Origin of the sequence: Rhizobium sp. CB3090 (assembly GCF_029714285.1) — a bacterium.
Lineage (GTDB): Bacteria > Pseudomonadota > Alphaproteobacteria > Rhizobiales > Rhizobiaceae > Rhizobium.
Window position 1 is genome coordinate 2,613,557 of sequence record NZ_CP121662.1, and the last position, 230,686, is coordinate 2,844,242.

Below are 230,686 nucleotides of genomic sequence, written 5' to 3' on the forward strand. Positions count from 1 at the left end.
ATTCCGCAGCCTCGGTACGAAAGACAGCAATTGGATCGGTCGAGCTCATCTTCCCAGCACCTTTCTGATGATCTTGACGAGATTTTCCGGATCGAAAGGCTTGGTCAGCCAGCCGGTGGCACCGGCGGCCTTGGCCCGCGCCTTGAGATCGGCATCGGATTCCGTCGTCAGGAAGATGATCGGAACGCCCATATGAGCCGGTAGCTTGCGCAGCTCCTCGATCATGGTCAGCCCGTCCATAACGGGCATGTTGAGGTCAGTTACGATGAGATCGAATTGTCCGGCCTTGGCCTTGTCGAGGCCCTCGGCGCCGTTCGCCGCCTCTGTGACCTCATAGCCGGCATTGGTCAACGTCACCTTGGTCGTCAGACGGATGCTGGCGGAATCGTCGACAGTCAAAATCTTCGCACTCATGAATGTACCTCTTTATGAAGCCAGAATTGCGCGTCCTCCGCCGTAAAGGCGTCGACGAACCCACCCCTCTGCAAGACTTTCAAAACAGAACCGCTGGCCGGAGAAGAAAGACGAAGTGTTTTGCCGGAAGCCTTCGCCTCGACCCGAGCTGACTCGACCAATTGTACGAAGCTCAAATCAACTTCCGCATCGTCGGCAACTTCGAGGACAAGCGTTTTGCTGTCCCGAAACTTCACAGTCATACTTTGATGAATTTCGGAAATGTTCCTGATGTTCAGGATACCAGGCAGGGAAATAGATTCGGAATATTTATCAGACATTTCAAATCCAGCTCCGCTACCATATGAATACTTGAGCAATAACTATTGAATCTCATGTCAGCCTTAACAGGCAGTAAACACAGGTTGTATAATTCTCCATTTCTTTGGCTGTGATTTCTCACCCGATATAAATGACCACTCAAAGTTTATAATAAGTAATATGAACAGGATTTCAGGTAGTTAAATCGAAAAGCTCAAAACACTTGCTTTCCGGTGAGTGAATCTTAACCCTGCTGGGGAAAGTCCGGGATGCAACGTCTACGAGTCCGAAGAATTTACCGGAATTTTCCATCCCACATTTAAGAGTTGAGTCAAACGAGCCTTTCTCCAAGTAAAGGGACCAACATGAAAAATGGAACAGCTCTGGCGCGCCGCATCGATCTCCCCCGGGGACTCCCGCGGGCGATCGATCTCAGCCGCACCCTGGAAGCGGCGCGCACCGAGGTTGAGAAACGCTTTCTCGACGGCGGCGCTGTTCTCCTGTCGGTCATGGAGGTCCTGAACCAACTCCTGTCGTCCCTTGACCGGCTGACCAAGGCGCTCGACAGCGATGGCGCTAGCGACACCACTGCCGATCTGTTGCAGACGGTGAGCGGCCTGTCCGACCTACCCGGCCTCGAAGCCAGGCGCCAGGAGAATTTCGCCGTTCTCGCCGAGGCCGGCTCCAAGCTGCACACGCATGTCACCGATATGCAGGAGACCATGCGTTATCTGCGCACCTTCGCCGTCACGGTGAAGATCACCGGCGCGGGCATTGCCGAATTTGCCGGTTTTGCCGAGGAAATCCTGGAGCGCATTCACTCCGGCACCAATGAAGTCAACACTTTCGCCCAGCAGCTCGGCGCCCTCGAACGAGACCTCAAGGTCGCCATGAGCTTTGGCGCCACCACCGCGAAGGCCTATGATCGCAACGTTCCGCAAGTGGTCGCAGCGCTCGAAAAGGATGCCCGCACCATCGCTGCCCACCGTAGGGAACTCACGGTAATCGCCGCCGAGGTGGGCGCCATTGCCCGCGGCGTGCAAAGCAAGGTCGCAACCACCCTTTCGGCTCTGCAGATCGGTGATATCACCCGCCAGCGCATCGAGCATGTACAAAGCGCCTTCGCCTTTCTCGAAGAATTTCTCGCAAGCAATGAAGGCAGCAAGCTCGATGCCGATGCCTGCCAACGGCTTGAAAATATCATCCATCACCTGACGGCGGCGCAGATGCGCGACATGGTCGCGGATTTCCAGAGGGAGTCGGGCAGTGTCGTCAAGACGATCGCCAGCTTCAGCCACGACACTCAGGAAATCCTGAAGCTGCGCGACGCCATGAAACCCGAAAACGACAGCGACGGCAATGTGCTGCGTGCGCTGGAACAAAGCGTTTCCGCCGCCCACACCATCGTCAAACAGGTCGAAACCGCCCGCGTTCAGGCCGACGGCATCAGCCAGTCGACGCTCGGCACCGCCTCGAACCTGTTGCATCGCATCGAGACCATCCGCGCGGTCAAGACCGACATCCACTACATGGCGCTCAACACGAATCTGCGCTGCAGCCGCATGGGCGAGGAAGGTCGCTCGATCAACGTCGTCACCGCCGAACTGCGTATCTTTGCGGCAAAACTCGATGAATCCGCCGACGCGATCGTCTCCGGCCTCGCATCACTCGAAACGGCGGCCGGCCACGTCGCTTCCGGCCAGGAGGCCTCGGACTACCAACTCGACGAGAGGCTGATCTCGGCCGTCGACACCATCCGCGCCGCCGCCAATATCATGGATGGCGAGTTGGAAACGCTCTCGGCGCATGGCCGCGAAGTGGCAAACAAGATCATGCTATCGATCGGCAAGCTCGACTTCCAGCGCGACCTCGGCGAGACCCTGGCAAATTGTGCCAATACGCTTGAGGACATGGCCGGCAGCGATATGGCCGATGTGAGCGATTTGGAGGACATCATCGCGCCGCTCAGCGCCCGCATCTTCAAGACCTACACGATGGCGCAGGAGCGCGACGTCCATCGAGATATCATCGCCATGGACGCCAGCGCGGCACCGGCTGCCGCAGCACCGGCCAAAGCTGACGACGAAGATCTTTTCGCCGACGCTCTGTTCTAACAAATTCGTTTGGTGCGTTACTGCACTCTGCGAAATTTGTTCGCAGCTTCGATCGCGGCCTTCTGCTGATAGTCCTCGATGCCCTGGTAAAAATCCTCGAGTTCCGGATCTCTGAGGCCGGCGCGGCGCGAGATGACATACCAGGTCGCCGCGGCGACCGGATCCTGCTTCGTGCCGAGTGCATTGATATAGAGATGCGCCAGCTTGTTCTGCGCGACGACATTGCCGCGATAAGCGGCAACCCGCATCCAGTTGAAACCGTTCTCCAGATCCTGCTTGCCGCCGATACCGTTGATCAGCCAAATGCCCATATCGAGCTGGGCGGTGTCGAAGCCAGCATTGGCAGCACGTGACAGCCATTCACGCGCCTGCGCCTTCTTCTCCTGCGGCAAGTCTGGCAGATTGAGATAGAGCTGAGAGACGGCATATTGCGCATCGGCAATGCCCTGCTGCGCCGCTTTCTCATAATATGGGAGGGCCATCTGCAAGCCCTTGATACCGGGATTGTCTGCGGTCAGGCTCTGCCCCCAGTTGAATTCGGCGGATGCCTGGCCGGCATCGGCCGCCTTCTTCATCCATTCGTCCGCCTTCTTCTCGTCGCGCGGCACGTCACGTCCTTCCATCAGGAGCAACGCGTATTTGAACATCGAAGTCGTATCGCCGCCCTCGGCTGCCTTGCCATACCAGAAGGCAGCATCCTTGGTGTCGCGCTTGACGCCCAGCCCTTGCGACATCAATTCGGCAATCAAGGTCTGCGCCGAAGGATCACCGAGCTGCGCTCGCGGCAAGGCTTTCTGAAACGCGGTCAGGTAATAGCCACGCTGGAAGGCGCCATAGGCTTCGTCGACCTTGCCGGTGAAGGGCTTTTCCGGCGGCAGATCAGGAAGCTTCGCGCCCATACGGTCGAAGACGCCTACACCTTGAGAGGGCTTGATGGCATCATCCGTCTTCGGCTCGGCGCCCGGCCCGACCTTCTCCGTCTTGAATGTGCCGGCCGCAGCATCCAACGGCCGCGTCACCACACTGTCGCCTGGCGTCGGCGCGCTATCATCAGGCGCTGCAGCCTCATCCGGCGGCGCGGCATCGTCGGATTGTCCGCTATCGGTCGGCCGACCGCCCTTGTCCGGCTGTGTTGTGATGCCCGGCAGCGATGTATCGCTGTTGTTCGATTGCGCCGCCACAAGCGGCGGCAAAGCGGTCAGCCCAACGGCGAGCGCAGCAAGAAAAAACCGGTGACTGAATCGGGGCGTGAGCGACATGGATTGCTATCAATCTTCAAACCGTGGCGCTTTTTCGTCCAGAATCGCATTCACTTCCGCAACGATGGACGGAGCCGCCGAGGGATCGGTGAAAACGGCCCCGCGCAGCGCCACAAATTCGGCGCCTGTCAAAGCCACCTCCAGCGCCGATTTCGGATCGGTGCCCCCCATGATGATGCAGGGGATCTCGATCATCGATGCCCACCATTCGCCGAGCGCCAGGTTTTTCGGGTGTGCCTCCGGCTTGATGTCGCCATCGAGCTTGCCGAAGAAGATGTAGTCGGGACGCAGCTCGCCGATCTCCAGTGCATTGTGCCTGTCCGTAGCATTGCCGCCGCCGACGATGAGCTTCGGTACGAATTTCTCGACCGCCTCGGTAAGGTCGGCAAGATTGCCGGCAACGTGCAACCCATCGGCCTTGGCGCGGCCCGCGACGCGGCTGTCTCCGGCGATCAGTGCCGCTGCACCTGCCGCCTGCACCACCGGCACCAGCTTCTCCGCATGCTTCTGAAAGGTGCTGTCGTCGAGACCATATTGCGGAATGATGACCGACGCCACATCCCCGCCCCTCAGCGCATCGGCCACCACCTTCGCCTGCTCTTCGATATCGGCGATATCGGGAACGATGAGAACGAGACGGCAACGATCTTCGGGCACGGTCATGCGGGTTTCCATATTTGCGTTCATTTATCAGGGGATGGCGCACCCATTCGATGCTTGTGAGTAAATCCGTTAGAACTTGCTGACAAGGGGCAACAGGTGCTGATTTTGCTCATTGCCTGCCCCACAACCAAAGACCGATGTGAATACAACCGTGAAGTTGATATTTACCGCAGTACCAAAGTAAAGCTAGAGGACTGATCGACGACTGGCTGAGGCAGATAAATCACATGAAACTAGCGCGCATAATATTCGCACTGACTTTGAGCATTGCGTTCTGCACGGTTCGTACGGTCGTCCTCGCCGATCCAGATGAAGCCTTCACGGCCTATCAGAAGTCGGATTATGCCACCGCCTTCAAGCTCTATCATGAAAGAGCACTAAAGGGGGACGTGAGCGCTCAGGGTATGGTCGGCACTCTCTACGCTTACGGACGAGGCGTTAAGCAGGACGACAATCAGGCGGCCTTCTGGTTCCAAAAGCTGGCGGAACAGGGCAATGCCAAGGGGCAATTTGCGCTTGGGGGGATGTATCTCGCAGGCCGCGGCGTACCTCAGGATTACACCAAGGCGGCCGAATTGTTTCGTAACGCTGCGGAACAAGGCGAACCATTCTCCGCACTTTGGCTAAGCATGCTCTACGAACAGGGGCAGGGGGTCCTCAAGGACCCACAGCAAGCCGCCTACTGGAAGAAGAAATCCGATGAGAACATGCCCGACATTTCCGATATTTTACCTCCGCAACAACAAAAGTAGGCCGCGACTAAAACAACGCATCATTGCGGCGCACAATTGACTTGCCGCCCTTGGGCGTTTGACGTAGTTTTCGGCCATGTCGACCATGGACCCCTTCGCAGCCATCGCGGATCCGAACCGGCGTTACCTGCTGGAAGAATTGCGCCGCGCACCGAAAACGGTCAACGAACTGGCGCAGGGCCTGCCGATCAGCCGGCCCGCCGTGTCACAGCATCTCAAGGCGCTGCTCGACAGCAATCTCGTTTCCGTCACCACCGAAGGGACCAAACGCATCTACGCGGTCAACAGCCGCGGTTTCGACAAGCTCAATTTGTGGCTGGATCAGTTCTGGGGCTGAGATCAGGTTCCTTGCACGCTCTGCGGCAATTTCCCGATCTTTCTCAGGCCCAGTCTTTCTCAGGCCCAATCTTTCTCAGGAAAGTTGCGCCAACTCCCACTCCTCACGTTTTGAAGTTGGCGCATCCGTATCGACTGGGAGCAGTCACCGTCTCTTACAAGGGAATTGTTTCAGGGCCTTTCGACCCGCCTGTCTTCCTTGCCATGATCGATGGCTTCCGTCCTCTGGAAGACGTTGCGTCAGTGAACTGACGATCGCAGACGTTGGATTTCGTCTTTGAGGCGCAGCTTCCTGCGCTTGATGTCGGCTATTTCGGTGTCATTGATAGAGGGAGATGTCAGTGCAGAATGCAGCTCCTCCTCGAGAGCGACATGTTTCTTTTCGAGCGATTCAAGATGAGCTTGAACAGTCATATGACCCTTCCTTCCTCTTACGATCCCTGGCCATCCATCGCCAAGGCTCTAGGTGTCAACCCTACCAGTGTGCCATAATATCGAACCCTTGTCGAAGGCGAAAACGTGGCCTATGGGCGGCAAATTCGTGATGAAGGATAACTTCCCGTTACCATCATTTGGTGATAGGAGCTTGCGGGATTTATGAGGCGGAACGAACACGATTCCGCAGGGCATTGGGGAAATGAGCATGGCCGATCAGGAACAGGCGGAAATCAGGCTGATCGTGGCGCGGTTGCGCCAGGAACATGAAGACTATGACGCCGCGATCGACGCCATGATCCAGACGGGCTGCGATGCGCTTCGCATTCAGCGCATGAAGAAGAAGAAACTGGTCATCAAGGACAAGCTCACCAAGCTCGAAGACCAGATCATTCCCGACATTATCGCCTGAGGAGCAAGACGCGAGAATGATGACAGAGAGACCGCCCGTCGCCATCATCATGGGCAGCCAGTCGGACTGGGAAACCATGAAGAACGCCGCAGATACGCTGGAGGCGCTGGAAATCACCTATGATGCGCGCATCATCTCCGCGCATCGCACGCCGGACCGGCTGGTGAGCTTCGCCAAGGGCGCACGCGACGAAGGCTTTAAAGTCATTATCGCCGGTGCCGGTGGCGCCGCTCACCTTCCGGGAATGGCCGCCTCAATGACGCCGCTGCCGGTCTTCGGCGTACCGGTACAATCGCGCGCCTTGTCCGGCCAGGACAGTCTTCTTTCCATCGTGCAGATGCCGGCAGGCATTCCCGTCGGCACCTTGGCGATCGGCAAGGCCGGCGCGATCAATGCCGCCCTTCTTGCCGCCGCCGTCCTGGCGCTCGGTGATGAGGAGATCGCCGATCGGCTGGACGAATGGCGCGCCCGGCAGAGTGCTGCAGTTGCCGAATATCCAATGGACGACCAATGACCGCAAAAACGATCGGCATCATCGGCGGCGGCCAGCTCGGCCGCATGCTGGCCATGGCGGCAGCTCGTTTGAATTTCCGCACGATCATCCTCGAGCCGGAAGCAGATTGCCCCGCCGCGCAGGTGGCAAACGACCAGATCGTGGCCGCCTATGACGATCCGGCCGCTCTCGCCGAACTGGCGAAGAGCTGCGACCTCGTCACCTACGAATTCGAAAACGTGCCGGTCACCGCTGCCGAGGGGCTTGCTAGGGATGTTGCCGTTTATCCGCCGCCGAAGGCGCTGGAGATGGCGCAGGACAGGTTGACCGAAAAGCGTTTCATCAACGATTGCGGCATTCCGACCGCCCGTTTCCACGCCGTCGACAGCCAGGCCGATCTCGAAACGGCGCTTGCCGACTTCGGCGGCCAGGGGGTGCTGAAGACCCGGCGTCTCGGCTACGACGGAAAGGGGCAGCGCGTCTATCGCTCATCCGCCGACAGCGCTGACGGCGGCTATGCCGCACTCGGCGGCGTGCCGCTGATTCTCGAAAGCTTCGTGGCGTTCGAGCGCGAGATCTCCATCATTGCCGCCCGCGGCCTGGACGGCACTATTGCCTGCTACGATCCGGCGGAAAATGTCCATCGTAACGGCATTCTCCACACCTCTACCCTCCCCGCCCGCATCTCCGCCGAGACGGCGGCTGCGGCGCGCGTGGCGGCGGAGAAGATTTTGACCGCGCTCGGCTATGTCGGCGTCATCGGCATCGAGTTCTTCGTCCTTGCCGACGGCAGCCTGATCGCCAATGAAATGGCGCCGCGCGTTCACAATTCCGGGCACTGGACGGAGGCCGCCTGCATCGTCTCGCAATTCGAGCAGCATATCCGAGCCGTCGCCGGCCTGCCGCTCGGCAATCCGGTACGCCACTCCGACTGCGTAATGCAGAATCTGATCGGCGACGATATCCTTTCGGTTCCCGATTGGCTGAGCCAGGACGATGTGCTGGTACATCTCTACGGCAAGACGAAATCGCGTCCCGGCCGCAAGATGGGCCATATTACACAGCTTCGTCGCTAACAGCGCAGGGAAAAAACCCTGACATGGTTGACAGGGCTGAGGGGACAGGGTATTTGCTGCCCACCCTAAAGAGCGCGCCCCGAGCGCGCTTTTGATTGTTAAAGATACCGGGCGAATGTGACATTCCCCCTCAAACATCGCGGATCAGAAAAATGAAGATCAAGAATTCGCTCAAGTCGCTCAAGGCGCGTCACCGTGACAACCGTCTGGTCCGCCGCAAGGGCCGCATTTACATCATCAACAAGCTGAACCCGCGCTACAAGGCTCGTCAGGGCTGATTTTGCGTGGCGCCTGGCCACGGCCGGGCGGACCGTTCGCGGTCGCTTGAGATGATCACATCAAAATTATTTTGATCTTCGACATTGGCGGGCTACTATGCCCGCCATGCGCATTTTTGCTTCGTCACATCTGGCCCTGCCGATTCTCTTCGTCCTGACCGCCGCCACACCGCATATCGCCATGGCGGACAATTCTGATATCGTCGAGAAGAAGGACCCGAACGCTGCCTCCGGCACCCTGTCGTCGAAGCAGCAGATCGACAATCTCTTCACAGCTTTGAAGCGCCAGCGCAATCCCGATCAGGCGAGCCTCATCGCCGATCAGATTCGCATGGAATGGAGCGATTCCGGCAGCGCCACCATCAATCTTCTGATGCAATGGGCCGACAAAGCCATCCAGGAAAAGCGCAATGCGGCCGCCATGGATTTCCTCGACCAGGTGATCTCGCTGAAGCCGGACTATGCTGAGGGCTGGAACCGCCGCGCGACGCTGAATTACGCCATCGGTGACTATCGCAAATCGATGGAAGACATCAATCAGGTGCTGCGGATAGAACCGCGCCACTTCGGCGCACTCGCCGGCATGGCCGCGATCTTGAGCGAAACCGGCAACGACGAGCTGACCCTGAAGGCTTGGGAACGCTTCCTTGAAATCTATCCGGCGAATCGCGCCGCCCAGGAGCAGTATAATACCCTCTCGGAAAAAATTGCCGGTAGCCGGACCTAATGCATCTATTCGGTGATTCCGCCTGAAAGCGGAATGGTCTAGGAATTCTCAACAAAGGGCATATCTACGAAACACGAGAGATCGTGAAAGTCGCATAGACCGATAGTCCCCATTATCTGCTTTATACCGCAATGATCGATATTCTGCTTTGCGCCCTTGTTCTAATTCCTGCCGCCGCAGCCTGCTTTTCGGCCTATAAGACGCGCGCGATCGAGCAGACCTATCCTAATATCGGCGAGCTGACCGATATCGGCGAATTCCGCATGAACGCCTTGCATTTGCCGCCCCCAGCCACCGCCGATCTGCCGCCGCTGATCTTCATCCACGGTGCCAGCGGCAATCTGCGCGATCAGTTCGAAGCCTTTGCCGGCCCGCTCGCCGGCCGGGCGGAAATGCTGTTCGTCGATCGGCCCGGCCATGGCTATTCCGAACGCGGTGGCCCGGAAAATGCCTTGCCCTCCGGCCAGGCCGACGCTATCGCGAGATTGATGGAGAAACGCGGCATCGAGAGCGCCATCATCGTCGGCCATTCCTTCGGCGGCGCCATCGCCGCAGCCTTCGGCATGCGTCATCCGGATAAGACGATCGGCCTGCTCTTCCTGGCGCCGGCGACCCATCCGTGGCCGGGTGGAATCGACTGGTACTATACGCTCGCCGCCATGCCGGTCTTCGGCTGGCTCTTCGCCCATCTGCTCGTGATGCCGATCGGCCTGCAACGTGTCGAAAGCAGTACGCTCAGCGTCTTCCGCCCCAATCAGCGGCCAGTCGATTACGTGGCAAAGACCGCGCCGGAGCTGGTGCTGCGGCCAAGAGCTTTTATCAACAACGCAGCCGACGTTGCCAACCTCTTCGCCTATGTTTCCGCCCAAGCACCCCGCTATCGCGAGATCACGGCGCCGACCGTCATCATCACCGGCGACAGCGACGATATCGTCATGGAAGAGCTGCATTCGCGCGGTTTGGCGCGGGATATCGCCGGTGCCGAGCTCGTCACCATCCGTCATCTCGGCCACAAGCCAGACTATGTCGCGACAGACGTGGTCATCGCGGCAATGGAGCATCTCGCCGGCCAATCACGCGATCTCCGCGCGTTCGCGCGGGAGGCAGAAGCCCGCCTTGCTCGCCTGAAGACCACGCTGGCGACCGAAGCCGCCGCCACTCAGACGGTCACCAGTTCGTAGGTCGGCGCGTCGTCAAACACCCGCCCTTGCGGCGTGGCATCCACCGTTTGCCGCACGGCTTGCAACATGATCGAAACCAGCCGCTCCGTCGCCGGGTTCGCTTCCGCTTCGGCGCGATGCAGCACGAGATCGAGCTTCGGCAGCGGTGGGAGGCCGGCTTCGGCTGGCGCCAGAAGCCGCACCTTATCCGGCAAACCCAACGGCGTGCGCACCGTCACGCCCAACCCTGCCGCCGTCGCGGCCCAGAGCCCGCCAAGGCTGGGGCTGACGAAGGAAATGCGCCAGCCGATGCCGGCATGGTCCAGCACCTTGGTCGCGATGGTCCGCAGCAGGCAGGGCGCTTCCAGTGACGCGAGCGGCAGCGGCTCGCCGCTATCGGCACGCCATTGCACGGCACCATGCGCCGGGCCGACCCAGCACATCGGCACTTCCGCGATCCGATCGGTATGGGCAGTGCGAAAACCGTCGCTCCAGGCGAGCGCCAGGTCGAGCTTGCCGGACGTCACGCGCTCGATCAGCTCCGCATTTCGCACCACGCGCGCCTCGATCCGCACCTTCGGATGGGCGCGGGCAAAGCGGCCGAGCACTTCGGGCAACAGCGTCTCGCCGAAATCCTCCTGCAGGCCAAGACGAACCCAGCCTTCCAGATCGGCGCCATGGATCGCGGTCGCCGCCTCGTCGTTGAGATCCAGCAATCGCCGCGCATAGCCAAGCATCGTTTCGCCAGCCTCCGTCAGCGCCAGCCCGCGCCCGGCCTTACGGAAGATCGGCGTGCCCGCCTGTTCCTCCAGCTTCCTAAGCTGCGCACTGATTGCGGACGTCGAACGCCCCAGCCGCTCGGCGGCCTTGGCGAAACTGCCAAGCTCCATGCCTGTCACGAAGCTGCGGAGGACGTCGAGGTCGAAGATAACTTTCCGCATGATCAATGATCCATATTTTTGGGACTATTCGTCAATTATTATCTGATTTTCTGAACGATTATCCCGTGACATGGTGAGGCCGTCAAGTAGACCTGATGACAGGAGCAAACCATGCCATTCACGCGCATTTCCCTTCTCCGTGGCAAGTCGCCGCAATATCTGCAGGCGCTTTCGGATAATTTCCACCGCGCCATGGTCGAGACCTTCGACGTGCCGCCCACGGATCGCTTCCAGGAGATCCATCAGTTGGAGCCGAACGAGCTGATCTTCGACCGCACCTATCTCGGCGGCCCGCGCTCGGACGACTACGTCTTCTTCCAGATCACCATCGGCAAGCCGCGCTCCACTGAGGTCAAGAAGGCCTTCTATCGCCGCCTTGTCGCCCTCCTGGCGGATGCGCCGGGTGTGCGGCCCGAAGATATCATGATCAATATCATCACCACGACGCGCGAGGACTGGTCCTTTGCAGACGGGATCGCGCAGATGATCGAACAGGCCTGACAATGATGAACCGGACAAGCATTCGACAGCCGCTGCCGATCCATCGCGCCGGCACCGCCACCCAGCGTTCGCCGGAAGGCATTGCCAATGCGCCCTTCTGGGTGGAAATGCTGGTTCAAAACAACGAAGACGGCGGGCTCACTGCCATGCGCTGCACGCTCGAACCCGGCACCATGACACGCTGGCACACACATCCACACGGCCAAATCCTCTATGTGCTGTCAGGTGTCGGCCTTGCGCAGCGCGACAACGAACCGCCCGAGGAGCTGCGCGCCGGCGATTGCATTAACTTCGCACCCGGCGAGCGTCATCGACATGGCGCAACGCCGGACAGCACTTTCGCCTATATCAGCATCCAAGCTCAACAGAACGGCACCGCCGTGACCTGGCTGGAGGATTGACCATGATCGCCATGCAATACAGCTTCACCCTGCCTACCGATTACGACATGGAGATCATCCACCGCCGCATCCGCGACAGGGGGCCCATGCTCGACGATTTTCCGGGGCTGAAGTTCAAGGCCTATCTTTCCGCGAGGAAAGGCGATGCCAGGACGGGAAGCCGCGAGAATCTCTATGCACCCTTCTATGTCTGGGAAAAGGATGAGGGCTTGAGCAACTTCATCTGCGGTCCCGGCTTTGTCGGGCTGACGGAGAGTTTCGGCTGGCCGCAGGTGAAGACCTGGGTCGTCTGGCGCGCCGACATCTCACCGGATATTCGCAGTGCCCGGTACGCCACCCGAGAGATTTTTCAAACGGAGCCCTATGCGCCGCTTGCTGAAATTCGTGAGCGCGAAAGCGATGAGGCGGCTGGCGAGGTCGCGCGCGGCGAAGCGCTTGCCTCCGTCGCCGCGTTCGAACCGACCAGTTGGACGCGGGTGCGTTTCCGTCTGCTCGCCGATCTGCCAAAAGACATTTTGACGCCAGGCATCCAGGCCTACGATGTTGGCCACCTTTCCTTGTCGGATGCCGGTTGAAGTGTCACCGGGACAAAGTCGTTGTTTTAAAGAGGCCTGCAGCGTTTTATGGATTGAACAGCCTTTCCGCAGCAGAAGAGTGTTCCCTCCATGGTCGATATTGCAATGATTGAAGCCGCTCGCGACCGCCTCGACGGCCGCGCCCGGCGCACGCCCCTGCTCTCCTCCCCTTTCCTTGATGAAATCGCCGGCCGGCGGCTGTTTGTGAAAGCGGAATGCCTGCAGCATACCGGCTCCTTCAAGTTTCGAGGCGGCTGGTCGGCGGTGTCCGCGCTGGAGCCTTCCGTGCGCGCCAGAGGCGTCATCGCCTTTTCCTCCGGCAATCACGCCCAGGGCGTGGCGCTCGCCGCGCAACTGCACGGCGTTCCCGCCGTCATCGTCATGCCGACGGATGCACCGAAGCTGAAAATCGCCAATACCCGCGCCTTCGGCGCCGAAGTCGTGCTTTATGATCGCATCAACGAGGACCGCGACGCGATCGGCGCACGGCTCTCCGAGGAGCGCGGCCTGACGCTGATCAAGCCTTTCGATGAACCGCTGGTGATCGCCGGCCAGGGAACGACAGGACTCGAAATCGCCGAACAGGCAGCCGAAGAGCGCATCGATACCGCAACTGTACTCGTCCCCTGCGGCGGCGGCGGCCTGACCTCGGGTATTGCGCTGGCGCTTGAAGCCCGCGCTCCTGGCTTCAAAGTACGCCCCTGCGAACCCAAGAACTTTGATGACACGACACGCTCTCTCGCCTCCGGCAAGATCGAACGCAATGCTGCCCTGCAGGGCTCGATCTGCGACGCCATCATCACGCCGCAACCCGGAAACATCACCTTTCCGATCCTGAAGCGCCTTTGCGGCCCCGGTCTGGTGGTAACTGACGAAGAAGCGCTGGACGCCATGGCGCTGGCCTTCACCCGCCTCAAGATCGTGGTCGAGCCCGGCGGCGCCGTAGCGCTGGCGGCCGCCCTCTTCCATGGCAAGGAAATCGACGGCGACACGGTCATCGCGGTCACCTCAGGCGGCAATGTCGATACCGACGTCTTCGAGGCGGCGCTGCGCCGCCACTAAAATTCAACTCGCTGCGCGACGATAAAGCGCCAGCGAACCGGCCAAAGCCAGGAGTGCGCCGCCACAGGCGCGTTCCAGCCATTTCGTGCCTTCCGTCTTGAGGAAACGCACGGCCTGCGAGCCGAAGGCGGCATAGCCGAACATGATCGTGAAATCGAGCCAGGCGAAGAGCAGCGCGAGGATGGCATATTGCGGCATTTGTGGCGCGGACGGATCGATGAACTGCGGCAAAAAGGCCGAGAAGAACAGATAGCCCTTGGGATTGGTCACCGCGACCATGAAGCTCTTCATTCCGATGGACAGCAGGGTTCCCTTCCCTTGCCCGGCATTGGCTTTGAGCATGCCGTCGATCGCTCCCTTGGAACGGAGCATCATGATGCCGAGAAAAGCGAGGTAGGCTGCACCCGCCCATTTCAACACAGTGAACCAGAATTCCGAGGCCGCCAGCAATGCGCCGAGCCCGATTGCGACCGCACCGATCAGCACGAAGTCCGACAGCACGGCACCAATCATGCCGGCGAGCGCCCGGCGCACGCCGTAGCGCGAACCGTTGGTCAACGCCAGCAGCACAGTCGGCCCCGGCGTTGCGATGCCTATGAAGGAGACGGTAGCAAAGGCAAGCAGCGTAGCGGTGTGCATGATTTCCTCCCCATGGTTGTCGGAAACTTGCATGCACCGCCGTGCTTGGCAAGCATGTGCAATAGGCTTCGACTATGTCGCGCCTCTATTTCTCCAGACCCGCATCCTTCGCCGCCAATGCGGCGACTGCCGACCAATCGAGATACTCGCCGCCGTGAGCGAGCAAGGTCAGGAAACGGTCGCGCAGCAGGCTTGCAAGCGGCAGCGGCACGTTCAGCGCTTCGCCGGCGGCGAGTGCCAGGCGGATGTCTTTCTGGCCGAGAGGTGCTGCAAAACCGGCCGGCTTGAATTTGCGATCGGCGATCAGGCCGCCATAGGTCTTGTAGACCGGTGCGTTGAACAGCGTCGACGTCAAAAGGTCGAGATATTCATGCCGGTCGACACCGCCCTTCTCCACCAGCGCCATGGCCTCGCCGAGCGATTCGATGACCGAGGCGATGAGGAAATTGCCGCTGAGCTTGACGAGATTGGCAGCCTTCGGCTCTTCGCCAAGGACGAAGGTGCGCTGGCCGATCGCCTCGAACAGCGGCGTTACGGCTTCGATGGCGCCGGGCTCGCCAGCAGCGGCCACGAAGAGTTTGGCGGCAGCCGCCGCTTCCGGACGGCCGAAGACCGGGGCCGCAATGAAACGCTGGCCGGCAGCCGCATGCTCTCTGGTCAGCCGTTCGGACAAGGCGATACTGATCGTGCTCGAAGAAATATGGATCGCACCCTTGCCAAGGCTCGCCAGCATGCCGCCGTCACTATCAACGACAGCCGACAGCGCATCGTCATTGGCAAGCATAGTGAATACCGCTTCGCCGCCACAGGCTTCGGCCACCGTCGCCGCAATCTTGGCACCCTGGCCGACCAACGCCTCCGCCTTGTCGCGCGTGCGATTATAAACGGCCACCTCATGCCCGGCCTTCAACAGGTTCGCGGCCATGGCGCTGCCCATTTGGCCCAATCCGATAAATCCGATCTTCATTGGAAACTCTCCATCTCAAATCCATCTGGATACTTGGCGGCGATCATTCAGCTTTCAAGCAAAATAGCCCGCTGTTTTTGCAACAGCGGGCTTCGATTATTTCCAATACTGCCAGCAGATATCGGGCGATTACACGCCGGATTGGCCATCCGAGCCGATATAGGCGATGCGCAGCATGTTGGTCGCGCCGGGGGTACCGAGCGGCACGCCGGCCGAGATGATAATGCGGTCGCCGGGCTTGCCGAAGCCTTCTTCGGCGACGATGCGGCAGGCATTGTTGACCATATCGTCGAGGTCGGTGGCGTCATGGGTGACGACACAGTGCATGCCCCAGACCACCGACAGGCGGCGGGCCGTCTGGATGATCGGCGACAGCGCCAGGATCGGAACCTGCGGGCGCTCACGCGAGGCGCGCAAGCCGGTCGTGCCCGACGAAGTGTAGCAGACGATAGCGGCAAGCTTCAGCGTCTCGGCGATCTGTCGGGCGGCGAGCGAGATGGCGTCGGCGCCGGTTGCTTCCGGCTGGGCGCGCTGCGCGTAGATGATACCCGGATAGTGCGGCTCGCGTTCGATCGTGCTGGCGATCGAAGCCATCGTCGAAACGGCCTCGACCGGATAGTCGCCCGAGGCGGATTCGGCCGACAGCATGACGGCGTCGGCGCCTTCGAAGACGGCGGTGGCGACGTCGGAGACTTCGGCACGGGTCGGAACCGGCGACGAGATCATCGATTCCAGCATCTGCGTGGCAACGACCACCGGCTTGCCGGAACGGCGGCAGGCGCGGATAAGCTGCTTCTGAATGCCGGGAACGGCTTCGAGCGGCATTTCGACGCCAAGATCGCCGCGGGCGACCATCAGCGCATCGGAAAGCTCGATGATTTCCTCGATGCGCTCGACGGCCTGCGGCTTCTCGATCTTCGACATCAGACCGACGCGGCCACGCGAAATCTTGCGAACTTCGGAGAGGTCTTCCGGACGCTGGATGAAGGAGAGCGCCACCCAGTCGACTTCGTTGGTGGCGAGCACCGCGTCGAGGTCGGTGCGATCCTTGTCGGTCAGAGCGCCGACGCCAAGCAGCGTATCCGGCAGGCTGACGCCCTTGCGGTCGGAGATCTTCGTGCCGGAAATGACGGTCGTGACAATGCTCTTGCCATCGCACTTTTCGGCGCGGAGGGCGAGCTTGCCGTCATCGATCAGCAACCGGTGGCCGGGTTGAACCGACTCCAGGATTTCCGGATGCGGCAGGAAAACGCGGGTATTGTCACCGGGCGCATCGTTATTGTCGAGCGTGAAGGTCTGGCCGGGCTTGAGATCGACCTTGCCCTGGGCAAACTTACCGACACGCAGCTTGGGACCCTGCAAGTCGGCGAGAATGCCGATCGGGCGGCCACAGCGGGCCTCGACGGCGCGGATACGCTGGATGAGCGTGCGCATCAGGTCATGGCTGGCATGACTCATGTTGATGCGGAAGAGGTCGGCACCGGCCTCATGCAGCTTCTGGATCATCTCCTCTTCGGAGGAAGCCGGGCCGAGCGTCGCTAGGATTTTGACTTTTCGGTTGCGTTTCATCAATTCTGGCTTTCTTGGCTGCCCGGGGTATCGGAGAGCTGAACCATCCAACTCGCCTGACGCCCCGTGTCGTATTCCTTGAATCCCATTTTCTGGTAACCGCGTGCGTAGCAATCTTTCACGCCTGGGATTTTGAATTCATTTTCCGCCACGCACATTTCGATATCGCCCGTCCAGCGGCCGCCGCGAGCTGCGTCTTCTGCGTAGAGGTAATAATAGCGGGACTGAAGCGGCCCTTCGATCAGAGTGGCGCAAGTGGTGGCCGGAACCTGCCACCATCCCTCGGTCACCCAGCCTTCCTTCGCACGATAGCCGATCGCTACACCCACGAGATTCTGCGTACCATTGCAGACGCGGAAATCGGCATGGGCTGCATTTGGCATGAAGAAAAACGGCGCGGCGGCGGCAAGGATGAAAAATGCGAATCGGGCAAGCGGCCCTGACCGCGTAACGAAACTTGGCGCGACTTGGCTGGACACGGCTTCCAATGGGCTCCCGGTTATTCGTTGTTGCGTCTTCTTGCGCTGCCATCCTACGAATGTCAACGCAACTCTAATCGATTATATTTTCTTCACGGAATGGTGGCAGCGCCCTAAGGTCCGCACCTCGCCGATCAAGAGGCCAAGCCTTGCACCTTCCGCCCGCGCATGCAATCAAACAACGGGCTGAAAATGCGGTATTCGACAATCCACATGAATGACTTCACATCTTTTGAAATCATATCCGGCAATCGTGACAAAGGCATGGTCATCCTCGGCGATCATGCAAAGCGGCACCTCCCCGAACGCTACGGACGGCTCGGCCTGCCGGAAACTACCTTTTCGCGGCATATCGCCTATGACATCGGCATCGAGGGGCTTTGCCGCCAACTTTCGGCACGGCTTGGCGTTCCCGCCGTGCTGGGCGGCTTTTCCAGGCTGCTGATCGATCCGAACCGCGGCGAAGACGACCCGACCCTCATCATGAAGATTTCCGATGGGGCGATCATCCCTGGCAATCATCCGATCACCGAGGAAGAGTGGAATTACCGCATCGAAGCTTTCCACCGGCCCTATCACCGCGCCGTGAATGAGACGATCGCATCGGTCGCAGAGGCGACGGGCCGCGCGCCGCTGGTGCTCTCGCTGCATTCCTTCACACCGGCCTGGAAGGGCGTCCCTCGCCCTTGGCATGCGAGCGTGCTCTGGGACAGCGACGAGCGCGCCGTGCTACCGCTTCTTGCAAAGCTCGGCGCCGACACCAATCTCGTTATAGGCGACAACGAACCCTATGACGGGGCGCTGAGAAACGACACCATGTACCGCCATTGCATGGTCACGGGCATTCCGCATGCACTGCTGGAAGTCCGTCAGGATCTGATCGGCGACGAGGCTGGTATCAGCGAATGGGCCGAGCGCCTGGCACCGATCTTTTCGGCGATGAACGACGACCCGGCGCTGCATGAATATAAGCGCTACCCGTCGCGTACCGGCCCGTACGACGAGGCTTGAGGAGATAGAGATGACCGAGCTCACCAAGGAACAGCAGACCGAACTGGAGGCCGCCGCCTTCCGTCGCCTTGTCGCGCATCTGCGCAAGCGCAGCGACGTTCAGAACATCGACCTGATGAACCTCGCCGGCTTCTGCCGCAACTGCCTCTCCAACTGGTATCGCGAGGCGGCCGAAGAAGCGGGCCTGCCGGTGACCAGGGACGAATCGCGCGAAATGGTTTACGGCATGCCCTACGAAGACTGGAAAAATCTGCATCAGACGGAGGCTTCCGCTGTGCAAAAAGCCGCTTTTGAGCAGAACAGGCCGAAGGAATAGGGCCACTTCCATAGAGACGACTTGACCTCGCGCTTCATTCGCGGCAGGTCAACGGCCCATCGAATTCAGGCCTCAAGGCCGCAAGAGAGGATACGACATATGGAAGAAGTGGCCACGACCGGCGAGGTCAACGTAGCGGCGGCGGAACTCCGCCAGTTCATCGAGCGCATCGAGCGGTTGGAAGAAGAGAAGCAGACGATCGCCGACGACATCAAGGACGTGTTCGGCGAAGCGAAAGGCCGTGGCTACGACACCAAGGCAATGAAGACGATCATCAGGCTGCGCAAGAAGGATGCCAATGAACGTCTTGAGGAAGAATCCATCCTTCAGACCTACATGGCCGCGCTTGGAATGGAATGATCACGCCTTTCGGGCGGCCAGCACTCGATAAGGCCGCCTGATACCTTCTTGTCGGTTCGACAAAGCCCACGCTTGCTACCTCCTGCAAAGCTTGGAATTCCTTATTTTCCTCGCAGCCACATTCTTTATAGCTCGATAGCTCGCGCAGATGCGCCCGCCGCTTAAGGAACAAATCTTCCCATTGGCGATCGCTTGGCTCGACCGGACCGCCCCACTCCAGGCAAAGCCGGCCGGCGAAAACCACCTGCAGTCGATCACCTCGCGCAATTATCCAGAAAACGCAAAGAAGTAAGGGAAATCGTCGCTTACGACCTCCAGATTTGCCCCATCCTCCCGTTGTTAACTGATAGTTAACCATAATTGCATTTATGCCAAATATCGATCTCAGGGGCTTGATTTCACAATGCGCCGCGTAATTTGCCCATGAATATAATGATAAACGATTGCCGCGATCCCAAAGATGCACTTAGTCAAGATATTCACGCTCGTAACATTGGCCGCTTTGGGGACCAGTTGCACGACAACGGGCGGAGTGCGGCAATCGGCTGGTCCAGAAACCGTTCCTAATGAGAAAGCATTGGCGTTCCCACCGCCCGGCGGCCCTGCCATCGTCAGCGTGGTCGAACGCAAACATAAGGACGATGTGGAACAGACGATTTCGCTCGCCACGTCATCGTCGGTTCCTGGTCAGAACTTCCTCAAAGTGCAGTTTCTCGGCGGGTCCGGCTCGAACCCGGGACTGGGCAGCACACCGTATGCAATGATCAGCGAAAGTGCGATCTCGCGTGAGATGGCTGCGACGATACCAGGCGTCCGGCTCGCTCGCTCCGCTACCTTCGTGCAGAACAGCTACGGCCCCTTCGGTTATGCTTCCGGCCAGAGCCGGGCGGGCGATACCTGCGTTTACGCCTGGCAGCAAATTCAGGCAGGCCAGTCTGCGCCGGTAGAGCAGCGCAATTTCAGCATGGTGCAGGTCAGGCTCCGGCTCTGTGATGCGCAAGCAAACGAGCGGCAACTTCTGAGCACCGTCTACGGCTACACGATCGCCGGCGGCTTCGAAAACGAAGCCCTGAACCTCTATGGTGCCCCGCGGGGAGCCGATGCTTTGCTTGGTCGCCCGGGCGATCCGATTTATCCGGACGCGGGAGGGTATCGCAACGGAGCGACGCCTATCGGCTACGAAGCCCGCCCCGTCATTCGTCCCGCAATCGTTACCCGTCAGACGACGGTCCAGCCGCAAGCCGTCACTGTGGCAGCGCCTCAAGCAATCGGTCCTCGCGTGCCATTGCCCGATCCGCAAGGCGGCGCTCCCCAGGCAGGTGTCATGACCGCGCCGGCACGGATACCGGGGCAGGTTCAGCCAAGAACGACGGGAACCAACGGTACAATCGTACCATCGCCAGACTGTATCGGCGACGCGGCTACGAACGCTGCCTGCCGGAGATAATGAAACAACTTGGGAGCGTCGACAGGCGCTCGGCTCAGCGCCATTGAAGGGACGTCGATGCATACAGCACGAAGCATTCTGATGTGGATTGCGGTTTCGCTATGCGGGATCGTCCTCATCACATTGCCGGTCAACTTGCAGACTCAACTCATCGCGAGCACCGCTGTCGTTGCCTTCATGGCGATCATCAAGATCCTCAAGGCTCAAGGAACGTGGCGGCTGATCGCGCTTGCTTTCGGTACATCGATCGTGTTGCGCTACGTCTATTGGCGCACGACCAACACCCTGCCACCCGTCAATCAGCCGGAAAACTTCATTCCTGGCCTGCTGCTCTACCTGGCGGAAATGTACAACGTCGCCATGCTGATGCTCAGCCTTTTCATCGTTGCGACGCCCTTGCCCTCGCGCCCCGCCCACGCATCGAAGGTACAGCAATATCCATCCGTCGATGTTTTCGTACCATCCTACAATGAAGACACCAAGCTTCTCGCCAATACGCTCGCTTCCGCCAAGACGATGGATTATCCGGCCGACAAGCTCAAGGTTTGGCTGCTCGACGACGGCGGTACTTTGCAGAAGCGCAACTCCACCAAACTTTTGGAATCGCAGACCGCAATTGCCCGCCACAATGAACTCAAACAGCTTTGTGAAGATCTCGATGTCGAATATCTAACGCGTGATCGCAACGAGCATGCCAAGGCCGGCAACCTCAACAATGGTTTGAAGCATTCGAACGGTGAGCTGATCGCCGTCTTCGATGCCGACCATGCGCCGGCCCGCGATTTTCTGCTCGAAACCGTCGGTTATTTCGAAGACGATCCGAAGCTCTTTCTCGTCCAGACGCCGCATTTCTTCATCAATCCCGATCCGCTGGAGCGCAATCTTCGGACATTCGACAATATGCCCAGCGAGAACGAGATGTTCTACGGCATCATTCAGCGCGGCCTCGACAAGTGGAATGCCGCCTTCTTTTGCGGTTCGGCGGCTGTATTGAGCCGCGCTGCGCTGGAATCCCAGAAGGGCTTCAGCGGGATCAGCATCACGGAGGACTGCGAAACCGCGCTTGCCCTTCATGGCAGCGGCTGGAACAGCATCTATGTCGACAAGCCGCTCATCGCCGGTTTGCAGCCCGCGACCTTTGCGAGCTTCATCGGCCAGCGCAGTCGCTGGGCGCAAGGCATGATGCAAATCCTCCGCTTCCGCTTCCCGCTGCTGAAGCGCGGCCTCACGCTGCCGCAACGGCTCTGCTATATGTCCTCCACGCTCTTCTGGCTCTTTCCCTTTCCCCGCACCATTTTCCTGTTCGCGCCGCTCTTCTATCTTTTCTTCGATCTCGAGATCTTCACGGCATCCGGTGGCGAATTCCTGGCCTACACGCTTGCCTATATGCTCGTGAACCTCATGATGCAGAACTATCTCTACGGTTCCTTCCGCTGGCCGTGGATTTCGGAACTTTATGAATACGTTCAGACGGTGCACCTGCTGCCCGCCGTCGTCTCGGTCATGCTCAATCCGCGAAAGCCGACGTTCAAGGTCACGGCTAAGGACGAATCGATCTCGACCAGCCGTCTATCGGAGATCAGCCGCCCTTTCTTCGTGATTTTCGCCGTGCAGATCCTTGCGGTCGCGGTAACGATATACCGCATCTATGCCGAACCTTATAAGGCGGATGTGACGCTTGTCGTCGGCGGATGGAATATGATCAACCTGATCCTCTCGGGTTGTGCGCTTGGCGTTGTCTCCGAGCGTGGCGAGCGCGCGTCCTCCCGCCGTGTCAGGGTCAATCGGCGCAGCGAATTCGGCGTCAACGGCAAGTGGAATTCTGCCTCCATCGAAGACGTTTCCGTTCACGGCGCGCGGCTGAACGTCTTCAACAAGGAGCTTGATCCGATCGTCGCGGGTGCGGAAGGCGTGCTCCGATTTCAGCCCTACAGCGGCGCGGAAATGGAAACGCTGTCGGTTGTCGTCCGCAACATCCAGCGAACCGGCGAGATAACGACAATCGGCTGCCAGTATGTTCCGAAAGGTGCCCTGGATCATCGTCTGATTGCAGATCTGGTGTTTGCAAACTCCGATCAATGGACGCAGTTCCAGCAAGGCCGCCGCCGCAATCCCGGCATCATTCGCGGAACGATATGGTTTCTGGGTCTGTCGCTTTATCAGACAAGCCGCGGTCTGCTTTATCTTTTCCGCAGTGTGCGATCCGAGCGCGATACGGAGCAGCAAGAGCTAAAGGCGAGCAATTGATGAAAAGCGTCCTTTCAGCGCTGATTTTCCTGCTTGGCGCCGCGATCGCCCATGCTCAGACGGCGCCTTTCGACATGTCCGGTGAACGACCGAAAGGCGCAAAGCCGGTCGTGCCGGAAACAGTGATACCGCGCGCAACTGTACCGCAGGCGACCACTCCACAAGTCGCGACCCCGCAAGCAACCACACCCCGAACAGGCGCACCGCAGACGGTCACGCCCGTAGCGCCGACGCAAAACATTCCGGCGGCAAAGCAGGCCGCTGATTTCCGGCGGTATGTGGTGCCGTTCGCAGATTTTCGGCTGGAAGGCGAATATGATCGGAAATCCTGGTCGATTTACCTCACTCCCGAACAGGCCGCCGCCCCAGCCAAGTTCAATTTCGCCTATCAGAATGCGGTCGTCGTCGCGCCCGAGGCTTCGCAACTGACCATCTTTCTCAACAATCGCGCAATCGGCCAGCAGCAGATCGGCTCGCCGGACAACGCCACTGCGATCAGTTTCGACATTCCGCGCGGTCTGCTGCAGCCGGGCGACAATCTGGTGACCTTCGAAGCGACAGAGCGTCATCGTACCGATTGCAACATCCAGTCGACCTACGAACTTTGGTCTGATATCGATCCGGCAAAGACCTATCTGAGCTTTGGCGAGCAGGATGCACAAAGGCTGTCGAGCACGGACGCCATCCGGGCAATCGGCGTCGATGGTGCCGGCAAGACCGAATTCAACCTCGTCGTGCCGGCTCTGGCGCAGCCGGGTACCACCAAACCGTTGCTGCGACTGGCTCAGGGCCTTTCGCTGCTAAGCGGAATGCCGAATGAAACCTTTTCCTTCAGCACGGACTCGCTACCCCCACCCGGTCCGGGAAAAATGACGATACTCGTCGGGACGCCCGCTGAACTGCAATCGTTGTTTTCGGCACCCGTTGCAGCGCAGACCGCCGCATTGGCAACCTTCGTCAGGGATCCCCGCACGGGCTCGACGATCCTTCTCGTCAGCGGCCCGTCCTGGCAGGCGATTTCCGGCGCAATCGATACCATCGTCTCACCGACCGACAGAGACCCGACCGTCCGCCGCGATACCCTCATAACCCAGCGCTGGACGGCACCGGACGCGCCATTCCTGTTTTCGGATACGAGCCTTTCATTCTCGCAATTGGGCATCAACACGACGGAATTTTCGGGGCGCCGCTTCCACACAAGCTTCAATGTGGCAATCCCGTCGGACTTCTATGCCAATGCCTATGGCGAGGCGACCATCCTTCTTGATGCCGCCTATGCGAAAAGCGTTTTGCCGGGGAGCCATATCGACGTCTATGTCAATGGAAGCATCGCCACGACAAAGCCGATTACCGCGACCGGTGGCGGCATTTTCAGGCATCTGCCCATTCGCGTGACGATGCGCCACTTCAAGCCTGGCCTCAATACCGTGACGCTGGAAGCGATGTTGCTGACCAATGAAGACCAGGCATGCGTGCCCGGCACGACCTCCGGCACAGCGCCACGTTTCGCCCTTTTCGATACGAGCCAATTTCACATGCCGGATTTCGCCAGGGTCGCTCAGCGCCCGAATCTGGCGGCGCTGGCAGGCACGAGCTACCCTTACAACCGTGGTCTCGTGCCGGCCCTCTTCATCGACCGCACCGATCCCGATACCTTATCCGCAACGGCAACATTGCTCGGACAGATGGCAGTCGTCGGCGGGCATCCCATCGACCTGGATCTGATCGCCTCGCCGAGCGGCGTCGGAAACCGCGATGCAATCTTCGTGGGCTCGATTTCACAAATGCCGACGACCACCTTGTCGCAGATGAACATTGCGACGGCCAGCCAGGCATCCTGGCGCCCGGTCACATCGGGGCAAGGCAGCCAACCGGAAACGGCAGTCACGTTCGACGAATGGCGATCGAGAATCGGCGGCGGGGCGTTGCAGCAGCAGATTTCGCTGTTTCAGGATTGGATGCGCCGCAATTTCGATATCTCGCTGAGTTCGTTGCAGTTCATGCCCGGTGCCGAGCGCGTCTTCACGCCTTCGAATGCCAACAGCTTCATGATAGCTCAGGGAAAAAGCGCCACAGGCGAATCCTCCTGGACGATCGTCACGGCACCTTCGGCAAAGGACCTCAGAGCCGGGGTAGAAGCCATGACGTCCCAAGTCGATTGGCCGCAGATTGCCGGTCATATCACCGTTTACTCCAGCAAGACCGGGAAGATCGAGACGGTTCCCGTCAGCCGCTTCGACTTCGTCATGACGCAGCCTTGGTCGTTTACCAACTACCGTCTGATTGCTGCGAACTGGCTTTCGACCAACATTCTGTCCTACGCATTCCTGCTTATCATCTTCTTCTTGCTGATCGGCATCACGACGTCAGGGATTCTTGCAAAGATCGGCAGGCGCGGATGAGGCGCTGGTGCACCATGATCATTGCCGGAGGCATCGCTCTCACGACGATGTGCCAGCCACTTGCAGCCCAACACGCCGCAATCACTCCTGAGGCATGGGCTGCCTACAAGGCGAAATTCCTCGATGCGAACGGCCGCATCGTCGACAATGGAAATGACAATATCAGTCATAGCGAAGGACAGGGCTATGGCTTGCTGCTCGCCTATCTTTCGAACAGTCCCGCCGATTTCGAACAGATATGGTATTTCACGCGGACCGAGCTGCTGCTGCGCGACGATGGTCTCGCCGCCTGGAAATGGGACCCGGCCGTCACGCCCCATGTGACGGATACGAACAATGCCTCCGACGGCGACATGTTGATCGCTTACGCCCTGGCGCTGGCGGGATCGGCATGGAACAAGAAAGACTATTTGGAGGAGGCGGTGACGATAGCGCAGGCGCTGCTTTCGCATGCCGTAATCCACACTGGCGGACGGACGCTGCTACTCCCCGGCATCAAAGGTTACGGGGCCGCTGAACGGGAAGACGGACCTGTCGTCAATCCCTCCTACTGGGTCTATGAAGCCATTCCCGTCATGGCACTCTTGGCGCCTTCCGATGAATGGCAAAAGCTTACGGATGACGGCCTGTCCCTGCTGCGGTCAGTGCAGTTTGGACCGCGAAAATTGCCGGCGGACTGGGTGAGCCTGCGCGCCAAGCCCAAACCCGCTGACGGCTTCGACGCCGAATTCGGTTACAATGCCATTCGCATCCCGCTTTACCTTGCGCGGGCAGGGATTTCCGACAAGGCGCTGTTGACGCGGCTGCAGGCGGGTATGACGGTCGAAGGCGATGAGCCGGCCACGATCGACCTGGAGACAGGCAAGCCAAAACAGCCACTTACGGACCCGGGTTATCGAATTGTTAACGATGTTGTGGCGTGTGTAACAAGCGGGGCGAAGTTGCCCGCTTCGGTTCGGCAATTCGCGCCGTCACTCTACTATCCGTCGACCCTTCAATTGTTGGGCCTGGCTTTCGTCGAGGAGAAACATCCGGAGTGTTTATAAAATCCTCCCTAGTTACGGTTTCTATGGCAGTCGTGGTGGCAGGGCTTGTCGTCACGATGAAAGACCGTGGCAGCCTCGAAGAGGGATTGGGACTGGCCGCGCAAATTCATGCCGATAACCAAGTCACCCAGACCGGAAGCATCAAGCGGGTCGATGTGGCCTTCAACGCGCCACCGATTGACATGAAAGCAGTCGCCGATCGCATTCAGGCGACGGCACCGTCCGCAATTCTATCCGACGCGCCAGTCGCTGCCCAAACGATGTCAGACACACCGGCCGCTGCCCAAGCCGCACCGGACACGCCGGACGCCGTTGCCCAGGCAGCGCCTCAATCGACCACGCCACAGCCCGCGCCGCACTCGAAAGTCGACGAGAGCGCACTTCGCTATTTCGCAAGCCACGGCGACAAGGCCCGGCTTCAGGCCGAAATTTCCCGCCTTCAAGCGCTTTATCCTGATTGGGTGCCACCCGCCGATCCGCTGGCGATCCCGCAAAACAGCGACAAGCAGCTCGAAGCCATGTGGCAGCTCTATTCCGAGGGCCGCTATGCCGGACTGCGCAAAGCCATCGCCGATCGCCAGGCGGCAGAGACCGGATGGCAACCGCCTGCCGACTTGCTGGAACGTCTCGATGTTGCCGAAGCGCGTGCGCGTCTGGTCAACGCCTCCGATCTCAAACAATATGCAACCGTGGTCGACATCGGCGCCAACACGCCGAGCCTGCTCACCTGCAGCGACATCGACATTCTGTGGCGCGTCGCGGAGGCATTCATCAAGACCAATCGGACGGCTCGCGGCGAGGATGCTTACGTCTATATCCTGAAGAATTGCGCCAATCCCCAGGAGAGGCTCGCAACCATACAAAAGGCGTCGGCGCTGCTGTCCTATCAGCCCATGCAGGACCTTCTTGCACTGGAGAAGCCCGACGGCAATGGCGGCCGGGAATTCGACAGCATCCGCACAGACCTTGCACGGTGCTTCGTCGCCGAGGGGGATGACGATCCGAAACTGTCCGTGGCGCCGGAGTACCTGTCTCAAGTCGAACGCGTGGCGGAGACGCAGGGACTCGCATCCGACGCCTTGCTTCTTGGTTGGTATAATCTGCGCCGGGAAAACCACGGCGAAGCGGAAAAATGGTTCCGCGCGGCCCGCAACAAGGACGATTCCGCTTCCGCCTCGCAAGGGTTGGCCTTGATCCTGATCGCCGATCACAAACCTCAGGAAGCTGAAGACGTCATGTATAGATGGCGCAACGATTCCAAGGATGCAACGGCAACTTATCTCGCAGCCACCGCCAATGTGATGGCACTGCAACCGCCGGCCAATCTCAGCGAGGACGTGCTCGGCCGCATGGCCGCCGAAGTTATCGAGAAAAAATACGTGCCCACCGCACAGGAATTCGGCTGGTATGCGCGTTCGCTGAACCAGCCGCAAACCGCCGTACGCTGGTTCGAAACGGCATTGCGCTGGAAACCTGATGATGAACCGTCCGCCTATGGCCTTGTCATCACGCGCAATCAGTTGAATGACCGACAGGGGGTCGCGGAAATTCAACGGCTATGGGCGGGTCGTTCGGAGCGTATCGCCCGGCTCGGCGAGGTTACCCCTCAAGCGCCGATCGGCTCGGCGCCGCTGCCTTCGCCAAATCAAGCGCTGGCGCAGCCGCTTGCAACCTCACCGGCGCCACCTGAGACCGATGTCACCACCCGCCAGCGCACGTCCGCGCGCGCGGGATATAGCGCGCCTGAGACACAAATCACCACGGTTCGACGCAGGGCGCGCGGACCACAGGGCTGTTCCACGACGATCAATGCCGAGCGTCTCGATCCCGCGAATGCTCTGTCCCGCGGCTGGTGCCTCATGGACCTCAACCGTCCGATGGAAGCAGTCGAAGCCTTCGAAGTCGCTTTGAATAACCCTGCCGGCAAGGCCCGCGAAGACGCAGCCTACGGGCAAAGCCTTGCCTATCTGCGCGTAGGGCTCGCGAACAATGCGGCTGTTGCGGCTGCCAAGGCGCCTCTCAGCCACCAGCGCGCCGCCGAGCTGCAGGTTGCCATCCTGGCCGACCGCGCTCTTACGGCATTCTCCGCCAAACGCTATCAGGAAACCCTGATCTATCTCGATCAACGCGCGCAACTGCAGCAGGAACGCATCGATCTGATGGTTCTGCGTGGCTACTGCTATCTCAATCTCAAAATGTACGATGATGCCGAGCGGATATTCAACGCTGTGGCCGCGACTGGCAACAAAGACGGAAATCGCGGCCTCGTCGATCTGAGACTCGCCAGGCATCCCGATCCCAGCGACTGATCTTGCCGATCCGAATTCGCTTCAACTTGCGCGCCACCCCGGCGAGGTTGTCCTCGCCGATCGCCGTGACGAAAACCTCATTGCGACGGCTCCGCGGGATTGTGGTTCGTGACGGGACACTTTCCGTCGGATTTGCGGCTGGCGTAAACGTAAATAGGGGGCTCCAAAGTGTCCGGAACCCATCCAAAGGTATCGGCGCACCATCGTACAACAGAGGCCTGATGCTTTGATGAGAGTCTTTTTGACTCGACAAGGGCGGTCGCTGCGCCGCACGGAAGCAGCCGAAAGCCTTTTCAGCCGAACTTAGAGCAATTCCAGGAAAAGTGCAAAGCGGTTTTCCGTCCGGAATGCGTAAAAACAAAGAGATAGAGCGGGAAAGCGATTCCGTAAAACGCTGAACCGCTCTAGAACAGCATTTAGCTCAGTTTGAATCTGGATGATATTTCAGCCGATCCCACCGCAGCGGAACCGGCAACTCGGGTTTTCTGTTGGGTCGTGTGGAGCTACTCGAGCGAATTGAACTTCTTCACCTGCAGGAAGTTTACGGCCGAACCGCTGAAACGCTCCGGATCGATCGACGCGGTCTGCACCTTGAAGCCTTCTGTATAGACGGCGGTCGGCTGAGCGCGCAGCGTCGGGCTGACGAAGCGCGGTGCCTTGACCGGGCGATTGACGATCTCGACACGGGCATTGGCGATCGCCCACTGCGAGATCATCTTCTCGGTCAGCTTCGGTTCGGTGGTCACAGTTGCGCGGCCGGCATCGGCCACCGCGGCATCCTGTTTGTTCGGCCGGCCGCCCTTGGTCGCGATACCGGCAGCAATCGGACGCTCCTGCGGCCGCGCCGGTTCGAAACTGTCATTGAAGCGGCCGCCGCTGACCTTGATGTCGTTGGAGGTCGGCGCCAGTGCCGCGACCTGCATCGGCATCGGCTGTCCCGGCCGCTTCTGCGGCGAGACCGCAGCGATAGCCCGGACGGCGTCATTGTCGCCAACGGCGTTGTTCTGGGCCGGCGGCGCGGCCTCCGCGGTATTCTTCGGCGGTATCTCGTCCTTGGATGCGGCATTGTTGGCGGCCACATTCACCGGAACGCCGGCATTCATATCCGCCTGATCGACGCGATGCTGCTCGAGAGCCGCGACGATCGACGGCGACAGCGTGCCTTCGTCGGCAGCATCGTCGATCGCATCCGGATCGGCGTCGGCGGAGGCGAGCAGACTTTCGGCGACTTCCGGACGCTCGGCCGGGACCGGCACGTCGGCCGTCTGATCCTTCGCGTCCGCCTCAGCGGAAGCTAGCTCGGCATCGCCGGGCGAACGGCGGTCAAGCAGCGAGGGCACGGGAACGTGATAGTCACGAAGATCCGCATATTGCTGATCCTGCTGCTGGCCGTTCGCATCCGGCATGGCTGCGGCAAGCGCATCCTGAGCGGCGTTATGCGTCGGAGACATCAGGGCCGAAGCCACTTCGCTCCCCGCCGGCTGATTGCCGAAGGCTGGCCGAACTTGCGGAACGGGCGCGTTTATGCTGGCAACCTGCGTCTGCGGCTGGCTGTCGTCGCCTTCATCCGCCGCGACAGGAGCCTGCTCGGTCTTCTTGCTGCTGGCAACGAGGGTGGTCGGCGCTGCCGTTGCCGGTGCGCCTTCATCCGCATTGTCCTCTTCCTCATCCGCGCCGCCGCCAAACAGTCTGGCGAAGAAGCCGCGACGCGAATGCGAAGCGCTGGCAATCTGGATATCGTCAGAAGACATGCGGCGCTTATAGTCGGCCACCGCCTCCTGATAGCCTGGCAACGGCCGACCGTCGGCCGGAATATGCATCGTCTTGCCATCGGGGAAGAGACGGACGAGATCCTGGCGATCCATGCGCGGCCAGGCGCGCACGCCGCCGACGTCCATATGCACGAAGGGCGAACCGGATGTCGGATAGAAGCCGACGCCGCCGACCTGCAGCTTCATACCGATTTCGCGCAGCTTGGTGAGCTTGACATCGGGAATATAGAAGTCCATCGCGTTGCCAAGCATATGCTGGCTCTTCTTCGCCACACCCGTATGGGCCGAGCGCGTGCGCAGCATCTCGTTGGTTCCCGGCGAGCGGAAGCCGCAGACGACGTAGATGAATTCATGCGAACCGCTTTCGCGGTAGACTTCCCAGATCAGGTCGAACAAGCGCGGGTTCATCTTGGTCGGCTGGTTTTTACGCCAGTCGCGCAGAATGCGGTTCAGTTTCTCCAAACCGTCCGGATCGAACTTTCCATTGCGCTTGTAGGTGATGACCGCCTTTTCGCCTGTGTGAACATAATAGATCTTGAGGCTGCGGGTTTCGCCGCCTGCCTGGGAGGGGGAGCCAACGAAAACCGGAGTGGAAACAGCCATCGCAAGCAGACCAACGGCTACGACCTTGGCCACCTTACGAAATATCTCTGAGCACGCAAAAAGCCTGCTCAAGCTATTAAGCTTGGTATTTCCAATCAGATTCGGCAATTCGATCCCCGTCCGACAGACAATGTCGCATCGTGTTCCAAATGGCTGTCAATTGCGGTGACACGATGGCAAAAATGCCACACATGGTCGCCCTCTTCATACATGGTGAACGATGCACTAACAAGTGCTTTACGACAGGTAACAAAATATGCTTGCCTAAACGTTAATATACACTCAGGCCGCATGTTTCTGCGGGTCATCCGGGTCTATCCCATAGTCTTTCAACTTGCGATAGAGAGTCGAACGCCCGATTCCGAGCTTCCTTGCCACTTGACTCATCTGTCCTCGATAGAATTTGAGAGCGAAACGAATAAGCTCTTCCTCAACATCTGCGAGCTTTCTGACGTCGCCGGACGGGTCGGTGCTGGCGATGACATTGTCCGATGCAGGAGCAGATGCTGTGTCGACGATCGAAAGCGGCGGGGTTGTAACCGCCTCCGAGGAAATGACACGCATGCCGCGCTCAAACCTCTCGTCGGGGTCTGCGCCGCTGCTGAAAGCCTCGGAATTATCCACAACTAAGGTCGGATGCTCGGCAGTAAAATAGCCCGGCAACTGTGCCGCAATCTGCGGGAAATCTGCTTCGACCAGCTCCGAACCCTCGGACAGCACGACAGCGCGGAAGATCGCGTTTTCGAGCTGGCGGATATTGCCCGGCCAGTCATAGGCCGTCAGCAATGCCAGGGCGCCCGGACTGATCGAAAGCGAATGACCAAGCTTCTGTTCGAGCGCAAATCGATCGGCGAAGGCGCGTGCGAGGTATGGAATATCTTCCTTGCGGCGGCGCAGCGCCGGCATGGTGATCGGGAAGACGTTGAGGCGATAGTAAAGATCTTCGCGGAACCGGCCGGCCTTCACCTCTTCGATCAGGTCCTTGTTGGTGGCCGAGATCAGCCGGACATTGACCTTTTGGGCAACGCGTGCGCCAACCGTCTCGATCTCACCCTGCTGCACGGCGCGCAGTAGCTTGACCTGCACCTCCAGCGGCAGATCGCCGACTTCGTCGAGGAACAGCGTGCCGCCATCAGCCTCCATGAACTTGCCGACATGCCGCTCGGCAGCGCCGGTGAAAGCGCCCTTCTCGTGGCCGAACAGAATGCTCTCGACAAGGTTGTGCGGAATGGCACCGCAATTGACCGTCACGAAAGGCTTGCCGGCGCGGTCACTGCCGGCTTGGATGGCGCGCGCCACCAGCTCCTTGCCGACGCCGGATTCGCCTTCAAGCACGACGGGGATGTTCGATTGCGCCGCCCGCTGGGCAAGATCGATCACCCGCATCATCGCCGGACTCGCCGAGACGATGTCGTCGAAGCTGATCGAGCTCGTGCGCGACCTGCGTCCGGCGCGGGCCTTGGCCTCGCGCTGATCGAGCTTCAGCGCATTGGCAATCGAAGCCGCTATCCGTTCCGGCGATACCGGCTTGACGACGAAATCGAAAGCGCCGGCCCGCATGGCCTGCACCACGGTCTCGATACCGCCCTGCCCCGTCTGCACGATGACGGGCAGATCGGTGCCCATATCGCTCAGCGCGCCCAGAAACTCGATGCCGTTCATCTCGGGCATCATGAGATCGAGCACGATCACGTTGATCTGCTCGCTGTTGCGCTTCAATATCTCAAGGCCGAAACGGCCATTCTCCGCCAGATGAGCAACGTGTCCGTGCCGCTCGATAGCGTTTTTCAGCAGACGCCGTTGAATCGGATCATCCTCGACAACGAGAATCTGCGCGCCCCCCTTGGCGCTATTAAATACGGTCATTGGTGCCTCACTTCATGCGAAACCTGATGGGGACCTTCGCAGAAAGGCTTGAACACGAAGTTTTGCCAAAGCATCGTATTTTAATCATTATGACGAATGTAACGCCGTCCATGAATTCGGCCGTTCGATCTCAAGGAAATCGCCCTTGCCGCGGCCTTTTCAGCCGAATAGACACGGAGAGACCGGACCGTTCCGCAAAGAAAAGCAGAGGAAATACCGCCTATGAGCCCGACCTCGCTCCATTCATCCCCTAATTTTTCCGCAGGCCCGACGGCCGCAGCGACAAACGCCGCGCTCGGCGACCTGCCCGCCTGGAAACTCAGCGATCTCTATCCTTCCGCCACTTCGACGGCCTTCGTCAGTGACATGGAAAAGGCCGGAAAGGCGGCGATCGCCTTCGAGGAAAAGTGGAAAGGCAAGCTCGCTGATGCTGCCAGCAAGACCGGCGACGCAGGCATCGGCGCCGCACTGAAGGAATATGAGGCGCTGGACGACATCATGGGCCGTCTCGGCTCCTTCGGCGGCCTCACCTATTTCTCAAACACCAGCGATCCGGCCAATGGCAAGCTCTATGGCGACGTGCAGGCGCGGCTGACCGACTATTCCGCCCATCTGCTGTTCTTTCCGCTGGAGCTCAATCGCATCGACGATGCAGCGATGGATGCCTGCATGGCGAACGACCCGGCCGCCGGCCACTACCGCCCCTGGATCGTCGACCTGCGCAAAGACAAGCCCTATCAGCTCGACGACAAGCTGGAGCAGCTATTCCTTGAAAAATCCATGACCAGTGCCGCCGCCTTCAATCGGCTGTTCGACGAGACGATGGCGGAGCTGCGGTTCGAGGTGGATGGCGAGAAGCTTCCGCTGGAAGTCGCCTTGAACATGCTGCAGGAGAAGGACCCCGAGATGCGCCGCAAGGCGGCAATGGCCCTTGCCGAAACCTTCAAGGCCAATTTGCGCATCTTCACGCTGATCACCAACACGCTTGCCAAGGATAAGGACATCGCCGACCGCTGGCGCGGTTTCGAGGATATCGCGGACAGCCGGCATCTCGCCAACCGCGTCGAGCGCGAAGTCGTCGACGCATTGGCTGCCGCCGTGCGCGACGCCTATCCGCGCCTCTCGCACCGCTACTACAAGATGAAGGCCAAGTGGCTCGGCATGGAGCAGATGAATTTCTGGGACCGCAATGCCCCGCTGCCAGAGACGTCCAACGCACTGATCCCCTGGCGCGAGGCGAAGGAGACCGTTCTTTCCGCCTACGGCAATTTCGCCCCGGAAATGGCTGATATCGCAAAGCGCTTCTTCGATGAGGAATGGATCGATGCGCCGGTGCGTCCCGGCAAGGCGCCAGGCGCGTTCGCGCATCCGACCGTTCCTTCCGCGCATCCCTACGTGCTCGTCAACTATATGGGCAAGCCGCGCGATGTCATGACACTGGCACACGAGCTCGGCCATGGTGTGCATCAGGTGCTCGCCGGCGGCCAGGGCGCGCTGATGTGCCAGACGCCGCTGACGCTGGCCGAAACCGCGTCCGTCTTCGGCGAAATGCTGACCTTCCGCGCTCTGCTCGACAAGACCACCGACAAGCGCGAGCGCAAGGCGATGCTCGCCCAGAAGGTCGAGGACATGATCAACACAGTCGTCCGCCAGATCGCCTTCTACGAATTCGAGCGCAAGGTACACACCGCCCGCAAGAACGGCGAACTGACATCGGACGATATCGGCGAGCTATGGCTCTCCGTCCAATCGGAAAGCCTCGGACCGGCGATCAAGATTTCCGAGGGCTACGAGACTTATTGGGCCTATATCCCCCACTTCATCCATTCGCCCTTCTATGTCTATGCCTACGCCTTCGGCGACTGCCTGGTGAATTCGCTCTACGCCGTCTACCAGAATGCCGAACAGGGCTTTCAGGAGAAATATTTCGAGCTGCTGAAGGCCGGCGGCACCAAGCATCACTCCGAACTCCTGAAGCCCTTCGGCCTCGACGCCACCGATCCGTCGTTCTGGAGTAAGGGACTGTCGATGATCGAAGGGCTTATCGATGAGCTGGAGGCGTTAGATAGGTAAGGTTTCGCCTTCTCCCCAAGGGAGAAGGATGCGCGTAAGCGCAAGGTTGAGGGGACGTTGCACCGTAAGGAGGATTATTGCCTTTCGCTCGCCGCTCAAGGCCTTCAGAGCTTCGCTCTTCGCCCCCTCATCCGCCCCCCGAGCTGTCGAGGGGCGGGCTACCTTCTACCTCTAGGGAGAAGGCGTTAGTAACATCTGACACAAGGACTCAGAAGGCCGCATGGCCGATACCCAACCCTACGTCCTCTTCCGGGACGACAGCACAGGACAAGTGATGCTCTTTGCCGAGCCGGCGGAGATCATCACAGCGCGAACACGTGCGGAATTCTTCGATGCCCTCGATCGGATGCAAAAGGCGAAGGCGGAGGGAAAATGGCTGGCGGGCTATATGGCCTATGAGGCGGGCCACCTCTTCGAGGAAAAACTTGCGTCTTTCGCTGAGGAGAACCGCGAGACGCCGCTGCTCTGCTTCGGCGTCTTCGACGCTCCGGCGGCGGATGGTCACCCCCTCGCCCAACCATTGCAACGTCTCGAAAACGAGGCATTTCTGACCGACGCCACGGCCGCGTGGAATCTTGCTATATATAAAGAGAGGTTCGACCGGCTGCATTGGCACTTGCGCCAGGGCGACTGCTATCAGGCAAACCTCACCATGCCGATCACGGCCCGTTGGAATGGCGACGCCCGCGCCGCCTTCTGGTCACTGATCGAGCTTCAGCCGGTGAAATATGGAGCGCTGGTCGATCTCGGCGGCCCGATTATCCTGTCGCGCTCGCCCGAACTCTTCTTCCGCACCGACGACGACGGCTGGATCGAGACGCATCCGATGAAGGGCACCGCCAAGCGTGGCGCCGACGCCGCCGAGGATGCCGAGATCATCAGCGCCATGCTTGCCGATGAGAAGACGCAAGCCGAGAACCGGATGATCGTTGACCTCCTGCGTAACGACATCTCGCGCATCACCGAGGTCGGCACGCTCGAAGTGCCGAAACTCTTCGAGATCGAGACCTATCCGACCGTGCACCAGATGGTCAGCCACGTGCAGGCAAAGCTGCGCCCCAACATGACCATTCGCGATATCTTCGCGGCACTCTTCCCCTGCGGCTCGATCACCGGCGCGCCGAAAATGCGGGCGATGGAAATTCTGCACGAGCTCGAAGTCGGTCCGCGCGACGCCTATTGCGGGGCGATCGGCATGATTTCGCCCGGCGGCGCCATGCGCTTTTCCGTGGCGATCCGCACCATCACGCTGTTCGATGACGGCCGCGCCGTCTTCAATGTCGGCGGCGGCATCGTTTTCGATTCGACGGCGGAGGCCGAATATGAAGAATGCCTGTTGAAAGCACGCTTCGCCGTGGGGGACCGATGGATCCAGCGCTAGAGGACTTTTCGCTGATCGAGACGCTTCGCTATGAGCCGCAGACGGGCTTCCTGCGTCTGCGCCTGCATCTTGCCCGCCTTCAACGTTCCGCCCGCCGATTGGGTTTTCCCGCACCGAAGGATGCGCTGACGAAACTGGATGCCGCCGTCGCCGGCGCGAATGCTCCATTGCGTGTCCGCCTGACGTTCGATCGCGCCGGGCGGACGGACGTCACCACGGCCGCTTTCACGCCGCTTGCGCCCGATACCGTCTGGCGCGTCCGCATTGCCAAGACCTGTCTTGATTCCGCCGACACGCTGCTGCGCGTCAAAACCACCCGCCGGTCCGCCTATGAGGCTGCCCGCGCCGAATACTCGCCGGCGGAGGCCGACGAAGTGCTGTTGCTCAATGAGAAGGATGAGGTCTGCGAAGGCACCATTACCTCGATCTTCCTCGACGAGGGTTCCGGTCCATTGCGGACGCCGCCCATCTCTTCCGGCCTGCTCGCCGGTGTGTTGCGCACGGAGCTCATCTGCCAGCGCAAAGCCCGCGTTGGTCGGATAAGGCTGGACGATCTGGAAAAAGGTGAGCTTTATGTCGGAAACTCCCTGCGCGGATTGATCCGTTCACAACTCATACGGAATTGACGTAATGTTCATTCTCTCGCTGACCTACCTCAAAGGCAATGACGAAGCCGACAAGCACATGGAGCCGCATATGGCCTGGGTGAAGGAAGGCTATGCGAAAGGCTGGTTCCTCGCGTCCGGCCGCAAGGTGCCGCGCACCGGCGGCATCATCTTTGCCCGCGGCGACCGGGCCGAACTGGAAGCCTATGTCGCAGCCGATCCTTTCACCATCCACGGCGTCGCTGCCTATGACATCACGGAAATCGCTCTGACGACTGTTATGGAAGGGTTGGAGGCGTTGAAAGCGTGATTGGAAACCGCGAGGACGTCGCCGCGATGGATGATAAACAATCGGAAGAATGGCTTTTCGTTCCCAAGGGAATATTGACGCAGTAGGCTCCGTCCGTGACCTTGTTGACCTACACGCCCTATGACGGCTCCGCGAAGCCCTTCACGATCGGTCTCTTGCCGCTCGATCCGGCGCGATGGATCGAGCCGGACGCCGACCTCGAGCGCTATCTCGATGAAAAGCGAGGGCTTCTTTGCGACCATCGCGATGATATTTTCATTTCCCAAGACGGATCGGAAAATGCGCAGCAGGAGTGCCTCGATCTTCTGATCGCTTATCTCTGCGAACAGCATCCGACGATCTATCATCGCGACGGCGACATTGTCTCCGCTGCCGGTCACTCGATCGATCTCGCCGATCCCTACCTGCCGCCGCTTCTGAAAGCGGGTTCGCTCGTTGCCGACGATCTCGTCATCATGCGGCGCAAGGAGAATGGCTGGCATCTCGTCGCCGGCCATGTCGCCTTCCCCTCCTCCTGGTCGCTCCAGGAAAAATTCGGCCGGCCGATACAGGCGATTCATGCGGATGTGCCCGGTTTCGGTGAGGGCACCCGCAACGCCGTCCTCATCAACCGCATCTTCGACAATTTGCAGGTGGCCCAGCCCGTCGAACGGATGAACTGGTCGGTGAGCACGACAAACGAGCTGTCTCTCCCGACTTCGAAGCACCGGCGGCCGCCGGCCACAACAGCTCCCACGCTCGAAACCAGCTTTGCCCGCGTCGAGCGCCAGACGCTGCGGAAGCTGCCGGTATCGGGTGATATCCTCTTCACCATCCGCGTCTATGTCGACCCGATCGCCGCGATTGTCGGCCATCCTAAAGCCTCGGAACTGGCATTAAGCTTTGCTGCACAATTGGATGGTCTGGATGAACACCAGACGGCCTACAAAGGCCTCACCCATCAGAAGGCAGAGTTGGCGAGGCAATTGCGAGCGCTTGCGGAAGTTGCTTCACCAGCTTGACATTTGCCCGATAAGCCGGGACGGCTCTTTATTGTGACATCAATTTATGGTTAGAGCCGTTCACCTCGCATTTTCGCGCAAACATTGATTGATTTTTCAGCGACCGAACGGCGTCCTGCCTTTCGAAGGAGAAAAGAATGACGGAACAGAACTATCCGGTATATGCCGAAATTACCGGTCCGATCGTGATGATCGGCTTTGGCTCTATCGGCCGCGGCACCTTGCCCCTGATCGAGCGCCATTTCAAATTCGACAAGAGCCGGATGGTCGTCATCGACCCGCAGATGGACGCCGAGCACCTGGCGATCCTCGAAAAGCACGGCGTCCGTCACATCCAGGAATATGTCACCAAGAGCAATTACAAGGACCTCTTGATGCCGCTTCTGACGGAGGGCGGCGGCCAGGGCTTCTGCGTCAACCTTTCGGTCGATACGTCCTCGCTCGATCTCATCAAGTTCTGCCGCAAGCACGATGTTCTTTATATCGACACCGTCGTCGAGCCCTGGCTCGGCTTCTATTTCGACAAGAACATGAAGAATGCCGATCGCACCAACTATGCGCTGCGTGAAACCGTGCGCAAGGAAAAGGCGAAAAACCCGGGCGGCGCAACCGCGGTCTCTACCTGCGGCGCAAACCCGGGCATGGTGTCCTGGTTCGTCAAGCAGGCGCTCGTCAATCTCGCCCATGATATCGGCATCAAGTTCGAAGAGCCGGATCAGCATGACCGCGAAGGCTGGGCAAAGCTGATGAAGAAGGTCGGTGTCAAGGGCATCCACATCGCCGAGCGCGACACCCAGCGCACCAAGCATCCGAAGCCGCTGAACGTCTTCTGGAACACCTGGTCTGTCGAAGGCTTTATCTCCGAAGGCATGCAGCCGGCCGAACTCGGCTGGGGCACGCATGAGGAGTGGATGCCGAAGAACGCCAAGAAGCACAAGAAGGGCTGCCAGGCCGCCATCTACCTGGAGCAGCCGGGCGCCAACACCCGCGTTCGTACCTGGTGCCCGACGCCAGGCCCGCAGTACGGCTTCCTCGTCACGCACAACGAGTCGATCTCGATCGCCGATTTCTTCACGGTCCGCGACAAGGATGGCGAAGTCACTTTCCGCCCGACCTGCCATTACGCCTACCATCCGGCCAACGATGCCGTGCTTTCGCTGCACGAAATGTTCGGCAACGGCGGCACACCGCAGCCGGTTCACCACGTCCTCGATGAAGACGAGCTGGAAGACGGCATCGACGAACTCGGCGTGCTGCTCTATGGTCACGACAAGAACGCCTATTGGTATGGTTCGCGCCTGTCGCTCGAAGAGACCCGCCGCATTGCGCCATACCAGAATGCAACCGGCCTGCAGGTAACTTCCGCGGTACTTGCTGGCATGGTCTGGGCTCTGGAAAATCCGAACGCCGGCATCGTCGAAGCGGACGAGATCGACTACAAGCGCTGCCTCCAAGTGCAGTTGCCGTATCTCGGCCCGGTTGAAGGCCACTACACCGATTGGACGCCGCTTGACGGCCGCCCCGGCCTCTTCCCGGAAGACATCGACACCAAGGATCCTTGGCAGTTCAAGAACATCCTGGTTCGCTGATCGACAGATCATCCGAACGGTCGAAACTTCAAAATGCCCGTACAGGTCGTGCGGGCATTTTTGTTACGCTCGGCGGATAAATCGAAGTGACGGGTTCTGGAGCCTTGCTTTCGACAGATCGCCGCGCCATGGTTCCCGCAACCAATATGACATTAGTCCGCCTTCAATCGCGGGAGATATTTATGAAGATCAGAACCAGCATTGCCCTTCTCGCAGCCGCTGCAGCATTGTCCGCCTGTGTCGATTTTGGCGGATCGAGGCCTCCGCCTGCCATGCGCGCCAGCGTGCAGCCGCAGACGGGGGTGGAAGGCAACTGGAGCGATGCGAACGGCCTCATTTCGACCTTCCAGGCCGGCACCTTCACGACGCACACCACTGACAGCAATTCGGTCCTGGCTTCGGGTACCTATAGCATGGTTTCCCCTAGCCTGATCGAGATCAACATGACGTCGCTGGTGCGCAAGACGCAGTCCAAGATCAACTGCGCCCTGATCAACCCTTCTCAGCTCAACTGCACCTCGGATGCCGGCAAACAGTTTTCCCTCAATCGCCGATAGAGGCTGAAACAGGCGCGACGGACGGATAATATGCCATGCACAGAATGGCGCCCTATCTCGTTCTCGTCGCCGCGCTGCCGCTCGCCATCCTGGCGGCGGCTCTGCCTGCCAACAGCTACAAGGCGCAGGGTATCACAGCGCTCGATTGCGACGGACCGATAAGCGTCTTCATTATCGCCCTGCCCGCCTTGGTGATCTATGCTGCCGGCGCGATCCTGCTTTACCGCGATCGGAGCCGGCGCTTTCATTACATGGCAGCCCTTTGCTGCCTGCTCGTCACTCTTGCCGTCGGCTGGAATTTCATTGCCGCCGTGCGGGAGTCCTATGGCGATGCCTCCATCGAAGCCTGCGCCTGACGCGGCGACTTTCTTTCCGGCAAATTTGCAAAATCCTAATAAACCCAACAGCTTTTGCTTGCGCTCTTTCCGCCACGATGAAAAAATTCGATGCGGGGTACCGCCGCGGGACATGGGCGGGCCGGATATGGTGAGCAACAGGAGAGAGAGATGACGAAGCCCTTCGGTATGGGTCTTTTGGCCGCTGTGGCCTTGGCGCTCAGCGCCAGCACCGCTTTCGCGGATTACCAGCTCAACATTCTGCACTTCAATGATTTCCATTCGCGCGTCGAACCGATCAACAAGTTCGACGCCACCTGCTCTGCCGCGGAAGAAAGCAAAAATGAATGCTTTGGCGGGGCCGCACGGCTGAAGACCGCGATCGACCAGCGTCGCGCTGCACTTGCCGGCCAAAATGTCCTGTTGCTCGATGCCGGCGACAATTTCCAGGGCTCGCTGTTCTACACGACCTACAAAGGGGCTGCCGAGGTCGAATTTCTCAATGATATGAAGCTCGACGCCATGACCGTTGGCAATCACGAATTCGATGACGGCGAAGGCCCGCTCGCCGCCTTCCTCGACAAGGCGCAGTTCCCGGTCGTCACCGCCAATCTGGTCATAGACGACCAATCGAAAATCGGCGAACGCATCAAGAAATCGATCGTACTCGATATCGGCGGCCAGAAAATCGGCATCGTCGGCGCGGTCACGACCGAGACAGCGGAGCTCTCCTCACCTGGCCCGCATGTCAAGATCACCGACGATGCGGCCGCCATCAGTGCCGAGGTGGATGCGCTGAAGTCGCAGGGCGTCAACAAGATCATCGCGCTCACCCATGTCGGCTATCCGCGCGACGTCGCCCAGATTGCCAGGATCGCCGGCGTCGATGTCGTCGTCGGCGGTCATTCGCACACGCTGCTGTCCAATACGGACCCGAAAGCAGCCGGCCCTTATCCGACCATGGTCGACAACCCGGCAGGCTATAAAGTCCCGGTCGTCCAGGCCGCCTCCTACAGCAAGTATCTCGGCGACATCGTCATCACCTTCGATGACAACGGCGTCGTCAAGGAAGCCAAGGGCGATCCCATCCTGCTCGATTCTTCGATCAAACCGGACCCCGCCATTGCCGCCCGTATCCAGGAAATGGCCAAGCCGATCGAGGAACTGCGACACAAGGTCATTGGCTCCTCGCAAGCCCCGATCGAGGGCGCACGCGAGATTTGCCGCGTCCAGGAATGCTCCATGGGCAATCTCGTCGCCGATGCCATGCTCGACCGCACGAAAAACCAGGGCATAGCGATTGCCATCCAGAACGGCGGCGGCTTGCGCGCCTCGATCGGCGCCGGCGACGTCACCATGGGCGACGTGCTGACCGTGCTGCCGTTCCAGAATACGGTCGCCACCTTCCAGTTGACGGGTGCCGACGTGAAGGCGGCACTGGAGAACGGCCTCAGCCAGATCGACGACGGCGCGGGCCGTTTCCCCCAGGTCGCCGGTCTCAAATATACCTTTGACAAATCAAAGCCGCCCGGCGACCGCGTCGTCTCCATCATGGTACAAGAAGGCACGGAGTTTGTGCCGCTCGATCCCAACAAGACCTATGGCGTCGTCAGCAACAATTATATGCGCGCCGGCGGAGACGGTTACGTCGTCTTTGCAAAGAACGGCAAGAATGCCTATGACTTCGGCCCCGATCTGGAGGGAGTCGTCGCCGACTATCTGGCAGCGCACAATCCCTATAAGCCCTATACGGATGGCCGCGTGACACAGGTCGGCGGCACCGCAACCACCGCCCAATCCGAGGCAGGCAAGCCGGCGGAAACGCAACAGGCGGCATCATCGGATCAGAAGCCCGCCCCGGCTGCGGCCGATACCGGTGCAGCATCCTCCACAACGGCTCCCGCTGCTTCGACCCCTGCCACGACGACACCCGATACATCAGCGTCTCAGGCTACGGCGCCAGCCACGACCGCTCCGACGGCGACTGCTCCGGCCACAACAACCGCGCCTGCTGCGACCGCCCCTGCTGCCTCACCCGCCACGACCCCAGACACGTCGACAGCTCAGACGACAGCACCCGCCGCGAACCCGCCGGCGACGACCACCGCTCCGGCAACCACGCCTCCCGCTACAACGACGGCGCCCAATACGCCCGCACCCGCCACCTCAACGCCCAACAATACCACACCCGCCACCCCGGCGCCCGAGACGACTGCGCCCGCAACGACTGCTCCTACGACAACGCCTCCCGCTGCCACAACTACGACACCGGCGACCGAGGCTAGCGAGCCGCCGAAAACGCCGACGACCCATGTCATCGCCGCCGGCGATACGCTCTGGGATATCGCCAAGACCTATTACGGCAACGCCGGCGCATGGCACAAACTCATGGCCGCTAACCGCAATCTCAAGCCGCGCCACCTCACCATCGGTCGCGAATTGAAGATTCCGGCCAAGTAAGGACGATTTGTCTCGTAAAAGTCAGCCGGTCCGGGCTTTCCCGGGCCGGCTTTTGTTCCTATGTGAGGTGCTCCGTTTTGTTGAGAGGACCACCATTGATGATCGCAGAAGCCTCGGCCGGCCAATCGCAACAGAAATCCGGCAAGATCGGCGTCCTTCTCGTCAATCTCGGCACGCCTGACGGCACCGACTACAGGTCGATGCGGCGCTATCTGCGCGAATTCCTGACCGACAAGCGCGTCATCGAGTGGTCACCCTGGAAATGGTATCCGATCCTGTTCGGCATCGTCCTGAACACCCGCCCCGGCAAGGTCGGCAAGGCCTATGAGACCATCTGGAACAAGGAAAAGAACGAAAGCTTCCTGCGCACCTATACCCGCAACCAATCGGATTTGATGGCCGCGCGGCTGATGGACCTGCCTGACATTGTCGTCGATTGGGCCATGCGCTATGGCAAGCCATCGATCGGCGAGCGCATCCAGGTGCTGAAAGATCAGGGTTGCGACCGTATTCTGCTATTTCCGCTCTATCCGCAATATGCGGCCGCCACCACCGCCACCGTCAATGACAAGGCATTCGAAAAGCTGATGGCCATGCGCTGGCAGCCGGCATTACGCACCGTACCGGATTATCATACCGACCCTACCTATATCGAAGCACTTGCAAACTCCGTCACCCGGCACCTCGCCACACTCGACTGGCAGCCGGAGAAGATCCTGGCCTCGTTCCACGGTATCCCGCTTTCCTATTCCGAGAAGGGCGACCCCTATTATCGGCAGTGTGTCGAGACCAGCCGGTTGCTGCGTGAAAGGCTCGGACTATCCGAAGACCGGTTCATGCTCACCTTCCAATCCCGCTTCGGACCGGAGGAATGGCTGCAACCCTACACCGACAAGACGGTGGAACGCCTTGCCAAGGAAGGTACGAAACGCATCGCCGTTCTCAACCCCGGCTTCGTCTCGGATTGCCTGGAAACGCTCGAGGAAATTGCCGAACAGGCAGCCGAATCCTTCCACCACAATGGCGGCGAGAAGTTTACGCACATCCCCTGCCTGAACGATAGCGAAGACGGCATGCGAGTACTGGAAAAGGTGGTCAGGCGGGAATTGCTGGGCTGGGTTTGATGCCCTCTGCTCCTGCGGCGCCGGGTGCCGTTTCGGCCGCCGCAATGGCAGTGCTTTACTGCAATTGCGGTTTCCTGAGGAAGCTGCTCCGGTCGGCCGATTTGACGCGCAGCCATGCTTCGCGGCCGTTGCGCAATATCCTCATGGGGATTTCCGCGCCGGCAGGGCCGCTTTCCCACACCTTGCGGTAAAAATCGGCCAAGCTGTCAACCTCGCCGTCCCGGATCTCGGAGATGACGTCGCCTCGCTGCAGCCCCGCCTGAGCGGCCGGACCTCCTTCCGCGACGCTCATGACCACGACCTCGCCGTTGCTTTCGGCGGAGAAAGCGCCGAGCCAAGGTCGCGGCGGCTTGTTGACCTGGCCTCGGTTGAGTAGATCATCGAGAATAGGCGGCAGCAAATCGATCGGCACCACCATGTTGATATCGGCCGTCTCTTCGTTCTGAGAGGCCATCTGCAGGTGAAGCGATCCGATGCCCAAAAGCTTGCCATGCGCGTCGATAAGCGCGGCGCCTCCCCATGAAGGATGGGCGGGCGCCACGAAGATCGCCTCCTCCAGCAGATATTCCCAATAACCGGCGAATTCCTGCTTGGCCACGATGTTTGCACGAACGAATTGGCCGATTCCGTCAGCAATCACCACGGGATCACCAATTGCGGCTCTGGCAGCATTGCCGAATTCCAGTGCGGGAACGCCAAGCGAGCCAAGCGCCTGGACCAGGCCGAAGCCGGTCTCCTGATCATAGGCAAGCGCATGAGCGGGAACCACACGGCCTTCATTGGTCGTCAGCCAGACCTCCTCGGCCTCGGTGATCAGATAGCCGATCGTGAGTACCAGTCCGTTATCCCTGATGACCACACCACTGCCTTCCCGCCGGATTCCCAATGCCCCAGCCGTAAAGGCATCTTCCGGAATTGAAGCGTGCACGGCCACGATTGACCGCAAAGTCCTGTCGATATTCATCATCTCACCCTGGTGTTGCGCCATGCCATGGCTCGGAGAGCCGCACGGCGGCAGAAACCGGATACATTCCTCCCCTTAAGGTATGAACATGTGCCGTCAGGTGCAAGGTCGGAGTGAAATTGAGAGGGCGCCGGAACTGTCTGTTCGGGCCGCAAACGCGAGATTTCCGCCCGCCCTTTCATGTCGCGGAGCAGGTCAGAAGGTTGGATTTCGCGGCCCATTCCGTCCTTGCCGAGAACATGCTAACCCACCACATCAGATTGAGCTATTGCGCCGCTTGTTCGCTCGAATGCGCAGAGATCGCGGCGGTGTTTTGACGTGACGCAAACCCTGCATCGTGCGGGAGCGTCGATGGAGGATTTTATGGTCGTCGGTGGTTTCAGCATCGTCGTGGTTGCCTTTGTTGTTTTGGTCATCCTGGTGCTGTTTGCCGGAGTTAAGACCGTGCCACAAGGATACCGCTATACGATCCAACGCTTCGGACGTTACACGCGGACACTCGAGCCCGGCCTCAATCTGATCGTGCCCTTCATCGAATCTATTGGCGCACGCATGAATGTCATGGAGCAGGTGCTGGTTGTCCCGACCCAGGAGGTCATCACCAAGGACAATGCGAGCATCGCCGCGGATGCCGTCGCCTTCTATCAGGTGCTGAACGCTGCGCAGGCCGCTTACCAAGTGACCAATCTCGAAAATGCCATTCAGAATCTGACAATGACAAATATCCGCTCCGTCATGGGCTCGATGGATCTCGATGAGCTGCTTTCCAATCGTGACGCCATCAATGACCGATTGCTGCGCGTCGTCGACGATGCCGTGCACCCCTGGGGCATCAAGGTCACTCGTGTCGAGATCAAGGACATACAGCCGCCAAAGGATTTGGTCGACGCGATGGCGCGGCAGATGAAGGCCGAGCGCGAAAAACGCGCTCAGGTGCTTGAGGCGGAAGGCCTGCGCAACGCGCAAATCCTGCGGGCCGAGGGCTCCAAACAGGCTGCGGTGCTGCAGGCGGAAGGTCAGCGCGAGGCAGCTTTCCGCAACGCGGAGGCACGCGAACGCCTGGCCGAAGCGGAAGCCAAGGCGACACGTATGGTTTCGGAGGCGATTGCCGCAGGCGACATTCACGCCATCAACTATTTCGTCGCACAGAAATATACGGAGGCACTCGCATCCATCGGCACAGCCGGTAATTCCAAGATCGTGCTGATGCCCATGGAAGCCGCTTCGCTCATCGGTTCGCTCGGCGGTATCGGCGCTATCGCCCGCGAGGTCTTCGGCGAGAGCAATGACGGCAATATGGCTTCGCAGTCGTCGCGTCCGCGTGCAGGCGCAACGCGCTCGACCCCCTCCGTCAATCCGCTGCCACCGCGGGAGAGCTGAACATGCTCGAGAATCTCATTGGCGAACTTGGGCCGTGGAGTTGGTGGGTAGCCGGGTTCGTACTTCTGGCTGCCGAACTCATCGCGCCCGGTTTCTTCCTGGTCTGGATCGGTCTTGCCGCCATCATTGTCGGCGCGCTCTCTCTGGCATTTTGGGACAGCGCCTTCTGGATCTGGCAGGTGCAACTGCTGATCTTCGCGGCGTCCGCAGTCATCGTCACCCTGCTCGGCCGCCGTTATGTCTATAACAACAACCAGATAACGGATGAGCCTTTCCTCAACCAACGCGGCGCAAGCCTGGTCGGCCGCACGGCAACGCTCAATGAGCCGATCACGGAAGGCCGCGGTCGGATCCGTCTCGACGATACCTATTGGACGGTGATGGGGCCGGACCTGCCGGCCGGAACCCGCGTCAAGGTCGTTTTCAGCAACGGGCGTGATCTGACCGTCGAAACGGCCTGATCAGGCGACGCCGATCCGCAGCAGATCGTGGAAATGGACGATGCCGACAGGCCGCCGCGCATCGTCGACGACGATCAGCGCCGAGATATTATGACGGTTCAGCAATGCCATCGCACCGGTCGCCAGCGTCGTTTCCTTGACCGTCTTCGGATTACGGGTCATCACCTCGTCGACCCGCATTTCCGCAAGGCTGCTGCCGAGATTGCGGGCAATATCGCCATCGGTAACGATGCCACACAAGCAGCCATCGTCATCGATCACGCCGACGCAGCCGAAACGCATTTTCGACAGCGTCATCGCCGCTTCCGGCATGCCGGTGCCAAGGCCAACCAGAGGCACGCGGTCGCCCTTGTGCATGATATCTGCGACGTGCGAGAGGCTGGCGCCCAGCTTGCCGCCCGGATGGAAAGTGCGGAAATCCTCCGCCGTGAAACCACGCGCCTCCAAGAGCGCTACGGTAAGCGCATCGCCGATAGCAAGTTGCAGCAGCGTCGATGTCGTCGGCGCCAGCCCGTGCGGGCAAGCCTCCTGCTCCTTGGGCAACAGCAGAATTACATCCGACTCGCGCGCAAGCGTCGAGGTCTCGCCGGCGGTGATGGCGATCATCGGGATCGAGAAGCGGCGGGAATAGCTGATGATGCCGCGCAACTCGGCGCTCTCGCCGCTCCAGGACATGGCGATGATGACATCGTCCTGCGTGATCATGCCGAGATCGCCGTGATTGGCTTCGACCGGATGCACGAAGAAAGCCGGTGTTCCCGTGGAAGCCAGACTTGCGGCGAGCTTGTTGCCGATATGGCCGCTCTTACCGACGCCGGTAATGACAACACGGCCGCTGATATCGCCGATGATCTCCACCGCGCGGCTGAAGGGCTCGGCCAGACCATTGGTCAGCGCGCGTTCCAGCGCCTCCATGCCCAGTCTCTCGGTCTCGATCGTTCGCATCGCGGATTCGATCGCACCGTTCTCGATGAGTCTTACAGCTCTCTTATTCATGAGCGAGGCCTAACGCTTTTCTTTATTTCTGTCCACCCGCGATCGATTTTGTTCAGCGCGAGATGGCGTGTCGCCTCACCAACGCAAGTCCGTCACCGTGACTCCTTGTAGTCGGACGGCAAGGAAGTGTTAACCATGGGCCTTTACGCTTGAGTAAGGATTTAAAGCATTTCGAGTAAGGTCAGACATAGATCAAATGAACATCGGCAAGAACAAGGCGGGTGGTGGCTCCCTCCGGCTGACGGCATGCGCTGCATCCGCTCTGCTGGGCTGGGCTGCGCTCGCCATGCCGATGTCGGTTCTGGCGCAATCGCTTGACAGCAACCAGAGCTCCAGTGCCAATTCGCCGACAGCATCGGCGGGCACGGACAGTTTCGATCTGCCCGGTTCGGACACGACGGCATCCTCCAAATCCACGGCGGCAAACGCCGCGAATCAGGCGGCAACGGACGCAGATACCCCGTCCGCCACTCGCCTCCGGCTCGGCGTAGATCCGATGACGACGGGCTCCACGCTGGATAACGATCTGCGCCGCGTCAATCTGCGCGAGACCAGTGTCGATGAGCTGAAGGCGCGGCAGCACCCGGATCGAGAGGACGTGCAGGGCATACCGCTCGGCACCTTCACCTTGCGCCCTTCCGTCAACCAGTCCGTCAATGTCGAGCGCAACCGCACCGGCTCGACCAATGACGACCGCAGCTTCCTGCAAACCGATCTGCGCAGCACGTTGACGTCGGATTGGGACCGCCATGCCCTGACCGTTACCGGCGAGGGCGTCTGGCAGAAAAACCTGAGCGGCACCGGCGCCGAACAGCCGAATGTCAACCTCAACGCCGATCTGCGCCTTGATCTGCCCGCCGACACCACGGCGCATATCACCGCCGGCTATCAGTTCTTCCGCGAAGATACCAGCGATCCCAACGCCATTGCCGGCGCCTCAAAGCAGTCGGCCGTCAACCAATTCAACGCCGGCGCGTCGCTTGAGCGTGATTTCGGCCTGCTGCGCGGCACGACTGCCGTAGGCCTGACCCGCACCGTCTATTCCGACGCCACCCTGTCGGATGGAACAAAGGTGACACTCAGCGATCGCAATCAAACCGCCGGCACATGGCGCGGACGAATCGGCTATGAGCTCTCGCCTGTCCTCGTCCCCTTCCTGGAAGCCGATCTCGGCCGCACCTTCTACGACCAGTCGCACGACAGCAACGGCTACGCCCGCTCGAACCAGAGCTACGGCGGCAAGGCGGGCGTCGAGCTCGACCTCGGCGACAAGATGAAGGGCGAACTCGGTTTTGGCTATCAGCATACGGAATTCGACGATTCGCGGCTCGCTTCGATCGATTCGCCGACCGTCGACGGCAATCTCGCCTGGTCGCCGCAGCGCGGCACCAATGTCAGCGTCGGCCTTTCGACAACCGTTCAACCCTCGACCACGGCGGGCGAAAGCGGCTACACCGCCTATCAGTTGACGAGCACATTGAGTCAGGAACTGCGCGACGATCTCACCGCCAAGGTGACGGGCGGCACCATCTGGCGCGTCTATCCTTCCGGCAGCACCATCTCCGACGAAACTGAATACGACGCCGCGCTCGGCCTCACCTGGGGCATCAACCGCTATCTCGATCTGACGAGCAACGTCGGCTACCAACTGACATCGCGAAAGACGGGCGATGATACGCGGCAGCTCCAGGCGGGCGTGGGATTGACGGTGAAGAGGTAATCCCAGTCGCTCCCTCACCCCGCATGAGCGGGGTGAGGGTACTTTTGATCTTTCTACGACTTCAGCGCCTCGACCAGCGCCTTGAACCCGTCCTCGATGGTCGGACGGATGTCGGCGCGGGCGAGTGCGAAGGCGACGTTGGCGAGGATGAAGCCATCCTTGGCGCCACAGTCGAAAGTCTGGCCACGGAAGTGATAGCCGGCGAAATCCTGCTGCCGGGCGAGCTTCAGCATGCCGTCCGTCAACTGGATCTCGTTGCCCGCACCACGCTCCTGGCTCTCCAGGATGTGGAAAATCTCCGGCTGCAGGATGTAGCGGCCGTTGATGAAGAAGTTCGACGGAGCTGTGCCCTTGGCCGGTTTTTCCACCATTTCGGTGATGCGGAAGCCACTGCCGATCGTCTCGCCGACACCGACGATACCGTATTTGTGGGTCTGATCCGGGGCGCATTCCTCGACGGCGATAACGTTGCCGCCGCTATGCTCATAAAGCTCGATCATGCCCTTCATGCAGCCCTTTTCGGCACGCATGACCATATCGGGCAGCAGCAGCGCGAAAGGCTCGTCGCCGACGATTTCGCGAGCGCACCAGACGGCGTGACCGAGACCGAGCGGCTCCTGCTGGCGCGTGAAGCTCGCCGTGCCCGCCTTCGGCAGCAGGCCGTTCAGCAGCGACAGCTCGGCATTCTTGTTACGCTGGCGCAACGTATGCTCGAGTTCGAACTGAATATCGAAATAGTCCTCGATGACATGCTTGCTGCGGCCGGTCACGAACACGAAATGCTCGATGCCGGCTTCCATCGCCTCATCGACGACGTACTGGATCACCGGCTTGTCCACGACGGTCAGCATCTCCTTCGGCACCGCCTTGGTCGCCGGCAAGAACCGCGTCCCAAGTCCGGCGACCGGAAATACTGCCTTACGCACCTTTTTATGCTGTCCCACTCATACCTCCTGGGGAATTGAGTCGCTTTAGCGCCAAGCTATTCGAAGGGTCAGTAGTATAAATTTGCTACTGTTTTGCAAATGATGACTGACCCCGGCTTCCATGGTAAAGAATTTGTTGACTTCGTTCCTGTAGTTTCACGCATGGGCGAATGCCACGGGCATTGCCGCACCGAAATCCAAGTATTGATGGACACGGCTGTTGATGACCCCAAACCGCAAATACTCCCTTCGTGGTCTCGCCCTGGCGCTCGCGCTCGGTGCCTTTGCGGGACTAACTCCCATTAACGCCAACGCGGACCCTGGGTTCCAGAAATGGATCGCGGGCTTCTACGATACCGCAGCGAAAAGCGGCATCACGCAGTCAACCTATCGCAAAGCATTTGCCGGCGTGACGGACCCTGACCCGACGGTCCTCGAAAAAGCGCAGTACCAACCGGAATTCAAATCCCAGATCTGGGATTATCTGGATTCCCGCGTCAATCCCTATACCGTTGATATTGGCCGGAAGATGGCGGCCAAATACGGTTCCACACTCCGTTCCCTTGAACAGCATTTCGGCGTGGACCGCAATATCATCCTGGCCATCTGGTCGATGGAATCGAATTACGGCGCCGTGCTCGCCAAAGACGAGAAGCTGCATTACGTGCCGCGTGCGTTGGCGACCCTCGCCTATGCCGATCCGAAGCGCGCCGGCTACGCCAAGAAGCAGTTGATCGCGGCGCTGAAAATCCTGCAGAGCGGCGACGTACCGCGCGATGAGCTCAACGGCTCCTGGGCCGGCGCCATGGGCCATACGCAATTCATCCCGACCAGCTACCTGCTCTATGCGGTCGACGCCGATGGCAGCGGCCATGCCGATATCTGGAACTCCATCCCCGACGCGCTGGCAACGACTGCCAATCTGCTGGCCAAGAACGGCTGGAGCACCGGCCGCACCTGGGGCTACGAAGTGACCGTACCGCCGGGTGGCGCGGCGCAGGCCGGCAAGACCCGCACGATTGCGCAATGGGCTGCCATGGGTTTCGTGCGCCCCAACGGCAAGGGTTTTCGCCTGACCTCCGACCGCGCGCAACTGAAGATGCCGGGCGGACCTAACGGTCCCGGTTTCCTGATGGCCGGCAACTTCTTCACCATCAAGCGCTACAATGCCTCCGACAGCTACGCGCTCGCGGTGGGCCTGCTCGCCGATCAGATCGCCGGCTATGGCGGCATGCAACAATCCTGGCCGCGCCCGAGCGGCACGCTGGATGTGAAGCAGAAATTCGAGCTGCAGACCCGACTGAAGGAGCTCGGCTACTACGACGGTGCCGTCGACGGCAATTTCGGTTCCGGCTCCAAGGCGGCCATTGCCGCCGTTCAGCAGCGATTCGGCATGAGCGCCGACGGGGAACCGTCGATGAACCTGTTGAACGCCCTGCGCAAATAGGCCGCCGCGGTCGCAATGGGTCTTGGATTCTCTGGACGGCGGCGCCGCTTTCATGCGACCATGACGCAGCGAGCGGAAGAGAGCCCGATGAAAAACCGACCAGTCCGCGCGGCAATGACTGCTGCGAAAGCGATCCTTACGGCGCTTCTTGCGGCATGCTTCGCGTTCCTCTGTCTGTTGACTGCGGCCGAAGCGCAGGAGCGGCCGCGCAAGACATTGCTCGATATGCTGTTCGGCAATTCGGAGCCTGATCTTCCCGAGCAGCAGCCCGCGCCGAGACGCACTATGCGGCCGCACAAGCGGACCGCTCCGCCGCCGCGCCAAGTGGTAACCCAGCCGGATACGCCGCCGGAGGTCCAGAAACTGCCTGATGCCAAGACGATCCTCGTCGTTGGCGATTTTTTGGCGGGCGGCCTCGGCGACGGGCTGGACGATGCCTTTTCCGCCTCACCCGGCGTCGTCGTGCAGACGCGCAGCACCATCGCCTCCGGCCTCGTGCGCCAGGACTATTACAACTGGCCGCAACAACTGCCCACTATGATGGATCAATTGAAACCGGCCATGGTCGTCGTCATGATCGGCGCCAACGACCGCCAGCAGATGACGGGTGACGGGCTCAATGAAAAATTCGGCACAGACCCATGGTACCTCGCCTATGAGGAGCGCGTGCAGCAGTTCGGCAAGCTGGTGACAAGCCGCCATATCCCCCTGCTCTGGGTCGGCCTGCCACCCTTCGGCTCAAGCCAAATGACGGCCGATGCCGTGAAGCTCAACCAACTGTACCAAAGTCAGGTCGAAAGTATCGGCGGCGAGTTCATCGATATCTGGGACGGCTTCACCGACGAGAACGGCGCGTTCATCGTCACCGGCTCAGACATCAACGGCCAGCAAGTGCGGCTTAGAACCGCCGACGGCATCAATCTCACGGCAGCAGGAAAACGCAAGGTCGCCTTCTACGTCGAAAAACCGACGCGCCGGCTTCTCGGCGATCAGGCGAGTCCAGATATCACCCGCCTCGACACCGGCAACCAACTGCCGGCCGAACAGGTCAATCTGCCGCCGGGGGAGATGGACAAGATCACCCGTACGCAGCCCGTAAGCCTCTCCGATCCCAATCTCGACGGCGGCGCGCAGCTTCTCGGCGGTGCCCCCGCCCGCGCCTCCGTCACCGAGTCCCCTCGCGACCTCCTGGTCGAAAAAGGCCAGATGGCCCCGGCACCGACCGGACGCGTTGACGACTATCGGCTGCCGACGGCGACAACTGCTCCATAGCCGTCACCGGATACCAACAAAACGAGGGCAATTCGCATGCTGGAATCGCACGAAGACCTTGGCCTGCCAGAAGTATCTGCAGACGGATGGGCGATATCTGTTCCTGAGAATCATGGTTTCGATGCGGATAGATTGCGAGGCATCGGCCCACATTTCGAGGCATGGACAGCGGCAAATGCCCACGCCATCATAGTCGCCCGCCACGGCAAACTGGTCTACGAGCGGTATTTCGCCGGGGAAGATAGAGCATGGGCGGTTCCGCTTGGCCGCGTGGCGTACCATGCGGGCCTCAGGCACGATCTTCGTTCAATCACCAAAAGCATCACCTCCATTCTCGTCGGCATCGCTATCGAAAATGGATGGATCGCGGACCTCGACCTGCCGGTTTTCTACTTCTTTCCTGATCACGCCGATCTGCGCACGCCGGAAAAAGATAGGATAACGCTTCGTCATCTGCTCACCATGTCCGCTGGTTTTGCCTGGAGCGAGGAGCTCCCCTACAGCAATCCAGCCAACAGCGCGCGCCGGATGATGGAAGCCGCTGACCTGCACCGATACGTTCTTGAACAGCCGGTCGCTGAGCCGACGGGCGCTGTGTACAACTATAACGGCGGATTGACCGCCCTGCTCGGCGCCATTCTGCACAGGGCATCGGGACGACCGCCGGATCAGTTCGCCAAGGAATATCTCTTCGATCCTCTTGGCATCAATGACGTGGAATGGGTTCGCTACCCGAACGGAACACCCAATGTTACGTCCGGCTTGCGCATGCGGTCACGCGACGTCGCCAAGATCGGTCAGCTTGTGTTGAACAGAGGCGGTTGGAACAACACCAGGATTCTTTCATCGGCCTGGATCGATCAGGCTACCTCACCGCAAATCCAGGGAGAGGGCCTGTACTTCTATGGGTTCCAATGGTGGCTCGGACGCTCGCTGATCGATCGGCAGGAGATTAGCTGGACTGCGGGTGTTGGTTGGGGTGGACAAAGACTCTATGTCATTCCGAGCCTGGACATCACAGCCGTCGTGTTGGCAGGATTATATGACAATCCCATGCTGCAACCGGCCGTAGGAGATGCCCTACTCCGGCGTTTCCTGCTTCCTGCCGTAACGAACCGCTAAAAGAAAAGGCTCCGCCGAAGCAGAGCCTTTGACCTTCGATAATGCCGAAGCTTTTACCGCGGCAGCACCGTCGAGCCCATCAGGGCCTCGTCGATCGCGCGGGCGGCCTGGCGGCCTTCGCGGATGGCCCAGACGACCAGGGACTGGCCGCGGCGGACGTCGCCGGCGGTCCAGAGCTTGTCGACCGAGGTCTTGTAGTCCTTGTCGTCGGCGACAACGTTGGTCGAGCCGCGCTTGTCGGTGTTGAGCGTCAGCTTGCCGTCGAGTTCCTTCAGCACGCTATCGGTGAATGGGCCGCGGAAGCCGATGGCGATGAATGCGAGGTCGGCGCGGATGACGAATTCCGTCCCGGCGATCGGCTTGCGGCGCTCATCGACTTCGCAGCACTTCACGCCGGTCAGCACACCGTCTTCGCCGATGAATTCAAGCGTTGCCACCTGGAATTCGCGCACAGCACCCTCGGCCTGGGAGGAGGAGGTGCGCATCTTCGTCGCCCAGAAGGGCCAGACGGCGAGCTTGTCTTCCTTTTCCGGCGGCTGCGGGCGGATGTCGAGCTGGGTCACCTTGACCGCACCCTGGCGGAAAGCGGTGCCGACGCAGTCGGATGCGGTGTCGCCACCACCGACGACGACGATATGCTTGCCGCCAGCGAGGATCGGATCGGACGGCCAGCCGATGCTGTCGATATTTTCGCGGCCGATGCGGCGGTTCTGCTGCACGAGATAGGGCATGGCGTCATGGACGCCGGCAAGCGTCGTGCCCGGAATGCCGGCTTCACGCGGGGTTTCCGAGCCGCCGCAGTAAAGAACCGCGTCATAGTCAGCCAGAAGCTCCTCGACTTTGACGTCCACGCCGACGTTGACGCCGCAATGGAAGGTCACGCCTTCGCCCTTCATCTGCTCGACGCGGCGATCGATGAAGTTCTTCTCCATCTTGAAGTCCGGAATGCCATAGCGCAGCAGCCCGCCGGGCTTCGTCTCGCGCTCGTAGACATGGACGTCATGGCCGGCGCGGCCAAGCTGCTGCGCCGCCGCCATCCCGGCAGGGCCGGAGCCGATGACGGCGACCTTCTTGCCCGTATGGACGGTTGCCGGCTGCGGCCGGATGAAACCGAGCTCATAGGCCTTATCGGCGATGGCCTGTTCGACCGTCTTGATCGCAACTGGAGCATCCTCGAGATTCAGCGTGCAGGCTTCTTCGCAAGGCGCAGGGCAGACGCGGCCGGTGAATTCCGGGAAGTTGTTGGTCGAGTGCAGGTTGCGGATCGCCTCTTCCCAGTTGTTGTTGTAGACGAGGTCGTTCCAGTCCGGAATCTGGTTGTGAACCGGGCAGCCGGTCGGGCCGTGGCAATAAGGAATGCCACAGTCCATGCAACGCGCGGCCTGTTTCTGGACTTCCTGGTCCGACATGGGGATCGTGAATTCGCGGAAATGCCGGATGCGATCAGACGCCGGCTGATACTTGCCAACCTGCCGGTCGATTTCCAAAAAGCCTGTTACCTTGCCCATGCTTTCGTTTCCTTACTCAAAATAGAGGAGCCGATGGCTCCCGTGCCTGAAGGCAAATCCCGCTGCCCTGTCCGGCACTGTAATTCAAATCCGATTCCGCTTTTCGACAGTTGCGATCACCACTCCGGCGATCGCAATCGGACGCGAAATCCTCGAAGGGAAGACGAGCTGCAGCGGATCACTCCGCCGCTACGCCCATCCGACTACGCTCCATCTCTTCCAGCGCACGACGGTATTCGACCGGCATGACCTTGCGGAATTTCGGGCGGTAGTCGGCCCAGTGATCGAGGATTTCCTTTGCCCGCGTCGAGCCGGTGTAATGGAAATGGTTCGAAATCAACTGGTAGAGGCGCTCTTCGTCGTGGCGCGTCATGTCACCGGAAACGTCGACGCGTCCCTTGTGCATGAGGTCGCCGCCGTGATGATGCAGCTTCTCCAGCAATTCATCCTCTTCCGGAACCGGCTCCAACTCGACCATCGCCATGTTGCAGCGACGGGCAAAATCACCCTTCTCATCGAGCACGTAAGCAACGCCGCCCGACATGCCGGCTGCGAAGTTGCGGCCGGTTTCGCCGAGTACGACGACGACGCCGCCTGTCATGTATTCGCAGCCATGGTCACCCACGCCTTCGACGACGGTGATGGCGCCGGAATTGCGCACCGCGAAACGCTCGCCGGCGACGCCACGGAAGTAGCATTCGCCTTCGGTCGCGCCATAAAGCACGGTGTTGCCAACGATGATCGAATGTTCGGCTGATATCTTCGAGTTCTCCGGCGGGCGGATGATGATGCGGCCACCCGAAAGACCCTTGCCGACATAGTCGTTGCCGTCGCCGATGAGGTTGAACGTGACGCCCCGCGCCAGGAACGCGCCGAAGGACTGGCCGGCGGTGCCTCTCAACGTGACGTTGATCGTGTCATCCTTCAGGCCACGGTGACCATAGCGCTTGGCAACAGCCCCGGATAGCATCGCACCGGCCGAACGGTCGACGTTCTTGATGTCGACTTCGAAGGCGACCGGCGTCTTGCTGGCAAGCGCCGGCTCCGCCTTCTCGATCAGCTTGCGGTCGAGAATGTCGACGATCGGGTGCTTCTGCACGGTCGTCCAATAGGTCTCTTCCTTCGGCGCCTCGACCTTGTGGAAGATGCGGCTGAAGTCGAGCCCCTTGGCCTTCCAATGGGCGAGCATGTCGTCCTTCTCAAGCAGTTCCGAAGCGCCGATGATGTCGTCCAGCTTGGCGACGCCGAGCGAGGCGAGGATTTCGCGCACTTCCTCCGCAACGAAGAAGAAGTAGTTGATGACATGCTCCGGCGTGCCCTTGAAGCGCTTGCGCAGGACCGGATCCTGCGTCGCGACGCCGACCGGACAGGTGTTGAGATGGCACTTGCGCATCATGACGCAGCCGGCCGCAATCAGCGGCGCTGTAGCAAAGCCGAATTCGTCCGCACCGAGCAGCGCGCCGACGATGACGTCGCGGCCGGTCTTCAGGCCACCATCCACCTGCAGGGCGACGCGTGAACGCAACCCGTTCAGCACCAGCGTCTGCTGCGTTTCGGCAAGGCCGATTTCCCAAGGCGAACCTGCATGCTTCAGCGAAGTGAGCGGCGATGCGCCGGTGCCGCCGTCGAAGCCGGCAACGGTGATGTGATCGGCGCGCGCCTTGGCGACGCCGGCGGCGACGGTGCCGACGCCGACTTCCGAGACGAGCTTGACCGAGACATCCGACGTCGGGTTGACGTTCTTCAGGTCGAAGATGAGCTGCGCCAGATCTTCGATCGAGTAGATGTCATGGTGCGGCGGCGGCGAGATCAGGCCGACACCCGGCGTCGAATGCCGGGTCTTGGCGACGGTGGCGTCGACCTTGTGGCCGGGCAACTGGCCGCCTTCGCCGGGCTTGGCACCCTGCGCGACCTTGATCTGCAACACATCGGCATTGACCAGGTATTCGGTGGTCACACCAAAGCGCCCAGAGGCAATCTGCTTGATGGCCGAGCGTTCCGGGTTCGGCGAACCGTCGAAGAGCGGCATGTAGCGGTCGGATTCCTCGCCGCCTTCGCCGGTGTTCGACTTGCCGCCGATGCGGTTCATGGCGATTGCCAGCGTCGTATGCGCCTCACGGCTGATGGAGCCAAAGGACATGGCGCCCGTCGAGAAACGCTTGACGATATCGGCTGCCGGCTCGACTTCGTCGACCGAGATCGGCTTACGGCTGAGCGCTTCCGCGCCCTTGATCTTGAAGAGGCCGCGGATGGTGTTCATCCGGAGCGCCGACTGGTTGACCATCTCCGAGAACTCGCGATAGCGGTCCTCGGCATTGCCGCGCACGGCATGCTGAAGAGCGGCGACGGCATCCGGCGTCCAGGCGTGGCTTTCACCGCGCATGCGGTAGGCATATTCGCCGCCGATCTCGAGCGTGCTTGCCAGGATCGGGTCACGGCCGAAGGCCGACTTGTGACGGGCGACGGTTTCCTCGGCGATAGTTTCGAGGCCGATGCCTTCGATCATCGTCGCGGTGCCGAAGAAATATTGATCGACCAGTTCCTGCCGCAGGCCGATCGCATCGAAGATCTGAGCGCCGCAATAGGACTGATAGGTCGAGATGCCCATCTTCGACATGACCTTGAGGATGCCTTTGCCGACCGCCTTGATATAGCGGTAGACGACTTCGCTCGCGTCCACTTCCTTCGGGAATTCACCGCGCTGATGCATGTCGAGCAGCGTGTCGAAGGCGAGATAGGGGTTGATGGCCTCTGCACCATAGCCGGCCAGCAGGCAGAAATGGTGCACTTCACGCGGCTCGCCGGTTTCAACGACGATGCCGACCGATGTGCGCAGCCCCTTGCGGATCAGATGATGGTGGACGGCCGCAGTCGCCAGCAGCGCCGGGATCGCGATGCGGTCCGGGCCGATCTGGCGGTCGGAGAGCACGATGATGTTGTAGCCGCCGCGAACGGCAGCTTCAGCCCGCTCGCAGAGACGGTCGAGCATTTCTGGCATGCCTTCGGCGCCGCGTTCGACATCATAGGTGAAATCGAGCGTCTTGGTGTCGAAGCGGTCTTCCGTATGGCCGATCGAGCGGATCTTTTCGAGGTCGCCGTTGGTCAGGATCGGCTGACGCACTTCCAGCCGCTTGGCGTTGGCCATGCCGGTATGGTCGAGCAGGTTCGGGCGCGGGCCGATGAAGGAGACGAGGCTCATCACCAGCTCTTCGCGGATCGGGTCGATCGGCGGGTTGGTGACCTGCGCGAAGTTCTGCTTGAAATAGGTGTATAGCAGCTTCGGCTTGTCGGACATGGCCGAGATCGGCGTATCCGTGCCCATGGAGCCGATCGCCTCCTGCCCCGTCGTCGCCATCGGCGACATCAGGATCTTGGTGTCTTCCAGCGTATAGCCGAAAGCCTGCTGGCGATCGAGCAGCGACACGTCACGGCGCAGCGCCCGCGGCTCAACCGGCTTCAAGTCCTCGAGGATAAGCTGCGTGCGGTCGAGCCAGTTCCGATAGGGATGCTTGGTCGCAAGCTCCGACTTCACCTCGTCGTCGGAGATGATCCGGCCCTTTTCCATGTCGATCAGCAGCATCTTGCCCGGCTGCAGGCGCCACTTCTGAATGATCTTTTCTTCCTCGACCGGCAGAACGCCGGCCTCGGACGCCATGATGACGCGATCGTCGCTGGTGACGAGATAGCGGGCCGGGCGCAGGCCGTTACGGTCGAGCGTCGCACCGATCTGCTTGCCATCGGTGAAGGCGACCGCAGCCGGGCCATCCCACGGCTCCATCAGGGCGGCATGATATTCGTAAAACGCCTTGCGTTCCGGCGCCATCAACTGGTTGCCGGCCCAGGCCTCGGGGATCAGCATCATGACGGCATGCGCCATGGAATAGCCGCCGCGCACGAGGAATTCGAGCGCGTTGTCGAAGCAGGCAGTATCCGACTGGCCTTCGTAGGAAATCGGCCAGAGCTTGGAGATATCCTCGCCGAACAGCGGTGAAGACACCGATGCCTGGCGGGCCGCCATCCAGTTGACGTTGCCGCGCAGCGTGTTGATTTCGCCGTTATGGGCAACCATGCGATAGGGATGCGCCAGCTTCCACGACGGAAACGTGTTGGTCGAAAAGCGCTGATGCACAAGCGCAACCGCCGATTCGAAACGCGGATCGGAGAGGTCCTTGTAATAGGCGCCGACCTGATAGGCGAGGAACATGCCTTTGTAGACCACGGTCGAGTTCGACAGCGAGACCGGGTAGAAGTTGCTCTCTTCGCCGTCATATTCCGCATAGATGCGGTTAGAGATCACCTTGCGCAGCGTGAACAGGCGGCGCTCGAATTCCTCATGCGTGCCGGCGTCGCGGCCGGCGCCGATGAAGACCTGCACATGATGCGGCTCGGTGACGGCGATGTCAGGCGCCTTGGAGAGCGAGGAGTTATCGACCGGCACGTCGCGGAAGCCGAGCAGAACCTGGCCTTCCTCGGCGACGACCTGCTTGATGGCCGTCTTGAAATGCTCGATCAGCGCCTCGTCGCGCGGCATGAAGAAATGGCCGACGCCGTATTCTCCTGCCTTCGGCAGGACGACGCCCTGTGCGGCCATCTCCTCACGGAAGAAACGGTCGGGAATCTGCACCAGAATGCCGGCGCCATCGCCCATCAGCGGATCGGCGCCGACAGCGCCGCGATGCGTCAGGTTTTCCAGAATAAACAGACCGTCGCGCACGATCTGGTGCGACTTCTGGCCCTTCATATGCGCGACAAAACCAACGCCGCAGGCATCATGTTCATTGCGCGGATCATAAAGGCCCTGTTTCGGCGGGATGCCCCCCGAGGTCAAACGATCGGCGCGTTTCGACGTATTGACCGTAGCGGCAGCCTTTGCTGCTGCGATGTGGCCAAAAGTCATGGACGGCGTCCTGTTCGTCATCGTTTTCCCTCCGGTAAGGCCCGCATCGCGGGCGATCCTTCGTCCCGCGCCGCCCCGTTATCGGGTCCGACGCGCGACAGCGCTGTTGCATTGTGAAGATCGGCCGCAGACCATGACCCCTTGGTGGAGCCCGTCGTCAGCGTTCCGCGCCTTGCTTATTCCACCGCCGCTCCACATGGTTGCCTGTCGGCTTCCCTGGGACATGCTCGCAGTAACTATAGCTCGAAATCCCGATATCGTCAGGACCCTCTAGCGCATCTTCGGCCTTGGCGGCCAAAATAGGACAGCAACCCTGTCCTAATTCATCAGCTCTATGCCAGAAAGTGATGGGCTTCGCAAGAGCAAAACGGCAAATTATCGCTAACTTGCGACGGAAGATTGCCAATGCTTCAAAATTCGAGCAAGAAAGTTTCACTGCGCCGCATCATTTTGTTTGTTGATTGCGCAGATCAATTTCTGTGATCTGTCTTTCAGCATCGCGCTCTTGATCCCCTGCGACATTGGATTAATGTCCGGCGAACCTGCTAACCCTCCCCGCAATCCCGTTGATTCAATTGGTGCATATCCATGTTCTTTGCTTCCGATAATTGGGCCGGCGCCCATCCCAAGATCGCCCAGCGTCTTCTCGCCGAATCCGGCGGTTTTGCCGCAGCCTACGGCACCAGCGATCTCGATCGGAAGATTGAAGCCAAGTTCGCCGAGATCTTCGAGCGTGATGTCGCCGTCTTCTTCGTCGCGACCGGCACCGCCGCCAATTCGCTGTCGCTCGCGAGTGTCCAGAAGCCAGGTGGCATCAGCTTCTGCCACGCGGAGGCGCATGTGGCCGAGGACGAATGCGGGGCGCCGGATTTCTTCAGCGGAGCGCGGCTGGCGACGGTCGAGGGTGCAGCCGGCAAAATCGATGTGAAAGCACTTGCCACCAAGATCGCCCGCTTCCCGCAGGACGCCCTCCATCACGGCCGGGCCGCCGCAGTGACCATCACCCAGGCGACGGAGATCGGCACGGTCTATTCGCTCGCTGAAATTGACGCCATCGCTTCCGTCTGCAAAGCGAACGGCCTGCCGCTGCATATGGATGGCGCCCGTTTCGCCAATGCGCTGGTCGCGCTTGGCGTCAACCCGGCGGAAATGACCTGGAAGCGTGGGGTCGACATACTTTCCTTCGGCGGCACCAAGAACGGCTGCTGGTGCGCAGAAGCAATCGTCTTTTTCAATCCGGCGCAGGCGAAGGAGATGCATTTCGTCCGAAAACGCGCCGCCCAGCTTTTCTCCAAGTCACGTTTCATCGCCGCCCAGTTCGACGGCTACTTCGAGGGCGGTCTCTGGCTCGACCTTGCCCGCCATTCCAACCGCATGGCCGATCGTCTTCGCTCCGGCATCGAACAGGCCGCCACCGCACGCCTCGCCTGGCCTACGGCTTCGAACGAAGTCTTTGCGATCATTTCGAAATCGGCCGCCAAGACCGCCGAGGACAAGGGTGCAAAGTTCTACGAATGGCCGATCCCGGAATCGCAGCCCGGACTGGTGAAAAGGGACGAGACTCTGATCCGCCTCGTCACCAGCTTCGCCACGACCGACGACGATGTCACCGGCTTCCTGGCTTGCCTCGCCTGATTTTTGGGTAAAAAGGAGCGCCGTAGCTGTCCCATCGGGGCGCACGCGGCGCTCAGCACCTCATTTGGAGGTCAATTCTGACTTGGGTGCACGAATAGCGCGGAGTGTGAAACGCCTTGGCCGGGTTGGCCGGGCATGTGGCGGGTTATGACCGTCATCGCCATCACGCAGGCGACCAGTCCGCAGATAAACATCGCACCATATTTCATCGGGCTGATTTTCCTCGACTCAGCTCGTTCAGTTACTTCGACAATACTAACGAAAGCTGACGCGAACCTGAATGGGTGAATCAAGAGGGCAAGACACGCAAAAGGAGAGACGGCAGCCAGCAAAGGGATTTCAATGAGCCCTTCGACCTTATCCCGATGATTCAAAATGAATTTCAAGATTAGGATGCGGCGGCTCACATACGTCAGGCAGCAGATCTCAGTCCCCGCACCTTCGACAGAATATCCTCCGACAAGGCACTGACCAGCAACTGATCCGCTCCCTTGCGCGGCACCAACACGAATTCGACATCCTCCAATGCCGGCAGCCAGCCAGGCGCAATTTCCGATAGCCCCGTCGGTACCATGCTGCGGGGCTGAACGAGGACGCCCATGCCGGCCCGCGCCGCCGCGGTCAAGCCGCTGAGGCTGCCGCAGGTACAGACGATGCGCCAGGGCACCTGCTGACGACGCAGCGCTTCAAGGGCGGCTGCGCGGGTAATGCTGGGAGGGGGAAAGGCGATCAACGGCAAAGGCGCCGCAAGCTTTCGAATGCGATCCGGATCACGCGCCAGCCAGACCAGCGGCTCGCGATAGACGAGCTTTCCTCTGGCGTCGCCGAGACGACGTTTGGCAAGAACGAGGTCGAGGTCGCCATTGTCCTGCATCTCATAGAGCGTGCCGCTGAGGGCGACCGTCAATTCGAGATCGACGGAGGGATGCGAGCGAACAAATTCCTCCAGCACATCCGGCAACCGGCTGGTAACGAAATCCTCCGAGACGCCGAGCCGCAGATTGCCCCGTAGGCTGTTGCCGGCAAAGAGCTGCTGCACCTCCCCCTCGATCGACAGCATCTGCCGGGCATGGCCGAGCAGCGCCTCGCCGTCGCCCGTCAACACCACCCGATGCGTGTCGCGCGCCAGAAGCTTGCGGCCGAGCGTGGTCTCCAGCCGCTGGATATGTTGGCTGACCGTGGACTGGCCGAGGCCGAGCCGTTCGGCCGCGAGTGTGAAACTGCCCATCTGCTCGACGGCGACGAAACTGCGCAATTGCGTGAGATCAAGCATGGAATTCATCCTGAATCACGATAACTGTTATTCCTTGCATCGTGGATCACGATAGGTCTATGTGCAAGAACTAATCTTATGAAATTGCTATTGGGGTTGGCACGATGCGCCGCTTTCTTCCAGACACTTTCACCACCCTGCTGGTGCTCACCGTGCTCGCGGCATCCTTCTTCCCGGTGCAGGGGACGAGCGCCCATTACTTCGGCATCGCCACCAATTTTGCCATCGGCCTGCTGTTCTTCCTGCACGGCGCGCGCCTGTCGCGGGATGTCGTCATCGCCGGCCTCCTGCATTGGCGGCTGCATTTGATCATACTGCTGGCCACCTTCGGCATTTTCCCGCTCCTGGCTCTCGCCATGGGCGTGCTGGTGCCGACCATCCTGCCGCAGGCGCTTTACACGGGCATCCTATTCCTCAGCGTGCTGCCCTCGACGGTGCAGTCCTCGATCGCCTTCACCTCGATTGCCGGCGGCAATGTGCCGGCCGCGATCTGCGCCGCGTCGGCCTCCAACATCTTCGGCATGTTCCTGACGCCCCTGCTCGTCGGTGTGCTCTTCTCGGTCGGCGGCCATGGCGGTGGATTCTCCTGGGACGTGCTGGAGCAGATCATGCTGCAACTGCTTGCGCCCTTCATCGCCGGCCAGATCCTGCAGCCGTGGATCGGCAATTGGATACGTTCGAAGAAGACCATCCTGATGCCGGTCGACCGGGGCTCGATCCTGATGGTCGTCTATTCGGCCTTCAGCGAGGCCGTCGTCGAGGGATTGTGGCACACCTTCTCGTTGGTCGATATCGCCACCGTCATCGTCGCCAACATCGTGCTGCTGGCACTGGTGCTCTGCATCACCATGTTCGGCAGCCGTGCACTCGGCTTCTCTCGTGCCGACGAGATCACCATCACCTTCTGCGGTTCGAAGAAGTCGCTTGCAAGCGGCGTCCCGATGGCCAACGTCATCTTCGCCGGCCAGGGGATCGGCGCCATCGTCCTGCCACTGATGCTGTTCCACCAGATCCAGCTCATGGCCTGTGCCGTCATCGCCCAGAAATATGCGGATGCCGCCAAAAGGCGCGAAGCGGCCAAGGCCGAAGCAGAGACGGGAGGCGCGCCGAAACCGAACGGAGCCTCGAATGCAGCGTAACGGTCGCTCCGACTATTGCCCATACGAAAGGCGGCGCCCCAACGGAGCGCCGCCTTGCTTTTGTGATCTGGGAGGATCGGTCTTCTGGCTATGGGTTGAAGCCCGTTAGTTGATATGGGCCTCGATTGCCTTCGGGGTCTCGACCGGCTCGGCGGTTATGGAGATACGGCGGGGCTTCATGGCTTCGGGAATGTTGCGCAACAGATCGATGTGCAGCAGACCATTCTTCAGCGAAGCCGCCTGGACCTCGACATGATCGGCAAGCTGGAAGCGGCGTTCGAAGGCGCGCTTGGCGATACCGCGATAGAGATATTCGCTGGCCTCGGCCGGCTGCTCACTCTTTTCACCCTTGACGTGGAGAACATGGGCGCGAGCCTCAATGCTCAGTTCCTTTTCATCGAAACCGGCAACGGCCATGGTGATGCGATAGGTGTTCTCACCGGTGCGCTCGATGTTGTAGGGCGGATAGGCCTGCGCCTGATCCGGCTGCGTAAGGCTGTCGAGCATGGGGAAAAGACGGTCGAAACCGACGGTGGAACGGTAAAGGGGAGAGAAATCTACGTGACGCATGTTGTCCTCCTGTGAGCGACGATTGCGATTCAGTTTTGCCCCATTGACCCCGCTCTGGGCGGCCTCGGGGCGGTTCGCGAGCCCGTTTGGCACCCGCAGAATGGAGATGGTGATCGCTTTTCGGCAGTTCAAGACCCCTGACGCCATCTCTCGAATTTCAAGAACAATGCCGGGTGAACCGCAGATGAACGACCGGTTCGGCGCTCGTTCAGGCTGCGGGGACTACCAATGACGTCATCGGATACATTCACTGTCCGATGACTGAAGTGTATCGTCCCTTCTTCTTCAGTCCTTGCTAGGCCGGCGACGCGGAACTCTCTATCTCCGCAAGCCGGTCTTTTTTCTTTTTAGTCGCTAGCGCAGCAATTTCAGCGAGCCGGTCAGCGATTTCACCCATTTCGAAGGCCCTGCTATTCCCAAGCCGTCAACCGTCTCACCGGCGAGATCGCGATCCGGAAACGTCGCCTCATACTCCCTATAGTCGTGCAGCGAGCGAGCGAAAGCGGGAAAAGGAACGACCGCGCGGTCGTCCTGCCCCGGCAAGGCCTTCAGCAATAGGGATGTGATTGTCTCCGCATCCGCCTGCAGCACCGGAACGGGCATGTTCGAACTGATGTCGATGATGCGTCCCTCCCTGTCAATCAAATGCTGCGCCGCAAGCGTGGGAAACCTCGCACCCAACCCGATCGAGATCGCGCCAACGGTATTGGCGATCAGCCCAAGCGGGAGTGCGGGATTGACGACGATGGCGAGACGGATATCGGGAAGCATGGAGACCTACTGCTGTTGAGACTATGCGCTCAGAAGATATCTCCGATATCAGGGGAAATCTTGCCTTTCATTGCCGCTTATGACGCTTTTATGGTAAGTCCTACCAGATTTTTCTGAACGTAAGGTTGAATATGCCCGACACCCTTGAACCCATCGATTTGCGAATCCTCGGAGCGCTTCAGAAGGACGGGCGGCTGACGAATCAGGCGCTTTCCTCCGAAGTCGGGCTCTCGACGTCGCCGTGTTGGCGGCGCGTGCGACAGTTGGAGGAAACAGGCGTGATTCAAGGCTATGCCGCCACCCTGGACAGGCGCCAGATCGGCCTTGGCGTCCTCGCCTTCGTCAGGGTGAAGATCGACAGCCACAGCGAGGCCGAGGCCGAGGAATTCTCGCGCGACGTGCTGAAGCTGAGCGAAGTCGTGGCGTGTTACAGTATCGCCGGAGACGCGGATTTCCTGTTGCAGGTCGTTGCTACAGACCTCGACAGCTACGCGGATTTCGCTATGGCCGTGGTGCGCCGATTGCCGCGCATCAAGGAGATGCAGACAACCTTCGTGCTGAAGGAAATCAAGCCTTTCAAGGGTTTTCCGCTGGATGTCGGGCAGCGATAACGGCCTTAGACGTGGATGCCGGGCGACAGAAGGCAGCCACAAATTTCACTCGGCCAGGACTTGGTTGCTGTGCATGTCCGGCCAGCCCTTTACGTTTGGATCGAAGCCATCCTATTCTAGAAGAGTGGTTGCCCACCTGGGGTATTGAATGTCGGCACTGCCTTTCTCGAAGATTTCTGAGCCGCTTAACGCGCTGCTCGTTGCCATCGGTCTTTTGACCGTGGCTGCCCTCACGACGCCGGAGATAACCGGACAGACCAGGTTCATTCTGGAAATCCTGCTTGCCGGCATCTGGGCTGCCTACGTCCTGCAACTGATCGAAACGCTGATCGTGCATCGGACAAGAGCCGTTCGCGACAGAGTGCCGGAAATCGCCGTCGATGTGCTCGCCGTTCTGATACCGATGGCTGCGTTCCTGTTTATCGGCGGGCGCGACCAAAGTCTTTATTGTGCGATCTGGCTTTTGAAGCCGCTGCGCGGTTCGACCTTCTTTCGCCTGCTGGGCAGGGTCCTGAGCAAAGAGGCACGGAATCTGCTCGGCGTGACTTCGATCTTCGGCATCGTTCTGTTCGCCGCGGCGCTCGCAGCCTATCTCATCGAGCGCAACGTCCAGCCTGACAAGTTCGGCAGCATTCCCCTGGCGATGTGGTGGGCGGTGGTTACGCTGTCGACCACCGGCTATGGTGACGAGATTCCGCAAAGCTTCGCCGGCCGCATTCTTGCCGGGCTGGTCATGATGAGCGGAATCGGCATCTTTGCCCTTTGGGCCGGCATCCTCGCCACCGGCTTCTACGAAGAGGTTCGCCGTCAGGACTTCGTGCGCAATTGGCAATTGGTTGCGGCCGTGCCGCTGTTCCAGAAGCTTGGCTCTGCCGCACTCATCGAGATCGTACGGGCGCTGCGGCCGCGCATCGTCCCGGCCGGTTCCGTCATCTGCCGCAAGGGTGACACGGGCGACCAGATGTTCTTCATCGTTGAAGGCCGCGTCACCGTCGCGACACCGCATCCGGTGGAGCTTGGCTCCGGCAGTTTCTTCGGCGAGATGGCGCTGATCAGCGGCGAACCTCGCTCCGCGACCGTCAGCGCCGCCACCGAGGTCTCACTACTCTCGCTTTATTCGGCGGATTTTCAGATGCTGTCCAGCAGTAGCCCGGAGATCGCGGAGATCATCCGCAAAACCGCGCTCGAACGACGCGGTGAGACACCAAAGGCTTGATGGACCGACCCGCCAACAAACCAGTTGCAATTCCCTACGCCTGCGCTATCCCCTTAAGGAGGACATCCCTTCAGCGGGGCGCGACATCGTCATGGATTCGATCCTCTATTCCACACCAGACAATCCGGTGCCGGAAAACCGCACCGAAGGGTTCTTCGAGACATTTGACGGGCGCAGGCTGCGCTATGCCGTCTTCCGCTGCGAACAGCCGGTCGCCAAGGGCACCGTGGTTCTGCTGCAGGGCCGCAATGAGTTCATCGAGAAATATTTCGAGACGATCCGCGATCTGACCGCCAAGGGGCTGTGGGTCGCAACCTTCGATCTGCGCGGCCAGGGCGACTCCGAGCGGCTGTTGAAGGACCCGCTGCGTGGACATGTCCGACGCTTTTCCGATTATGAGCGCGACCTGACCGCTTTCCTCGACAAGATCGTACTGCCGGATACGCGCCTGCCGTTCTTCCTGCTGGCGCACTCGACCGGTGCGCTGATCGCACTGTCAGCGGCGCCGCGGCTTGCGAGCCGGATCGAGCGCATGGTGCTGTCGGCGCCCTTTGTCGGGCTCACAGGCCTGGACGTATCGCCCGGTCTTGTCCGCTTTCTCTCCGGCACGGTCTGCGCGCTTGGCCTTGGCCGAATGCAATTCAGCAAAAGAATCAAGGAAAAACCCTTCCCGGAAAACCCGCTGACCACGGACGAACGCCGTTATCGGCGCAACATCGCCATAGCAACGGCCTATCCGCAGCTCACCCTCGGGCCGCCGACGACGCGCTGGCTGCTGGAAGCATTTCGCACGATCGATCGCGTCAATACGCCCGATCATCTCTTCTCCATTCCCATCCCGACAGTGCTGATCGCGCCGACCCGCGACGGCGTCGTGCCCTATGCCGACCAGGAACGATTGTCGCGCTATTTCCGCGCAGCTCAGTTCGTGCCCGTCCACGGCGCGAAACATGAGATTCTTCAGGAGCGGGACGTCTATCGCAACGCCGCACTCGCCGCCATCAACGCCTTCATCCCCGGCAGCGATGCCGAGGCGAATACGGATATGGCGGGAGTCGGGATTTAATGCATGTCGCGCAAAAATGTGCAGCGGTTTTGCGAAAACGACATGCAAAAACAAAGCTCGTAGGAGCGAATCTGAAAGATCGCGACGAGCTTTAGAGTGCGATCTCGAAGCACGCGTAACGAAAATATTCGACGCTTTTCGGATGCTTGATGGACTGGCTAGCGCGACAGGATCGCCCTTGCCTGATCATAAACAGCGCGGCTGCCGGCAGCGATGATCGTGCCGCCCATTTCCGGCCGGCCGCCCTCCCAGGTGGTGATGATACCGCCCGCCTGTTCGATGACGGGGATGATGCCGCCGACATCGTACGGTTTCAGCGAATTTTCGATCACGAGATCGACGTGACCGGCGGCGAGCAGCGCATAGGCATAGCAATCCGTGCCATAGCGGAACAGCCGCACCTGGCTCTCGATCTCGCGGTACTTCGCCAACTCCTCACCGGCGAAAAGATGCGGCGAGGTGGTGAAGAGAATGGCGTTCGACAGGCTGCCGCAATCGCGAACCTGCAGCCGCTTTTCGCCGTCCGGACCGGAATAGGTCGAGCCGTTACCGTCAGCGAAATAGCGCTCGCCGGTAAACGGCTGGTCGATCATGCCCATGATGGCGCGGCCGTTTTTCTGCAGGCCGATCAGTGTTCCCCAGACGGGAACGCCAGAAATGAAGGCGCGGGTGCCGTCGATCGGATCGATCACCCAGACATGCTCGCGGTCGAGACCGACATTGCCGTGCTCTTCGCCCAGTATGCCGTGGTCGGGAAACTCCGTCTCGATCAAGGCGCGAATCGCCTCTTCGGCAGCGCGGTCGCCCTCGGTCACCGGATCGAAGCCCTGAGCCTCCTTGTTGACCACATCAACGCCGGCGCGAAAGCGCGGCAGGGTCTCGGCCTTGGCCGCCTCGGCCAGACGATAGAAAAAGGCGCGATCAGGAAGCATGGTCAATCCGGATAAATGACGGGGCGGCGAAGTCATAGCGCATAAACTCGGCGAAGCAAACCAAATGCGATGCGAGAGGCGGCTTGCCCGGAGAGGAGGCAGAAATCCGGTGATTGCCTAAATATTTTGCACCGCAATAATTTGCTTGACATTTGTGCAATGCAATAGCAACATCTCCCTACAGTCTTCTGACTGTAAATACCCTCCTTGGGTGTTTCCTCCCTAGACTTAGCCGCGCCACAAGCGCGGTTCTTTTTTTGTCCAGGCTATTTGTTTCATCGGAAAGATGCCGCGGGCGCCGAGATGATCTCGCCCTCCTGAGCTCGTCGAAGGGGCGGCGAGATACCCCCTACTCCGCCGCCAAAGCCGGATCGCCGGCATAGGATTCCACGTGCTCGGCCATTCGCTTCATGAACAGGGTGATGGCAGCGGCGACGGCACCGAAATCCGACCGCTTCTCCAGCGTCGTTTCATCGACATAGAGCGAGCGGTTGACCTCGATCTGCAAAGCATGAAGCCCGCGGGAGGGGCGGCCGTAGTGCTCGGTGATGAAGCCGCCCGCATAGGGTTTGTTGCGCACGGCGTTGAAGCCGAGTTCGTCGAGGATCTGCATGGCGGCGCGCGACAGATCCGCCGAAGCGCTGCTCCCGTAACGGTCGCCAAGGATGAAATCGGGATGCATGTTGCTGCCGGCAATACGGATATTGCCCGGCATGGAATGGCAGTCGACGAGGACGCCGAAGCCGAATTTGACATGCGTGCGGGCAATCAGCCGGCGCAGCGTCGCATGATAGGGTTTGTAGATCGTTTCAATACGATTGAGCGCATCCTCGACCGGCACCCGACGGGCGTAGATCTCCATGTTTTCGGCGACGATACGCGGAATGGTGCCCAAACCGCCGGCGACTCGCAGCGAATTGATATTGGCGTAGGGCGGCAGCACGCCGTCGAACATACGCGGATCGAGCTCATAAGGCTCACGGTTGACGTCGATATAGGCGCGCGGGAAATTGGCGAGCAGCAGCGGTGCCCCGAGAACGCTTGCCGCCGAAAACAGCTCATCGACGTAATGGTCTTCCGAGCGGCGGATGGCGATGCCTTGCAAGCGGGACTGGGCGATGAATTCCGGTGGATAGATGCGGCCGCTATGGGGCGAGCTGTAGACAAAGGGAATTGTCTGAGAGACGGGCTCCGATACCTCGAAAATCTCGAAATTACGCATCTCTGCGGACATCAACGTCTTTACCATGTCAACAACTTGTCGCAGCATCCATGTTGCCAGTTGCTCGCCCGCAAGTCCATACTAACTTAAGCAAAATGGCCTTATACAAAGGGCCGTGACCGAAATGTCCGAAAGCACGATCCTTAAGACAGCGAAGCGGTCCTCAGGTGCATTTGTGCTGCAACGGACGAACAGAACGGCTTTGTCCTGACCGACCATTCACCGCTTGTTTACGGCCAACGACTAAGTTGGACGCTGGACAAGTCCAACACGACAAAAGTTAATTAGCGAACAGATGATGACCCAGAAGATACTCCTTGCCGAAGATGACAACGACATGCGTCGCTTCCTTGTGAAGGCGCTGGAAAAGGCCGGCTACAAGGTCTTGTCCTTTGACAACGGAGCAAGCGCCTATGACCGGCTGCGCGAGGAGCCCTTTTCGCTGCTGCTTACCGACATCGTCATGCCGGAGATGGATGGCATCGAACTGGCGCGCCGCGCCACCGAGCTCGATCCCGACCTGAAGGTGATGTTCATCACCGGCTTCGCCGCCGTCGCACTGAACCCCGATTCGAAAGCGCCGAAGGATGCCAAGGTGCTTTCCAAGCCTTTCCACCTGCGCGAGCTGGTCGACGAAGTGAACAAACTCCTTGCCGCCTAAGGCTTCCGGCGGCAACGTCACAAAACCGAAAAAAGCCTATTGACGGCCACCAAGGTTTTGTGATCTATGCGCCGCCATCGGATGGGCGTGTAGCTCAGCGGGAGAGCACTACGTTGACATCGTAGGGGTCACAAGTTCGATCCTTGTCACGCCCACCATCCAGTTTCTGAAAAAAGGCCTTTCGAGAAATCGAGAGGCCTTTTTTCATGGTCGGCTTACCGAATCACTCCATCCCCAAACGAGAAAAGCGCCCTCCCCGGCTTCGGAAAAGGCGCTTCCGGTGCGAGGATGATTCGCGAGCGTTCAGCGATCCAGGAAGTGCTGGAATACGGCCGACGTCGGATAGGCGTAGGCGCCGCGGTCTACGAAGCTGTGTCGATACAGGCACGCTCTCAATGCTAGGATGTACATGCTGCTGTTGGGATCGGGCGAGCCCCGGTACCAGGAAGAGGCCTCCGGTTCGCAACAGCGCAGAGCCCTGTCGTATCTCGCTAAAAGCACGGGATCGCTATCGGCGCGGATACCCTGGTATGACTGGTAGTTCGAGGGCGCTTCGCCTGCAGAGACGCAAGCGAGGCTTAGGATGGCCCCTAACGCTAACATCATTCTCATTTGCTTTGACCTCTCGCTCGTGGCGTATCGATTTTCGATCGCACGGGTTGAGGATAATGGTCTTTTTGTTGATATCCAATCACATGCTGATGTTCGGCGCTCGAACACGTCACCGCCGGAGGGGTGAGCAAAACTTCCGCCACAAGCCGCTTGACTTCCGATCGCTCTGTCACACTACTGTCATGCTAAAGCATTGATCGTACGGGAGGACGAGAATGGCGGTCGTGAAGAAGCAGTTCTACAAGAACCATAAGCCCAACGGCGACGAATATATGTTTCACCTCGCCCGGGACACCGACAGCGGCGAGGTCTTCGTCATCCGCCAATCCGATTATCTCGTCGATGGCGGCAGCGAAAAAAAGATGACGCTCTACGAATTCCTGGCCGGCGGCGGCAACCGGCAAAATGCTCTGCTGCAACTGATCGGCACCCTCGTTCCGGAGTGACGAGCGCCCGCCCGCGCCGGCGCACCGGCACTGCGGGATTGACTGCCACATTTCCATCGGCAAACCTGCGCAGGCTTTGAAAGGACTCCATTCATGCGATTCGCAGGCCTTGCTATTGGATTGACAGTGATGACCGTTGCGGCTGACGCCGCCGCACAGAATTTTCCGGCGCCCGGTGCGGTGGTGGTCAGCGGCACGTGCTCCAAGCTCGTCGTCGGCAAGCTCGATGCCTCAAAAGGCTGCAAGGGTGAGATCGCCAGCGTGACGGGACCGGACGGCTCGGTAACGTTCATCTTTTCATCCGGCGGCAAGATGCTTGGCTTCCAGGGCGATGGCCGCGGAATCAAACCCGGCTCGAAGAAGGGCACCGCGCAATTGCCGATCGAGGTCATCTCCACAGGCGCCGGCAACAAGATGACCGGCCAGGTCGGGGCCAAGGGCACCTGCACCTTCGCCAATCCTTATTCGGGCAAACCCGTCTCCATCGAATGCACCGCGAAATCGACGGAGCTGAGCTTCACCGGCAGCTTCCTGTCGAATGGCAAGCCGCCACGCAGTAATAAGCCGCCAAGCGGCAAATAGGCAAAGCTTCGCCTGCTAGGGCCAAAGGCCCAGCAGCCTCAGAAAAAGCGTCCTGCTTCCAGCTTTATTTTTTTGAGCGGCCTTTGTTTTTCCCGCCGTGATTGGCATCGCCAGGTGCCTCTCGCGACAGGTCCGCGCCGCTGACATGAGCCGGCACGTGAACATCCTCATGCGTCGCTGGCTGCAACGTCAGGTCGACATTATGCGGCGGCAATACCTGCGCCTGACGCAGGACGTTCGAACGCGTCCGTTTCTGCCGGGGCGCGTCCTGCTTCTTTTCTTTTGGTCTATGATGAATGGGATGGGGGCTCATGAGAGGTCCTCCTTGTCCGCTGCTCTCTATCCGACAATCAAACCCCTTCCGGGATCTGCCTTGCAACGGACATCGCCCTGCCCGCCTGATGGCCAAACGCGCCTCTTTCCCGTTTGGTTCCTGAAATTCCTGTCCCGGCGAAGGTGGCGCATCGAAGCGAGCGCGGCTCTTGACGGGCGCCGCAATTTCACTAACTAATGGTGGCATCTCCGCGCCTTCTGACATCGGCTGCGGATTGAACTTTGGTGCCGGGCCCCTCTGGCGAGAGTTTTAACGGCGCTCTCGCGATGTCGGTACCGCCTGCAGATGAGCCGGCGGATTTCTTTCATGAATACTCTGACCATGCCTCGCACGCATGCCGTCTCCGGCATGTGGCTATGCCTCGAGTCCGGATACATTTTCTCCGCTTTTGAGGAGGTGCGTCCATGACGTCCTCTTCCTCCAAATCCATGCTCGGCTATTTCGGCTGGGCTTTCATCGTCACCATCGCCGGTCTCGCCTTGGGCGGACTGCTCGGCTGGAATATGAGCGGCACCTTCGGCGGCCTGGCGACGGCCTTTTTCATCTGCCTGGTGCTGGCTGTGCTCGAGATATCGCTTTCGTTCGACAACGCCATTGTCAATGCCAACAAGCTGAAAGAGATGACGCCGGTCTGGCAGCATCGCTTCCTGACCTGGGGCATCGTCATCGCGGTTTTCGGCATGCGCATCGTCTTTCCGCTGGCGATCGTCGCCATTGCCGCCGAAATCAATCCCTGGGAAGCTTTGAAGCTCGCGGCGGCGGAACCGGATCAGTATGCCGCGATCATGCATGGCGCACATCTGCCCATTGCCGCGTTCGGCGGCACCTTCCTGATGATGGTCGGCCTCACCTATTTCTTCGATCGCGAGAAGGATGTGCACTGGATCGCCTTCGTCGAAAAGGCGATGGCGCATTTCGCCACCATCAAGGGCATCGAGATCGCCTTCGTGCTGATTCTCGTTCTGATCTTCACCTCGCTGCTCGATGGCGAGGACGCGACCACATTCCTCTATGCCTCCGTCTACGGTCTCCTGACCTTTCTTCTGGTGGAGGTCCTCAGCGGCTTCCTGGATGCCTCGCAAAAGTCGATGAGCGCTGCTGCCAGGGGTGGCCTCGGAGCTTTCCTCTATCTGGAAATCCTCGATGCCAGCTTCTCCTTCGACGGCGTCATCGGCGCTTTTGCGCTCACGCAGAACCTGTTCATCATCGCTATCGGTCTCGGTATCGGCGCCATGTATGTGCGCTCGATGACGATCATGCTCGTGGAAAAAGGCACGCTCGCCCATTATCGCTATCTGGAACATGGCGCTTTCTACGCCATCCTGATTCTCTCGGTGATCATGTATGTCCAAACGCTCATGCATATCCCCGAAGTCATCACCGGTCTCGGCGGTGCGGCTTTGATCGGCATCTCGCTCCTGTCGTCGATCCGCTACAACAAGCACAACAGCGCGGGGCATGGTTCGGCCCATGAGAAGCCGCGCGACAGAGCGGAAGCCTGACGAATGATCGAAATCATGAAGCGCAAGGAATGACTCACGGAGATCGCCATGCGCCTTATGGCGCTGCCGCACCCGAAATGGCGGCAACGCCTACGTCTTTCGGTGAAAATCCCCGCAACACGGATTTGCTCTCTCGACCGAAGCATGACTGTGTCTATTAGAATTTCCCAACTAAGATCGGCGAATGTTCGCAATCGCTGGCAGTTCGCACTGGTGTTTTTCTGAAAAATGTCGCAATGGCGAAGTCCAGTTGTTTAAAAGACGAACGCGGCGATCGCATGTGTTGCAGATGTTCGCGTTCTTGAGTGGGTGTGTAGGAGAGAGGCAGATATGGCAGCCAAAATCGTCCCAGTGATCATGGCCGGAGGCAAGGGAACACGGTTGTGGCCGCTGTCGCGCGCCTCCGCGCCAAAGCAATTTATCCAGTTCATCGGTGACAAGACGCTCTTTCAGAGCACGTTGACGCGCGTCTCCGATCCCGAGCTGTATGAAGCCCCGATCGTACTCACCAACGAGGAATTTCGCTTCCTCGTCGCCGAACAGGCGCGTGAGCTCGGCCTGAAGCTGACTGCCGTGCTGCTGGAGCCGGTTGCCCGCAATACCGCCGCAGCCGTTGCGGCCGCCGCCACGCTCGTCACTGAGCTCTTCGGCAAGGACGCCACGATGCACGTCCTTGGATCCGACTACGAGATCGACGCCAACGCCACCTATTTCGATTGCGTTCGCATCGCCCGCGATACCGCGCTTGAAGGCAAGCTCGTGACCTTCGGCATTGCCCCGACCGAACCGGCCACCGGCTACGGCTACATCGAGAGCGGCAAAGAACTGTCGACCGGCGCACACGCCGTCCAGCGTTTCGTCGAAAAGCCTGCCCTGGAAAAGGCGGAGGCGATGGTCGCCAGCGGCGGGTTCTACTGGAATTCCGGCATGTTCATGTTCTCCGCCGGCCAGCTTCTCGCAGAAATGCACGAATACGCGCCGGAAGTCGAAAAGGCTGCTGCCGAAGCCGTTTCCAAGTCGACACGAGACCTCGATTTCACCCGCCTCGACACCGAGTCATTCGTCAAGAGCCCGGATATCTCCATCGACTACGCATTGATGGAAAAGACGGAGAATGCCGCGGTTGTCCCATCGCCCTTCACCTGGTCGGATCTCGGAAGCTGGGATTCGGTCTGGAAGGTCGGCAAGCGCGACGAAAACGGCAACGTGGCTGCCGGTGATGCGACGCTGGTCAACACCAAGAATTCGCTTGTCATGACGCATGGCGTCCATCTCGCCGTGCAGGGGATGGAGGACGTCGCCGTCATCGCCAGCGAGGACGCCGTTTATGTCGGCCACCTCAAGGACAGCCAGGAAGTCGGCAAGCTGGTTAAACTTCTGGCGAGCGAGAAGAAGACGGCCAAGCTCACCGAGACGCATCCGACCTCCTATCGTCCGTGGGGTGGCTATACGTCGGTTCTGAACGGCGAACGTTTCCAGGTGAAACGCATCTTCGTGCTTCCCGGCAAGAAGCTGTCGCTGCAGAAGCACCATCACCGTTCGGAACACTGGATCGTCGTCAAGGGCACTGCGGAGGTAACCGTCGGCGAACACGTTCAGATGCTGCGCGAAAACGAGTCGGTTTATATTCCGCTCGGCGAAGTGCACCGCCTGTCCAACCCGGGCAAGATCCTGCTGGAACTGATCGAAGTGCAGACGGGCTCCTATCTCGGCGAAGACGACATCATCCGCTTGGTCGATGAATTCGGCAGAAGCTGAGGTCTTCGATGGCAACGATTTCCAAGCGGCGGGCGAAAGTCCGCCGCTTTTATTTTGGCACCCTATGGAATGGCCTTGATTGAACGCCGAGACGCCTTGCATTCTTCCGCTGCATTGCACACACTGCCGGCGGGAACAGCAAATGCCGCACAACGATGCGAGCTAGGCAAAGAGAAAATATGGCGATCAAGGCAAGCATTTATCATCTCACCCATTATAAATACGACAATCCGGTCCGCCTCGGCCCTCAAATCATCCGCCTGAAACCTGCTTCGCATTCCAAGACACGCGTCCTCAGCCATTCGCTGAAGGTGACGCCGTCCAATCATTTTGTGAATTTGCAGCAGGACCCCTACGGCAATTATCTGGCCCGCTTCGTCTTTCCCGACCCGGTGACCGAATTGAAGATCGAGGTCGATCTCGTTGCCGATATGACGGTCTACAATCCCTTCGACTTCTTCGTCGAAGAGGAAGCCACCACATGGCCCTTCGACTATCCCGAGACCATTCGCGACGATCTGTCGATCTATATGAAGCCGAAGGAGCCAGGCCCGCGCCTTGCAGCCTTCCTTTCAACGCTCGACCGCTCGGAGCAGCGCACCGTCGACATGGTCGTCGGGCTCAATGCACGGCTGCAGCATGAGATCGGCTATGTCACTCGCCTGGAAACTGGCGTGCAGACGCCGGAAGAGACGTTGGAAAAGGCAAAGGGGTCCTGCCGCGACACGAGCTGGCTGCTCGTCCAGGTTCTCCGCCACCTCGGCCTCGCCGCCCGTTTCGTCTCCGGCTACCTGATCCAGCTCACACCGGATTTGAAGGCGCTCGACGGCCCTTCGGGTACGGAATACGACTTTACCGACCTGCATGCCTGGGCAGAGGTCTATCTTCCCGGCGCCGGCTGGGTCGGCCTCGACCCCACGTCAGGTCTGCTGACCGGCGAAAGCCATATACCGCTCGCCGCCACCCCGCATTACCGCAATGCAGCGCCGATTTCCGGCGGATATTTCGGCGAGGCCGAGACCGAATTCGATTTCGACATGAAGGTCGCCCGCGTCGCCGAGCATCCGCGCATCACCAAGCCCTTCTCCGACGAAAGCTGGGATGCGCTCAACGCGCTTGGGGAAAAGGTCGATACCATCCTCAGACAGGACGATGTGCGCCTGACCATGGGCGGAGAGCCGACCTTCGTGTCGATCGACGACTTCCCGTCCGACGAATGGAATACGGCCGCCGTCGGCCCGACCAAGCGCGAAAAGGCCGATACGCTGATCCGCCGCCTGCGCGAGCGCTTCGCGCCGAACGGCTTCCTGCATTACGGCCAGGGTAAATGGTATCCCGGCGAAAGCCTGCCGCGCTGGACCTTCTCCCTCTACTGGCGGCGCGACGGCCTGCCGATCTGGTCGAACCCGGACCTGATCGCCAATGAGGGCCGCAACTACAGCGTCAATGAAGACGATGCCGGCCGCCTGCTGACGGCCATTGCCGGCGAACTCGACATCGAACCGGATTATGTGGCACCCGCCTTCGAAGATCCGGCCGAATGGCTGGTCAAGGAAGCAAACCTGCCCGACAATGTCGACCCGTCCAACTCTAAGCTGAAGGACCCGGAGGAACGCTCCCGCATGGCCCGCGTCTTCGAGCGCGGATTGACGCGTCCAACGGGCTATATTCTCCCGGTACAGGCCTGGAATGCGCGCGCCAGCGGCCGCCGCTGGGTCAGCGAGAAGTGGCGCACGCGTCGCGGCCGCATCTTCCTCGTGCCCGGCGACAGCCCGGTCGGCTATCGCCTGCCGCTGAACTCTCTCGGCTGGATACCGGCATCGCAATACCCGTACATCAACCCGATGGATCCGACGATCCCGCGCGAAGCGCTGCCGGATTACGGTGAGGATAAGGGCCGGCCATTGCAGGCCGCTCACTTCCAGCCCTTCGCCGGCCAGCAGCCGACCATGCCGCAATCCATCGATGAGATCGGCGGTCATGTGCGTACCGCCATCAGCGTCGAGCCGCGCGATGGGCGCCTCTGCATCTTCATGCCGCCGACCGTCAGCGTCGAGGAATACCTCGACCTCGTCGCCTCCGCCGAGCGTGCAGCCGCAGCCCTGAACCTGCCTGTGCATATCGAAGGTTATCCGCCGCCGCAGGACGAGCGCATCAATGTCATCCGCGTCGCCCCCGACCCAGGCGTCATCGAGGTGAACATCCATCCGGCATCGAGCTGGAAGGAGACCGTCGATATCACCACCGCGATTTATGAGGAGGCGCGGTCGAGCCGGCTTGGCACCGACAAGTTCATGATCGACGGCCGCCACACCGGCACCGGCGGCGGCAACCACGTCGTCGTCGGCGGCCGCAACACCATGGACAGCCCCTTCCTGCGCCGTCCCGACCTGTTGAAGAGCCTGGTGCTGCACTGGCAGCGTCATCCATCGCTCTCCTACCTTTTCTCGGGCATGTTCATCGGCCCGACCAGCCAGGCGCCGCGCATCGACGAAGCCCGTCATGACAGCCTCTACGAGCTGGAAATTGCGCTCGCCCAGGTGCCGGCGCCCGGTCGCGGCATCCCGCCGCTCCCTTGGCTCGTCGATCGCCTGTTCCGCAACCTTCTGACCGATGTAACTGGCAACACCCACCGTTCGGAAATCTGCATCGACAAGCTGTTCTCGCCGGATGGCCCGACCGGCCGCCTTGGCCTCGTCGAATTCCGTGGCTTCGAAATGCCGCCGAATGCGCGCATGAGCCTCGCCCAGCAATTGCTGGTGCGTGCCCTCATTGCCCGCTTCTGGCGCAATCCGATCGACGGCCGGTTCGTGCGTTGGGGCACGACGCTGCACGACCGTTTCATGTTGCCGCATCATATCTGGCAGGATTTCCTCGATGTGCTCGCGGATCTTCGGGAAAACGGCTTCGACCTTCGTCCTGAATGGTTCCAGGCGCAGCTCGAATTCCGCTTCCCCTTCTGCGGGGAAGTCGAATACGAGGGCAGCAAGCTGGAACTGCGCCAGGCCCTGGAGCCTTGGCATGTCATGGGCGAAGAAGGTGCGGTCGGCGGCACCGTCCGCTATGTCGATTCATCGGTGGAGCGGCTGCAGGTGCGGTTCGAAACCAGCAATCCCTCGCGCTACACTGTCGCCTGCAACGGCCGCGCCGTGCCGCTGACGCCGACCGGCATGTCCGGCGTTTCCGTCGCCGGCGTCCGTTACAAGGCCTGGCATCCGGCCTCGGGCCTGCATCCGGTTCTGCCGATCGACACACCACTGACCTTCGACATTTATGACACGTGGTCGAAGCGTTCGATCGGCGGCTGCATCTACCATGTTGCCCATCCGGGCGGCCGCAACTATGACACCTTCCCTGTCAACGGCAATGAGGCGGAAGCGCGACGTCTTGCGCGATTCGAACCTTGGGGGCATACGGCGGGCGGATATAATCTGCGCACAGAATCGGTATCGGGGGAATTTCCGCTGACGCTCGATCTGAGGCGGCCGATAGGGGTGTGAAACAGGCATACGCATGGGGAAGAAACCAGCGACGGAACGGCGTGACGAGGTAAGGGCTGGCATCGGCAACGATCCGGCCTTTGCCTATTCCGCTTTGCCCGGCGTCGCCGATGAAATGGTCGACAATACCGGCGCGGTGCGGCCGGTCTGGCAAAATCTGCTCGCAGCACTCAGCCGCATGCCGGAAAAGGAGCTTCTGGAGCGCTTCGCCCGCGCCGACCGCTATCTGCGCGACGCCGGCGTTTTCTACCGCGCCTATGGAGCGACGGGCGTCAGCGAACGCAACTGGCCGATCTCCCATATTCCAGTCCTCATCGACGAGCGCGAATGGCAGACGCTGTCGGCCGGCCTGCGCCAGCGCGCCGACCTGCTCGAAGAGGTCATCGCCGATATCTATGGCGACAACAGGCTGATCAACGAAGGCTTGCTGCCGCCGGCGCTGATTGCCGCCAATCCGGAATTCCTGCGCCCACTCGCCGGTATCAAACCGGCGAACGGGCACTATCTCCACTTCCTCGCCTTCGAGATCGGCCGCGGTCCGGACGGCAACTGGTGGGTGCTGGCCGACCGCGCCCAGGCTCCGTCGGGTGCCGGTTTCGCGCTGGAGACCCGTGTCGCCACCACGCGCGCTTTCTCTGATATCTACGCAGAGACGAAAGTGCACCGCCTCGCATCCTTCTTCGGCGCCTTTCGCGATGCCTTGCAGGGCGTGAAGCGCGGCGCATCCGACCGCATCGCCGTCTTGACGCCGGGGCCAGCCAACGAGACCTATTACGAACACGCCTATATCGCCCGCTACCTCGGCTTCATGCTGCTCGAAGGCGAGGACATTACCGTCGTCAACGATCAACTGATGGTGCGAACCGTCGCGGGCCTGAAGCCGATCAGCGTGCTCTGGCGCCGCCTCGACGCATCCTATGCGGACCCGCTGGAGCTCAACCAGCAATCCCATATCGGCACGCCCGGCATGGTCGAGGCGTTGAGGGCGCAGACCGTCACCATCGTCAACGGGCTCGGTTCGGGCATTCTGGAAACCCGCGCGCTTCTCGCCTTTTTGCCCACCATCTGCCGGCATCTGCGGGGCGAGGACCTGAAGCTGCCGTCGATCGCAACCTGGTGGTGCGGCCAGAAGGCAGAGCAGGAGCATGTCGCCGCCCATATCGAAAAAATGGTGATCGGCCCGGCCTATTCCTGCATGCCCTTCTTCGACGACAATGGCCAGTCGGTGCTGGGCTCGACGCTGCGCACCACCGCCAAGGAATCGATTGCCGACTGGCTGACCACGGACGGCCACAAGCTGGTTGGCCAGGAGGTCGTCACGCTCTCGACAACCCCCGCATGGGTAAACGGCAAGCTGCTGCCGCGGCCGATGAGCTTGCGCGTCTTTGCCGCCCGCACAGAAAACGGCTGGCAGATCATGCCGGGCGGCTTTGCCCGCATCGGCAGCGGCGACGATGTGGCCGCCATCGCCATGCAGTCCGGCGGTTCGGCGGCCGATGTCTGGATCGTCTCCGACAAACCGGTCGAGCGCCACACGCTGCTGCCGACTGAGGAGACCTTCACCCGCAATATGCCCGGCAGCCTGCCGAGTCGCGCTGCCGATAATCTCTTCTGGCTCGGCCGCTATATCGAGCGCGCCGAAGGCGCCCTGCGCATCCTGCGCGCCTGGCACGGACGCTTTGCCGAAGCGGCCGACCCGACCCAGCCGCTGCTTGCCGATGTCAGCGCCTATCTGGCGGCCGTCGATATCGACACCAGGGAACCCGTGCCGGAAAACCTGCTGCGCAATATCGACAGCGCCGTCTATTCCGCCAGCAATATCCGCGACCGCTTCTCGCCGGACGGCTGGCTGGCGCTGAACGATCTCGCCAAAACCGCCCGCCGCTTCAAGGAAAAGGTCAAGGCCGGCGACGACGCCAGCCACGCCATGACGATTCTTTTGCGCAAGCTCGCGGGCTTTGCCGGCCTTGTGCATGAAAACATGTATCGTTTTACCGGCTGGCGCTTCCTGTCGCTCGGCCGCTATATCGAGCGCGGACTGCATATGACGCGCCTGCTCGGTCATATGTCCGGCCCGGAGGCGCCCGACGGCGCGCTCGACATGCTGCTGGAAATCGGCGACAGCGTCATGACCCATCGCCGCCGCTACAACGTCAATACCGCCCGCCTGACGGTGACCGATCTGCTGGCGCTCGATCCGCTCAACCCGCGCTCGATCCTCTTCCAGATGAACGAGATCCACCGCGAAGTGGAGCAATTGCCGAACGCCTTCGTCAACGGCCAGATGTCGCCCTTCTACCGCGAAGCCATGCGGCTGCATTCGGGTCTGGCCGTCATGACGCCGGAGACGATGAGCGACGAGGTCTACAAGCGGCTGGAACGGGAGCTGGAACGTCTCTCCGATCTCCTGGCCCAGACCTATCTCGGATGATGTGATGCTCTACGACCTCTCGCTGCACATGGGCTATATCTACGACGTGCCGGCCAGCGGCGCGCGCCATATCGTGCGCGTGCTGCCGCTGTCGCTGACCAACCGCCAGCGCCTGATTGCCGGCTCGCTGAAGGTCACTCCCCATCCGGACGAGCAATCGAACTTCACCGATTTTTTCCAGCACCCCGCGACCTCGATCCTGGTGCGCAACCCGCATGAAAAGCTCGACATCCGCATGCAGGCGCGGGTGCAGGTGGAGAGCCAGCCGGTCTCCGTCGACTTCTCGCCGGTACTTGCCAAGCTACCGGATGAGTTAAGCGATTGCTGGTCGATCGAGGCATCCTCGCCACATCATTTCATCGGCACAAGCCCGCGCCTGCCGGAGACGACGGAGATTGCCGATTACGCCCGGCAATGGGCAACGACCGGTCTGACGGTCATGCAGATTGCACACGCCGTCTGCGCCCAGATCCACAAGGATTTCGTCTATGACCCCAAGGCGACGACGGTCGACACCACGCCGAAAGAGGCATTCCGCCTGAAGCGCGGCGTCTGCCAGGATTTCGCGCATGTGATGATCATCGCGCTGCGCAGCCTCGGCATTCCGGCCGGCTATGTCAGCGGCTTCCTTCGCACCATTCCGCCGCCAGGCAAGGAACGGCTGGAAGGGGCAGACGCCATGCATGCCTGGGTACGCATCTGGTGCGGCGAAACGGCGGGCTGGATCGAGCTCGACCCGACCAACAATATTCCTGCCGGAACCGATCACATCGTCGTCGCCTACGGCCGCGACTATTCCGACGTCGCCCCTGTCATCGGTGTACTGAAGAGCTATGGAACTCAGAAAACGGTGCAGGCCGTCGACGTCATTCCATTAAAGCAGTAATTTCTAATACAACTCTAAATCGGAAATATTCGCGTCATTCGTTAAAAGTCGAATGATCATCTCAACGCCGCCCTTAGAGTTTTTGCCGATAGTCACAGTCCTGGGGTATATTCTTTTGGGCGGACGTGATGATCACTTGTTCGAGCAAATTTCGTGGCATTCGACATCTTATGCGTGATCGCGCCGGCAATTTCGGCGTATTGACCGCGCTCGCAATTCCCGTCCTCGCCGCCGCTGCCGGCGTTGCGGTCGATGTTTCCAATATGGCGGTTTCCGACGGCCAGTTGCAGGAGGCGACCGATGCCGCGGCCCTTGCCACGGCAACGGCGCTTGCCAACGGCAGTGCGACGACATCGACCGCACAACAGCTCGCCTCTGACTTTGTCGTGGGTCAGATGTCGAACTACCTCAACAATGATCCGGCCACCGTTAGCGACTTGAAAGCCGGAACGACCGTCAATGTGACGCAGACCAGCAATTCGTCAGGCGGTACCAACTATTCTGTTGTCGTGAAGGCGTCTTACGACATGCCGGTAAACGGCATGACCCGCGTGCTGGGCCTAAATACGATGAACATCTCCGCATCGAGCACATCGAGCAGCGGTACAGCGGTTCAAAAAACCGCGCTTTCGATGGAGATCGCGCTCGATAAATCCGGGTCGATGCTCCTGAATACCGATGTCATCGATACCACCCAGAAGAGCTGTATCCAATATTACACCGACGGGAATTACCTTTATCAGTACCCCAAGGCAAAAAGCCCCTGCTACATCAAGAAGATCGCGGCTTTGAAGACGGCTGTCGGCACGCTGCTTGACCAACTGGATGCAGCCGATCCCAAATCGCAGTATGTTCGCACCGCCGGCATTGCATGGAGCAGCGAGGTAGACAGTTCCAGCAACCTTGCTTGGGGAACGGCATCGACACGCACCAATGTCATCAGCGGATTGAACGCCGACGGCGGTACAGAGTCGAGTGCGCCGATGACTCTGGCTTACAACAGTCTCATGTCGTCTTCGGAAGCAGCCGCCCAGGCGGCGAAAGGCAACACGAATTTTCAGAAGATCATCGTCCTAATGACGGATGGCGAAAACAATTCCAGCAGTTCAGATACAAAAACTCTGAACACATGTGCTGCCGCCAAAAAGGCCGGCTTTCAAATCTATACTGTCGCCTTCATGGCGCCAGCCCGCGGGCAGAACCTGCTGCAAAACTGCGCCACGAGTTCCTCCAACTACTTCGACGCACAGCAAATGTCCGATCTCGTTGCGGCCTTCAAAACGATCGGGGCCCAGGCTTCGAAACAACTGACGCTTCTGACCAAATAACAACCGAAACGCGATGCGCCGGAAATCATGAATAGATCGTAAAAAACGAAAGCCGCCCCAGAATAACTCGGGGCGGCTTTCGCTTGTTAACTAATCCGGCGATAAGAGCCGGAAAAACAATCGGAATCAAGTCTTTTTAGCGCTTTGAGAGCGTTTGCCCGCTATTTTCGCATCTGCCTAATTCACTTGTTGCAACGCCTTTACATCGGTGCATAAACTGCTAGGTAAAGGCGATGGCAATTTGATTTATCGGGTGTAACACCCTGAATATAAATCACAAATGGCGAGACTTGATAGTATGAATAACTTGACCAAGGTCAATCTCCCCGTCCCGGCCCCCCGCAGTTCCCAGCCGGAAATCCTTGCGGAAGAAATCATCGAGCGCCTGACCTATCGCATCGGCAAGGATGCAAAAGTTGCCAAGCCGCACGATTGGCTGACGGCGACGATCCTTGTCATTCGCGACCGCGTCATCGACAAGTGGATGGAATCGACTCGCAAGGTTTACGAGACCGGTGCCAAGCGCGTCTACTATCTATCCCTGGAATTCCTCATCGGCCGTCTGATGCGCGATGCCGTATCGAACCTTGGGCTGATGGAGGAGATCACCAATGCGCTCTCCTCGCTCGGCGTCGACATCCGCGTCATCGCCGGCCTTGAGCCCGACGCAGCGCTTGGCAACGGCGGCCTTGGCCGTCTCGCCGCCTGCTTCATGGAGTCGATGGCGACGGTAGACGTGCCGGCCTATGGCTACGGCATTCGTTATGTCCACGGCCTCTTCCGCCAGCAGATGGCCGATGGCTGGCAGGTGGAACTGCCGGAAACCTGGCTTGCCCACGGCAATCCCTGGGAATTCGAGCGTCAGGAAAGCGCGTATGAAGTCGGTTTCGGCGGCGCCGTCGAATTCGTCAGCGGCCATGACGACCAGCCGCGTTATGTCTGGAAGCCGGCCGAGCGCGTCATCGCCGCCGCCTTCGATACGCCCGTCGTCGGCTGGCGCGCCAAGCGGGTCAACACGCTGCGCCTCTGGTCGGCACAGCCGATCGACCCGATCCTGCTCGACGCCTTCAATGCCGGCGACCACATCGGCGCGCTCCGTGAAAGCAACAAGGCGGAAAGCCTGACCCGCGTTCTTTATCCGGCCGACGCGACGCCCGCCGGCCAGGAACTGCGTCTGCGCCAGGAATTCTTCTTCTCGTCGGCCTCGCTGCAGGACATCCTGCGCCGCCATCTGCAGCAGTATGACGATCTCACCAATCTCGCCGACAAGGTTGCTATCCAACTGAATGACACCCATCCGGCCGTCTCGGTCGCCGAAATGATGCGCCTTCTGGTCGATGTTCATGGCCTCGAATTCGACACCGCCTGGGATATCACCCGCAACACCTTCGGCTACACCAATCACACGCTTCTCCCGGAAGCGCTGGAAAGCTGGCCGGTGCCGCTGTTCGAGCGGCTGCTGCCCCGCCATATGCAGATCGTTTATGCGATCAATGCCAAGATCCTGGTCGAAGCCCGCAAGGCCCGCAATTTCAGCGACTCGGAAATCCGCTCGATCTCGCTGATCGATGAGAACGGCGACCGCCGCCTGCGCATGGGCAATCTCGCCTTCGTCGGCTCGCACTCGATCAATGGCGTCTCGGCGCTCCATACCGATCTGATGAAGGTCACCGTTTTCGCCGATCTTCACAAACTCTATCCCGACCGCATCAACAACAAGACCAACGGCATCACGCCGCGCCGCTGGCTGATGCAGTGCAATCCCGGCTTGACCGGCCTCATTCGCGAAACCATCGGCGACGAGTTCCTCGACGATGCGGAGAAGTTGAAGCCGCTCGACCAATTCGCCCGCGATAGCGCCTTCCAGGAGAAGTTCGCCGCCGTCAAACGCGCCAATAAGGTGCAGCTTTCCAATCTCGTCGCCAGCCGCATGGGCATCAAGCTCGATCCCGATGCGATGTTCGACATCCAGATCAAGCGCATCCACGAATACAAGCGCCAGCTTCTGAACATCATCGAAGCCATTGCGCTCTATGACCAGATCCGCTCGCACCCGGAACTCGACTGGCAGCCGCGCGTAAAACTCTTCGCCGGCAAGGCGGCGCCGAGCTATCACAACGCCAAGCTGATCATCAAGCTGATCAACGATGTCGCTCGCGTCATCAATCACGACCCTTCGGTGCGCGGCCTGCTGAAGGTCGTCTTCGTACCGAACTACAATGTTTCGCTTGCCGAAGTCATGGTTCCGGCCGCAGACCTCTCCGAGCAGATTTCGACGGCCGGCATGGAAGCATCCGGCACCGGCAACATGAAGTTTGGTCTCAATGGCGCGCTTACCATCGGCACGCTGGACGGCGCCAATGTCGAAATGCGCGACAATGTCGGTGAAGACAACATCGTCATCTTCGGTCTGAAAGCCGATGAGGTCGCCAATCTACGCAGCGACGGCCACAATCCCCGTGCCGTCATCGAACGCTCGCGTGAATTGTCGCAGGCGCTTTCGGCCATCGCATCGGGCGTCTTCTCTCCGGACGACCGCAACCGTTATGCCAGCCTGATCGACGGCATCTACGCCCATGACTGGTTCATGGTCGCAGCCGATTTCGATTCCTATGCCGCCGCCCAGCGCGAGGTCGATGCCCTCTGGGCCAAGCCCTCCGAGTGGTATGCGAAAACAATCAACAACACCGCTCGGATGGGCTGGTTCTCCTCCGATCGGACGATCCGTCAATATGCCAAGGAAATCTGGAGAGCCGGATGAAAAAGCCGAAAAGACCCGCTGACGGCATCGCCTTGAGGGACATTTCGGCAGACGAGATTGCTGCAATTCTCGCAGGCACACACTCCGATCCATTCGCCGTCCTCGGCGTACATCGGACGGATGACGGGTTCATCGCCCGTTGTTTCATTCTCGGCGCAGAAGCCGTCACAGCCACCGCGCTGGACGGCTCCGTCATCGGCGAACTGGATTGTCTCGATCCAGCCGGGTTCTTTTCCGGTAATATCACGGTCACCAAACAACAGCCGGTGCGCTATCGCGCCCGGCGCGGCGATGCCGAATGGGCGGTGACCGATCCCTACAGCTTCGGCCCGGTCCTCGGTCCGATGGACGACTATTTCGTCCGCGAGGGCACGCATCTCCGCCTGTTCGACAAGATGGGCGCACACCCCTTGAAGCACGAAGGCGTCCAGGGCTTTCACTTCGCCGTCTGGGCCCCGAATGCGCAGCGCGTTTCGGTGGTCGGCGATTTCAACGGTTGGGACGGTCGCCGGCATGTCATGCGCTTTCGCTCGGACTCCGGCATCTGGGAAATCTTCGCGCCGGACGTCCCGGCCGGCGTCGCCTACAAGTTCGAAATCCGCGGCCATGACGGCGTGCTCTTGCCGCTGAAGGCAGACCCCTTCGCCCGTCGCAGCGAACTCCGGCCGAAGACCGCCTCGGTCACCGCCAATGAAATGACCCAGGTCTGGGAAGACGCGGCACACCACGAACATTGGGCAAGCGTCGACAAGCGCCGCCAGCCGATCTCGATCTACGAGGTGCATGCCGGCTCCTGGCAGCGCCGCGACGATGGCGCGATGCTCTCCTGGGATGAGCTTGCCTCGCGCCTCATTCCCTATTGCGTCGACATGGGGTTCACCCATATCGAATTCCTGCCGATCACCGAACACCCCTACGATCCGTCCTGGGGCTATCAGACCACCGGCCTCTATGCGCCGACCGCCCGTTTCGGCGAACCGGAAGGCTTGGCACGCTTCGTCAATGGCTGCCACAAGGTCGGCATCGGCGTCATCCTCGATTGGGTGCCGGCGCATTTCCCGACCGACGAACACGGCCTGGGGTGGTTCGACGGCACCGCGCTTTACGAGCATGAAGATCCGCGCAAGGGCTTTCATCCCGACTGGAACACGGCAATCTATAATTTTGGTCGCACCGAAGTTCTCGCCTACCTGCAGAACAACGCGCTCTACTGGGCCGAGAAATTTCATCTCGACGGCGTGCGCGTCGATGCCGTCGCCTCCATGCTCTACCTCGACTATTCCCGCAAGCACGGCGAATGGATCCCGAACGAATACGGCGGCAACGAGAACCTGGAGGCAGTTCGCTTCCTGCAATCGATGAACACCAGGCTCTATGGTTCACACCCGGGCGTGATGACCATCGCCGAGGAATCGACCTCCTGGCCGAAGGTGTCGCAGCCGGTCCATGAAGGCGGCCTCGGCTTCGGCTTCAAGTGGAATATGGGCTTCATGCACGACACGCTGAGCTATCTGGCCCGCGAGCCCGTGCACCGCAGATATCACCACAACGAGCTGACGTTCGGCCTGATCTATGCCTTCTCCGAGAATTTCGTTCTGCCGCTCTCCCATGACGAAGTGGTGCACGGCAAGGGTTCGTTGATCGCCAAGATGGCGGGTGACGACTGGCAGAAATTTGCTAACCTGCGCGCCTACTACGCTTTCATGTGGGGGTATCCCGGCAAAAAGCTGTTGTTCATGGGCCAGGAATTCGCGCAATGGAGCGAGTGGAGCGAAGCCCGGGCGCTGGATTGGAATCTCCTGCAATACCGCATGCACGAGGGCATGCGGCGCCTGGTGCGCGATCTCAACTTCACCTATCGCAGCAAACCGGCATTGCATGCCCGGGACTGCGAAGGCGAAGGTTTCGAATGGTTGATCGTCGATGACTTCGAGAATTCGGTCTTCGCCTGGCTGCGCAAGGCGCCCGGCGAAAAGCCGGTTGCGGTCATCACCAATTTCACACCAGTCTACCGTGAGAATTATACGTTGCGCCTGCCGGCAGAGGGGCGGTGGCGCGAAATACTGAATACCGATGCCGACATTTACGGCGGCAGCGGCAAGGGTAATGGCGGGCGTGTACAGGCTGTCAGTGCAGGCGGGGGCATACAAGCGACGATAACGCTACCTCCACTGGCGACGATCATGCTTGAGCCGGAATTCTGAGATCATCACAGACAGGGAGGACTGAAATGGTAGAAAAACGTATCCAGCCACTGGCCCGCGACGCCATGGCTTACGTTCTTGCCGGTGGCCGGGGCAGCCGCCTGAAGGAGCTGACCGACCGTCGCGCCAAACCTGCCGTCTATTTCGGCGGCAAGGCCCGTATCATCGATTTCGCGCTGTCCAACGCGCTGAACTCTGGTATCCGTCGCATCGGCGTTGCTACTCAATACAAGGCGCACTCCCTCATTCGCCACCTGCAACGCGGCTGGAACTTCCTGCGTCCGGAGCGTAACGAAAGCTTCGACATTCTGCCGGCCAGCCAGCGCGTTTCCGAAACGCAATGGTACGAGGGCACGGCCGACGCGGTCTACCAGAACATCGACATCATCGAGCCCTACGGTCCGGAATATATGGTCATCCTCGCCGGCGACCATATTTACAAGATGGACTATGAATGGATGCTGCAGCAGCACGTCGACTCCGGCGCCGACGTCACCATCGGCTGCCTCGAAGTGCCGCGCATGGAAGCTGTCGGCTTCGGCGTCATGCATGTCGACGAAAAGGATCAGATCATCGCTTTCGTCGAGAAACCATCCGATCCGCCGGGCATTCCCGGCAATCCCGATTTCGCGCTGGCGTCGATGGGCATCTACGTCTTCCACACGAAATTCCTGATCGAGTGCCTGCGCCGCGATGCCGCCGATCCGAATTCCAGCCGCGACTTCGGCAAGGATATCATCCCTTACATCGTCGAGAACGGTAAGGCCGTCGCCCATCGCTTCACGCAATCCTGCGTGCGCTCCGATTTCGAGCGCGAAGCCTATTGGCGCGATGTCGGTACGGTCGACGCCTACTGGCAAGCCAATATCGATTTGACCGCCGTGGTGCCGGAACTCGACATCTACGACAAGTCCTGGCCGATCTGGACCTATGCCGAAATCACGCCGCCGGCCAAGTTCGTCCATGACGATGAGGACCGCCGCGGTTCGGCCGTCTCCTCCGTCGTTGCCGGCGACTGCATCATTTCGGGCGCCAGCCTTTCGAACAGCCTGCTTTTTACCGGCGTGCGCGCCAATTCCTATTCCAAGCTGGAAGGGGCCGTGGTGCTGCCGAGCGTCAAGATCGGCCGCCGCGCCCAGCTAAAGAATGTCGTCATCGACCATGGCGTCACCATTCCGGAAGGCCTGGTGGTCGGTGAGGATCCGGAACTGGACGGCAAGCGCTTCCGCCGTACGGAAAGTGGTATCTGCCTGATCACCCAGACGATGATCGACAAGCTGGATATCTGACATATGAAAGTTCTTTCGGTTTCGTCCGAAGTCTTCCCTTTGATCAAGACAGGGGGCCTGGCCGATGTGGCCGGCGCCTTGCCTATCGCACTCAAACCCTATGGCGTCGAAACGAAGACCCTGATCCCGGGCTATCCTGCGGTTATGAAGGCCATCCGCAATCCGGTGGCCTGCCTCGAGTTTTCCGACCTGCTCGGCGAGCAAGCGACAGTCTTCGAAGCCGAGCACGACGGGATTTCCCTTCTCGTACTCGATGCACCGGCCTACTATAACCGCAGCGGCGGCCCCTATGTCGACGCAACCGGCAAGGACTATCCCGACAACTGGCAGCGCTTCGCTGCCTTGTCGCTCGCCGGCGCGGAAATCGCCGCGGGCCTTCTGCCCAATTGGCGGCCGGATCTAGTGCATGTCCATGACTGGCAATCGGCCATGGTGCCGGTCTACATGCGCTATTATCCGACACCGGAACTGCCGAGCGTACTCACCGTTCACAACATCGCCTTCCAGGGCCAATTCGGCTCCGACATCTTCCCCGACCTGCGCCTGCCTCCGCATGCCTTTTCAATGGAAGGTGTCGAGTATTATGGCGATGTAGGCTACCTGAAAGGCGGTCTTCAGACCGCCCATGCCCTCACCACCGTCAGCCCCTCCTATGCGGAGGAAATCCTGACGCCGGAATTCGGCATGGGCCTCGAAGGTGTCATCGCCAGCCGCGCAAACAGCCTGCACGGAATTGTGAACGGCATCGACGACGGTATCTGGAACCCCGAAACCGATCCGATGATCGCGCAGACCTATGGCGCTGCGACACTGAAGGGCCGCGCCGCGAACCGCAAGCTCGTGGTCGAGCATTTTGGTCTCGACCACGATGACGGTCCGATCTTCTGCGTCGTCAGCCGTCTGACCTGGCAGAAGGGCATGGACCTGCTTGCCCGCATTTCCAGCGATATCGTCCGGATGGGCGGCAAGCTCGCCATCCTCGGAGCGGGTGATGCCGCTCTCGAAGGCGCGCTTTTTTCCGCCGCCGGCCGTCATCGCGGCCGCATCGGCGTTTCCGCCGGCTACAATGAACCGATGTCGCATCTGATGCAGGCCGGCTGCGACGCCATCATCATTCCATCCCGCTTCGAACCCTGTGGCCTCACGCAGCTTTATGGCTTACGCTATGGTTGCCTGCCGATCGTTGCGCGTACGGGTGGCCTCAACGACACCATCATCGATGCCAACCACGCCGCGCTGCAGGCAAAAGTCGCGACCGGCATTCAGTTTTCGCCCATCACTGCCGAAGGGCTGCTGCAGGCCGTGCGCCGCGCCATGCACCTTTTCCAGGATCGAAAGGTCTGGACGCAGATGCAAAAGCAGGGCATGAAATCCGACGTATCCTGGGGCAAGAGCGCAGAACGCTATGCAGCCCTCTACTCCAGCCTTGTCTCGAGAGGCGCTTAACCAGATGATTAAAACCATTCCCACCCAACCCTATGCGGATCAGAAGCCTGGTACATCAGGCCTCCGGAAGAAAGTTCCCGTATTTCAACAACCGAACTACGCCGAGAACTTCATCCAGTCGATTTTCGATTCGTTGGAAGGCTATCAGGGCAAATGCCTGGTCATCGGCGGCGATGGCCGCTTCTACAATCGCGAAGTCATCCAGAAGGCCATCAAGATGGCCGCCGCCAATGGCTTCGGCAAAGTGATGGTCGGCAAGGGCGGCATTCTCTCGACGCCCGCCGCATCGAACATCATCCGCAAATACAAGGCCTTCGGCGGCATCGTGCTGTCGGCAAGCCACAATCCCGGCGGCCCGACCGAAGATTTCGGCATCAAGTACAATATCGGCAATGGCGGGCCGGCGCCGGAAAAGATCACCGATGCGATCTATGAGCGCACCAAGGTCATCGAAAGCTACAAGATCGCCGATTTCGCCGACATCAATCTCGATCGCATCGGCCGCGAAGACGTTGGCGGCATGATCGTCTCGGTCATCGACCCGGTCGAAGACTATGCCGCGCTGATGGAAGAGCTGTTCGATTTCGGCGCCATCCGCAATCTCATCAGCCTCGGCTTCCGCCTCTGCTTCGACGCAATGAGCGCAGTCACCGGCCCCTATGCCAAGGAAATCTTCGAAATCCGTCTCGGCGCGCCGGGCGGTTCGGTCCGCAATTTCCTGCCGCTGCCGGATTTCGGCGGCCATCACCCCGATCCGAATCTCGTCTATTGCAAAGAGCTCTATGACGAGATGATGAGCGGCGATGATGCACCCGATTTCGGTGCGGCATCCGATGGCGACGGCGACCGCAACCTGATTATCGGCAAAGGCATCTACGTCACCCCGTCGGACAGTCTGGCGATCCTCGCCGCCAACGCCAATCTGGCGCCTGGCTATTCGCATGGTATCGCCGGCATCGCCCGCTCCATGCCTACCAGCGGTGCCGCCGACCGCGTCGCAGAAAAGCGCGGCATCGGCATCTACGAGACGCCGACCGGCTGGAAATTCTTCGGCAATCTGCTCGATGCCGGCATGGCGACGATCTGCGGCGAGGAAAGCTCCGGTACCGGTTCCAACCATGTCCGCGAAAAGGACGGTCTCTGGGCCGTGCTGCTCTGGCTCAACATCCTCGCAGTGCGCGGCGAAAGTGTTGTCGATATCGTCACCCAGCATTGGGCGACCTACGGCCGCAACTATTATTCGCGCCATGACTACGAAGGCGTCGATACCGATGCTGCCAACGGCCTGATCGACGCTCTGCGCGAAAAGCTGCCGACCCTGCCGGGCACGAAGCTGGGTGATCTCACTGTTTCCGCCGCCGACGACTTTGCCTATCACGATCCGGTCGACAAATCGGTCAGCCAGCATCAGGGCATCCGCATCCTCTTCGAGGGCGGCTCCCGCGTCGTCTTCCGCCTGTCCGGCACTGGCACGACGGGCGCGACCTTGCGCGTCTACATCGAGCGCTACGAGCCCGACCCCGCTCGCCACAATATCGAGACCCAGGAAGCGCTCGCCGACATCATCGCCGCCGCACAGTCGCTCGCCGACATCAAGGGGCGTACCGGTCGCGACGCGCCGACAGTGATTACCTGACGGTAACTTCTGCGGAGTCCCCTCACCCTACCCTCTCCCCCGAGGGGAGAGGGGGATCGTGCCATAAGCACCTTCTCCCCTCGGGGGGAAGGTGGATTTCGGTGGTTGAGCAGAGCGAAAACGCCGAAAGACGGATGAAGGGTTATCCGAGCGCGACGGTAAATTATATCACCCTCGTCGTCCAACGCCCGAAAATGGAAAGCCCGCGAGACATGTCCGAGCCGACAACCCGCCGCCTTGGCGCAACACTCACCGACTCGGGCGTCGAATTTACCGTCGCGTCCAAACATGCCGAACGGATAGAACTTTGCCTCTTTGATACCGAAGGTCAAAGGGAGATCGCACGTCTGCCGCTCACTCGCGACGGCGACATGCATCGTCTTTTTGTGAAGGACGCCAAGGAAGGCACGCGCTACGGTTTTCGCGCCTATGGTTCATACGATCCGGGTCAGGGTCTGTGGTTCGATCCATCGAAGTTGCTTGTCGATCCCTATGCCAAGGAAATCGATCGGCCGTTTCACTACCATCCACGCCTGGGCATGTTCGGCGAGGACACACAGGATTTGATGCCGAAGGCGATCGTCTCCCGCGACATAGCGATGAAGCCAGCCAAACCATTGTTCAAGCCGGGCGGTCTGATCTACGAAATCGCCGTCAAGCCTTTCACCATGCTGCATCCGGATGTGCCGGCAGAAAAGCGCGGCACGCTGGCCGCCCTCGCCCATCCCGCTGTCATCGCCCATCTCAAGCGGCTGCATGTCGATGCCGTCGAGCTGATGCCGATCACCGCATGGATCGACGAACGGCACCTGCCGCCGCTCGGCCTCACCAACGGCTGGGGCTATAATCCCGTCGCCTTCATGGCGCTCGACCCCCGTCTAGCACCCGGGGGTGTCAAGGAATTGCGCGAGACGGTGGCAGCGCTGCATGCGGAGGGCATCGGCGTCATCCTCGATCTCGTCTTCAATCACACCGGCGAGAGCGACCGCTATGGCTCGACGCTGTCATTGCGTGGCCTCGACAATCCCGTGTATTTCCACCATGACCCGAACCAGCCGGGTATGCTGATCAACGACACCGGCACAGGCAATACGGTTGCCTGCGATCAGCCGGCGACACGCCAGCTCATCATCGACAGCCTGCGCCATTTCGTGCTCCATGCCGGCATCGACGGCTTTCGTTTCGATCTGGCCACCGTGCTCGGCCGCACCGCCAAGGGTTTCGACCCAGAAAGCCTCACGCTGCGCTCCCTCTTTGCCGATGAGGTCCTTCAGGATCGCATCATGATTGCCGAACCTTGGGATATCGGCCCCGGCGGCTACCAGCTCGGCAATTTTCCGGCGCCCTTCCTCGAATGGAACGATCGCGCCCGCGACGATCTGCGCTGCTTCTGGCGCGGCGACGACAACAAGATCGGCGACATCGCCACCATCCTCGCCGGCTCTTCCTCCCTTTTCGGCCGCGACGGCCGCACCCAGACCCGCAGCGTCAATTTCCTCGCCGCCCATGACGGCTTCACATTGATGGATATCGTCTCCTACACTCACAAGCACAATGAGGCGAACGGCGAAAACAACCGCGACGGCCACAACGAAAACTACTCGTGGAACAACGGCGTCGAGGGCAAAACGGACGACCCGGTCATCCTCGGCAAACGCCGCACCGACATCGAAGCCCTGTTGTCGACGCTGTTTGCCACGCGCGGCACGATCATGCTGACCGCCGGCGACGAAGGCGGGCGCACCCAGCGCGGCAACAACAATGCCTATTGCCAGGACAACGATATTACCTGGATGGACTGGGCGACGCTGGACGAAGAGCTGATTGGTCATACCGCCTGGCTCGCAAGCCTCCGCCGCCGCTTTACCGCCTTCAGCGATATGGAATTTTTCAACGGCAAAGGCGATGTCCTCTGGTTCTCGGACAAGGGAACCGCGATGACGGTACCCGATTGGGAGACGCCGGATGCCCGCCTGCTCGGCATGGCGATCGGAACAGAGGATCGCGATTGCGGCAAGAAGACCCGTCTCGCCGTGCTACTGAACCGCGCGAACGAGGAACAACATGTCAAGTTGCCGGCCTCAGGCAAGGCCGGCTGGTCGCTGCTGAATCCGAAGGAAACGGCAACGATTCAAGATGAGATCGCCATGCCGGCGCGTTCGGTCTGCTTCCTCATCGAAAACTGAGCCCGTTGACTTTCCGGCTTTATTCGCCAGAAAGATCGCAAGAAGCAGCAAAGCCTGACGAGGATGAAATGCCCGGCGATATTTCGCTTGTTGAGATCATGAAGCTGGTCGGAACCGAGATCGGCGTTTCCGACTGGATCACGGTCGACCAGACGATGATCGACACTTTTGCCGACGCGACGCTCGACCATCAGTTCATCCATGTCGATCCCGAGCGCGCTAAAGCCGAAACGCCCTATGGCGGCACCATCGCCCACGGCTTCCTGACGCTCTCGCTGCTCTCGGCGATGAACTACAGTGGCCTGCCGAAGATCCGCGAGCAAACGATGGGCATCAATTACGGCTTCGAGCAGATCCGCTTCATGTCGCCGGTCAAGTGCGGCGCACGGGTGCGCGGCCGCTTCAAGCTCGCCGAAACGCGACTGCGTGGCGCCAGCATGCTGATGCTGACGTACGACGTGACTGTAGAGATTGAAAATGAGCGCAAACCTGCGCTCACTGCGACGTGGACGACCATTTCACAGTTCGATCCGATGGATCGGCCGGAAGAGGCGTGAGGCTTCTTTTCCACCTCTCCTCAAGAGGAGAAGGTATTTTGCGCATCCTCCGCACCCTCGGCCAACAGCCCGAAGGCATAGTCGGAGAAGGAGCGCCAGACTTCGACGCGGAACGTCTCATCGTCGAGGCGCAGCAGCACGACTTCCGCCTTGCCAAACAGGGTGCGCGAGCAGGCCCCAACCGGGAAAACCTGCAGCGACAGATCCTGCGGGCAACCGGCGGCGAGGGTTGCTTCCGCGCCCGGGCCGGAAACGATGATCGCGGTGTTTCGATGAGAGACATCGGCAGCCGAATGCAGCACGCCGGCGGAAGCGGCAAGGCGGACAAGGTCCGTGCCGTTCTCGTCGATGACCAGCCATTCGTCAGGACCCAGCCACAAAGCATAGCGGCTATCGCTGCGGGCCGATGTTTTCGGCCGGCGCGGCAGGCTGAGACCGAGCGCGGAAGAAAGACCATCGAGCGATTCTGCCGGTGCACGCAGCGAAATGCGGCTTGCGGGCACGGCCGGCGTCAGCCGGACCGAGGCGGAGCCGCCGTGGCGGCCGGCGAGCGGCAGTTTACGGGTCGCGATATCAGCCATTGATCCGGCCTCCTTCCTTGTCAAAGAACACCAGATCCGTCACCTCGACGGCGATCGTCTTATCGGGCATCGGGACGTAAAGCGTCTTGCCCATGCGCTCACGGCCGCCGGCAACCAGTGCGAAGGCAATCGAGCGGCCAAGATTTTCCGACCAATAGGCCGAAGTGACGTGACCGAGCATGGTCATCGGCTTCGGCTCATTCGGATCGGCGACGATCTGAGCGCCCTCCTCCAGCACCACCTTCGGATCGCGAGTGACGAGACCGACGAGCTGCTTGCGCCCTTCCTTGACAAGATCGATCCGCTTCAGGCCACGAATGCCGACAAAGTCCGCCTTCTTCTTCGAGACGGCCCAGGAAAGTCCAGCATCATCGGGCGTTACCGTACCGTCGGTGTCCTGGCCGACAATGATGTAGCCCTTTTCAGCGCGTAGCACGTGCATGGTCTCGGTGCCGTAAGCACAAGCGCCCAACGGTTCTGCACGCGCCCATACGGCTTCAAGGACCGACTGCCCATAATCGGCCGGCACGTTGATTTCGTAGCCGACTTCGCCGGTGAAGGAGACGCGGAATAGCCGTGCCGGCACACCGCAGACCTTGCACTCGGCCACGCTCATATGCGGGAAGGCCTCATTGGAAAGATCCTGCCCCTCGACCAGCGGTTCGACGATTTCGCGCGCCTTCGGCCCCTGTATGGCGATAACAGCCCATTGCTCGGTGGTGGACGTCAGCCATACCTTCAGATGCGGAAATTCCGTCTGCAGATAGTCTTCCATGTGTTGCAACACGCGCGGCGCACCGCCGGTCGTGGTGGTCACATGGAACCGGTCTTCCGCCAGACGCCCGACGACGCCGTCATCATAAACGAAGCCGTCTTCACGAGTCATGATGCCGTAGCGGCAGCGACCTGGCTTCAGCGTGTCCCAGGCATTCGTATAGAGGAGGTTCAGGAACTGAGCCGCATCCGGCCCAACCACCTCGATCTTGCCGAGTGTCGAGGCGTCGAACACGCCTGCCACTTCACGCGCCGTTTTGCATTCGCGATCGACGGCCTGATGCATTGTCTCGCCGGGGCGCGGGTAGAACCAGGCGCGCTTCCAGTTTCCGACATCCTCGAATATGGCGCCATGCGCCTCTTCCCAAGCATGCATCGGCGTCTTGCGGGCGGGGTCGAAGAGCGAACCGCGCGAATGGCTGATCAGCGTACCGTAGGTCACCGGCGTATAGGGCGCACGGAAGGTCGTAAGACCGACCTTTGGGATATCCTTGCCGAGCATTTCCGCGGCGATCGCCAGGCCATGCATGTTGGAGAGCTTGCCCTGATCGGACGCCATGCCGTTGGTGGTGAAACGCTTGATATGCTCGATCGAATGCATGCCCTCGCGCACAGCGAGACGGATGTCCTTGGCGCAGACATCATGCTGGAAATCGACGAAAGCCTTGGCATTGGTATCAGGTCCCGCACCCTCGGCTGCGCCGATCATGCCGCCGGTCCATTCGAAGGCCTGTTCGGCGTGCAGTTGGATCTTGCTGCCCCCGCCGCTCGCGCCCGCAGCCCGCGCCATCAATTCACCGGCGGCAAGCGATTCCTCGATAGCCGCCTGCAGCCCGTCCGTGCCATTGCAAGCACCGACGGAGAGACAATCCTGAACATAGGTGCCCGGCAGGAAGCGTTGCTTCTCAGTGTCGAATTTCAGTTTGCCGCGCGACTGCGAGAACAGATGTACGGAGGGCGTCCAGCCCGCGGAAACGAGCAGCGCATCGATTGCGATCTTGCGCGAGCCCCTGCTGCCATTGCGCGCCACCGTCATGGAGGCGACGCGGAGCTTGCCGGAGGTGTCGATAACGGCATAGTCAGTCAGTACCTCGATACCGAGCCGCTTCGCCTCGGCAAGCACGGCCTCGCCCGGATGCGCGCGGCTGTCGACGATCGCAGCGACAGAGACGCCGGCGCGCTTAAGGTCGAAGGCAGCTTCGTAGGCCGAGTCATGCGCCGTGTAGACGCCGATCCTGGCGCCGACGGTAACACCGTAATGATTGAGATAGGTGCGCGCCGCGGATGCCAGCATGATGCCCGGGCGGTCGTTGTTCGGGAACACCATATGCCGCTCGATCGCACCCGTCGCCATGATGACGCGCTTGGCGCGGACCTGCCATAGGCGCTCGCGCGGCAGATTGCGGCCCGGCCTTGCGAGATGATCGGTGACACGTTCGGCAAGGCCGATGAAATTGTGATTGTAATAGCCGAAAGCCGTCGTGCGGGTCAGTACTTCCACATTGTCCATCGACTGGAGCTTGGCGACGATATCCTGAGCCCAGACATAGCCTTCGACGCCGTCGATCTTGACGCTGGCGTCAAAGCGCAGCGAACCGCCCGCTTCCGCCTGTTCGTCGCAGAGGATGACCTTGGCGCCGGCCTCTGCTGCTGCAAGTGCTGCCGAAAGACCGGCAATGCCGGCCCCGACCACCAGCACGTCGCAATGGGCATAACGGCTGGCATAATGATCCGGATCTTCCTCCGTCGGCGCAACGCCAAGACCGGCGGCACGGCGAATAAAGGGCTCGTAAATGTGTTTCCAGGCCGCCTTCGGCCACATGAAGGTCTTGTAGTAGAACCCCGCGGCGAAGAAGGGCGACATGAGATTGTTGACGCCGCCGATATCGAAGGCGAGAGACGGCCAGCGATTCTGCGACTGCACCTTCATGCCGTCGAAGACTTCCTGGACGCTGGCGCGCACGTTTGGCTGGCGGCGGGCCGAATCGCGGGAGATGTCAAGCAACGCATTGGGCTCTTCCGCACCGGCAGACAGGATGCCGCGCGGACGATGATACTTGAACGAGCGGCCGACGAGATGAATGCCATTGGCAAGCAGCGCCGAGGCGACGGTATCGCCCTCGAGCGCCGTATAGCTTTTGCCGTCAAAGGTGAAGCGGGCGGTTCTGGCCGGCGTCAGACGGCCCTTGCCCGCAATACGGTTGGCGCCGCTCATTTCGCAAATCCCTCTTCTTGTGGTGCTTGTTCTTGTACCGTTTGTTCTTGCAGATTGTGGTCTTGCGCCACCGGCTCAGGGGCTGCGGGCAGCAGCGTCGAAATATCCGGCTTCGGCTCGCCGGCCTTGTAAGTGAGGTAGAAACGGTCGCTGACCGTATCGCGCGCCGCATTGAAGAAGCGGCCGCAGCCATGAATATGCCGCCAGCGCTCGAAGATCAGACCCTTCGGATTGTCGCGCAGGAAGAAATATTCCTCGAACTCTTCATCCGATATCCCGGCAATATTGGCCGGCCGCACGATATGCGCATCGCCGGCGTTGCGGAATTCGAGTTCCGAACGCTCTTCCTCGCAATAGGGGCAGTAAATCAGCAGCATCGTTTTCTACCTAATATTAAAGCTCGGAACCTGGGAGCGGTGCCCGGAGGACGCAGAGCTGCAACTCATCAATGCGCGACGGCGGCGGCGGCGGCCTCGTCGATCAAGCGACCGGTGCGGAAACGTTCCAGATTGAGCCCGGCATTGAACTTGTGCGGCTCATCGCGGGCGATCAGGTGCGCGAAGAGATTGGCCGAGCCCGGCGTCGCCTTGAAGCCGCCCGTACCCCAGCCGCAATTGACATAGAGACCCGGCACCGGCGTCTTCGACTGGATCGCCGAACGGTCCGGCGTGTTGTCGACGATGCCGCCCCAGGAGCGCATCATCTTGACGCGACGGAACATCGGGAACAGCTCGCAGATCGCATCCAGCGTATGGGTGATGATCTGAAGGCCGCCGGTCTGGCTATAGGAATTGTACTGGTCCGTGCCCGCGCCAATGACGAGTTCGCCCTTGTCGGACTGCGAGATATAGGCATGCACGGTGTTCGACATGACGACGCAGGGGAAGATCGGCTTCAGCGGCTCGGAAACCAGCGCCTGCAGCGGGCTCGATTGCAGCGGCACGCGCACGCCGGCCATCTGCATGACGACGGTGGTATGGCCGGCCGCGGAAACGCCGATCTTCTTCGCGCCGATGAAGCCGCGCGTCGTGTCGACGCCGGTCACGCGGCCGTCGGGTCCGCGCTGGATACCGGTCACTTCGCAATTCTGGATGATGTGCACGCCGCGATCCGAGGCCGCGCGGGCAAAGCCCCAGGCCACGGCGTCGTGACGAGCCGTGCCGCCGCGGCGCTGCAGGGCAGCACCATTGATCGGGTAGCGCGCCGTCTTCGAGATATCGAGTGGAGGACAGTAAGCTTTCGCCTGCTCCGGCGTCAGCCATTCATTGTCGATACCATAGAGCCGGTTGGCATGGATATGCCGCTTGAAGGACTGCTGGTCGTGGATATTGTGCGACAGCATCATCACGCCGCGCGGCGAATACATGACATTGTAGTTAAGATCCTGAGAAAGCCCCTCCCAGAGCTTCATCGAATGCTCATAGATGTGCATGCTCTCTTCGTAGAGATAGTTCGAGCGGATGATGGTCGTGTTACGACCGGTATTGCCGCCGCCAAGCCAACCCTTTTCAAGAACTGCGACATTGGTAATGCCGTGCTCCTTGGCAAGGTAATAAGCGGCGCCCAGACCATGACCGCCGGCGCCGATGATGATGACGTCATACTCCTTACGCGGCTCCGGCGAACTCCACTGGGCCTCCCAACCCTTGTGAGCCCGCATTGCTTCCCGTGCCACGGCAAAAACCGAGTATTTACGCATTCGCCCTCAACTCCTTCAGGGATCAAGCCCTTTCGATGGGCCATACAAATCGCAAAACAAAAACCGACGCAACGGCTCTTTTGCGACGCAATCAGGACCGCCTTTCGACACGGTTAAAAAGAATAGTAAAACGGGCCGCCGTATTCCATGCCATTCTTCGGTCGGCTCGCCGCCAGCTATGGGCGTGGAGGAACAAGCGCTGCGATCCGAACATAAGCATGTCAGAAATGACATCGCCGGATCAATTCACGCTCGACAACGGCTTTTTCCTCCGTAAACTCACGATCTGGCTAGACTTTGACAAACCGATCTGTTATCTCGCCTTACCAATCGCAAGGCTGCGGCCGCGCGAACGTTATTGTTTTGCCTCCTGGCGCTGCAGTCGCCGCTGGCATCAACCAAACCAAAGGAACGTGATTCTCGTGCAGGTACTTGTCCGCGATAACAATGTCGATCAGGCTCTCCGCGCTCTCAAGAAGAAGATGCAGCGCGAAGGCATTTTCCGCGAAATGAAGATGCGCGACTATTACGAAAAGCCTTCGCAGAAGCGTGCTCGCGAGAAGGCAGAAGCTGTTCGCCGTGTTCGCAAGCTGGCACGCAAGCGTGCACAGCGCGAAGGTCTGGTCGCACGCTAATCGTCGTTTTTTCGACGTTTTCAGATGCATGTCTGGCGGGGGCGAGTCGTTTCGCCGCCGCCTTTTTGATTTATTGTCCGGGCAAACGGAATTAATCAAAACAGCCTGATATAACGCATGGGGAAAGCGAACCCGATAATGGCAATCACGACGTCCAAACAGTTCCGCTCTTCGAAACTGTCTTTTTTTGTTTCGAAGCGCGCCGCTGCCGTGCCCGCTTTGGCTCTTCTCGCTGCAATCGGCCTTTCCGGCTGCCAGACCGCCTCCACGGATACGGTGATCCGCATCGACAAGGCGCAGGGCTCTTCGGAAAACATTGCTTCGCTGACCTCGGTCATCAATGCCAATCCGCAGGATCCGGAAGGCTATAACGTCCGCGGCACGGCCTATGGCCGCGGCGGCGAATTCAGCCGCGCCCTGGCAGACTTCAACCAGGCGATCCAGCTCAATCCGAAGTTCTATCAGGCCTATGCCAATCGCGCGCTCATCTACCGCAACATGGGCAAGCTGCCGGAAGCAGTCGCCGACTATAACGCCGCGCTGCAGATCAATCCCAATTATGACGTCGCCTATATCGGCCGCGGCAATCTCTATCGTCAGTCAGGCCGCGACAATGATGCCTTCAGCGATTATTCCAAGGCGATCAGCCTCGGCACGACGGATGGCCGCGCCTATAACGGCCGCGGCGTGATCTATCAGAAGCGCAATCAGCAGGATAAGGCGATCGACGACTTCTCCAAGGCAATCTCGCTTTCGCCGAATTCGCCCGAGCCTTACAACAGCCGCGGCATCTCCTATCTCGCGCAGAACGACGACGACAACGCGTTTGCCGATTTCAACCACGCGATCGACCTCAACAACAAGGTTGCCGAATCCTGGGCCAACCAGGCCTTCGTGTATGAGCGCCGTGGCGACAAGGCTAAAGCCCGCCGTTCCTACCAGCATGCCGTCAACCTCGATCCGAGCTATCAGCCGGCCAAGGATGGCCTGGCGCGCGTCGGCGCGGGCGCCTAAAATAGTTGCTGGAAAGGCGCATGGCGCTTTTTCCGCCATAATTGCCAGAGAACAACAGTGGGCCGCCGGGCGATCATCCGCCCCGCGGCTTTTCTTTGCGCTGTTGAACGCATAGTCTCCCTGCGACCCCACATTCGGACAAGAGACGCGGCATGTCTTCCCCTCAGAAAATCATCGTCATCGGCGCCGGCATCATCGGCGCTTCCATTGCCTGGCATCTGGCGCGCAAGGGCGCATCCGTCACCGTGATCGCCGCAAATGCCGGAGGCGAGGCGACGCCGAGTTCTTTCGCCTGGATCAATGCCAGTTGGGGCAATCCCGAATTCTATTTCCCTTTCCGTCGCCGCGCGATGGCGGAATGGTCGCGGCTGGCGGCTGACCTTCCCGGCCTGCCGCTTTCCTGGTGCGGCGGGCTTTGCTGGGATCTGCCGGAAGCCGAACTGGAGGCCTATGCCGAACAGCAGGGCGGCTGGGGCTACGGATTGCGGCGGGTCGATCGGGAAGCAAGCGCTACGTTCGAACCCAATCTCGCCGATCCGCCCGCCTTCGCGCTGCACGTCGCCGAAGAAGGCGCCGTCGAGCCAGCTATCGCTGCCAATTTGCTGCTGGGGGATGCCGCCCGCCATGGCGCGACGCTGTCCTATGGCACAGAGGTCAGGCGGCTTCTGCAGGAGAACGGCAGAATCAGCGGCGTTGAAACGGCCGATGGAGCACTCCTTGCCGATCACGTCGTTCTTGCTGCCGGCGCCGGCACCGCGGCGCTCGCCGCATCCGTCGGCATCGATGTGCCGGTCGAAGCGCCGCCTGGCCTGATCGTTCATTCCCGCCCGGCCCCGCGATTTCTGAATGGCCTCGTCCTGGCGCCGGAACTGCACATGCGCCAAACAAAGGAAGGCCGGATCATTGCCGGTAGCGACTTCGGCGGTACCGATCCGGGCGACGAACCGCAAAAGGCCGCCGACGAGCTTTTTGCCAAGGTCAAAACCATGCTGCGCGGCGGCGACAGGCTCGAACTCGATTTTTATACGGTCGGCTACCGGCCAACCCCGAAAGACGGTTTCCCGATCATCGGCGGCGTCGATGCCGCGCCGGGCCTTTATCTCGCCGTCCTGCATTCCGGCGTAACGCTGGCGCCGCTTGTCGGATCGCTTGCAGCGGCGGAAATTGTCAGCGGTGATGCCGACTCCCAGCTTGCGCCATTCCGTCTGTCCCGATTTGCACCGACAGGCTAATGGCTCGTAAATCCTAACCTTAAACCGATGCCGCTCGCCTCCAAAGTGTCTGGTATCATTTACGATTTAACGGCGGTGACTTTTCATATGTTGCAACGCAATTTACCGAGCCCTAACATGGCATTTTCGGGAGCATGCTGCTCGGGTAAAAGCATGGGGGCTCGACATGGTGATCAAGACCGTTATTCCCGTTTCGGTAGACGCTTCTTATTTCTATGGTGATCCGATCGGTTGATCGCGCCATGAATAAGACGCGTTTCCCGAAAGCTTCGATTGGGGCTTATCTGATCGCCATAGCACTGGCGATTGCTTTGCCGATTCTAGCTTTCGTGGCATTGCTGCTGGTCCAGCTCGAAAACAATGAGCGCGATGTGCTGAAGCGCGATACGGTTCAGGATGCCCAGGCACTGGCACGCACCATCGATCGGCAATTGCAGGACATGGCGACGACGTTGCGACTGCTCTCCTCGTCGCCGGAACTGGAGCGCAACGATATCGCCACCTTCTTCGCCCGGACGGAGACGGTGCTGCGCACCGATTCGCTTTTCGTCCTGCTTCTGGACAAGGACGGCCAGATGCGGCTGAACACACGCTGGCCGCTCAGCAAGCCGCTCGGCAAGACCGGCAATATGGCCGCCTTGCAATCGGCGCTCAATTCGGGCCGCATCGAGGCTTCGGACGTCTTTGTGGGATCGATCATCCGCCGCTGGGTCTACAATGTCACCCTGCCGCTCGATCATTCGCCGGCCGGTGCGGCCCTGGCCATGACACAGGATGCCGATGAACTCGCCAAGCTCGTGACGACCGATGCGCTTGCGCCCGGCTGGTCGGCCGCGGTTATCGACAGTTCCGGCCATATCGTTGCAGGTAGTGGTCCTGCCAATCTTTCCCCTGGCGATCCGTTCAACAAGGATATCCTGCCGAAGCTGATCGCCTCGAGCGGCGTTTATCAGGACGAGAAGGTCCTGCCGCACTCGCTTCTCGGCTATGCGCGAATTCCCGGCTGGTCATGGAAAGCCGTCGTCTGGGGCCCCATCGCCCCGGCGCAGGCCTCGCTGATGAGCACCTGGCGCTTCCTGATCTATGGTGGCGTCACCCTGTTGTTGATCGCGGTGATTGCGGTCTACGCACTGGCCCGTCAAGTGCGCACCACCATCCAGGACATTGCCGATATGGCGGACCGCATGGGCCGGGGCGAGATCGTTTCGCCGATCGAGACCAGCGTCATCGAGGCCAATCAGATGGCCATGGCGCTTTCCAATGCATCCTTCGATCGCAGCGAAACCGAGGACCGGCTGCATTTCGTCATGCATGAGCTTGTCCACCGTACCAAGAACCTGCTCGCGCTCGCCCAGGCGATGACCCGTCAGCTCGCCCGGCAAACCGACAGCGTCGACACCTTTCAACGCGCGGTCGCCGACCGGCTGGAAGGGCTGGCGCGTTCGATCGAAGTCCTGACCAGCGAACAATGGTCCGGCGTGTCGCTGCGGCGGGTGATCGACATTCATCTGGCCACCTTCCTCCAGGGCCCGCAGCAACTCGACATCAAGGGCAGGGATTTCCTGCTCAAGCCGGAAGCAGTGCAGAATCTCGGCCTGATTCTGCACGAGCTGGCAACGAATTCGGTGAAATACGGTGCGCTCTCCGCTCCCGAAGGGAAGATCACCATCGAATGGACGACCGCGGACAGCGAGACCGGACAGATGATTCGGCTTGTCTGGACGGAAATCGGCGGCCCGATCGTCAAGACACCGACCATTACAGGCTTTGGCACGACCGTCACCAAGGCGCATGCCGCCGCTGCCTTCAGCGGCAGCGTCGAGATCGACTTCCGTCCGACGGGCCTCGTCTGGGTGCTGAACGCGCTGCGCAGCACCATGGAGCGCGAACGCGAGCGAAACTAGCGCAATCCGGGAAAAGTGCGAAAGCGGTTTTCCGTCCGGAATGCGTAAACAAAGGATAGCGCTCGGCCTCGGCCTGGAACATTCAACCGCAGGAACCGTTGCAATTTCATCATCGGTCAATCCAGAGGAGAAAGACCATGTTGAAACACATTCTTCTGGCGTCTGCGGCGCTATCCGCCGCCGTATGGGCCGCGCCTGCAGCGTCCGCAGACTACTCTACTCTCGGCACGCTCACCTGCACGTCGAAAGGATCGACAGGCATGATCATCATGTCCCAGAAAAACCTGATGTGCACGTTTGAACCGAGCGGCGGCGGGCCACGTGCGCGTTATGCCGGCATGATCCAGAAATACGGCGTCGATCTCGGCGTTACCGGTCGCAGCGTCATGGTCTGGACTGTGCTTGCCAGGACCGGCACGCCATTCACCGATATAGCGCTGGCCGGCGAATATTACGGCGTTGGCGCCGATGCCAGCGTCGCAGCCGGTGGCGGCGCCAAAGTCATCGCCGGCGGCACCAACAGAGCCTTCATGCTGCAACCCCTCAACGTCCAGGCCCAGGAGGGCGTCAACGTTGCCGTAGGGGTTGAGAAGATGACGCTGGCACCCGCTTCGATTTGAAAAAAGCCAGGGCGTTTCTCGCAAATCGCCCATATGCCGCGCTTTCGCAGCCTCTCATGACATCTCCCCGTCGGGGAGATGTATGTTCACTCGTTCATCGCCTTGACAATCTCCTCGGTGACCTTTTTGGCGTCACCGAGCAGCATCATGGTACCGTCCTTATAGAACAACGTGTTGTCGATACCGGCATAACCGGACCCGAGCGAGCGTTTGACGAAGAGGCACGTCTTGGCCTTGTCGACGTCAAGAATCGGCATGCCGTAGATCGGCGACGTCTTATCGTCGCGTGCAGCCGGATTGGTGACGTCGTTGGCGCCGATGACATAGGCGACATCGGCCTGGGCAAATTCCGAATTGATGTCTTCCAGCTCGAAGACTTCGTCGTAGGGAACATTGGCTTCGGCAAGCAGCACGTTCATGTGGCCGGGCATACGGCCGGCGACGGGATGAATGGCGTATTTCACATCGACGCCGTTTGCCTTCAGCTTGTCTGCCATTTCGCGCAATGCGTGTTGAGCCTGCGCCACCGCCATCCCATAGCCAGGCACGATGATGACTTTCGATGCATTGGCCATCAGATAGGCGGCATCCTCGGCCGAGCCGAGCTTCACCGTTTTGTCGCTGTTATCGGCGCCACTGGAAGCCGTCTCCCCGCCGAACCCTCCGAGAATGACAGAGATGAAGGAGCGGTTCATGCCTTTGCACATGATGTAGCTGAGGATCGCACCCGACGAGCCGACCAAAGCACCGGTGATGATCAGCGCCAGATTGCCGAGTGTGAAGCCGATCCCGGCCGCGGCCCAGCCGGAATAGGAGTTGAGCATCGATACGACGACAGGCATATCGGCGCCGCCGATCGGCACGATCAGCAGCACGCCAAGCGCAAGAGCCAGGGCGACGATCGCCCAGAAATCGAAGTGGCTTTCGCTGACGGCAAGGCCGGCGATGAAGAACACAATCAGCGCCAACAACACGGCGTTGATGATGTGCCGGTTCGGCAACAGGATCGGCTTACCGGACATGCGGCCGTCGAGCTTCAGGAAGGCGATGATCGAGCCGGTGAAGGTCAGCGCGCCGATCGCGACGCCGATCGCCATTTCGACGCGTGCCTCGTGATGGATCGCGCCGATGGCGCCTATGCCGAAGGATGACGGCGTATAGAGTGCCGCAGCGGCGACGAGGACAGCCGCCAGGCCGACCAGTGAATGGAAGCCGGCGACAAGTTGCGGCATAGAGGTCATCGGGATGACGCGGGCGATATAGGCCCCTGCCCCGCCGCCGATGGCGAGGCCGAGGATGATCAGCACGAAGCCGCCGAAGGAGGGCGTCGCGAGAACCAGAGTCGTGGCAATGGCGATGCCCATGCCGGCCATACCGTAGAAATTGCCGCGGCGGCTGGTGGCCGGATGCGACAGGCCGCGCAGAGCCAGGATGAACAGCACGCCGGAGACGAGATAGAGGAAGGCCGCGATATTGCTCAGCATGCCGCCCTCACTTGTCTTTCTTCTTGTACATCGCCAGCATGCGCTGGGTGACAAGGAAGCCGCCGAAGATATTGACCGAGACGAGCACCAGCGCCACGAAGCCGAAACCGGTGGCAAGCCCGCTGGCGGAAATGCCGACCGCCAGAAGCGCACCAACGACGATGACCGAGGAAATCGCATTCGTCACCGCCATCAACGGCGTATGCAAGGCCGGGGTCACCGACCAGACGACGTAATAGCCGACGAAGATCGCCAATACGAAAATCGCCAGTTGGAAAACGAAGGGATCGATTGCACCGCCCGAGACTGCGCTGACGGATTCCGGCGCCTGGGCAGCAGCGGTCATCACAGCGTTGACGGCGTCATCCAGTTGCTGGAGCGCCTGATCCATTGCTTGGCTGGCCATCTAGAGATCTCCCTTGTTGACCGTCGGCTGATCCGGGTCGACGAAGTTCGGATGCACGACTTCGCCCCCGTCGGTCAGCATCGTCGCCTTGATCAGCTCATCGGCCCGGTTGAGCCCGAGACTCTTGCTGTTCTTGTCGACCATCGTTTCCAGAAAGGTGACGAGGTTCTTGGCATAGAGCGCAGACGCGCTCGCTGGAATACGACCAGCCAGATTGGGATAACCGATCACCTTGACCCCCTCGACATCGGTAACGGTCCCGAATTCGACACCCTCGATATTGCCCCCACGCTCGACGGCAAGGTCGACGGCAACTGCGCCGGGGCGCATCGCCTTCAGCATTTCGCGGCTGACAAGCCGGGGCGCCGGGCGGCCGGGAATCAGGGCCGTGGTGATGACGATATCCTGCTTGGAGATATGTTCGGCAACGAGGGCGGCCTGCTTGGCCTGATAGTCTTTCGACATCTCCTTGGCATAGCCGCCGGCCGTTTCCGCCGCCTTGAACTCTTCGTCCTCGACGGCAACGAATTTCGCGCCGAGCGAAGCGACCTGCTCCTTGGCCGCAGGGCGAACGTCGGTGGCCGAGACCTGCGCGCCCAATCGCCTCGCTGTGGCGATCGCCTGCAGGCCCGCGACGCCGGCACCCATGACGAAGACCTTCGCCGCCGGCACAGTTCCGGCTGCCGTCATCATCATCGGCAGGGCCCGGTCATAAACCGCGGCTGCCTCGATCACCGCCTGATAGCCGGCAAGATTGGCCTGCGACGACAGCACGTCCATCGACTGCGCACGGGTGATGCGCGGCATCAGCTCCATGGCAAAGCTCGTTAGCCCGGCCCGCGCCATGGCGGCGAGCGCCGCTTCATTGCCATAGGGATCCATGATGGCGATTACGATCGCACCGCTCTTGTAGCCGGCGATCTCTTCCTCGGTCGGCCGGCGCACTTTGAGAATGACATCGGCCTGGGCGGCATCCCAAACAGAGCCGATCCGCGCGCCGACGGCCTCGTATTCGTCGTCTGAAATGCGTGACAGAACGCCCGCACCGGCTTCGACCACAATGTCGAAGCCAAGGCCTTTCATTTTCTTCGCCGTTTCGATGGACGCCGCGACACGTGTCTCATCCGCCACGGTCTCCTTGGCGACAAAAACCAGATTGCCCAACGATACCACCTCGCGTCAAACGACAGCGCTACTGGATACAGCAGCACAATAGCCTGCAGAATCAGGCCGGAATTCCGGGGAAGGTGCGGGCCGGACGGCCCTGCATCGATCAGCGCGCTCGAATATCAGCGCACGAGCATGGTGCCGACGATTGATAGAACAATGAAAATAAGCAGACCGCCGAGGAAGCCGGCATGGCCGAAGAAACCAGCCGCCATCGCTATCAGAAGCGCGGCGACGATTGCCGATCCGGCTCTGGCGACCAAAAGAAACCCATGGTAGGTCTTGTCATGCTCCTTATAGTCCATCGGAGCACCGGTTTCGACCGGTCCGGTATGATGTTCGGCCATTCAAAAATCTCCCCTCAATCCGCTCCCCGACCGGCCTTGCAATCGCCTGTCGGCTGGAGTTCAGCCTCGAAAGCCGCGGTGGATCTGGAAGAAACACCGCGGCCGAATTTCCTCAATCGAGGCGTTACATAAAGCGGCGAAAAATGCAATGCACGAGAACGCCGCAGAGGCTGGATAGCCTTAGCCGAGTTGCTGCCGGCCGGCGGCGCGGCTGCCTGCAGCCAATCGCGCCGTCGGCAGAACGGTTAACGGATGCGTACCGCCTTCAGCGCCGCGGGAGAACATCATCCGCCGCTCATAAGGCTCCGAATCAAAAAATGGGTATCGCTGCATCAACTTGCCGCGAATCTCTTTCGACCGTGAAGCAAGCAGCGTCAGTTCGAAACCATAGGTCTCCGTCATACGCGGTGGCACGATAGTATCGGCGTAGAAGACACGTTTGTAGAATGCGGCATGCGCCGGGCGGATATGTTGCATGACGCGATCGGTATCGAAATAAATGGCGCCCACGATTGCCGGTCTCAGCGTCAAATAAGGCAAAGCCGGCATTTCAAGCTCGAAATCGGGATCGATAGCGAAACGCGCCGGATCGATCAGCGTCATGCCGGCATCGAGAAAGGCATGGATCTCATCGGGAAAAATGCCGGTTGACTGGCAAACGCGATGATCCGGCGTGACATGATGTATCCGCACGGTACTCACCAGCTCTTCATAATAGTAGACGCCGAAAACATAGGCCTGCTCGTCGAAATCGATGTCGTCGATCATGCTCTTGGCGGCAATCGGCAAAACCGCACGCGCTTTGTAGGCCTTGTAGCGCAACCGGGCGACATCCTCCATGTCCTCGCTGCTCTCGATCCGGCGGTATTCAACATGATCAAGCACCTCCATTAGCTTGCCGGCGAAGCTATCTCTCAAAGTACTCATATAAGACATGGTTCGTTACTCACAATTTTAACGGACCATTATTGGTATTAAGAGAAAAATTGATCAATATTAGATTTAATTTTTAATAATTATTTGTTCATTAAGGTTAATTTTTTGATTACCGATACCGGTATAGATTCGAATATTCACAAGTTCTTATTTATTAATTGTTGTAGATTTACTGGCCGTCCCATCCATTTTGCTGGAAGGAACCTAACGTTACGGCAGGTAAGGAAGTATCGGCGGCAGAAATGCCTGCCCGACATCAAAAATAGGAGAGTTACACTGGAAAGCTTGAGTTCGGCCCGACAGCCGCGGTAAGCACGAAAAGCGCTCTCGATTGGCCGCCCGGGCGAGGTCTAAGCCACATTATCCTGCCGTATGGCCGGCTGGTGGCGGCCGATATTGTCCACCATCTCGACGATGCTATCCTGAGGCACAGGAACTGAAAACACATAGCCCTGGACGATGTCGGCCAATTCGTATTTTTCGATGAGCGATAGTTGCTCCGGCGTTTCCACGCCCTCGATAACGATTTCCAGGCTAAGAGCCCGTGAAAGATCGGCAATGCCGCACAGGAGCTTGAAACGGCGGCTGTCGGTGGTGATGTCGCGTACGAAAGAGCGGTCGATCTTGACGATATCCACGGGCAGCGTGTCGAGATAGCTGAGGCTGGAGAAGCCGGTACCGAAATCATCGATGGCGATGGTGATGCCCTTGGCGCGCAGATCGGTCAGAATGGACCGAACGGTCGCGAGTTCATCCATCAAGCAGCTTTCGGTGACTTCCAGATGCAGTCGTGACGGGTCCAGCCCCGATGCATCGAGCGCATCCATGACCATGGCGACGATATCGTTGCTGCGCAGGTCCTGTGCTGAAAGATTGACAGAAACCGAGATCGCCTGCGGCCAGGTGGCGCAGTCGCGGCAGGCCTGATTGAGCATGAAGCGGGTGATGCCGGTCACGATGCCCATTTCCTCGGCGATCTGCACGAAGACGTTCGGCGGAATCGAGCCCTTTTCCGGATGCACCCACCGCGACAGGGCCTCACAGCAATCGATGCGACTGCCATCCGGCGAGAACATCGGTTGATAGACGGCATGCAGCTTGCCGCCCTCGATCGCCTCGCGCAGATCCTCTTTCAGTTTCTGCCGCTCGACATAGCGGGCATCCATTTCTTGCTCGAAGGCGGAGCATCCACCCTTCATCCGCGATTTGGTTTCGAACAGCGCCAGATCGGCCTTGATCTGCCACTCCTCCGGACGGAACTCGCGGCTCGACATGGTCACATAACCGCCGCTGAAGGAAACGCGGAGGCTATTGCGATCGACATCGTAGGAGCCGGCCATGGCGGCATGCAGCGCACGGATGCGGCTGTCCAGATCCGGCTCGCCGTCCTCATTCGGGAAAAACAACACGAATTGATCCCCGACGAGGCGAGCGGAAAGCGCCATGTCTCCCGCCGTCTCCTTCAGCCGCGCGGCGATGGCGACCAGCAGCCGATCGCCGATGAAATGCCCTTTGGTATCATTGACGTGCTTGAAATCATCCACATCCAGAACCAGAAGACCGATCTGCCCCTCTCCGGCGCGAGCGGCCAGCTTTTCCTTTACCGTGTCGACGAAATATTCGCGGTTGGGCAAGCCGGTCAGCGGATCGAAACGCACCATATGCAGGATCTTGCGCTCAGCGCGAATGCGTGGCGTCACATCCTCGAAAATCAGAATGACAATGCCGTCGGCACGTCGGCTTGCCGAAAATTCCAGAAACAGATCCTCATTGAATTGAATGAGGGTGCGTGACAGCGAGCCGCTGACGAGCTGCGCCATCTGCCGCTGGATCAGGCCGGGCAGTGAGCCGTCGATAAACGCATGGCGGGCGCCGTAGCGCAGCACGACATCGAACTCGCAATCCCTGAGCTGTTCCTGATGCGCCAGGTTCAAGAGCTCGCAGGCTTTGCGGTTCACCACCAGGATGCGATTGTCGGCATCGAGCATGAACAGACCATGCGTCATGTTGTTGAGCGCCGTGTCAAACCGGTCGGCAATCAACGATATCTCACGCGAAGCGATGACATTCTTATAGAGAAATTCGCGCACGCCATTGGCCATCGAGCGCGTCGTCAACCCGAAGGGCACGAGCATGATGGATACGATGGATTTGTAAAGCTGTTCCGACATCAGACAGGCGATGATGATCGGCAGGCAGCAGGCCATGGTCTGCAGGTCGATCGCCTTCTGCGAACCATAATTGCGGCCGACGATCGACACCATCGACGCCATGGTCACGGCAATGCAGATGAACTCCGCCAATGGATCCTGGACGATCAGGATCGCATAGCCGCTGCCGATGCCGAGAATGCCCGCCGTTCCTGCGGCGCCGAGCACATAGCGCGTTTCCCAATGAGCGATATCGGTACGCGAAAAGGCATGTTTATTGGCTGCGTCGAACTGCCAGAAGGAATACATGCGGAAAGCGAAAACGGCGACAAAGGCGAGGCAGAGACCGAGATAGATGCCGGCATCCGTGCTCAGAAACACGATGACATACGTCAGGACGTGAACGAACACACCCGTAAACAGCGTCTTACGGTTTCCGAAAAGCGAACTTACGAACGACAGATAAACATCCGTCGGCACGGTGTCCGGGCTTTGAGGCTTCATTCAGAGTTCCCCTGATGCGGCAGGCACTCTAGTTGAAACTTTTTAAAATTTGATTGCCCAAATAGGAGGTATCTGGATGGATTTTCTAATTATCTCGGTTACTTACACTAATTTTGAGTGAGATTTTGCATCGTATTCGTGCAATCAGTTAAAACTTATTCTACTCAAGCTATATTTCTTCAATAATCAATCACTAAAACACAAATCGGTGAAATTAAGGGCACGACCGGTCAGAGTTTGCCCGCCCTCTGCTGGATCATCATGAAGGTATCGAAGGTATATTCGGAAAGCTGCATCCAGAGATAGGCATCCTTCTTGTAAGCAACCTGATCGTCATAGATCCGCTTGAAATAATTGTTCGATTTCGAGAGATCGGCATAAATTCCCATAGCCGCCTGGAAACATGCCTCGAGAATTTCCTGACTGAACGGGCGCAACGTCACGCCCTGCTTGACGATTTCCTTCAATGCCTGCGGATTTTTCACATCGTATTTCGCCAGCATGTTGGTGTTGGCGAAAGCGCAAGCATCCGCAAGGATCGTCTGATAAGTCTTCGGCAGCGCGTTCCATTTTTCCAGATTGAAGAAGGCGTGCACGACAGCCCCCCCCTCCCACCATCCGGGATAATAATAATATTTGGCGATCTTCTGGAAACCGAGTTTCAGATCGTCATAGGGGCCGACCCATTCCACCGCGTCGATGGCGCCTTTGTCCAGCGCGGCGTAGATGTCATTGATGGGGATATCCTGTTGTGGCACGATGCCGATCTTTTCGATGACCTTTCCGGCCAGGCCGGCAATGCGCATCTTCAGACCCTTGAGATCGTCCAGCGTATTGATCTCCTTACGGAACCAGCCGCCCATCTGCACACCGGTATTGCCCGCCGGCAGGCCGAAAATGCCCTGCGTGGCATAAAACTCGTTCATCAGCTTGTTGCCGTTGCCCTGGTAGAACCAGGCATTGCTGAGTCGGGCGTTGAGGCCGAAAGGCAGAGCGGTGCCGATGGCATAGGTCGGGTCCTTGTTCCAGAAGTAATAGGAACAGGTGTGCGCCGCATCGACCGTCCCGGCGCTCACCGCGTCGGCGGCCTGCGCGCCAGGCACGATCTCACCGGCTTCAAAGGTCTGGATAACGAAATTGCCGCCTGTCGCGTCCGAAACATGCGTCGCGATGTCCTCCACGCCGCCATAGATCGTATCCAGGCTCTTCGGAAAGGAAGAGGTCATCTTCCAATTGATCTTCGGATAGTCTTGAGCCACAGCGGGACTGGCGAGCGCCGAGGCAGCCGCGCCTGCGCCAACCGCTCCGGCCCGCCTGATGAACGAACGGCGATCCATCGAAACCTCCGTGCAGATGGCGTTGCGGGAAACATGCTCTCCCGATAATGGCGCAAGCAATGGAGCTAATCACGCCATGCCTTGTCTTTCAAGGTTGCTTTTGCACTGCATTATGGCGATTCCTGTACATCGTCATGACGAACGGAAACAAAGCCTCCCCGCAACCAGTCCGCGTTGCCGAAGAGCCGCCCTTCGCGTAGATTTGACCGGCCGCGGCATTGACACCATATTCGTATTGGGGTCTCCACCGATCCCAACAGTTTCGCATTTCTCCGGAGCCTTTCATGCCCAGACCGATCATCGCCATTCCCGCCGATTTCCGCGAATTCGATAGTGTGACCTGGCAGGCGGTGCAGCAACAATATATCCGGGCGGCCGTCAAAGCTGCGGAAGTGACGGCACTGATTGTCCCCGCGCTGGAAGACGGCAACGACATCGACGCCATTCTCGACCGAGTGGACGGCCTGCTTGTCTCCGGTTCCGCCAGCAATGTACATCCCTCGCTCTACGGCAAGGAAGCGCGCGAGAGTGACGGCCCCTTCGATACGGCCCGAGATGCCACCGCGCTGCCGCTCATTCGTCGTGCCATCGATCGGGCCATTCCGATGCTCGCCATCTGTCGCGGCATTCAGGAATTGAATGTTGCATTGGGCGGCACGCTCGCCAGCGAAATCCATGAACAGCCGGGCACTTGGGATCACCGCAGGCCGCAGAATGTCGATCGTGACACGATGTATTCGATCCGCCAAAGCGTGTTCGTTAAGGAAGGCTCCTGCATTGCCGGCGTTATTGGTCCCGGCGAAGTGCGCGTGAACTCGCTGCACCGTCAGGCGATTGCCGAAACGGCGCCGCGGCTGCAGGTGGAGGCCGTCGCCGAAGACGGCACGATAGAAGCAGTCTCGGTCATCGACGCCAAGGCCTTCGCCGTGGGCGTGCAGTGGCATCCGGAATATTGGGCGGAAACGGATTCGCCTTCGCGCAAGCTGTTTGCCGCCTTCGGCGATGCCGTGCGCGATTATGCGGCGAGCAAGGAGCAGCATTCAGCCACCCCTCGCCACCACGAGGCGGTTTGATCAAACTTTTGATTTAACCGGGGTTTCCGGCACCGGCGTCAGCGCGGCGCCGCTGCCGAACCATGCGATGATATTGTCCGTCACGAGATCTGCCATGGCATTGCGCGTCGGCACGGAGGCGGATGCAACATGCGGCAGCAGCGAGATATTCGGAAGGGAAAGATAGCCCGCAGGAACGTTCGGCTCATCGTAGAAAACATCGAGGCCGGCAGCGCCAAGCGTCCCATTCCGAAGGGCAGCGATCAGCGCATCGTCATCCACCGACCAGCCGCGCCCGACATTGATGAACACGCCCTGCGGTCCGAGCGCCGACAGGATCTCGGCGTTGATGACCTTGTGCGTCTCGGGCGTCTTCGGCACGATGGAGATCAAGGTATCCACCGATTGCGCCATCTCCTTCAGGGTCGGATAGTAGTCGTAAGGCAGCGAGTCGCGCGGGGAGCGTGTGTGATAGCCGATCTTCACCTTGAACGGCTCCAGCCGTCTGGCGATCTCCAGGCCGATGCGCCCGAGACCGTAGATGCCGACACGCCGCCCCTTCAGGGAGAAGGGCGAGAGCGGAAAGGGCCCTTCCTTCACCCAGCGCCCCTCGCGCAGCCAGCTTTCCGCTTGCGGAAATTGCCGCAGCGTATTCAACAGCAAGGCAATCGCCGTATCGGCTACCTCATCGTTGAGCACATCCGGCGTGTTCGTGACCACGATGCCCTTCGAAGCAGCATGCCCGACATCGATGCCGTCATAGCCGACACCGAAATTGGCGATGACTTCGATATTGGGGAAAGCATCCATCCACACGGCGTCGAAACCGCCCGACACCGCCACGCCACGCACACGCGCCGCCGTTTCCGCATCGACTTTCGGGCTCTCGCCGTGACCGAGCGCGACGATATCGAAGCGGCCTTTGAGCGTTTCGAGAACGCGCGGGTGTATCTTCCCCGGAACGAGGACGGCGATGCGATTATCGGACATGATCTTTCCTCTTGAAGAGCGGGTCGGCGCTATTGGCGCGCCTGGTAGGGAGATGTCGATTGACGGATGCGCATTTCCGGCTTGATGAGATGAATACCATCCGGCTCATGGCTGCCAGCCAGCCTATCCAAAAGCGCACGCGCCGCAAGCCTTCCGACCTCGGCCTGACCGTTCCAAACCGTCGTCAGCGCCGGCGTCGCGATCGCCGCCTCCTCCAGATCGTCATAGCCGGTAACTGAAATATCCTTGCCCGGCACGAGGCCGGCGCGGGAAATACCGTTCATCAAACCAATGGCCACGAGATCGTTCCAGCAGACGGCAGCCGTCGGCTTCTGCGGCAATGATAGGAGATGTACCGCCGCCTCGAACCCGCCCTGCTTGGAGCGGGCGCCGGGAATGCGGAGGTCGGGATCGACCTCGATGCCCGCTTTGCGCAGGGCGTTTACATAGCCTTGATAGCGGTCACGGCCGGTCGAGGTCTGGTCCGTACCGCCGATCATCGCGATGGTGCGATGACCGAGGCTGATCAGATGATTCGTTGCGAGCGAAATGCCGTAGCTGTCATCGCCGCGAAAGGTCGGAAGGTCCAGCCCCTCCATCGAACGGGCGACGAGGATGGCCGGCATGCCGTTTTCCTCCGCCAGGTCGAAATCCTCCGCCGGCGTGCCGATCGCCGGCGACATGATGATGCCGTCGCCGCCAAGCTGCAGCAGAGTCTCGACGAAGGTCCGCTGCTTCTCGACCGAATCGTAATGGTTGGAAAGGATGAAGGTATGGCGGCTGCGGTCGAGCTCGCTTTCGATTGCCTTCAGGATTTCGCCGTAGAACGGGTTCATGATGTCATGGACGACCACGCCGATAATCCCGGATCGCGATGTCCTCAGACTCGCCGCGCGGCGGTTGTAGATATAGCCGAGAGTGCGCGCCTGATCCTTGATCTTCTCGCGCGTGTTCACCGCCACCAGGGGACTGTCGCGTAAGGCAAGGGATACGGTCGCCGTTGAAATACCCAGCGTTTCAGCGATAGTAGAAAGCTTTATCTTTTGCGCCATGCGCTCCCCTCCCCGTGAAACGCAGCCAGATATGCGATCCCGGCGTCTCACGATTCCGGAATTTAAAAACTTTAATTAAAAGCTTAAACCGCCGCGCGCAACTCGAATCCTTGGGGTTTCTCAGAATTCCCCATCATCTTCGTCATTGTCGCCAGCCTGAAGATTGCCATCAATCGCCTTCAACAGGCGCACGAGCGAACGGACATCCTTCTCCGAAAAACCGCGCGTGGCAAGCTCGTCGCAAGATGCCGCCGAACTTGTGATCTCTGTGACGCTGCTGCGCCCGGCCTCGGTGAGATAGACCTTTGTCAACCGGGCGTCCGCGGCATCGGGCCGCCGCTCGACGAAGCCCTGCGCTTCCATGCGCCCGATCGTGCGGGTCATGGTCGGCGCCTTGACGCCGAGCTTTTGCGCCAGCGTCCCCGCCGGCAGGCCATCGCTCTCCGCCAGTGCAAGGATGACGCCATCCTGGCCCGCGTAAAGACCGCTTGCCGTCAGGTTGCGCGTCAGGACCGTGCGCATGGAGCGTGCCGCCTGCGTCAATGCCGGCGACAAATCGGCAAGCGTGTAGTCGCCGTGATCCTTCTTCTTACCCGACTTACCTTTTTTTCCGTCCTTGTTCTTCTTACCCATCGTGATTCCGTTGATCTTTCCGCCGCTGCAGCATCACGGTATGACATTGCGCAGGTTACTGACATAAACAAGAGGCACATCCGCAGATGGCACAGCCTATGGCGCGTTTCGATGACAATGATAGGACGCTGACGCCAACGGACCGGGCAAATTGGATCGCCGTCCTGCCGCTCGGTGCCCATGAACAACACGGCCCCCACCTGCCTTTCGAGACCGACACCTTGATTGCGGCAGGCATCGTCAATCGCCTGAAAGCCGCGCTGCCAGCCGATTTGCCTGTCACTTTTTTGCCCGAGGAGCCGATCGGCTATTCCATCGAGCATATGGATATCGCCGGCGCCAAGACACTCGCCTTCGACGAAGCTGTCAATCGGTGGCTTGGTATCGCCGAAAACATGCATCATCTCGGCATCCGCAAATTCGTCATGCTGAATGCTCATGGCGGCAATTCGCCTCTGATGACCATCGTCGCGACCGAGGCGCGCGTCCGCTTCAACATGCTCGCGGTCGCAACGAGCTGGACCCGCTTCGGCGTGCCGGAAGGGCTGATCGCGCCGGAGGACAAGGCCATCGATATCCACGGCGGCGACATCGAAACCTCGGTCATGCTGGCGATCTGCCCGGAGAAAGTCGACATGACCAAGGCTGCGAATTTTCTTTCGCGGCAATCCGATTTCATCGAGCGCTTCAAGCATCTGCGCGCTTATGGGCCGCACGCCTTTGGCTGGAAAATGTCCGACCTTAGCGCAGTGGGCGTGGCAGGCAATGCGGCGGCTGCAACGGCGGAGAAAGGCGAGCGGTTGATCGCCCATGCCGTGAAGGGCTTGGTGGAGTTGTTGACGGATGTCGATCGATTCGATGTGGAGGCGTTGAGATAGCCGATCACTTGTATCAAGTGGTACAATCTATCATCTTATTGAGAATTCCCTTTCTCCACCGGGAGGCGGACATGCATATTTCCCTCGATGATGCTGAGGGCCAGCTCAAAGAATTGGTTCGCCTTGCCCAAGCAAGGCGAAGAAATCGTGCTGGCGCAGGACGGCCTGCCGGCTGCGCGCATACAGCCGATGAAAAAACCCATGACCTCTGAAGAAAAGCACGTCTTCTCAAGAAATTACAGGAGGAAGTCCGGAAGAAAGATCTTCCTCCAGGCCCCGATGCTGCCAGAAGCCAAGATTTTCTGTACGATGAATATGGCTTGCCCAAGTGATCGTTGTTGATACGTCAGCTCTTGTTGCAATGCTTGCAAATGAATTGCATGCCGCCGCTTGCGAGGCGGTGTTTCAAAATGAGCATCGTATCCTCATTTCCGCTGGAACAATGCTTGAAGCGCTCATTGTAGCGACGCGCCGCGGCTTCGAGAAGCAAATGCGGGAGCTTTTAACATCTCCCGCTTTAGAGATCATCGAAGTTACGTCGGAACGAGCGGAGCGTGCCGCAGATGCGTATTCACGTTGGGGCAAAGGCATCCATCCCGCTGGCCTTAATTACGGCGATTGCTTCGCCTATGCGACCGCTAAGGAATATGGCTGCCTCTTCTCTTCGTCGGAAATGATTTCTCCCAGACCGACATTGAACTCGCCGCCCCAAACCTAATGTGATCTTATAACATACAAAAGCCTTTGAACTGGCGCCGTCGACTCCTTATATGGAACCCGATCACTTTCCCGCTCTCCGGGCAAACTCCCGTATTTCGAGGCTCCCATGACCGAAACAGCCACGCAGAAGCCCATTCCCGTCACCGTCCTGACCGGCTATCTCGGCGCCGGTAAGACGACGCTGCTGAACCGTATCCTCTCCGAAAACCACGGTAAGAAATATGCCGTCATCGTCAACGAGTTCGGCGAGATCGGCATCGACAATGATCTGATCGTGGAATCCGACGAAGAAATCTACGAGATGAACAATGGCTGCGTCTGCTGCACGGTCCGCGGAGACCTGATCCGTGTCGTCGAGGGCCTGATGCGCCGTCCCGGTCGTTTCGACGGCATCATCGTCGAGACCACCGGCCTCGCCGATCCGGTTCCCGTCGCTCAGACCTTCTTCATGGATGACGATGTCCGCGCCAAGACCGAGCTCGACGCTGTGGTGGCACTTGTTGATGCCAAACATCTGCCGCTGCGCCTGAAGGACAGCCGCGAGGCGGAAGACCAGATCGCCTTTGCCGACGTCGTCGTCATCAACAAGTCCGATCTCGTCTCCGCGGAAGAGCTGGCTCAGATCGAAGACATCGTCCGCGCAATCAATCCGGCTGCCCGCGTCTACAAGACAACTCGCTCCGGCGTCGATCTCGCCCGCGTTCTGAACCAGGGCGCTTTCAACCTCGAGCGCGCGTTGGAAAACGATCCGCATTTCCTCGAGCACGGCCATGACGACCATGTCTGCGGCCCGGATTGCGATCATCACGACCATGATCATGACCATCATCACCATGATCACGACCATCATGGCCTTTCGGCCATCCATGACGTGACGGTGCAGTCGGTCTCGCTGCGCGGCGGCGAGATGAATCCGGAGCGCTTCTTCCCGTGGATCCAGAAGGTCACACAAACGGACGGCCCGAACATCCTGCGCCTCAAGGGCATCATCGCCTTCAAGGGCGACGCGGAGCGCTATGTCGTCCAGGGCGTGCACATGATCATCGAGGGCGATCACCAGCGTCCTTGGAAGGATGGCGAAAAGCATGAGAGCCGCCTGGTCTTCATCGGCCGCGAGCTTGACCGCGAAAAGCTGGAAAAGAGCTTCAAGGCCTGCGAGGCTGCCGCCTGATGCCGACTGTTGCTCCGCTTGATATCGACGGCCATGTTCTGGCCGTCGAATTTTTAGGTGATACCCCCTTCTTCGCCAGCGCCGCCGGCGCGATCCATCGGCTGGAAGGCGGCGAGAAGGTGACCGAAGGCCATCAGGGCATGCTTACCTGCATTCGCGATCCTCACAGCGATAGCCTGATTTCCGGCGGCGAGGACGGCAAGGTTCTCCGGATTGCCGCTGACGGCGGCGTTACCGTGCTTGCCGAAGCGCCGCGCAAATGGATCACCCAGGTCGCCGCCGGCCCCCAGGGCGCAGTTGCTTACGCATATGGCAAAAGCAGCTTCGTGCGGCTGGCAGACGGTTCCATCAAGGAATTTGCCGAGGAGCGCACCGTAGAAGGGATCGCTTTCGCGCCGAAAGGCCTGCGCATCGCAGTCGCGCGCTATAACGGCGTGTCACTGCACTGGGTCGGAATGGCGGCGCAGCCGATCAATCTGGAATGGAAGGGCGCCCATACTGGCGTCACCTTTTCTCCCGACGGCCAGTTCGTCGTCACCACCATGCAGGAAAACGCGCTGCACGGCTGGAAGATGGACACGAAGCCCGGCGCCGAGGCCCGGCATATGCGCATGACCGGCTATCCTGCCAAGGTGAAATCGCTCTCCTGGTCCAACAAGGGCAAGTGGCTCGCCTCCTCCGGCGCACCGGCTGCGATCGTCTGGCCGTTTCAGGGCAAGGACGGCCCGATGGGCAAGGCACCGCTGGAACTCGGCACCCGCGGCAACATCATGGCGACGTCGGTCAAGTTTCATCCCGTGGAAGATATCCTGGCGATCGGCTTCATTGACGGCATGATCCTGGCGGTGCGTATCGGCGACGCCAAGGAAGCGCTCTTGCGCCGCCCTGGCAAGGGCGCGATCACCTCCATGAGCTGGAGCAAATCCGGCAAGCTACTCGCCTTTGCCTCCGAGGCCGGCGATTGCGGCGTGGTTGACGTTTCCGCTTGACGAGAAAGATAGGACCATGTCCCAGACAGGAACGGCAGTCGCCGGACATTCCCCTGCCCCAGCCGGCAGCGTCTGGGACGTGATCCGCCACGAGGCAGCCGATCTCGCCAGCCGCGAACCGACGCTCCGTCCGCTGCTCGCAGCGCAGATCATCGCAACGCAGTCGAACGCCGAAAGCCTCTCCAACGTCTTGGTCGCCCGGCTTTCCGTCGCAAAGATTAAAACCGACGATCTTTTCGCCCTGTTCCATGATGTGCTGACGCGGTACATCACGATCCTGCAGGCGACGGAGGCCGATCTCGTCGCGGTCCGCGCCCGCGATCCCGCCTGCACGACCTATCTGCATGCGCTGTTGAACCTCAAAGGCTTCCACGCCCTACAGACCCATCGCATTGCCCATGCGCTCTGGACGCAAGGCCGGCCGGAAATCGCCAGTTGGCTTTCCAACCTGGCCTCGCTCGTCTTCGGCCCGGATATTCATCCGGCGGCAAGGATCGGCTCGGCTATCATGCTCGATCATGGCTCCGGCATCGTCATTGGCGAGACCGCCGTCATCGAGGATGAAGTCTCGATCCTGCAGAACGTAACCCTCGGCGGCACCGGCAAGGAAACCGGCGACCGGCATCCGAAAATCCGCCATGGCGTGATGATCGGCGCCGGCGCAAAGATCCTCGGCAACATCGAAGTGGGCGCCTTCAGCAAGGTTGCAGCCGGTAGCGTCGTGGTGAAGCCGGTCCCGGCCCACTGCACCGTCGCCGGCGTTCCCGCAACGGTCGTCCGCATCCATCGCGCCGAAGAGATTCCGGCTGAGACGATGGATCAGAATATCTAAATCGACGCGCCGCGGCCTTGCGGCCGGCCCTCTTGGTTCGAGGCCCCGCCGCCATCGCTACGCTCCGGCGTCAGTGCACCTCACCATGAGAGCGGAGTGAGCGCCAGTATTTGAAAATCAAATGGCTTTCTCTCTGTTTCAAACACTGAGCTGTTTGAGCGGCGGAGCGAGAGGAGGAGCCCTCATGGGAGGTCCACAGGGCCGTCTCGAACCACGGGGGCGGATGAGGGAACTCGTCTTTCCTGTTTAAATTAGCACGTGACATAAGGTAGCATTGCCGCTTTTCCCGACAGGCGCTCTCCATTGCTTATCGCCCCCATCGCAGAATCAAACCTTTGTCGCCGCCATGCTCGACGAAAGTGAAATCCCTTCGCCGCACCCTTCACTGAACTGTCATACTCCGTTGATAGCCCAGCATGGTTCTTTTGCCCCGGCGCGGCGCATTTTAAGCGTCGGGGCGCAGACCCCCACTCGAGAGGATATGGCAATGATCTGTCTTTCGCGTCGCACCGCCCTAGCCGCCGGCAGCGCGCTTACCCTGATTTCGCTCTGTTCCAGCGCCGGCGCCGCCGACAAGGCACCGCCGACGAATACCGCGACGCCGATCAAGCATCTGGTCGTCGTCTTCCAGGAAAACGTTTCCTTCGACCATTATTTCGCGACCTACCCCAAGGCCGCAAATGTCGACGGCGAGCCGGCCTTCAAGGCCGCCGACAATACGCCGACCGATATCGACACGCTCGCCCATGAAGGCCTTCTCGACAACAATCCGAACAAGACGAATGCCGCGAACGGTGCAGACGCCGCGGCTCCCTTCCGCCTCGACCGCACGCAGGCGGCAACCCAGTCGCAGAACCACGGCTATACCGCCGAGCAGGCCGCTTACAACAACTTCGCGATGGACCTGTTCCCGGCCAATACCGGCAGGGGTACCAAAGGTGCTGCCGGCGCCTTCGGCACCAAGGGCCAGGTCATGGGCTATTATGACGGCAACACCGTCACGGCGCTCTGGAACTACGCCCAGCACTATGCGCTGAACGATAATTCATTCTCCACCAATTTCGGCCCGTCGACCCCCGGCGCACTAAACCTCATCTCCGGCCAGACCAACGGCGCCATCCTGCCGCCCGGCTACACGCTGGAGAAGGACGGCACTTATTCGAAGGGCCGCATCGTGCCCGACGGCAATGGCGGCTGGACTGTCATCAGCGACTTCGATCCGACCGGCGATGTCTGCTCAGTCGGCCAGACGGCGCTGATGTACGGCAAGAACATCGGCGACATTCTGAACGAACACAACATCACCTGGGGCTTCTTCGAAGGCGGCTTCGATCTGACGGCGACGAATGCGGACGGCACCACGGGCTGCAAGCGCGCAACGACCTCAGCCATCACCAAGGTCAACATCGCTGACTATATCCCGCATCACCAGCCGTTCCAGTACTATGCCTCGACCGCGAACCCCACGCATGCGCGTCCGTCCTCGGTCGCCGCAATCGGCAGCACCGATGCAGCCAACCACCAGTACGACATGACGGACTTCTATGCAGCGCTGAAAAACGGCAATATGCCGACCGTCAGCTTCCTGAAGGCGCCGGCCTATCAGGACGGTCATGCCGGCTATTCCGATCCGCTCGACGAGCAGGAATTCGTAACTGAGGTCGTCAACACCGTCCAGAATTCGCCGGAGTGGAAGGACACCGCCATCATCATCCTCTACGACGATTCCGATGGCTGGTATGACCATGCCCACGCGGTCGTCAATCCGTCGAAACTCCCGGTCAAAGGCTACGACGTGCTGAACGGCGATAGCTGCTCGACCGGCACGCCGCTGCCGGGCGTCAACGGCCAGCCGGCTCAGGGTCGTTGCGGCTACGGCACGCGCCAGCCACTGTTGGTCATTTCGCCCTACTCCAAGGTCAATTTCGTCGACCACACCTTGACCGACCAGACCTCCGTCATGCGCTTCATCGAAGACAACTGGATGGGTGGCGAACGCCTCGGCGGCGGCTCCTTCGATGCCATTTCCGGCTCACTGAACAACATGTTCGATTGGTCGAAAGGCGATACACAGAAGCTGATCCTCGATCCGAAGACCGGTAACAGCGCTTCCTAAGTTAAGAACCAGGGGATGGACAATGTCCTTGAAGAAGCAGCATCTCCTTCCCCTGATCGCACTCGCGGGCATCTCGCTCGCGGGGGCGACCATCGGCTTGGCAAGCGAACCCGTCGCCAATGCCGTCGTCGCAAATACCTATGACGATACGGCTTCGCTAAGCGCGGTTGCCCAGCTCGGCAAGAAGTTGTTCTTCGATCCATCGCTTTCGGGAAGCGGCCGGATGTCCTGCGCAACCTGCCACGATCCCGCAAATCACTATGCGCCGGCTAACGACCGCGCCGTGCAGCTCGGCGGCCGGCATCTCGACCAGCCGGGCATCCGCGCCGTCCCGAGCCTCGCTTACAAGATGTCGACTCCTTCCTTCTCCGTCGGCGCGGAAAGTGCTGCCGACGAAGCGGCCGAAGCAGCACCTATGACGGAGGCCTCCGGCGTGGCGCTCGCCAATACCCCCGCCACCGTCGCGGGGCCTCTGACGGCGCAGGCCGTCGTCAAGGCCGATTCGAATGCGCCGGATATGGTGCCGCAAGGCGGCATGTTCTGGGACGGCCGGGCCGATTCGCTGCAAGAACAGGCGCTGCAGCCGATGATCTCACCCTTCGAGATGGCAAATGCCGATGCCGCCACCGTCTATGCCAAGCTGAAACAGAGCTACAGTAAGGACATTGCCGCCCTCTTCGGCAACAACCTCCTCAACGATCAGGATATGACGATCGCCGAAGCCGGTTTCGCGCTGGCGCGGTATCAGATCGAAGAACCCTCCTTCCATCCCTATTCAAGCAAATACGACTACTATCTGCGCGGCAAGGCGACGCTATCAGACGCTGAAATGCGCGGGCTGAAGCTGTTCGACGATCCCAGGAAGGGCAATTGCGCCTCCTGCCATCTCGATAAGATGACAGGCGACGGCCAGATGCCGAACTTCACCGATTTCGAATTCGAAGCGCTTGGCGCACCGCGCAATCCGGATATCCCGGCCAATGCCGACGCGCATTATTACGACACCGGCATCTGCGGTCCGCTGCGCAACGACACCTATTCCGCCCAGCCGCAGAATTGCGGCCTCTTCAAGACCCCGACGCTCCGCAATGTCGCCGCCCGCCATGTCTTCTTCCACAATGGCGTCTACCGCTCGCTGGAGGATGTCACCCGCTTCTACGTCAAGCGCGACACCAATCCGGCTGAGATCTATCCGAAGGATGCAAGTGGCAAGGTCCTGAAATACAACGACCTGCCGGCGCAATATCAGGCCAATATCGACATCATCGACGCGCCCATGAACCGCAAGCTCGGCGATGCGCCGGCTCTGAACGATACGGAAATCGCCGATGTCGTCGCGTTTCTGAAGACGCTGACGGATGGCTACGATCCGGCGAAGGACAGCGCGAAGGCAGCCAAATAGAAACGCCTCCGCCCGAACAGGCGAAGGCGCATTAAGACCTCAAAGCTTTTCCTGCTTTTTACGCAGCCTTGGCGATCGGTGGCTGAGCGAGCTTGCGACCACTGGCGACGATCATGCCGGCAGCGCTGTCGAGCCAGCCGTCCTTAAGTTCAAGAGCAAGGAAACGATCGCGCTGGAACGGGCCGGGCATCACGAGATGGCGAGTCTTTGCGGCAAAGAAGCCGAAGCGCTCATAGTAGGGCGCATCGCCAACGAGCAGGATCGCGCCATGGCCGCGCTTTTTGGCCTCCAGGATGGCGGCGCGCATCAACGCCGAGCCCATGCCCTTGCCTTCATAGGCGGGATCGACTGCCAGCGGGCCGAGCAGCAGTGCATCGACCGGGCGCGTCTCGCGATCGACACCGGCTTCGACGTTCCACAAACGAACGGTGCCAACGACATGACCGGCGCGATCACGCGCGACCAATGCCAAGCCTTCCGCCGGAACGCGGCCTTGACGCAGCTTTTCGGACGACTTCTTGCGGCGGTCAGCGCCCATGGCGCGATCCAGCAGATTTTCGCGCGCAACGACATCGCCTGCATTTTCCAGGTCGAGGGTGAAAGTGGAAGGCGCAAAGAATGCGCGGACAGAATCAAGAACAGCGGCCATCTCGGCCTCCCGTGCCCAATACCGTTATCAGCGGTGGTGACGAACTATTGTGAGGGTGCCGCCCCGGCTGGCTACGGGGACAGCTTTATCGGACTTTAGATCCATATCGGATCTTAGATGATGTAAGCCTTCAGCGGATCGAAACCGTTGAACGCAACAGCCGAATAGGTCGTCGTGTAAGCGCCGGTGCCTTCGATCAGGACCTCGTCGCCAATGGTGAGCGTCACCGGCAGCGGATAGAGGTTCTTCTCATAAAGCACGTCGGCCGAATCGCAGGTCGGGCCGGCAATGACGCAGGGCTCCATGTCATCGGCGTCGCGCTCCGTGCGGATCGGGTAGCGGATCGCCTCGTCCATGGTTTCGGCGAGGCCGCCGAACTTGCCGATGTCGAGGAAGACCCAGCGAGCGGCATCGTTGTCCGACTTCTTGGAGATCAGGACGACTTCAGCCTTGATCACACCGGCATTGCCGACCATGCCGCGGCCCGGCTCGATGATCGTGTGCGGGATCTGGTTGCCGAAATGGGCACGCAGAGACGCAAAGATCGCCTTGCCATAGGCTTCGGCCGATGGAACGTCGCGCAGGTACTTGGTCGGGAAACCGCCGCCCATATTGACCATCTGCAGGTGGATGCCCTGCTTGGCGAGCGATACGAAGACGCGCTTGGCATCGGCAAGAGCCGCATCCCAGGCATCGACCTTGGTCATCTGCGAGCCGACGTGGAAAGACACGCCATAGGATTCCAGACCGAGCTGATGGGCGTAGACGAGAACGTCAACGGCCATCTGCGGAACGCAGCCGAACTTGCGTGACAGCGGCCACTCAGCGCCTTCACCGTCCGTCAATACACGGCAGAACACACGAGCGCCGGGAGCGGCACGGGAAATCTTCTCAACTTCCTCATGGCTGTCGACGGCAAAGAGGCTGATACCGAGTGCGTGTGCACGGGCGATATCGCGCTCCTTCTTGATCGTGTTTCCGTAGGAAATGCGAGCGGCGGTCGCACCGGCATCGAGCGCCATTTCGATTTCAGCGACGGACGCGCAATCGAAGTTGGAGCCGAGGCTTGCGAGCAGGCGCAGCACTTCCGGAGCCGGGTTGGCCTTGACGGCATAATAGATCGCGCTGTCCGGCATGGCGTGACGGAAGGCGTGGAAATTGTCGCGGACGACATCGAGATCAACCACCAGGCACGGACCGTCCGGACGTCGGGTAGCGAGAAAGTCGCGAATACGTTGCGTGGTCATGTCAATTCCCTTTTCAATTCCAAAAGCTCCGGGAAAAACCCAGAGGACAAAGGGCGACGCTCACTCGCTCAGGTACCAGCCGGTGGAGACCCCGGAACCGTGCAAATGCGCGAAGCGCGGATGATGAACGAGTGCCGCAAGCGGCGCTAATTCGCTTTGTCTGCCATGGATTGGAGGGATAATCCCAACCGCACTTCCGGCAATGAAGGTGTGCCTCTTCAGTAACCCCGGCTGATGGAAAGCCGGGAGAGAACAAAAAGGCCCGCACCGTCGTTGCTTCAGATGTCCTCGCATTTTCCGGTTGGCCGGAATAGCGACTGGAGGGGTTAATTCCAGGTACCTTACCGATTTTCTCACCACATCGAGGATCGGCGGACACCCACGGGCACGTGCGACTTTGGGCTGAACCCGAAATAGGAATATTCGCCGACATAATCAAGAATTTTTTTCGCCTGTACCCGAAAAAATAATTGAACAAATCGGTGCATTTTGTTCAATAACTTGCGACAGTTAACGAGGGCTTCGCCATGGACACTTTGACCCGCATTCGCGCCTTCATCGACGTGGTCGAAGCCGAAGGGTTTTCAGCGGCCGCGCGCAAGACCGGACGTTCCAAGGCGCTGCTATCTAAATATGTCCGAGAGCTCGAGGACGAGCTTGGCGCTCTCCTGCTGAACCGTACCACGCGCCAATTCTCCATGACGGAGGCCGGTCACACCTATTATCGCACTGCTTCCGACATATTGAAGGAGATCGACAACCTTGCCGACCTCGTGCGCGAGAACAACCAGCAGCTCAAGGGGCGGCTTCGCATTTCCGTGCCGCGCACCTTCGTCGATGCCGATGTCGGACAGTCGCTGATCGATTTCGCCAGTGAAAACCCAGACCTCGCGCTGGAAATCGCAGCGGACGACCGCTTCGTCGACCTGATCGAGGAAGGCTTCGACGTTGCCGTGCGCATTACGAAACTTGAAGATTCCGGCATGATCGCCCGCAAGATCTCGGATTTCCGCGTCCACCTTTGCGCAACGCAGGAATTCCTCGACCGCTACCCTGCCCTGGAACATCCAAACGATCTCAGCCGCGTGCCTTTCATCATCGACACCAATACGCGCGCGCAAGGCAATATTCGTTTCGTCGATGCCGACAGCACCACATTCAACGTCGCCACCAACGGTACGCTTGAAGTCAACAGTCCGCATGCAACGCTGCGCGCCGCCCTCGCCGGCCTCGGCATCGCCGTCGTCCCGGATTTCATCGGCCGTAAGGCGATCGAAAGCGGGCAACTGCTGACGCTGTTCAACGACTATCTCCCGACCGACCGCGGCATTTATGCCGTCTATCCGCACCGCCGTTATCTGCCGGCCAAGGTGCGCATCTTCGTCGATTACCTGCATAATTGGTTCCGCAAGCACGGCTGAACCGCCTCAGCCTGGCCGACCGGTCCCAATTCCGTCTCATTTCCTGACCAGAAAACGAAGTGAATCAATGCTCACGAAACACATCGGACGCATGAGAAAATCCACGACCGCCTATGCTCTTGCCCTCACCGGCGGCCTGCTTTTTGCGCCGGCCGTAGCGTCGGCGCATCCGCACATTTTCGTGGAAGCGCGCCTGGAAGTGCTGGCCGGTGCAGACGGCAACGTGCAGGAGCTGCGCAATGTCTGGCGCTTCGATGAGGTCTTCTCCTCCTCGGTACTGATGGATTTCGACAAGAACACCAATCTGAAGCTCGACCCGGACGAGCTCAAGGAAGTCGGCAAAACCGTGCGCGATTCGCTGGCCGACTACGACTATTACACAAATCTGACGCTCAACGGCAAAGCCATCAAGGTGAACAAGCCCGACGTCATCAATGTCGACTACAAGGACGGCCAGCTCCTGATGTTCTTTGCCGTCAAGCCATCCGAGCCGATGCCGCTGAAGGGCAACAAGCTGAGCTTCGGCATTTACGATCCGACACTCTACACCTCGATCGATTTCCCCAGTGACAAAGAGCTGGTGACGGAGGGCGATGCCTTCAAAAGCTGCGCGCAGAAGGTCGTGCGTCCCAATCCGGACGAGGTCATCGCCGAAAACAAATCGACATTGACCGATGCCTTCTTCAACGATCCGACGGGAACAACCATGTCGAAGCTCTTCGCAACGCGGATAGACGTCCAATGCTGATTTTGCGGATAGTGAAGCTGCTTCCGGCGGCAGCCCTCACCTTACTGGCAGCGGCAAGCCTTGCGCACGCCACCGGATCGCCGCTTGGTATCGGCACAGCGGAGCCGAGCTTCCAGCCGGTCGGTGGACCGCTGGCGCCGATCTTCCTCTATGTGAATTACGAGCAGCAGGCCTTCTATCGGGCGCTCACCAAATCCATCGAGGCCATGCGCCAGGATCCCTGGCAGCTCTGGACGCTGATCGGCCTCTCCTTCGCCTACGGCATCTTCCATGCCGCCGGCCCTGGCCACGGCAAGGCCGTCATCTCTTCCTACATGGTCGCCAACGAAATCGAACTGAAGCGCGGCATCGTCATCTCATTCATCTCGGCCTTCATCCAGGGCCTCGTTGCCGTCCTTGTCGTCGGGGCCGCTTATTTCGTCCTGCGCGGCTCGGGCATCACCATGACGATGGCCACCAATGCGATGGAGATCACCAGCTTTATCATGGTGATCATCTTCGGCGGCTGGCTGTTGTTTCGGAAGTTGCGCTCGATGATCCAGAGCCGGCCGCAGCGCCGGGAAGTGCAGCTTGCGACATCGGCCGGCCCGATCAGCATGTCGCTGTTCGAAGACGGCTCAAACGGCTCCGCTTCCGCCCAAAGGCTTTCTCACTTCCGCGCCGCGCCGCATGTAGGCAATCGGTATAATTGCGACGATCCGACCCATGATATGGGCAATGGCATGGTCTGTGAGACCTGCGGCCATTCCCACCTGCCCGACCCGAAAATGCTGTCGAACGAGAAATTCAGTGTCCGCGAAGCCTGGTCGGCGATCATCACCGTCGGTCTGCGCCCCTGCTCCGGCGCGCTGCTGGTCATGACCTTCTCGATGCTGAACGGCCTCTACCTCGGCGGCCTGCTGTCCGTCCTCGCCATGTCGGTCGGGACGGCGCTGACCGTGTCGTTGCTCGCCATCATCGCCGTCTTCGCCAAGGGAACCGCCGTACATTTCACTGGCCGCGGCTCGCGGCTCTCGATGTGGGTCGGCAATGGCATAGAAATTCTTGGCGCGCTGCTGGTCATCTGCACCGGCATCGTGCTGCTCGGCGCGTCGCTGCAGACCTGAGCCCGTAAACTATCGGCTCTTGCGCCTCTGGTAATGGGCTCTCAGCCAGAAGACCAGGAAAAAGGCCAGGATCACGAGAATACCGAAGCCGGCGCCGAGCCAAGGCGAAACATTGCCGAGCCAGACGATCACATCAGGCATCAGGTATAACAGCACCGTCGCGGCCAGCAGGATGACAGCGGCGGCGATCGCATTTGAGCGGGTTTCGCTATTTTTATCCGTCAAGATAGGCATTCCTTCGCGCGCCGCTACTCATTGTCCGGTGAAGGTTTAGAGCGGCTCAGTGTTTCACGGAATCGCTTCTCCACTCTATCCCTTTGTTTTTACGCATTCCGGACGGAAAACCACTTCGCACTTTTCCTGGAACTGCTCTAGGCCAGCCGCCCGCGAAAGGCAACCGGCCCTTTCCCGCCAATAGTCAGACCTTGGCGCTAGCAACCGTTGCCTCGATATGATCGACCAGCGCATCGGCAAGACCGAGCCTGCCGGCGAGAAGATCGAGATAACCGCGTTCTGCCCGTGAATCCGGCTCGATCGCCAGGCGCGAGGCAGTGTAGACCTGAACCCGCTGCTCTTCCGTCTGCGCCGATGCGACAATGGCGTCGAGATCGACGGGATTGGCAAGCTCGCGTTCGAAAAAGGCCTCCGCTTCCGCGCCGACACCCGCTTCGTGCACCTTGCCGAGAATATGCCGCCGCTCCGCATCATCGATATGCCCATCGGCGCGGGCAGCGGCGATCATGGCGCGTACCAGCGTGAGCGCAAAATCATTGCTGGCAATCGCCGGCGCGGTGCTGAAGCCGGAATTGGAAGGCGGCGGCAGAAATTGCGGCTCCGCCTGCTGGGTTGGCTGCGGCGCCGGCTGCGGTGCATTGCCGGCCTGATAATTCTTGTAGGCCTGATAGCCAAGCCCGGCGATCGCCGCGAGACCACCGAGCGTCAACGCGTTGCCCGCGATCTGGCGGCCTGTCTTCGTGCCCAGCAGCACGCCGGCGATGGCGCTGGTCGCCAGCGGATTGTCCCTGGCGAGATTGATTGCTTCGGTCGCCTTGTCTCTCACGCTTCCCTGCATTCCCGGAACTTGCGATCCGAGGAACTGGTCCAGAAGCTTGCGGGCGTCGATCATGTGGATGGTCCTCCGTCCTTTGTGAAGCTTGCCCCCAAAAGTGCGTAGCGTCTTTTGGACGAGATCAAGCGCAAACAAAACTGCGAGAGGGAGATAGGAAGGTGGGATCGCAAATACAAATCTGCTGAAAAGCAAAAAGGCGCGCATGATGCCGTGCGCGCCTTTTGATCGAATTTTCGGAGGGCTCAGCCCTTCAGCGCGGCGGCTTCGGCGGCGAGCTTGGTGATCCCAGCCCAATCACCGGCGGCGACCAGTTCCTTCGGCGCTACCCAGGAGCCGCCGACGCAGATGACGTTCGGCAGCGACAGGTAGTCATGGGCATTCTTCAGCGAAATGCCGCCGGTCGGGCAGAACAGCGTGCCTGCCAGCGGCGAGGACAGCGCCTTCAGATAGGCAGCGCCGCCGGCCTGTTCGGCCGGGAAGAACTTCAGCACCTTATAGCCTTCTTCGCGCAGCGCCATGACTTCGCTCGCCGTCGCCGCACCCGGCAGCAGCGGCACGTCGGAGGTGCGGGCGACATCCAGCAGCTCCTGCGTCGTGCCGGGGCTGACGATGAACTTGGAGCCGGCTTCGACGGCAGCTTCCCATTGCTCAACACTCAGGATCGTGCCGGCGCCGACTTCGGCGCCCTCGACTTCGTCAGCCACGGCCCGCACGGCATCGAGCGCGCCGGCGGTCCGCAGCGTGATCTCGATGGCTTTCAAGCCGCCGGCGACGAGCGCGCGGGCGAGCGGCACGGCCGACTTCGCATCTTCGACGATGAGAACGGGGACGACGGGCTGCAATTTCAGGATGGAAAGAAGCTTTTCGGTTTTCTCGCCCATGATCGGCGTGCTCCCTTAAAACGATTGAAATTCGATTTCCGAATAGCCTTCCCGAAGGTCCTTGTCGAGACAAAAGCTAAGTTTGAACATGACGGGTAGGAAATGCCAAAAACTTCCGTTAGTCTATTTACATATGATGCTGGCGGAGCATGTCGAGCACATGGCAAAAGAGATCGAGCGAAAGTTTTTGGTCCGGGGGGATCATTGGCGCGACCTCGTTTCCGAGAAACTCACGTTACGGCAGGCCTATGTCGCCTCCATGGACGACCGTTCCGTTCGCGTTCGCTTGACGAATGACACGGTCGCGACCCTGACGATGAAGATCGGCAGGGCGATGACGCGGGATGAATTCGAATATGAAATCCCGGTCGCCGATGCCGAAGAGCTGCTCGGCAACGCCATCGGCCTTGTCATCGAGAAGACCCGCTACAAAGTGCCCTTCAAGGGCTTCGTCTGGGAAGTCGACGTTTTTCGCGGCGCGCATCGCGGTCTGGTGATCGCCGAGGTCGAGATGGAAGACGAAAGCGACGATCCGGAATTGCCGGACTGGGTCGGCCGCGAGGTGACTGGCGAATACCGCTACTCCAACCAGGCGCTCGCGACGCAATTCGAACAGGAATACGATGAGTTATCGCATTCGGCCTGATAGGGCCCTCGATGACGAGGTGCAGGCCGCCGCCGCGCAGCAGCTCGGCAAAGTGGTTGCCGCGCTGACTGATCGGCCGGAGGGATTGCACGAGGCGGTGCATACGGCACGCAAGCATATCAAACGCATACGCGCGCTCTATCGACTGGTCGCCCAGCGGGCGCCGGAGTTCCAGAAACAGGAAAACGACAGGCTGCGGGAGATGGCGCGAACCCTCTCCGGCGTCCGCGACGCCACCGCCTTAATCGAGGCCGGCCGCTATCTGCACGAAACGGCGACATCCGAGGACGAGGCCCAGGCGCTTGCTCGAGTAGTCGACGTGCTCACGGCCCGGCGCGACCGGTTATCGGCGGAGGAAACCGATCTCGAGGAGAAGGCGGAAAAAGCGGTGGCCACCTGCCGCGAAGCATTGGACGCGCTGAATGCCACTTCCTTCGGCAGTGGCCGGCGCGCAACCGCGCGTATCTTTCAAAAGAGCTGGCGCAAAGTTGGGCGCAAGGCGACGAAGGCGCTCTCCGAATGCCATGCAGAAGGCCATATCGACCAGTTTCACGAGCTGCGCAAACGCAGCCAGGATTGCTGGATGCATCATGCACTGCTGCGAGACATCTGGCCGGCCGCCATGCACGCAAAACAGCTCGAAGCCAAGGAGCTGGTCGACATACTCGGCCGCTATCTCGATCTGTCGATTTTATCCGAGGTCACCGATCGCGAGCCGCATCTCTTCAACGGCAGCGACGACCGCGCCCGCCTGCTCGAGGCGATCATCTCCCGCCAACAAACAGCTCGGCAGGAAGCGCTGGCCAAAGCCCGCTGGATTTTTGCGGACGAGCCGAAGCAGGAAGCGCGCACCATCAAACGGCTTTGGCTGGAAGCAGGGGATTGAGGGAACCGCTCCGGCACGCGCAGGGCCGGAAGAAAGCGATTGTCGCAGCTTTCAACCTATTGCAGGTAATTCTCAGAGAGATTTTTCCATTCGGAAATTTTCGAGCGTCTGTCCGCGCTTTTCGACTATCTGCGATGTCAGAACGCTGAAGCCTCTTCGTTCGAAGAACGGTCTGGCGGTAAGGCTCGCCTCCGTAAAAATGCGCCGGAGCCCTTGCCTCTTTGCCTCCATCTCGACCGTTGCCAGCAGCAAACTGGCTGCGCCAAGACCTTGATAATCGGGATGAACAAACATCATATCCAGGAGCCCATCCGGCACCAGATCCGCGAACCCGATTGGCACACTCCCATGCTGAACGATCCAGGCCGGCCTGCTTGACCGTCGTTTCGCCCAGACTTCCCTGTCTTCCACCTTGGCCCAAGCATCGACTTGAGCCTGATTGTAGTCCTTCGAGGCCACCTCCCGGATTGCTCTCAGAAATATGTCTATGGTCAGATCGGCGTCCGCCGAGACATATGATCTTACTGTCAGCATGTTCTTCGACACCTCAACCTCACCGCCGCGTCGCTTTTGTGCGCATTCTTATAGGGAAGCAAAGAATAGGGAACTCCCGGCTCGCGGGAGTGACCCGATGGCGCAGCGTCAAAATACGAATCCCGATTGCTTGCCGGCGCGCAAAATTGTATTTCCGCGGCATGACCGACATCCTTTCCACTCCACGCCATGAGGCAGGCGGCGCGTTCCTCGTTGCCGCCCTCTATCATTTCGTTTCCTTCCCGCACTTCGAAGCCCTGCGGGAGCCGCTGCTTGCGCTCTGTGAAACAAACGGCGTCAAGGGCACGCTGCTGCTTGCTCATGAAGGCATCAACGGCACTATCGCCGGGACGGATGCGGGCATCGGGGCAATCCTCTCCTTCCTGCGCGCTCAGCCGGAGTTTTCCGGACTGGAGCACAAGGAAAGCCGCGCGTCGAAAATGCCCTTCGTCCGCATGAAGGTGAAGCTGAAGAAAGAGATCGTCACCATGGGCGTCGAGAACATCGACCCCAACAGGATCGTCGGCACCTATGTCGCGCCGAAGGACTGGAATGCGCTGATCTCCGACCCCGACACCATTCTCATCGACACGCGCAACGACTATGAGACCGCCATCGGCGTCTTTAAGGGCGCGGTCGATCCGAAGACCAAAACGTTTCGCGAATTTCCCGAATGGGTGCGCCAGAACGAGGGACTGCACAACAAGCTGAAGATTGCCATGTATTGCACCGGCGGCATCCGCTGCGAGAAGGCGACCGCCTTCATGAAGGAGCAGGGTTTCGACGAGGTTTACCACCTCAAGGGCGGTATCCTGAAATATCTCGAGGAAGTGCCTGCCGAGGAAAGCCTGTGGGAAGGCGCCTGCTTCGTCTTCGATGAGCGCGTCTCCGTCGAACATGGTCTGAAGGAAGGCAATCACAAGCTCTGCCATGCCTGCCGCAATCCGATCACCGCAGAAGAGGTCACCTCGCCCTTCTATGAAGCCGGCGTCTCCTGCAGCCATTGCTATCACGACCGCACTGAGGAAGACCGCAAGCGCTTCCGCGAGCGCCAGCGCCAGGTGATGCTCGCCAGAAAGCGTGGCCTGGAGCACATTGGCGGCTAAAGAATTTAGAGCAATTTCAGGAAAAGTGGGAAGCGGTTTTCCGTCCGGAATTGCGTAAGAACAATGGCATAGAGCGGTTCAACGTAGTGAACCGCGCTATGCGGCAGCCTCACGCTCGACATCGAGCACGCGGGCCATCTGCGCCTTCAGCCGTTTGCTGATCTCGGCTTCCGGGAGCGGTTTGGCGAAGAAATAGCCCTGCAGCTCGTCGCAGCCGAAAAGCTGTAGGGCGATCCCCTGCTCTTCCGTCTCGATGCCTTCCGCGGTTACGGGAATGTCGAGTGAACGCGCCAACGCCACGGTCGCCTGCAACATCTCGCGGGCGCGGCTATCCTCCAGCACATCCATGGTCAGCGACCGGTCGATCTTGATGCGGTCGAAGCCGAATTGGCGGAGATAGCCGATCGAGGAGAAGCCCGAGCCGAAATCGTCCAACGCCACTTTGACGCCGAGCTGCTTCAGCCGCTCGATCGACTGGCGGGTACGTTCGGGATTCTGGATAATGTAGCCTTCGGTGATTTCCAGCGTGACGCGTCCGGCTTCGATCTCGGTATGGTTGAGGACATGCCGGACATAATCGGCAAAAGCGGGATTGCGGAATTGCCCAGGCGAGACGTTGACGGCAATCCGCAGGTCCGGCCATTGCCACGCCGTCTGGCAAGCCTTGCGCAAGACGAACAGCCCGAGTGCCTCGATCAAACCGCTGGTTTCAGCAACAGGAATGAAGGTTTCAGGCGAAATCGGCCCGTGACCGGGCCTGTTCCAACGCACCAACGCCTCGACGCCGGTGATCTCATGGCTCGTGGCATCGACCAGCGGCTGATAGGCGAGCGTCAGCTCTTCGTTTTCGATCGCATTGCGCAGATCGAGTTCCAGCGCGTTGCGCTCCTCGCGATCGGCATCCATCGCCGTCTCATAGCAGGCCATGCGCGCGCGTCCGGCTTCCTTGGCCTTGTACATGGCGAGATCGGCGCGGCGCACCAGCTCCTCGCGGCCGATGCGGCCCTCCGGCGAGCTGGCAATGCCGATACTGGCGCCGACGACCACTACGCGGCGGCCGATCTCCAGCGGCTCGGCAAAGAAATCCAGCACCTGTTCGGCAAGTCGGAGCGCCGGTGCATCGTTCAGTTCTTTGGTCGGAAAGGCAACGGCAAATTCATCTCCGCCTAGCCGCGCAAGAATTGCCTTCGGCGGAATAAGCACATTCAGCCCGGCTGCGACAGCGCGGATCAACTGGTCGCCGGTGCCGTGGCCATAGGAGTCGTTGATTTCCTTAAAACCGTCGAGGTCGAGATAGAGCAACAGGACATTGCTGCCATCGGCGCGGGCACTCTCGACCAGCCGATCAACATCGAGACGAAGGCCCTCGCGATTAAGAAGGCCGCTGAGTCGGTCTCTGAGCGAGCCCTGCCGCGCCAGCACCTCTTCCGCCCTCAGCCGGCGTCCCGCCAGCGATCCCAAGATCAGCAGCACCAGAAAGAACATGCCGACCAGGCCGAGCGCTCCGACCACCAGCGGACGGGCCTGTTGATAGCTTACATCACCAGGGCCGCGCGACGTCCAGACCAGTCGTCCGAGCGGCTTGCCGAGCGGATCGACGATCGAAACGGCATAGCGCGCAACCGTGTCCGGCGGCACCAGTCTGAGGCCGCTGATGACATAGGTATTGGAAAGCATCTTGATCTTGGCCTCATCGAGGTGCCGGACGAAGATCAAATAGCGACGCTTTCCTTCCGGCACCGGAATACGGCCGGATTTTTCGCGGATCGTCCCCACGCCGACCGCGGCGATCCCCTTATTGGTCATCACATAACCACTCGCCTCCGGCACGCTGGTCACGCGCGTATTGCGCACCTGATCCACCAAGGCCCAGAGCGAGGGACCGAAAACATCCTCGATCCCTTCGGTCATCGGCTTGCCGTCCTGATAGGCGATGATCGGCTTGTTGTTATCGTCGACGACCAGCGCCATGTCGAACAGGGCGCCATCGGAGGACATCTCGCCGTAGTTGCCGACGATCCAGTCCTGATCGTTTTCATCATAGACATTCTCGGCGGCGGTATTGCGCGCGGCATAGTCGTGCAGCGTGGCGTCGAGCAGGCCTTCGAAAGTCTTCAGCGCACCGGCGGTTGTTTCCCAGGAGCGCTCATCGTCCAATTTGTTGGAATAGTCTGCGACCCGACCGATCGCTGTCAGCACCATCAAGGTAACCACAGTGACGACCAAGGCGAACGAAAACAAAACGGCCGTCACGATAGAGTGACGACCGAATTGCGTATTCCGCCGGAATGATCCGAAAACTGCTCCCAACGCACTTCTCCTTGACTTGGGAAGTCTGCCGTCAGGTCTTCAAGAAACGGTTAAAGCGAACCTATGATTATTGCAGTAAAGGGTTGTATATTTGTGGGTGCAACAGGCATTCACACAGACGCGCGGATCGCCTGTACAAAATGATCGAGGCTCGCTTCCAACGCGCCGTCCCGTTGTGCCTCGGCCAGGACCGCCGCCTGCGCTTCCTCGCTCTTGCCGGCAAGCGGCACGCGCAGAAAAGCCTCCGGCACGATGCGGAGCGACATTGTCTTCAGGACTTCGGCCAACTGTTGCAGAACAAGATCGCCGCGATGCGAAGCATGCGCAAACATCAGCGGCTTGAAGGGCACCTCGTCGCGCGACACCAGCCAATCCAGCGCGTTCTTGAACCCGCCGGGAATGCCATGGGCATATTCCGGGCAGGAGACGATCAGCCCGTCCGCATCGCGGATCTTCGCCGCAAAGGTTTCGACGGTCTGCGGCGTTCTGTCGCCCTCATGATCCGGATTGAAGATCGGCAGACTGCCGATCAAATCGCAAATTTCGATAGAAACTCCGTCAGGCGATATCAGCCGCAGGGCTTCCAGCAGCCGAAGGCTGGTCGAAGCCTGCCTTTGGCTGCCGCAGAGTGCATAGAGGGAGAGTGGGCGCTGGATCATACGCAAGACTTATCAGGTGCCGGCGATTCGAGCGACCTTGGCTTTCTCCTCTTAAAAAAGGCCTCACCAATCAAACCGCCTTGTGATTCCCCTTTGGGAATTGCCCGGCGAGTTCGCGGTACCACTTGCCGCTCTTCTTCACCGTGCGCACCTGCGTCTCGTAATCGACATGCACAAGCCCGAAGCGCATACGATAGCCTTCCGCCCATTCGAAATTATCCATCAGGCTCCAGGCGAAATAGCCGCGCATGGGATAGCCGTCCTTGATCAGGTCGGCGACGACGCCGAGATGGTCGACGTAGTAGTCGAGGCGCGGCTGGTCATCGACTTCGCCGTTGACGACCTCCATGTTGTAGCAGGCGCCGTTTTCGGTGATGTAGCATTCCGGCAGTTCGTAGCGCTTGTAGAGGTCCTGCACGACATGCTTCAGGCCCGGCGCATAGATTTCCCAGCCGATATCGGTCTTCACATCGCTTACCGGCGGCGCTTCCTTCGTCCAGGGGAAATCACCACTCTTGGACGCATCATCGAAGACGCGCATCGGCGTGTAGTAGTTCAGACCCCACCAATCGAGCTTCTGATTGATGATCTTCAGATCGCCATCCTCGACAACAGGCATGCGATCGCCCAGCGCCTCGACGAATTCCTTCGGATATTCGCCTTTGAAGATCGGATCGAAGAAGGCGCCGTTGTGGAACTGATGCGCACGCTCGACAGCGGCTTGATCTTCGGCGCTATCGGAACCCGGCAGGATTGATGCGGCATTGAGCACGATGCCGACGGGCACCTTCGGCGCTTCCGCGCGGATCGCCTCGACACCAAGGCCATGGGCGAGGTTCATATAGTGCATGGCATGAAGTGCAGCCTGCATGTTGCGTTCGCCCGGCGCATGGACGCCGTAGAGGTGGCTGAGCCAAACAATGCACCAGGGCTCATTGAAGGTGGCGACCGAATCCAGTCGGTCACCGAGGCGCGCTACCACGGTCTTCGCATAACGCTGATAGGCATAGGCCGTCGAACGCGCTGTCCAGCCGCCGTCACCCGCTAGCGTCAGCGGCAGATCCCAGTGATAGAGCGTCGCGAAGGTCTTGATGCCGCGTGCCTTGCAGCCATCGACGAGACGATCGTAGAAATCGAGACCGGCCTCGTTCACCGGACCGGTGCCATCGGGAATGATGCGCGGCCAGGCGATCGAAAAGCGATAGGCCTCGACGCTCATCTCCTTGATCAGATCGAGATCCTGTTCCAGCCGGTTATAATGATCGCAGGCGACATCGCCGTTATGGCGATGATAGACGCGGCCCGGCATGTTGGCGAAGGCATCCCAGATCGACGGCTTGCGGCCATCCGCCTTGGTGGAACCTTCGATCTGAAAGGCGGCAGTGGCGACGCCAAACGTGAAATCGCCCGGGAAACGGGCGGCGAAGCTCTTTGGATCAATCATGACTAATCTCGTTTCTTTCAAACGGCGGGACGGCAAGATGCGATCGACCGCGCTCACGATATTGGGCCCGCGCGCGGTTTAAACCAGCGAAAACGTCCTTGTACAGCCCTGAAATGACAAAACTGCAACGTTGCAGTCAGAAGTCGAAACGTATGGGGCGGCAGACAACCCACCGCCCCATGCTCAGAATCAAAGCTTGACCCAGGCACCATTGCGCTTCGAAGAGGCAACGCAGGCCTCGACGAAAGCGACCCCCTTCACGCCGTCATCGACGGTCGGGTAGACCACGGCCGGATCGACTGCCACGCCCTTCTTGCGGGCATTGATGGCCCGGGCAGCCTCGGTGTAGATCGTGGCGAAGGCTTCGAGATAGCCTTCCGGATGACCCGATGGGATGCGCGAGACACGCGCCGCGGCTGCACCGGAACCCGCACCGTTGCGGGTGATCAGGCGCTTCGGCTCGCCGAACGGCGTGTACCACAGATAATTGGGATCGGCCTGTGTCCACTCGATGCCGCCCTTGGTGCCGTAGACGCGGACTTTAAGCCCGTTCTCATGACCCGGCGCCACCTGGCTGCACCACAGCATGCCCTTAGCCGGCTTTTCCTTGCCCTTTGCCTTGAAGCGCAGCAGCAGATGGCCATTGTCGTCAAGGCGGCGGCCTTCGACGAAGCTGTCGAGATCGGCGGCAAGGCTGTCGAGTTCCAGGCCGGAGACGAAGGACGCGAGATTATAGGCATGCGTGCCGATATCGCCGGTGGAACCGCCGGCGCCGGATTGGGCCGGATCGGTGCGCCAGGCCGCCTGCTTCTGGCCCGATTGCTCGATATTTTCCGTCAGCCAATCCTGCGGATATTCCGCATGCACGATACGGATATCGCCGAGCTCGCCATTGGCAATCATCTCACGCGCCTGGCGGACCATCGGATAGCCGGTGTAATTGTGCGTCAGGATGAACAGCGCGCCGCTTTCGTCGGCCACCTTCTTTAGCTTCTTTGCGTCGGCAAGATTGGAGGTCAGCGGCTTGTCGCAGATAACATGGATGCCGCGCTTCAGGAATTCCTTGGCGGCGTCATAATGAACATGGTTCGGCGTCACGATCGAAACAGCTTCGATGCCGTTCTTCAGCTTCGCTTCGCGGATCGCCATGTCGCGATAGCTGGAGTAAGTGCGCGAGGGATCGAGACCGAGATCGCGCCCCGAGGCAACAGCCTTATCCGGCGAGGCCGACAGTGCGCCGGCAACGAGGTCGAACTGGTCGTCAATGCGCGCGGCGATCCGGTGCACCGCCCCGATAAAGGCACCCGCGCCGCCCCCCACCATGCCAAGCCGAATGCGCGGCTCCCGCGTCTGCTCCGATGATCCTTCGATTGCCATATAGTCCTCCTGAGAAACTAATTTGAACTTCCTTCTCCCCAGCGGGGAGAAGGTGGCCCGAAGGGTCGGATGAGGGGGATTTCAGCGAACATAGCCTTTCGCTTGCCGCTCAAGGCACTCGTCGCGACGCTCCTCGTTCCCCTCATCTGTCCTTCGGACATCTTCTCCCCGCTGGGGAGAAGAGGAGATTACGACAGCCCCAACATACGCCGGTTGGCCGCCTGATCCGTACCGCTGCCCGCAAAATCGTCGAAGGCCTTCTCCGTCACGCGGATAATGTGCGCCTTGACGAACTCGGCGCCTTCACGAGCACCGTCCTCGGGATGCTTCAGCGCACATTCCCATTCGACCACGGCCCAACCGTCGAAATTATTGGCGGTCATCTTCGAGAAGACGGCACCGAAATCGACCTGGCCGTCGCCGAGCGAACGGAAGCGACCGGCGCGCTCGACCCAGCCCTGATAGCCGCCATAGACGCCCTGGCGCCCGGTCGGGTTGAACTCCGCATCCTTGACGTGGAACATCTTGATGCGGTCCTTGTAGATGTCGATATTCTCGAGATAGTCGAGGCACTGCAGGACGTAGTGCGAGGGATCGTAGAGCATGTTGGCGCGCGGATGGTTCTTCACGCGCTCCAGGAACATCTCGAAAGTGACGCCGTCATGCAGGTCTTCGCCCGGATGGATCTCGTAGCAGACGTCGACGCCGTTTTCGTCGGCATGGTTGAGGATCGGCGTCCAGCGGCGGGCAAGTTCCTCGAAGGCGGTTTCGACGAGACCAGCGGGACGCTGCGGCCAGGGATAGATGAACGGCCAGGCGAGAGCGCCGGAGAAGGTCGCATGCGCCTTGATGCCGAGATGCTTGGATGCCGTCAGCGCCATCTTCACCTGTTCGACGGCCCATTCCTGGCGCGCCTTAGGGTTGCCGCGCACCTCTGGCGCCGCAAAGCCGTCAAAGGCTTCGTCATAGGCAGGGTGTACGGCGACGAGTTGGCCCTGCAGATGCGTCGAAAGCTCGGTGACTTCGACGCCATTGGCGCGGGCGACACCAGCGAATTCGTCACAATAATCTTTCGAGGAGGCGGCTTTCTTCAGGTCGATGAGCTGGCTTGCCCAGGTCGGAACCTGCACGCCGATATAGCCGGCTTCGGCAGCCCATTTCGTGATCGAATCCCACGAGTTGAACGGTGCCGCGTCGCCGGCGAACTGGCCAAGAAACAGGCCTGGACCCTTGATCGTCTTCATCAGTAATTCCTCCCTAATCGCGTTCTGTAAACGTTTCCGATACCTTCCCGACCCAGATCCGAGGCGGCTCAGATGCCATAGCCTCAAAAAACTATAGGCTCGTCGGGCTGAAAGTCGAATGCCTCATGACCTAATCACGGCCCGCCGACGACGGCAAGAGGTACGTGCCGCAAAAATCGCCGCCCACTACGAAACGAAACGGCGGCTGCATAAAAAACGCCCGCCGGAACTGAACCGGCGGGCACGTCTGCCTGGATCAGCCGCTCAGAACGGCGAATCGGGGAAGTAGAAATCCTTGGCATTGTCCTTGGTGACCAAGGTCGCATCCAGGATATAATTGCCGCGAACCGGAACCTGATCATAAAAGTTGGAAGCCGTCAGTTCCATGGCCGTTCCGACCATCGCCGGCGGATAGAGCACATCGACCGGGATCAGCTTGTCGCCGTCCATGACCTTCTTGACCATGTCCTTGGAGCCGGCGCCTGCGATGACATACTGGATGTCGGTGCGCTTGGCCTGATCGATCGCCTGCAGCACGCCGACGGCCATGTCGTCATCCTGGCACCACACGACGTCGATCTTCGGGAACTTCGTCAGATAATCCTGCATGACCTTGAAAGCATCGTCACGGTTCCAGTTGCCGTATTGCCGGTCGAGAACCTTGACGTTGGAGCCGGCGATTCCCTTGTCGAAACCATCCTGACGCTGCTGGTCGATCGGGATCGGCAGACCGCGGATGACGACGACCTGAGCATTCGGTGTATGGGCCTTGATATATTCGCCCGCCGTCTGGCCAAGAGCAGGATTGTTGCCGGCGACATAGAGATCGCGGACGGAATTGTCGTTGTTGCTCGGCGCGCGGTCGACGAGAGCGACGAACTTGCCCTTGTCCTTGACTTCCTTGATCGCATTGACCAGCGGATCGGGATCCGACGGCAAGATCACGAGAGCGTCGATGCCCTGGGTCTCAAGATCCTGCACCGCATTTGCCTGGCTTGCCGCGTCGGGCGAGGTCTTGACGATGACATTCAGCCCCGGATGTTCCGCCATCAAAAGTTTGGCGACGCGTTCGGCATGGAAGACGACGCCCGAGGTCCAGCCATGGTCCGCCGCCGGAATGGAAACGCCGATGGTGACCTTTTTGTCCTCGGCATGGACCGTCCCGGCGAGAGCCGCCAGCACGACAGCCAGACCAATGAGTCTTTTACGCATATTTCATCCTCCCAGATAGAAACAGGGCATTGTCATAAGGACCGGGCGCCCCTTAGACCCGGTTATTCGCTATTTGCGAGCAAGCGAGCGCTGAACCAGCATGGCGATGATGATGATCGCGCCCTGGATGGCACTGAGCAGATACTCGCTGATGAAATTGGAAAGCAGCATGATGTTGCCGACCAGCTCGAGGATGAAGGCGCCGCAAATGGTCCCCCATACCCGGCCCGCCCCGCCCTTCAGCGCCGTACCGCCAACGACGACGGCCGTGATCGCCTGCAATTCCCACAGGTTCCCCGTCGTCGCCGATGTCGAACCAAGCCGCGGCACATAGAGAAGCACGGCGATCGATACACAAAGGCCCTGAATGACGAAGGCGATGGTACGCACGCGATTGACCGCGACCCCGGAATAACGCGCGACATCGCGATTGGAGCCGACGGCGATGACATGCCGGCCGTAGCGGGTGCGGTAAAGAATGAAGGCGGCGACGCAGGTCACGAGAAGGATGACCGCAATCGGCACCGGCACGCCGAGCACGGAGCCATAATAGGCCGGCTTGTAGAGCGTTTGTATATCCGCCGCGCGCAAGGTGATCGCGCCGCCCTGCGACAACCAGGTCGTCAGGCCGCGGTAGACGCCCATCGTGCCCAGGGTCGCGATGAACGGCTCGATCCTGCCCATGGTCGTGATCAGGCCATTGGCGAGGCCGCACAGGAGACCGGCAACGATCGCGAACAACACGGCCGCCGCCAGCATCAGCGCCGGATCGGCTATGACGCCTGAATTCAACAGGAGGATCATCAGGCTTGCGACGAAGGCAACCATGGCGCCAACCGACAAATCAAGATCGCCCGCCGAGATGACGAAGGTGGCCCCAACAGCGATGATCGCGATATAGGCGCATCTCGTCGCGACATTGGTGAGATTGATAATGCCGATGAAGTTCGGGTTGACCAGTGCACCCACGATCAGAAGCAGAACCAATGCCGCAAACGGCGCAACGGCCCTGAGATCGACATCCCGCCAGGACCGGGCTCGCCGGCCTGCCTTCCCGCTGCTGTCTTCGCCCACGCTCATATCCAAAACCAACCTCCCGTTCCCATCATGGCTGGGAATTCGCCTTGCTTTCTTGCCGCCTGTTCAGGCCGCCGTCTTTTTCTTCAGGCCCGCCGCATAACGCATGATTTCCTGCTCGGAGATCTCCTCTCCTTCGAGCACGCCGACGATCCGGCCTTCGCGCATCACGGCGATCCGCGTGCACAGCCCGATGACCTCGGGCATCTCCGATGAGACCACGATGATCGAATGGCCGTCTCGGGCCAGCGCCGAAATGAAATGGTAGATCTGCTGTTTCGTGCCGACATCGATGCCGCGGGTCGGCTCGTCGATGATGATGATCCGCGGTTCGGTTTCCATGACCTTCGCCAGCAGCAATTTCTGCTGATTGCCGCCGGACATGCGGCCGACGATGATATTGCCGTCACGCACGCGGATATCGAAACGACGACGCGCCCGCGCCAATGCGCCGGCTTCGCTGGAGGCGCTGAGATAGCCGAACTTGCCGTGCCGATCCAGGGACTGGAGGGTCAGGTTGACGGCCATGCCCGAATTCAGAAGCAGACCCTTGGACTTGCGATCCTTGGTCATATAGGCAAGGCCGGCGTCGATGGCCGCATGCACGTCATGCGGCGGCACGGACTGGCCGTTGGCGACGACTTCGCCGCCGGCGCGCGAGCGCAGGCCGACGATCGCCTCCATCAGTTCGGTGCGGCCCGAGCCGATCATACCGGAAAAGCCCAATATTTCGCCCTTGCGCAGTTCGAAGCTGGCGTCGTGGACATAGCCTGTTGAAACAGCGTTGACGCTGAGCACGACCTTTTCATCGACATCGGGCTCGTTCTTGGCGGGATAGAGGCTCGAAAGCTCCCGCCCGACCATCAACTGGGCAATCGATTCGCCGTCGAGCAGCGAGGTCTGTGATGTCTTCACCCATTGGCCGTCGCGCAGGACCGTAACCCGGTCCGTCAGTTCCATGACCTCGTCGAGCTTGTGGGACACGAAGACGAAGCTTGTTCCCTGATCGCGCAGCTTTCGCACCTGTTTGAACAGGAAGTTGGTTTCTTCTCGCGACAGAACGGCGGTCGGCTCGTCCATGAAGACGATTCTTGCGTCCCGGCTGATCGCCTTGGCGATCTCCACCATCTGCTTGTCGGCGATGGAAAGCGTGCCGATCAGGGCGTTCTCGTCGACATGCGAACCGAGGAGATCGAGGACGCGCCGTGTCTCCGCACGCATGTATTTGCGATCGAGCACCCCGAAACGCGTAACTTCACGGCCGAGAAACAGGCTCTCGGTAACGGTCAGATCTTCGGCGAGATTGAATTCCTGGTGGATGATGACAATGCCGAGCGCCTCAGCAGCGCCGTTCGGCGGCAGCTTCACCGCCTGGCCATCAAGCAGGATCTCGCCGGAGCTTGGCTGCTCGAAACCGGAGAGAATCTTGACGAGCGTCGACTTGCCGGCACCGTTTTCGCCCATGAGCGCATGGATCTCGCCGGCCCGAAGATCGAAATTGACGCTGAACAGCACCTGCACGCCGCTGAAGGACTTGGAAATACGTCTCGCGGACAGCACTACAGCGCCGTCGACGGCCTCCGAACTCATCACTTTCCTCCCTGTGGCCCCACACCACTCCTTGCTGTGTAAACCTTTACATATTCGGTGTAAAGGTTTACATGGTGGCATGTTGCACAATTTGTCGCGGTCGCCTTTGATCTCCGCGGAAGTCTGTGTAGTGTCCGGTCCGAGACGAGACCCAAGGCAGAGCGCAGTGTCTAATTCCACGCCCGCAACCATCGAAGACGTCGCCCGCATTGCCAATGTTTCGATCGCAACGGTCTCGCGGGCAATCCATATGCCTGAGAAGGTCGCGAACTCGACGCGGCTGAAGGTCAATCAGGCGATTGCGATAACTGGTTATACCACCAATGCCATGGCCCGTAGCCTGCGGCTCGGCCGATCGAATATGATTCTCGTCGTCGCACCCGATATCGGCGATCCCAATTTCTCCAACATTCTCATCGGGTTGGAAAATGAGGCACGCTCGCACGGCTATGGCATCCTGATCGGCCATACGCAGAACGATGCGCAACGCGGGCTGGAATATCTGAAGTTCCTGAATTCCAACCAGGCAGCAGGCTTGATCCTGTTCACCGGCATCCTGCCCTTCGGACATCAGACGATGACGGCACGGCTGCCGCCGAGCGTCGGCGTCTTCGAGCCGGTCTTCAACGGGGGCATTCCCTATGTCGGCGTGGACGATATCGCCGGAGCACGCAAGGCTGTCGACCTCCTGGTCGCCGAGGGTCATCGCAAGATTGCCTTCATCGGCGATTCGCGCACCCGCCTCGCCTATAGCCGGCGGCGCATGGGCTATGACGCTGGTCTCGACGCCGCCGGCATCGGTACTGACCTCCGCATCGTGTTCGAGGGCGACGGCACCATCGAGAGCGGAAGGCTGGCCGTCGAGCAGCTTTTCATGCGCGATACGCTGCCGACAGCCTTCATGTGCGTCAACGATCAGACGGCCATCGGCGTGATGATCGGGCTGAAAGCGCGCGGCTACGACATTCCGAACGATTTCTCGGTGACCGGCTTCGACGATGTGCCGCAGGCCGTCTTCATGACGCCATCGCTGACGACAATCCGGCAGCCGCGCACCGCCATCGGCAAGCATGCGATGGCACTCCTGCTCGAACTCCTGTCGGATGGCCGGCCGGCCGAGACGGAGATCCTGCTGCGGCCCGATCTGGTGGTGCGAAACTCAGTCGCGGCTCCGGCACGGCTCCGGCGATAGCTGCACATTCAGGCGGTAGCTCGGGAGGCGATGGATCACCGCCTCCCGCATCTTGACGATCAAACGTAACGATTGACGATGTTTTCCAGGAGTTCCTGCTTGCCGGACTTCGGTTGCGGGTTGATATCCTTGCTCTCGACCCACTGCGCGATTTGGTCGAGGGAATATTCGCCGCGCAGCAGCTTCTGTCCCTCAGCGGAATCCCAGCCGGCGTAGCGGTCGGCGAGCGGCTTGGAGAGCGCCTTGTCCTCGATCATCTTGGCAGCGGCCTTGAGGCCACGGGCGCAGCAGTCCATGCCGCCGATATGGCCGATCAGCAGGTCTTCCGGATCGAGCGACTGACGGCGCAGCTTGGCGTCGAAGTTGGTGCCGCCGGTCTTGAAGCCGCCGCCTGCGAGAACGTGGTAATAAGCGAGCGACATTTCCGGGACATTGTTCGGGAACTGGTCGGTATCCCAGCCGGACTGATAGTCGTTGCGGTTCATGTCGATCGAGCCGAAGATGCCGAGGGCATTGGCAAGCGCCAGTTCATGCTCGAAGGAATGGCCGGCAAGGATCGCGTGACCCTGCTCGATGTTGACCTTCACTTCGTTTTCCAGGCCGTTCTTCTTCAGGAAACCGTAGACGGTCGCGACATCGTAATCATACTGATGCTTGGTCGGCTCTTGCGGCTTCGGCTCGATGAGGATCGTGCCCTTGAAGCCGATCTTGTGCTTGTACTCGACCACCAGGTTGAGGAAGCGGCCCAACTGGTCCAGCTCACGCTTCAAATCGGTGTTGAGCAGGGTCTCATAGCCTTCGCGGCCGCCCCAGAGAACGTAGTTTTCGCCGCCGAGCTTGTGGGTTGCGTCCATGCAGGTCTTCACGGTCGCGGCCGAGAAAGCGAAGACATCCGGATCCGGATTGGTCGCAGCGCCCGACATGAAGCGGCGGTTGGAGAAGAGGTTCGCCGTACCCCAGAGCAGCTTGACGCCCGTTTCAGCCTGCTTCTCAGCGAAATAGTCGACGATCTCGTTGAGGTTCCTGGTATTCTCGGCAAAATTCTTGCCTTCCGGACGCACATCGGCGTCGTGGAAGCAGTAATAAGGCGCACCCAGCAGGTTGAAGAATTCGAAGGCGACATCGGCCTTCAGCTTGGCCGCTTCCATCGTGTCCTGGAACCAGGGGCGTAGGAAAGTCTGGCCGCCGAAGGGGTCGCCGCCGGGCCAAGTGAAGGTGTGCCAATAGGCAACGGCAAAACGCAGATGGTCTTCCATGCGCTTGCCGAGAACAACTTCATCCTTGTTGTAGTGGCGGAAGGCCAGCGGGTTGGTGCTGTCGGGGCCTTCGTACTTCACTTTCTTGATGTCACCAAAAAATCCGGTGCCCATATCTCATCTCCTTGGGTTTGGTATTCGGTATTGTTGTTTGTGCCGGTAACGCCCCCTCATCCGCCCCTTTGGGGCACCTTCGCCCCCTTGGGGCGAAGGTAGAGCGGCATCCTCCGTTCTCCCCTCTCCCCTCGGGGAGAGGGCAGGGTGAGGGGGCTTCCCTCAAACTGTGCTCAGCGGCTTGATCGCCGGATAAAGGGCGCGATAACGCTTGTAGGCATCCTCGTAAGCGCCGGTCAGCGAGGTGACCGGTTCGATCGTGCCGGCGGTCTTCGGCGGCGTGCAGACCTCGATCGGGTCGGCGCCGGTTGCTGCGATCAGGCCGAGACGGGCAGCGCCGAAAGCGGCCCCGAAATCGCCGTCGGCCGGCAAATCGACGGGAACGCCGAGCGCGGTCGCGATCGAGGCCAGCCAGTAACGCGAGCGTGAGCCGCCGCCGATGGCGGTGACGCGGGCGATATCGGTCCCTGCCGAGCGCAGCGCTTCGAGATTGTCACGAATGGCGAAGCTGACGCCTTCGAGCACAGCCTGGGTTAGCACGGCGCGGCTGCTTTCATGGCCGAGACCGATGAACGCGCCGCGGATGGTCGCATCATTATGCGGGGTGCGTTCGCCGGAAAGATAGGGAAGGAAAGTGACGCCGGACGGTGCCTTCAGCGTATCCCCTAATTCGCCGGTGAGTTCGGCGGCGGATTTGCCGGTGACGTTCGAATGCCAGTTCAATGCGTCGGTTGCCGAGAGGATGACGCCCATCTGGTGCCAAGTGTGCGGCAGCGCGTGGCAGAAGGCATGAACGGCGCTTTCCGGCTTTGGCAGGTAGGAGCCGTTGGCGGCAAAGAGGACGCCCGATGTCCCGAGTGACACAAAGGCGGCGCCATCACTGACCGTACCCATGCCGCAAGCCGAAGCCGCGTTGTCCCCTGCCCCACCAGCCACGACGACATCGCCGGCAATACCCCACTTCGAGGCCAGCTCGCCGCGCAGCTTACCGGCGGCTTCCGTGCCTTCCACCAGCGTCGGCATCTGCTTTTCATCGAGGTTAGTGGCGGCAAGCAGCTCGGAAGACCACTTGCGCTTGCCGGTATCCAGCCAGGAGGTGCCAGCGGAATCGGACATTTCCGACATATGTTCGCCGGTCAGCCACAGGCGCAGATAATCCTTCGGCAGCAACACCCAACGTACCCTAGCAAAAATCTCCGGCTCGTGCTTGGCAACCCAGGCAAGCTTCGGTGCGGTGAAACCGGGGAATACGATGTTGCCGGTCAAGGCGCGGAAGCGCGGATCGGCGTCGAGAGCGGCAGCTTCGAGATAGCTGCGCGTATCGTTCCAGAGAATGCAGGGACGCAGCACCCTGTCGTCGGCATCGAGCAGCGTCGCGCCGTGCATCTGGCCGGAGAGGCCGATGCCGCGCACCGCAGCCAATTCCTTCGGATGAGCCGCCTTCAAGCCGGCAACCGCCTCCTCGGTGGCACGAATCCAGTGCGCCGGCTCCTGCTCCGACCAACCCGGATGCGGGCGCGACACGTCCAGCCCGCCATTGGCCGATCCGATGATCTTCTGGTTGCCGTCGATCAGCATCGCTTTGACGCCGGACGTTCCGAGATCAAGACCCAAATACATCAAATGTAACTCCCTATGCTCTGCCGCTGGTTTTGATGGTCAGGGCAGATTGTCCTTCAAGAAAATGTCGAGGCGGATGCGCTCCTGGCCGGCGATGACATCCTGGCCGTCCGCCGTCGCCTTCATGACGCGTATGGCGCTGCGCACCTCATGGCCGGCATCCTGGTTGAGAACGGCATCGATAGTGCCGTCTAGCAAGGCCGTGCGGGTGTGTTCGGTCAGTTCGTGCACGACGACCGTCAGCTCGTGCCCCTGCCCGGTCTGCTTCAGTGCCCTGAGCAGACCGCGATTGCCGGCGCCGAGACTGTAGATGCCGATGATGCTGTTGCCGCCGGAAAGCGCTTCGGAGATCAGCCTATTGGCGATTTCCGGATCGTCGCGGCCTTCGAGCACCGGCAGCAAGCGTAACTGCGGAAATTCCTCCGCCATGACGGATGAAAATCCTTCCAGGCGCTCACGATGGTCGCGCACCAGCATGGACCCGGCAAGAACGGTGATGTCGCCCTTGCGCCCGCCGAGGAAACGGCCGAGCAGCCGAGCAGCCGTCCGACCAGCGGCAATATTGTCGATCCCGGCATAATGGTGCCGGGTAGAGCCGGTGAGATCGGAAACGAGCGTGACCACGGGAATCCCTGCCGTCACCAGCCGGTCGACAGCGGCGCGCACTTCCGGCGCATCCGTCGCCACCAAGGCCACGCCGGCAAGTTCCTGTCCCTGCAGCGCGTCGAGTGCGGCAACCAGCGCCGGCGGATCGAAGGCTGGCACCTCTACGATGCGGATTTCAGTGCGCTCGAAGGTCGAGCGCGTCATCGCCTGGCGCACCTCGGCATAGAGCCCATGCATGAAGGAATTGTCGCCGGTCGGCAGGATGAAGACGAGCGGATAGACGCGGCCCTTGGCGAGATTGGCTGCCGCCACATCGCGGATATAGCCGATGTCACGGATGGCTGCTTCCACCTTCTCGCGCGTGACGAGACGAACGCCTGGGCGTCGGTTCAGCACCCTATCAACAGTTGCGAGGCTGACGCCCGCGGCAGCGGCGATATCGTAAACGGTGGGTCTCATCAGCTCCTCCTGATGAAATCCTTACTGCTAAATCTGATGTACGTAAATCAAAAATTTTTGGCGCCCGAAAATTCCTGTCAAACGGCACGAAAAGAAAAGGCTCCTCGATCCGAGAAGCCTTTAATTATACCTAGATAGGAGTGAAACGGCTAGTGACCACCGCCGCCTGCGCCTTTCGGCGGTGCATTCGGCTTGCTGAGCATCAATACGCCGAAGATCATCGCAAGGAACAATACCGTCAGCATCAGGAAAACGTCGCCGAACGACATGATGACCGCTTGCTGCTCGGCCATGTTGACCAACTGCTTTAGTGCTGCCTGCGGACCGTCCAGTCCGTTGGCGTTAAAATTCGCCGTCATATTGTTGATTTGATCGATCGCTGCGGGGCTCCCCCAATGCACATGATCGCGCAGATGCATATAATGGGTGTCCTGGCGGGTGCTGAGCACGGTATTGATGATGGCGAGCCCAACGGCACCGCCGAGATTGCGGGTCAGGTTGAACAGGCCGGAAGCGCCGCGCATGCGCGCGGGAGGCATGGTTCCGAGCGCGATATTGTTGATCGGCACCATGCACAACATCAGCCCGAAACCGCGAAGAATCTGCGGGATAAAGAGCTCCCAGAAATCCCAGTCCGTCGTCAGGCCGGTCATGATCCACGTGCCGGTCGCGAAACTGCAGAAGCCGATGATCATCATGATCCGAAGATCCATCTTGCCGGAAAGAAAACCGGCGAGAGGCGCAGTGAAGAACATGGCGAGGCCGGAGACGAACATCGTCTCGCCGATCATCAGCGAATCGTATCCACGAATACGGCTGAGATAGACGGGATAGATATAGGTGAGACCATAAAGCCCGATGCCCATGACGAAGGAGAACATCGAACCAAAAGCGAAATTCTTGTTGCCGAAGGCCTTCAAATCGACCACGGGGAAATCGACGGTGAAGGCCCGGTAAAAGAAGACGAGCGCGCCGATCCCCGAAGCAATCGCGGCAATCACGATATAGTTGTCGTTGAACCAATCGTTGGTGTTGCCTTCTTCCAGCACATATTCCAGCGCGCCGAGAAACACCGCCATGGAAAACAATCCCCACCAGTCGAACTTCTTCATCAACGACAGCTCCGGCTTGTCGAAGTCGATGAAATTCCAGGTGACAAGGGTGACGACGATGCCAGGCCCAATGTTGACGAGGAACAGCCAGTGCCAGGAGAAGGCGTGGCTGAGATAACCACCGACCGTCGGGCCGATCGTGGGAGCCAACGTTGCAATCAAGCCGATGATCGGCGACACCACGTTGCGCTTTGACGGCGGGAAAATGGTGAAGGCAGCCGCGAAAACCGACGGAATCATGCCACCGCCGATAAAGCCCTGCAACGCACGATAGACGATCATCTGATCGATGTTGGTCGCTGTCGCGCAAAGACCGCTGGCGATGGTGAAGCCGGCTGCGGAGATTGCGAAAAGATATCGTGTCGAGATGATGCGAGCCAATGTTCCCGAAAGCGGAATCATGATGACTTCAGCGATCAGATAGGCCGTTTGCACCCAGGGAATTTCATCCGAGCCGGCGCTAAGACCGGCCTGGATTTCGCTGAGGGATGCGGATACCACCTGAATGTCCAGGATCGACATGAACATGCCGAGCACCATCGCAAAGAAAGCGATGAGCTTACGGGGGTCCATGTGGTCCGCCGCTGGGACGACGGGACCGGCTATCGAACCTGCGGTCGCTGCTGTCGAGGCCATCGGCGCTCTCCGAACTTGGAGCAATTCCAGGAAAAGTGCGAAGCGGCTTTCCTGGAATTGCGTGAAAACAAAGGAATAGAGCGGAAAAGCGATTCCTTGAAATCGCTGAACCGGCCTAGTTGCTGGCCAATCCGGCTCGATCAGGCGCGGTGCGGGTATCGACATCGACGACGACACTCAAACCAGCACGCAGACGACCGCTGTCGAGCGCATCCTGCGGCAAGGCGATGCGAACCGGCACGCGCTGGACGACCTTGGTGAAGTTGCCCGTGGCATTTTCAGGCGGCAACAGCGAGAAGACGGAACCGGAGGCCGGTGAGATCGACGCTACCGTGCCGACGATCGGATGATCGCTGTAGGCGTCGACATGCACGTTGACCTTGGAGCCGGGAACCAGGTGCTGGATCTGGGTTTCCTTGAAATTGGCGTCGATATAGAGCTGGCGGGTCGGAACGATCGCCATCAGCTTCTGGCCGGGCGAAACAAGATCGCCTTCCTGAACCGAACGATTGCCGACAACGCCGTCATAAGGCGCCTTCAGCACGGTGAAGGAAAGATCGCGGGCAGCCTTATCGCGCGCGGCCTCCAGGCCCTTGATCGTGCTTTCAGCCTGGCGGCGCTGCGCCTGCAGCAGGTTGATATTGGCCTGAGCCGACGCGATGGCAGCATCGCCGCCGACGAGATTGGCCTTGGCCTGATCGAGAGCGATATTGGCGCTATCCAGCGAGGCAGTGGTGCCGACGGACTTCGACTGAAGTTCGGCAGCGCGCGTCTGGGTGATCTGCGCACCGCGCACCGTCGCTTCCAAAGCGACCTTCTGGGCCTGTGATTGGGCAAGAGCAGCCTGACCGGCGGCAATCTGGGCATCGATGGTATGCAGCGACAATTGCTCGGTGTCGAGCGAAGCCTGGGCCTGCTCCAAAGCCAGCTTGTAGTCACCATCGTCGAGCGTGGCGAGCACATCGCCCGCCTTGACCAACTGGTTGGCGACGACGTTCACCTTGGCGACATAGCCCGTCACCTTCGGCGAGATCGTCGCAATATCGCCCTCGATATAGGCATCGTCGGTCGACACCAGGAAACGGCCATTCGTCCACCAGTCATAGCCGTACCAACCACCGGCGACGAGCGCCAGAACGACAATGATGGGAAGTACCAGGCTGCGCCGCTTCTTCTCGGCCGGCGGTGGGGCCGCCGGAGCCGGGTGAGCAGGCGCAGCCTGGGCGGGGGGAGGATTGCCCGGCTTTTCCGCGACAGGAGCTTCAGCAGATGCACCGACGGTCGGCGCCTCCACTTCGACATCATTAACGATGCGCGCTACATTGTTACTATGACTTGACGACATTGCCCTACCACCGGAAATCTGGCTAAATAATCGAACCGAACGGTTCGGTTCAGTTGACATAGATCGTTTTTCATTCCATATCAAGTCTTATCGAACCACCCGGTTCGATTTAATTAACGAATCTGATTAAGATTCAGAAAAAGTGATCGAGCGAAGGAGACGATGAAACACGAACCGCAAAATATAGCCGTCTTGAACGCACCTGCTTCAGGGGGGCGTTGGGCCGCTGGAGAAGATCCCGTCAAACGCCAGCAAATTCTGGATGGCGCCACACGTGTCTTCATGAAAATGGGGTTCGATGCCGCGAGCATGAACGACGTCACGCGCGAAGCCGGCGTCTCGAAAGGCACGCTCTACGTCTATTTCGCCAATAAGGAAGACCTGTTTTCCGCCATGATCGACAGCGAACGGGCGCGTTTCGTCGAAACCGTGCGCACCGCGCTTGCCGATGATGCCGATGTGGCCACCAGTCTTTATGAATTCGGCATGGTATTCGTGACCCACGTCACATCGGACAAGACCATCAGCGCCATGCGCACCGTCATCGGCGTGCGCGAACGTATGCCGACCCTCTGTCAACGCTTCTTCACCGGCCCGGAAAACCTGCGCACCGTTCTGCGCGGCTTTCTCGAACGTCAGATTGCCGCCGATCGCCTCCGCATCGAGGACTTCGATATGGCCGCACGCCATTTCCTCGACATGGCCAGCGGCAGCTATTTCAAGCTGAGACTGTTCGGCGACATGGATTTCCCTCCCTCGAAAGAGGAGATCGACTATGTCGTGCGCGGCGCCGTTCGCGTCTTCATGGCCGCTTATGGTAACAATCGGAAAGATCAGGCCTGACTGCCTTCCGATAGCCAGCGGATATCCATCTCAATCCCGCAATCGCGATCAAACCCGAGAGCCGGTCGGCCCCTAACAAATGGGCGGGCAACCAGGGAATCGAACATGAGCGCGATCGGAAGAGCAATATGGTTCATCGAAAGCCACTTCTCGTCTGATATCTCGCTGGACGAGATTGCCGATACGGCTGGCCTGTCGCGCTATCATCTATCGCGCGTCTTCGGGCTCACCACCGGTCATTCGATCAGCGGCTACATCAGGGGCCGGCGCCTCAGCGGCGCTGCTCTTGCGCTGATCAACAGCTCATCGACCATTCTCGAGGTTGCCCTCGAGGCGGGCTACGGCTCGCACGAGGCTTTCACCCGTGCCTTCCGCGAGCAGTTCGGCATGACGCCGGATAGTTTGCGCAAACAGGGGCACGCCCGAAACCTTGTTTTGCTGGAGCCGATCAGAATGGACGACACCCGCCTTCCCAAACTCGACGCGCCGCGTTTCGAGACCCGCCCCGCAATGTTGCTTGCCGGCCTTGCGGAAACCTATGCCTATGAAGCCACGCAAGGGATTCCCTCGCTCTGGCAGAAATTCAACCAGCATTTCGGCCATATTCCCGGGCAAGTGGGCAATGTCGCCTATGGCGTCTGCACCCAGACCGAAGACGAAAGCGAAACCTTCCGCTATATGTCCGCCGCCGAAGTCACCGCGGCCGACGATCTGCCGCAAGGGTTTACGACCCTAAGACTGCCGCAGCAGCGCTATGCCGTCTTTACCCATCGCGGCCACGTTTCCGGCATCTCCGCGACCGTGCATCAGATCTTCGGTGACTGGCTGCCGCAATCCGGCCACCAGCATGCCGGCCTGCTCGATACGATGGAGCGTTACGACGATCGTTTCGATTCCCGTACCGGCATGGGCGTGACGGAGATCTGGATTCCGCTGAAGGCATAGAAATATGCGCGCCGCCCGCGAAAAGAATGGCGGCGCTTGTACCTGCGATTTCGCTCCTTACATAAACGACCGTTATGAAGGAGCCGGCGCCGGGGGTCAGTGTCGGCAGAGGCTGACCAGAGGAAAAATTCATTGATGAACTTTGTTGGTTTGGTGCAGGATCCGAGTGCATGGATCGCGCTTGTCACACTCGTCATCATGGAGGTGGTCCTTGGTATCGACAACCTCATCTTCATCTCGATCCTGACCAACAAGCTGCCGGCCGAACATCGGCAAAAAGCACGCCGGATCGGCATCGGCCTCGCCTTGATCATGCGCCTTGCCCTGCTTGGCACCGTCGCCTGGATTGTGCAGCTCACGGAACCGGTCTTCGAAGTCTTCGGTCAGGGCTTCTCCTGGAAGGATATGATCCTGATCGGCGGTGGCCTGTTCCTGGTCTGGAAGGCGACCAAAGAAATCCATCACAATGTCGATCCTGCAGAGCATGGCGAGGATTTCATCGCCAAATCGACCACGACCGGCTTTGCCTCGGCAATCGGCCAGATCCTGTTGCTCGATCTCGTCTTTTCGATCGACAGCATCATCACGGCCGTCGGCATGACGCCGCATCTGCCGATCATGTTCATCGCCGTCATTGCCGCAGTCACCGTCATGCTGGTGGCCGCGACGCCGCTTGCCAACTTCATTGAGAAGAACCCGACCATCGTCATGCTGGCGCTCGCCTTCCTGCTAATGATCGGCACGACGCTGATCGCCGAAGGCATGGGCTTCCATGTTCCGAAGGGCTACGTCTACGCCGCCATGGCCTTCTCGGCGGTCGTCGAGGTGCTCAACATGCTGGCGCGGAACCGGCGAAAAAAGGCGGCCGGCGGGCACTGAAGACGTGCGCCATCCGTCACCATGTCTATGGCTGGATGGGCCTATCGCCGGCGGGCGTTATATCGAGGGAACTTTGCGGCGAACGCCGCATTGATTCACCTCGGTGATATCTATCGGCAAAAGCTGGCGGCCACGATCCGATCTCGGGTCCTCCTCGGCAACAACATCATCGGAGCGGCATGTCCACTCAGCAAGCACTTGCATTTGGTGTTATTGCCCTGATGATGGCGGCCTTCATCTGGGGCAGGATCCGTTACGATATTGTCGCGTGTTCGGTGCTCGTCCTTGCCGTCGCGCTCGGCCTTGTCCCTGCGGAAAACGCTTTCTCCGGCTTCAGCGATGATATCGTCATTATCGTCGGCAGTGCGCTGGTGGTCAGCGCCGGAGTCGCGCGATCCGGCATAATCGATTCAGCCATCAGACGCTTCTTTCCTAAGCTTGAATCCCCTCATATGCAGCTCGCGCTGCTGACTCTCGTGGTCGCCCTGCTTTCAGCTTTCATCAAGAACATTGGCGCGTTGGCGATCATGATGCCGGTTGCCTTTCAGTTTTCGAAAAAAGCGGGCGTTTCGCCCTCGCGCTACCTGATGCCGATGAGCTTCGCCGCGCTTCTCGGCGGCTTGATGACGCAAATCGGCACTTCACCGAACATCGTGGTATCGCGGCTTCGGCAGGAAATTAACGGAACATCCTTCTCTATGTTCGACTTCACGCCGACAGGCGCGCTTCTGACCTTCGTCGGTGTTCTCTTCCTGATTTTCTTCCATCGCCTCGTGCCCGAACGCAGCAAGCAAAATCCTACCTTGGAAGACGCACTGGACATCAAAGCCTATTTCTCCGAAGCGACGGTGCCCAAGGGTTCAGGTGCCGTCGGCAAAACTCTGCACGAAGTTCTCCGCAGCGGAGATGGAGAGGTTGTAGCGACCGCGATCTTGCGCGGTGACCTGCGTCTTTCACCGGTCCCCGACGTCGTGCTCCAGGCAGAGGACACTATCCTGCTGGAAGGCGGCCCAAAGGCCCTGGATCTCGTTGTCTCCGGCGCCAGCTTGAAGCTTTCCGGCAAGCCGATGACCGAGGTGCATGAGGAGAACGAGGACATTATCGCGGTTGAGGCCGTCATCGCGCAGGATTCCAGCTTGGACGGCGTATCGGCCCGCGATCTTTCGCTGTTCCACACTCGCGGTATCAACCTGCTGGCGGTCAGCCGCAAGGACGAGCGCCTCGGGGAAAGGCTCGCCGGCATCTCGTTGCAGGCAGGCGACGTCGTGGTCCTGCAGGGCAGCCGCAAAGCCATGCCAGCCTTCTTGCAGGAAAATGGTTGTCTGCCACTAGCCGAACGGGAGATCATGCTCGGAACGAGACGGCGTGCCTATATACCGCTTCTGATCCTGGTCGCAGCCATGGGGACGACTGCCACCGGCCTGGCTCCAGTATCGGTTGGTTTCTTTGCCGCGGCTCTCGCCATGCTGCTTTTTAGGGTCATTCCATTGGCCGACGTCTACAAAGCCGTCGACGGGCCGATCCTTGTCATGCTTGCGGCATTGATCCCTGTCTCGGATACGCTTCGCACAACTGACGGTAGCGAACTGATTGCCCACTGGCTTGGACATTTCGCCACTCAGTTGCCACCCTATGGCGCGCTTGCCCTGATCCTCGTCACTGCCATGGCGGTGACGCCCTTTCTCAACAACGCTGCCACGGTGTTGGTCATGGCGCCGATCACCATCAGCTTTGCCCAGACGCTGGGCTACCGCCCGGAGGCGTTTCTGATGGCGGTTGCCATCGGCGCCGGTTGCGATTTCCTCACGCCGATCGGCCATCAGTGCAACACGCTGGTGATGGGACCCGGCGGCTATAAATTCAGCGATTATCCGCGTCTCGGACTGCCGCTGTCGTTCATCATCATCCTCGTCAGCGTGCCGGCCCTGCTTTATATCTGGCCAGTCGGCTGAGCAGTTTCCCTTGACGTTACCCGTTGAATATGGCCTAAGGCCTGCCAAACGGAAAACGCGGGATTGAAGCGGCAAGACGCCCTTTTCCGGCCGGTTTCCTGATCCAGATAAACATCTCCAGCCGGGCAGCGCTTATCCCAAGCAGCGGCCTGGCTTTTTCTGACGGGCAAACAAGATGACAACATCAGGCGTTCGCGTCCGCATCGCACCCTCCCCGACCGGCGAGCCGCATGTCGGCACTGCCTACATCGCGCTGTTCAACTATCTCTTCGCCAAGAAGCACGGCGGCGAGTTCATCCTGCGCATCGAAGATACCGACGCGACGCGCTCGACGCCAGAATTCGAGACCAAGGTGCTCGATGCACTGAAATGGTGCGGCCTGAAATGGTCGGAAGGACCCGACATCGGCGGCCCCTATGGTCCCTATCGACAGAGCGACCGCAAGGACATCTACAAGCCCTTCGTGGAGAAGATCGTCGACGCCGGCCATGGCTTTCGCTGTTTCTGCACGCCCGAGCGCCTGGAAAAGATGCGCGAAGCCCAGCGTGCCGCCGGCCTGCCGCCGAAATATGACGGCCACTGTTTGAACCTTTCGGCAGAGGAAGTCTCCACGCGCGTTGCCGCCGGCGAGCCGCATGTCGTACGCATGAAGATCCCGACCGAAGGCTCCTGCAAGTTCCATGACGGCGTCTACGGCGATGTGGAAATCCCGTGGGATGCCGTCGACATGCAGGTCCTGCTCAAGGCCGACGGCATGCCGACCTATCATATGGCCAACGTTGTCGACGACCATCTGATGAAGATCACCCATGTGGCGCGCGGCGAGGAATGGCTCGCCTCCGTGCCGAAGCACATTCTGATCTATCAGTATCTCGGCCTCGAACCGCCGCAGTTCATGCACCTGTCGCTGATGCGGAACGCCGACAAGTCGAAGCTGTCGAAGCGAAAGAACCCGACGTCGATCTCCTATTACACCGCACTCGGCTATATTCCCGAGGCGCTGATGAACTTCCTCGGTCTGTTCTTCATCCAGATCGCCGAAGGCGAGGAACTGCTGACCATGGATGAGCTTGCCGGACAGTTCGATCCGGAAAATCTCTCCAAGGCCGGTGCGATTTTCGATATCCAGAAGCTCGACTGGCTGAACGGCCGCTGGATACGCGAAAAGCTCTCGGAAGAAGAGTTCCAGCATCGGGTACTCACCTGGGCGATGGAAAACAACCGGCTGCGGGAAGGCCTGAAGCTGTCGCAGTCGCGCATTTCCAAGCTCGGCGAACTGCCCGATCTGACCGGCTTCCTGTTCAAGTCCGATCTCAACCTCGATCCCTCCGCTTTCGCCAAGATCAAGTCGACGCCGGAAGAGCTGCTGGAAATCCTGAACACCGTGCAGCCGGACCTCGAAAAGATCCTCGAATGGAATGTCGAGACGATCGAAGCCGAGTTGCGCGCCATTGCCGACCGCATGGGCAAGAAGCTGAAGGTGGTGGTCGCCCCCCTCTTCGTGGCCGTATCGGGCTCGTCGCGCTCGCTGCCGCTTTTCGACAGCATGGCGATCCTCGGCCGCTCCGTCGTGCGCCAGCGGCTGAAACTTGCTGCCCAGGCTGTTGCGACCCTCGTCGGCCCGAAGAACTGAACCGGACGTAAAACCCATGAACGACAAGACCGAAGCATCCGCCCTCTCCTCCGACGCAACGGAAGTCCGCCGCCAGAAGCTGAAGCTGCTGCGCGAGCAGATCGGCGACGTCTATCCGGCCCACTTCCACCGGACGCTGACCAATGCCGAGCTGGCGGCAAAATACGAGGGCCTGGAGCCGGATACCGAAACGGGCGATATCGTCACCGTCGCCGGCCGCGTCTATTCCTCACGCAATTCCGGCATGTTCATGGATATCCATGATGCGTCGGGCAAGATCCAGATCTTCAGCCACAAGGACGTGACAGGCGAAGAGGCCCGCGCCCTGCTGCCGATGATCGATATCGGCGACATCATCGGCGTGACCGGCGTCGTGCGCCGTACGAAGCGCGGCGAGCTGACGATCAATGCGCAGCAAATCACCATGCTGACCAAGTCGCTGCTGCCGATGCCGGAAAAGTGGCACGGCCTGTCCGACATCGAGCTGCGCTACCGCAAGCGCCATCTCGACATTATGACCAACGAGGAATCGAAACTCCGCTTCCAGCAGCGCAGCCGCATCGTCTCCGGCATCCGCCGCTTCATGGAGACTGACGGCTTCATGGAAGTCGAGACGCCGATGCTGCATTCGGTCTACGGCGGTGCCACCGCCGAGCCGTTCAAGACACATCACAACACGCTGAAGCTCGACATGTATCTGCGCATCGCGCCGGAACTGTTCCTGAAGCGCACGCTGGTTTCGGCTCTTGCCGACAAGGTGTTCGAGATCAACCGCAACTTCCGTAATGAAGGCGTCTCTACCCGGCACAATCCAGAATTCACCATGATGGAATGCTACTGGGCCTATGCCGACTACGAAGACATGATGGATCTCGTCGAGCGGCTGTTCTCGACGCTGGCGATGTCGATCCACGGCACCACCGAATTCGCTTTCGGCGACAAGCAGATCTCCTTCAAAGGTCCGTTCCGCCGCGTGCCGATGCCCGATGCCGTCAAGGAAGCGACCGGCATCGACTTCCTGGCAATCAAGACCGATGAAGAAGCGCGCGACGCCGCCAAGGCCGCCGGCTTCGCCGTCGAGAAGGATGCCACCTGGGGCGAATGCCTCGCCTTCATCTTCGAAGAGAAGGTCGAGGGCACGCTGATCCAGCCGGCACACGTCACGCATTTCCCGAAGGACATCTCGCCCTTCGCCAAGGAAGTGCCGGGCGAACCGCGCCTCGTGGAACGCTTCGAGACCTATTGCAACACCTGGGAACTCGGCAACGCCTTCTCGGAACTCAACGATCCGGAAGAGCAGCGCGCCCGCATGGTAGAGCAGCTCGAACAGGCCCATGCCCGCGGCGAGAAGCAGAAGGAACTGGACGAGGAATTCCTCGACGCCATCGATCAGGGCATGCCCCCTGCCGGCGGTCTCGGCATCGGCGTCGACCGCCTGATCATGCTGCTTACCAACTCCGCATCGATCCGCGACATCATCCTGTTCCCGGCGCGGCGCAACAAGGCGGACTAAAACAGTTTCGCACAGATGATAGGCCGCGGGTTAAGCCTCCGCGGCCTTTTTCATTGGGCCATTGCTTGCGGATTGCGTATAAGTCCCGCCAACGCGCGGCGAATCCTCGCCTCCGGAAACAAGAGGCACGAAACATGACCGAGAATGAAAACCAGACTGCGGACGCCGATCACGAACAGCAGCGCCTCGCCGATCTGGCCGAAATCGGCGATGTCGATCTGACGCAATTCGCGCCGGGTACATTCGGTTGCCACGAGGCGATGCATACGACCTCGCTGATGCTCGATATGACCGACGATCATCTCCTGCAACACCCAGCCATTCTCGCCAATCCGGAATTCTACCGCCTTGCCGGTGAAGTCCACGAAGCGCTGTTCGCGCTTTATCAGGCGATCGGCGAGAAACACCTGGCGGATTGAGGGATTACCTCAGCCCCAGTGAGGCGCGGGACGCCTACCCTCAATTCGTGACCGGCGACCGCCGGTTGCTGGCGCCTGTCATGGTTGGGTCCAGACCGGGCGATGGCGTAGTATCCGGTTGGGTCGCGTCGGCGCCAATGAAGCTGCCGGTATTGTTGCCCTCAGGCGGGAGATTGGCCCTGGACGCCGGAGGATTCTGTTCTGGCGGCGTCGCGGGCGCTTCCTCTTTCTCCTCGCGGGCGACGGCTTTCTGTTCGGCGGCTTCGGCGGCTTTCTGTTTGTCCTTCTTGGCGCTGCCTGCCTCGTTCTCGGCCGCCAGCGGATTGTCGCAGTCGCTGTGATCCTTCAGCGCCGCCAGCGCGTCATCGATATCCTTGGGTAGCATGTTGATCTGTTCACCATAAAACAGACCTTGGGCGCTCGCGCCGCCATTGTAGTAGCGCGCTGTCACCGGCTCCTCGGCGGCGCCATCGGCAATCTTGTCGGGATGCGGCACATAGACGACATCGGCCCCCAGCGCCCGGCCGCGAATATCGGACCGCAGTGTCGGACCGTTCTTATCGAGCACGACGACCTGAACCAGATCCGGTTTTTGCTCGTCATATACCGCTTTGGCAACGCGCAGCGCCGTTCTGACGCGCGTCAGGCCGTCGGTCGGATCGGTGCGGATATATTTGCGCACCCATATCCGGTTTTCCTTGCGGATGGTAACGAGATTGACGTCGCTGCATGTCAGGCCATTCGGGGAGGCCGCGGCAAAACCCAGAAGCCTGTCTTTGCCGATATAAAGCGCGAAGGCGCCGGAGCAGCCCATCAGCAAGGCCACTCCGCCGATAATGACGACAAGCTTCCGGGATGGCCGGAAAATGTGCAGCAAGGCGCTCACGCCAACTGCTCCACCATTGAGCACTCCAACGCGACAAAATGATCAACTCTCACGTTAGGGATATCGCGTTTCGGAATACTTAAAGAAGAGGTGAATCTTGCGCCGCTCGCATTTCCGTTACCAAAAAAGGTCCAAGCCTTTCAAACCGATGCCGGTTCTTGCCTTACACGCCACAGCCATGCTCTAACTGAGGCATGGCCTTCACTTTGAGACAGCTTCAATACTTCGTCGCCGTGGCTGAACAGGGCTCCATTACCCGCGCGGCGCAGAACCTGTCGATCTCCCAATCCTCGGTCACCGAAGCCCTGAAGGAGCTGGAAAGCGACCTTGGCGTCGAGCTTTTCGACCGCCATCCGCGCGGGCTCTCCATCACCCATAACGGCCACCAGTTCCTGCGTCACGCCACCAAAATCCTCGCGACCGTCTCCGACGCGCGCACCAGTTTTTCCAGCCAGCAGAATGCGGCGGGCGGCACGTTGAACATCGGGGTTACCTCACTCGTCGCAGGTTATGTGCTGTCCGATCTCCTGGCGCGCTATCGCCGCGCCTGCCCCGGGGTCGAAGTCAGCGCCATCGAGGACAATGGCGGTTATCTCGAACACCTTTTGGTCGGCGGCGAACTCGATGTCGCCGTTATGGTCATTTCCAACCTGCGCGATCGCATGGCGCTGCAGGCGGAAATCCTTGAGACTTCGCCCTATCGCCTGTGGCTACCCATGGGTCATCCCCTGGTGTCCGCCGATATCATCAGTGTCGCCGACATCACCCGCGAACCGCTGATCATGCTGACCATCGACGAGATCGAGGAGAATACCGGCAAGCTGCTGACAGCGCTCGGCGCACGCCCACATGTCGCCTTCCGCACCCGCTCCGTCGAGGCGGTGCGCAGCTTGGTCGCTACGGGTGCCGGCGTCGCCCTGCTGCCGGACCTCGTCTACCGCCCCTGGTCGCTTGAAGGCGACCGGATCGAAAGCCGCGACGTCTCCGGCGCGCTGCCGGTCGTACAAGTCGGCATGGTCTGGCGCAAGGGTTCCAGCCTGCCACAGGCAGCCCGCGATTTCGTCGGCATTGCCGAAGCCATGCGCTCCGGCCGTCAACGGTAATATCTATCGGAAATTCCGATATCGCCTTTCTGATAAATGAATTTGCGAATACGGCAAAATAGCGTCACCTTTTCTCCGGGAACAAAACGCCAGAAACTGGCTCCGAATACCAACTGGCTCAAGAACCGGGAGAGTTTGATGAAGCATCTGCTGAAATCATGCACGGCAGCGCTCGCATGTTTAGGTTTCGCCACGCAGGTCATCGCCGCTGAGCCGCTGAAGACGCTCGGCAAAGGCGAAGGTGCCGTCAGCATCGTTGCTTGGTCCGGCTATATCGAGCGCGGTGAGAGCGATAAGAATTATGATTGGGTCACCCAATTCGAGAAGGACACAGGTTGCAAGGTCAGCGTAAAGACCGCCGCCACTTCCGATGAAATGGTGGCGCTGATGAACGAGGGCGGCTTCGATCTCGTGACGGCATCAGGCGACGCGTCGCTGCGCCTGGTTGCCGGCAAGCGCGTCCAGCCGATCAACATCGATCTGATCCCGAGCTGGAAAAACCTGGACGAACGTTTGAAAAATGCGCCATGGCATACCGTTAACGGCGTCCACTACGGCGTGCCCTATCTCTGGGGACCGAACGTGCTGATGTACAATACCGACGCCTTCAAGGGTCAGGCACCGAAGAGCTGGAATGTCGTTTTCGAGGAAATGACCCTGCCGGACGGCAAGTCCAACAAGGGCCGCGTCCAGGCCTATGACGGGCCGATCTATATCGCCGATGCAGCGCTTTACCTGATGGCTCACAAGCCGGAACTCGGCATCAAGGACCCCTACGAGCTCAATGAAGACCAATACAAGGCCGCACTCGACCTTCTGCGCGGCCAGCGAAAGCTCGTCAGCCGCTATTGGCACGACGCGATGATCCAGACGGATGACTTCAAGAACGAAGGCGTCGTCGCCTCCGGCTCCTGGCCGTTCCAAGTAAACCTGCTGCAGGCGGACAAGCAGAAGATCGGCTCGACCTTCCCGGACGAAGGCACGACCGGATGGGCAGACACCACCATGCTGCATGCTGACAGCGAGCATCCGAACTGCGCCTATATGTGGATGGAACATTCGCTGCAGGCCAAGGTGCAGGGCGACGCCGCCGCCTGGTTCGGCGCCGTCCCCTCGGTTCCAGACGCCTGCAAGGGCGACGAGCTCCTGACCGACAGCGGCTGCGCCACCAACGGCTATGACCATTTCGACAAGATCAAGTTCTGGAAAACCCCGGTCGCCAAGTGCACCACGGAGAGCGAATGCGTGCCATACCACCGCTGGGTTTCAGACTATATCGGCGTGATTGGGGGCAGATAGTTCACGCCGATCATGGCGATTGCCTCTCCAGCCTAAAGAGCGCGATCGCATCGGGACGATGAGGGGCCTAATATCGGAAGCCCCTCATCGGCCTCACCGAGCCTCTTCCAAAAACGAAGAGGCGCGATGGAACAATATGCCCTTCACCTCCGCATATCCGGGAGCATCCCATGACCGCCGTTCGTTTTCAGCAGGTATCGCGCCATTTCGGCCAGGTCCGCGCCGTAGATCGCGTCGATCTGGAGATCGCGTCCGGTGAGTTCTTTGCCATGCTCGGCCCCTCCGGCTCCGGCAAGACCACTTGTCTCAGGCTGATTGCCGGTTTCGAGCAGCCGACCAGCGGCCATATCGAGATCTTCGGCGAAACCGCCGAGGGCGTGCCGCCCTATCGTCGCAACGTCAACACTGTCTTTCAGGACTACGCCCTCTTTCCGCATCTCAATATCCTCGACAACGTCGCCTACGGGCTGATGGTCAAGGGCATCGGCAAGGCCGAAAGGCTGAGGGCAGCCGAACAAGCGCTCGAACTGGTGAAGCTCCCGGGTTATGGCACCCGCCGCCCAGGCCAACTCTCCGGCGGCCAGCGTCAACGCGTGGCGCTCGCCCGTGCCCTCGTCAACAAGCCGAAAGTGCTGCTGCTCGATGAGCCGCTTGGCGCACTGGACCTGAAACTTCGCGAGCAGATGCAGGAAGAGCTGAAGAGCCTGCAGCGCGCGCTCGGCATCACCTTCGTCTTCGTCACCCACGATCAGGGCGAAGCACTCTCCATGGCCGACCGCGTCGCCGTCTTCAACAACGGCAGGATCGTGCAGGAGGGCACGCCGCACGATATCTATCAGCGGCCAAAGACCCGGTTCGTCGCCGATTTCGTCGGCTCCTCCAATGTGATTGCTCCCGAAATGATGTCATCGCTCGGCGGCGAACGACGCTGGGCGAGCCTGCGGCCTGAGGCGATCCGACTGACCGAGGATGCCGGCGTTCCGGCGACGGTGCAGGCGACGAGCTTCCTCGGCGCCGCCACCCGGCTTTCGGTTGAAGCGCAGGGCACGCGCATGCATGTCACTCTGCCCGCCGGCCAACCTATTCCCGACACCGGCGCCTCGGTGCGCATCGCCTGGCTGCCTGCCGACATTCATTACATGGACGATGCCGCATGATATCAGCCGCCATCGCCGCACCCGCGGCCACTTCGATCCTGCCACGCAGGGGCGGTTTCTTCGGCCGCCTCTCGGATCTCCTCTGGCGCCGCCCGAAACTGCTGCTCTTCCTGATGCTGACGCCGCCGTTGCTCTGGCTCGGCATCATCTATATCGGCTCGCTGATCGCGCTGCTGTTGCAGAGCTTCTTCTCGATCGACGACTTCTCCGGGATGGTGAATTACGAATTCACGCTCGCGACCTATGCGCAGCTTTTGAATTCCGCCAATTTCGACATCATCATCCGCACGGTCATCATGGCGGCGCTGGTGACCATCGCCTCCTCCTTCGTCGCCTTTCCGATCGCCTATTATGCTGCGCGCTACGCCAAGGGAAAATGGAAGGCGCTGTTCTATCTCGGCGTCATGCTGCCGCTCTGGTCGAGCTATCTGGTCAAGGTCTATGCCTGGAAGCTGATCCTCGCCAAGGAAGGCATTTTGACCTGGCTTTTCGACAGGCTCTACCTCGGTTGGCTGCTCGACGGCGTGCTCAACCTGCCCGTCGTCGGCGGCAATTCGCTGTCTGTGAGCTATATCGGCACCTTCCTCGTCTTCGTCTATATCTGGCTGCCCTATATGATCCTGCCGACACAGGCAGCCCTTGAGCGCGTGCCTGCCAATCTCCTCGAGGCGTCCGCCGATCTCGGCGCGACCCCGAACCAGACCTTCCGCACCGTGCTGCTGCCGCTGGCACTGCCCGGCGTCGTCGCCGGCTCGATCTTTACCTTCTCGCTGACGCTTGGCGACTACATCATCCCGCAGATCATCGGCTCGTCGCGCCTCTTTATCGGCCAGGCCGTCTATGCGCAGCAGGGCACGGCGGGTAACGTGCCGCTCGCTGCCGCCTTCTCGGTCGTGCCGATCGTCATCATGGCGATCTATCTCTGGATCGCCAAGAAACAGGGAGCTTTCGATGCGCTCTGATCACAGCCAACAGGCTTCCTTGCCGTTGAAGATCGCCGCCGCCTGCGGGCTGCTCTTCCTGCATCTGCCGATCCTGCTGATCTTCGTCTATGCCTTCACGACGGAGGAGAAGAGTTATCAGTGGCCGCCACCGGGCTTTACATTGCAATGGTTCGGCGTTGCCTGGAACCGGCCGGATGTCTGGTCTTCCCTGGCGCTATCGGTGCAGGTAGCGACCGTCGCGACGGCGATCGCTCTCGTGCTCGGCACCCTCTGCGCCGCCGCCGTCAGCCAGACGAAATTCTTCGGCCGCGAGGCGATCTCGCTGCTGGTCATCCTGCCGATCGCGCTTCCGGGCATCATCACCGGTATTGCGCTGCGCTCGGCCTTCAGTCTGTTCGATATTCCGTTCTCGGTCTGGACGATCGTTCTCGGCCACGCCACCTTCTGCGTCGTCGTGGTCTACAACAACGCTGTCGCCCGCTTCCGCCGCACCTCCGGTTCGCTGATCGAAGCCTCGATGGACCTCGGCGCCGACGGTTTCCAGACCTTCCGCCATGTCATCTTGCCGAATATCGGCACGGCGCTGCTGGCCGGCGGCATGCTCGCTTTTGCGCTTTCCTTCGACGAAGTCATCGTCACCACCTTCACCGGCGGCCAGCAGATGACATTGCCAATCTGGATGCTGGAAGAGCTGATCCGCCCGCGCCAGCGCCCCGTCACCAATGTCGTCGCCATGGTCGTGGTGCTCGTTACCTTCCTGCCGATCCTGGCAGCCTACTATCTTACCCGCGACGGCGATCAGATCGCCGGCGGCGGCAAATGAAAGGGAGATAATTATGGACACCCAGATGCTGATCGGCTCGCGCTTTGAGGCCGGTACGGAAACGGAAGAGCATATCCTCAACCCGAAGACGGGCGAGACGGTGCTCAACCTGCCGGAAGCCTCGCTCAGCCAGATCGACATTGCCGTCGACGCCGCCGAAAAGGCTTTCATGAGCTGGTCGCAGACGACACCCGCCCAGCGCTCCACCTATCTTCTGAAGATCGCCGATGCCATCGAGAAGGATGCCGAAGGCTTTGCGACGCTGGAAGCGCTGAACTGCGGCAAGCCGATCAACGCCGTCCTCAACGACGAAATCCCCGCGATCGTCGATTGCTACCGCTTCTTCGCCGGCGCGGTGCGCAACATGCACGGGCCGGTTGCCGGCGAATATCTGCCAGGCCACACCTCGATGATCCGCCGCGATCCGATCGGCATCGTCGGCTCGATCGCGCCGTGGAACTATCCGCTGATGATGATGGCCTGGAAGCTGGCGCCGGCGATTGCCGGCGGCAACACCGTCGTCTTCAAGCCCTCCGAACAGACGCCGCTGACGGCGCTGAAGATGGCAAAGCTGCTTTCGGACATCCTGCCTGAGGGCGTGGTCAACGTTATCCTCGGGCGTGGCGAAAGCGTCGGCAATGCCCTGATCAACCATCCGAAAATCGGCATGGTCTCCATCACCGGCGACGTCGCCACCGGCAAGAAAGTGCTGCAGGCCGCTGCCAAAACGGTGAAGCGCACCCATCTCGAACTTGGTGGCAAGGCCCCGGTCATCGTCTTCGACGACGCCGATATCGATGCCGTCGTCGCCGGTATTAGGACCTTCGGCTATTACAATGCCGGCCAGGATTGCACCGCAGCCTGCCGCATCTATGCCGACGCCAAGATCTACGACAATTTCGTCGCCGACCTGACCTCGGCCGTCTCCAGCATCAAGTTCAATCTGAGCGACGACACGGAAAACGAAATCGGCCCGCTGATCTCCAAGCGCCAGCGAGACCGCGTCGAAAGCTTCGTCACCCGCGCCGCCGAACACAAGCACATGGAAATCACCACCGGCGGCAGGACCTCTGGCGATCGCGGCTTCTTCTATGCCCCGACGGTGGTTGCCGGCGCCACACAGGACGACGAGATCGTTCGTCGCGAGGTGTTCGGTCCCGTCGTCTCCGTTACCCGCTTCACCAGCGCCGATGATGCGGTCGCCTGGGCCAACGACAGCGATTACGGCCTTGCCTCCTCCGTCTGGACCAAGGACATCAGCCGCGGCATGCAAACCGCCGCCCGCCTGCAATATGGCTGCACCTGGATCAATACCCACTTCATGCTGGTCAACGAAATGCCGCATGGCGGCCTGAAGCAATCCGGCTATGGCAAGGACATGTCAGTCTATGCGATCGAAGACTACACCGCCGTTCGGCACGTCATGATCAACCATGGGTGAGGGTGAGGGCGGTCGGTGTAACCGAAGCAATTGACCCAGCGGGTCGATTGCCGCCGAACGCCCGGAGCCATGCGAAGGGCCGGCTGGTGCGGCATATCCGGACACTCCATTTTTCTTATCAGAGAGATGTGGTCCTCTAGCTAAAGCGATAGGTCCATCACCGCGGCAATCAAAACGGCATCGGAACAATTTCTCCTGTTCTGCGTCTTCATTAGGCGCAACGCAGAGGAGATTTCCTGATGCTGAAATGGGCCCTGATATTCTTCGTGATTTCGCTAATCGCCGGGTTTTTCGGCTTTTCCGGCGTCTCGGCCGCAACCGCGACGATCGCGCGGGTGCTGTTCGCGATCTTCCTGATCATCTTCATAGTATTCCTGATCATGGCGGTGATGGCCGGTCACGCCGTGCTCTAAACGTATAATGCCTCAACAGTGCTTTGGAGGGCGAGCTACACCAGGCTCGCCCCGACATTGATTGCAAGCGCCAGGATGGTCGTATTGAACAGGAACGACAGGATGGAATGCAGCAGCACCAGCTTGCGCATGCTGACGGTAGATACGCCGATATCGGCCGTCTGGGCGGCGACGCCGATGGTGAAGGAAAAATAGAGGAAATCCCAATAGATCGGCTCCTCTAGCGGCTCGGCAAATATCAATCCCTGCCCCTTGCCCGAACCGCGGTAGAAGCGGTGCGCATAGTGGACCGTGAAAAGCATGTGCAGAAACACCCAGGAAACCAGGATCGTCACGATCGCCATCGCCACGCGGAAAAGCGCCACCTCCGGCGGCGCTTCCTTGACGCCGAGCAGATCCAGAGCGATGCCGCCGATACTGGCAAGTGCGGCAGCGATCGACAGGAACAGCAGAACGGCATCCGAAAAATCGAGATCAGCCGAACGCTTGCGGATGCGATGCACATCGGATGTGAGCATCCGGTACAGGCTAAAGGCGATATAGACGATGGCGGTAGCGTTCCAGCCAATGAGCACGTTGCTCGCATTCAACGCACGCGAGGTCAGAAGCAGGAAGGATACGATGCCGGCCGTGACGCTGACCAGAATCACCTGATGCTTGTGCAGCAGCACGGCAGCCCTGGAACGATGGTGCTGTCCGTCCATGCGCATGCCGCTCTCCCGTTCGCTAAATATCTATCAGATATAGATTCCCTGACGGAAGTGGCAAACGAAAAGAGACCCCGCGATGCGAGGCCTCCGCTATCGGGAAAGGCGCTGGTTCAAGCCGTCCAGCCACCGTCGATGACGTGGATCTGACCGGTGGTGAAGCCCGCCTCGTCGCCGGCCAGATAGGTCACCAGCGCGGCGATCTCGTTGGCATCGGCGATGCGACCCATCGGCTGGCGGGCGATGAAGTCGGTCATGGCCTTTTCATAATCGCCGGTGGCGCGCAGGCGCTCATGCAGCGACGGGCTGTCGACCGTGCCGGGGCAAATGGCGTTGGCGCGGATACCCTTGGCCACGAAATCGGCGGCGATAGACTTGGTGAGGCCGATCACGGCTGCCTTGGAGGCGCAATAGGCGAAGCGATTCGGCACGCCCTTCACGCTGGAGGCGACCGAGGACATGTTGACGATCGAGCCTTTGCCCTTCTCGAGCATACCCGGCAGGAAGGTACGGCAGGTCGTGTACATCGCCTTGGCATTGAGATTGAAGGAGAAATCCCAATCCTTCTCTTCGCAGTCGAGGATAGTGCCGGCATGCACGAAGCCGGCGCAGTTGAAGAGCACGTCGATCGGGCCGAGTTCGTCGGCATAAGCCTTCACCGCGGCGCTATCGAGCACGTTCAGCACATGCTTGCTGGCGCCTTCCAGCGTCGAAAGCGTCTGCTCGTTGATGTCGGTGGCGAACACATGCGCGCCGAGCGAAATGAAACGCTCCGCCGTTGCACGGCCGATACCCTGTCCCGCCGCCGTGATGACGACCTTCTTGCCTTCCAATCCGTGACCCATAATCCTGATCCTTTCCTCCAGGGCATGATCCCGGGACCGAAAGGCCACGAAGCGAAAATGCGTGGTTGCTTGCGGATAAGATCATGCGAAAACAAACAGCTAGAGCCGCCTTGCCCTAGCTTTCGAACGATTGCGCGAAGCGCCGGTTGAGCTTGTCGATGAGGACTGTATGCCGCTCGGCCGTGCGCAGTCCATTGTTAATAATATCAGAAGCTTCGCTCTGGAAAGCCATGTAGCCATCGTGACGCGGCCGGACATAGGCGCCCTCCAGCGTGGCGCGCGTATTGCGGTAGAAATCGAGCGCCGGCCTGTTGACGGTGTCGCTCACCCAGGCATCGGCATGGCCAGGCTGGCCGTTGCCGCTGGCATAGGCGCTTACCTGTACCGGCCCGCTGGCGATCCAGCGCGCAAAGGTCTTGGCTTGCTCGGGCATCTGCGTCCGGGCCGAAACGGCAATACCGGTGCCGCCAAGTGCCGAGCCCTTGGGCGCACGGCCATCGATCACCGGCATGTCGGCGAAGGCTAGGCGCGCTGGTCTGAATCCGGCAAAGGAATAGCTGACATAGCCATAAGCGAAGGGAACGACCTCATAGGGGCAATCCGGCTGGCTCACGAGATCGAAGACGGCGATCGGGTCCATGTCGTAGCATTTGGGGTCGATGCCGTCGACGAGCCGCGCCATCCAGTCGAGCACGGCTTCCCCATCCGCCCTGGCGATGCACTCCGGCCCTTCGACGCTGCAAGGCGTGCCGAGATGCGCCGCAAGCGTGAAGAAAGTCATCAGCACATGCGGCGGCCGCATCGGCAGGATCGCCTTGCCCTTGGCTGCTAGCGATACGATCTCGGCCAGATCGGTGATCGGGCCGCTCAACCGATCCGGCCGGTAAGCCTGAACCTGCGTTGCCGCATCAAGCGGAAATGCCCACTGCCTGCCCTGCCAATTATAGCTCGGATAGGAGCGCCCGATCGTGCCAGCGGCGATTGCAGCAAGCTCCTCGGCATGCTCGGCATCGTCAAGCGGCAACAGGCAGTCCTCACGAGTGATCTGGCCGACATGCGGATGATCGATGACGATGAGATCGTAGGCGGCAGCCAGCTCTTCGACGGGAAAGGTTTCGAAATCCTGCAGCGAGCGCTTCTCCCAGTCGACCTCGACGCCAGTCTTTTCCTTCCAGATGGCCGAGCAAGCCACCATCGGATCGTAGCCGCGCGGATGCGACCAGGTCATTCCCTTGAGTTTCGCCATCATTCTCTCTCAGTTTGCCGCTTTGCGCTCGACGATCAGGATGTGGTCGGCGGCGAGTACGACCTCGCCGCGCTGGTTCAGCACTTCGCAACGCTCCACAACGCGACCGGACGCCGGACGTTTCGGATCGTCCTCTTTCGCCGATATCGTCACCCGTGTACGGATCGTGTCACCGATATGGACGGGGCGAATGAAGCGCAGCCGGTCGTAGCCATAGGAAAAGGCGACGGGGTTGATGAGCGATGCGGTCAGGCCTACGCCGATCGAAAAGATCATCGTGCCATGGGCGATGCGCTGACCGCCGGGCAAGGTTTTGGCGAATTCCGCATCCATATGATGCGGAAAGAAATCGCCGGTATGGCCGGCATGGACGACGAAATCGGTCTCGGTGATCGTCCGCCCGGTCGTCGTGCGGACGTTACCGAGCTCATAGTCTTCGAAATAGATGGTTTGTTCTGCCATTCCTCAAGCCTTTGGAAGTTCTGCGATCGGCGTCGCGGGAAAGGCGCTCGACTGGTAGGCGGCCTCGACCAGCGCCATGGTCTGCCAGGCATCTTCGACGGAGCCGACCAATGTCTCGTCCTCGCCCGAGGCAAAGCGCTGCAGATTGGCCATGCGGTTGAGGAAGGCATCCGGGAACCAGGCGCCTTCGAGCTTCACCTCGACCCAATCCCTGCCGCCGGCCGGCCGAATCCATAGCTCGTCCGGCTCGCCGCGCGGATAGTCGAGATTGACGCCGAGCTTGATATAGGCCGCGCCTTTGGTGCCGGAGATGCGGAATTCGCAGGCCTGGAACTTACGGCCGAAATCATGGTCGTGGTTGACGGAGAGCACACAGCGCACCTTGTCGCCATAGTCGAGGATCGCAGCCGTGCGCGTCTGCGCCACCTGATGGTTCGGATGGCCGATCGTCTTGGCATGGACGCCCTCGGGATTGCCGAGCAGGCCCCGGATGAAGTCGAGATAGTGGATCGAGTGCATGGTAATCTCGATGCGTGGCAGGCCCTTGAGAAACGGCCAGAGCCCCCAAGGCGTCGCAAGTGCCAGCCATGCATCGAAATCGACCACCTCGCCCAGGTAGCCCTTCTCAACCGCGTCGTAGAGCGCCAGCATCATCGGCGCGAACCGAAGCTGGAAATTGACTGCTGCCTTGATGTCGCGCTCCCGGCACACCCTGAGAATTTCCGTCGCCGCAGCGAGATCACTGCCCATCGGCTTCTGAATTAGCGCGAAAGAACCGCGTGGCAGCTTGGCGAGGATAGCGGCATGGGCAGCGGGCGGGGTCGCCAGATCGAAGATTGCACCTTCAACGGCAAACGCTTCCGCCTCGGACGCGAAGGCGCGGATGCCCCATTGATCCCCCAAGGCTTTTGCCTTTTCCCCATGCGGATCATAGACACCGGCAACCGGGAAGCCTGCCTTGTTGTAAGCCGGCAGATGTGCGTCGCCGACGATGCTGCCGGCGCCGAAGATGACGATGGGGCGCGGCGTGGTGGGCTTCGGCCACCATTGGCGGAGGGATGTGGGATCGAAGGTCATCGGATGTCTCCGGCGTTTGCGGCAACCTTCCCTTCTCCCCTCGGGGAGAAGGTGGCCCGAAGGGTCGGATGAGGGGGTGGCGCGGCACGTGCGGAGCCGCATTGAGCGAAGAGCGAGAGGCGAAGTTCGCCCGGTAACGCCCCCTCAACCCGCGCTCCGCGCGTCCTTCTCCCCGTGGGGGAGAAGGTATGCTCCCTCATCTCAACCATGATGAAACACCTCTTCCATCATAGCCCACCACTCGCCTTCCTTGCGGGTATCGAGCGGCTTCTGGCAAGGCATGCAGACGGACCACCATTCCTGGTTTTTCGAGTTCGCGGCCATCTTGGCCATATCAGCCTCGAAATCCGTGCCGACATATTCCCAATAGCCAAAAAGCAGATTCTCCGGCTCTTTCAGGAAAATGGAATAGTTGGTGATGTTGCACTCGGAAATCAGAGCCAGGATCTCGGGCCAGACAGCCGCATGCAAGTGCTTGTATTCTTCGACCTTCGACGGCTCCAGACCGATCACCATCCCCATCCGTTGCATGGTCCTATCCTCCTTCAGCCGTGAATCTCTCTCGTGAATTCATCGATCGAGCGTGCCTTTACCGCCTCCCAATCCCAGGCGATGCCAATGCCGGGTTCGGAGGGCGCAATCGCCTTGCCGTCGACGATCTCCATGCCCTTGGTGGTGAGATCGTCGAGCTGCGGGATATATTCGACATATCTGCCGTTCGGCACGGCGCAGACGAGGCTGACATGCAGCTCCATCAGGAAGTGCGGGCACACGGGAATGTCGAAGGCTTCAGCCGCATGCGCCACCTTCAACCAGGGCGTGATGCCGCCGATGCGGGCAACGTCCATCTGGACGATCGAGCAGGCGCCTTTCTGCATGTATTCGCGGAAATGCCGGATGGAATAGATGGATTCGCCGACCGCGATCGGTGTCGGCGTCGAGCGCGTCAGACGGATGTGGCCGTCGAGATCGTCTGATGGCAGCGGCTCCTCGATCCAGGCGAGATCGAGCTCCTTCAACCGCGCCGCACGACGGATGACCTCATCGACCGTGAAGCCCTGATTGCAATCCGTCATGATCTCGAAACCGGAGCCGAGCGCCAGGCGCATCGCTGAAAGCCGATCGTAGTCCTCCGATCCATGCGGCTTGCCGATCTTCACCTTCGAACCGGAGAAACCCCTGGCCTTTGCCTGCAGGGCATCCTCGACCAAGGCTTCTTTCTCGATATGCAGCCAGCCGCCTTCTGTTGTATAAAGCGGGCAACGATCCTTGGCGCCGCCGGCAAGCTTCCAGAGCGGCAGTTTCTGCTTCTTGGCGCGTAGGTCCCAAAGTGCCGTATCGACGGCGGCAAGCGCCAGCGCGGTAATGGCGCCGATGGTCGTCGCATGCGTCGCGAATTCCATTTTATGCCAGATCGCTTCGATGCAATCGGCATCCTCGCCGATCAGCAGCGGCACGAGATGGTCCGATAGCAGCCGCATGACGGACGAGCCGCCGGTGCCGATCGTGTAGCTATAGCCGGTACCGACGGCACCGTCGGAATCGGTGATGGTGATGATCGGCGTCTCCTGGCTGACAAAGCTCTGGATCGCGTCGGTCCGCTTCACCTTCGGCGGCAGGTCGACCATGCAAAGTTCAATTTTCTCGATGCGGGCCATGTGCTGTCTCCCTCGCTCACACCGCCAGGCTCTTGCCCGTCTCGGCCGAAAAGAGATGCGCCTGACTGAGATCGAAGCTCATCTTCAGTTGTTCGCCGCTCTTCAATCCGCGCGGATTGAGCATGCGTGACACCCATTCACGGCCGGCGAATTCGACGAAGACCAGAGTTTCGTTACCGAGAGGCTCCGTAATGGCGACGGGCAATGTCACCTCATGCACCGCCGCTTCGGCGCCTGAATGCAGGCCATGGCCGCTTGGGAAAATATCGTCCGGGCGCAGGCCGAAGGCAACCTTTTCGCCCTCCTTGACCCGGTCTGCAAATTGCCCCGGTAACGGCAGCTTGTCGCCGTTCTTGAACACCAGCGCACCGGCCGAAACCGTCGCCTCCTCGATATTCATCGGCGGCGAGCCGATGAAGCCGGCGACGAAGCGCGTGGCCGGCCGCTTGAACACTTCATCCGGCGTGCCGACCTGCTCGATATAGCCGTCGCGCATGATGACGATGCGATCGGCCAGCGTCATCGCCTCCACCTGGTCGTGGGTCACGTAGATCACCGTCGACTGCACCTTGGCATGCAGCTTCTTGATCTCGGTACGCATCTGCGTGCGGAGTTTCGCGTCAAGATTCGACAGCGGCTCGTCGAAGAGGAAGACTTCCGGCTGGCGGACGATGGCGCGGCCCATGGCGACGCGCTGGCGCTGGCCGCCGGAAAGCTGCGCCGGCCGGCGATCCATCAGCGCTTCGAGGCTGAGGATTGCAGCCGCTTCGTTGACGCGTTGATCGATTTCCGCCTGCGGTTGCTTGGCGATCTTCAATGAGAAACCCATGTTCTCGCGCACGGTCATATGCGGATAGAGCGCGTAGGACTGGAACACCATGGAGATGTTGCGATCACGCGGCGGCAAGTCGTTGACGATGATATCGCCGATCATGATGGCGCCCTCGGAGATATCCTCGAGGCCGGCGATCATGCGCAGCGTAGTCGACTTGCCACAGCCGGAAGGCCCCACCAAGGCGATGAATTCCTTGTCCCTGATATCGAGATCGATCCCGTGGACGATTTCCAGGGCGCCATAGCGCTTGACGAGTTTTTTGAGCGTAACCTGAGCCATGGTTTCAACCTTTGACCGCACCGAATGTCAAACCGGACACCAGATGCTTCTGAATGATGAAGGTGAGAGCGAGCGCCGGGACGATCATCACCACTGCGAGAGCGCACATGCCGCGCCAATCGATGGTGAATTCGGCCGTATAGTCGAGCAGGCCGACCGGCAACGTCTTGGAATCGACCGAGCGCGTGAGCTGCGAGGCAAGCGCATACTCGTTCCAGCAGGTGAGAAAGGCGAAGATGCCGGCGGATGCGATGCCGGGGCCGGCGAGCGGAAACTCCACCTGCCAGAAAGCCTGCCAGCGCGTGCAACCGTCGATCTGCGCGGCCTCGGCAAGGTCCTTCGGCACCTGCCGGAAGAAACCATCGATCAGCCAGATGGTGAAGGGCACGTTCAGCGCGACATAGGTGATGATCAGGCCGAAATGCGTGTCGATGATCCCGAGCCGCGCATAGACCATGAACAGCGGCAGCGATAGCGCCACGCCCGGCACGGAGCGCGTCAGCATCAGGCCAAGGAACACCGCCGATTTGCCTCTGAAACGGAAGCGGGCGAAGGCATAGCCGCCGGACATGCCGATGATGAGCGCAATGACAGTAGAGGTAACGGAGATCACCAGCGAATTGCGGAAATAATCCCAGACGGGAATACCGCCCTGCCCCGCGCCACCGAACATGGCGCGATAGGCTTCGAGCGAAAGCTCCTGTGGGATCCAGACCGGCGGCTTTGCCATGATCTCGACTGTCGGACGCAGCGAACTGAGGATGATCCAGAAGCCCGGCAGGCAGATGATGAGCATCGCGATGAAAAGGCCGACGAGATAGGCGACTTTTCCGATGCGGCGGCGCGTGCGTTGTTCGGCGTTGCGATCCATGATTACCACTCCGCTCCGATCTGGGTGCGGGCAAGCGCCAGCTTACGGAAGAAATAGACTGTGAAGGCGATCGACAGAATGATCGAGACATAGGCCATGGCATTGGCGAGACCCATCTGCGCATCTGCATAGGCCGTTCGCCCGACGAGCGTCCAGATCAGCTCCGTGCGCCGCGCCGGGCCGCCATCGGTCATGATCTTGACGATGTCATAGGCACGGGCGACGTCGAGCGAACGGATGGTCATGGCGATGAAAGCGAAGGGCATCAGAAACGGCCAGGTGACATAGCGAAAGGTCTGCCAGCTCGTGCAGCCGTCCACTTTCGCGGCCTCCACCGGCTCCTGCGGCATGGCGAGCAGGCCGGCAAGGATGAGGATGGCGAAAACCGATGTCGACGACCAGATTTCGGCGATGACGATCGAAAACAGCGCCAGATTGCCGTCGATCAACCAGGGGATGGCATTATTGGTGATGCCGAGGGATTGCAGGGCATTGTTGATGATGCCGACATTGTCGTTGAACATGAATTTGAACTGGAAACCGACGAGCACCGGCGAAAACATCATCGGAAACATCATCAGCGTGCGCAGGATACGCTTGCCGTAGGTCGCCCTGTTGACCAGCAGCGCCAGGCCGAGACCAAGCAGCATTTCCAGATTGAGCGCGATGGTCAGCAGCACGACTGTGCGCACGAAGGCCGCCAGGAAGACCGGATCGGTGAGAATGCGGGTATAGTTCCGCAGGCCGATGAAGGTGAAGAGCGTCGCCGGCCGCGTCAGACGGAACGGCGTGAAGCTGGAGTAAAAGGACAGAAGCAACGGAAACAACACCACTGCCACAAGCACGATGATCGCCGGAAGAAGCAGCAGGACCGGTGGAGATATTTTCTTATACATGGTTTGCACCTGTCGGCATTCCTCAGCAGCATGGCTCGAACTGCGCGGAATGCGATTGCATGGGGCCGAGGGGCCGGCATGACACCGGCCGGACAGACCGGCCCCTAAAGGCGCAGGTCATCAGTATTCTTCAAAGAAGTCCCGCACCCTCTGTCGGATGCGGGACTTCGATTGCAGCAATCAGAGCGCGCCGGCATCCTTCAGAACGTCGGTTGCCTTCTGTGCGGCCGTGTCGAGCGCTTGCTTGGAGGTCTTGTCGCCGAGGATGGCGGCCTGGAGCTCCGGATAGACCACGTTGGAAATCTCGATCCATTGCGGCGTCCGCGGAACCGGGAAGGCGTACTTCATCGATTCCTGGAAGGTGCTCAGCACTTCCTTCTTGTAGGGATCGGATGCAGCCTGCTGGATATCCCATTCCCAGACGGCCTTGCGGGTGGGCAGCGTGCCGTTGGCGGCTTCAAGCTTCTGCGAATCGTCGTTGGTCAGGAACCAGACCAGCGAGGCGGCAGCCTCCTTGTTCTTGCAGGCTTCCGTCACCGAGAAACCATGATGGCCGGACCAGCCGGTGTGCTTGCCGGCCGAACCGACGGGCTGCACGACCACACCGACATTGCCGGCAATCTTCGATGACTTCGGATCGTTGAAATAAGTCGCCCAGCCCGGCCAATCGAGATCGAGCGCAACGGTGCCCGAGGCAAAACCGGCGCCGAGATCGTCCCAAAGATAGTTGGTCGTACCGGCCGGAACGGCCTTGGCCTTGTACATGCTCACGAACCAGTCGAGCGCGCGCACGCCAGCATCGGAATTGAAGGCCGGCTTGCCCTCCTTGTCGAGATATTCGCCGCCCTCGGCAATCAGCATTTCATAGAAGCGGCCATTGATCGCCTCTTCCTTGCCGGGGAACTGCGTGCCGAAGAAGTTCGGCGGATTGGCGAAGAAGGTCGCCTGGTCAGAGACTTCCTTCCAGGTCTTCGGCGGCGCCAGATCGTAGCCATACTTGGCCTTGAATGCCGTCTTCTTGGCCTCATCATTGTAGAGGCTCTTCTGGTAATAGAGTGCCGAAACGTCGAACTGGGCGCGCGGCAGCATGATCAGCCGGCCGTCGATGGTCGATGCCTCGATAGTCGAATCGACGAACTTGGCGATCTCCTCCTTCGGCAGCAGCTTGCCGAGATCGGTGTAGAGGTCGGGATACTGGGGTGCGAAGGACGAATGGTTCGAACCGACGCACCAGGAAATATCGCCCGACGCCATGTCCGACTTGATTTCCTTGTCGAGTTCGAAGTGGTTCTTCTTGGAGAGGATATTGACCTTGGCGCCAGTCTCCTTCTCCCACTCGGAAATGCGCGCATAAAGCGGCTCGTATTGCTGGCCGCCGATCAGCTTGGCGTCGATCGTCACACCCGGAAACTTGCCGGGCAGGTCGGCAGCAGAGATCGCGGAGCTCGCGAACAATGCCAATACGCCGGCGGCAAGACCGGACTTCAAATTCCTCATTGAATTTCCTCCCTAAAGGACCGGACATCAGCCCGATCGCCCTCATGATCCAAATATGGATCAATGATTTATATGTAAACACCTTATTCACTGAGCGTCAAGCCGGGATCGCGGGCACTTGCAAATCGCTTTTATTTATATATGAATGATGAATCATATTTCCCTAATGAGGCCTCCATGAGTGTAGAAGACGATAACGATCGATACCGCGCACCGGCGCTGGACAAAGGCCTCGATATCCTGGAGCTACTGGCGCGGATCGACGGCGGGCTGACGCAAGCCGAAATCGCCAAGGCGCTCGGCAAGAGCCCGAACGAGTTCTACCGCATGCTCGATCGCCTGGTCCGGCGTGGCTATGTGCAGCGGCAGGATGGCGACCGCTTCTATCTGACTCTCAAACTCTTCGGCCTGGCGCATTACCATGCGCCGGTGCGCCGCCTCGTTTCCTTCGCTACGCCGCTGATGCGCGAATTCTCCAATCGCGCCGAGCAAGCCTGCCATCTGGCGATATTCGACCGCGGCTCGGTCATCGTCATTGCCCAGCAGGATTCTCCGACCTATTGGGGCATCTCGATTCGCGTTGGCGCCCAGATTAATTTGTTCAACACCGGCTCCGGCCATGTTCTGCTCGCCTTTCGCGACGAAAAACACCGCAAGATGATGATCAATGAGCAGCAGCGCCAACAGGACGAGGATGTGCCGATGCCGTCCGATCTCGATAAGCGCCTTCAACTGATCAAGGAGCAGGGTTTCGAGACGATGGACAGCCTGCAGACCACTGGGGTGCGCAACATTTCGGCGCCTGTGCTGGCATTGGATGGTTATGCGCTGGCCGCGCTCACCTGTCCCTATATACAGCCGGTCAATCCGAATGCGCCGAGCTACGAGCAGGTGATCCAATATGTCCGCGAAGCAGCCAGGGACATATCGGAGACCGTCGCAGGCACCTTGGACAACGCCGAGATATAATTTTTATTTGAATACACTATTCTTCTGTGAGTATATATTGATCAGCATGATGGGAGGATCGCCATGCTTTTCGATAGTCACCTGCACATCGTCGATCGCACGAAACTTGGATACCCCTGGCTGGAAGGGGCCGGCGCGCTGAATCGCGACAGCCTCTATGCGGACTATGCACGCGAAGCCCAGCGCCTGGGGATTACCGATACGCTGCATATGGAAGTGGATGTCGCTAAAAGCGATATCGAGCGGGAAACGGATTACGTCAAGGATCTGAGCCGACAGCCCGGCAGCCTGATCCGCGGCGCCATCGCTGCCTGCCGGCCGGAAGATGCCGACTTTCCGGCCTATCTCGAACGTGTGCTCGCCGATCCCTTCATCAAAGGCTTCCGTCGCGTCCTGCATGTCATACCGGACGATGTTTCCGAGGGCGCACTTTTCCGTGAAAATCTGAAGCGGCTCGCCGGCACCCGCCTCACCTTCGATTTCTGCGTGCTGCCGCATCAGATCGCCAAGGCGATCGCGCTGGCCGACCTCAACCCCGATGTTCAGTTCATTCTCGATCATTGCGGCGTGCCCGCCGTCAAAGACGGCTTCAGCGCGGTCTGGACCTCGGGAATCACTGAGATCGCCAGGCGGCCGAACGTCGTCGTCAAGATTTCCGGTGTCGTCGCCTATGCCGATCCCGATAGCTGGACCGTTGATACGCTGCGTCCCTTTGTCGAGCATTCGATAGCAAGCTTCGGCTGGCATCGTGTCATCTGGGGCAGCGATTGGCCGGTCTGCACGCTGGGCGGCGGTCTCTCCACCTGGGTCGGCGCCACGCATGCATTGACTCAGGGAGCAAGCGCCGACGAACGCAACAGCCTCTATCGGCTCAACGCCAAGCGCCTCTGGCCGCTTTGAGCGCGCTACGATTTTCTTGAAAGCCAATGCCATGACCGCCACCGTCGGCATTTCCAGCACCCATCCAAAGACCATGCCGGCGGATCATGCCGATATTCCCGTCTGGAACTCGGAAAACTGGTTCTACGAAGATTTCGAAATCGGCCACAAGATCCGCTCGCTGCGGCGGACGATCTCCGAAGGCGAATCCCAGCAGTTCAACGCTCTCGTGCTCGATATGCACCCTTACGTCAGCGACCAGATCTTTGCGGAGACGGAGGGCTTATTCGGTAAGCGCCTCGTCGCCGGTGCCTTCGTCTTCTCCGCCGGCCTCGGCCTCGTCGCTACCAACTGCATCAACGCCTTCTCGTATGGCTACGACAAGCTGCGCTTCGTCAGGCCCACTTTCATCGGCGATACGATCTACACCATCCGCACCAATCTCGATAAACAGCCGAAATACAAGGATCTCGGCCTGATCCGCTCTTCCTACGAAGTCTTCAAGGGCGAAGGCGAGCTGGTGCTTTATTGCGAGCATATCCAGACGGTACGCTACAAGAACGGCCGGCCTGCGGACGCTCCGGAATTGAAGAGCTAAATGACCAAAGGAAGCAATGACGGCCTGCTCGCCGGCATCACGGTGCTCGATATGAGCCAGTTCCTCGCCGGGCCGATGGCGGCGCTGCGGCTTGGCGATCTCGGCGCTCGGGTGATCAAGGTCGAGCGTCCCGATGGCGGCGATCTCTGCCGCCGGCTTTATCTCAGCGACACCGAGATCGGCGGCGACTCGACGCTGTTCCACGCGATCAATCGCGGCAAGGAAAGCTTCGCCGTCAACATGAAGGACGAAGGCGACCTGCAGGACCTGCGCGTCCTGATCGCAAAAGCCGATGTCATCATCCAGAATTTCCGCCCGGGGGTCATCGATCGCCTGGGTCTCGATTACGCCTCAGTCGCCAAGATCAATCCCCGTATCGTCTATGGCAGCATCACAGGTTATGGAGCGGACAACGAGTGGCGGCATTTTCCCGGCCAGGACCTCCTCGCCCAGGCCCGCTCCGGCGCCATGTGGCTGAACGGCGAAGCCGATGACGGCCCTGTGCCCTTCGGCCTTGCGGTGGCCGACATGCTGGCCGGCAATCTGATCGTCCAGGGCATTCTTGCCGGCCTCGTGCGGCGCGGCGTCACCGGTCAGGGCGTCCATGTCGAAACCAGCCTGCTGGAAGCGATGATCGATTTCCAATTCGAGGTGCTGACCACCCATCTGAACGATGGCGGCCGCCTGCCGAAGAAATCTTCCGTGCGCAATGCCCACGCCTATCTCGCAGCACCTTACGGCGTCTATCATTGCGCCGATGGCTGGCTGGCGCTGGCGATGATGCCGCTATCGAAGCTGGCGCCGCTCTTCGAACTTCCGGCACTTGCCGAGTTTACGCCGCACGAGGCCTTCACCCGCCGCGACCGGATCAAGAGCCTGATCGCCAGTCGCCTGCATGAGAAGACGGTGAAGGAATGGCTCGCCATCCTGGAACCTGCCGATATCTGGGCCGCCGAAGTGCTGGACTGGCCGAAATTGCTGCAAACCGCAGCCTTCCGCCAGCTCGACATGCTGCAGACGGTAACCCGCAGCGACGGTGTCTCTGTGCGCACGACGGCAAGCCCTATCCGTGTCGACGGCATCCGAAGCAAGAACGGCTCGGCAGCACCGACGATCGGCAGCGAGTCGGAAAAGATAAGGGCGGAGTTTATTCCCCCTTCTCCCCCGCGGGGAGAAGGTCGCGGGTAGCGCGGGTTGAGGGGGCGATGCACCGTAAGGAATTTGTTTCCCAGGTACACCCCCTCACCCGGCCCTTCGGGCCAAACGCCGCAAGAAGTGCAAAAGAAAAAGAGCGGCCACCCTTCGGTAGCCGCCCTTTGTTTATGTCAGTCCAACTGTTCAAGCAGCAGCGAGCTGTAGTTCCTTACCGACCATGGTGCGCAGAGCGACCAGGTCCTTGGCGAATGCGCGAATGCCTTCGGCGAGCTTTTCGGTCGCCATCGCATCTTCGTTCATCATCCAACGGAAGGTTCTTTCGTCGACGGCGATCTTGGAGACCGAGGTCTTGTTTTCCGGCGACAGCTTGCGCTCCAGCTTGCCTTCGTCCTTGGAGAGTTCGTCAAGCAGGTTCGGGCTGATCGTCAGGCGATCGCAGCCGGCCAGTGCTTCGATTTCGCCGGCGTTGCGGAAGGAAGCGCCCATGACGATCGTCTTGATGTCGTTGGCCTTGTAGTAATTGTAGATATCGCGAACGGAAATAACGCCCGGATCTTCTTCAGGCGTGTATTCCTTGCCGGTCGACTTCTTGTACCAGTCGAGAATGCGGCCGACGAAGGGCGAGATCAGGAAAACCTTGGCGTCGGCGCAGGCAACCGCCTGGACCTTGCTGAAGAGCAGCGTCAGGTTGCAGTCGATGCCTTCCTTCTGCAGCACTTCGGCGGCCCGGATGCCTTCCCAAGTGGAAGCGAGCTTGATGAGAATGCGGTCACGGTCAATGCCGCGTTCCTTGTAGGCGGCGATGATAGCGCGGGCCTTGGCGATCGAGCCTTCGGTGTTGAAGGACAGGTCGGCATCGACCTCGGTCGAGACACGGCCGGGAACGAGGCCGGAGAGAGCGGCGCCGACAGAGATTGCCAAACGATCGGCGACAGCAGCGGCAACGGCGTCCGGCGTACCACCCTGCTTCTTGCCCCAGGCGACAGCCTCCTTGATCGCATCGGCGAACATCGGTGTGCCGAGCGCCTTCAGGACGATGGTCGGATTGGTCGTGCAATCGACCGGCTTCAGGCGGGCAACCGCCTCGATATCGCCGGAGTCGGCCACGACCGTCGTCATAGCGCGAAGTTGGTCAAGCTTGGATGTCATAATACGTATCCTTGTTGAATTGGCCCATTGTGGGAATTATGGACCGGCGCGAAATCCCGTCCGGTTCGATAGACGACACGAAACTGCAGGCGGATTGCGCCTCTTCTCCTTCTGTAGGTAACGGGAGAAAAAGCGCGAAAGTTCCATTTCCGGCGAGCGGTCGAAGCTGCGAAGAAACAACCATCCCGGACAAGTCTTTTCACCGAAACGGAGCGCTCTATATCGCTCCCTGTCCGGTGAAATACGTCCACGGCTGCAACCCGCACATTGCCCTCCTCGACTGGACAAAGACCGACTTCCTCACGGCGACTATCATCAATCTCGCAGCGAAAAGTCAAGGACATTTGTGCATTTCAATTGACATAAGTTTCAGACCATAGAATATCGGCGATAGAAGAGCCGATCTGCCGCCCCTGTCCTGTGCAATCGCCGCAACCTTTGTCGTTTGCGATCATTAAAACAAAGGGGCGTGCAAAAATCTTGCCGGAGGACCTGTGGCCAAACTTAGACGCGGGACACACACCGCCTATTCGGAGACGGCGTCGCTGAGGCTGCGCGCTGCCTGGCTCTATTACAATCAGGGCCTGACGCAGAAGGATGTCGCCGAACAGCTCGGCATCAGCCGCACCACGGTCATCCGTCTGCTCGACGAGGCGATGCGTCGCAGCGAAGTGCAGATCTGGATCAATGAAGGCATCGACGATTGCGTCGAACTGGCAATCAAGCTGGAGCGCGTCTATGGGCTGGACGAGGCGATCGTCGTCCCATCGCCCGCCGGCGGAGATGTCGACGCCCAGGCGAAAAGCGTCGGCCTGGCGCTTGGCCAGTTCCTCACCGAAGCGATCCCCGACAATTATACGATCGGCGTCGGCTGGGGCCGGACGATGACGGCCTCGCTGGGAAGCTTCCGCCCACCCCGCCGCGACAATTGCAAAGTGGTCTCTTTGCTCGGCGGCATCGTCGCCGTCCAACAGACCAATCCCATCGATTATACCTGGCGTTTGGCGAGCCAGCTCGGCGCCGAATGCTACATGTTCCTGGCGCCGCTCCTGGTCGATTCCATCGAGACCAAGCGCAATCTCATCGAAAAATGCGGTCTGGAGGCGATCTACCGGCTGGCCGAAAACCTCGACCTCGCCATCGTTAGTTGCGGCGACATCGGCCCTCACTCCACTTCGCTGTCGGAAGGCTTCATATCGAAGCAGGAACTGGACCAGTTGATCGAGGCTGGCTGCGTCTGCGACACCATGTTCAACTTCCTCGACGCCGAGGGCAATTCCGTCGATCATCCGATCAACAAGCGCGTCATGTCAGTCGATCTCGACACATTGAAGAAGGCCAAGCACATCGTCCTGTCTTCCGGCGGCATGCACCGCGCCCTCGCGATCCGCGCCACCATCAAGCGCATCGGCTGCAACACGCTGATCACGGATGAAGGCGCTGCAAAGGCGCTGCTGCAGATGGCCACGGCCAAAGCGGCTTGAGATATTACCCTCTCCCCCGCGGGGAGAAGGTGCCCCGAAGGGGCGGATGAGGGGCCGTTACCGGGGAATTCTCTTATTTATCAGAAAGTCGAGAAGGCGAGCTATGCCAGTAACGCCCCCTCAACCCGCGCGTACCGCGCGACCTTCTCCCCCGCGGGGAGAAGGTAAGTATCTCACGCCTTCCCCGCTTCCCAGCCCAGCATCGCCCGCTTGCGCGTCAGACCCCAATGATAGCCGGTGAGATCACCGTTCTTGCCGAGCGCGCGGTGACAGGGGACGACGAAGGAGATGGGGTTGCGGCCGACAGCGGCGCCGACTGCGCGCATCGCCGTCGGCTGGCCGATGTCTTTGGCGATATCGGAATAGGTGACGGCTCGGCCCATCGGGATATTCAACAGGCTTTCCCAGACCCGCACCTGGAAATCCGTGCCGATCAGCACGACCCGCAGCGGCTGGTCGCTCGACCATTTCGACGGCTCGAAAATCCGCGCCGCATAAGGCATGGTCGCCTGCAGGTCCTCGACATATTGCGCATTCGGCCAACGGCAGGTCATGTCCTCGAGGCAGGCCTTCTCGTCGCCGGAATCGCTGAAGGCGAGACCGGCAAGGCCGCGGTCGGTGACCATGATCAGCGCCAGGCCGAAGGGCGAAATGTGGAAGCCGTAGCGGATGACCAGCCCGCCGCCCTTCGCCTTCCATTCGCCGGGCGACATCGCCTCATGCGTGACGAAGAGGTCGTGCAGCCGGCTTGGACCGGAAAGGCCCACTTCGAACGAGGTTTCCAGCAAGGGCAGATCTTCCTCGCGCAGCAGCCGCTTGGCATGATCGAGCGTTACGGCCTGCAAAAAACCCTTGGGTGACAATCCCGCCCAACGGGTAAAGGTCTTCTGCAATTGAGTCGGCGATTGTCCGAGCCGCTCGGCGATCGTCTCCAATGATGGCTGATCGCGATAGTCCTCGGTGATGAGTTCGATCACCCGGCGGACGGTGTCATAGTCCGGTCCTTCCGGCGTGATGTCTGTCTTCAACTGTGCGATAGCATTCATAATCTTTCTCCTTGAAAAGGAGAACACCACGAAGAGACGGGTAAAACCACCCGTTTCTTGCGTAGGGGCGTGATTCCGAACCGAAGGACCGCGTCAGCGAAAAGAGTGAAGCGGTTTTCGGACAAGATCACGCCCATCAAGCGATCTATATCCGTTGTGTCACCGTTGCCAGAGCCCGCTTGAAGGCTTTGGCAAAGCTCTCCCGATCTTCCGGATTGAGAAAAGAGCCGATATCCGTGTCATGGCTTCTGTCGCGGACATGCATCGAGACGACACCGATCTCACTGTGCCGGCGGACGAGGAACCGCGTCCAGAAAGGATTGAAGCGATGCTCGATCATGCGGCCCGAGGGCGAGAATTTGCGGATCGACACATTGGTGCGCGACACCGTCACCTCCTCGCGCACCCGACCCGAGCGATAATTCAGCCAGAAAGCGCCGTAGAGCAAGATGAAATCTGCCCCAAAGAAGATGCCGATCGGCCATGCACCGCGAAGGGCGAACACAACGCCATATATGAGGCAGAACGCTCCCGCCAGCATCAGCATTACCTTGAATCCCCTTCGCCCCAAGGAGCGATAGGGAAACAATTCGGCGGCGAAGACCGGCCTGTTGCCATCGATGTCAGTATCGGCGTTGCGTTCGGTCATAGGACTTGAGTATAGGTCATCCATGGCAAACCCCAAGATCAAATCCAGCGCGCAAAACGCGAAAAAGTCAAATGCGACGGCGGGCCGCAAGCCGGTTTTCAAGAGCCCCTATTCCAAGGCGGATTTGGAAGAGATCTTCCGCCGTTTCTCCATTCAGCGGCCCGAGCCGAAGGGGGAGCTGGAGCATGTCAATCCCTTTACGCTGGTCGTCGCCGTCGCGCTATCGGCACAGGCAACCGATGCCGGCGTCAACAAGGCGACCCGCGCTCTCTTTGCCGTCGCCGATACGCCGCAGAAGATGCTCGATCTCGGCGAAGACCGCATCCGCGACTATATCAAGACGATCGGCCTTTACCGCAACAAGGCGAAGAACGTCGTAGCGCTCTCTGAGAAATTGATCAGGGATTTCGACGGCGAAGTGCCGCAGACGCGCGAGGAGCTGATGACGCTGCCGGGCGTCGGCCGCAAGACCGCCAATGTCGTGCTCTCCATGGCCTTCGGCCAGGCGACGCTTGCTGTCGACACCCATATTTTCCGCATCGCCAATCGCCTGTTGCTCGCCCCCGGCAAAACGCCGGACGAAGTCGAACAGCGGCTGATGAAGGTGATCCCGGACAAATATCTCTACCACGCGCATCACTGGTTCATCCTGCACGGGCGTTATGTCTGCAAAGCGCGCAAGCCGGAATGCGAGCGCTGCGTCATCGCCGATCTCTGTCGCTCGCCGGAAAAGACCTGCGATATCCCCGCGCCACTGGTCGAACTGCCGCCGCAACTGATCGGAGCGGCCGATTAGAGGTGCCGTCACGGCACCTGCAATACTTAGCCGCGACGCGCCGCTTCCTTCCGGGAAATGAGCTTGTGCAAATGGACCATCATCCCCGCCGCAAACAGCGGCGTCAAAAGGTTGACCAAGGGGATGGCGAGGAAGGCGGCGATCACCAGGCCGGCAAGGAAGACGGTGAAGGCATATTTGCTGCGAAACTGCCGTGCTTCTTCCGGCGACCGGAAACGCATGGCGGCGAATTCGAAGAATTCCCGGCCCAGCAGGTAACCGTTGACCAGGAAGAAGGCGACAAGATTGATCCCGGGAATGAAAAGCAGAAGCAGCGCGATGATGTTGCCCGCGACCACGATGCCGAGGAATTTCAGCGAACTTTTCATAGCCGGCACGAATGGCAGAGCCTTTCCCGGTGCATCAGCGGGATAGTCCCTCTTCTCCACCACATCAGCGACATCGTCGAGAAAGAGCCCTGCGATCAAGGCCGTTACCGGTGAGATCAGCAGCGCCAAGGCTAGCGCCAAACCGAGGCCGGCCAGAACAGCGAGAAGAAAGGTAAGCCAGCTCGTCCAATCCGGTATGGACGGCATGAAACTCTGTAACCACGGCAGCACGAAAGCGATGAAGGTGCTGCGTAACACAAACCAGAGGGCGACAAGCGCCAGCAATGTCAGCCCGAGGACTTTCCAAAAAACCTTGCGCGTTTCGGCTGCAAAGAGATTGGCGATGGAAAGACGCGCGGCATGGATGATCATTCGTCCGAAATCCCGTTAGTCGTGGCTGGATATGTAAGTAACAATTGCAGATATATCAATATATTCCCGCACGCCGCGTAATAACCCTCACCCATTTGAATTGTTGTAATCAAGTCCACACTAATATATGGTGTGTTACATATGAAAAACAACAACCTAAACATGATCAGCGGCCATCCAAAATCTGCAAGCACTCCGATTGTTTTGACATTCGGCGCAATCACACTTCGGATAGACCGTCAGCGAGGCGATACATTTGGAAGACCTGGGCCAGAAGCTTAAACAATATATCAAAACGGGCACTCCCGCCGAGCGTCGAATCGCCAAGTATTTCTCCGAACACTTGAACGAGCTGCCCTTTGAAACCGCCTCTTCCGTCGCCGACAGGCTGGAATTGAGCCCGATGACCGTCGGGCGCTTCCTGCGGTCGCTCGGCTATCAGGGCCTGGACGGCATCAAGGTGCACCTGCGGGAAAATGTGACGCCGGTGACGCTGCAATTGCCGAACGTTCTGGAACAGTTGCAGAAGGACGCCAACGAGGGGCGCCCGATTGCTGGCCAGATCGCCGAGCAGGTCGAGATGCTGCAGCATATCTATAATCTCACCAGTCAGCCGCAATGGCTGGACGCGGTTGCGGCGATACTGTCGTCCAGCGAGGTTTTCGTTACGGCACATCCCAGTCTCGCAAGCCTCGGGCGCCATCTCTGCAACCGCCTCGCATTCGCCCGCGACCATGTGCAATTCCTCGATGGCGCCAATGGCAGCTATATCGAGCTGCTCGGCCATCAGTCGAACGATGCATTGGTGGTGATCGTCGATTCGCCTCGCTTCGTCGCCTCGCGGCTGCTGGCGCGTTCTGCCCGCCGTTCCGGCTACAAGGTGCTGCTGATCACCAGCCAATATACGGAATGGGCGCATGAATTCGCCAATATGACGCTGTCGCTACCGCCACTGCGCACTGGCAACAACGAAAACCTGTCGGCAATGATGGCGCTGCTGGAGTTCCTGGCCGTTGCCGTCATTCACGCGGCCGGCGAAGAGGCGGAGAGCCGCATCCACCGGATCGAAGAGCTGGAAGGCATGTTCGCCCACGCGCCGCTTCGATAACAATCGGCAGGCGATGGCCTGGAGCAATTCCAGGAAAAGTGCGAAGCGGTTTTCCGTCAGGAATGGGTAAAAACAAAGGGATAGAGCGGGAAAGCGATTCCGTGAAACGCTGAACTGCTCTAGTACTACAGTTGCGTTTGATTCCTGGCTCTGTAGTGAGCGAGGGTTGCGGACGCTTGATGCATGCGTCGCCAGAGCGACCATGCCAAGATCAGGCGAACTCTGATTGGGGGCGGCAGTAAGAGCCGTTTGATCATATAGCGGATCTCTGCGACGCTAGGCAGGAGCGCCAGGGTGTTGGTCAGGCGGCGATTGGCGGGTTTGGACTCGTTTCGTTCGGTTTGCCAGCAGCGGTACGGCGTAGGTCGGCGCCGAGCTTGGCGAGGAATGCAGCGGCCGCCATGACGAGCGTCATGTGCCGGTTCCAGGCATGCCAGGATCGCGCCTCGCAATGATCCAGGCCGAGGTCGTCCTTCGCACGCTGGAAGCATTCTTCTACCGTCCAACGCAGCCCGGCAGCGCCAGCCAACTCGCTCAGTTCCGTACCGGCAGGCGCAAAGACAAAATAATAGGCGCGCGCATCGGGTTCGCGTCGGCTGCGGCGGATCAGAAGCCAGCGCTCCCATTGTGCATCAGGACGAGAGCTGAGAGGAATACGGGCCCAATCATAAAGCCGAAGGCCTTTGGCGCCTTCGCCTGCTGGATGACTTGACCAGGCCTCCGCCTCTAATTCCGCGGCCATCGTCTCCGGATCAGTTTGCTCGAAGCATTGCTCGCGCACGAAGCGCAGGCAATGGTTGGAGCGAACTGCTAGAACATAAGGCTGGCCACGGCTTTCCAGCATCCGGCGTAGCTTCGAATCCGAACCATAGAGCGCATCGGCCAATACCCAGGCACAAGGCACGCCGGCATCCAGCGCATCGGCTATGAGCTTGGCAGCGATGGTCGGTTTGGTCGCGAAGGTCTGGGACTGGGGGACGTGAGCCGAAGTACGGCGCGCTTCATCTTCAGCCCACCCCTTCGGCAGATAAAGCTGCCGATCGATCAGGGTCTGACCGTAGCGGCTTGCATAGGCAAGGAAAACACCGACCTGACAGTTCTCAATCCGGCCGGCCGTGCCGGAATATTGTCGCGCGACACCCACCGAATGAACGCCTTTCTTCAGGAAGCCGGTCTCATCGACCACAAGAACGCCGTCCGCGTCACCTAGAGACTCCATTGCATAAGCGCGCACCGCATCGCGCAATGCGTCAGCATCCCAATGGCTGCACCCCAGCAGCGACTGCATCCGATAAGGGCGATCCAGTCCTGCCTGTTCAGCCATCAACCAGCCGGTCTTGCGCTCTGCTCCCGACAATAACCCATCCAGAAAGGCACCACACGATACGCGCAATTCGCGGCGACCAAACACCGGACCCAACCGCACCTTCAAGGCATCGAGCTCACGCTGCCACGCCGGCATGGACCCGGACCAACCCGCTACCGACATTCGATTCCCTCCCGTCAAATGCGGGAAATGAATCATGATTTCAAATCAAACGCAACTGTAGTACTAGACGCCGGAAGGATTTCCGGCGTTTCTATTCCATTATTCCATGGACTCCAACTCGGCGCGATGGCGATACATCGCGAGAAAGCGCCGATAATCGCGGTCATAGAGCGCCTTCTTGCGCCTGTCCGGCAGCCGCTCGTGACCACCGGGATACATGGCGGCGCCGGCCGCGCCAAGGCTGTCGTAGAGTCCGCAGGAGACGGAAGCGGCGATCGCCGTTCCCAGGAGAACCGCCTCATTCATCTTCGGGACGACCACCTTGCAGCCGGTGATATCGGAATAAAGCTCCATCAGCACCGCATTCTTTACATGGCCGCCGGCGACATGCAGCGTATCCGGCACATAACCGTAATCATGCATCCTCTCCAGAATATGGCGGATGCCGAGCGCCACGCCGACACCGGTGCGCCAATAAAGACGGCAGAGACCGTCGAAGGATGCATCCAGCGTCAGCCCGCTGACGACGCCGACCGCATGCGGATCGGCAAGCGGCGATCGGTTGCCGTGAAAATCCGGAAGAACGTGGATTCGCTCGGCAAAGGCATCGCCTTCAACGGTGCGAAGTTCGGCGATGCGCTTTACGATGCGGTCGTGCAACGCCGCTGTGGGTTCACCGCCGGCCGCATGCATGCCGACCATGTAATCGAGCAGCGCACCTGTCGCCGATTGCCCGGCTTCGACCAGCCAGGTGTCCGGAAATACGGCTTCGTAATAGGGTCCCCACATGCCAGTGCTGCGCTTGCGTTCGCGCGAAAAGGAGACGATGCAGCTCGATGTTCCGGCAATCAGCGCCAGTTGATGCTCCAGCGCGTGGAGGTCTCCCGCATGTCCGCCGAGCGTGCCGAGTGCGCCCGCATAAGCGTCGATCATGCCGGCACCGACATAGCACTCGCAGTTAAGCCCCAAGGCGTCCGCTGCTTCTACAGTCAGCGTGCCGACGCTTTCTCCGACCGGAGTCGTCTCTTCCGGCAGGTTGCCGCGCTCGCAGAGATCGCCAAGGCCGATCACATTGAGGAAATCCGTCTGCCAGCCGGGCTTACGATGGGGAAGGTAATTCCATTTCGCCGTCAGCGTGCAGCGCGAGCGCGCAAGCGAACCCGTGGCTTTCCAGGTCATGAAATCGGCAAGATCGAAGAAATAACCGGCCTTTGCCCAACTCTGCGGCAGATTTTTCTTCAGCCACATCAGCTTCGGCATCTCCATTTCCGGTGACATGAAGTGGCCGGAATATTCGAGGACCTCATGCTTGGTCGCCGTGCAGAAATCCGCTTCAGCAAGTGCCCGGTGATCAAGCCAGACGATGGTGTCAAACCGGTCTTCGCCACCGGTCGAAACCGTCAGCGGCTTGCCTTCCGTATCGCGCACTACCAGCGAACAGGTGGCGTCGAAGCCGATGGCGCCAATGACGGATACGTCGACGCCGGAGGCCGTAACGGCGGCGCGCACGGCGGTACAGACCGCAGCCCAAATGTTTTCGGAATCGTGCTCGGCGTGATTTTCACGCGGGCGGTTCATGATGATCGGATGTTCGCCCTTGCCCAGCAGGGCGCCGCGTGATGTGAACACGCCGGCGCGCGCGCTGCCAGTGCCGATATCGACCGCAACCACATGATCACGCATACAGCAGAGGCCCCATCCACTTACGTCTTGCTGCGGACAAGGTGTATCAAATCCGACATTGCGTCAAACACGACTTCTGGAGAAAGCCGCTCCAGTTCCGCCCGATAACTTGGCGAATGCGCATGCGAGCCGCCGGTGAAGGCGAAAACCGTCATGCCTGCCGCTCTCGCCGCCGTAATGCCGGCCGGGCTGTCTTCGATGACGATACAGTCCTGCGGAGCGACCTGCATCTGCTTGGCGGCATAAAGAAAAAGATCGGGCGCCGGTTTGCCGCGCTTGACCATGCTGGCGCTGAAAATATTCGGCTCCAGCCGCGGCAACAGGCCGGTGACGCCAAGCGACAACCGTATGCGCTCTATCTGGCTGGAGGAAGCGACGCAACGCCGGACAGTCAGCGCATCCAGCGTCTCGGCAACACCGTCGATCGGCTTTAATTCGCGCCGGAAGCGGTCATAGAGATCGTTGCGGATACGATCGAGAAAATCCTGATCGATGAAGACGTCGAACTCCGTCTCCAGCGTATCGACGAGCGTGGCAAGGCTCTTGCCTAGGAAGCGGCTATAGATGTCTTCCTCGCTCATATCCACGCCGACGTCGTGCATGGCCTTTATAAGCACGCTGACAGACAGCGGTTCGCTGTCGACGAGCACACCATCGCAGTCGAAGATGACCAGTCCCTTCTCCGCATCAGTCATCGCAGATCCAACCCGAACCCTGTTTTTTTTGAGCCGCGTCCGTTGAAACGCAGGCATGACCCATAAAAATTCGGCCGGGGCTTGGGTGCCCCGGCCGACGGACAGTTATTCCGCGAGTTTGTTGTCGAGGTATAGCTGGAGGGTGACGCGGGTACCCTTTTCCCACAGCGTTTTTAAGGCGTTAGCAAAGCGCTTGCGGAAAAGATCCGATTTGGCGACGGCGCCGAAGATATCGTCGAAGGCGAGGAAAGCGTTCGGATCGTCCTTGGCCTTCAGCGCTGCGGCATGCAGCCGGTCGGCGCTGGCATCGTTGAAGACGATATCCTTGCCGCTGTCGGTGGTGCCGGCGAAGTAGCGGCACCACAGCGCCGAAACCAGTGCAAGGCCCACGACATCCTCGTTGCGGCGGAGACGATCGGCTGTCGACGGCAGAATGAACTTCGGCTGCCGGTTCGAACCATCCTGCGCCAGGCGCGGAATGGTGTCGGCAATCTTTGGATTTAAGAAGCGGCGCTCGATGAGCTTGAAATAATCGGCAAGCACCGTATTCGGCACCGGCGGGATCACGGGGATGATCTCTTCATTCTCGAGCTTGGCGAGATAGGCGCGGATCAGAGGCTCTTCCATGGCCTCGTGCACGAAATGGACATCCATCAGCGCCGCCGGATAGGCGATTGCCGCATGGCCGCCATTGAGGATGCGGATCTTCATGTGCTCGTAGGGCGTAACATCCGGAACGAAGGTGACGCCGACCTTTTCCAGCGCCGGACGGCCAGCCGGGAAATTGTCCTCCAGCACCCATTGTTTGAACTCTTCGCAATAGACCGGCCAGTTGTCCTCGATATCGAAGACTTCCTTCAAGAGATCGATCTCGCGCGCGCCGGTTGCCGGCGTAATGCGGTCGACCATGCCGTTCGGAAAGGCGACATTGGCGGCGATCCAGTCGGCAAAGGCCGGATCCGAAAGCTTCGCCGTACCGACGACGGCTGCTTTGGTGACGCCGCCATTGTGGGGAATGTTATCGCACGACATGACGGTGAAGGGCTGTAGGCCGGCAGCACGGCGGGCCTTGAGGCCGGCGACGATCAGGCCGAACACCGTCTTCGGCGCATCCGGGCGCTGACCGTCGGCTACAATGGCCGGATGGCCGGGATTGAACTTGCCTGAGGCATCGATGAAATAGCCGCCTTCGGTGATCGTCATCGAGACGATACGAATCGAAGGGTCGGCAAGTTTGGCGATGATGGCTTTGGCGTCGCCGACCGGCAGGATGCCGATCATCGGCGCGGTGACGCGCGCTGCGGTGCGATTGTTGTCCTGTTCAACCACCGTCGTCAGGAAATTCTGAGCCGCGAGTTTCTCGCGCATGGCGGCGTCCGAAGGAAGCACGCCGGCGCCGATGATCGCCCAATCATGGTCCTCGCCGGCATTGAAAAGGTCATCGAGGTAGATTGCCTGGTGGGCGCGATGGAAATTGCCGACGCCGAAATGAACGATGCCCGCCGACAGCGACTTTGGATCATAGGTCGGGATGGCAGCCGTTGCGGCCGCCTCCTGAAGGGTTGCGAGCGATAATTTGCACGTCATGTCTCAAGTCCTTCTGAAAGGTCTTCTGCTCCGGATGGACTGGGCTAGCCTCATCCGGCTAGGATGACCTGGGCCTGCTCGATGCGGGCCGAGGTTAAAGTGGTATTCGCCATACTGAGTGGGGCCGGCATGGCGAGGGCGATCGATTTAGATCGACAGCCCCCTTTCGTTGAACCGGTGGATGCGGGATTTATCGGGTGTCAAATAGACGGTATCGCCGGCGCGCGCCGGGAAATCGCCGGTTCCGCGGGCCGTGATGGTGCCGATACCATCGGCATCGATATGCAGGAAAGTGTCCGAGCCGAGATGTTCGGCGACGCTCACCTTGCCCTGCCAGTCGCCTTCGGTGGTCGACAACAGCACATGTTCCGGACGGACGCCGATCGTGTGGGCGCCGAGGTTCTGGGCATAGGCCCCCGTGACGAAGTTCATCTTCGGCGAGCCGATGAAGCCGGCAACAAAGAGGTTCTGCGGGCTGCGATAAAGCTCAAGCGGTGAACCGACCTGCTCGATATTGCCGCGGTTCAGGACCACGATCTTATCCGCCATGGTCATGGCTTCGACCTGATCGTGCGTCACGTAGACCATCGTCGTCTTGAGCTGCTGGTGCAGCTCGCTGATTTCGAGGCGCATGTTGACGCGCAACGCCGCATCGAGGTTCGACAAAGGCTCGTCGAACAGGAAGGCCGCGGGCTGGCGCACGATGGCGCGGCCGATGGCGACGCGCTGGCGCTGACCGCCGGAGAGCTGGCGCGGCTTGCGCTCCAGATAATCCGTCAGGTTTAGGACACGCGCCGCTTCCGCCACTTTCTTGTCGATCTCCGCTTGCGGCATGTTCGCCATCTTGAGCGGGAAGGCGATGTTCTTGCGGACACTCATGTGCGGATAAAGTGCGTAGGACTGGAACACCATGGCGAGGCCGCGTTCGGCTGGCGCCAGATTGGTACCGTCCTTGCCGTCGATCAGGATCTGGCCGCTGGAGACATCCTCGAGGCCGGCGATCAGGCGCAGCAGCGTGGACTTGCCGCAACCGGAGGGGCCAACGAACACGACGAACTCGCCGTTATTGATTTCGAGGTCGATGGAAGGGATGACCTTGGCTTCGCCGAAGACCTTCGAAACCTTCTTAAGGACAATGCTACCCATGTTTCTCTTCCTTACTTAACCGCGCCGAAGGTGAGGCCGCGAACGAGTTGTTTTTGCGAAAACCAGCCGAGGATCAGGATCGGGGCGATCGCCATGGTCGATGCTGCCGAAAGCTTGGCGTAGAACAGGCCTTCCGGGCTGGAATAGGAGGCGATGAAGGTGCTGAGCGGCGCCGCATCCACGGCGGAGAGGTTCAGCGTCCAGAAAGCCTCGTTCCAGGCGAGAATGATGTTGAGAAGCATCGTCGAGGCAAGGCCCGGGATCGCCATCGGCGTCAGCACGTAGATGATCTCCTTGGCGAGCGACGCGCCGTCCATGCGGGCCGCTTCGAGGATCTCGCCGGGGATCTCCTTGAAGTAGGTATAGAGCATCCACACGATAATCGGCAGGTTGATAAGCATCAGCACGACGACCATGCCGAGCCGGCTGGCGAACTGATTGTTGAGCAGGCCGAAAGCCTGGAACAGCAGGTAGATCGGGATGAAGGCGCCGACCGGCGGCATCATCTTGGTGGACAGCATCCACATCAGCACGTCTTTGGTGCGCTTAGTCGGCGAAAAGGCCATGGCCCAGGCCGCCGGAACAGCGACGAGCAAACCGAGGATCGTCGAACCGAAGGCGATGAGGACCGAATTGCCAAAGTGGAGGAAATAGTTCGAGCGCGATTGCACCTCGAAATAATTCTCCAGCGTCCAATGGAAAAAGAGGAATTGCGGAGGCGAGGCGATGGCATCGCCTTCCGTCTTGAAGCTCGTCAGGAATGTCCAGAGGATCGGGAAGAAGATCAGAATCGCGACCACCCAGGCAGCGACGGAGACGACCACCTTGCGTTTGGTTGAGACAGTACGAGCCATCTTAAGCCTCCAGATTCTTGCCGACTGCGCGCATCAGGAAGATCGCGACGATATTGGCGAGGATGACGGCGATGATGCCGCCCGCCGATGCGCCGCCGACGTCCTGCTGCAGAACGAGCTGCGAATAGACCAGGTAAGTGAGGTTGGTCGTTGCCGTGCCCGGACCGCCATTGGTGGTGACCAGGATTTCGGCGAAGGCCGAGAGCATGAAGATCGTCTCAATAAGGATGACGACCGTGATCGCACGCGCCAGATGCGGCAGGATGATGTAAAGGAATTTCGACACCGCACCGGCGCCGTCCATTTCGGCCGCTTCCTTTTGCTCTTCGTCGAGCGACTGCAAGGCGGTCAGCAGGATGAGTGTTGCGAAGGGCAGCCACTGCCAAGCGATGATGATGATGATCGAAAACAGCGGAATCGTCTCCAGCCAGGTCAGCGGATCGAGCCCGAAGAGCTTGAAAAGATATGCCAGAAGCCCGTTCACCGGGTTCATGAACATATGTTTCCAAATCAGGGCGGCGACTGTCGGCATGACGAAGAAGGGCGCCAGCACCAGCATGCGCACGATGCCCTGACCGAAGATCGGCTGATCGAGAAGGAGCGCGAGAGCAATGCCGCCGACCACCGTGATGATCAATGCGCCGACCACGAGCAGGATAGTGACGAAGAGCGAATTCCAGAAGGCCGGGTCTGTGACGAAATATTCGTAGTTCAAGAACCCGATGAAGTCATGCGCACCGGGGGACATGAGGTTGTAGTTCAACGTCGAGAAATAGATCGTCATCACCAGCGGGACGATCATCCACGCGAAGAGAAGCAAAACTGAGGGCGCCATCATGACGCGTGCGGTAGAACGGGTGTGTAACGTTGCCATGGCAAGTACCGACCTATCTTTGAGCAGGGAGAGTGGCCGCAGACCGGCTGAAATAAAAGAGGCCGCCGAAGAGCAGTTCGGACACTCGGCGACCTGAAGGAAGGGGAGCGCTGCGAGACGCGCCCCTTCGTACCTTGGGAGGTTTCTTATTTCGGATAACCAGCCTTGGTCATTTCACGATTGGTCAGTTGCTGTGCCGACTTGAGGGCTTGATCGACGGAGATCTGGCCTGCAAGGGCAGCAGAGAACTGCTGGCCGACGGCGGTGCCGATACCCTGGAACTCAGGGATAGCGACGAACTGGACGCCGACATACGGGACCGGCTTGACGGTCGGGTGGGTCGGATCGGCCGAGTTGATCGAGTCGAGCGTCATCTTCGCGAAAGGTGCTGCCTTCTGGTAATCCGCATTCGCATAGAGCGAAGCGCGGGTGCCGGGAGGTGCATTCAGCCAGCCTTCCTTCTGAGCAACAAGATTGATGTAGTCCTTGCTGGTTGCCCAGGAGATGAACTTCTCAGCAGCTTCGGTCTTCTTCGAAGATGCCGGGATCGCCAGGCTCCATGCCCACAGCCAGTTGCCGCGCTTGCCGAGGCCCTTGTCCGGAGCCAGGGCGAAGCCAACCTTGTCCGCAACCTTCGATTGCTTCGGGTCGGAAACGAAGGAGGCCGCGACAGTCGCATCGATCCACATCCCGCACTTGCCGGACTGGAACAGAGCCAGGTTTTCGTTGAAGCCGTTGGACGAAGCGCCCGGAGGGCCGGCATCCTTCATCAGCTTGACGTAGAAGTCGAGCGTGTCCTTCCATTCCGGCTGATCGAACTGTGCCTTCCACTTTTCATCGAACCAGCGAGCGCCGAACGAGTTCGACATCGCCGTCAGGAAAGCCATGTTTTCGCCCCAGCCGGCCTTGCCGCGAAGGCAGATACCGTAGACTTCATGGTCCTTGTCGGTGATTTTGCGGGCTGCATCGGCGATGAAGTCCCAGGTCGGTGCATCCGGCATCTTCAAGCCGGCCTTGTCGAACAGGTCCTTGCGGTACATCACCATCGAGCTTTCGCCGTAGAACGGAGCAGCATAAAGCTTGCTGTTGACTGTCAGACCGCTGCGGATGGCCGGGAGAAGGTCATCCACGTCGTAGTTCTTGTCGGCGGTAAGCTTGTCGAGCGGCGCGAGCCAGCCGAGCTTACTCCAGATCGGCACTTCGTAGGTGCCGATCGTCAGCACGTCGTATTGGCCGCCCTTGGTAGCGATGTCCGTCGTAACCTTCTGGCGCAATACGTTTTCCTCGAGCGTGACCCACTGCAGGTCAATGTCGGGGTTTTTGGCTTTGAAATCGTCCGTAAGCTTTTGCATACGAACCATGTCGCCGTTGTTCACGGTGGCAATCGTGAGGGTTTCGGCGGACGCCATTCCAGCAAACATCAGTGCGGAGCATGCGCCCAGCAGGAAAGTTTTCAATTTCATATCTTCCTCCCAGAAGATCAACAATGAGCATTCGCTTTGCTCGTGAGCAATTACTCACTCTTTGCGACAAAATGTCAATGCGAATTCATTGCTGCGTTGCCGAACAAGCAGCTCATCCTTTTGTTTTTATAGGATTATTTTTTGCTCAATCTTTGAGCAGAAACTCAGCGGTCGCTTCGTCGGTGATCAAGCCATTGATCTGATGGCCGGTGACGGCCGCTTTGATAGCCTCGAACTTGCGTCTGCCCTTGGCTATTCCGATGACGTAAGAGGCTTCGCGCGGCGGAAGCGGCGCACTCGCGACACGGTCGTTGATCGCGTCCGACATCAACTTGCCGTCGCCATCGAACACCCAGCCGCAGATTTCGCCGGCCGCTCCCCGCTTCATCAGCGCCAGCATCTCGTTCTTCTCAAGAAAGCCATCGAGACAAAGCGGCGCCTCGATGCCCATCTCGCCGACGCCGACGAAAGTCACGTCGGCCTGCGCGCTGATATCGAGCGTCGAGCGTACCAGCGCCTGCGCATGCAGAAGTTCGCGCTCCTCGGCCGAGGAGACGAGCACCGGCAACGGCATGGGATAATGGCGCGCCTTGATTGCGTCGGCCATGCTGAAGATGACGTTGTAATAGGCGGCCGATCCGTCCGGACCGATATTGCCGGTCAGCGATACGACCCGGTGCTGCGGACATTCGATGACCGGCAGTTGATCGACCGCGGCCTTCAGCGTGCGGCCGGTGCCGATTGCCAGCACGATCGGATCGCTGCGCTTCAGCCAACGCTCGATTTCCGCAGCTCCCGCTTCGGCAATGCCGACTGTGGAGGATGTCCCGCCGGGATCGCTCGGCACCACTTCGACATGTCTGAGCTTGAATTTTTCCCGTAGCGCCACCGCATATTCGAGGCAGACGGCGATCGGATGATCCAGCCGCACCTTGATCAACCTTTCGGCAACCGCGAGCGAGACCAGCCGCTGTGCCGACTGCCGGGAGATTCCCATGGCGATGGCGATCTCGTCCTGCGTCCGCCCGGCAACATAATACAGCCAGCCGGCTCGCGCCGCATCGTCAAGCCGCCCCTGGGAATCCAACTTCCTGACCATCACATTCCTCTGCGAAAGCAGCACCCGTTGACCCGATACGGCACCAGTGCGGCACGTTACTCAGTTTCCGGCGGGATGACGCCTTTGGTCAAGGTGAAACATCCATAGAAGCGGCGTTCGCCGGTCTGGATCACGCAATAGGCGGCTTTTGCCCGTTCATAGAAAGCAAAACGCTCGACCGGCGTCAAAGGCCAGTGCTTGCCTTCGGCGCGATCGATCGCCGCCTGCACTTCCTTCTGAACCTGCGGCACGTCATCGGCCGCACCCACCACTTCCATGCGCGCCGCCGCATCGGTGATGAACGTATCGAGCGGCATTAGCGACAGCACCGCCGCGACAGCTTCGGCCGCGGATACGTTGTCGATCCGCAGCAGGTGGCCCAGCCTGGTTTGGCGCGCAATCGCATCGGCGGGAAAATTCGTGTCGACGATCGCCAGCATGTCGCCATGCCCCATCGATTTCAACGCATGCAGCACATCCGCATTCAACAGCGGTGAAATTCCCTTCAGCATGAACAGGTCTCCTCAAGCTCTTCGATCCGCGGCGGTTCCGACAACCGCGCTCCTTATTGGGAGCAAAGAAGTAATCGCGGCTCCGATCTCTGTCCATAGCCGTCGTGAACGTTGTCATCCGGAGAACCCAAGGATAAGAACTGTGCTTCGGATTATGGCTTATTTCGGCCTTTATTGACCGGATAGGTTCGTCGGCATTAACTGATGCGCCGGCGATATTGCGAGGGACGGGTGAGGATTCTTCTGGTCGAGGACGACGATATGATCGGCGGCGCGGTTCGCGACCATATCGCTGCGACTCCGCATGCCATCGACTGGGTGAAAAATCTCGCCGATGCGGCAGAAGTCACCAGCGCCGTGCATTACGGTCTCATCCTGCTCGACCTTCAGCTTCCCGATGGCATCGGCATCGATTTCCTCAAGAAACTGCGCCGCAAACCGGACGAGACGCCCGTCATCATTCTGACCGCCCGCGACCAGATTTCCGACCGTATCGAAGGCCTGAACAGCGGTGCCGACGATTATCTCGTCAAGCCTTTCAATCTCGGCGAGCTTACGGCCCGCATCATGGCGGTGGCCCGCCGTTACAGCGGCAGCCCGCAGCCGACCGTTCGTTTTGCCGATCTCGAAATCGACCTGCCGCAACGGCGCATCACGCTTTCCGGCAAGGATATCGTGCTGACCGGGCGGGAATGGGCCGTCCTCGATCTACTCGTTGCGCGGCCGGGCGCCATCGTCTCGAAGGACCAGATCGAAGAAGCGCTTTATGCCTTCGGTTCGGAAATCGAAAGCAACACCGTCGAGGTCTATGTCAGCCGCCTGCGCAAGAAGATCGGCAAGGACCGCATCCGCACGGCCCGCGGCGTCGGCTATTGCCTGGGTGAACGATGACGCGCAAGGGTCTCAACCGCACCAGCATCACCCGCCGCCTGATCGCGGCGCTGACCGGCACGGTCGTCCTGTTCTGGCTGATCGCCGTCGGCATCGGCGTCTATGTGGTCAACAAGGAGCTCTCCGAGACTTTCGACGGCGCGTTGCAGGAAACCGCTCAGCGGCTGATGCCGCTTGTGGTCGACGATCTTGCCGATCGCGATCCCTCTGCAGACCCGCAAACCCTCGAAAATATGGAGAGGGGACTTAACAAGGAATATCTGACCTACCAGGTGCTCGACGTGACAGGCAAGCTCATCCTGCACTCCCATGATGCACCGAAAACGCCCTACGACGTGCCTCTGAAGATCGGTTTCCACAACACTCCGAAATACCGAATCTACACCGAATCCTCCTCTGACGGCTCGCTCTTCCTGCATGTCGCCGACGCCTTCAAGAACCGCCGGGAAGCGTCGCGCGAGAGCGGCGTCGCCCTGCTCTGGCCGCTGCTTGCCCTCATCCCGGGCAGCATTGTCGCCATCTGGTTCATCGTCGGCCGCTCACTTCGGCCGATCGACCGGTTGCGATCGGAGATCGCCACCAAGGACGGCGGCAATATGGCCCCGTTGGAGAGCGACACGCTGCCGCGCGAACTCCAGCCGATAGGTCGCTCTGTCAATCTGTTGCTGGGCCGCCTGCGCTCCGCCCTCGAGGCCGAGCGCGAATTCACCGCCAACAGCGCCCATGAACTGCGCACGCCGATCGCCGGCGCACTCGCGCAAACCCAGCGTCTGATTGCCGAACTGCCGAAAGGGCCGCTCACCGAACGCGCCGGACGGATCGAGACTTCGCTCTCCAATCTCGGCCGCCTGGCGGAAAAACTGCTGCAGCTCTCCCGCGCCCAGGCCGGCATCGGCACCGGCGACAAGCCCGCCGATCTGATCGCCGTCGTTGAAACCGTGATCGGCGACTATGACCGGGATACGGGTACGGCGGGCCGCATTCTCCTGGAAAACGAGGCAGACGGAAAGCTGATCCGCAACGTCGATATCGACGCCTTCGCCATCGTTATGCGCAACCTGATCGAAAACGCCTTGATTCACGGTCCGACCGATGACGAAGTGACCGTCAGGATCGAGAAGGCCGGAACGATCCATATCCTGAATGGCGGGCATGTGTTCTCGCAAGCGGAACTGGCCGATTTGAAAAAGCGCTTCTGGCGCGGCAAGACGAAAGCCTCCGGCTCCGGCCTCGGCCTTGCCATTGCCGAGCGCATCGTTGCCCAGATCGGCGGCCGCCTCGATCTCCTGTCCCCCGCAACCGGTCGGGTGGACGGATTTGAGGCCAGGATCATCCCGCCCGAAGCTTGAGGAAGGCGAGACCGGGAGAAGCGCGGATTGGCCTTGCAAAGACCGGCAAAGGGTGCGAGCAAGCGCGAGACGTTTCCTGCAGGCTAATATTCATGATCGTTTCTTTCGATATCGGGGGCTCTGCCATCAAGGGCGGCATCGCCTATTCCATGACGGACATCACGCCGCTCGCCCGCCGCCCGACGCCAAAGTATGATTTCGGCGCATTCGTCGCGGCCTTGCGCGCCGTCATCGCCGAAGCCGGCGAGAAGCCTGACTGCATTTCCTTTTCCATTGCCGGCGTCGTGGACCCCGATACGCAGGCGCTCATCTGTGCCAACATTCCCTGCATCGATGGCCGTCGCCTTGCCGCCGAACTGGAAACGGAACTCGGCTATCCCGTCCTGATCGCCAACGATGCCGATTGCTTTGCTATGGCGGAAGCGATGTCCGGCGCGGGGCGCTGCCACCGCATTGTCTTCGGCGCTATTCTCGGCACCGGCGTCGGCGGCGGCCTTGTGGCGGATGGCCGTCTCGTCAACGCTGCCGGCGGCTTTGCCGGCGAGTGGGGCCACGGGCCGATCATCGCCTCCTTCGCCGGTCATCCGCCGGCTGTCATTCCCGCCTATCCCTGTGGCTGCGGTCAGATGGGCTGCGTCGACACCATCGGCGGCGCTCGCGGCGTCGAGCGCCTGCACAAGACCCTGCATGGGTTGGAATTTTCCAGCGAGGAGATCATCGGGCAATGGCTTGATGGCGACGCCAAGGCGGAACGGACGATCGATATCCTCGTCGATCTCGTCGCCTCACCTCTGGCGTTGACCATCAACATCACCGGCGCGACCATCGTCCCGGTCGGCGGCGGCCTTTCCAATGTCGAGCCCCTGCTGGCGCGGCTGGACGCGGCGGTGCGCTCACGCATCCTCCGCAAGTTCGACCGCCCGCTCGTCGTGCCGAGCGAATGCAAGGTCGAACCCGGGCTGATCGGCGCGGCATTGCTGGGACTGAAATTTGCCGAAGAGCAAAGCCATGCTGCTTGAGGTCTGCGTCGAGGATATTGCCGGCCTCAACGCCGCCATTGCGGGCGGCGCAGATCGCATCGAGCTTTGCAGCGCCCTTGCCGTCGGAGGCCTGACGCCGAGTGCCGGCCTGATGTTGGCGGCGGCGCGTGCGCCCATCCCCGCCTATGCCATGATCCGCCCGCGCGCCGGCAGCTTCGTCTACTCAGCCGATGAGCTGGATGTCATGAAGAGCGATATCGATGCTGCCCGCCACGCAGGTCTAGCGGGCGTCGTGCTCGGCGCCTCCCTGCCGGACGGCCGCCTGGACAGCGATACGCTCCGCGCGCTTGTCGCCCATGCCGGAAGCCTCGGCAAGACATTGCATCGCGCCTTCGATCTCGTTCCCGATATCGAAGAGGCAGTGGAGCTCGCCATATCCCTCGGCTTCGAGCGCATTCTGACCTCGGGCTGCGAGAAGACAGCCGTGGAAGGCGCCGGCGCATTGGAACAGGCGATCGCCATTGCCGCCGGCCGCATCGCCATCATGCCCGGCTCGGGCGTCAACATCAGAACGATCGGCAAGCTCTGGCCGCGACTGGCGATTAGCGAAATCCATGCGTCCTGTTCCGTTGCCGATCCTGAGACGGATGAACGCCTGCTCGCCTTCGGATTTTCGACCCCAGCGGTGCGCCGCACCGACGCTGCGACCGTCAGGGCGCTCAAGGCATATTTCGCCTGAGCAAGCACTGCGATTTGACAAGAATTGGTAGAGTGATCAATCGTTCATAAACGCATATTCTGTAGCTATGGATCGGCTGCAGAATGCCAACCCATTGCAGTTAAGCAGGTTTCCTCTGGAGTAGCTGTAGATCTGAACCATGTCGGTCGCGCCACCTCGCAAGAAAAGCAGGGCTGTCTTCTGGATTGCGGCGATCGTCATCGGCTCGATCATTTTGGCCACGGCGTTTCTTGCCAACGACATGCGTAATCTGAGAGCGCTTGATGCCCGCTACCATCTCGATCTTTTCAAGGGGTCAGCGCAGCAGCCCTCCCGCCCCGTCGTGACAACAGCCGACCCACAAACCGCCCCCGCCCAAACTGCCAATTCGAAACCAGCCGAAATCGCCGGCGCGAAGACTGCGCCGGCCAATCCAGGGACGACGACAGCCGCACCAGCACAAAAGCAGGTCACAGCTGCCAAAAAACCGGCAGCGGCGAAGCCGCCGCCGGCCCGGCGCTCCCACATATTCGACCCGCCCGTCGATCCCCTGCGCGGCGCATTCGTACGAAGCTGGCGAATAATGGGCCAGACGCTCTGCGCCGACCTTTCGAAGTCCGGCCTGTCCGTCGGCGAATGGCGGCAGAGCGCACTTGGCGCCGGAACCTTCGAATGCAGCTACGAGATCCAGAAGGGCGGCAACGGGGATCCCAACGCCGCGTCCTTCTTCATTATCGTTCGAGGCACGCCGACCGGAGAACTCGACAATATCCGCATCAAGGTGATCATGCCCGACAATGCCGACGGCCGGGCGATCGGCGAGACATTCGTCGACGCCGTCGTGCTGCTGCTGACCGAAACCCGCTGGCTCGACTTCCAGACGGCACTCGAAGCGATCGGCAAACTGCAGGACGTGACGCTGGAAGCTTTCGGTGCAAAGCTCGCCTTCTTCCGGGAGTTCCGCAACGACAGGAGTTTTAATCTTCAGCTAGGGCTGGAGAGAAAAGCGCCGGAACAGATCCGCACCGCCATCGTCTTCGACAAGGCACGCTGGACGCTCCCGTCGCCACCTGCAAAATAGCAAACTGCTCGCGAATTTTACCCGCTTTTTGTTGCGGTCAGCGGCCATTATCGCCAGTCGAAAGAAGCGGCCTGAAATTTTGCACCGTCAAGCGGCAATGGCCGACGGACGCGGATGGACGAGGTGGTCGCGAAGTACGGAGCCGGAGCGGTCGACCTCCTGCAGCAGCACGTCATAGCTCCAGAGATCGGCAAGATGCTGCAGCACGCGCTTGGCATCGATATCCTCTAACACGCCGCCATTCAGCACCGTATGCTTCAGCATGAGCCGCCGGTCGCCGGCAAGATCGACATCGACGATCTCGATATGCGGATCGATCCAACCAACATCATATTGCCGTGCCAGTTCGCGCCGAATGCGCTTGTAGCCGCGCTCGTCATGGATTGCCGCCACCAGCAATCCCTCCTCCTCTTCCGGATCGTCCGTGAGGTGGAACATGCGCATTTTGCGCATCAGATGCGGGCTGAGGAACTGCGATACGAAACTCTCATCTCGGTAATTAGCCCAGAGATCGCGCAGCACCGCCATGACATCGCCAGTCCCGGCGATATCAGGAAACCAATTCCGATCCTCATCCTTCGGCTTCGTCACGATCCGCTCGATATCCTGCATCATGGCGAAACCGAGCGCGTAAGGATTGAAGCCGGAAAAACGCGGATCGTTGAAGGAAGGTTGGAAGACGACATTGGTGTGCGATTTCAGGAATTCGAGGAAATCGCCGTCACCGATACCGCCAAGCTCGTGCAGCCGCGTCATGATACGATAGTGCACATAGGTCGCCGTACCCTCGTTCATGACCTTGGTCTGGCTTTGCGGGTAAAAATATTGCGCCACATGCCGGACGATGCGCAGGATTTCCCGCTGCCACGGCTTCATCCGCGGCGCCATCTTCTCCAGGAAATAAAGGATATTCTCCTGCGGCAGGCCGGTGAGCGAACGCCGGTGTTCCAAATCGAGGTCGGGCGCCTTCTTGCCCTTTACGACTGGAACCGTGCGCCAGAGATCGTTGAAGATCCGCTCGTCATATTCGCGCCGCTCGCGCTCGCGCCTTTCCTCGTCGCGAAGATCGAGCGTCTTCTTGCCAGCATAGCGATGGACGCCGTGCGACATCAGCGCATGCGCCGCATCCAGCGTCCGCTCCACGGCGGCATGACCATAGCGCTCCTCGCAACGGGCGATATAACCCTTGGCGAAGTTGAGGTAGTCGAGAATACCCTCCGCATCCGTCCAGAGCTTGAACAGGTAATTGTTCTTGAAAAAATGATTGTGCCCGAAGGCGGCGTGGGCGACCACCAGCGCCTGCATCGTCGCCGTATTCTCCTCCATCAGATAGGAGATGCAAGGCGAGCTGTTGATGACGATCTCGTAGGCAAGGCCGCGCAGACCTTTGCGATAAAAAGCCTCGTGATGCGCGAAATGCTTGCCGAAGGACCAATGCTTGTAGAACAGCGGCATACCGATCGAGGAATAGACATCGAGCATCTGTTCGGCGGTGATGATCTCGATTTGGTTGGGATAGACATCAAGGCCGAGCTCGCCGATGGCGATTCGCTCGCAGGCATTGTGGATCCGCTGGATGGTGCCGAAATCCCAGTCCGCACCCTCGAAAAGCCGCTCCATCGACGCCTTTGCCATTATCCGCTCCTGGTTTCCGCCGCCCGGCGCTGAAAAAGATCATGGAAGACCGGGTAAATCTGGCTGCGATCGCTGACCCGTCGCATCGACAGCACCGGCCAGCCCACCTGAATTCGCTCATAGAGCGACCACAGCGCCGAACCGGAAGAGATCGCGACGCTCCTCGCCTCCCCCACCTCCAGATAGGCGAAATACTGGCTGACCGGCAGGATGGCGCCAGTGAGGAGCGCCGCCGCCGTCGCATTGTCCGAATAGGCATTATCGCCATCCGACGCCTGCGCCGCATAGATGTTCCAGTCCGATGGCGGAAAACGATCGTGAACGATCCGCCGCATGGCTTCGAGGGCGCTCGACACCTGTGTGCCACCGGTCGCCGGGCTGCGGAAGAACGTTTCCTCATCCACCTCTTCAGCCACATCCGTATGACGGATGAAGACGATCTCGACGCGGCGATACTGCCTCGTCAGGAAAATGTAGAGCAGCATGTAGAAGCGCTTGGCGAGATCCTTCATGTGCTCCGACATCGAGCCGGAGACGTCCATCAGGCAGAACATCACGGCTTGGGCCACCGGCTTCGGCTCGTTCTCGAAACGGCGGTAGCGGATGTCGATCGGGTCGATGTAGGGAATGCGCCGGACCTTCGATTCCAGCACCTTGATCTCGGCCTCGAGCGCAGCGCGGCGCTCCTCATCCTTGCATTCGGCCGCCTCCGCGATCAGCTCGGCGACGGTCTCGGGCTTCGGACGGTGCAGAGCCACGCGCCGCATCATCGCCAGCCGCATAGTGCGGTTGATGGCAAGATTAGCCGGCGACCCCGTGACCGAATAGCCCGAGCGTACAGGATTGGGCTGATCGGTCGTCGTCAGTCGCTTCTTGGCAAGATCGGGAAGTTCAAGATCGTCAAGGAAAAGGTCGAGGAATTCCTCGCGGGTGAGAATGAAGCGGAAGGCGTCTTCGCCGCTGCCCTCGCCGCCTGCTCGCCCCCTTCCCCCACCGCTCTCCGGCCGCGGAAGGATATCGCCCTCAAGGAAGTCCTTATTGCCGGGAAGGATATGCTCATGCAGGCCCTCCGGGCCGCGATGGAACCGGGGTTCCTCGGTTCCATCGATGGGAATGCTGATCTCGCCGCCCTTCAGAATGTCCTGAATGTCGCGATTTTGAGAGGATTCGTAGACCGCCCTCTGCACCAGCGCTTTTGCTCTTCGCAAAAACCGTTGACGATTTTCTAGACTTTTGCCGCCTGGATTCAGGCGCCGGTCAACAATGTGCATTCCTTCTTCCTTGGTGGCTCATCCTGCCTGTTTCACACGCATGTACCATTCCACAAGCCGCCGAACCTGACGCTCGGTATAGCCGCGCGCCATCATGCGTTCGACGAATTCGCCATGTTTCTTTTCCGTCTCGCCATCCTTCTTGGATCCGAACGAGATCACCGGCAGGAGGTCCTCGACCTGGGAGAACATTCGCTTTTCGATGACTTCGCGAATCTTCTCGTAACTGGTCCAGGACGGATTCTTACCGCCGTGGCTTGCCCGCGCCCGCAGGCAGAACTTCACAATCTCGTTGCGGAAGTCTTTGGGATTGGCGATACCCGCCGGCTTTTCGATTTTGGTCAGTTCCTGGTTGAGAAGCTCTCGGTCCAGAAGCTGGCCGGTATCCGGGTCCTTGAAATCGACATCCTCGATCCAGGCATCGGCATAATCGACATATCGGTCAAAGAGATTCTGGCCGTAATCCGCATAGGATTCCAGATAGGCCTTTTGAATCTCATGTCCAATAAATTCCGCATAGCGCGGTGCAAGCTCGCTCTTGATGAACTCTATATAGAGCTTTTCGGTTTCGAGCGGCAGTTGCTCGCGGCGGATCGCCTGCTCCAGCATATACATCAGATGCACCGGATCGGCACCGATCTCCGTCGTATCGTAGTTGAAGGTCGCCGCCAGCACCTTGAAGGCGAAGCGTGTCGAGGCCCCGTCCATGCCTTCGTCGACACCGGCCGCATCGCGATACTCCTGCACGCTGCGCGCCCTCGGATCGGTCTCCTTCAGGCTTTCGCCGTCATAGACACGAAGCTTGGAGAAGGCGGTCGAGTTCTCGTGCTTGGCAAGCCTTGTGAGAACCGTGAAGCGGGCAAGCGTCTCCAGCGTCGACGGCGCGCAGGGCGCGTCGCTGAGCTCGGATTCCTCGATCAGTTTCTCGTAGATCTTCTGCTCTTCGGTGACCCGTAGGCAATAGGGCACCTTCACGACGCAGATGCGGTCGATGAAGGCCTCATTGTTCTTGTTGGCCTTGAAGCTCTGCCATTCCGACTCGTTCGAGTGAGCGAGAATGATTCCCGAGAAGGGAATGGCGCCGATATTCTCGGTACCGATATAATTGCCCTCCTGCGTTGCCGTCAGCAACGGATGCAACATCTTGATCGGCGCCTTGAACATCTCGACGAATTCGAGAATGCCCTGGTTGGCGCGATTGAGCGCACCGGAATAGCTGTAGGCATCGGGATCGTTCTGCGCCAGGCTTTCGAGTTTGCGGATATCGACCTTGCCGACCAGCGAAGAAATGTCCTGGTTGTTCTCATCACCCGGTTCGGTCTTGGCGACGGCGATTTGTCGCAGCCTGGACGGCTGTATCCTGACCACGCGGAAGCGGGAAATATCGCCCTCGAACTCTTCCAGCCGCTTCAGGCACCACGGGCTCATCAGCCCGGTCAGACGCCTGCGAGGGATGCCGTAGCGCTCCTCGACCATCGGCCCCATCGTCACGGGATCGAATAGACTGAGCGGACTTTCGAACACCGGACTGAGCTCATTTCCGGCCTTCAGCACATAGATCGGGTGGACCTCCATCAGCGATTTCAGCCGCTCGGCAAGCGAGGATTTACCTCCGCCGACGGGGCCGAGCAGGTAGAGGATCTGCTTACGCTCCTCCAACCCCTGCGCCGCATGGCGGAAGAAGGCGACAATGCGTTCGATCGTCTCTTCCATGCCGAAGAAGCCCGAAAAAGCCGGATAGGTCCGGATGGTTCGGTTCATGAAGATACGCCCGAGGCGGGTATCCTTGGCCGTATCGATCAGCAGCGGTTCACCCATCGCGGCCAGCAGGCGCTCCGACGCATTCGCGTACATGAGCACATCATCCCGGCACGCTTCCAGGTATTCGGAGAATGACATCTCGACTTCGCGCCGTGCTTCGAAAGAACGGGCGAACGTGTTGAATAGCACATCGTTGTTTAACATGGCGCCTCGATAGCTTGCTATTGCAATAAACGCCGGACTTAACGGGATCGTTTCCCGCTAGTATCTAAGGTGCGGTAATACTCGCTTCGAATCAATAGGTGACCCTTCAATAATTCGTACGCTTGATTGCATTAGCCATCAATATCTTGAAAGGTTCTTTCACCGGAATTAATAATTAATACCTCTAAAGTTGCGAACTCCGCCCATACCTCCACCATTAGACGCGCTTGACAGGCCACACAAAGGCGCGATTCGGCTCGCCCTTTCAGAGGGCCATCAGCCGCGATGTTCCGGTTGAAACGAGGGGGAAATTCAGAATTGGAAACTGGAGCGGAATCGACCTCGCGCCGCCGCCGCTTGCCAGAGGATACGCATCAGGGCCAGAGGATACGCATCAGGGATTGCCGTGCCGCACATGCGCCGCGTCATATCGCAGCCGGGAGGCTTTCGAAAATCGCGATGATCTCGAGAGGAAAGCAAGAATGGTGCCCAGGACCGGAATCGAACCAGTGACACGCGGATTTTCAATCCGCTGCTCTACCAACTGAGCTACCTGGGCATCTCTGCTTCACGCCGATCGAAAGGTCTTCGAAGACCCTGGGCGGTTGGTTCGCCCCGGAAGCGAGCGGGGTTATAGCATCTTGTTCGCCCATGTCCAGCCGCAAATGACTCTTTTTTGACAGGAAATGGATTTTTGACAATTCGCAAATGAAATGAATGGCTTCGACGAAATGGCGAAGCGCCTATTCCTCGTCGGAGGCCTTGGTCTCGTCCTCCGCAACGGGAATGGCATAGGAGCCGTTCAGCCATCGCGACAGATCGAGTGAGCGGCAACGATCCGAACAGAAGGGATAATGCTCGCGCACCGAGGGCCGACCGCATTCCGAGCAAGCTCGTGTCTTGCGCAGCGGCTCGATCTTTGCGCCCATCTTGATCCTGTTATCGTCCGCCATGACGATCATCCTTCCTGCCATTCCGCGTAGACGTCAAATCCTTCGCCCGCGAGAAGCAGCATGGTTTCATAAAGTGGCAAACCAACGACATTCGTATAGGAGCCGATCAGCTTCTGTACGAAAGAGCCCGCAAGCCCCTGTATGCCGTAGGCGCCGGCCTTGCCCCGCCACTGGCCGGAGGCGAGATACATGTCGATATCCTTGCCGGACAGCCGCTTGAAGCGGACCTTGGTCTCGACCACCTTCTGGCGCAGCTTGCGGTCCGGTGTGATCAGGCAGATGCCGGTATAGACGACATGGCTGCGGCCGGAGAGCAGATGCAGCGCCGAAGACGCCTCGTCGACGAATTCCGCTTTCGGCAGGATCCGCCGTCCAACAGCGACGACCGTATCTGCGGCAAGGATATAGCTTCCCTGCCATGCGACATCACCCTTCACCGCCGCGAACGCCGCCTCGCCCTTTTCCGACGAAAGCCGGCGTGCCAGCGAGCGCGGGTGCTCCGACTTCTTCGGAGCCTCATCGATATCCATGGGCATCAGGCGTGCCGCTTCGATCCCCGCCTGATGCAGGAGATCGACGCGGCGCGGCGATCCGGAGGCCAGTATCAGCTTGTGTTTCAGCGCCATAAAACCTCGACCGTGACAGGCGGCAAACGGAGGGCCGGCTCGGATGCGAGCTGCGGACTACTTGAAACGATAGGTGATGCGGCCCTTGGTCAGGTCGTAGGGTGTCATTTCCACGAGCACCTTGTCGCCGGCGAGAACGCGGATGCGGTTCTTGCGCATGCGGCCGGCGGTGTGAGCGATGATCTCATGCTCGTTTTCCAGCTTCACGCGGAAGGTCGCGTTCGGCAGCAATTCGGTGACGACACCGGGAAATTCAAGGACTTCTTCTTTCGGCATTAAAGCTTCTTTTCCTGTGGGGTTGAGGCCGGCGTCCATGACAAAAAGTAAGGCCGCCGGAAATTTGCGCGGAAACTACACAATCGCCACGGTTTTGTGAACCTCGTTGATAAGGCTTTCTGCATTTGTTTAACGCGGCACTCTAAAGAGAGCCGCGATGCTCGACCAACCGGCTTTCGATCATGCCGAGAAGATTGTCTCTCACCTCGCGATAGGCATTGAGGATCTGCTCGCGCGTGCCGCCCGCAACCGAGGGATCGATGGTCGGCCAATAGATGACGTCGATGGCATTGGCGCGCGTCAGTTCCAGGGCCGCATGATGCGCTTCGGGAGAAAGCGTGATGATGACATCGAAGAAATCATCCTCCAGCTCCTCCAGAGTCTGGGGCTGCCGCCGTCCGAGCGAGAGACCGATTTCGCTCAGCACGACATCGACGAAGGGATTGCGCTCGCCGGCACGGACGCCGGCCGAGGCGACATAGGTGCCCTGCGGCAGCATTCCGCGCGCGATCGCTTCGGCCATCGGCGAGCGGATCGTGTTTAGTCCGCACATGAAGAGAATGGCGCCCGGCGCCTTTCCGTTATGTTCGATGGCTTTCGGCTGTTCCATCGCCGTTACCCGCGCCAGTAGAGCACGCAGACGAGTGTGAAAAGCCGCCGGGCCGTGTCGAAATCCACGATGATCTTGCCCTTCAGCCGGTCCATCAGCGTCCGCGAGCCCTCATTGTGAATGCCGCGGCGGCCCATGTCGATGGCTTCGATGCGGCTGGGGGTGGCCGAGCGGATGGCCTCGTAATAGCTTTCGCAGATCATGAAGTAGTCCTTCACGATCCGCCGGAACGGCGTCAGCGACAGGATATGGGTGGCGACGACGCCCCCCGCTTCCGTGCGGATATCGAAGACGAGCTTCTGATCGACCAGGGACAGGTTCAAGCGATAAGGCCCGCCGTTATGGCCGACAGGCTCAAAACTGTTTTCCTCGATCAGGTCGAAAATCGCGACGGCGCGCTCATGCTCGACGTCGGGCGTCGAACGGCCGATCGTGTCGTCCAAGACCACGTCGCTCAGCCGGAAGACGCTGTCAGTCATGCCCTACCCTTCGAGATTGAGGCGGATCGCAACGGACCGCGCATGGGCATCGAGCCCTTCGGAATTGGCGAGCGCGATTGCCGCCGGTCCAAGCGTGCGCAATTGCTCGGGACCGAGCCTCAGGATCGAGGTGCGCTTGACGAAATCAAGCACCGAGAGCCCGGACGAGAAGCGCGCGGAGCGGGCGGTCGGCAGCACATGGTTGGAGCCGCCGACATAATCGCCGATCACTTCCGGCGTATGACGGCCGACGAAAATCGCGCCGGCATTGCGAATGCCGGCAAGCAGCGCATCCGGATCGTCGACAGCGAGCTCGACATGTTCGGCGGCGATGCGGTTGGCGAGGGGAATGGCCTGCTTCAGGTCGGAAACCAGGATGATGGCGCCGAAATCCCGCCAGCTTGCAGCCGCCGTCTGCGATCGGCTGAGTTGCTTGAGCTGGCGCTCGACCGCGCCTTCCACGGCCTTGCCGAATGCAGCATCGTCCGTAATCAGGATCGACTGCGCGCCCTCGTCGTGCTCCGCCTGCGCCAGAAGATCGGCGGCCAGCCAATCCGGATCATTGTGCTTGTCGGCAATGACGAGCACTTCCGACGGACCAGCAATCATGTCGATGCCGACGGTGCCGAAAACCTGCCGCTTGGCGGCGGCGACATAGGCATTGCCGGGACCGGTGATCTTGGCGACCGGGGCAATCGTCTCGGTTCCATAGGCAAGCGCCGCAATCGCCTGCGCCCCGCCGATGCGGTAGATTTCCTCGACGCCGGCCATGCGGGCCGCTGCAAGCACAGCCGGATTGACCGCGCCCTTCATGGTCGGCACGGCGATGACGACGCGGTCGACGCCGGCGACCTTGGCCGGCACGGCATTCATCAGCACCGAGCTCGGATAGCTCGCCGTGCCGCCGGGCACATAGAGGCCGACGGCTTCGATCGCCGTCCAGCGCGAGCCGAGACCGACGCCGAGATCGTCCTCATAGATATCGTCCTTCGGCAATTGCCGGCGATGATGCGATTCGATACGGGTGGCGGCGACCTTGAGCGCGCCCAGCACTTCGGCAGGGACGGCGGCAACAGCCGCATCGATCTCCGCTTCGCTGACGCGCATCGGCGTCGTCGCGAAATCGATGCCCTCGAACTTCTTGGAATAATCGGCAAGAGCCGCATCGCCCCGCGCCCGCACATCATCGATGATGGCGCGTACGACGGCGTTCACATCCTCGGACACTTCCCGCTTGGTCGTCAGAAAAGCGGCAAACTGCTGCTCGAAACCTTCCGATGCCTGATCCAGCCAGATAGCCAACGCTGATAATCCTTTTACTCGGGCGGCCGCAAGCGACCGAAATTCGTTCGCCTAGAGCGGTTCAGCGTTTCACGGAATCGCTTTCCCGCTCTACCTCTTTGTTTTTACGCATTCCGGATGGAAAACCGCTTCGCACTTTTCCTGGAAGTGCTCTAATCGGCCTCGTCCGGATGACTGGGCTTGTTAGCCGTTTCCCACGCGCCGCCAATATCTGCAAGCTGAACTTCGATACATTCGACATCGAGCGCGATCGTCGCCTTGCCGGCGAGCGTCAGCTCGATCGTGCCATCCGGTCCCTCGCCCTTCGGATCGAAGCGGATGGCGAGCAGCGACAGTACCTCGTCACGCTGGCGCCGGTCGACGCCGCTGGAGCGCACCGCCAGCACCCGCTTGAACACCAGCGCCGAGCGATGGCGCTCGAACGGCTTGTCCTTCTGATCCGACAGTTCCCAGACGAAGCGGTTGGCGGCAACGGAAAATTGCCCGAGCCGCGGCGCATAGGACATGTCGGAAACCTTGAAGACGCTGTCCTGCATATGCGCGGAGATCACGCCCAGGTCTTCGTTGTCGAGTGCCATTAGCTTGAGATTGGTCATTCGCGTGATATCCCCGATCGCCACGGAAATGCCGATACCGGCATTTCCCCGTGATGGAAATAGGATGCGGGCGGGCAAGACGCAACCGGAGAAAACGGGCTTCTCCCGTCTCTTCTCATGAACGACCGGAATTAGTCGCTGATGCGCTCGACGACGGCGCCGCAGCGCGTCAGCTTTTCTTCCAGCCGCTCGAAGCCGCGATCGAGATGGTAGACGCGGGAGACCAGCGTTTCGCCCTCGGCGGCAAGGCCGGCGATGACCAGCGAGACGGAGGCGCGCAGGTCCGTCGCCATGACCGGCGCCCCCTTCAGCCGCTCGACACCCTCGATCTTGGCGGTCTGGCCGGAAAGCGAGATCTTAGCGCCGAGGCGGGCGAGTTCCTGCACATGCATGAAGCGGTTTTCGAAGATCGTCTCGGTGATATGCGAGGTGCCCGTCGAGCGGGTCATCAGCGCCATGAACTGCGCCTGCAGGTCGGTCGGGAAGCCCGGGAAGGGATCGGTGACAATATCGACCGGCTTGATGCCGACGCCGTTGCGCCGGACGCGAATGCCGCTCTCGGTCGCCGAAATATCGGCCCCGGCGCGGCGCAGGCTTTCCAGCGCCGTGTCGAGCAGCGCCATATCGGTGTTTTCCAGGCGGACATCGCCGCCGGCCATGGCGACGGCCATGGCATAGGTGCCGGTCTCGATACGATCTGGCAAGACGCGGTGGCGCGCGCCGGAAAGCGAGGTGACGCCTTCGACGGTGATCGTGCTGGTGCCGGCGCCGGAGATCTTGGCGCCCATGGCAATGAGGCAATTGGCAAGATCGACGACTTCCGGCTCGCGGGCGGCATTGCCGATGACCGTCGTGCCGCGGGCGAGCGTCGCCGCCATCATCATCACATGCGTCGCGCCGACCGAAACCTTCGGGAAGACATAACGCGCACCGATCAGGCCGCCCTTCGGCGCGGTGGCGTTGATATAGCCGCCGTCGATTTCCATGGTGGCGCCGAGCGCCGTCAGGCCATCGATGAAGAGATCGACCGGCCGCGTGCCGATGGCGCATCCGCCCGGCAGCGACACGCGCGCCTGGCCCTCGCGGGCAAGCAGCGGCCCGATGACCCAGAAGCTGGCGCGCATCTTCGCGACCAGCTCATAGGGCGCGGTGGTGTCGGCGATGGTGCGGCAGGTGAAATGGATGGTGCGGGAATAGCCGTCTTCCTGGCGCTCGCGCCGGCCGTTGACGGCGACATCGACGCCGTGATTGCCGAGGATGCGCATCAGAAGCTCGACATCGGCAAGATGCGGCACGTTTTCGAGCGTCAGCGTATCGCTGGTGAGCAGCGAGGCGATCATCAGAGGCAGAGCTGCATTCTTGGCGCCGGAGATCGGAATGATACCGTTGAGTTCGTTACCGCCGACAATCCTGATACGATCCATATATGACTACGGGCGGGGCCCGCCTTTCCTGAAGTTCAGTGCGCCAAATTCCACACGTTTGGGGAGAGAGCGCTGTTTAGACGAAATAGTTTAAGGCTTCAATTCGTTTGATGGCTGTTTGATGATGACCAACATCAAATCACTACGATTCGTCCATTTTTGCGGCGGTATCTTTCGCATCGGACGAATTTGCTGCGGGAAGCCCATCCGTCTCGTCCGCCTGGCCTGCGCGGCGTGCCCGGACCTGCTGTTTGCGACGGGCAAGATTTTCCCGCAGCTTCTGAGCCGCCCGCTCGCGGCGCCGTTCCGCCTCGATATTCACCTTCGCGCCCGCGCCTTCCCCCGCCTCGCCGGCCGTCAAACCGCCCTGCAAGCGCTGCTCATCACCAGTTTTCGTCTTATCCGCACACATCCCCTTCCCATAGCCGAAATCCCCAGCCTTCAAAAGACCGACATAATTTTTCCAGCGATCTTTCACCGAACTTGAAATTTGCGGCTTGCACTTACCTCTCAGCTATGGCAATAGCCGCCTCGCCCAATACGGCGCAACCAACTGCGCCACGGTTTGCTGCTATAGCTCAGGGGTAGAGCACTCCCTTGGTAAGGGAGAGGCCGAGAGTTCAAATCTCTCTAGCAGCACCAGTTTTCCCCTTGTTCGTCAAGTACTTAACCAACTGGCAACGAGATAAGCTTACGCAATTGCGCTTAACTGCACGGAACGAACGGTGAATTGCACTAGCGAAGCGTGCAAAATCCGTGCAGTCCGTTCTTTATGCGTTCTCCTAGCGAGCGGCGATGATGAGTTTGAGCCGTTCAAGCGGCGCCAAGAGAGCACGGAGAGTTCCGGGCCGCGCTTAATCGTGGCGTAGATAACTCTTCGTGCCTTCATGGGTCATGCAGTAATGTCCCCCTCGCGGGCCGACGCAATATTTGCCGGAGTCGCAGAAACAGTCTCCGCTCTGACTCGGAGCCATTTCTGCAGGCGCGGATCCCATCAAGCCTGCTGCAACGCCAAGACCACCCGTATAAGCCGGGCACGACTTCTTGCTTGCGCTTCTACTTCTCCCCCTCTGGAGATGCTGGTCTCCGGCTATCGTCACTACGTCGATTGAATCGATCCAGCGCCTTGATCAGTTTTGCGGCCACGCGAGACTCCGCGAGTTCATGCAGCGGGCTCCCATGCGTGCTCATCTCCAGCAACCTCAGTGGAGCCTCGTCTAGTCGTGATAAGGCGGACTTAAACAATACCTCAGCGAAAGTAGGATCGAGAGATTTTGCCTCACGGCGATATCCTTCGTAAGCTTTCGAGACGGAAGCTTTGAATGCATAATCTTCGGCGAGCCTAAAACGCTGGCCAATCTGCTTCGTCGATAACCAAGCAAACCAGACCGGCGCGCCAATACTCAAAATCGAAAGCAGGATCTGCGTCCACACGCGCGCCGAATCGAAGGTTGGCGCGCTAAAAACCTCATGCATGGCTGACAATCGGTACGCTCCGATAATCAGAAGCAGAATAAGCGAAAGGCCTAGCCCCGCTACCCAAATATACATTGAGCTGTTGAGCTTCCGCGCTCTATCGTCGAACGCGGCAGCCAAGCCTATCGTGGTCGTTATCCTATAAGCCTCAGAGGCTTGCTTAATTAACTCCCTGCCCTCGGCGGCAGTTCTATCGATCTCCTCCTTTGTGAGCGAAGCATCTGCGTGCAGAGTGCCGATCTTGCCAATAAATTCCGAAGCTTTGCTCGATATATCGCGGACCTGCTGCTGCGTTGTCTTAAGTTCTTGAATCGTAGTCGGTAGAGCCTCGGCCGCATCCACAGCATTGGAAATGAGGCTCACTTGGTCAGTCAATCGCTCCTTGTCCGGCATGATATTGGCTAAATCTGACTCCAACTGATTGAGCCGCCGCGCGAGCGAAGAAGGATATCGAGACTTTGGAATTGATGACCAACCCAACCAGGGCGAGAGAGCGCCTTGAATAAATGATAGCGACGAGAGCAGTGCGCCTCCAGCAGCCATTGGATTGCCCGTGTAGTTCGGCAGGACGGACGCGTAGAGGTGCGTCAGAGCCCGATTTACCGCAGTTATAAGGTTAGCCTCTTCGTCACTTAGCTCCGATATATTCGCGTCTCTAAGTGAAGTAGCTATCTGAGAAAAAACCTGTGCCAGTCCAAGGGCAGTAATTGCAGGGTGGTTCCATCCCCCAGCGTCGGATATTAAAGCATTGCCATTCGCTTGTTGCGCGAGCCCCGCCGCTATGCTTTCCAACATCGACCATGTTTCGTCCAAACGCTTATCCATGTTCGCCCTCTCGCATTGTAATTGGCTAGTCATTGCTCAACTTTTGCGAAAGCGGAAGTGGGTATGAGAGGGAACATCAAAATTTCGTATTGGCGCTCCTCACAGGCATACCGCCTCAGCTTAGTCGCGGCGGCGTTTTCTGCGCAGGTCAAGCACAGGAGTCGATCGTAGTTGCACGTAGCGGCGATTTGACGATGGGCGGCAAAGCACAGATCCGTCCATATGCAACAGGAGACGCCGCTGAGCTAACGAGCATCAGCTTGGGAAGCTTATTGTCGATGGCGTCGGCATTTAGCTGTAAAACTCTGCCGTTCGTGCTCGAAAAAGCCGTTAAATATCAATGGAGCTGTAAAACACAGTATCCGCGGAATCCAGACCCGACCGGCATCTTGATTGCTCTTTTGATAAGACACGATTATTTCAATAATTTGGGAGCCAGGAATTTCAGAAATTTTCAGACCTTAGCGGGGATGCGGTGGCGCATGGTTTGCACATAGGGGTGCTCTCCGGTGATTGAGGCGCCTTGATGCTCCGCCGCGAACTCCAGGCATCTGCAGTCGACTAATGACTGCAAATCGTTCATAGATTTTCCGGCTCGACGGAATAAATTGGCAAATTGAACCGTCCGCCTATGTCTGAAAAGAGGCAACATGACCCCGAACGATCTCGTCTACGCCGAACTCAAAAAAATGTTGTCACGCTACGCGGGAAAGGGCCGTTCCGAATCAGCCTCGTTCTTGAACTGGTTCCTCGAGAACATTTACCGTTTGAGTGATGTGGATGCAGATGACGCCATTTGTGACGAGGTAAACGACAAAGGCATAGATGGCATCTACGTGGACAATACGGCCCAAGAGATTCATTTCTTCCAGTCAAAAATAAGCCAAAGGGATGGCAGGACAATTGGAGATCGTGATCTAAAGAATTTTGTCGGGTCAATAGACCAGTTCAGGACACCAGAGTCCATAGATCTAATTCTGAATGGAAACGCAAACCAAGACTTAAAAAAATTAATTAACCGAACAAATTTGAAGCAACTACTGATCGATGGCTACAAGCTTGTAGGTATTTTTGTTGCAAATCAAGACCCTGACGACAATTGCCGCGAATATATAGCCCACAGAGATGATATTGTTATTTACGATCGCGACAAAATAGCCCTAGAATACATAGATTTTGACGCCGACGAGGGCGTAAGAGGGCAGTTTGAGTTTGACGTTTCTTATGCTGGATGCCTCCAGGTAGAGGCGGATGACGGCATGAAGATTTTCATGTTTCCCGCAAAGGCATTGGAGCTCATCAAGCTAAAAGGGATCGCTGACACTACCTTATTTAAGCAGAACGTACGCCTCACTCTCGGCAATACTGCGGTAAATAAGTCTATCGCGAAATCTATCAGCGAGAGAAGTGAGCATAGGAACTTTCCACTATATCACAATGGCATTACTATATTGTGTTCTTCCGGAGAGCTTATTGGTGACGCACTCCGAGTTCAAGATTACGTTGTGGTAAATGGCGCTCAAAGCATTTCAACGTTTTACAAAAATTCATCTAGTCTTTCTGATGATTTGAGAGTCTTTGTAAAAGTGATTGCTCTCCGCAATGATGAACTTGCGCGAAAAATTACGATCAATAGCAACAATCAAAACTCAATAAAGGCACGCGATCTTCGCTCGAACCACATAATCATGTTGCGGCTGAAGGCCGAGTTTGAAAAGGATCAGCCAGAATACAGTTTTGAAATCAAACGAGGCGAGGAGACGCCTGAGAAAAAGATCTCGATTACAAATGAGGACGCCGGGCGGCTTCTGATGGCTTTTGACCTAAATGAGCCGCACTCCTGCCACCAAGTTTACAAGGTATTCGACGAAAAATACGCGGACATTTTCGGCAGACCAGAGGTGACGGCCTCGAGGGTTGTTTTCCTCCACGAATTATTCGAGTTAATTGGCAAGCAGATTGGCGATCTAAAGAATGAACAGATGGGCGGCTATGCGCTGACAAAGTTCTTTATTCTAAATGTGCTGAGGCACATTATGGAAATGTCCCCTGCCTCGAAAGAGATCATAACGAGTCGCAGTGGCCTCGATTCCGCGGAAAACCGGGATCGTCTGCTCAAACAGGCGCCCGCCGTAATCGGGGATATTGTTGTGGATTTCAATTATGAAATACAAGAGGATGGCGACACGCTCGATTACAAGGCTGACCTTAAAAGTCCAGAACGGACACGATCATGGCGAAACAAGCTGTTAAGCAGCTATGAGAAAGAACTAAAGAAAGGCAAAGCCGCCAAATTCGAGTAGCCTAATTGAGTTTTTGGGCTGCACGCCTAGTCACCGCATCACTGCCTGCAGAATATCCCCGCCTCCTCGGCTGCTGCGATGAAGGCCGATCGAGCCTCATCAATCGAAATCTTCCCGTCGTGAGCATCGATCAGCGCCAGCTTGGCGGCGGTGAATTTCTTGCCATCCATGCTCTTCGGCCACTCGTAGAGCATATATTCTGCGGCGCGCTCCGTGCTGTAGATGATGACGTACCGGCCAATCTTGCCGGTCGCGATCGTAACGGGGCGATCCCACTGCTGCGGAATCTTCGCTTCCTCCCATTCCCGACCCGGCGGGTACCAAGAATATTGTAGCTGTTTGCTGCCCCCCCTCAAACCTTCTCCGTCTTCCTAACCTTCTTCCCCTTCTCCACCGGCGCATCCGGTGTCGGCGCCAGCAGCTTTCGGAGCGAAGCAATCTTGTCCTCCACCAGCGGGCGGAAGCGGGTGGCGCGGTAGGGCATGTCGGCGGCGCCGTAGCCTTCGGGGCCGTCGTCGTCGCCGCGGTGGATCTCTTCGAGCTTCACGCCGATGAACGTGCCGTCGACATAATGCGTGTATTCGCCGACCCAGCGGATCGTGTAGATCGTTCCCTTGCGGATCAACTGGTCGATGCTGACATGCTTGAACGTGTCATTGATGCAGACGACCTTCTGGCCCACATGGAAATCGTAGCTCACTCTGTTCTCCTTGAGGCAATGGGAACAACTCAGCCCATCGTTGAGCACAAGAATAGCCGCACATGCGCAGACAAGTAAACGCGGCTGATGCCGCAGCCGGGATCAATGATACGGTGACAAAGCAACCCGTTGACAAGCCCTGACGGAAGGCTGAAGAGTGCGTGTTGTCTAAGCAGCCGCAAGGCCTTGGTTCCATGTCTATATCCGATACCCGCAAGGCCCTCTGAAGGCTTCTCAACTTCATGCCCACCCTCCGCCTCATCGCTGATGATCTGACCGGCGCACTCGACACGGCCGTTGAATTCGTGGGCGTCTATGGGCCGATCGAGGTGCAGCGGGAAGATGCGCTTCCGGCAAGCCTGCCGGATTGCCTTGCGATCGACACTGGCACCCGCGAGAAATCGGCAGCCGTTGCGGCTGGCATCGTCGGCAGCGTCGCGCCGCTGCTGCAGGGGGCCGATCTTGCCTTCAAGAAGGTGGATAGCCTGTTTCGCGGGCCTTGGGCGGCTGAACTTGCCGCCTGCTTTGGGCTCGGCCACTGGCAGCATTGTATTCTGGCGCCGGCCTTTCCGCATCATGGGCGGCACACGCGGGGCGGCCGGCAGGTGCTGTTTGCCGGGAAGGATGCCTGGCGTGATATCAGCGGCGATCTCGTCGCTCAGCTAAGAGCGGAGGGGCTGCCGGCCTTCAACACGCCGCTCAGTCACCACCATGTCGATGCCGGAACACCGATTGCGGATGGCATTCATGTTTTCGACGCCCATTCGGATGAGGATCTCGACGCCGTCATCGCATGGGTCTCCTCTGCGCTACGGGGACCGGTCCTTTGGAGCGGCACCGGCGGGCTGGCGCGAGCCCTGGCGCGCAACATCGATTTGGCGACGCATCATCGCCCTTATCCCGGAAAAGACGTGGGCGAAGGACGATCTTCGCGGCCCGCGCCCACTGTCCCCGTTTCGCGCAGGCTGCAAAGGCCGGTGCTCGGTCTATTCGGCTCGGATCAGCCGATCACGCTGGCGCAGCTCCAGGCCTGCGGCCCCAATTGGCTGAAGCTTTCCGAAGGCGTGGATGCGGATGCGGTCGACAGACAAATCCAGCAAAGCGGCGTCGCCATGGTCAGCCTCGATCTGCCGACGGGGCTCGAGCGCGACGATGCGGCAAGGCGGATCGCGGCGAGCTTCGGCCGCATCGCCAAAGCTCTGCCAGCGCCGGGCACATTGATTGTTGCCGGCGGCGAGACCTTGCGAAATCTTTGCGCGGCGCTCGATGTCGCAGCCCTCAGCCTCACCGGCCAGGCCGCACCGGGCCTCCCCCGCTCCACCATTGTCGGCGGCCCATGGCAAGGCACCACGGTCATCTCCAAGTCCGGCGCCTTCGGAGGCCCTACCCTGTGGCGCGATCTCCTGAGTGAAAACGCGCTGATTGCCGGAGGAGAAGAACCATGACGCGGCACTTGGCGATCACCATGGGCGATCCCGCCGGCATCGGCCCGGAAATCATCGTCAAGGCCGCCGCCCGCTTGAAGGAAAGGCTTGCCGAAGGTAAGCTTAAGCTTACAATAATCGGCAGTGGCCCGGCCCTGCGGCTCGCCGAACGGCAACTCGGCCTCGATATCGAAATCCCTGAAGCGCGGATGGACGGCGACTGGCCGAACCTCTGCTTCATTCAGGCCGATGCCGAGGGAGAGCCGATCCAGCCGGGCCGGCTTTCCGCCGATGGAGGCCGCATGGCGTTCAAGGCAATCGAGAAGGGCGTTCAGCTCGCCATGGCAGGCAAGGTCGGCGGCATCGTCACGGCGCCGCTCAACAAGGAAGCGCTGAACAAGGCCGGCTTCCACTATGCCGGCCATACCGAACTCCTCGCCGAACTCACCGGCGCCCGCGGCTCGGTCATGATGCTCGCCCATGGCAACATGCGCGTCAGCCACGTCACCACCCATGTCGCCTTGGAGGATGTGCCGAAGCGCCTGACGCCGGAGCGGCTGCGCCTCGTCATCGATTTGACCGACAAGGCGCTCCAGCGCCTCGGCATCGCCAGACCGAAGATTGCGGTTGCGGCACTCAATCCACATGCCGGCGAAGGCGGCCTCTTCGGCCGGCAGGACATCGACATCTCCGCGCCGACGATCGCCAAGGCGGTCGAAGACGGTCTCGACATCGTCGGCCCCGTTCCCGGCGACACCGTCTTCGTCAAGCTGCGCGCCGGCCAATACGACGCCGTCGTCGCCATGTATCACGACCAGGGGCACATCCCGGTCAAGCTGCTCGGCTTCGAAATTGATCCGGCGACGGGTAAGTGGATGGACCTCTCCGGCGTCAACATCACCCTCGGCCTCCCGATCGTCCGCACCTCCGTCGACCACGGTACCGCCTTCGACATCGCCGGCAAGGGCATTGCCAACGAGCGGAGCCTGATCGAGGCGATCGAATTTGCCGAGCGGCTGGCAGCCAATCGATGAGATTGTCAGGCACGCTCTCCATCAGCGGTGATTTGTGATTGTCATAACGATCCCGCAGCAGCTAATGGTTATGTCATGCCGGTCTAATTGAGATTGAGTTTCTCAATGCGTGACGAAGCTCCAGATGAAACCAACATCGAAAGCCGCGCGCCTGAGCGCTTGGCGCAGGT

Annotated in this window: 208 protein-coding genes and 3 tRNA genes (2 of these 211 cut by a window edge); 111 read left to right on the forward strand and 100 right to left on the reverse strand. The window is 59.9% G+C overall.

Features of this window, described 5'->3' with window-relative positions:
- The 3 genes in view from QA646_RS12655 to QA646_RS12665 are tightly spaced (each overlapping or abutting the next) and all read right to left on the reverse strand, a layout consistent with a single transcriptional unit that may run on beyond the window.
- A protein-coding gene (locus QA646_RS12655; protein WP_283055795.1) for a chemotaxis protein CheA crosses the window boundary here: on the reverse strand, window positions 1-49 show its start. The gene continues 1,970 nt to the left of window position 1, outside the view; 49 of the gene's 2,019 nt are visible here — the first part of the coding sequence; the start codon lies at window positions 47-49; its stop codon lies beyond the left edge, outside the window.
- Window positions 46-414, reverse strand: coding sequence for a response regulator (locus QA646_RS12660; RefSeq protein WP_283055796.1), 369 nt, complete (start codon window positions 412-414; stop codon window positions 46-48). The genes QA646_RS12655 and QA646_RS12660 overlap by 4 nt, the downstream gene beginning before the upstream one ends.
- The gene (locus QA646_RS12665) at window positions 411-734 is read right to left on the reverse strand and encodes an STAS domain-containing protein (protein ID WP_283055797.1); all 324 of its coding nucleotides are present in this window, start codon (window positions 732-734) and stop codon (window positions 411-413) included. Before QA646_RS12665 ends, QA646_RS12660 begins: the two co-directional genes overlap by 4 nt.
- A 345-nt stretch (window positions 735-1,079) precedes the next feature.
- Here QA646_RS12665 and QA646_RS12670 point away from each other — a divergent pair, with 345 nt between their 5' ends.
- Window positions 1,080-2,828: a chemotaxis protein gene (locus tag QA646_RS12670; protein WP_283055798.1), complete on the forward strand. Its 1,749-nt coding sequence runs from the start codon at window positions 1,080-1,082 to the stop codon at window positions 2,826-2,828.
- Between the two features lie 17 nt (window positions 2,829-2,845).
- Here the strand turns inward: QA646_RS12670 and QA646_RS12675 are convergent, their stop codons facing one another.
- Window positions 2,846-4,087 carry a tetratricopeptide repeat protein gene (locus QA646_RS12675; protein WP_283055799.1) on the reverse strand — a complete coding sequence of 414 codons (1,242 nt, stop codon included), beginning with the start codon at window positions 4,085-4,087 and terminating at the stop codon, window positions 2,846-2,848.
- Between the two features lie 9 nt (window positions 4,088-4,096).
- Window positions 4,097-4,750 carry a thiamine phosphate synthase gene (locus QA646_RS12680; protein ID WP_283055800.1) on the reverse strand — a complete coding sequence of 218 codons (654 nt, stop codon included), beginning with the start codon at window positions 4,748-4,750 and terminating at the stop codon, window positions 4,097-4,099.
- Window positions 4,751-4,977: 227 nt separating this feature from the next.
- On the opposite strand from QA646_RS12680, the gene QA646_RS12685 reads away from it, so the two are divergent.
- Together QA646_RS12685 and QA646_RS12690 are read left to right on the forward strand one after the other, a co-directional pair.
- The gene (locus tag QA646_RS12685; RefSeq protein WP_283055801.1) at window positions 4,978-5,502 is read left to right on the forward strand and encodes a tetratricopeptide repeat protein; all 525 of its coding nucleotides are present in this window, start codon (window positions 4,978-4,980) and stop codon (window positions 5,500-5,502) included.
- A gap of 76 nt (window positions 5,503-5,578) precedes the next feature.
- Entirely contained in the window at window positions 5,579-5,839 is a 261-nt protein-coding gene (locus QA646_RS12690) for a metalloregulator ArsR/SmtB family transcription factor (RefSeq protein WP_028752915.1), read from the forward strand.
- 239 nt (window positions 5,840-6,078) lie between these two features.
- On the opposite strand, the gene QA646_RS12695 is transcribed toward QA646_RS12690, so the two are convergent.
- On the reverse strand, window positions 6,079-6,252 hold the full coding sequence (locus QA646_RS12695; protein WP_081670329.1) for a DUF465 domain-containing protein: 174 nt from the start codon (window positions 6,250-6,252) through the stop codon (window positions 6,079-6,081).
- A gap of 229 nt (window positions 6,253-6,481) precedes the next feature.
- Here QA646_RS12695 and QA646_RS12700 point away from each other — a divergent pair, with 229 nt between their 5' ends.
- From QA646_RS12700 to QA646_RS12725, 6 genes are all read left to right on the forward strand, one after another.
- A complete protein-coding gene (locus QA646_RS12700; RefSeq protein WP_028752913.1) occupies window positions 6,482-6,685 on the forward strand; it encodes a DUF465 domain-containing protein in 204 nt (67 codons plus the stop codon).
- A 19-nt stretch (window positions 6,686-6,704) separates the two neighbouring features.
- Entirely contained in the window at window positions 6,705-7,199 is a 495-nt protein-coding gene (gene purE, locus QA646_RS12705) for a 5-(carboxyamino)imidazole ribonucleotide mutase (RefSeq protein WP_283058863.1), read from the forward strand.
- Window positions 7,196-8,254, forward strand: coding sequence for a 5-(carboxyamino)imidazole ribonucleotide synthase (locus tag QA646_RS12710; protein WP_283055802.1), 1,059 nt, complete (start codon window positions 7,196-7,198; stop codon window positions 8,252-8,254). Before purE ends, QA646_RS12710 begins: the two co-directional genes overlap by 4 nt.
- Before the next feature lie 152 nt (window positions 8,255-8,406).
- Window positions 8,407-8,532 carry a type B 50S ribosomal protein L36 gene (ykgO, locus tag QA646_RS12715; protein ID WP_003582204.1) on the forward strand — a complete coding sequence of 42 codons (126 nt, stop codon included), beginning with the start codon at window positions 8,407-8,409 and terminating at the stop codon, window positions 8,530-8,532.
- A 97-nt stretch (window positions 8,533-8,629) separates the two neighbouring features.
- On the forward strand, window positions 8,630-9,259 hold the full coding sequence (locus QA646_RS12720) for a hypothetical protein (protein WP_283055803.1): 630 nt from the start codon (window positions 8,630-8,632) through the stop codon (window positions 9,257-9,259).
- Window positions 9,260-9,390: 131 nt separating this feature from the next.
- Entirely contained in the window at window positions 9,391-10,440 is a 1,050-nt protein-coding gene (locus QA646_RS12725; protein WP_283055804.1) for an alpha/beta hydrolase, read from the forward strand.
- Here the strand turns inward: QA646_RS12725 and QA646_RS12730 are convergent.
- Window positions 10,419-11,360, reverse strand: coding sequence for a LysR substrate-binding domain-containing protein (locus QA646_RS12730; protein WP_283055805.1), 942 nt, complete (start codon window positions 11,358-11,360; stop codon window positions 10,419-10,421). The two genes, QA646_RS12725 and QA646_RS12730, sit on opposite strands and share 22 nt — an antisense overlap.
- A gap of 111 nt (window positions 11,361-11,471) precedes the next feature.
- On the opposite strand from QA646_RS12730, the gene QA646_RS12735 reads away from it, so the two are divergent.
- From QA646_RS12735 to QA646_RS12750, 4 genes are all read left to right on the forward strand, one after another.
- Window positions 11,472-11,861 (forward strand): tautomerase family protein, encoded by a 390-nt coding sequence (locus tag QA646_RS12735; RefSeq protein WP_283055806.1) that lies wholly within the window; start codon window positions 11,472-11,474, stop codon window positions 11,859-11,861.
- A 5-nt stretch (window positions 11,862-11,866) separates the two neighbouring features.
- Entirely contained in the window at window positions 11,867-12,262 is a 396-nt protein-coding gene (locus QA646_RS12740) for a cupin domain-containing protein (RefSeq protein WP_283058864.1), read from the forward strand.
- A gap of 2 nt (window positions 12,263-12,264) precedes the next feature.
- Entirely contained in the window at window positions 12,265-12,837 is a 573-nt protein-coding gene (locus QA646_RS12745; RefSeq protein ID WP_283055807.1) for a DUF4865 family protein, read from the forward strand.
- Between the two features lie 90 nt (window positions 12,838-12,927).
- Window positions 12,928-13,899: a threonine/serine dehydratase gene (locus QA646_RS12750; RefSeq protein WP_283055808.1), complete on the forward strand. Its 972-nt coding sequence runs from the start codon at window positions 12,928-12,930 to the stop codon at window positions 13,897-13,899.
- A gap of 3 nt (window positions 13,900-13,902) precedes the next feature.
- Here QA646_RS12750 and QA646_RS12755 read toward each other — a convergent pair whose 3' ends face one another.
- The 4 genes from QA646_RS12755 to QA646_RS12770 form a co-directional block, all read right to left on the reverse strand.
- Window positions 13,903-14,538, reverse strand: a complete 636-nt coding sequence (locus QA646_RS12755; RefSeq protein WP_283055809.1) for a LysE family translocator — start codon at window positions 14,536-14,538, stop codon at window positions 13,903-13,905.
- A gap of 85 nt (window positions 14,539-14,623) precedes the next feature.
- The gene (locus QA646_RS12760; RefSeq protein ID WP_283055810.1) at window positions 14,624-15,505 is read right to left on the reverse strand and encodes an NAD(P)-dependent oxidoreductase; all 882 of its coding nucleotides are present in this window, start codon (window positions 15,503-15,505) and stop codon (window positions 14,624-14,626) included.
- 129 nt (window positions 15,506-15,634) lie between these two features.
- A complete protein-coding gene (gene pyk, locus QA646_RS12765) occupies window positions 15,635-17,074 on the reverse strand; it encodes a pyruvate kinase (protein WP_283055811.1) in 1,440 nt (479 codons plus the stop codon).
- Window positions 17,074-17,562 (reverse strand): DUF1036 domain-containing protein, encoded by a 489-nt coding sequence (locus tag QA646_RS12770; RefSeq protein ID WP_028752900.1) that lies wholly within the window; start codon window positions 17,560-17,562, stop codon window positions 17,074-17,076. Before QA646_RS12770 ends, pyk begins: the two co-directional genes overlap by 1 nt.
- 204 nt (window positions 17,563-17,766) lie before the next feature.
- On the opposite strand from QA646_RS12770, the gene QA646_RS12775 reads away from it, so the two are divergent.
- The 8 genes from QA646_RS12775 to QA646_RS12810 all read left to right on the forward strand — a co-directional run bounded on the left by QA646_RS12775 (window position 17,767) and on the right by QA646_RS12810 (window position 28,691).
- Window positions 17,767-18,564 carry an N-formylglutamate amidohydrolase gene (locus tag QA646_RS12775; protein ID WP_283055813.1) on the forward strand — a complete coding sequence of 266 codons (798 nt, stop codon included), beginning with the start codon at window positions 17,767-17,769 and terminating at the stop codon, window positions 18,562-18,564.
- A gap of 10 nt (window positions 18,565-18,574) precedes the next feature.
- A complete protein-coding gene (locus QA646_RS12780) occupies window positions 18,575-18,880 on the forward strand; it encodes a DUF1244 domain-containing protein (protein WP_283055814.1) in 306 nt (101 codons plus the stop codon).
- Between the two features lie 99 nt (window positions 18,881-18,979).
- Window positions 18,980-19,240 (forward strand): DUF2312 domain-containing protein, encoded by a 261-nt coding sequence (locus QA646_RS12785; protein ID WP_028752897.1) that lies wholly within the window; start codon window positions 18,980-18,982, stop codon window positions 19,238-19,240.
- A gap of 460 nt (window positions 19,241-19,700) precedes the next feature.
- Window positions 19,701-20,687, forward strand: a complete 987-nt coding sequence (gene bcsN / locus QA646_RS12790; RefSeq protein WP_283055815.1) for a cellulose biosynthesis protein BcsN — start codon at window positions 19,701-19,703, stop codon at window positions 20,685-20,687.
- Window positions 20,688-20,744: 57 nt separating this feature from the next.
- Complete coding sequence (gene bcsA / locus QA646_RS12795; protein ID WP_283055816.1) at window positions 20,745-22,934, forward strand: UDP-forming cellulose synthase catalytic subunit; 2,190 nt, start codon at window positions 20,745-20,747, stop codon at window positions 22,932-22,934.
- Window positions 22,934-25,336, forward strand: a complete 2,403-nt coding sequence (locus tag QA646_RS12800; protein WP_283055817.1) for a cellulose biosynthesis cyclic di-GMP-binding regulatory protein BcsB — start codon at window positions 22,934-22,936, stop codon at window positions 25,334-25,336. The genes bcsA and QA646_RS12800 overlap by 1 nt, the downstream gene beginning before the upstream one ends.
- Complete coding sequence (locus tag QA646_RS12805) at window positions 25,333-26,382, forward strand: glycosyl hydrolase family 8 (RefSeq protein ID WP_283055818.1); 1,050 nt, start codon at window positions 25,333-25,335, stop codon at window positions 26,380-26,382. Before QA646_RS12800 ends, QA646_RS12805 begins: the two co-directional genes overlap by 4 nt.
- Window positions 26,379-28,691 carry a cellulose synthase gene (locus QA646_RS12810; protein WP_283058865.1) on the forward strand — a complete coding sequence of 771 codons (2,313 nt, stop codon included), beginning with the start codon at window positions 26,379-26,381 and terminating at the stop codon, window positions 28,689-28,691. Before QA646_RS12805 ends, QA646_RS12810 begins: the two co-directional genes overlap by 4 nt.
- Before the next feature lie 503 nt (window positions 28,692-29,194).
- Here the strand turns inward: QA646_RS12810 and QA646_RS12815 are convergent.
- Both QA646_RS12815 and QA646_RS12820 read right to left on the reverse strand, forming a co-directional pair.
- Entirely contained in the window at window positions 29,195-31,174 is a 1,980-nt protein-coding gene (locus QA646_RS12815; RefSeq protein ID WP_283055819.1) for a DUF882 domain-containing protein, read from the reverse strand.
- Window positions 31,175-31,348: 174 nt separating this feature from the next.
- Window positions 31,349-32,932: a sigma-54 dependent transcriptional regulator gene (locus QA646_RS12820; RefSeq protein ID WP_283055820.1), complete on the reverse strand. Its 1,584-nt coding sequence runs from the start codon at window positions 32,930-32,932 to the stop codon at window positions 31,349-31,351.
- Window positions 32,933-33,154: 222 nt separating this feature from the next.
- Here QA646_RS12820 and QA646_RS12825 point away from each other — a divergent pair, with 222 nt between their 5' ends.
- The 10 genes from QA646_RS12825 to hemH all read left to right on the forward strand — a co-directional run bounded on the left by QA646_RS12825 (window position 33,155) and on the right by hemH (window position 44,367).
- The gene (locus QA646_RS12825; RefSeq protein WP_283055821.1) at window positions 33,155-35,005 is read left to right on the forward strand and encodes a M3 family oligoendopeptidase; all 1,851 of its coding nucleotides are present in this window, start codon (window positions 33,155-33,157) and stop codon (window positions 35,003-35,005) included.
- Between the two features lie 220 nt (window positions 35,006-35,225).
- On the forward strand, window positions 35,226-36,386 hold the full coding sequence (locus QA646_RS12830; protein ID WP_283055822.1) for an aminodeoxychorismate synthase component I: 1,161 nt from the start codon (window positions 35,226-35,228) through the stop codon (window positions 36,384-36,386).
- Entirely contained in the window at window positions 36,371-37,012 is a 642-nt protein-coding gene (locus tag QA646_RS12835) for an aminotransferase class IV family protein (protein ID WP_283055823.1), read from the forward strand. The genes QA646_RS12830 and QA646_RS12835 overlap by 16 nt, the downstream gene beginning before the upstream one ends.
- A 4-nt stretch (window positions 37,013-37,016) precedes the next feature.
- Window positions 37,017-37,301: a YciI family protein gene (locus QA646_RS12840; RefSeq protein WP_283055824.1), complete on the forward strand. Its 285-nt coding sequence runs from the start codon at window positions 37,017-37,019 to the stop codon at window positions 37,299-37,301.
- Window positions 37,302-37,396: 95 nt separating this feature from the next.
- Entirely contained in the window at window positions 37,397-38,302 is a 906-nt protein-coding gene (locus tag QA646_RS12845; protein WP_283055825.1) for a DUF3445 domain-containing protein, read from the forward strand.
- Window positions 38,303-38,439: 137 nt separating this feature from the next.
- Window positions 38,440-39,891: a homospermidine synthase gene (locus QA646_RS12850; RefSeq protein WP_283055826.1), complete on the forward strand. Its 1,452-nt coding sequence runs from the start codon at window positions 38,440-38,442 to the stop codon at window positions 39,889-39,891.
- Window positions 39,892-40,073: 182 nt separating this feature from the next.
- The gene (gene omp10, locus QA646_RS12855; protein WP_283055827.1) at window positions 40,074-40,448 is read left to right on the forward strand and encodes an outer membrane lipoprotein Omp10; all 375 of its coding nucleotides are present in this window, start codon (window positions 40,074-40,076) and stop codon (window positions 40,446-40,448) included.
- Between the two features lie 35 nt (window positions 40,449-40,483).
- The gene (locus QA646_RS12860; RefSeq protein ID WP_283055828.1) at window positions 40,484-40,804 is read left to right on the forward strand and encodes a hypothetical protein; all 321 of its coding nucleotides are present in this window, start codon (window positions 40,484-40,486) and stop codon (window positions 40,802-40,804) included.
- A gap of 150 nt (window positions 40,805-40,954) precedes the next feature.
- Window positions 40,955-43,243: a 5'-nucleotidase C-terminal domain-containing protein gene (locus QA646_RS12865; protein ID WP_283055829.1), complete on the forward strand. Its 2,289-nt coding sequence runs from the start codon at window positions 40,955-40,957 to the stop codon at window positions 43,241-43,243.
- Between the two features lie 98 nt (window positions 43,244-43,341).
- Window positions 43,342-44,367: a ferrochelatase gene (hemH, locus tag QA646_RS12870; RefSeq protein ID WP_283055830.1), complete on the forward strand. Its 1,026-nt coding sequence runs from the start codon at window positions 43,342-43,344 to the stop codon at window positions 44,365-44,367.
- A 55-nt stretch (window positions 44,368-44,422) separates the two neighbouring features.
- Here the strand turns inward: hemH and QA646_RS12875 are convergent, their stop codons facing one another.
- Window positions 44,423-45,331: a S1C family serine protease gene (locus QA646_RS12875; protein WP_283058866.1), complete on the reverse strand. Its 909-nt coding sequence runs from the start codon at window positions 45,329-45,331 to the stop codon at window positions 44,423-44,425.
- A gap of 363 nt (window positions 45,332-45,694) precedes the next feature.
- Between QA646_RS12875 and QA646_RS12880 the strand changes: the two genes are divergently transcribed.
- On the forward strand, window positions 45,695-46,711 hold the full coding sequence (locus tag QA646_RS12880; RefSeq protein WP_283058867.1) for an SPFH domain-containing protein: 1,017 nt from the start codon (window positions 45,695-45,697) through the stop codon (window positions 46,709-46,711).
- A gap of 2 nt (window positions 46,712-46,713) precedes the next feature.
- The gene (locus tag QA646_RS12885; protein WP_283055831.1) at window positions 46,714-47,172 is read left to right on the forward strand and encodes an NfeD family protein; all 459 of its coding nucleotides are present in this window, start codon (window positions 46,714-46,716) and stop codon (window positions 47,170-47,172) included.
- On the opposite strand, the gene QA646_RS12890 is transcribed toward QA646_RS12885, so the two are convergent.
- Window positions 47,173-48,168 (reverse strand): KpsF/GutQ family sugar-phosphate isomerase, encoded by a 996-nt coding sequence (locus QA646_RS12890; protein ID WP_283055832.1) that lies wholly within the window; start codon window positions 48,166-48,168, stop codon window positions 47,173-47,175.
- 196 nt (window positions 48,169-48,364) lie between these two features.
- Here QA646_RS12890 and QA646_RS12895 point away from each other — a divergent pair, with 196 nt between their 5' ends.
- On the forward strand, window positions 48,365-49,888 hold the full coding sequence (locus QA646_RS12895) for an outer membrane beta-barrel protein (protein ID WP_283055833.1): 1,524 nt from the start codon (window positions 48,365-48,367) through the stop codon (window positions 49,886-49,888).
- A gap of 53 nt (window positions 49,889-49,941) precedes the next feature.
- Here QA646_RS12895 and galU read toward each other — a convergent pair whose 3' ends face one another.
- Entirely contained in the window at window positions 49,942-50,832 is an 891-nt protein-coding gene (gene galU, locus QA646_RS12900) for a UTP--glucose-1-phosphate uridylyltransferase GalU (RefSeq protein ID WP_283055834.1), read from the reverse strand.
- A 205-nt stretch (window positions 50,833-51,037) separates the two neighbouring features.
- On the opposite strand from galU, the gene QA646_RS12905 reads away from it, so the two are divergent.
- From QA646_RS12905 to QA646_RS12915, 3 genes are all read left to right on the forward strand, one after another.
- Window positions 51,038-52,261 carry a lytic murein transglycosylase gene (locus QA646_RS12905; protein ID WP_283055835.1) on the forward strand — a complete coding sequence of 408 codons (1,224 nt, stop codon included), beginning with the start codon at window positions 51,038-51,040 and terminating at the stop codon, window positions 52,259-52,261.
- A gap of 87 nt (window positions 52,262-52,348) precedes the next feature.
- Window positions 52,349-53,533, forward strand: a complete 1,185-nt coding sequence (locus QA646_RS12910; protein ID WP_283055836.1) for a DUF459 domain-containing protein — start codon at window positions 52,349-52,351, stop codon at window positions 53,531-53,533.
- A gap of 36 nt (window positions 53,534-53,569) precedes the next feature.
- Window positions 53,570-54,655: a serine hydrolase gene (locus QA646_RS12915; protein WP_283055837.1), complete on the forward strand. Its 1,086-nt coding sequence runs from the start codon at window positions 53,570-53,572 to the stop codon at window positions 54,653-54,655.
- A gap of 53 nt (window positions 54,656-54,708) precedes the next feature.
- Here the strand turns inward: QA646_RS12915 and QA646_RS12920 are convergent, their stop codons facing one another.
- Window positions 54,709-56,163 carry a glutamate synthase subunit beta gene (locus QA646_RS12920; RefSeq protein ID WP_283055838.1) on the reverse strand — a complete coding sequence of 485 codons (1,455 nt, stop codon included), beginning with the start codon at window positions 56,161-56,163 and terminating at the stop codon, window positions 54,709-54,711.
- Between the two features lie 178 nt (window positions 56,164-56,341).
- On the reverse strand, window positions 56,342-61,081 hold the full coding sequence (gltB, locus tag QA646_RS12925) for a glutamate synthase large subunit (protein WP_283055839.1): 4,740 nt from the start codon (window positions 61,079-61,081) through the stop codon (window positions 56,342-56,344).
- Between the two features lie 567 nt (window positions 61,082-61,648).
- On the opposite strand from gltB, the gene QA646_RS12930 reads away from it, so the two are divergent.
- Window positions 61,649-62,695, forward strand: coding sequence for a low specificity L-threonine aldolase (locus QA646_RS12930; RefSeq protein WP_283055840.1), 1,047 nt, complete (start codon window positions 61,649-61,651; stop codon window positions 62,693-62,695).
- Between the two features lie 412 nt (window positions 62,696-63,107).
- On the opposite strand, the gene QA646_RS12935 is transcribed toward QA646_RS12930, so the two are convergent.
- Complete coding sequence (locus tag QA646_RS12935; protein WP_283055841.1) at window positions 63,108-63,968, reverse strand: LysR family transcriptional regulator; 861 nt, start codon at window positions 63,966-63,968, stop codon at window positions 63,108-63,110.
- Between the two features lie 104 nt (window positions 63,969-64,072).
- Between QA646_RS12935 and QA646_RS12940 the strand changes: the two genes are divergently transcribed.
- Complete coding sequence (locus QA646_RS12940) at window positions 64,073-65,107, forward strand: bile acid:sodium symporter family protein (protein WP_283055842.1); 1,035 nt, start codon at window positions 64,073-64,075, stop codon at window positions 65,105-65,107.
- Window positions 65,108-65,212: 105 nt separating this feature from the next.
- On the opposite strand, the gene QA646_RS12945 is transcribed toward QA646_RS12940, so the two are convergent.
- Together QA646_RS12945 and QA646_RS12950 are read right to left on the reverse strand one after the other, a co-directional pair.
- Window positions 65,213-65,677, reverse strand: a complete 465-nt coding sequence (locus QA646_RS12945; protein ID WP_283055843.1) for an Hsp20 family protein — start codon at window positions 65,675-65,677, stop codon at window positions 65,213-65,215.
- 354 nt (window positions 65,678-66,031) lie between these two features.
- Complete coding sequence (locus QA646_RS12950; RefSeq protein WP_283055844.1) at window positions 66,032-66,448, reverse strand: DUF2000 domain-containing protein; 417 nt, start codon at window positions 66,446-66,448, stop codon at window positions 66,032-66,034.
- A 131-nt stretch (window positions 66,449-66,579) separates the two neighbouring features.
- On the opposite strand from QA646_RS12950, the gene QA646_RS12955 reads away from it, so the two are divergent.
- From QA646_RS12955 to QA646_RS12965, 3 genes are all read left to right on the forward strand, one after another.
- Window positions 66,580-67,059 carry an Lrp/AsnC family transcriptional regulator gene (locus QA646_RS12955; protein ID WP_283055845.1) on the forward strand — a complete coding sequence of 160 codons (480 nt, stop codon included), beginning with the start codon at window positions 66,580-66,582 and terminating at the stop codon, window positions 67,057-67,059.
- Between the two features lie 148 nt (window positions 67,060-67,207).
- Window positions 67,208-68,275 (forward strand): cyclic nucleotide-gated ion channel, encoded by a 1,068-nt coding sequence (locus tag QA646_RS12960; RefSeq protein WP_283055846.1) that lies wholly within the window; start codon window positions 67,208-67,210, stop codon window positions 68,273-68,275.
- 91 nt (window positions 68,276-68,366) lie between these two features.
- Window positions 68,367-69,341, forward strand: a complete 975-nt coding sequence (locus QA646_RS12965) for an alpha/beta hydrolase (RefSeq protein ID WP_283055847.1) — start codon at window positions 68,367-68,369, stop codon at window positions 69,339-69,341.
- A 158-nt stretch (window positions 69,342-69,499) separates the two neighbouring features.
- Here QA646_RS12965 and hisN read toward each other — a convergent pair whose 3' ends face one another.
- Together hisN and QA646_RS12975 are read right to left on the reverse strand one after the other, a co-directional pair.
- Window positions 69,500-70,273, reverse strand: coding sequence for a histidinol-phosphatase (gene hisN / locus QA646_RS12970; RefSeq protein WP_283055848.1), 774 nt, complete (start codon window positions 70,271-70,273; stop codon window positions 69,500-69,502).
- A gap of 349 nt (window positions 70,274-70,622) precedes the next feature.
- Window positions 70,623-71,507, reverse strand: a complete 885-nt coding sequence (locus tag QA646_RS12975; protein ID WP_283055849.1) for an N-formylglutamate amidohydrolase — start codon at window positions 71,505-71,507, stop codon at window positions 70,623-70,625.
- 286 nt (window positions 71,508-71,793) lie between these two features.
- Here QA646_RS12975 and cpdR1 point away from each other — a divergent pair, with 286 nt between their 5' ends.
- The gene (cpdR1, locus tag QA646_RS12980) at window positions 71,794-72,156 is read left to right on the forward strand and encodes a response regulator CpdR1 (RefSeq protein WP_004117561.1); all 363 of its coding nucleotides are present in this window, start codon (window positions 71,794-71,796) and stop codon (window positions 72,154-72,156) included.
- An 83-nt stretch (window positions 72,157-72,239) separates the two neighbouring features.
- Window positions 72,240-72,314, forward strand: a tRNA-Val gene (locus QA646_RS12985).
- 145 nt (window positions 72,315-72,459) lie between these two features.
- Here the strand turns inward: QA646_RS12985 and QA646_RS12990 are convergent.
- Window positions 72,460-72,768, reverse strand: coding sequence for a hypothetical protein (locus tag QA646_RS12990; RefSeq protein ID WP_283055850.1), 309 nt, complete (start codon window positions 72,766-72,768; stop codon window positions 72,460-72,462).
- Window positions 72,769-72,983: 215 nt separating this feature from the next.
- Between QA646_RS12990 and QA646_RS12995 the strand changes: the two genes are divergently transcribed.
- Window positions 72,984-73,214, forward strand: a complete 231-nt coding sequence (locus tag QA646_RS12995) for a hypothetical protein (protein WP_107109206.1) — start codon at window positions 72,984-72,986, stop codon at window positions 73,212-73,214.
- A 93-nt stretch (window positions 73,215-73,307) separates the two neighbouring features.
- On the forward strand, window positions 73,308-73,796 hold the full coding sequence (locus tag QA646_RS13000; RefSeq protein ID WP_283055851.1) for a hypothetical protein: 489 nt from the start codon (window positions 73,308-73,310) through the stop codon (window positions 73,794-73,796).
- 64 nt (window positions 73,797-73,860) lie between these two features.
- Here the strand turns inward: QA646_RS13000 and QA646_RS13005 are convergent, their stop codons facing one another.
- Entirely contained in the window at window positions 73,861-74,109 is a 249-nt protein-coding gene (locus tag QA646_RS13005) for a hypothetical protein (RefSeq protein WP_283055852.1), read from the reverse strand.
- Between the two features lie 425 nt (window positions 74,110-74,534).
- Here QA646_RS13005 and QA646_RS13010 point away from each other — a divergent pair, with 425 nt between their 5' ends.
- From QA646_RS13010 to QA646_RS13070, 13 genes are all read left to right on the forward strand, one after another.
- Window positions 74,535-75,632, forward strand: coding sequence for a DUF475 domain-containing protein (locus QA646_RS13010; protein ID WP_283055853.1), 1,098 nt, complete (start codon window positions 74,535-74,537; stop codon window positions 75,630-75,632).
- Between the two features lie 330 nt (window positions 75,633-75,962).
- Window positions 75,963-77,390 (forward strand): mannose-1-phosphate guanylyltransferase/mannose-6-phosphate isomerase, encoded by a 1,428-nt coding sequence (locus QA646_RS13015; protein ID WP_283055854.1) that lies wholly within the window; start codon window positions 75,963-75,965, stop codon window positions 77,388-77,390.
- A 179-nt stretch (window positions 77,391-77,569) separates the two neighbouring features.
- Complete coding sequence (locus QA646_RS13020) at window positions 77,570-80,890, forward strand: transglutaminase family protein (protein ID WP_283055855.1); 3,321 nt, start codon at window positions 77,570-77,572, stop codon at window positions 80,888-80,890.
- A gap of 13 nt (window positions 80,891-80,903) precedes the next feature.
- Window positions 80,904-83,321, forward strand: coding sequence for a circularly permuted type 2 ATP-grasp protein (locus QA646_RS13025; protein WP_283055856.1), 2,418 nt, complete (start codon window positions 80,904-80,906; stop codon window positions 83,319-83,321).
- A gap of 4 nt (window positions 83,322-83,325) precedes the next feature.
- Complete coding sequence (locus tag QA646_RS13030) at window positions 83,326-84,207, forward strand: transglutaminase family protein (RefSeq protein ID WP_283055857.1); 882 nt, start codon at window positions 83,326-83,328, stop codon at window positions 84,205-84,207.
- A gap of 170 nt (window positions 84,208-84,377) precedes the next feature.
- On the forward strand, window positions 84,378-85,535 hold the full coding sequence (locus QA646_RS13035; RefSeq protein WP_283055858.1) for a vWA domain-containing protein: 1,158 nt from the start codon (window positions 84,378-84,380) through the stop codon (window positions 85,533-85,535).
- A 298-nt stretch (window positions 85,536-85,833) separates the two neighbouring features.
- The gene (locus QA646_RS13040; protein ID WP_283055859.1) at window positions 85,834-88,296 is read left to right on the forward strand and encodes a glycogen/starch/alpha-glucan phosphorylase; all 2,463 of its coding nucleotides are present in this window, start codon (window positions 85,834-85,836) and stop codon (window positions 88,294-88,296) included.
- On the forward strand, window positions 88,293-90,500 hold the full coding sequence (gene glgB, locus QA646_RS13045) for a 1,4-alpha-glucan branching protein GlgB (RefSeq protein ID WP_283055860.1): 2,208 nt from the start codon (window positions 88,293-88,295) through the stop codon (window positions 90,498-90,500). The genes QA646_RS13040 and glgB overlap by 4 nt, the downstream gene beginning before the upstream one ends.
- 26 nt (window positions 90,501-90,526) lie before the next feature.
- The gene (gene glgC, locus QA646_RS13050; protein WP_283055861.1) at window positions 90,527-91,789 is read left to right on the forward strand and encodes a glucose-1-phosphate adenylyltransferase; all 1,263 of its coding nucleotides are present in this window, start codon (window positions 90,527-90,529) and stop codon (window positions 91,787-91,789) included.
- Between the two features lie 3 nt (window positions 91,790-91,792).
- Window positions 91,793-93,235, forward strand: a complete 1,443-nt coding sequence (glgA, locus tag QA646_RS13055) for a glycogen synthase GlgA (protein ID WP_283055862.1) — start codon at window positions 91,793-91,795, stop codon at window positions 93,233-93,235.
- A 4-nt stretch (window positions 93,236-93,239) separates the two neighbouring features.
- Complete coding sequence (locus tag QA646_RS13060) at window positions 93,240-94,871, forward strand: alpha-D-glucose phosphate-specific phosphoglucomutase (RefSeq protein ID WP_283055863.1); 1,632 nt, start codon at window positions 93,240-93,242, stop codon at window positions 94,869-94,871.
- A 212-nt stretch (window positions 94,872-95,083) separates the two neighbouring features.
- Window positions 95,084-97,057 carry a glycogen debranching protein GlgX gene (gene glgX, locus QA646_RS13065; protein WP_283055864.1) on the forward strand — a complete coding sequence of 658 codons (1,974 nt, stop codon included), beginning with the start codon at window positions 95,084-95,086 and terminating at the stop codon, window positions 97,055-97,057.
- Between the two features lie 68 nt (window positions 97,058-97,125).
- Window positions 97,126-97,614, forward strand: coding sequence for a MaoC family dehydratase (locus QA646_RS13070; RefSeq protein WP_283055865.1), 489 nt, complete (start codon window positions 97,126-97,128; stop codon window positions 97,612-97,614).
- A 20-nt stretch (window positions 97,615-97,634) separates the two neighbouring features.
- Here QA646_RS13070 and QA646_RS13075 read toward each other — a convergent pair whose 3' ends face one another.
- The 4 genes from QA646_RS13075 to QA646_RS13090 all read right to left on the reverse strand — a co-directional run bounded on the left by QA646_RS13075 (window position 97,635) and on the right by QA646_RS13090 (window position 102,883).
- On the reverse strand, window positions 97,635-98,195 hold the full coding sequence (locus tag QA646_RS13075) for a sarcosine oxidase subunit gamma (protein WP_283055866.1): 561 nt from the start codon (window positions 98,193-98,195) through the stop codon (window positions 97,635-97,637).
- Window positions 98,188-101,184, reverse strand: coding sequence for a sarcosine oxidase subunit alpha (locus QA646_RS13080; protein WP_283055867.1), 2,997 nt, complete (start codon window positions 101,182-101,184; stop codon window positions 98,188-98,190). The genes QA646_RS13075 and QA646_RS13080 overlap by 8 nt, the downstream gene beginning before the upstream one ends.
- Window positions 101,181-101,561: a sarcosine oxidase subunit delta gene (locus QA646_RS13085; protein WP_283055868.1), complete on the reverse strand. Its 381-nt coding sequence runs from the start codon at window positions 101,559-101,561 to the stop codon at window positions 101,181-101,183. Before QA646_RS13085 ends, QA646_RS13080 begins: the two co-directional genes overlap by 4 nt.
- A gap of 68 nt (window positions 101,562-101,629) precedes the next feature.
- A complete protein-coding gene (locus QA646_RS13090) occupies window positions 101,630-102,883 on the reverse strand; it encodes a sarcosine oxidase subunit beta family protein (protein WP_283055869.1) in 1,254 nt (417 codons plus the stop codon).
- A gap of 422 nt (window positions 102,884-103,305) precedes the next feature.
- Here QA646_RS13090 and rpsU point away from each other — a divergent pair, with 422 nt between their 5' ends.
- The 5 genes from rpsU (at window position 103,306) to QA646_RS13115 (ending at window position 108,288) form a co-directional block, all read left to right on the forward strand.
- A complete protein-coding gene (gene rpsU, locus QA646_RS13095) occupies window positions 103,306-103,518 on the forward strand; it encodes a 30S ribosomal protein S21 (RefSeq protein ID WP_003585885.1) in 213 nt (70 codons plus the stop codon).
- Between the two features lie 138 nt (window positions 103,519-103,656).
- Entirely contained in the window at window positions 103,657-104,532 is an 876-nt protein-coding gene (locus tag QA646_RS13100; RefSeq protein WP_283055870.1) for a tetratricopeptide repeat protein, read from the forward strand.
- Between the two features lie 152 nt (window positions 104,533-104,684).
- Window positions 104,685-105,764: an FAD-binding oxidoreductase gene (locus QA646_RS13105; protein WP_283055871.1), complete on the forward strand. Its 1,080-nt coding sequence runs from the start codon at window positions 104,685-104,687 to the stop codon at window positions 105,762-105,764.
- Between the two features lie 242 nt (window positions 105,765-106,006).
- The gene (locus tag QA646_RS13110) at window positions 106,007-107,668 is read left to right on the forward strand and encodes a sensor histidine kinase (protein WP_283055872.1); all 1,662 of its coding nucleotides are present in this window, start codon (window positions 106,007-106,009) and stop codon (window positions 107,666-107,668) included.
- A gap of 137 nt (window positions 107,669-107,805) precedes the next feature.
- Window positions 107,806-108,288, forward strand: a complete 483-nt coding sequence (locus tag QA646_RS13115; RefSeq protein WP_283055873.1) for a DUF992 domain-containing protein — start codon at window positions 107,806-107,808, stop codon at window positions 108,286-108,288.
- Window positions 108,289-108,374: 86 nt separating this feature from the next.
- Here QA646_RS13115 and QA646_RS13120 read toward each other — a convergent pair whose 3' ends face one another.
- From QA646_RS13120 to QA646_RS13150, 7 genes are all read right to left on the reverse strand, one after another.
- Window positions 108,375-109,769 carry an NAD(P)(+) transhydrogenase (Re/Si-specific) subunit beta gene (locus QA646_RS13120; RefSeq protein WP_283058868.1) on the reverse strand — a complete coding sequence of 465 codons (1,395 nt, stop codon included), beginning with the start codon at window positions 109,767-109,769 and terminating at the stop codon, window positions 108,375-108,377.
- Between the two features lie 10 nt (window positions 109,770-109,779).
- A complete protein-coding gene (locus tag QA646_RS13125) occupies window positions 109,780-110,178 on the reverse strand; it encodes an NAD(P) transhydrogenase subunit alpha (protein ID WP_120705447.1) in 399 nt (132 codons plus the stop codon).
- Complete coding sequence (locus QA646_RS13130) at window positions 110,179-111,342, reverse strand: Re/Si-specific NAD(P)(+) transhydrogenase subunit alpha (RefSeq protein ID WP_283055874.1); 1,164 nt, start codon at window positions 111,340-111,342, stop codon at window positions 110,179-110,181.
- A 125-nt stretch (window positions 111,343-111,467) separates the two neighbouring features.
- Complete coding sequence (locus QA646_RS13135) at window positions 111,468-111,692, reverse strand: aa3-type cytochrome c oxidase subunit IV (RefSeq protein WP_283055875.1); 225 nt, start codon at window positions 111,690-111,692, stop codon at window positions 111,468-111,470.
- A 180-nt stretch (window positions 111,693-111,872) separates the two neighbouring features.
- Window positions 111,873-112,628 (reverse strand): hypothetical protein, encoded by a 756-nt coding sequence (locus QA646_RS13140; RefSeq protein WP_283055876.1) that lies wholly within the window; start codon window positions 112,626-112,628, stop codon window positions 111,873-111,875.
- Window positions 112,629-112,978: 350 nt separating this feature from the next.
- Window positions 112,979-115,282 (reverse strand): EAL domain-containing protein, encoded by a 2,304-nt coding sequence (locus tag QA646_RS13145; protein WP_283055877.1) that lies wholly within the window; start codon window positions 115,280-115,282, stop codon window positions 112,979-112,981.
- Between the two features lie 230 nt (window positions 115,283-115,512).
- Window positions 115,513-116,619, reverse strand: coding sequence for a TRAP transporter substrate-binding protein (locus QA646_RS13150; RefSeq protein WP_283055878.1), 1,107 nt, complete (start codon window positions 116,617-116,619; stop codon window positions 115,513-115,515).
- Between the two features lie 284 nt (window positions 116,620-116,903).
- Here QA646_RS13150 and QA646_RS13155 point away from each other — a divergent pair, with 284 nt between their 5' ends.
- On the forward strand, window positions 116,904-117,692 hold the full coding sequence (locus tag QA646_RS13155; RefSeq protein ID WP_283055879.1) for a gamma-glutamyl-gamma-aminobutyrate hydrolase family protein: 789 nt from the start codon (window positions 116,904-116,906) through the stop codon (window positions 117,690-117,692).
- Here QA646_RS13155 and QA646_RS13160 read toward each other — a convergent pair whose 3' ends face one another.
- The 3 genes from QA646_RS13160 to QA646_RS13170 all read right to left on the reverse strand — a co-directional run bounded on the left by QA646_RS13160 (window position 117,693) and on the right by QA646_RS13170 (window position 120,346).
- Window positions 117,693-118,661 (reverse strand): 2-hydroxyacid dehydrogenase, encoded by a 969-nt coding sequence (locus QA646_RS13160; RefSeq protein WP_283055880.1) that lies wholly within the window; start codon window positions 118,659-118,661, stop codon window positions 117,693-117,695.
- 29 nt (window positions 118,662-118,690) lie between these two features.
- Entirely contained in the window at window positions 118,691-119,713 is a 1,023-nt protein-coding gene (locus QA646_RS13165; protein ID WP_283055881.1) for a LacI family DNA-binding transcriptional regulator, read from the reverse strand.
- A gap of 120 nt (window positions 119,714-119,833) precedes the next feature.
- Complete coding sequence (locus QA646_RS13170) at window positions 119,834-120,346, reverse strand: MarR family winged helix-turn-helix transcriptional regulator (protein ID WP_283055882.1); 513 nt, start codon at window positions 120,344-120,346, stop codon at window positions 119,834-119,836.
- Between the two features lie 86 nt (window positions 120,347-120,432).
- Between QA646_RS13170 and QA646_RS13175 the strand changes: the two genes are divergently transcribed.
- From QA646_RS13175 to QA646_RS13210, 8 genes are all read left to right on the forward strand, one after another.
- On the forward strand, window positions 120,433-121,224 hold the full coding sequence (locus QA646_RS13175) for a creatininase family protein (protein WP_283055883.1): 792 nt from the start codon (window positions 120,433-120,435) through the stop codon (window positions 121,222-121,224).
- Window positions 121,225-121,311: 87 nt separating this feature from the next.
- Window positions 121,312-121,566 carry a hypothetical protein gene (locus QA646_RS13180; RefSeq protein ID WP_283055884.1) on the forward strand — a complete coding sequence of 85 codons (255 nt, stop codon included), beginning with the start codon at window positions 121,312-121,314 and terminating at the stop codon, window positions 121,564-121,566.
- On the forward strand, window positions 121,553-121,942 hold the full coding sequence (locus QA646_RS13185) for a type II toxin-antitoxin system VapC family toxin (RefSeq protein WP_349254252.1): 390 nt from the start codon (window positions 121,553-121,555) through the stop codon (window positions 121,940-121,942). Before QA646_RS13180 ends, QA646_RS13185 begins: the two co-directional genes overlap by 14 nt.
- A 108-nt stretch (window positions 121,943-122,050) precedes the next feature.
- Complete coding sequence (locus QA646_RS13190; protein ID WP_283055885.1) at window positions 122,051-123,115, forward strand: GTP-binding protein; 1,065 nt, start codon at window positions 122,051-122,053, stop codon at window positions 123,113-123,115.
- Complete coding sequence (locus QA646_RS13195) at window positions 123,115-124,104, forward strand: WD40 repeat domain-containing protein (RefSeq protein WP_283055886.1); 990 nt, start codon at window positions 123,115-123,117, stop codon at window positions 124,102-124,104. The genes QA646_RS13190 and QA646_RS13195 overlap by 1 nt, the downstream gene beginning before the upstream one ends.
- 16 nt (window positions 124,105-124,120) lie before the next feature.
- Window positions 124,121-124,936, forward strand: coding sequence for a serine O-acetyltransferase (cysE, locus tag QA646_RS13200; protein WP_283055887.1), 816 nt, complete (start codon window positions 124,121-124,123; stop codon window positions 124,934-124,936).
- 487 nt (window positions 124,937-125,423) lie between these two features.
- Window positions 125,424-127,052, forward strand: a complete 1,629-nt coding sequence (locus QA646_RS13205; RefSeq protein WP_283058869.1) for an alkaline phosphatase family protein — start codon at window positions 125,424-125,426, stop codon at window positions 127,050-127,052.
- Between the two features lie 22 nt (window positions 127,053-127,074).
- Window positions 127,075-128,454 carry a cytochrome c peroxidase gene (locus tag QA646_RS13210; protein ID WP_283055888.1) on the forward strand — a complete coding sequence of 460 codons (1,380 nt, stop codon included), beginning with the start codon at window positions 127,075-127,077 and terminating at the stop codon, window positions 128,452-128,454.
- A gap of 58 nt (window positions 128,455-128,512) precedes the next feature.
- Here QA646_RS13210 and QA646_RS13215 read toward each other — a convergent pair whose 3' ends face one another.
- Entirely contained in the window at window positions 128,513-129,103 is a 591-nt protein-coding gene (locus QA646_RS13215) for an N-acetyltransferase (RefSeq protein WP_283055889.1), read from the reverse strand.
- A gap of 113 nt (window positions 129,104-129,216) precedes the next feature.
- Entirely contained in the window at window positions 129,217-130,350 is a 1,134-nt protein-coding gene (gene odc2 / locus QA646_RS13220) for an ornithine/lysine decarboxylase (RefSeq protein ID WP_283055890.1), read from the reverse strand.
- A gap of 527 nt (window positions 130,351-130,877) precedes the next feature.
- On the opposite strand from odc2, the gene QA646_RS13225 reads away from it, so the two are divergent.
- From QA646_RS13225 to QA646_RS13235, 3 genes are all read left to right on the forward strand, one after another.
- Entirely contained in the window at window positions 130,878-131,771 is an 894-nt protein-coding gene (locus QA646_RS13225; RefSeq protein WP_283055891.1) for a LysR family transcriptional regulator, read from the forward strand.
- A gap of 91 nt (window positions 131,772-131,862) precedes the next feature.
- On the forward strand, window positions 131,863-132,519 hold the full coding sequence (locus tag QA646_RS13230; RefSeq protein ID WP_283058870.1) for a DUF1007 family protein: 657 nt from the start codon (window positions 131,863-131,865) through the stop codon (window positions 132,517-132,519).
- Window positions 132,513-133,625: a nickel/cobalt transporter gene (locus QA646_RS13235; protein ID WP_283055892.1), complete on the forward strand. Its 1,113-nt coding sequence runs from the start codon at window positions 132,513-132,515 to the stop codon at window positions 133,623-133,625. Before QA646_RS13230 ends, QA646_RS13235 begins: the two co-directional genes overlap by 7 nt.
- 9 nt (window positions 133,626-133,634) lie before the next feature.
- Here QA646_RS13235 and QA646_RS13240 read toward each other — a convergent pair whose 3' ends face one another.
- The 3 genes from QA646_RS13240 to QA646_RS13250 form a co-directional block, all read right to left on the reverse strand.
- Window positions 133,635-133,850 carry a hypothetical protein gene (locus QA646_RS13240; RefSeq protein WP_283055893.1) on the reverse strand — a complete coding sequence of 72 codons (216 nt, stop codon included), beginning with the start codon at window positions 133,848-133,850 and terminating at the stop codon, window positions 133,635-133,637.
- A 193-nt stretch (window positions 133,851-134,043) separates the two neighbouring features.
- Window positions 134,044-134,751, reverse strand: coding sequence for a tellurite resistance TerB family protein (locus QA646_RS13245; protein WP_283055894.1), 708 nt, complete (start codon window positions 134,749-134,751; stop codon window positions 134,044-134,046).
- Between the two features lie 185 nt (window positions 134,752-134,936).
- Window positions 134,937-135,575 carry a 2-dehydro-3-deoxy-phosphogluconate aldolase gene (locus QA646_RS13250; RefSeq protein ID WP_283055895.1) on the reverse strand — a complete coding sequence of 213 codons (639 nt, stop codon included), beginning with the start codon at window positions 135,573-135,575 and terminating at the stop codon, window positions 134,937-134,939.
- Between the two features lie 160 nt (window positions 135,576-135,735).
- Here QA646_RS13250 and QA646_RS13255 point away from each other — a divergent pair, with 160 nt between their 5' ends.
- Together QA646_RS13255 and QA646_RS13260 are read left to right on the forward strand one after the other, a co-directional pair.
- The gene (locus QA646_RS13255; protein ID WP_283055896.1) at window positions 135,736-136,221 is read left to right on the forward strand and encodes a CYTH domain-containing protein; all 486 of its coding nucleotides are present in this window, start codon (window positions 135,736-135,738) and stop codon (window positions 136,219-136,221) included.
- Window positions 136,199-137,107, forward strand: coding sequence for a CHAD domain-containing protein (locus QA646_RS13260; protein WP_283055897.1), 909 nt, complete (start codon window positions 136,199-136,201; stop codon window positions 137,105-137,107). The genes QA646_RS13255 and QA646_RS13260 overlap by 23 nt, the downstream gene beginning before the upstream one ends.
- A 72-nt stretch (window positions 137,108-137,179) precedes the next feature.
- Here QA646_RS13260 and QA646_RS13265 read toward each other — a convergent pair whose 3' ends face one another.
- On the reverse strand, window positions 137,180-137,641 hold the full coding sequence (locus QA646_RS13265) for a GNAT family N-acetyltransferase (protein ID WP_283055898.1): 462 nt from the start codon (window positions 137,639-137,641) through the stop codon (window positions 137,180-137,182).
- 161 nt (window positions 137,642-137,802) lie between these two features.
- Between QA646_RS13265 and QA646_RS13270 the strand changes: the two genes are divergently transcribed.
- Entirely contained in the window at window positions 137,803-138,747 is a 945-nt protein-coding gene (locus QA646_RS13270) for a rhodanese-related sulfurtransferase (protein ID WP_283055899.1), read from the forward strand.
- A 96-nt stretch (window positions 138,748-138,843) separates the two neighbouring features.
- Here the strand turns inward: QA646_RS13270 and QA646_RS13275 are convergent, their stop codons facing one another.
- The 8 genes from QA646_RS13275 to QA646_RS13310 form a co-directional block, all read right to left on the reverse strand.
- Window positions 138,844-141,057 carry an EAL domain-containing protein gene (locus QA646_RS13275; RefSeq protein WP_283055900.1) on the reverse strand — a complete coding sequence of 738 codons (2,214 nt, stop codon included), beginning with the start codon at window positions 141,055-141,057 and terminating at the stop codon, window positions 138,844-138,846.
- Between the two features lie 110 nt (window positions 141,058-141,167).
- On the reverse strand, window positions 141,168-141,713 hold the full coding sequence (locus QA646_RS13280; RefSeq protein WP_283058872.1) for an NADPH-dependent FMN reductase: 546 nt from the start codon (window positions 141,711-141,713) through the stop codon (window positions 141,168-141,170).
- 73 nt (window positions 141,714-141,786) lie between these two features.
- Window positions 141,787-143,160 carry a GH1 family beta-glucosidase gene (locus QA646_RS13285; RefSeq protein ID WP_283055901.1) on the reverse strand — a complete coding sequence of 458 codons (1,374 nt, stop codon included), beginning with the start codon at window positions 143,158-143,160 and terminating at the stop codon, window positions 141,787-141,789.
- Between the two features lie 189 nt (window positions 143,161-143,349).
- Window positions 143,350-144,537: a Gfo/Idh/MocA family oxidoreductase gene (locus QA646_RS13290; protein WP_283055902.1), complete on the reverse strand. Its 1,188-nt coding sequence runs from the start codon at window positions 144,535-144,537 to the stop codon at window positions 143,350-143,352.
- Window positions 144,538-144,725: 188 nt separating this feature from the next.
- Window positions 144,726-145,781 (reverse strand): sugar phosphate isomerase/epimerase, encoded by a 1,056-nt coding sequence (locus tag QA646_RS13295; RefSeq protein WP_283055903.1) that lies wholly within the window; start codon window positions 145,779-145,781, stop codon window positions 144,726-144,728.
- A 264-nt stretch (window positions 145,782-146,045) separates the two neighbouring features.
- Window positions 146,046-146,993, reverse strand: a complete 948-nt coding sequence (locus tag QA646_RS13300; protein ID WP_283055904.1) for a substrate-binding domain-containing protein — start codon at window positions 146,991-146,993, stop codon at window positions 146,046-146,048.
- Between the two features lie 69 nt (window positions 146,994-147,062).
- Window positions 147,063-148,073, reverse strand: coding sequence for an ABC transporter permease (locus QA646_RS13305; RefSeq protein ID WP_283058873.1), 1,011 nt, complete (start codon window positions 148,071-148,073; stop codon window positions 147,063-147,065).
- A gap of 63 nt (window positions 148,074-148,136) precedes the next feature.
- The gene (locus tag QA646_RS13310) at window positions 148,137-149,660 is read right to left on the reverse strand and encodes a sugar ABC transporter ATP-binding protein (protein ID WP_283055905.1); all 1,524 of its coding nucleotides are present in this window, start codon (window positions 149,658-149,660) and stop codon (window positions 148,137-148,139) included.
- A 166-nt stretch (window positions 149,661-149,826) separates the two neighbouring features.
- Here QA646_RS13310 and QA646_RS13315 point away from each other — a divergent pair, with 166 nt between their 5' ends.
- Entirely contained in the window at window positions 149,827-150,852 is a 1,026-nt protein-coding gene (locus tag QA646_RS13315; protein ID WP_283055906.1) for a LacI family DNA-binding transcriptional regulator, read from the forward strand.
- Window positions 150,853-150,911: 59 nt separating this feature from the next.
- On the opposite strand, the gene xylA is transcribed toward QA646_RS13315, so the two are convergent.
- The 5 genes from xylA to QA646_RS13340 form a co-directional block, all read right to left on the reverse strand.
- Window positions 150,912-152,222, reverse strand: a complete 1,311-nt coding sequence (gene xylA, locus QA646_RS13320; protein ID WP_283055907.1) for a xylose isomerase — start codon at window positions 152,220-152,222, stop codon at window positions 150,912-150,914.
- 162 nt (window positions 152,223-152,384) lie between these two features.
- The gene (xylB, locus tag QA646_RS13325) at window positions 152,385-153,842 is read right to left on the reverse strand and encodes a xylulokinase (protein WP_283055908.1); all 1,458 of its coding nucleotides are present in this window, start codon (window positions 153,840-153,842) and stop codon (window positions 152,385-152,387) included.
- 39 nt (window positions 153,843-153,881) lie between these two features.
- On the reverse strand, window positions 153,882-154,907 hold the full coding sequence (locus QA646_RS13330) for a LacI family DNA-binding transcriptional regulator (protein WP_283055909.1): 1,026 nt from the start codon (window positions 154,905-154,907) through the stop codon (window positions 153,882-153,884).
- A gap of 149 nt (window positions 154,908-155,056) precedes the next feature.
- The gene (locus QA646_RS13335; protein WP_283055910.1) at window positions 155,057-156,655 is read right to left on the reverse strand and encodes a DHA2 family efflux MFS transporter permease subunit; all 1,599 of its coding nucleotides are present in this window, start codon (window positions 156,653-156,655) and stop codon (window positions 155,057-155,059) included.
- A 115-nt stretch (window positions 156,656-156,770) separates the two neighbouring features.
- On the reverse strand, window positions 156,771-158,000 hold the full coding sequence (locus QA646_RS13340) for an HlyD family secretion protein (protein WP_283055911.1): 1,230 nt from the start codon (window positions 157,998-158,000) through the stop codon (window positions 156,771-156,773).
- Window positions 158,001-158,162: 162 nt separating this feature from the next.
- On the opposite strand from QA646_RS13340, the gene QA646_RS13345 reads away from it, so the two are divergent.
- The 7 genes from QA646_RS13345 to QA646_RS13375 all read left to right on the forward strand — a co-directional run bounded on the left by QA646_RS13345 (window position 158,163) and on the right by QA646_RS13375 (window position 166,184).
- Window positions 158,163-158,843, forward strand: coding sequence for a TetR/AcrR family transcriptional regulator (locus QA646_RS13345; protein WP_283055912.1), 681 nt, complete (start codon window positions 158,163-158,165; stop codon window positions 158,841-158,843).
- A gap of 105 nt (window positions 158,844-158,948) precedes the next feature.
- Window positions 158,949-159,788 (forward strand): AraC family transcriptional regulator, encoded by an 840-nt coding sequence (locus QA646_RS13350; RefSeq protein ID WP_283055913.1) that lies wholly within the window; start codon window positions 158,949-158,951, stop codon window positions 159,786-159,788.
- A 135-nt stretch (window positions 159,789-159,923) separates the two neighbouring features.
- Window positions 159,924-160,667 (forward strand): TerC family protein, encoded by a 744-nt coding sequence (locus QA646_RS13355; protein WP_283055914.1) that lies wholly within the window; start codon window positions 159,924-159,926, stop codon window positions 160,665-160,667.
- A gap of 179 nt (window positions 160,668-160,846) precedes the next feature.
- Entirely contained in the window at window positions 160,847-162,619 is a 1,773-nt protein-coding gene (locus QA646_RS13360; protein WP_283055915.1) for an SLC13 family permease, read from the forward strand.
- Window positions 162,620-162,794: 175 nt separating this feature from the next.
- Entirely contained in the window at window positions 162,795-164,252 is a 1,458-nt protein-coding gene (gltX, locus tag QA646_RS13365) for a glutamate--tRNA ligase (protein ID WP_283055916.1), read from the forward strand.
- Between the two features lie 16 nt (window positions 164,253-164,268).
- Window positions 164,269-165,765 (forward strand): lysine--tRNA ligase, encoded by a 1,497-nt coding sequence (lysS, locus tag QA646_RS13370; RefSeq protein WP_283055917.1) that lies wholly within the window; start codon window positions 164,269-164,271, stop codon window positions 165,763-165,765.
- A 134-nt stretch (window positions 165,766-165,899) separates the two neighbouring features.
- Window positions 165,900-166,184 carry a hypothetical protein gene (locus QA646_RS13375; protein ID WP_283055918.1) on the forward strand — a complete coding sequence of 95 codons (285 nt, stop codon included), beginning with the start codon at window positions 165,900-165,902 and terminating at the stop codon, window positions 166,182-166,184.
- 40 nt (window positions 166,185-166,224) lie between these two features.
- On the opposite strand, the gene QA646_RS13380 is transcribed toward QA646_RS13375, so the two are convergent.
- Window positions 166,225-167,070, reverse strand: coding sequence for a hypothetical protein (locus tag QA646_RS13380; protein WP_283055919.1), 846 nt, complete (start codon window positions 167,068-167,070; stop codon window positions 166,225-166,227).
- Window positions 167,071-167,264: 194 nt separating this feature from the next.
- On the opposite strand from QA646_RS13380, the gene QA646_RS13385 reads away from it, so the two are divergent.
- From QA646_RS13385 to QA646_RS13415, 7 genes are all read left to right on the forward strand, one after another.
- Window positions 167,265-168,173 (forward strand): LysR family transcriptional regulator, encoded by a 909-nt coding sequence (locus QA646_RS13385; RefSeq protein WP_283055920.1) that lies wholly within the window; start codon window positions 167,265-167,267, stop codon window positions 168,171-168,173.
- Window positions 168,174-168,311: 138 nt separating this feature from the next.
- On the forward strand, window positions 168,312-169,472 hold the full coding sequence (locus QA646_RS13390) for an ABC transporter substrate-binding protein (RefSeq protein ID WP_283055921.1): 1,161 nt from the start codon (window positions 168,312-168,314) through the stop codon (window positions 169,470-169,472).
- A gap of 170 nt (window positions 169,473-169,642) precedes the next feature.
- Window positions 169,643-170,629, forward strand: coding sequence for an ABC transporter ATP-binding protein (locus QA646_RS13395; RefSeq protein ID WP_283055922.1), 987 nt, complete (start codon window positions 169,643-169,645; stop codon window positions 170,627-170,629).
- A complete protein-coding gene (locus QA646_RS13400; RefSeq protein WP_283055923.1) occupies window positions 170,626-171,591 on the forward strand; it encodes an ABC transporter permease in 966 nt (321 codons plus the stop codon). Before QA646_RS13395 ends, QA646_RS13400 begins: the two co-directional genes overlap by 4 nt.
- Window positions 171,581-172,396 (forward strand): ABC transporter permease, encoded by an 816-nt coding sequence (locus QA646_RS13405; RefSeq protein ID WP_283055924.1) that lies wholly within the window; start codon window positions 171,581-171,583, stop codon window positions 172,394-172,396. The genes QA646_RS13400 and QA646_RS13405 overlap by 11 nt, the downstream gene beginning before the upstream one ends.
- A gap of 13 nt (window positions 172,397-172,409) precedes the next feature.
- Window positions 172,410-173,837, forward strand: coding sequence for a gamma-aminobutyraldehyde dehydrogenase (locus tag QA646_RS13410; RefSeq protein WP_283055925.1), 1,428 nt, complete (start codon window positions 172,410-172,412; stop codon window positions 173,835-173,837).
- Window positions 173,838-174,076: 239 nt separating this feature from the next.
- Window positions 174,077-174,250: a DUF1328 domain-containing protein gene (locus QA646_RS13415; RefSeq protein WP_283055926.1), complete on the forward strand. Its 174-nt coding sequence runs from the start codon at window positions 174,077-174,079 to the stop codon at window positions 174,248-174,250.
- 35 nt (window positions 174,251-174,285) lie between these two features.
- On the opposite strand, the gene QA646_RS13420 is transcribed toward QA646_RS13415, so the two are convergent.
- The 11 genes from QA646_RS13420 to QA646_RS13470 all read right to left on the reverse strand — a co-directional run bounded on the left by QA646_RS13420 (window position 174,286) and on the right by QA646_RS13470 (window position 184,623).
- Window positions 174,286-174,960, reverse strand: a complete 675-nt coding sequence (locus tag QA646_RS13420) for a DUF1345 domain-containing protein (RefSeq protein ID WP_283055927.1) — start codon at window positions 174,958-174,960, stop codon at window positions 174,286-174,288.
- Between the two features lie 110 nt (window positions 174,961-175,070).
- Complete coding sequence (locus tag QA646_RS13425) at window positions 175,071-175,802, reverse strand: SDR family oxidoreductase (protein ID WP_283055928.1); 732 nt, start codon at window positions 175,800-175,802, stop codon at window positions 175,071-175,073.
- A gap of 115 nt (window positions 175,803-175,917) precedes the next feature.
- Window positions 175,918-177,051 carry an extracellular solute-binding protein gene (locus tag QA646_RS13430; protein WP_283055929.1) on the reverse strand — a complete coding sequence of 378 codons (1,134 nt, stop codon included), beginning with the start codon at window positions 177,049-177,051 and terminating at the stop codon, window positions 175,918-175,920.
- 6 nt (window positions 177,052-177,057) lie between these two features.
- On the reverse strand, window positions 177,058-177,510 hold the full coding sequence (locus QA646_RS13435; protein ID WP_283055930.1) for a MaoC/PaaZ C-terminal domain-containing protein: 453 nt from the start codon (window positions 177,508-177,510) through the stop codon (window positions 177,058-177,060).
- A 3-nt stretch (window positions 177,511-177,513) separates the two neighbouring features.
- The gene (locus QA646_RS13440) at window positions 177,514-178,587 is read right to left on the reverse strand and encodes a Gfo/Idh/MocA family oxidoreductase (RefSeq protein ID WP_283055931.1); all 1,074 of its coding nucleotides are present in this window, start codon (window positions 178,585-178,587) and stop codon (window positions 177,514-177,516) included.
- A gap of 201 nt (window positions 178,588-178,788) precedes the next feature.
- The gene (locus tag QA646_RS13445; protein WP_283055932.1) at window positions 178,789-179,118 is read right to left on the reverse strand and encodes an L-rhamnose mutarotase; all 330 of its coding nucleotides are present in this window, start codon (window positions 179,116-179,118) and stop codon (window positions 178,789-178,791) included.
- A 14-nt stretch (window positions 179,119-179,132) separates the two neighbouring features.
- A complete protein-coding gene (locus QA646_RS13450; RefSeq protein WP_283055933.1) occupies window positions 179,133-180,245 on the reverse strand; it encodes a mandelate racemase/muconate lactonizing enzyme family protein in 1,113 nt (370 codons plus the stop codon).
- A 16-nt stretch (window positions 180,246-180,261) separates the two neighbouring features.
- Complete coding sequence (ugpC, locus tag QA646_RS13455) at window positions 180,262-181,359, reverse strand: sn-glycerol-3-phosphate ABC transporter ATP-binding protein UgpC (protein ID WP_283055934.1); 1,098 nt, start codon at window positions 181,357-181,359, stop codon at window positions 180,262-180,264.
- Between the two features lie 4 nt (window positions 181,360-181,363).
- On the reverse strand, window positions 181,364-182,230 hold the full coding sequence (locus tag QA646_RS13460; RefSeq protein WP_283055935.1) for a carbohydrate ABC transporter permease: 867 nt from the start codon (window positions 182,228-182,230) through the stop codon (window positions 181,364-181,366).
- A gap of 2 nt (window positions 182,231-182,232) precedes the next feature.
- The gene (locus QA646_RS13465; protein ID WP_283055936.1) at window positions 182,233-183,126 is read right to left on the reverse strand and encodes a sugar ABC transporter permease; all 894 of its coding nucleotides are present in this window, start codon (window positions 183,124-183,126) and stop codon (window positions 182,233-182,235) included.
- Between the two features lie 180 nt (window positions 183,127-183,306).
- The gene (locus tag QA646_RS13470) at window positions 183,307-184,623 is read right to left on the reverse strand and encodes a sugar ABC transporter substrate-binding protein (protein WP_283055937.1); all 1,317 of its coding nucleotides are present in this window, start codon (window positions 184,621-184,623) and stop codon (window positions 183,307-183,309) included.
- Window positions 184,624-184,800: 177 nt separating this feature from the next.
- On the opposite strand from QA646_RS13470, the gene QA646_RS13475 reads away from it, so the two are divergent.
- The 4 genes from QA646_RS13475 to QA646_RS13490 all read left to right on the forward strand — a co-directional run bounded on the left by QA646_RS13475 (window position 184,801) and on the right by QA646_RS13490 (window position 188,257).
- Window positions 184,801-185,592, forward strand: a complete 792-nt coding sequence (locus QA646_RS13475) for an IclR family transcriptional regulator (protein WP_283055938.1) — start codon at window positions 184,801-184,803, stop codon at window positions 185,590-185,592.
- Window positions 185,593-185,655: 63 nt separating this feature from the next.
- Window positions 185,656-186,492, forward strand: a complete 837-nt coding sequence (locus QA646_RS13480; RefSeq protein ID WP_283055939.1) for an amidohydrolase — start codon at window positions 185,656-185,658, stop codon at window positions 186,490-186,492.
- Window positions 186,493-186,523: 31 nt separating this feature from the next.
- Window positions 186,524-187,069, forward strand: coding sequence for a MaoC family dehydratase (locus QA646_RS13485; protein ID WP_283055940.1), 546 nt, complete (start codon window positions 186,524-186,526; stop codon window positions 187,067-187,069).
- Window positions 187,070-188,257, forward strand: coding sequence for a CaiB/BaiF CoA-transferase family protein (locus QA646_RS13490; protein ID WP_283055941.1), 1,188 nt, complete (start codon window positions 187,070-187,072; stop codon window positions 188,255-188,257).
- A gap of 150 nt (window positions 188,258-188,407) precedes the next feature.
- Here QA646_RS13490 and tal read toward each other — a convergent pair whose 3' ends face one another.
- On the reverse strand, window positions 188,408-189,373 hold the full coding sequence (gene tal / locus QA646_RS13495; RefSeq protein WP_283055942.1) for a transaldolase: 966 nt from the start codon (window positions 189,371-189,373) through the stop codon (window positions 188,408-188,410).
- 494 nt (window positions 189,374-189,867) lie between these two features.
- Between tal and QA646_RS13500 the strand changes: the two genes are divergently transcribed.
- Window positions 189,868-190,857 (forward strand): sugar-binding transcriptional regulator, encoded by a 990-nt coding sequence (locus tag QA646_RS13500; protein WP_283055943.1) that lies wholly within the window; start codon window positions 189,868-189,870, stop codon window positions 190,855-190,857.
- Between the two features lie 173 nt (window positions 190,858-191,030).
- Here the strand turns inward: QA646_RS13500 and QA646_RS13505 are convergent, their stop codons facing one another.
- Both QA646_RS13505 and QA646_RS13510 read right to left on the reverse strand, forming a co-directional pair.
- Window positions 191,031-191,903, reverse strand: coding sequence for a bifunctional helix-turn-helix domain-containing protein/methylated-DNA--[protein]-cysteine S-methyltransferase (locus tag QA646_RS13505; RefSeq protein WP_283055944.1), 873 nt, complete (start codon window positions 191,901-191,903; stop codon window positions 191,031-191,033).
- 145 nt (window positions 191,904-192,048) lie between these two features.
- Window positions 192,049-192,552, reverse strand: a complete 504-nt coding sequence (locus tag QA646_RS13510; protein WP_283058874.1) for a DUF2244 domain-containing protein — start codon at window positions 192,550-192,552, stop codon at window positions 192,049-192,051.
- A gap of 22 nt (window positions 192,553-192,574) precedes the next feature.
- Here QA646_RS13510 and nth point away from each other — a divergent pair, with 22 nt between their 5' ends.
- Complete coding sequence (gene nth / locus QA646_RS13515; RefSeq protein ID WP_283055945.1) at window positions 192,575-193,348, forward strand: endonuclease III; 774 nt, start codon at window positions 192,575-192,577, stop codon at window positions 193,346-193,348.
- Window positions 193,349-193,374: 26 nt separating this feature from the next.
- On the opposite strand, the gene QA646_RS13520 is transcribed toward nth, so the two are convergent.
- Complete coding sequence (locus QA646_RS13520; protein WP_283055946.1) at window positions 193,375-194,088, reverse strand: sulfate transporter family protein; 714 nt, start codon at window positions 194,086-194,088, stop codon at window positions 193,375-193,377.
- 256 nt (window positions 194,089-194,344) lie between these two features.
- Between QA646_RS13520 and QA646_RS13525 the strand changes: the two genes are divergently transcribed.
- Window positions 194,345-195,196 carry a MurR/RpiR family transcriptional regulator gene (locus tag QA646_RS13525; protein WP_283055947.1) on the forward strand — a complete coding sequence of 284 codons (852 nt, stop codon included), beginning with the start codon at window positions 194,345-194,347 and terminating at the stop codon, window positions 195,194-195,196.
- Between the two features lie 301 nt (window positions 195,197-195,497).
- Here QA646_RS13525 and QA646_RS13530 read toward each other — a convergent pair whose 3' ends face one another.
- The 10 genes from QA646_RS13530 to QA646_RS13575 all read right to left on the reverse strand — a co-directional run bounded on the left by QA646_RS13530 (window position 195,498) and on the right by QA646_RS13575 (window position 206,598).
- The gene (locus tag QA646_RS13530) at window positions 195,498-196,685 is read right to left on the reverse strand and encodes an IS701 family transposase (protein WP_283055948.1); all 1,188 of its coding nucleotides are present in this window, start codon (window positions 196,683-196,685) and stop codon (window positions 195,498-195,500) included.
- A 99-nt stretch (window positions 196,686-196,784) separates the two neighbouring features.
- Window positions 196,785-198,368 carry an FGGY-family carbohydrate kinase gene (locus tag QA646_RS13535; protein ID WP_283055949.1) on the reverse strand — a complete coding sequence of 528 codons (1,584 nt, stop codon included), beginning with the start codon at window positions 198,366-198,368 and terminating at the stop codon, window positions 196,785-196,787.
- A 20-nt stretch (window positions 198,369-198,388) separates the two neighbouring features.
- Window positions 198,389-199,063 carry an HAD family hydrolase gene (locus tag QA646_RS13540; RefSeq protein WP_283055950.1) on the reverse strand — a complete coding sequence of 225 codons (675 nt, stop codon included), beginning with the start codon at window positions 199,061-199,063 and terminating at the stop codon, window positions 198,389-198,391.
- Between the two features lie 105 nt (window positions 199,064-199,168).
- Window positions 199,169-200,650 carry a mannitol dehydrogenase family protein gene (locus QA646_RS13545; RefSeq protein ID WP_283055951.1) on the reverse strand — a complete coding sequence of 494 codons (1,482 nt, stop codon included), beginning with the start codon at window positions 200,648-200,650 and terminating at the stop codon, window positions 199,169-199,171.
- Window positions 200,651-200,797: 147 nt separating this feature from the next.
- Entirely contained in the window at window positions 200,798-201,796 is a 999-nt protein-coding gene (locus tag QA646_RS13550) for an ABC transporter ATP-binding protein (RefSeq protein WP_283055952.1), read from the reverse strand.
- An 11-nt stretch (window positions 201,797-201,807) separates the two neighbouring features.
- Window positions 201,808-202,650, reverse strand: coding sequence for a carbohydrate ABC transporter permease (locus tag QA646_RS13555; RefSeq protein WP_028752740.1), 843 nt, complete (start codon window positions 202,648-202,650; stop codon window positions 201,808-201,810).
- 1 nt (window position 202,651) lies between these two features.
- Window positions 202,652-203,524 (reverse strand): sugar ABC transporter permease, encoded by an 873-nt coding sequence (locus tag QA646_RS13560; protein ID WP_283055953.1) that lies wholly within the window; start codon window positions 203,522-203,524, stop codon window positions 202,652-202,654.
- Window positions 203,525-203,670: 146 nt separating this feature from the next.
- On the reverse strand, window positions 203,671-204,987 hold the full coding sequence (locus tag QA646_RS13565; protein ID WP_283055954.1) for a sugar ABC transporter substrate-binding protein: 1,317 nt from the start codon (window positions 204,985-204,987) through the stop codon (window positions 203,671-203,673).
- Window positions 204,988-205,132: 145 nt separating this feature from the next.
- The gene (locus tag QA646_RS13570; RefSeq protein ID WP_283055955.1) at window positions 205,133-206,086 is read right to left on the reverse strand and encodes a sugar-binding transcriptional regulator; all 954 of its coding nucleotides are present in this window, start codon (window positions 206,084-206,086) and stop codon (window positions 205,133-205,135) included.
- A 56-nt stretch (window positions 206,087-206,142) separates the two neighbouring features.
- Window positions 206,143-206,598 (reverse strand): RbsD/FucU family protein, encoded by a 456-nt coding sequence (locus QA646_RS13575; protein ID WP_283055956.1) that lies wholly within the window; start codon window positions 206,596-206,598, stop codon window positions 206,143-206,145.
- A 231-nt stretch (window positions 206,599-206,829) separates the two neighbouring features.
- Between QA646_RS13575 and QA646_RS13580 the strand changes: the two genes are divergently transcribed.
- From QA646_RS13580 to QA646_RS13600, 5 genes are all read left to right on the forward strand, one after another.
- On the forward strand, window positions 206,830-207,489 hold the full coding sequence (locus QA646_RS13580) for a response regulator transcription factor (RefSeq protein WP_283055957.1): 660 nt from the start codon (window positions 206,830-206,832) through the stop codon (window positions 207,487-207,489).
- The gene (locus tag QA646_RS13585; RefSeq protein WP_283055958.1) at window positions 207,486-208,838 is read left to right on the forward strand and encodes an ATP-binding protein; all 1,353 of its coding nucleotides are present in this window, start codon (window positions 207,486-207,488) and stop codon (window positions 208,836-208,838) included. Before QA646_RS13580 ends, QA646_RS13585 begins: the two co-directional genes overlap by 4 nt.
- A 92-nt stretch (window positions 208,839-208,930) precedes the next feature.
- Complete coding sequence (locus QA646_RS13590; RefSeq protein ID WP_283055959.1) at window positions 208,931-209,857, forward strand: ROK family protein; 927 nt, start codon at window positions 208,931-208,933, stop codon at window positions 209,855-209,857.
- Window positions 209,847-210,557 carry a copper homeostasis protein CutC gene (locus tag QA646_RS13595; RefSeq protein ID WP_283055960.1) on the forward strand — a complete coding sequence of 237 codons (711 nt, stop codon included), beginning with the start codon at window positions 209,847-209,849 and terminating at the stop codon, window positions 210,555-210,557. Before QA646_RS13590 ends, QA646_RS13595 begins: the two co-directional genes overlap by 11 nt.
- 139 nt (window positions 210,558-210,696) lie before the next feature.
- Window positions 210,697-211,617 carry a DUF6030 family protein gene (locus tag QA646_RS13600; protein ID WP_283055961.1) on the forward strand — a complete coding sequence of 307 codons (921 nt, stop codon included), beginning with the start codon at window positions 210,697-210,699 and terminating at the stop codon, window positions 211,615-211,617.
- Between the two features lie 87 nt (window positions 211,618-211,704).
- On the opposite strand, the gene QA646_RS13605 is transcribed toward QA646_RS13600, so the two are convergent.
- The 13 genes from QA646_RS13605 to QA646_RS13665 all read right to left on the reverse strand — a co-directional run bounded on the left by QA646_RS13605 (window position 211,705) and on the right by QA646_RS13665 (window position 223,166).
- Window positions 211,705-213,252: a SpoVR family protein gene (locus tag QA646_RS13605; protein WP_283055962.1), complete on the reverse strand. Its 1,548-nt coding sequence runs from the start codon at window positions 213,250-213,252 to the stop codon at window positions 211,705-211,707.
- Window positions 213,252-214,523: a YeaH/YhbH family protein gene (locus tag QA646_RS13610; protein WP_283055963.1), complete on the reverse strand. Its 1,272-nt coding sequence runs from the start codon at window positions 214,521-214,523 to the stop codon at window positions 213,252-213,254. The genes QA646_RS13605 and QA646_RS13610 overlap by 1 nt, the downstream gene beginning before the upstream one ends.
- A gap of 18 nt (window positions 214,524-214,541) precedes the next feature.
- Entirely contained in the window at window positions 214,542-216,488 is a 1,947-nt protein-coding gene (locus QA646_RS13615; protein ID WP_283055964.1) for a PrkA family serine protein kinase, read from the reverse strand.
- Window positions 216,489-216,971: 483 nt separating this feature from the next.
- Window positions 216,972-217,047: transfer RNA gene (locus QA646_RS13620), tRNA-Phe, on the reverse strand.
- Between the two features lie 184 nt (window positions 217,048-217,231).
- Window positions 217,232-217,441: a DNA gyrase inhibitor YacG gene (yacG, locus tag QA646_RS13625; RefSeq protein WP_283055965.1), complete on the reverse strand. Its 210-nt coding sequence runs from the start codon at window positions 217,439-217,441 to the stop codon at window positions 217,232-217,234.
- Between the two features lie 5 nt (window positions 217,442-217,446).
- Window positions 217,447-218,067, reverse strand: a complete 621-nt coding sequence (locus tag QA646_RS13630; RefSeq protein WP_283055966.1) for a Maf-like protein — start codon at window positions 218,065-218,067, stop codon at window positions 217,447-217,449.
- A gap of 57 nt (window positions 218,068-218,124) precedes the next feature.
- Entirely contained in the window at window positions 218,125-218,343 is a 219-nt protein-coding gene (gene infA, locus QA646_RS13635; protein ID WP_004117876.1) for a translation initiation factor IF-1, read from the reverse strand.
- A 142-nt stretch (window positions 218,344-218,485) separates the two neighbouring features.
- Complete coding sequence (locus tag QA646_RS13640) at window positions 218,486-218,953, reverse strand: low molecular weight phosphatase family protein (protein ID WP_283055967.1); 468 nt, start codon at window positions 218,951-218,953, stop codon at window positions 218,486-218,488.
- Window positions 218,954-218,958: 5 nt separating this feature from the next.
- Window positions 218,959-219,432 (reverse strand): UPF0262 family protein, encoded by a 474-nt coding sequence (locus QA646_RS13645; protein ID WP_283055968.1) that lies wholly within the window; start codon window positions 219,430-219,432, stop codon window positions 218,959-218,961.
- A gap of 3 nt (window positions 219,433-219,435) precedes the next feature.
- Entirely contained in the window at window positions 219,436-220,734 is a 1,299-nt protein-coding gene (hisD, locus tag QA646_RS13650; protein ID WP_283055969.1) for a histidinol dehydrogenase, read from the reverse strand.
- A 152-nt stretch (window positions 220,735-220,886) separates the two neighbouring features.
- The gene (locus tag QA646_RS13655; protein ID WP_283055970.1) at window positions 220,887-221,330 is read right to left on the reverse strand and encodes a DUF2948 family protein; all 444 of its coding nucleotides are present in this window, start codon (window positions 221,328-221,330) and stop codon (window positions 220,887-220,889) included.
- A 131-nt stretch (window positions 221,331-221,461) separates the two neighbouring features.
- Entirely contained in the window at window positions 221,462-222,754 is a 1,293-nt protein-coding gene (gene murA / locus QA646_RS13660) for a UDP-N-acetylglucosamine 1-carboxyvinyltransferase (protein ID WP_283055971.1), read from the reverse strand.
- Window positions 222,755-222,896: 142 nt separating this feature from the next.
- On the reverse strand, window positions 222,897-223,166 hold the full coding sequence (locus QA646_RS13665) for a hypothetical protein (protein ID WP_283055972.1): 270 nt from the start codon (window positions 223,164-223,166) through the stop codon (window positions 222,897-222,899).
- Window positions 223,167-223,321: 155 nt separating this feature from the next.
- On the opposite strand from QA646_RS13665, the gene QA646_RS13670 reads away from it, so the two are divergent.
- A tRNA-Thr gene (locus tag QA646_RS13670) sits at window positions 223,322-223,396 on the forward strand.
- A 414-nt stretch (window positions 223,397-223,810) separates the two neighbouring features.
- Here the strand turns inward: QA646_RS13670 and QA646_RS13675 are convergent.
- Window positions 223,811-225,055, reverse strand: coding sequence for a hypothetical protein (locus QA646_RS13675; protein ID WP_283055973.1), 1,245 nt, complete (start codon window positions 225,053-225,055; stop codon window positions 223,811-223,813).
- Window positions 225,056-225,705: 650 nt separating this feature from the next.
- Here QA646_RS13675 and QA646_RS13680 point away from each other — a divergent pair.
- A complete protein-coding gene (locus QA646_RS13680; protein WP_283055974.1) occupies window positions 225,706-227,358 on the forward strand; it encodes an AIPR family protein in 1,653 nt (550 codons plus the stop codon).
- Window positions 227,359-227,396: 38 nt separating this feature from the next.
- On the opposite strand, the gene QA646_RS13685 is transcribed toward QA646_RS13680, so the two are convergent.
- Together QA646_RS13685 and QA646_RS13690 are read right to left on the reverse strand one after the other, a co-directional pair.
- Window positions 227,397-227,714 carry a DUF982 domain-containing protein gene (locus QA646_RS13685; protein WP_283055975.1) on the reverse strand — a complete coding sequence of 106 codons (318 nt, stop codon included), beginning with the start codon at window positions 227,712-227,714 and terminating at the stop codon, window positions 227,397-227,399.
- Window positions 227,711-228,058: a CAP-Gly domain protein gene (locus QA646_RS13690; RefSeq protein ID WP_283055976.1), complete on the reverse strand. Its 348-nt coding sequence runs from the start codon at window positions 228,056-228,058 to the stop codon at window positions 227,711-227,713. Before QA646_RS13690 ends, QA646_RS13685 begins: the two co-directional genes overlap by 4 nt.
- Before the next feature lie 242 nt (window positions 228,059-228,300).
- Here QA646_RS13690 and QA646_RS13695 point away from each other — a divergent pair, with 242 nt between their 5' ends.
- The 3 genes from QA646_RS13695 to QA646_RS13705 all read left to right on the forward strand — a co-directional run.
- Window positions 228,301-229,503 (forward strand): four-carbon acid sugar kinase family protein, encoded by a 1,203-nt coding sequence (locus QA646_RS13695; RefSeq protein WP_283055977.1) that lies wholly within the window; start codon window positions 228,301-228,303, stop codon window positions 229,501-229,503.
- The gene (pdxA, locus tag QA646_RS13700; protein ID WP_283055978.1) at window positions 229,500-230,516 is read left to right on the forward strand and encodes a 4-hydroxythreonine-4-phosphate dehydrogenase PdxA; all 1,017 of its coding nucleotides are present in this window, start codon (window positions 229,500-229,502) and stop codon (window positions 230,514-230,516) included. Before QA646_RS13695 ends, pdxA begins: the two co-directional genes overlap by 4 nt.
- A gap of 105 nt (window positions 230,517-230,621) precedes the next feature.
- Window positions 230,622-230,686, forward strand: the 5' end (the start) of a protein-coding gene (locus tag QA646_RS13705) for an FUSC family protein (RefSeq protein WP_283055979.1). The gene runs 1,075 nt beyond the window's last position; only the first 65 of its 1,140 coding nucleotides appear in the window; it begins with the start codon at window positions 230,622-230,624; its stop codon lies off the right edge, out of view.

Excerpts from the sequence above, each read along its gene's own strand:
- QA646_RS12660 (WP_283055796.1), bottom strand. The coding sequence starts at position 414 with ATGAGTGCGAAGATTTTGACTGTCGACGATTCCGCCAGCATCCGTCTG.
- QA646_RS12665 (WP_283055797.1), bottom strand. The coding sequence starts at position 734 with ATGTCTGATAAATATTCCGAATCTATTTCCCTGCCTGGTATCCTGAAC.
- QA646_RS12670 (WP_283055798.1), top strand. The coding sequence starts at position 1,080 with ATGAAAAATGGAACAGCTCTGGCGCGCCGCATCGATCTCCCCCGGGGA.
- QA646_RS12675 (WP_283055799.1), bottom strand. The coding sequence starts at position 4,087 with ATGTCGCTCACGCCCCGATTCAGTCACCGGTTTTTTCTTGCTGCGCTC.
- QA646_RS12680 (WP_283055800.1), bottom strand. The coding sequence starts at position 4,750 with ATGACCGTGCCCGAAGATCGTTGCCGTCTCGTTCTCATCGTTCCCGAT.
- QA646_RS12685 (WP_283055801.1), top strand. The coding sequence starts at position 4,978 with ATGAAACTAGCGCGCATAATATTCGCACTGACTTTGAGCATTGCGTTC.
- QA646_RS12690 (WP_028752915.1), top strand. The coding sequence starts at position 5,579 with ATGTCGACCATGGACCCCTTCGCAGCCATCGCGGATCCGAACCGGCGT.
- QA646_RS12695 (WP_081670329.1), bottom strand. The coding sequence starts at position 6,252 with ATGACTGTTCAAGCTCATCTTGAATCGCTCGAAAAGAAACATGTCGCT.
- QA646_RS12700 (WP_028752913.1), top strand. The coding sequence starts at position 6,482 with ATGGCCGATCAGGAACAGGCGGAAATCAGGCTGATCGTGGCGCGGTTG.
- purE (WP_283058863.1), top strand. The coding sequence starts at position 6,705 with ATGACAGAGAGACCGCCCGTCGCCATCATCATGGGCAGCCAGTCGGAC.
- QA646_RS12710 (WP_283055802.1), top strand. The coding sequence starts at position 7,196 with ATGACCGCAAAAACGATCGGCATCATCGGCGGCGGCCAGCTCGGCCGC.
- ykgO (WP_003582204.1), top strand. The coding sequence starts at position 8,407 with ATGAAGATCAAGAATTCGCTCAAGTCGCTCAAGGCGCGTCACCGTGAC.
- QA646_RS12720 (WP_283055803.1), top strand. The coding sequence starts at position 8,630 with ATGCCCGCCATGCGCATTTTTGCTTCGTCACATCTGGCCCTGCCGATT.
- QA646_RS12725 (WP_283055804.1), top strand. The coding sequence starts at position 9,391 with ATGATCGATATTCTGCTTTGCGCCCTTGTTCTAATTCCTGCCGCCGCA.
- QA646_RS12730 (WP_283055805.1), bottom strand. The coding sequence starts at position 11,360 with ATGCGGAAAGTTATCTTCGACCTCGACGTCCTCCGCAGCTTCGTGACA.
- QA646_RS12735 (WP_283055806.1), top strand. The coding sequence starts at position 11,472 with ATGCCATTCACGCGCATTTCCCTTCTCCGTGGCAAGTCGCCGCAATAT.
- QA646_RS12740 (WP_283058864.1), top strand. The coding sequence starts at position 11,867 with ATGAACCGGACAAGCATTCGACAGCCGCTGCCGATCCATCGCGCCGGC.
- QA646_RS12745 (WP_283055807.1), top strand. The coding sequence starts at position 12,265 with ATGATCGCCATGCAATACAGCTTCACCCTGCCTACCGATTACGACATG.
- QA646_RS12750 (WP_283055808.1), top strand. The coding sequence starts at position 12,928 with ATGGTCGATATTGCAATGATTGAAGCCGCTCGCGACCGCCTCGACGGC.
- QA646_RS12755 (WP_283055809.1), bottom strand. The coding sequence starts at position 14,538 with ATGCACACCGCTACGCTGCTTGCCTTTGCTACCGTCTCCTTCATAGGC.
- QA646_RS12760 (WP_283055810.1), bottom strand. The coding sequence starts at position 15,505 with ATGAAGATCGGATTTATCGGATTGGGCCAAATGGGCAGCGCCATGGCC.
- pyk (WP_283055811.1), bottom strand. The coding sequence starts at position 17,074 with ATGAAACGCAACCGAAAAGTCAAAATCCTAGCGACGCTCGGCCCGGCT.
- QA646_RS12775 (WP_283055813.1), top strand. The coding sequence starts at position 17,767 with ATGAATGACTTCACATCTTTTGAAATCATATCCGGCAATCGTGACAAA.
- QA646_RS12780 (WP_283055814.1), top strand. The coding sequence starts at position 18,575 with ATGACCGAGCTCACCAAGGAACAGCAGACCGAACTGGAGGCCGCCGCC.
- QA646_RS12785 (WP_028752897.1), top strand. The coding sequence starts at position 18,980 with ATGGAAGAAGTGGCCACGACCGGCGAGGTCAACGTAGCGGCGGCGGAA.
- bcsN (WP_283055815.1), top strand. The coding sequence starts at position 19,701 with ATGCACTTAGTCAAGATATTCACGCTCGTAACATTGGCCGCTTTGGGG.
- bcsA (WP_283055816.1), top strand. The coding sequence starts at position 20,745 with ATGCATACAGCACGAAGCATTCTGATGTGGATTGCGGTTTCGCTATGC.
- QA646_RS12800 (WP_283055817.1), top strand. The coding sequence starts at position 22,934 with ATGAAAAGCGTCCTTTCAGCGCTGATTTTCCTGCTTGGCGCCGCGATC.
- QA646_RS12805 (WP_283055818.1), top strand. The coding sequence starts at position 25,333 with ATGAGGCGCTGGTGCACCATGATCATTGCCGGAGGCATCGCTCTCACG.
- QA646_RS12820 (WP_283055820.1), bottom strand. The coding sequence starts at position 32,932 with ATGACCGTATTTAATAGCGCCAAGGGGGGCGCGCAGATTCTCGTTGTC.
- QA646_RS12825 (WP_283055821.1), top strand. The coding sequence starts at position 33,155 with ATGAGCCCGACCTCGCTCCATTCATCCCCTAATTTTTCCGCAGGCCCG.
- QA646_RS12830 (WP_283055822.1), top strand. The coding sequence starts at position 35,226 with ATGGCCGATACCCAACCCTACGTCCTCTTCCGGGACGACAGCACAGGA.
- QA646_RS12835 (WP_283055823.1), top strand. The coding sequence starts at position 36,371 with ATGGATCCAGCGCTAGAGGACTTTTCGCTGATCGAGACGCTTCGCTAT.
- QA646_RS12840 (WP_283055824.1), top strand. The coding sequence starts at position 37,017 with ATGTTCATTCTCTCGCTGACCTACCTCAAAGGCAATGACGAAGCCGAC.
- QA646_RS12850 (WP_283055826.1), top strand. The coding sequence starts at position 38,440 with ATGACGGAACAGAACTATCCGGTATATGCCGAAATTACCGGTCCGATC.
- omp10 (WP_283055827.1), top strand. The coding sequence starts at position 40,074 with ATGAAGATCAGAACCAGCATTGCCCTTCTCGCAGCCGCTGCAGCATTG.
- QA646_RS12860 (WP_283055828.1), top strand. The coding sequence starts at position 40,484 with ATGCACAGAATGGCGCCCTATCTCGTTCTCGTCGCCGCGCTGCCGCTC.
- QA646_RS12865 (WP_283055829.1), top strand. The coding sequence starts at position 40,955 with ATGACGAAGCCCTTCGGTATGGGTCTTTTGGCCGCTGTGGCCTTGGCG.
- hemH (WP_283055830.1), top strand. The coding sequence starts at position 43,342 with ATGATCGCAGAAGCCTCGGCCGGCCAATCGCAACAGAAATCCGGCAAG.
- QA646_RS12875 (WP_283058866.1), bottom strand. The coding sequence starts at position 45,331 with ATGAATATCGACAGGACTTTGCGGTCAATCGTGGCCGTGCACGCTTCA.
- QA646_RS12880 (WP_283058867.1), top strand. The coding sequence starts at position 45,695 with ATGGTCGTCGGTGGTTTCAGCATCGTCGTGGTTGCCTTTGTTGTTTTG.
- QA646_RS12885 (WP_283055831.1), top strand. The coding sequence starts at position 46,714 with ATGCTCGAGAATCTCATTGGCGAACTTGGGCCGTGGAGTTGGTGGGTA.
- QA646_RS12890 (WP_283055832.1), bottom strand. The coding sequence starts at position 48,168 with ATGAATAAGAGAGCTGTAAGACTCATCGAGAACGGTGCGATCGAATCC.
- QA646_RS12895 (WP_283055833.1), top strand. The coding sequence starts at position 48,365 with ATGAACATCGGCAAGAACAAGGCGGGTGGTGGCTCCCTCCGGCTGACG.
- QA646_RS12905 (WP_283055835.1), top strand. The coding sequence starts at position 51,038 with ATGACCCCAAACCGCAAATACTCCCTTCGTGGTCTCGCCCTGGCGCTC.
- QA646_RS12910 (WP_283055836.1), top strand. The coding sequence starts at position 52,349 with ATGAAAAACCGACCAGTCCGCGCGGCAATGACTGCTGCGAAAGCGATC.
- QA646_RS12915 (WP_283055837.1), top strand. The coding sequence starts at position 53,570 with ATGCTGGAATCGCACGAAGACCTTGGCCTGCCAGAAGTATCTGCAGAC.
- QA646_RS12920 (WP_283055838.1), bottom strand. The coding sequence starts at position 56,163 with ATGGGCAAGGTAACAGGCTTTTTGGAAATCGACCGGCAGGTTGGCAAG.
- gltB (WP_283055839.1), bottom strand. The coding sequence starts at position 61,081 with ATGACGAACAGGACGCCGTCCATGACTTTTGGCCACATCGCAGCAGCA.
- QA646_RS12930 (WP_283055840.1), top strand. The coding sequence starts at position 61,649 with ATGTTCTTTGCTTCCGATAATTGGGCCGGCGCCCATCCCAAGATCGCC.
- QA646_RS12935 (WP_283055841.1), bottom strand. The coding sequence starts at position 63,968 with ATGCTTGATCTCACGCAATTGCGCAGTTTCGTCGCCGTCGAGCAGATG.
- QA646_RS12940 (WP_283055842.1), top strand. The coding sequence starts at position 64,073 with ATGCGCCGCTTTCTTCCAGACACTTTCACCACCCTGCTGGTGCTCACC.
- QA646_RS12945 (WP_283055843.1), bottom strand. The coding sequence starts at position 65,677 with ATGCGTCACGTAGATTTCTCTCCCCTTTACCGTTCCACCGTCGGTTTC.
- QA646_RS12950 (WP_283055844.1), bottom strand. The coding sequence starts at position 66,448 with ATGCTTCCCGATATCCGTCTCGCCATCGTCGTCAATCCCGCACTCCCG.
- QA646_RS12955 (WP_283055845.1), top strand. The coding sequence starts at position 66,580 with ATGCCCGACACCCTTGAACCCATCGATTTGCGAATCCTCGGAGCGCTT.
- QA646_RS12960 (WP_283055846.1), top strand. The coding sequence starts at position 67,208 with ATGTCGGCACTGCCTTTCTCGAAGATTTCTGAGCCGCTTAACGCGCTG.
- QA646_RS12965 (WP_283055847.1), top strand. The coding sequence starts at position 68,367 with ATGGATTCGATCCTCTATTCCACACCAGACAATCCGGTGCCGGAAAAC.
- hisN (WP_283055848.1), bottom strand. The coding sequence starts at position 70,273 with ATGCTTCCTGATCGCGCCTTTTTCTATCGTCTGGCCGAGGCGGCCAAG.
- QA646_RS12975 (WP_283055849.1), bottom strand. The coding sequence starts at position 71,507 with ATGTCCGCAGAGATGCGTAATTTCGAGATTTTCGAGGTATCGGAGCCC.
- cpdR1 (WP_004117561.1), top strand. The coding sequence starts at position 71,794 with ATGACCCAGAAGATACTCCTTGCCGAAGATGACAACGACATGCGTCGC.
- QA646_RS12990 (WP_283055850.1), bottom strand. The coding sequence starts at position 72,768 with ATGAGAATGATGTTAGCGTTAGGGGCCATCCTAAGCCTCGCTTGCGTC.
- QA646_RS12995 (WP_107109206.1), top strand. The coding sequence starts at position 72,984 with ATGGCGGTCGTGAAGAAGCAGTTCTACAAGAACCATAAGCCCAACGGC.
- QA646_RS13000 (WP_283055851.1), top strand. The coding sequence starts at position 73,308 with ATGCGATTCGCAGGCCTTGCTATTGGATTGACAGTGATGACCGTTGCG.
- QA646_RS13005 (WP_283055852.1), bottom strand. The coding sequence starts at position 74,109 with ATGAGCCCCCATCCCATTCATCATAGACCAAAAGAAAAGAAGCAGGAC.
- QA646_RS13010 (WP_283055853.1), top strand. The coding sequence starts at position 74,535 with ATGACGTCCTCTTCCTCCAAATCCATGCTCGGCTATTTCGGCTGGGCT.
- QA646_RS13015 (WP_283055854.1), top strand. The coding sequence starts at position 75,963 with ATGGCAGCCAAAATCGTCCCAGTGATCATGGCCGGAGGCAAGGGAACA.
- QA646_RS13020 (WP_283055855.1), top strand. The coding sequence starts at position 77,570 with ATGGCGATCAAGGCAAGCATTTATCATCTCACCCATTATAAATACGAC.
- QA646_RS13025 (WP_283055856.1), top strand. The coding sequence starts at position 80,904 with ATGGGGAAGAAACCAGCGACGGAACGGCGTGACGAGGTAAGGGCTGGC.
- QA646_RS13030 (WP_283055857.1), top strand. The coding sequence starts at position 83,326 with ATGCTCTACGACCTCTCGCTGCACATGGGCTATATCTACGACGTGCCG.
- QA646_RS13035 (WP_283055858.1), top strand. The coding sequence starts at position 84,378 with ATGCGTGATCGCGCCGGCAATTTCGGCGTATTGACCGCGCTCGCAATT.
- QA646_RS13040 (WP_283055859.1), top strand. The coding sequence starts at position 85,834 with ATGAATAACTTGACCAAGGTCAATCTCCCCGTCCCGGCCCCCCGCAGT.
- glgB (WP_283055860.1), top strand. The coding sequence starts at position 88,293 with ATGAAAAAGCCGAAAAGACCCGCTGACGGCATCGCCTTGAGGGACATT.
- glgC (WP_283055861.1), top strand. The coding sequence starts at position 90,527 with ATGGTAGAAAAACGTATCCAGCCACTGGCCCGCGACGCCATGGCTTAC.
- glgA (WP_283055862.1), top strand. The coding sequence starts at position 91,793 with ATGAAAGTTCTTTCGGTTTCGTCCGAAGTCTTCCCTTTGATCAAGACA.
- QA646_RS13060 (WP_283055863.1), top strand. The coding sequence starts at position 93,240 with ATGATTAAAACCATTCCCACCCAACCCTATGCGGATCAGAAGCCTGGT.
- glgX (WP_283055864.1), top strand. The coding sequence starts at position 95,084 with ATGTCCGAGCCGACAACCCGCCGCCTTGGCGCAACACTCACCGACTCG.
- QA646_RS13070 (WP_283055865.1), top strand. The coding sequence starts at position 97,126 with ATGCCCGGCGATATTTCGCTTGTTGAGATCATGAAGCTGGTCGGAACC.
- QA646_RS13075 (WP_283055866.1), bottom strand. The coding sequence starts at position 98,195 with ATGGCTGATATCGCGACCCGTAAACTGCCGCTCGCCGGCCGCCACGGC.
- QA646_RS13080 (WP_283055867.1), bottom strand. The coding sequence starts at position 101,184 with ATGAGCGGCGCCAACCGTATTGCGGGCAAGGGCCGTCTGACGCCGGCC.
- QA646_RS13085 (WP_283055868.1), bottom strand. The coding sequence starts at position 101,561 with ATGCTGCTGATTTACTGCCCCTATTGCGAGGAAGAGCGTTCGGAACTC.
- QA646_RS13090 (WP_283055869.1), bottom strand. The coding sequence starts at position 102,883 with ATGCGTAAATACTCGGTTTTTGCCGTGGCACGGGAAGCAATGCGGGCT.
- QA646_RS13100 (WP_283055870.1), top strand. The coding sequence starts at position 103,657 with ATGGCAATCACGACGTCCAAACAGTTCCGCTCTTCGAAACTGTCTTTT.
- QA646_RS13105 (WP_283055871.1), top strand. The coding sequence starts at position 104,685 with ATGTCTTCCCCTCAGAAAATCATCGTCATCGGCGCCGGCATCATCGGC.
- QA646_RS13110 (WP_283055872.1), top strand. The coding sequence starts at position 106,007 with ATGAATAAGACGCGTTTCCCGAAAGCTTCGATTGGGGCTTATCTGATC.
- QA646_RS13115 (WP_283055873.1), top strand. The coding sequence starts at position 107,806 with ATGTTGAAACACATTCTTCTGGCGTCTGCGGCGCTATCCGCCGCCGTA.
- QA646_RS13125 (WP_120705447.1), bottom strand. The coding sequence starts at position 110,178 with ATGGCCAGCCAAGCAATGGATCAGGCGCTCCAGCAACTGGATGACGCC.
- QA646_RS13135 (WP_283055875.1), bottom strand. The coding sequence starts at position 111,692 with ATGGCCGAACATCATACCGGACCGGTCGAAACCGGTGCTCCGATGGAC.
- QA646_RS13140 (WP_283055876.1), bottom strand. The coding sequence starts at position 112,628 with ATGTCTTATATGAGTACTTTGAGAGATAGCTTCGCCGGCAAGCTAATG.
- QA646_RS13145 (WP_283055877.1), bottom strand. The coding sequence starts at position 115,282 with ATGAAGCCTCAAAGCCCGGACACCGTGCCGACGGATGTTTATCTGTCG.
- QA646_RS13150 (WP_283055878.1), bottom strand. The coding sequence starts at position 116,619 with ATGGATCGCCGTTCGTTCATCAGGCGGGCCGGAGCGGTTGGCGCAGGC.
- QA646_RS13155 (WP_283055879.1), top strand. The coding sequence starts at position 116,904 with ATGCCCAGACCGATCATCGCCATTCCCGCCGATTTCCGCGAATTCGAT.
- QA646_RS13160 (WP_283055880.1), bottom strand. The coding sequence starts at position 118,661 with ATGTCCGATAATCGCATCGCCGTCCTCGTTCCGGGGAAGATACACCCG.
- QA646_RS13165 (WP_283055881.1), bottom strand. The coding sequence starts at position 119,713 with ATGGCGCAAAAGATAAAGCTTTCTACTATCGCTGAAACGCTGGGTATT.
- QA646_RS13170 (WP_283055882.1), bottom strand. The coding sequence starts at position 120,346 with ATGGGTAAGAAGAACAAGGACGGAAAAAAAGGTAAGTCGGGTAAGAAG.
- QA646_RS13175 (WP_283055883.1), top strand. The coding sequence starts at position 120,433 with ATGGCACAGCCTATGGCGCGTTTCGATGACAATGATAGGACGCTGACG.
- QA646_RS13180 (WP_283055884.1), top strand. The coding sequence starts at position 121,312 with ATGATGCTGAGGGCCAGCTCAAAGAATTGGTTCGCCTTGCCCAAGCAA.
- QA646_RS13190 (WP_283055885.1), top strand. The coding sequence starts at position 122,051 with ATGACCGAAACAGCCACGCAGAAGCCCATTCCCGTCACCGTCCTGACC.
- QA646_RS13195 (WP_283055886.1), top strand. The coding sequence starts at position 123,115 with ATGCCGACTGTTGCTCCGCTTGATATCGACGGCCATGTTCTGGCCGTC.
- cysE (WP_283055887.1), top strand. The coding sequence starts at position 124,121 with ATGTCCCAGACAGGAACGGCAGTCGCCGGACATTCCCCTGCCCCAGCC.
- QA646_RS13205 (WP_283058869.1), top strand. The coding sequence starts at position 125,424 with ATGATCTGTCTTTCGCGTCGCACCGCCCTAGCCGCCGGCAGCGCGCTT.
- QA646_RS13210 (WP_283055888.1), top strand. The coding sequence starts at position 127,075 with ATGTCCTTGAAGAAGCAGCATCTCCTTCCCCTGATCGCACTCGCGGGC.
- QA646_RS13215 (WP_283055889.1), bottom strand. The coding sequence starts at position 129,103 with ATGGCCGCTGTTCTTGATTCTGTCCGCGCATTCTTTGCGCCTTCCACT.
- odc2 (WP_283055890.1), bottom strand. The coding sequence starts at position 130,350 with ATGACCACGCAACGTATTCGCGACTTTCTCGCTACCCGACGTCCGGAC.
- QA646_RS13225 (WP_283055891.1), top strand. The coding sequence starts at position 130,878 with ATGGACACTTTGACCCGCATTCGCGCCTTCATCGACGTGGTCGAAGCC.
- QA646_RS13230 (WP_283058870.1), top strand. The coding sequence starts at position 131,863 with ATGAGAAAATCCACGACCGCCTATGCTCTTGCCCTCACCGGCGGCCTG.
- QA646_RS13235 (WP_283055892.1), top strand. The coding sequence starts at position 132,513 with ATGCTGATTTTGCGGATAGTGAAGCTGCTTCCGGCGGCAGCCCTCACC.
- QA646_RS13245 (WP_283055894.1), bottom strand. The coding sequence starts at position 134,751 with ATGATCGACGCCCGCAAGCTTCTGGACCAGTTCCTCGGATCGCAAGTT.
- QA646_RS13250 (WP_283055895.1), bottom strand. The coding sequence starts at position 135,575 with ATGGGCGAGAAAACCGAAAAGCTTCTTTCCATCCTGAAATTGCAGCCC.
- QA646_RS13255 (WP_283055896.1), top strand. The coding sequence starts at position 135,736 with ATGGCAAAAGAGATCGAGCGAAAGTTTTTGGTCCGGGGGGATCATTGG.
- QA646_RS13260 (WP_283055897.1), top strand. The coding sequence starts at position 136,199 with ATGAGTTATCGCATTCGGCCTGATAGGGCCCTCGATGACGAGGTGCAG.
- QA646_RS13265 (WP_283055898.1), bottom strand. The coding sequence starts at position 137,641 with ATGCTGACAGTAAGATCATATGTCTCGGCGGACGCCGATCTGACCATA.
- QA646_RS13270 (WP_283055899.1), top strand. The coding sequence starts at position 137,803 with ATGACCGACATCCTTTCCACTCCACGCCATGAGGCAGGCGGCGCGTTC.
- QA646_RS13285 (WP_283055901.1), bottom strand. The coding sequence starts at position 143,160 with ATGATTGATCCAAAGAGCTTCGCCGCCCGTTTCCCGGGCGATTTCACG.
- QA646_RS13290 (WP_283055902.1), bottom strand. The coding sequence starts at position 144,537 with ATGGCAATCGAAGGATCATCGGAGCAGACGCGGGAGCCGCGCATTCGG.
- QA646_RS13295 (WP_283055903.1), bottom strand. The coding sequence starts at position 145,781 with ATGAAGACGATCAAGGGTCCAGGCCTGTTTCTTGGCCAGTTCGCCGGC.
- QA646_RS13300 (WP_283055904.1), bottom strand. The coding sequence starts at position 146,993 with ATGCGTAAAAGACTCATTGGTCTGGCTGTCGTGCTGGCGGCTCTCGCC.
- QA646_RS13305 (WP_283058873.1), bottom strand. The coding sequence starts at position 148,073 with ATGAGCGTGGGCGAAGACAGCAGCGGGAAGGCAGGCCGGCGAGCCCGG.
- QA646_RS13310 (WP_283055905.1), bottom strand. The coding sequence starts at position 149,660 with ATGAGTTCGGAGGCCGTCGACGGCGCTGTAGTGCTGTCCGCGAGACGT.
- xylA (WP_283055907.1), bottom strand. The coding sequence starts at position 152,222 with ATGGGCACCGGATTTTTTGGTGACATCAAGAAAGTGAAGTACGAAGGC.
- xylB (WP_283055908.1), bottom strand. The coding sequence starts at position 153,842 with ATGTATTTGGGTCTTGATCTCGGAACGTCCGGCGTCAAAGCGATGCTG.
- QA646_RS13330 (WP_283055909.1), bottom strand. The coding sequence starts at position 154,907 with ATGAGACCCACCGTTTACGATATCGCCGCTGCCGCGGGCGTCAGCCTC.
- QA646_RS13335 (WP_283055910.1), bottom strand. The coding sequence starts at position 156,655 with ATGGCCTCGACAGCAGCGACCGCAGGTTCGATAGCCGGTCCCGTCGTC.
- QA646_RS13340 (WP_283055911.1), bottom strand. The coding sequence starts at position 158,000 with ATGTCGTCAAGTCATAGTAACAATGTAGCGCGCATCGTTAATGATGTC.
- QA646_RS13345 (WP_283055912.1), top strand. The coding sequence starts at position 158,163 with ATGAAACACGAACCGCAAAATATAGCCGTCTTGAACGCACCTGCTTCA.
- QA646_RS13350 (WP_283055913.1), top strand. The coding sequence starts at position 158,949 with ATGAGCGCGATCGGAAGAGCAATATGGTTCATCGAAAGCCACTTCTCG.
- QA646_RS13355 (WP_283055914.1), top strand. The coding sequence starts at position 159,924 with ATGAACTTTGTTGGTTTGGTGCAGGATCCGAGTGCATGGATCGCGCTT.
- QA646_RS13360 (WP_283055915.1), top strand. The coding sequence starts at position 160,847 with ATGTCCACTCAGCAAGCACTTGCATTTGGTGTTATTGCCCTGATGATG.
- gltX (WP_283055916.1), top strand. The coding sequence starts at position 162,795 with ATGACAACATCAGGCGTTCGCGTCCGCATCGCACCCTCCCCGACCGGC.
- lysS (WP_283055917.1), top strand. The coding sequence starts at position 164,269 with ATGAACGACAAGACCGAAGCATCCGCCCTCTCCTCCGACGCAACGGAA.
- QA646_RS13375 (WP_283055918.1), top strand. The coding sequence starts at position 165,900 with ATGACCGAGAATGAAAACCAGACTGCGGACGCCGATCACGAACAGCAG.
- QA646_RS13385 (WP_283055920.1), top strand. The coding sequence starts at position 167,265 with ATGGCCTTCACTTTGAGACAGCTTCAATACTTCGTCGCCGTGGCTGAA.
- QA646_RS13390 (WP_283055921.1), top strand. The coding sequence starts at position 168,312 with ATGAAGCATCTGCTGAAATCATGCACGGCAGCGCTCGCATGTTTAGGT.
- QA646_RS13395 (WP_283055922.1), top strand. The coding sequence starts at position 169,643 with ATGACCGCCGTTCGTTTTCAGCAGGTATCGCGCCATTTCGGCCAGGTC.
- QA646_RS13400 (WP_283055923.1), top strand. The coding sequence starts at position 170,626 with ATGATATCAGCCGCCATCGCCGCACCCGCGGCCACTTCGATCCTGCCA.
- QA646_RS13405 (WP_283055924.1), top strand. The coding sequence starts at position 171,581 with ATGCGCTCTGATCACAGCCAACAGGCTTCCTTGCCGTTGAAGATCGCC.
- QA646_RS13410 (WP_283055925.1), top strand. The coding sequence starts at position 172,410 with ATGGACACCCAGATGCTGATCGGCTCGCGCTTTGAGGCCGGTACGGAA.
- QA646_RS13415 (WP_283055926.1), top strand. The coding sequence starts at position 174,077 with ATGCTGAAATGGGCCCTGATATTCTTCGTGATTTCGCTAATCGCCGGG.
- QA646_RS13420 (WP_283055927.1), bottom strand. The coding sequence starts at position 174,960 with ATGCGCATGGACGGACAGCACCATCGTTCCAGGGCTGCCGTGCTGCTG.
- QA646_RS13425 (WP_283055928.1), bottom strand. The coding sequence starts at position 175,802 with ATGGGTCACGGATTGGAAGGCAAGAAGGTCGTCATCACGGCGGCGGGA.
- QA646_RS13430 (WP_283055929.1), bottom strand. The coding sequence starts at position 177,051 with ATGATGGCGAAACTCAAGGGAATGACCTGGTCGCATCCGCGCGGCTAC.
- QA646_RS13435 (WP_283055930.1), bottom strand. The coding sequence starts at position 177,510 with ATGGCAGAACAAACCATCTATTTCGAAGACTATGAGCTCGGTAACGTC.
- QA646_RS13440 (WP_283055931.1), bottom strand. The coding sequence starts at position 178,587 with ATGACCTTCGATCCCACATCCCTCCGCCAATGGTGGCCGAAGCCCACC.
- QA646_RS13445 (WP_283055932.1), bottom strand. The coding sequence starts at position 179,118 with ATGCAACGGATGGGGATGGTGATCGGTCTGGAGCCGTCGAAGGTCGAA.
- QA646_RS13450 (WP_283055933.1), bottom strand. The coding sequence starts at position 180,245 with ATGGCCCGCATCGAGAAAATTGAACTTTGCATGGTCGACCTGCCGCCG.
- ugpC (WP_283055934.1), bottom strand. The coding sequence starts at position 181,359 with ATGGCTCAGGTTACGCTCAAAAAACTCGTCAAGCGCTATGGCGCCCTG.
- QA646_RS13460 (WP_283055935.1), bottom strand. The coding sequence starts at position 182,230 with ATGGATCGCAACGCCGAACAACGCACGCGCCGCCGCATCGGAAAAGTC.
- QA646_RS13465 (WP_283055936.1), bottom strand. The coding sequence starts at position 183,126 with ATGTATAAGAAAATATCTCCACCGGTCCTGCTGCTTCTTCCGGCGATC.
- QA646_RS13470 (WP_283055937.1), bottom strand. The coding sequence starts at position 184,623 with ATGAGGAATTTGAAGTCCGGTCTTGCCGCCGGCGTATTGGCATTGTTC.
- QA646_RS13475 (WP_283055938.1), top strand. The coding sequence starts at position 184,801 with ATGAGTGTAGAAGACGATAACGATCGATACCGCGCACCGGCGCTGGAC.
- QA646_RS13480 (WP_283055939.1), top strand. The coding sequence starts at position 185,656 with ATGCTTTTCGATAGTCACCTGCACATCGTCGATCGCACGAAACTTGGA.
- QA646_RS13485 (WP_283055940.1), top strand. The coding sequence starts at position 186,524 with ATGACCGCCACCGTCGGCATTTCCAGCACCCATCCAAAGACCATGCCG.
- QA646_RS13490 (WP_283055941.1), top strand. The coding sequence starts at position 187,070 with ATGACCAAAGGAAGCAATGACGGCCTGCTCGCCGGCATCACGGTGCTC.
- tal (WP_283055942.1), bottom strand. The coding sequence starts at position 189,373 with ATGACATCCAAGCTTGACCAACTTCGCGCTATGACGACGGTCGTGGCC.
- QA646_RS13505 (WP_283055944.1), bottom strand. The coding sequence starts at position 191,903 with ATGAATGCTATCGCACAGTTGAAGACAGACATCACGCCGGAAGGACCG.
- QA646_RS13510 (WP_283058874.1), bottom strand. The coding sequence starts at position 192,552 with ATGACCGAACGCAACGCCGATACTGACATCGATGGCAACAGGCCGGTC.
- nth (WP_283055945.1), top strand. The coding sequence starts at position 192,575 with ATGGCAAACCCCAAGATCAAATCCAGCGCGCAAAACGCGAAAAAGTCA.
- QA646_RS13520 (WP_283055946.1), bottom strand. The coding sequence starts at position 194,088 with ATGATCATCCATGCCGCGCGTCTTTCCATCGCCAATCTCTTTGCAGCC.
- QA646_RS13530 (WP_283055948.1), bottom strand. The coding sequence starts at position 196,685 with ATGTCGGTAGCGGGTTGGTCCGGGTCCATGCCGGCGTGGCAGCGTGAG.
- QA646_RS13535 (WP_283055949.1), bottom strand. The coding sequence starts at position 198,368 with ATGCGTGATCATGTGGTTGCGGTCGATATCGGCACTGGCAGCGCGCGC.
- QA646_RS13540 (WP_283055950.1), bottom strand. The coding sequence starts at position 199,063 with ATGACTGATGCGGAGAAGGGACTGGTCATCTTCGACTGCGATGGTGTG.
- QA646_RS13545 (WP_283055951.1), bottom strand. The coding sequence starts at position 200,650 with ATGACGTGCAAATTATCGCTCGCAACCCTTCAGGAGGCGGCCGCAACG.
- QA646_RS13550 (WP_283055952.1), bottom strand. The coding sequence starts at position 201,796 with ATGGGTAGCATTGTCCTTAAGAAGGTTTCGAAGGTCTTCGGCGAAGCC.
- QA646_RS13555 (WP_028752740.1), bottom strand. The coding sequence starts at position 202,650 with ATGGCTCGTACTGTCTCAACCAAACGCAAGGTGGTCGTCTCCGTCGCT.
- QA646_RS13560 (WP_283055953.1), bottom strand. The coding sequence starts at position 203,524 with ATGGCAACGTTACACACCCGTTCTACCGCACGCGTCATGATGGCGCCC.
- QA646_RS13565 (WP_283055954.1), bottom strand. The coding sequence starts at position 204,987 with ATGAAATTGAAAACTTTCCTGCTGGGCGCATGCTCCGCACTGATGTTT.
- QA646_RS13570 (WP_283055955.1), bottom strand. The coding sequence starts at position 206,086 with ATGGTCAGGAAGTTGGATTCCCAGGGGCGGCTTGACGATGCGGCGCGA.
- QA646_RS13575 (WP_283055956.1), bottom strand. The coding sequence starts at position 206,598 with ATGCTGAAGGGAATTTCACCGCTGTTGAATGCGGATGTGCTGCATGCG.
- QA646_RS13585 (WP_283055958.1), top strand. The coding sequence starts at position 207,486 with ATGACGCGCAAGGGTCTCAACCGCACCAGCATCACCCGCCGCCTGATC.
- QA646_RS13590 (WP_283055959.1), top strand. The coding sequence starts at position 208,931 with ATGATCGTTTCTTTCGATATCGGGGGCTCTGCCATCAAGGGCGGCATC.
- QA646_RS13595 (WP_283055960.1), top strand. The coding sequence starts at position 209,847 with ATGCTGCTTGAGGTCTGCGTCGAGGATATTGCCGGCCTCAACGCCGCC.
- QA646_RS13600 (WP_283055961.1), top strand. The coding sequence starts at position 210,697 with ATGTCGGTCGCGCCACCTCGCAAGAAAAGCAGGGCTGTCTTCTGGATT.
- QA646_RS13605 (WP_283055962.1), bottom strand. The coding sequence starts at position 213,252 with ATGGCAAAGGCGTCGATGGAGCGGCTTTTCGAGGGTGCGGACTGGGAT.
- QA646_RS13610 (WP_283055963.1), bottom strand. The coding sequence starts at position 214,523 with ATGCACATTGTTGACCGGCGCCTGAATCCAGGCGGCAAAAGTCTAGAA.
- QA646_RS13615 (WP_283055964.1), bottom strand. The coding sequence starts at position 216,488 with ATGTTAAACAACGATGTGCTATTCAACACGTTCGCCCGTTCTTTCGAA.
- yacG (WP_283055965.1), bottom strand. The coding sequence starts at position 217,441 with ATGGCGGACGATAACAGGATCAAGATGGGCGCAAAGATCGAGCCGCTG.
- QA646_RS13630 (WP_283055966.1), bottom strand. The coding sequence starts at position 218,067 with ATGGCGCTGAAACACAAGCTGATACTGGCCTCCGGATCGCCGCGCCGC.
- infA (WP_004117876.1), bottom strand. The coding sequence starts at position 218,343 with ATGCCGAAAGAAGAAGTCCTTGAATTTCCCGGTGTCGTCACCGAATTG.
- QA646_RS13640 (WP_283055967.1), bottom strand. The coding sequence starts at position 218,953 with ATGGAACAGCCGAAAGCCATCGAACATAACGGAAAGGCGCCGGGCGCC.
- QA646_RS13645 (WP_283055968.1), bottom strand. The coding sequence starts at position 219,432 with ATGACTGACAGCGTCTTCCGGCTGAGCGACGTGGTCTTGGACGACACG.
- QA646_RS13655 (WP_283055970.1), bottom strand. The coding sequence starts at position 221,330 with ATGACCAATCTCAAGCTAATGGCACTCGACAACGAAGACCTGGGCGTG.
- murA (WP_283055971.1), bottom strand. The coding sequence starts at position 222,754 with ATGGATCGTATCAGGATTGTCGGCGGTAACGAACTCAACGGTATCATT.
- QA646_RS13665 (WP_283055972.1), bottom strand. The coding sequence starts at position 223,166 with ATGTGTGCGGATAAGACGAAAACTGGTGATGAGCAGCGCTTGCAGGGC.
- QA646_RS13675 (WP_283055973.1), bottom strand. The coding sequence starts at position 225,055 with ATGGATAAGCGTTTGGACGAAACATGGTCGATGTTGGAAAGCATAGCG.
- QA646_RS13680 (WP_283055974.1), top strand. The coding sequence starts at position 225,706 with ATGACCCCGAACGATCTCGTCTACGCCGAACTCAAAAAAATGTTGTCA.
- QA646_RS13695 (WP_283055977.1), top strand. The coding sequence starts at position 228,301 with ATGCCCACCCTCCGCCTCATCGCTGATGATCTGACCGGCGCACTCGAC.
- pdxA (WP_283055978.1), top strand. The coding sequence starts at position 229,500 with ATGACGCGGCACTTGGCGATCACCATGGGCGATCCCGCCGGCATCGGC.